Annotated in this window: 184 protein-coding genes and 5 tRNA genes (1 of these 189 cut by a window edge); 109 read left to right on the plus strand and 80 right to left on the minus strand. The window is 66.1% G+C overall.

All coding sequences use genetic code 11. From position 1 onward, the window contains the following. Nucleotides 1–229: 229 nt before the first annotated feature. The 3 genes from EO170_RS03440 to EO170_RS03450 all read left to right on the plus strand — a co-directional run bounded on the left by EO170_RS03440 (nt 230) and on the right by EO170_RS03450 (nt 2,876). Entirely contained in the window at nt 230–856 is a 627-nt protein-coding gene (locus EO170_RS03440) for a DUF47 family protein (protein WP_104532321.1), read from the plus strand. 9 nt (nt 857–865) lie between these two features. After that, complete coding sequence (locus EO170_RS03445; RefSeq protein ID WP_104582878.1) at nt 866–1,993, plus strand: inorganic phosphate transporter; 1,128 nt, start codon at nt 866–868, stop codon at nt 1,991–1,993. Between the two features lie 121 nt (nt 1,994–2,114). Beyond that, the gene (locus EO170_RS03450; protein WP_115676773.1) at nt 2,115–2,876 is read left to right on the plus strand and encodes a YdcF family protein; all 762 of its coding nucleotides are present in this window, start codon (nt 2,115–2,117) and stop codon (nt 2,874–2,876) included. A gap of 236 nt (nt 2,877–3,112) precedes the next feature. Here EO170_RS03450 and EO170_RS03455 read toward each other — a convergent pair whose 3' ends face one another. Next, the gene (locus tag EO170_RS03455) at nt 3,113–4,624 is read right to left on the minus strand and encodes a S10 family peptidase (RefSeq protein WP_126942493.1); all 1,512 of its coding nucleotides are present in this window, start codon (nt 4,622–4,624) and stop codon (nt 3,113–3,115) included. Between the two features lie 373 nt (nt 4,625–4,997). After that, a complete protein-coding gene (gene parE / locus EO170_RS03460; protein ID WP_104582880.1) occupies nt 4,998–6,887 on the minus strand; it encodes a DNA topoisomerase IV subunit B in 1,890 nt (629 codons plus the stop codon). 162 nt (nt 6,888–7,049) lie between these two features. Here parE and EO170_RS03465 point away from each other — a divergent pair, with 162 nt between their 5' ends. The 8 genes from EO170_RS03465 (at nt 7,050) to truD (ending at nt 14,877) form a co-directional block, all read left to right on the plus strand. Beyond that, the gene (locus EO170_RS03465) at nt 7,050–7,298 is read left to right on the plus strand and encodes a hypothetical protein (protein ID WP_164740888.1); all 249 of its coding nucleotides are present in this window, start codon (nt 7,050–7,052) and stop codon (nt 7,296–7,298) included. A 176-nt stretch (nt 7,299–7,474) separates the two neighbouring features. Next, nucleotides 7,475–9,139, plus strand: coding sequence for a CTP synthase (locus EO170_RS03470; protein ID WP_104582881.1), 1,665 nt, complete (start codon nt 7,475–7,477; stop codon nt 9,137–9,139). A 204-nt stretch (nt 9,140–9,343) separates the two neighbouring features. Beyond that, entirely contained in the window at nt 9,344–10,177 is an 834-nt protein-coding gene (kdsA, locus tag EO170_RS03475; protein WP_104582882.1) for a 3-deoxy-8-phosphooctulonate synthase, read from the plus strand. Between the two features lie 277 nt (nt 10,178–10,454). Further along, complete coding sequence (gene eno / locus EO170_RS03480; protein WP_104582883.1) at nt 10,455–11,747, plus strand: phosphopyruvate hydratase; 1,293 nt, start codon at nt 10,455–10,457, stop codon at nt 11,745–11,747. Nucleotides 11,748–11,750: 3 nt separating this feature from the next. Continuing rightward, nucleotides 11,751–12,107 (plus strand): cell division protein FtsB, encoded by a 357-nt coding sequence (ftsB, locus tag EO170_RS03485; RefSeq protein ID WP_016904016.1) that lies wholly within the window; start codon nt 11,751–11,753, stop codon nt 12,105–12,107. After that, entirely contained in the window at nt 12,104–12,877 is a 774-nt protein-coding gene (ispD, locus tag EO170_RS03490) for a 2-C-methyl-D-erythritol 4-phosphate cytidylyltransferase (protein WP_104582884.1), read from the plus strand. Before ftsB ends, ispD begins: the two co-directional genes overlap by 4 nt. 146 nt (nt 12,878–13,023) lie before the next feature. Continuing rightward, entirely contained in the window at nt 13,024–13,515 is a 492-nt protein-coding gene (gene ispF, locus EO170_RS03495) for a 2-C-methyl-D-erythritol 2,4-cyclodiphosphate synthase (RefSeq protein WP_104582885.1), read from the plus strand. A 252-nt stretch (nt 13,516–13,767) separates the two neighbouring features. Then, the gene (truD, locus tag EO170_RS03500; RefSeq protein ID WP_126942496.1) at nt 13,768–14,877 is read left to right on the plus strand and encodes a tRNA pseudouridine(13) synthase TruD; all 1,110 of its coding nucleotides are present in this window, start codon (nt 13,768–13,770) and stop codon (nt 14,875–14,877) included. Between the two features lie 135 nt (nt 14,878–15,012). Here truD and EO170_RS03505 read toward each other — a convergent pair whose 3' ends face one another. Then, entirely contained in the window at nt 15,013–15,552 is a 540-nt protein-coding gene (locus EO170_RS03505) for a Smr/MutS family protein (protein ID WP_164739314.1), read from the minus strand. 99 nt (nt 15,553–15,651) lie between these two features. Here EO170_RS03505 and surE point away from each other — a divergent pair, with 99 nt between their 5' ends. Genes surE through EO170_RS03525 form a run of 4 tightly spaced genes read left to right on the plus strand, consistent with a single transcriptional unit; the run spans nt 15,652 to nt 18,511 of the window. Then, nucleotides 15,652–16,431, plus strand: coding sequence for a 5'/3'-nucleotidase SurE (surE, locus tag EO170_RS03510; protein ID WP_104582888.1), 780 nt, complete (start codon nt 15,652–15,654; stop codon nt 16,429–16,431). Further along, complete coding sequence (locus EO170_RS03515; RefSeq protein ID WP_104582889.1) at nt 16,428–17,105, plus strand: protein-L-isoaspartate(D-aspartate) O-methyltransferase; 678 nt, start codon at nt 16,428–16,430, stop codon at nt 17,103–17,105. The genes surE and EO170_RS03515 overlap by 4 nt, the downstream gene beginning before the upstream one ends. Nucleotides 17,106–17,123: 18 nt before the next feature. Further along, the gene (locus EO170_RS03520) at nt 17,124–17,738 is read left to right on the plus strand and encodes a YqaA family protein (protein ID WP_104648524.1); all 615 of its coding nucleotides are present in this window, start codon (nt 17,124–17,126) and stop codon (nt 17,736–17,738) included. Next, a complete protein-coding gene (locus EO170_RS03525) occupies nt 17,735–18,511 on the plus strand; it encodes a peptidoglycan DD-metalloendopeptidase family protein (protein WP_164739313.1) in 777 nt (258 codons plus the stop codon). Before EO170_RS03520 ends, EO170_RS03525 begins: the two co-directional genes overlap by 4 nt. Before the next feature lie 167 nt (nt 18,512–18,678). Here the strand turns inward: EO170_RS03525 and EO170_RS03530 are convergent, their stop codons facing one another. Beyond that, on the minus strand, nt 18,679–19,059 hold the full coding sequence (locus EO170_RS03530) for an Mth938-like domain-containing protein (protein ID WP_126942502.1): 381 nt from the start codon (nt 19,057–19,059) through the stop codon (nt 18,679–18,681). Between the two features lie 14 nt (nt 19,060–19,073). Further along, complete coding sequence (yhbY, locus tag EO170_RS03535; protein WP_104582892.1) at nt 19,074–19,379, minus strand: ribosome assembly RNA-binding protein YhbY; 306 nt, start codon at nt 19,377–19,379, stop codon at nt 19,074–19,076. 65 nt (nt 19,380–19,444) lie between these two features. On the opposite strand from yhbY, the gene rlmE reads away from it, so the two are divergent. The 16 genes from rlmE to EO170_RS03615 all read left to right on the plus strand — a co-directional run bounded on the left by rlmE (nt 19,445) and on the right by EO170_RS03615 (nt 37,276). Further along, nucleotides 19,445–20,077: a 23S rRNA (uridine(2552)-2'-O)-methyltransferase RlmE gene (gene rlmE, locus EO170_RS03540; protein WP_126942791.1), complete on the plus strand. Its 633-nt coding sequence runs from the start codon at nt 19,445–19,447 to the stop codon at nt 20,075–20,077. Between the two features lie 60 nt (nt 20,078–20,137). Further along, complete coding sequence (gene ftsH, locus EO170_RS03545) at nt 20,138–22,078, plus strand: ATP-dependent zinc metalloprotease FtsH (protein WP_164739312.1); 1,941 nt, start codon at nt 20,138–20,140, stop codon at nt 22,076–22,078. A 123-nt stretch (nt 22,079–22,201) separates the two neighbouring features. Further along, on the plus strand, nt 22,202–23,104 hold the full coding sequence (folP, locus tag EO170_RS03550) for a dihydropteroate synthase (protein ID WP_126942505.1): 903 nt from the start codon (nt 22,202–22,204) through the stop codon (nt 23,102–23,104). Then, nucleotides 23,104–24,087, plus strand: coding sequence for a tRNA (adenosine(37)-N6)-dimethylallyltransferase MiaA (miaA, locus tag EO170_RS03555; protein WP_126942508.1), 984 nt, complete (start codon nt 23,104–23,106; stop codon nt 24,085–24,087). The genes folP and miaA overlap by 1 nt, the downstream gene beginning before the upstream one ends. A 77-nt stretch (nt 24,088–24,164) precedes the next feature. Beyond that, nucleotides 24,165–24,443: an RNA chaperone Hfq gene (gene hfq, locus EO170_RS03560; RefSeq protein ID WP_005915027.1), complete on the plus strand. Its 279-nt coding sequence runs from the start codon at nt 24,165–24,167 to the stop codon at nt 24,441–24,443. 11 nt (nt 24,444–24,454) lie between these two features. After that, nucleotides 24,455–25,774: a ribosome rescue GTPase HflX gene (gene hflX, locus EO170_RS03565; protein ID WP_126942511.1), complete on the plus strand. Its 1,320-nt coding sequence runs from the start codon at nt 24,455–24,457 to the stop codon at nt 25,772–25,774. Between the two features lie 351 nt (nt 25,775–26,125). Further along, nucleotides 26,126–26,620 carry a CinA family protein gene (locus tag EO170_RS03570; protein ID WP_164740302.1) on the plus strand — a complete coding sequence of 165 codons (495 nt, stop codon included), beginning with the start codon at nt 26,126–26,128 and terminating at the stop codon, nt 26,618–26,620. A 223-nt stretch (nt 26,621–26,843) separates the two neighbouring features. Further along, nucleotides 26,844–27,047 (plus strand): hypothetical protein, encoded by a 204-nt coding sequence (locus EO170_RS03575; protein ID WP_241239382.1) that lies wholly within the window; start codon nt 26,844–26,846, stop codon nt 27,045–27,047. A 370-nt stretch (nt 27,048–27,417) separates the two neighbouring features. Continuing rightward, nucleotides 27,418–29,094, plus strand: a complete 1,677-nt coding sequence (gene ubiB, locus EO170_RS03580) for a 2-polyprenylphenol 6-hydroxylase (protein WP_126942514.1) — start codon at nt 27,418–27,420, stop codon at nt 29,092–29,094. Between the two features lie 91 nt (nt 29,095–29,185). Further along, entirely contained in the window at nt 29,186–29,830 is a 645-nt protein-coding gene (gene lexA, locus EO170_RS03585; RefSeq protein WP_104596802.1) for a transcriptional repressor LexA, read from the plus strand. Nucleotides 29,831–30,002: 172 nt separating this feature from the next. Continuing rightward, on the plus strand, nt 30,003–31,037 hold the full coding sequence (gene recA, locus EO170_RS03590; protein ID WP_016904265.1) for a recombinase RecA: 1,035 nt from the start codon (nt 30,003–30,005) through the stop codon (nt 31,035–31,037). Between the two features lie 273 nt (nt 31,038–31,310). Next, nucleotides 31,311–31,799 (plus strand): recombination regulator RecX, encoded by a 489-nt coding sequence (gene recX / locus EO170_RS03595; protein ID WP_126942516.1) that lies wholly within the window; start codon nt 31,311–31,313, stop codon nt 31,797–31,799. Nucleotides 31,800–31,900: 101 nt separating this feature from the next. After that, complete coding sequence (alaS, locus tag EO170_RS03600; protein ID WP_126942519.1) at nt 31,901–34,549, plus strand: alanine--tRNA ligase; 2,649 nt, start codon at nt 31,901–31,903, stop codon at nt 34,547–34,549. Between the two features lie 138 nt (nt 34,550–34,687). Further along, nucleotides 34,688–34,900 carry a carbon storage regulator CsrA gene (csrA, locus tag EO170_RS03605; protein ID WP_003481884.1) on the plus strand — a complete coding sequence of 71 codons (213 nt, stop codon included), beginning with the start codon at nt 34,688–34,690 and terminating at the stop codon, nt 34,898–34,900. A gap of 83 nt (nt 34,901–34,983) precedes the next feature. Continuing rightward, nucleotides 34,984–35,076, plus strand: a tRNA-Ser gene (locus tag EO170_RS03610). A 235-nt stretch (nt 35,077–35,311) separates the two neighbouring features. After that, nucleotides 35,312–37,276, plus strand: a complete 1,965-nt coding sequence (locus tag EO170_RS03615; protein ID WP_241239387.1) for a PAS domain-containing methyl-accepting chemotaxis protein — start codon at nt 35,312–35,314, stop codon at nt 37,274–37,276. A 198-nt stretch (nt 37,277–37,474) separates the two neighbouring features. Here EO170_RS03615 and EO170_RS03620 read toward each other — a convergent pair whose 3' ends face one another. Then, nucleotides 37,475–38,176 carry a pirin family protein gene (locus EO170_RS03620; RefSeq protein WP_126942525.1) on the minus strand — a complete coding sequence of 234 codons (702 nt, stop codon included), beginning with the start codon at nt 38,174–38,176 and terminating at the stop codon, nt 37,475–37,477. Nucleotides 38,177–38,312: 136 nt separating this feature from the next. On the opposite strand from EO170_RS03620, the gene EO170_RS03625 reads away from it, so the two are divergent. Next, nucleotides 38,313–39,257: a LysR family transcriptional regulator gene (locus EO170_RS03625; RefSeq protein WP_126942528.1), complete on the plus strand. Its 945-nt coding sequence runs from the start codon at nt 38,313–38,315 to the stop codon at nt 39,255–39,257. A gap of 44 nt (nt 39,258–39,301) precedes the next feature. Next, nucleotides 39,302–40,294 carry a DedA family protein/thiosulfate sulfurtransferase GlpE gene (locus EO170_RS03630; RefSeq protein ID WP_126942531.1) on the plus strand — a complete coding sequence of 331 codons (993 nt, stop codon included), beginning with the start codon at nt 39,302–39,304 and terminating at the stop codon, nt 40,292–40,294. A 146-nt stretch (nt 40,295–40,440) separates the two neighbouring features. Here EO170_RS03630 and EO170_RS03635 read toward each other — a convergent pair. The 10 genes from EO170_RS03635 to EO170_RS03680 form a co-directional block, all read right to left on the minus strand. Continuing rightward, a tRNA-Arg gene (locus EO170_RS03635) sits at nt 40,441–40,517 on the minus strand. 107 nt (nt 40,518–40,624) lie between these two features. Further along, a tRNA-Arg gene (locus EO170_RS03640) sits at nt 40,625–40,701 on the minus strand. Nucleotides 40,702–40,741: 40 nt separating this feature from the next. Then, nucleotides 40,742–41,623, minus strand: coding sequence for an alpha/beta fold hydrolase (locus EO170_RS03645; protein ID WP_126942534.1), 882 nt, complete (start codon nt 41,621–41,623; stop codon nt 40,742–40,744). Beyond that, entirely contained in the window at nt 41,620–42,429 is an 810-nt protein-coding gene (gene thiD, locus EO170_RS03650) for a bifunctional hydroxymethylpyrimidine kinase/phosphomethylpyrimidine kinase (RefSeq protein ID WP_164740889.1), read from the minus strand. Before thiD ends, EO170_RS03645 begins: the two co-directional genes overlap by 4 nt. Nucleotides 42,430–42,466: 37 nt before the next feature. Beyond that, entirely contained in the window at nt 42,467–43,138 is a 672-nt protein-coding gene (locus EO170_RS03655; protein WP_104582907.1) for a YoaK family protein, read from the minus strand. 6 nt (nt 43,139–43,144) lie between these two features. Next, a complete protein-coding gene (locus tag EO170_RS03660) occupies nt 43,145–43,627 on the minus strand; it encodes a hypothetical protein (protein WP_104648538.1) in 483 nt (160 codons plus the stop codon). Beyond that, on the minus strand, nt 43,627–45,024 hold the full coding sequence (locus EO170_RS03665; RefSeq protein ID WP_104582909.1) for a PhoH family protein: 1,398 nt from the start codon (nt 45,022–45,024) through the stop codon (nt 43,627–43,629). The genes EO170_RS03660 and EO170_RS03665 overlap by 1 nt, the downstream gene beginning before the upstream one ends. 82 nt (nt 45,025–45,106) lie before the next feature. Further along, entirely contained in the window at nt 45,107–45,589 is a 483-nt protein-coding gene (locus EO170_RS03670; protein WP_126942540.1) for a peroxiredoxin, read from the minus strand. 37 nt (nt 45,590–45,626) lie between these two features. Then, nucleotides 45,627–45,977 (minus strand): ribonuclease E inhibitor RraB, encoded by a 351-nt coding sequence (locus EO170_RS03675; RefSeq protein WP_104582911.1) that lies wholly within the window; start codon nt 45,975–45,977, stop codon nt 45,627–45,629. 13 nt (nt 45,978–45,990) lie between these two features. Next, the gene (locus EO170_RS03680; RefSeq protein ID WP_002813792.1) at nt 45,991–46,617 is read right to left on the minus strand and encodes a glycine cleavage system protein R; all 627 of its coding nucleotides are present in this window, start codon (nt 46,615–46,617) and stop codon (nt 45,991–45,993) included. 92 nt (nt 46,618–46,709) lie between these two features. On the opposite strand from EO170_RS03680, the gene dapA reads away from it, so the two are divergent. After that, nucleotides 46,710–47,618, plus strand: a complete 909-nt coding sequence (dapA, locus tag EO170_RS03685) for a 4-hydroxy-tetrahydrodipicolinate synthase (RefSeq protein WP_126942543.1) — start codon at nt 46,710–46,712, stop codon at nt 47,616–47,618. A gap of 16 nt (nt 47,619–47,634) precedes the next feature. Continuing rightward, nucleotides 47,635–48,153, plus strand: a complete 519-nt coding sequence (locus tag EO170_RS03690; RefSeq protein WP_104582913.1) for a hypothetical protein — start codon at nt 47,635–47,637, stop codon at nt 48,151–48,153. Nucleotides 48,154–48,250: 97 nt separating this feature from the next. Here EO170_RS03690 and fdxA read toward each other — a convergent pair whose 3' ends face one another. From fdxA to EO170_RS03715, 5 genes are all read right to left on the minus strand, one after another. Beyond that, a complete protein-coding gene (gene fdxA / locus EO170_RS03695) occupies nt 48,251–48,574 on the minus strand; it encodes a ferredoxin FdxA (RefSeq protein ID WP_006453280.1) in 324 nt (107 codons plus the stop codon). A gap of 116 nt (nt 48,575–48,690) precedes the next feature. Further along, nucleotides 48,691–49,569 carry a 2-dehydro-3-deoxygalactonokinase gene (locus tag EO170_RS03700; RefSeq protein ID WP_115676783.1) on the minus strand — a complete coding sequence of 293 codons (879 nt, stop codon included), beginning with the start codon at nt 49,567–49,569 and terminating at the stop codon, nt 48,691–48,693. Beyond that, nucleotides 49,566–50,477, minus strand: a complete 912-nt coding sequence (locus EO170_RS03705; RefSeq protein WP_126942546.1) for an SMP-30/gluconolactonase/LRE family protein — start codon at nt 50,475–50,477, stop codon at nt 49,566–49,568. The genes EO170_RS03700 and EO170_RS03705 overlap by 4 nt, the downstream gene beginning before the upstream one ends. Continuing rightward, nucleotides 50,471–51,619 (minus strand): galactonate dehydratase, encoded by a 1,149-nt coding sequence (gene dgoD, locus EO170_RS03710; RefSeq protein ID WP_126942549.1) that lies wholly within the window; start codon nt 51,617–51,619, stop codon nt 50,471–50,473. Before dgoD ends, EO170_RS03705 begins: the two co-directional genes overlap by 7 nt. Continuing rightward, nucleotides 51,616–52,248, minus strand: a complete 633-nt coding sequence (locus EO170_RS03715) for a 2-dehydro-3-deoxy-6-phosphogalactonate aldolase (RefSeq protein ID WP_104582917.1) — start codon at nt 52,246–52,248, stop codon at nt 51,616–51,618. The genes dgoD and EO170_RS03715 overlap by 4 nt, the downstream gene beginning before the upstream one ends. A gap of 374 nt (nt 52,249–52,622) precedes the next feature. On the opposite strand from EO170_RS03715, the gene EO170_RS03725 reads away from it, so the two are divergent. The 12 genes from EO170_RS03725 to EO170_RS03780 all read left to right on the plus strand — a co-directional run bounded on the left by EO170_RS03725 (nt 52,623) and on the right by EO170_RS03780 (nt 77,809). Beyond that, nucleotides 52,623–53,594, plus strand: coding sequence for a LysR family transcriptional regulator (locus tag EO170_RS03725; RefSeq protein WP_104582918.1), 972 nt, complete (start codon nt 52,623–52,625; stop codon nt 53,592–53,594). 262 nt (nt 53,595–53,856) lie between these two features. Then, on the plus strand, nt 53,857–56,787 hold the full coding sequence (locus EO170_RS03730; protein ID WP_126942552.1) for a TonB-dependent receptor: 2,931 nt from the start codon (nt 53,857–53,859) through the stop codon (nt 56,785–56,787). A gap of 340 nt (nt 56,788–57,127) precedes the next feature. Then, nucleotides 57,128–59,851, plus strand: a complete 2,724-nt coding sequence (locus EO170_RS03735; protein ID WP_126942555.1) for a TonB-dependent receptor — start codon at nt 57,128–57,130, stop codon at nt 59,849–59,851. A 109-nt stretch (nt 59,852–59,960) separates the two neighbouring features. Continuing rightward, a complete protein-coding gene (locus EO170_RS03740) occupies nt 59,961–62,219 on the plus strand; it encodes a cellulase (protein WP_126942558.1) in 2,259 nt (752 codons plus the stop codon). A gap of 106 nt (nt 62,220–62,325) precedes the next feature. Further along, the gene (locus EO170_RS03745; RefSeq protein ID WP_126942561.1) at nt 62,326–64,242 is read left to right on the plus strand and encodes a sialate O-acetylesterase; all 1,917 of its coding nucleotides are present in this window, start codon (nt 62,326–62,328) and stop codon (nt 64,240–64,242) included. Between the two features lie 83 nt (nt 64,243–64,325). After that, nucleotides 64,326–65,996: a GH35 family beta-galactosidase GalD gene (gene galD / locus EO170_RS03750; protein WP_126942795.1), complete on the plus strand. Its 1,671-nt coding sequence runs from the start codon at nt 64,326–64,328 to the stop codon at nt 65,994–65,996. A 122-nt stretch (nt 65,997–66,118) separates the two neighbouring features. Then, complete coding sequence (locus EO170_RS03755) at nt 66,119–69,022, plus strand: TIM-barrel domain-containing protein (RefSeq protein WP_126942564.1); 2,904 nt, start codon at nt 66,119–66,121, stop codon at nt 69,020–69,022. A gap of 91 nt (nt 69,023–69,113) precedes the next feature. Beyond that, a complete protein-coding gene (locus EO170_RS03760) occupies nt 69,114–71,486 on the plus strand; it encodes a glycoside hydrolase family 95 protein (protein ID WP_164740891.1) in 2,373 nt (790 codons plus the stop codon). Further along, the gene (xylB, locus tag EO170_RS03765) at nt 71,483–72,976 is read left to right on the plus strand and encodes a xylulokinase (protein WP_126942570.1); all 1,494 of its coding nucleotides are present in this window, start codon (nt 71,483–71,485) and stop codon (nt 72,974–72,976) included. Before EO170_RS03760 ends, xylB begins: the two co-directional genes overlap by 4 nt. A 47-nt stretch (nt 72,977–73,023) precedes the next feature. Next, nucleotides 73,024–74,361, plus strand: coding sequence for a xylose isomerase (gene xylA, locus EO170_RS03770; RefSeq protein ID WP_126942573.1), 1,338 nt, complete (start codon nt 73,024–73,026; stop codon nt 74,359–74,361). Nucleotides 74,362–74,448: 87 nt separating this feature from the next. After that, the gene (locus EO170_RS03775) at nt 74,449–75,876 is read left to right on the plus strand and encodes a sugar porter family MFS transporter (protein ID WP_164740892.1); all 1,428 of its coding nucleotides are present in this window, start codon (nt 74,449–74,451) and stop codon (nt 75,874–75,876) included. 385 nt (nt 75,877–76,261) lie between these two features. Continuing rightward, on the plus strand, nt 76,262–77,809 hold the full coding sequence (locus EO170_RS03780) for an MASE1 domain-containing protein (RefSeq protein WP_126942579.1): 1,548 nt from the start codon (nt 76,262–76,264) through the stop codon (nt 77,807–77,809). On the opposite strand, the gene EO170_RS03785 is transcribed toward EO170_RS03780, so the two are convergent. Beyond that, on the minus strand, nt 77,754–78,248 hold the full coding sequence (locus EO170_RS03785; protein WP_104582929.1) for a hypothetical protein: 495 nt from the start codon (nt 78,246–78,248) through the stop codon (nt 77,754–77,756). The two genes, EO170_RS03780 and EO170_RS03785, sit on opposite strands and share 56 nt — an antisense overlap. A gap of 189 nt (nt 78,249–78,437) precedes the next feature. Then, nucleotides 78,438–78,662 carry a hypothetical protein gene (locus tag EO170_RS03790; protein WP_126942582.1) on the minus strand — a complete coding sequence of 75 codons (225 nt, stop codon included), beginning with the start codon at nt 78,660–78,662 and terminating at the stop codon, nt 78,438–78,440. 218 nt (nt 78,663–78,880) lie between these two features. Here EO170_RS03790 and EO170_RS03795 point away from each other — a divergent pair, with 218 nt between their 5' ends. After that, nucleotides 78,881–80,041: an N-acetylmuramoyl-L-alanine amidase gene (locus EO170_RS03795; RefSeq protein WP_126942585.1), complete on the plus strand. Its 1,161-nt coding sequence runs from the start codon at nt 78,881–78,883 to the stop codon at nt 80,039–80,041. Between the two features lie 35 nt (nt 80,042–80,076). Further along, nucleotides 80,077–81,000 (plus strand): GTP cyclohydrolase FolE2, encoded by a 924-nt coding sequence (gene folE2, locus EO170_RS03800; protein ID WP_126942588.1) that lies wholly within the window; start codon nt 80,077–80,079, stop codon nt 80,998–81,000. Nucleotides 81,001–81,435: 435 nt separating this feature from the next. Here folE2 and EO170_RS03805 read toward each other — a convergent pair. Then, nucleotides 81,436–81,510: transfer RNA gene (locus tag EO170_RS03805), tRNA-Glu, on the minus strand. A gap of 47 nt (nt 81,511–81,557) precedes the next feature. Here EO170_RS03805 and pcnB point away from each other — a divergent pair. The 8 genes from pcnB to EO170_RS03845 all read left to right on the plus strand — a co-directional run bounded on the left by pcnB (nt 81,558) and on the right by EO170_RS03845 (nt 88,299). Beyond that, nucleotides 81,558–82,925 (plus strand): polynucleotide adenylyltransferase PcnB, encoded by a 1,368-nt coding sequence (gene pcnB, locus EO170_RS03810; RefSeq protein WP_104582933.1) that lies wholly within the window; start codon nt 81,558–81,560, stop codon nt 82,923–82,925. A 3-nt stretch (nt 82,926–82,928) separates the two neighbouring features. Beyond that, nucleotides 82,929–83,414: a 2-amino-4-hydroxy-6-hydroxymethyldihydropteridine diphosphokinase gene (folK, locus tag EO170_RS03815; RefSeq protein WP_126942591.1), complete on the plus strand. Its 486-nt coding sequence runs from the start codon at nt 82,929–82,931 to the stop codon at nt 83,412–83,414. Between the two features lie 35 nt (nt 83,415–83,449). Beyond that, complete coding sequence (gene panB, locus EO170_RS03820; protein WP_115676799.1) at nt 83,450–84,265, plus strand: 3-methyl-2-oxobutanoate hydroxymethyltransferase; 816 nt, start codon at nt 83,450–83,452, stop codon at nt 84,263–84,265. Next, a complete protein-coding gene (gene panC, locus EO170_RS03825; protein ID WP_115676800.1) occupies nt 84,262–85,104 on the plus strand; it encodes a pantoate--beta-alanine ligase in 843 nt (280 codons plus the stop codon). Before panB ends, panC begins: the two co-directional genes overlap by 4 nt. 177 nt (nt 85,105–85,281) lie before the next feature. Then, a complete protein-coding gene (panD, locus tag EO170_RS03830) occupies nt 85,282–85,662 on the plus strand; it encodes an aspartate 1-decarboxylase (RefSeq protein ID WP_104582937.1) in 381 nt (126 codons plus the stop codon). Then, nucleotides 85,659–87,173: a glucose-6-phosphate isomerase gene (pgi, locus tag EO170_RS03835; RefSeq protein WP_126942594.1), complete on the plus strand. Its 1,515-nt coding sequence runs from the start codon at nt 85,659–85,661 to the stop codon at nt 87,171–87,173. The genes panD and pgi overlap by 4 nt, the downstream gene beginning before the upstream one ends. Before the next feature lie 154 nt (nt 87,174–87,327). Continuing rightward, on the plus strand, nt 87,328–87,672 hold the full coding sequence (locus tag EO170_RS03840; RefSeq protein ID WP_104648595.1) for a type II toxin-antitoxin system prevent-host-death family antitoxin: 345 nt from the start codon (nt 87,328–87,330) through the stop codon (nt 87,670–87,672). Nucleotides 87,673–87,675: 3 nt separating this feature from the next. Then, on the plus strand, nt 87,676–88,299 hold the full coding sequence (locus tag EO170_RS03845) for an AAA family ATPase (protein WP_126942597.1): 624 nt from the start codon (nt 87,676–87,678) through the stop codon (nt 88,297–88,299). A gap of 255 nt (nt 88,300–88,554) precedes the next feature. On the opposite strand, the gene EO170_RS03855 is transcribed toward EO170_RS03845, so the two are convergent. Then, nucleotides 88,555–90,510 carry an alkaline phosphatase PhoX gene (locus EO170_RS03855; protein ID WP_126942599.1) on the minus strand — a complete coding sequence of 652 codons (1,956 nt, stop codon included), beginning with the start codon at nt 90,508–90,510 and terminating at the stop codon, nt 88,555–88,557. A 435-nt stretch (nt 90,511–90,945) separates the two neighbouring features. Here EO170_RS03855 and EO170_RS03860 point away from each other — a divergent pair, with 435 nt between their 5' ends. Both EO170_RS03860 and EO170_RS03870 read left to right on the plus strand, forming a co-directional pair. Continuing rightward, entirely contained in the window at nt 90,946–93,558 is a 2,613-nt protein-coding gene (locus EO170_RS03860; RefSeq protein ID WP_126942602.1) for an exo 1,3/1,4-beta-D-glucan glucohydrolase, read from the plus strand. Between the two features lie 255 nt (nt 93,559–93,813). Continuing rightward, nucleotides 93,814–95,376 (plus strand): sodium/sugar symporter, encoded by a 1,563-nt coding sequence (locus EO170_RS03870; RefSeq protein WP_104582942.1) that lies wholly within the window; start codon nt 93,814–93,816, stop codon nt 95,374–95,376. Nucleotides 95,377–95,469: 93 nt separating this feature from the next. Here EO170_RS03870 and EO170_RS03875 read toward each other — a convergent pair whose 3' ends face one another. After that, complete coding sequence (locus EO170_RS03875) at nt 95,470–97,326, minus strand: EAL domain-containing protein (RefSeq protein WP_126942606.1); 1,857 nt, start codon at nt 97,324–97,326, stop codon at nt 95,470–95,472. 476 nt (nt 97,327–97,802) lie between these two features. Here EO170_RS03875 and EO170_RS03880 point away from each other — a divergent pair, with 476 nt between their 5' ends. After that, nucleotides 97,803–98,759 carry a glycoside hydrolase family 5 protein gene (locus tag EO170_RS03880; RefSeq protein WP_126942798.1) on the plus strand — a complete coding sequence of 319 codons (957 nt, stop codon included), beginning with the start codon at nt 97,803–97,805 and terminating at the stop codon, nt 98,757–98,759. 432 nt (nt 98,760–99,191) lie between these two features. On the opposite strand, the gene EO170_RS03890 is transcribed toward EO170_RS03880, so the two are convergent. Continuing rightward, nucleotides 99,192–99,770, minus strand: a complete 579-nt coding sequence (locus EO170_RS03890) for a response regulator transcription factor (protein WP_104585309.1) — start codon at nt 99,768–99,770, stop codon at nt 99,192–99,194. Further along, the gene (locus EO170_RS03895) at nt 99,767–100,993 is read right to left on the minus strand and encodes an ATP-binding protein (protein WP_164740893.1); all 1,227 of its coding nucleotides are present in this window, start codon (nt 100,991–100,993) and stop codon (nt 99,767–99,769) included. The genes EO170_RS03890 and EO170_RS03895 overlap by 4 nt, the downstream gene beginning before the upstream one ends. A 120-nt stretch (nt 100,994–101,113) precedes the next feature. Here EO170_RS03895 and ispG point away from each other — a divergent pair, with 120 nt between their 5' ends. After that, a complete protein-coding gene (ispG, locus tag EO170_RS03900; protein WP_104585313.1) occupies nt 101,114–102,379 on the plus strand; it encodes a flavodoxin-dependent (E)-4-hydroxy-3-methylbut-2-enyl-diphosphate synthase in 1,266 nt (421 codons plus the stop codon). Then, complete coding sequence (locus tag EO170_RS03905) at nt 102,360–103,058, plus strand: phosphatase PAP2 family protein (RefSeq protein WP_104585315.1); 699 nt, start codon at nt 102,360–102,362, stop codon at nt 103,056–103,058. Before ispG ends, EO170_RS03905 begins: the two co-directional genes overlap by 20 nt. 81 nt (nt 103,059–103,139) lie before the next feature. Here EO170_RS03905 and EO170_RS03910 read toward each other — a convergent pair whose 3' ends face one another. The 8 genes from EO170_RS03910 to EO170_RS03945 all read right to left on the minus strand — a co-directional run bounded on the left by EO170_RS03910 (nt 103,140) and on the right by EO170_RS03945 (nt 111,388). Beyond that, nucleotides 103,140–104,438, minus strand: a complete 1,299-nt coding sequence (locus EO170_RS03910) for an MFS transporter (RefSeq protein WP_126942615.1) — start codon at nt 104,436–104,438, stop codon at nt 103,140–103,142. A 165-nt stretch (nt 104,439–104,603) separates the two neighbouring features. After that, on the minus strand, nt 104,604–105,308 hold the full coding sequence (locus tag EO170_RS03915; RefSeq protein WP_126942618.1) for an aspartate/glutamate racemase family protein: 705 nt from the start codon (nt 105,306–105,308) through the stop codon (nt 104,604–104,606). 138 nt (nt 105,309–105,446) lie between these two features. Beyond that, nucleotides 105,447–106,358: a DMT family transporter gene (locus EO170_RS03920; RefSeq protein WP_104585321.1), complete on the minus strand. Its 912-nt coding sequence runs from the start codon at nt 106,356–106,358 to the stop codon at nt 105,447–105,449. Further along, nucleotides 106,352–107,404, minus strand: a complete 1,053-nt coding sequence (murB, locus tag EO170_RS03925; protein WP_115676810.1) for a UDP-N-acetylmuramate dehydrogenase — start codon at nt 107,402–107,404, stop codon at nt 106,352–106,354. Before murB ends, EO170_RS03920 begins: the two co-directional genes overlap by 7 nt. Next, nucleotides 107,401–108,456 carry a quinone-dependent dihydroorotate dehydrogenase gene (locus tag EO170_RS03930; protein WP_115676811.1) on the minus strand — a complete coding sequence of 352 codons (1,056 nt, stop codon included), beginning with the start codon at nt 108,454–108,456 and terminating at the stop codon, nt 107,401–107,403. The genes murB and EO170_RS03930 overlap by 4 nt, the downstream gene beginning before the upstream one ends. Nucleotides 108,457–108,461: 5 nt before the next feature. Further along, complete coding sequence (locus EO170_RS03935; protein ID WP_164739366.1) at nt 108,462–109,229, minus strand: class I SAM-dependent methyltransferase; 768 nt, start codon at nt 109,227–109,229, stop codon at nt 108,462–108,464. A gap of 2 nt (nt 109,230–109,231) precedes the next feature. After that, nucleotides 109,232–109,516 carry a DUF4190 domain-containing protein gene (locus EO170_RS03940; RefSeq protein ID WP_016903110.1) on the minus strand — a complete coding sequence of 95 codons (285 nt, stop codon included), beginning with the start codon at nt 109,514–109,516 and terminating at the stop codon, nt 109,232–109,234. A 339-nt stretch (nt 109,517–109,855) separates the two neighbouring features. After that, on the minus strand, nt 109,856–111,388 hold the full coding sequence (locus EO170_RS03945; protein WP_126942621.1) for an aldehyde dehydrogenase family protein: 1,533 nt from the start codon (nt 111,386–111,388) through the stop codon (nt 109,856–109,858). A gap of 133 nt (nt 111,389–111,521) precedes the next feature. Here EO170_RS03945 and EO170_RS03950 point away from each other — a divergent pair. The 3 genes from EO170_RS03950 (at nt 111,522) to EO170_RS03960 (ending at nt 113,028) form a co-directional block, all read left to right on the plus strand. Beyond that, a tRNA-Arg gene (locus EO170_RS03950) sits at nt 111,522–111,598 on the plus strand. A gap of 310 nt (nt 111,599–111,908) precedes the next feature. Beyond that, nucleotides 111,909–112,187, plus strand: a complete 279-nt coding sequence (locus EO170_RS21690; RefSeq protein WP_241239383.1) for a hypothetical protein — start codon at nt 111,909–111,911, stop codon at nt 112,185–112,187. 307 nt (nt 112,188–112,494) lie between these two features. After that, complete coding sequence (locus tag EO170_RS03960; protein ID WP_206513974.1) at nt 112,495–113,028, plus strand: GNAT family N-acetyltransferase; 534 nt, start codon at nt 112,495–112,497, stop codon at nt 113,026–113,028. A gap of 200 nt (nt 113,029–113,228) precedes the next feature. On the opposite strand, the gene pgaD is transcribed toward EO170_RS03960, so the two are convergent. The 4 genes from pgaD to EO170_RS03980 are packed head-to-tail and all read right to left on the minus strand — an operon-like array spanning nt 113,229 to nt 118,767. Further along, nucleotides 113,229–113,675: a poly-beta-1,6-N-acetyl-D-glucosamine biosynthesis protein PgaD gene (gene pgaD, locus EO170_RS03965; protein ID WP_104585335.1), complete on the minus strand. Its 447-nt coding sequence runs from the start codon at nt 113,673–113,675 to the stop codon at nt 113,229–113,231. Further along, entirely contained in the window at nt 113,672–114,925 is a 1,254-nt protein-coding gene (pgaC, locus tag EO170_RS03970; protein ID WP_104585337.1) for a poly-beta-1,6-N-acetyl-D-glucosamine synthase, read from the minus strand. The genes pgaD and pgaC overlap by 4 nt, the downstream gene beginning before the upstream one ends. A gap of 3 nt (nt 114,926–114,928) precedes the next feature. Continuing rightward, nucleotides 114,929–116,827, minus strand: coding sequence for a poly-beta-1,6-N-acetyl-D-glucosamine N-deacetylase PgaB (pgaB, locus tag EO170_RS03975; protein ID WP_115676841.1), 1,899 nt, complete (start codon nt 116,825–116,827; stop codon nt 114,929–114,931). Further along, complete coding sequence (locus EO170_RS03980) at nt 116,809–118,767, minus strand: tetratricopeptide repeat protein (RefSeq protein ID WP_126942804.1); 1,959 nt, start codon at nt 118,765–118,767, stop codon at nt 116,809–116,811. Before EO170_RS03980 ends, pgaB begins: the two co-directional genes overlap by 19 nt. A gap of 764 nt (nt 118,768–119,531) precedes the next feature. On the opposite strand from EO170_RS03980, the gene EO170_RS03985 reads away from it, so the two are divergent. The 3 genes from EO170_RS03985 (at nt 119,532) to EO170_RS04000 (ending at nt 124,040) form a co-directional block, all read left to right on the plus strand. Further along, a complete protein-coding gene (locus EO170_RS03985; RefSeq protein WP_180496960.1) occupies nt 119,532–120,032 on the plus strand; it encodes a TspO/MBR family protein in 501 nt (166 codons plus the stop codon). Between the two features lie 520 nt (nt 120,033–120,552). Then, entirely contained in the window at nt 120,553–123,060 is a 2,508-nt protein-coding gene (gene thrA, locus EO170_RS03995; protein ID WP_126942627.1) for a bifunctional aspartate kinase/homoserine dehydrogenase I, read from the plus strand. 29 nt (nt 123,061–123,089) lie between these two features. Continuing rightward, complete coding sequence (locus EO170_RS04000; protein WP_126942807.1) at nt 123,090–124,040, plus strand: homoserine kinase; 951 nt, start codon at nt 123,090–123,092, stop codon at nt 124,038–124,040. A 74-nt stretch (nt 124,041–124,114) separates the two neighbouring features. Here the strand turns inward: EO170_RS04000 and EO170_RS04005 are convergent, their stop codons facing one another. Continuing rightward, nucleotides 124,115–124,429, minus strand: coding sequence for an EthD family reductase (locus EO170_RS04005; RefSeq protein WP_104585347.1), 315 nt, complete (start codon nt 124,427–124,429; stop codon nt 124,115–124,117). Between the two features lie 143 nt (nt 124,430–124,572). On the opposite strand from EO170_RS04005, the gene thrC reads away from it, so the two are divergent. After that, the gene (gene thrC / locus EO170_RS04010) at nt 124,573–125,883 is read left to right on the plus strand and encodes a threonine synthase (protein WP_206513978.1); all 1,311 of its coding nucleotides are present in this window, start codon (nt 124,573–124,575) and stop codon (nt 125,881–125,883) included. 101 nt (nt 125,884–125,984) lie between these two features. Then, on the plus strand, nt 125,985–126,731 hold the full coding sequence (locus EO170_RS04015; protein ID WP_126942633.1) for a murein L,D-transpeptidase catalytic domain family protein: 747 nt from the start codon (nt 125,985–125,987) through the stop codon (nt 126,729–126,731). A 28-nt stretch (nt 126,732–126,759) separates the two neighbouring features. Here the strand turns inward: EO170_RS04015 and EO170_RS04020 are convergent, their stop codons facing one another. Further along, nucleotides 126,760–127,383 carry a helix-turn-helix domain-containing protein gene (locus EO170_RS04020; RefSeq protein ID WP_164740894.1) on the minus strand — a complete coding sequence of 208 codons (624 nt, stop codon included), beginning with the start codon at nt 127,381–127,383 and terminating at the stop codon, nt 126,760–126,762. 246 nt (nt 127,384–127,629) lie between these two features. Here EO170_RS04020 and hisS point away from each other — a divergent pair, with 246 nt between their 5' ends. The 11 genes from hisS to EO170_RS04075 all read left to right on the plus strand — a co-directional run bounded on the left by hisS (nt 127,630) and on the right by EO170_RS04075 (nt 138,485). Continuing rightward, nucleotides 127,630–129,063 carry a histidine--tRNA ligase gene (gene hisS, locus EO170_RS04025; RefSeq protein ID WP_126942639.1) on the plus strand — a complete coding sequence of 478 codons (1,434 nt, stop codon included), beginning with the start codon at nt 127,630–127,632 and terminating at the stop codon, nt 129,061–129,063. A 222-nt stretch (nt 129,064–129,285) separates the two neighbouring features. Further along, the gene (locus tag EO170_RS04030; RefSeq protein WP_126942642.1) at nt 129,286–129,612 is read left to right on the plus strand and encodes a YerC/YecD family TrpR-related protein; all 327 of its coding nucleotides are present in this window, start codon (nt 129,286–129,288) and stop codon (nt 129,610–129,612) included. Between the two features lie 9 nt (nt 129,613–129,621). Then, nucleotides 129,622–130,536, plus strand: a complete 915-nt coding sequence (gene hisG, locus EO170_RS04035; protein WP_126942645.1) for an ATP phosphoribosyltransferase — start codon at nt 129,622–129,624, stop codon at nt 130,534–130,536. Continuing rightward, nucleotides 130,533–131,828: a histidinol dehydrogenase gene (hisD, locus tag EO170_RS04040; RefSeq protein WP_126942648.1), complete on the plus strand. Its 1,296-nt coding sequence runs from the start codon at nt 130,533–130,535 to the stop codon at nt 131,826–131,828. Before hisG ends, hisD begins: the two co-directional genes overlap by 4 nt. Further along, complete coding sequence (gene hisC / locus EO170_RS04045; RefSeq protein ID WP_126942651.1) at nt 131,825–132,916, plus strand: histidinol-phosphate transaminase; 1,092 nt, start codon at nt 131,825–131,827, stop codon at nt 132,914–132,916. The genes hisD and hisC overlap by 4 nt, the downstream gene beginning before the upstream one ends. Next, nucleotides 132,913–134,040, plus strand: coding sequence for a bifunctional histidinol-phosphatase/imidazoleglycerol-phosphate dehydratase HisB (gene hisB, locus EO170_RS04050; protein ID WP_126942654.1), 1,128 nt, complete (start codon nt 132,913–132,915; stop codon nt 134,038–134,040). The genes hisC and hisB overlap by 4 nt, the downstream gene beginning before the upstream one ends. Continuing rightward, the gene (hisH, locus tag EO170_RS04055) at nt 134,037–134,639 is read left to right on the plus strand and encodes an imidazole glycerol phosphate synthase subunit HisH (RefSeq protein WP_104648626.1); all 603 of its coding nucleotides are present in this window, start codon (nt 134,037–134,039) and stop codon (nt 134,637–134,639) included. Before hisB ends, hisH begins: the two co-directional genes overlap by 4 nt. Then, nucleotides 134,636–135,370, plus strand: a complete 735-nt coding sequence (gene hisA, locus EO170_RS04060; protein WP_126942657.1) for a 1-(5-phosphoribosyl)-5-[(5-phosphoribosylamino)methylideneamino]imidazole-4-carboxamide isomerase — start codon at nt 134,636–134,638, stop codon at nt 135,368–135,370. The genes hisH and hisA overlap by 4 nt, the downstream gene beginning before the upstream one ends. Beyond that, a complete protein-coding gene (hisF, locus tag EO170_RS04065; protein WP_126942660.1) occupies nt 135,364–136,140 on the plus strand; it encodes an imidazole glycerol phosphate synthase subunit HisF in 777 nt (258 codons plus the stop codon). Before hisA ends, hisF begins: the two co-directional genes overlap by 7 nt. Next, nucleotides 136,130–136,750, plus strand: coding sequence for a bifunctional phosphoribosyl-AMP cyclohydrolase/phosphoribosyl-ATP diphosphatase HisIE (gene hisIE / locus EO170_RS04070; protein WP_126942663.1), 621 nt, complete (start codon nt 136,130–136,132; stop codon nt 136,748–136,750). The genes hisF and hisIE overlap by 11 nt, the downstream gene beginning before the upstream one ends. A gap of 148 nt (nt 136,751–136,898) precedes the next feature. Further along, nucleotides 136,899–138,485: a calcineurin-like phosphoesterase C-terminal domain-containing protein gene (locus tag EO170_RS04075; RefSeq protein WP_126942666.1), complete on the plus strand. Its 1,587-nt coding sequence runs from the start codon at nt 136,899–136,901 to the stop codon at nt 138,483–138,485. Nucleotides 138,486–138,753: 268 nt separating this feature from the next. Here EO170_RS04075 and EO170_RS04080 read toward each other — a convergent pair whose 3' ends face one another. The 6 genes from EO170_RS04080 to EO170_RS04110 all read right to left on the minus strand — a co-directional run bounded on the left by EO170_RS04080 (nt 138,754) and on the right by EO170_RS04110 (nt 145,880). After that, nucleotides 138,754–139,833 carry a C13 family peptidase gene (locus tag EO170_RS04080; protein ID WP_126942669.1) on the minus strand — a complete coding sequence of 360 codons (1,080 nt, stop codon included), beginning with the start codon at nt 139,831–139,833 and terminating at the stop codon, nt 138,754–138,756. 322 nt (nt 139,834–140,155) lie between these two features. Next, complete coding sequence (mtnC, locus tag EO170_RS04085) at nt 140,156–140,854, minus strand: acireductone synthase (protein ID WP_115676855.1); 699 nt, start codon at nt 140,852–140,854, stop codon at nt 140,156–140,158. Nucleotides 140,855–140,856: 2 nt separating this feature from the next. Next, nucleotides 140,857–141,423, minus strand: a complete 567-nt coding sequence (locus EO170_RS04090) for an acireductone dioxygenase (RefSeq protein WP_126942672.1) — start codon at nt 141,421–141,423, stop codon at nt 140,857–140,859. A gap of 40 nt (nt 141,424–141,463) precedes the next feature. Next, nucleotides 141,464–142,117: a methylthioribulose 1-phosphate dehydratase gene (locus EO170_RS04095; RefSeq protein WP_104535541.1), complete on the minus strand. Its 654-nt coding sequence runs from the start codon at nt 142,115–142,117 to the stop codon at nt 141,464–141,466. Nucleotides 142,118–142,897: 780 nt separating this feature from the next. Beyond that, entirely contained in the window at nt 142,898–144,328 is a 1,431-nt protein-coding gene (locus EO170_RS04105) for an amino acid permease (RefSeq protein ID WP_016904398.1), read from the minus strand. A gap of 79 nt (nt 144,329–144,407) precedes the next feature. Further along, nucleotides 144,408–145,880: an amino acid permease gene (locus EO170_RS04110; protein ID WP_164739368.1), complete on the minus strand. Its 1,473-nt coding sequence runs from the start codon at nt 145,878–145,880 to the stop codon at nt 144,408–144,410. Between the two features lie 141 nt (nt 145,881–146,021). Between EO170_RS04110 and EO170_RS04115 the strand changes: the two genes are divergently transcribed. Then, nucleotides 146,022–146,609: an NUDIX hydrolase gene (locus EO170_RS04115; protein ID WP_164740895.1), complete on the plus strand. Its 588-nt coding sequence runs from the start codon at nt 146,022–146,024 to the stop codon at nt 146,607–146,609. A 479-nt stretch (nt 146,610–147,088) separates the two neighbouring features. On the opposite strand, the gene serA is transcribed toward EO170_RS04115, so the two are convergent. Beyond that, nucleotides 147,089–148,330, minus strand: a complete 1,242-nt coding sequence (serA, locus tag EO170_RS04120; RefSeq protein WP_119128833.1) for a phosphoglycerate dehydrogenase — start codon at nt 148,328–148,330, stop codon at nt 147,089–147,091. Nucleotides 148,331–148,538: 208 nt separating this feature from the next. Between serA and EO170_RS04125 the strand changes: the two genes are divergently transcribed. The 3 genes from EO170_RS04125 to EO170_RS04135 are packed head-to-tail and all read left to right on the plus strand — an operon-like array spanning nt 148,539 to nt 152,147. Next, the gene (locus tag EO170_RS04125; protein WP_126942675.1) at nt 148,539–149,957 is read left to right on the plus strand and encodes an FAD-binding oxidoreductase; all 1,419 of its coding nucleotides are present in this window, start codon (nt 148,539–148,541) and stop codon (nt 149,955–149,957) included. Between the two features lie 34 nt (nt 149,958–149,991). After that, nucleotides 149,992–150,291, plus strand: a complete 300-nt coding sequence (locus EO170_RS04130; protein WP_126942678.1) for a DUF2388 domain-containing protein — start codon at nt 149,992–149,994, stop codon at nt 150,289–150,291. Then, nucleotides 150,288–152,147, plus strand: a complete 1,860-nt coding sequence (locus tag EO170_RS04135; protein WP_126942681.1) for a DUF4105 domain-containing protein — start codon at nt 150,288–150,290, stop codon at nt 152,145–152,147. The genes EO170_RS04130 and EO170_RS04135 overlap by 4 nt, the downstream gene beginning before the upstream one ends. Before the next feature lie 297 nt (nt 152,148–152,444). Here EO170_RS04135 and EO170_RS04140 read toward each other — a convergent pair whose 3' ends face one another. From EO170_RS04140 to EO170_RS04160, 5 genes are all read right to left on the minus strand, one after another. Further along, the gene (locus tag EO170_RS04140; protein WP_126942684.1) at nt 152,445–152,837 is read right to left on the minus strand and encodes a hypothetical protein; all 393 of its coding nucleotides are present in this window, start codon (nt 152,835–152,837) and stop codon (nt 152,445–152,447) included. Next, nucleotides 152,837–153,403 (minus strand): elongation factor P-like protein YeiP, encoded by a 567-nt coding sequence (yeiP, locus tag EO170_RS04145; protein ID WP_115676860.1) that lies wholly within the window; start codon nt 153,401–153,403, stop codon nt 152,837–152,839. The genes EO170_RS04140 and yeiP overlap by 1 nt, the downstream gene beginning before the upstream one ends. A 108-nt stretch (nt 153,404–153,511) precedes the next feature. Further along, a complete protein-coding gene (locus EO170_RS04150) occupies nt 153,512–154,282 on the minus strand; it encodes an SDR family NAD(P)-dependent oxidoreductase (RefSeq protein WP_104648639.1) in 771 nt (256 codons plus the stop codon). Between the two features lie 145 nt (nt 154,283–154,427). Beyond that, nucleotides 154,428–155,324 (minus strand): hydroxymethylglutaryl-CoA lyase, encoded by an 897-nt coding sequence (locus EO170_RS04155; RefSeq protein ID WP_016904356.1) that lies wholly within the window; start codon nt 155,322–155,324, stop codon nt 154,428–154,430. Further along, nucleotides 155,321–156,118, minus strand: a complete 798-nt coding sequence (locus tag EO170_RS04160; RefSeq protein ID WP_115676862.1) for an enoyl-CoA hydratase-related protein — start codon at nt 156,116–156,118, stop codon at nt 155,321–155,323. The genes EO170_RS04155 and EO170_RS04160 overlap by 4 nt, the downstream gene beginning before the upstream one ends. A 116-nt stretch (nt 156,119–156,234) precedes the next feature. Here EO170_RS04160 and EO170_RS04165 point away from each other — a divergent pair, with 116 nt between their 5' ends. The 13 genes from EO170_RS04165 to recJ all read left to right on the plus strand — a co-directional run bounded on the left by EO170_RS04165 (nt 156,235) and on the right by recJ (nt 170,876). Beyond that, complete coding sequence (locus EO170_RS04165) at nt 156,235–156,483, plus strand: FeoA family protein (RefSeq protein ID WP_104585288.1); 249 nt, start codon at nt 156,235–156,237, stop codon at nt 156,481–156,483. After that, the gene (locus tag EO170_RS04170; protein ID WP_104648642.1) at nt 156,480–158,339 is read left to right on the plus strand and encodes a ferrous iron transporter B; all 1,860 of its coding nucleotides are present in this window, start codon (nt 156,480–156,482) and stop codon (nt 158,337–158,339) included. The genes EO170_RS04165 and EO170_RS04170 overlap by 4 nt, the downstream gene beginning before the upstream one ends. A 1-nt stretch (nt 158,340) precedes the next feature. Beyond that, nucleotides 158,341–158,595 carry a DUF6587 family protein gene (locus EO170_RS04175; protein WP_016904924.1) on the plus strand — a complete coding sequence of 85 codons (255 nt, stop codon included), beginning with the start codon at nt 158,341–158,343 and terminating at the stop codon, nt 158,593–158,595. Between the two features lie 57 nt (nt 158,596–158,652). After that, on the plus strand, nt 158,653–159,153 hold the full coding sequence (locus EO170_RS04180; protein WP_119128885.1) for an autotransporter outer membrane beta-barrel domain-containing protein: 501 nt from the start codon (nt 158,653–158,655) through the stop codon (nt 159,151–159,153). A gap of 369 nt (nt 159,154–159,522) precedes the next feature. Then, the gene (locus tag EO170_RS04185; RefSeq protein WP_126942687.1) at nt 159,523–160,725 is read left to right on the plus strand and encodes a PLP-dependent aminotransferase family protein; all 1,203 of its coding nucleotides are present in this window, start codon (nt 159,523–159,525) and stop codon (nt 160,723–160,725) included. Continuing rightward, a complete protein-coding gene (locus tag EO170_RS04190; protein WP_126942690.1) occupies nt 160,722–161,444 on the plus strand; it encodes an MOSC domain-containing protein in 723 nt (240 codons plus the stop codon). The genes EO170_RS04185 and EO170_RS04190 overlap by 4 nt, the downstream gene beginning before the upstream one ends. A 472-nt stretch (nt 161,445–161,916) precedes the next feature. Beyond that, the gene (dapB, locus tag EO170_RS04200; RefSeq protein WP_104585275.1) at nt 161,917–162,633 is read left to right on the plus strand and encodes a 4-hydroxy-tetrahydrodipicolinate reductase; all 717 of its coding nucleotides are present in this window, start codon (nt 161,917–161,919) and stop codon (nt 162,631–162,633) included. A gap of 239 nt (nt 162,634–162,872) precedes the next feature. Then, complete coding sequence (carA, locus tag EO170_RS04205; protein ID WP_126942693.1) at nt 162,873–164,006, plus strand: glutamine-hydrolyzing carbamoyl-phosphate synthase small subunit; 1,134 nt, start codon at nt 162,873–162,875, stop codon at nt 164,004–164,006. A gap of 11 nt (nt 164,007–164,017) precedes the next feature. Further along, nucleotides 164,018–164,359 (plus strand): hypothetical protein, encoded by a 342-nt coding sequence (locus EO170_RS04210; protein WP_232087973.1) that lies wholly within the window; start codon nt 164,018–164,020, stop codon nt 164,357–164,359. Between the two features lie 114 nt (nt 164,360–164,473). Further along, a complete protein-coding gene (gene carB, locus EO170_RS04215; protein ID WP_104585271.1) occupies nt 164,474–167,716 on the plus strand; it encodes a carbamoyl-phosphate synthase large subunit in 3,243 nt (1,080 codons plus the stop codon). An 8-nt stretch (nt 167,717–167,724) separates the two neighbouring features. Continuing rightward, nucleotides 167,725–168,189: a transcription elongation factor GreA gene (gene greA / locus EO170_RS04220; protein WP_016903166.1), complete on the plus strand. Its 465-nt coding sequence runs from the start codon at nt 167,725–167,727 to the stop codon at nt 168,187–168,189. Between the two features lie 30 nt (nt 168,190–168,219). Next, complete coding sequence (locus EO170_RS04225) at nt 168,220–169,140, plus strand: phosphoglycerate mutase (RefSeq protein WP_126942696.1); 921 nt, start codon at nt 168,220–168,222, stop codon at nt 169,138–169,140. Beyond that, the gene (recJ, locus tag EO170_RS04230; RefSeq protein WP_126942699.1) at nt 169,137–170,876 is read left to right on the plus strand and encodes a single-stranded-DNA-specific exonuclease RecJ; all 1,740 of its coding nucleotides are present in this window, start codon (nt 169,137–169,139) and stop codon (nt 170,874–170,876) included. Before EO170_RS04225 ends, recJ begins: the two co-directional genes overlap by 4 nt. 815 nt (nt 170,877–171,691) lie before the next feature. Here the strand turns inward: recJ and EO170_RS04235 are convergent. Both EO170_RS04235 and EO170_RS04240 read right to left on the minus strand, forming a co-directional pair. After that, nucleotides 171,692–172,729 (minus strand): DUF1176 domain-containing protein, encoded by a 1,038-nt coding sequence (locus EO170_RS04235; RefSeq protein WP_126942702.1) that lies wholly within the window; start codon nt 172,727–172,729, stop codon nt 171,692–171,694. Between the two features lie 99 nt (nt 172,730–172,828). Further along, the gene (locus EO170_RS04240; protein ID WP_115677419.1) at nt 172,829–174,043 is read right to left on the minus strand and encodes an acyltransferase family protein; all 1,215 of its coding nucleotides are present in this window, start codon (nt 174,041–174,043) and stop codon (nt 172,829–172,831) included. Between the two features lie 152 nt (nt 174,044–174,195). Here EO170_RS04240 and EO170_RS04245 point away from each other — a divergent pair, with 152 nt between their 5' ends. From EO170_RS04245 to EO170_RS04265, 5 genes are all read left to right on the plus strand, one after another. After that, nucleotides 174,196–175,116: a LytTR family DNA-binding domain-containing protein gene (locus tag EO170_RS04245; RefSeq protein ID WP_126942705.1), complete on the plus strand. Its 921-nt coding sequence runs from the start codon at nt 174,196–174,198 to the stop codon at nt 175,114–175,116. 234 nt (nt 175,117–175,350) lie between these two features. Beyond that, nucleotides 175,351–176,476, plus strand: a protein-coding gene (prfB, locus tag EO170_RS04250; protein WP_104544732.1) for a peptide chain release factor 2 whose coding sequence is annotated in 2 segments (ribosomal slippage) — nt 175,351–175,425 and nt 175,427–176,476 — 1,125 coding nt in all. Because the reading frame shifts where the segments join, the coding sequence is not laid out codon by codon here. A gap of 185 nt (nt 176,477–176,661) precedes the next feature. Continuing rightward, on the plus strand, nt 176,662–178,179 hold the full coding sequence (lysS, locus tag EO170_RS04255; protein WP_126942708.1) for a lysine--tRNA ligase: 1,518 nt from the start codon (nt 176,662–176,664) through the stop codon (nt 178,177–178,179). Between the two features lie 140 nt (nt 178,180–178,319). Further along, nucleotides 178,320–179,456, plus strand: a complete 1,137-nt coding sequence (locus EO170_RS04260; protein WP_026064477.1) for a two-component system response regulator — start codon at nt 178,320–178,322, stop codon at nt 179,454–179,456. A gap of 4 nt (nt 179,457–179,460) precedes the next feature. Then, complete coding sequence (locus EO170_RS04265; protein ID WP_126942711.1) at nt 179,461–181,638, plus strand: ATP-binding protein; 2,178 nt, start codon at nt 179,461–179,463, stop codon at nt 181,636–181,638. Between the two features lie 53 nt (nt 181,639–181,691). Here the strand turns inward: EO170_RS04265 and EO170_RS04270 are convergent, their stop codons facing one another. Both EO170_RS04270 and EO170_RS04275 read right to left on the minus strand, forming a co-directional pair. Further along, nucleotides 181,692–182,561: a crotonase/enoyl-CoA hydratase family protein gene (locus tag EO170_RS04270; RefSeq protein WP_016903176.1), complete on the minus strand. Its 870-nt coding sequence runs from the start codon at nt 182,559–182,561 to the stop codon at nt 181,692–181,694. A gap of 474 nt (nt 182,562–183,035) precedes the next feature. Then, on the minus strand, nt 183,036–184,718 hold the full coding sequence (locus EO170_RS04275) for a long-chain fatty acid--CoA ligase (protein WP_026064479.1): 1,683 nt from the start codon (nt 184,716–184,718) through the stop codon (nt 183,036–183,038). 97 nt (nt 184,719–184,815) lie between these two features. Between EO170_RS04275 and EO170_RS04280 the strand changes: the two genes are divergently transcribed. After that, a complete protein-coding gene (locus tag EO170_RS04280) occupies nt 184,816–185,265 on the plus strand; it encodes a nuclear transport factor 2 family protein (protein ID WP_126942714.1) in 450 nt (149 codons plus the stop codon). Between the two features lie 207 nt (nt 185,266–185,472). On the opposite strand, the gene acnA is transcribed toward EO170_RS04280, so the two are convergent. After that, nucleotides 185,473–188,241, minus strand: coding sequence for an aconitate hydratase AcnA (acnA, locus tag EO170_RS04285; protein WP_115677415.1), 2,769 nt, complete (start codon nt 188,239–188,241; stop codon nt 185,473–185,475). 151 nt (nt 188,242–188,392) lie between these two features. Between acnA and EO170_RS04290 the strand changes: the two genes are divergently transcribed. From EO170_RS04290 to EO170_RS04305, 4 genes are all read left to right on the plus strand, one after another. Continuing rightward, complete coding sequence (locus EO170_RS04290; RefSeq protein ID WP_016903180.1) at nt 188,393–188,641, plus strand: AbrB/MazE/SpoVT family DNA-binding domain-containing protein; 249 nt, start codon at nt 188,393–188,395, stop codon at nt 188,639–188,641. Then, entirely contained in the window at nt 188,638–189,048 is a 411-nt protein-coding gene (locus EO170_RS04295; protein ID WP_016903181.1) for a type II toxin-antitoxin system VapC family toxin, read from the plus strand. The genes EO170_RS04290 and EO170_RS04295 overlap by 4 nt, the downstream gene beginning before the upstream one ends. 48 nt (nt 189,049–189,096) lie before the next feature. Then, the gene (gene acnB, locus EO170_RS04300; protein ID WP_104644554.1) at nt 189,097–191,688 is read left to right on the plus strand and encodes a bifunctional aconitate hydratase 2/2-methylisocitrate dehydratase; all 2,592 of its coding nucleotides are present in this window, start codon (nt 189,097–189,099) and stop codon (nt 191,686–191,688) included. Nucleotides 191,689–191,884: 196 nt separating this feature from the next. Beyond that, nucleotides 191,885–192,763: an alpha/beta fold hydrolase gene (locus tag EO170_RS04305; protein ID WP_241239385.1), complete on the plus strand. Its 879-nt coding sequence runs from the start codon at nt 191,885–191,887 to the stop codon at nt 192,761–192,763. Between the two features lie 343 nt (nt 192,764–193,106). Here the strand turns inward: EO170_RS04305 and EO170_RS04310 are convergent, their stop codons facing one another. The 13 genes from EO170_RS04310 to EO170_RS04385 form a co-directional block, all read right to left on the minus strand. After that, on the minus strand, nt 193,107–195,332 hold the full coding sequence (locus tag EO170_RS04310) for an EAL domain-containing protein (protein WP_164740896.1): 2,226 nt from the start codon (nt 195,330–195,332) through the stop codon (nt 193,107–193,109). Nucleotides 195,333–195,440: 108 nt separating this feature from the next. After that, on the minus strand, nt 195,441–196,517 hold the full coding sequence (locus EO170_RS04315) for a chemotaxis response regulator protein-glutamate methylesterase (RefSeq protein ID WP_047125438.1): 1,077 nt from the start codon (nt 196,515–196,517) through the stop codon (nt 195,441–195,443). Continuing rightward, on the minus strand, nt 196,514–197,110 hold the full coding sequence (gene cheD / locus EO170_RS04320; RefSeq protein ID WP_024937701.1) for a chemoreceptor glutamine deamidase CheD: 597 nt from the start codon (nt 197,108–197,110) through the stop codon (nt 196,514–196,516). Before cheD ends, EO170_RS04315 begins: the two co-directional genes overlap by 4 nt. Further along, nucleotides 197,107–197,976, minus strand: coding sequence for a CheR family methyltransferase (locus EO170_RS04325; RefSeq protein ID WP_104537492.1), 870 nt, complete (start codon nt 197,974–197,976; stop codon nt 197,107–197,109). The genes cheD and EO170_RS04325 overlap by 4 nt, the downstream gene beginning before the upstream one ends. A 206-nt stretch (nt 197,977–198,182) precedes the next feature. After that, the gene (locus EO170_RS04330) at nt 198,183–200,564 is read right to left on the minus strand and encodes a methyl-accepting chemotaxis protein (RefSeq protein WP_047125435.1); all 2,382 of its coding nucleotides are present in this window, start codon (nt 200,562–200,564) and stop codon (nt 198,183–198,185) included. An 85-nt stretch (nt 200,565–200,649) separates the two neighbouring features. Further along, a complete protein-coding gene (locus EO170_RS04335) occupies nt 200,650–201,033 on the minus strand; it encodes a hypothetical protein (protein ID WP_005993867.1) in 384 nt (127 codons plus the stop codon). 171 nt (nt 201,034–201,204) lie between these two features. Beyond that, nucleotides 201,205–201,690, minus strand: a complete 486-nt coding sequence (locus EO170_RS04340; RefSeq protein WP_016904902.1) for a chemotaxis protein CheW — start codon at nt 201,688–201,690, stop codon at nt 201,205–201,207. A 130-nt stretch (nt 201,691–201,820) separates the two neighbouring features. After that, on the minus strand, nt 201,821–202,603 hold the full coding sequence (locus tag EO170_RS04345; protein ID WP_164740897.1) for a flagellar brake protein: 783 nt from the start codon (nt 202,601–202,603) through the stop codon (nt 201,821–201,823). A gap of 1,293 nt (nt 202,604–203,896) precedes the next feature. After that, entirely contained in the window at nt 203,897–206,569 is a 2,673-nt protein-coding gene (locus EO170_RS04365) for a Cache 3/Cache 2 fusion domain-containing protein (RefSeq protein ID WP_126942720.1), read from the minus strand. 333 nt (nt 206,570–206,902) lie between these two features. Further along, entirely contained in the window at nt 206,903–209,167 is a 2,265-nt protein-coding gene (locus EO170_RS04370) for a methyl-accepting chemotaxis protein (RefSeq protein WP_126942723.1), read from the minus strand. A 507-nt stretch (nt 209,168–209,674) separates the two neighbouring features. Continuing rightward, nucleotides 209,675–211,933: a methyl-accepting chemotaxis protein gene (locus tag EO170_RS04375; protein ID WP_126942726.1), complete on the minus strand. Its 2,259-nt coding sequence runs from the start codon at nt 211,931–211,933 to the stop codon at nt 209,675–209,677. 696 nt (nt 211,934–212,629) lie between these two features. After that, nucleotides 212,630–215,104 (minus strand): methyl-accepting chemotaxis protein, encoded by a 2,475-nt coding sequence (locus EO170_RS04380; protein WP_126942729.1) that lies wholly within the window; start codon nt 215,102–215,104, stop codon nt 212,630–212,632. 107 nt (nt 215,105–215,211) lie between these two features. Continuing rightward, on the minus strand, nt 215,212–217,464 hold the full coding sequence (locus EO170_RS04385) for a methyl-accepting chemotaxis protein (RefSeq protein WP_126942732.1): 2,253 nt from the start codon (nt 217,462–217,464) through the stop codon (nt 215,212–215,214). On the opposite strand from EO170_RS04385, the gene EO170_RS04390 reads away from it, so the two are divergent. After that, nucleotides 217,463–217,648: a hypothetical protein gene (locus EO170_RS04390; RefSeq protein WP_126942735.1), complete on the plus strand. Its 186-nt coding sequence runs from the start codon at nt 217,463–217,465 to the stop codon at nt 217,646–217,648. The two genes, EO170_RS04385 and EO170_RS04390, sit on opposite strands and share 2 nt — an antisense overlap. A 211-nt stretch (nt 217,649–217,859) precedes the next feature. Here the strand turns inward: EO170_RS04390 and EO170_RS04395 are convergent, their stop codons facing one another. From EO170_RS04395 to EO170_RS04430, 8 genes are all read right to left on the minus strand, one after another. Beyond that, nucleotides 217,860–220,115 carry a methyl-accepting chemotaxis protein gene (locus EO170_RS04395; RefSeq protein WP_126942738.1) on the minus strand — a complete coding sequence of 752 codons (2,256 nt, stop codon included), beginning with the start codon at nt 220,113–220,115 and terminating at the stop codon, nt 217,860–217,862. Nucleotides 220,116–220,326: 211 nt separating this feature from the next. After that, nucleotides 220,327–223,119, minus strand: a complete 2,793-nt coding sequence (locus tag EO170_RS04400) for a methyl-accepting chemotaxis protein (protein ID WP_164740898.1) — start codon at nt 223,117–223,119, stop codon at nt 220,327–220,329. 51 nt (nt 223,120–223,170) lie between these two features. Beyond that, nucleotides 223,171–225,348 (minus strand): methyl-accepting chemotaxis protein, encoded by a 2,178-nt coding sequence (locus tag EO170_RS04405; protein WP_126942741.1) that lies wholly within the window; start codon nt 225,346–225,348, stop codon nt 223,171–223,173. Between the two features lie 357 nt (nt 225,349–225,705). Next, the gene (locus EO170_RS04410; protein ID WP_047125429.1) at nt 225,706–226,233 is read right to left on the minus strand and encodes a hypothetical protein; all 528 of its coding nucleotides are present in this window, start codon (nt 226,231–226,233) and stop codon (nt 225,706–225,708) included. 454 nt (nt 226,234–226,687) lie between these two features. Continuing rightward, complete coding sequence (locus EO170_RS04415; protein WP_016904976.1) at nt 226,688–228,691, minus strand: chemotaxis protein CheA; 2,004 nt, start codon at nt 228,689–228,691, stop codon at nt 226,688–226,690. Between the two features lie 32 nt (nt 228,692–228,723). Next, a complete protein-coding gene (locus tag EO170_RS04420) occupies nt 228,724–229,089 on the minus strand; it encodes a response regulator (RefSeq protein ID WP_002806565.1) in 366 nt (121 codons plus the stop codon). After that, entirely contained in the window at nt 229,086–229,394 is a 309-nt protein-coding gene (locus EO170_RS04425) for an STAS domain-containing protein (RefSeq protein ID WP_026064926.1), read from the minus strand. The genes EO170_RS04420 and EO170_RS04425 overlap by 4 nt, the downstream gene beginning before the upstream one ends. Before the next feature lie 103 nt (nt 229,395–229,497). Beyond that, nucleotides 229,498–230,686 carry the 3' portion of a chemotaxis protein CheW gene (locus tag EO170_RS04430; protein WP_126942744.1) on the minus strand. It continues 146 nt past the right edge of the window, so 1,189 of the gene's 1,335 nt are visible here — the last part of the coding sequence; the start codon falls outside the window, past its right edge; its stop codon occupies nt 229,498–229,500.

The following is a 230,686-nucleotide window of genomic DNA, read 5'->3' on the forward strand; positions in this document are numbered from 1 at the left end:
GTTGGCCGGCGCGCACAAGGGCGGGGCGGCAACGGGGGAATATAGGGTCGTCTTCCATAGGGTGCACCCGAGGGCGCGGGAGCATGTTAGCAAACCACAGGGTGGTTCGAGCCGGGAAATGCCGATGTGAAGGCCACTTGTGGCGCCGAGATACCCAGACAGGTCATGGAACGGTCATAATTCGCGCTTGGCGTCCGTCTCTCCCTCGACGGCAGGAAGTTCTCCACCCATGTTCTCGTTGCAGACCATCTTCGGTTCCGGCAAGCAGTTCTATGCGCTCCTGAACGAAGCGGCGCAGGCCGCCTACGACAGCACCAAGGCCTTGCACGCCATGATGCGCACGTCCGACCGCCAACCCGCGCTGGACGCCTTCAAGCTGGCCCGCCTGCGCGAACGCGCCGCCTCCGACAAGATCGGCCAGGCGCTGGTGGATAGCTTCATGACCCCGATCGAGCGCGAGGACATCGAGGCGCTGGGGTCGGCGCTGTACAAGATTCCCAAGCAGGTCGAGAAGTTCGCCGACCGGTACTCGCTGGCCACCAAGCACCTGGAGCACATCGACTTCGCCCCGCGCGCGGCGATGCTGGAACAGGCCGCTGCGGTGGTGGTGGAGATGGTGACCGACCTGCCGCACATGAACATCGATCGCATGACCGCGCTCAACGACAAGCTGCGCATGCTGGAAAACGAAGCCGACCGGCTGATGCTCGAGCTGTACCGCGACATCTATTCCGGCCGCCTGGACACGCTGCAGATGTTCCTGCTCAAGGAGTTCTTCGAGATCCTGGAAAAGGCCATCGACCGTTGCCGCGAGGCCGGGGTGGTGGTGTACCAGATCGTATTGAAGAACAGCTGAGGCCGCCGCGTGCTTACCCTAGTCCTGGTGGTGATCCTGGCGGCGTTGGTGTTCGAGTTCATCAACGGCTTCCACGACACCGCCAACTCCATCGCCACCGTGGTCGCCACCAAGGTGCTGTCGCCGGGTTGGGCGGTGATGCTGGCCGCCGGCATGAACCTGATCGGCGCGCTCACCGGCACCGCGGTGGCGCTGACGATCGCCTCCGGCCTGCTCAACACCGAGGTGGTCGAGGTCACCCCGCAGGTGATCCTGTGCGCGCTGCTGGGCGGCATCATCTGGAACCTGATCACCTGGTGGAAGGGCCTGCCGTCGTCGTCCTCGCACGCCTTGATCGGCGGGCTGTGCGGTGCCGGCCTGGCGGCCGCGCACAACAACTGGAACGCGTTGATCTGGTCGGAAAACATCGGCAACTGGGCCAAGAACAAGGGCCTGTTGTGGAAGGTGTTCGTGCCGATGATCACCTCGCCGATCGCCGGCTTCCTGCTCGGTATCGTGGTGATGCTGCTGCTGTGGGCGATCATCGCCGGCATGGCCAGGCTGGGCGGGCCGATCGGGCGGCTGGCGCGTCCGCGCTGGGTCAATGCCTTCTTCGGCAAGGCGCAGATCGCCTCGGCCGCCTACATGGGTTATGCCCACGGCCATAACGACGCGCAGAAGACCATGGGCATCATCGCCATGACCCTGATCGGCGCGCAGTCGGCCGGTGCACTGGACGAGCTGCCGGGCTGGCTGTCGTTCCTGCATCCGGGCACCGGGCTGGCCGCAGGCGCCGGCATTCCGATGTGGATCGTGCTGACCTGTGCGGTGGTGATGGCCGCCGGCACCGCCTCGGGCGGCTGGAAGATCATCAAGACGCTCGGCCACAAGATGGTCAAGCTGCATCCCATCCACGGCTTTGCTGCGGAAACCAGCTCGGCCACCGTGCTCACCGTGGCCGCGCACTTCGGCATGCCGGTGTCGACCACGCACAGCATTTCCACCGCGATCATGGGCGTGGGCTTTGCCAAGAATCCGCGTTCGCTGCGGCTGGGCGTGATCGAGCGCATCGTCTGGGCCTGGATTCTGACCATCCCGGCGGCGGGCGGCGTGGCGTATGTGATCCTGCGCTGCTTCGAGTGGTTCGGCTGGACCTGAGCGATGTCGCGCGATGGTCACCTCGGTCGGCGAGCATGCGCGCCGACTGCAGGGCGTCCGGTTGCAGGGCATCCGGTTCGACCCTGATATCCCAACGCGTCCTGCCTGAGGAAACGCGCCGATGATGCTTGCGCTGGTGTGCGTGCTGTTCCTGCTGTCCTGGTTGATCGGCCGCCGGCGCTGGCTGCGCAGTGCGCGTGCGCTGGCGGCGGCCACGCTGGCCCTGCTGCTGCTGGTGGGCTGCGGCCCGTTGGCGAGCTGGATGCTGCACGGCTTGCAGCAGACCGGCGTCAACGACTTCAACGACTGGCGCGCGCGCAACATGATCGTGCTGCTGGGCGCAGGAACGGTGCGGCCGGATGGCCCCGACGCCACCGCCGAGTCCAACATGTTCGCCTATGGCCGCATCGTCGAATCGGCGCGGCTGTACCGGCAGTGCCGTGCGCACGGCGGCGACTGCAAGATCGAGATCAGTGGCGGCGATGCACGCGGGCTGGGCCTGTCCGAGGCGGTGGTGTACCGAAAGGTGCTGATCGGGCTCGGGATCGATCAGGCTGACCTGATCATGGAGCCGTCCAGCATGAACACCTGGCAGAACGCGCAGTTCAGCCAGCCACTGCTGCGCACGTACCGCCCCGATCGCGTCGTGCTGGTGTCCTCGGCCACCCATCTGCGGCGCGCCGAACTGTATTTCCGCCATTTCGGCATCGATGCCACGCCGGTACGGTCGGATTGGCTGACCGCGTCCTGGGCGTGGTTGCCGCAGAGCTACAACTTCACCGTGGCCGATGTCGCCCTGCACGAGTATCTGGGCATTGCGCGTTATCGGGTCTACGAGTGGCTGGGGTGGAATGTGCGGGCTGTGGCGCCTGGGGCGTTGTGAATGGGGAATCGGGAGTAGGGGATCGGGATTCGTAACAGCTGGTGCGCGTTTTGGTTTGTTCGGCTGATTTGAATCTCGACGGCAGCGAGTGGTGTTGAACGTTGACGCGGGCAAGTCACATGTGTGGCGGCCCGAAACCACTATTGGCTTTGCCGGTGGCTTGGCGACGGGGTGGTACGCACGCGCCGTCGGTGTGCTGCATCGCCAGCCGCGTGTGCGGCCGGCGATGGCTGTGCTCAGCGGGTTTCGTACAGCGTCTTGACGTCGTTGCGGAACGCGGCCTGGCTGTCGGGGCGGTTGTAGAACATGTGACCGCCGGGATACTCGCGCACCTGCACGCGCGTGGGGTCGCCCATCGCCGGCATCTGGTCCACCGTCAGCACCGAGCCCATGAACGGGCAGGAGAGATCGTTCCAGCCATGTGCGATCAGTACACGCAGCTTGGGGTCGATCGCCACCGATTGACGCAGCTGCGTCACCGCGCCCTTGCGCAGTTCATCGCCCCATTCCCACGCCGTATTGACCTCGTAATTGATCGCCTGATAGCGGGCATCGACTTTCCAGCCGACGATCCGGGTGACGAAGTCCACCATCGCGGTGGTGGTCGGCGCGATGATGCTGTCCAGCAGCGGATCGTTGGCGCGCTGCTCCGGATCGTTGGGGAAGGGGTCGAACGCGGTCACGTTGGAGTCGTAGCGGCTGCCCAGCTCGCCCTTGTCGCGGAACACCTCGCGCAGGTATGCCTGGGTTTCCAGGCGTCCGCCGGAGCGGCGCACATAGGTCGCGTCCAGTCCGGTCATGCGGGCGACCTGTTGCAGCATCGCCTCGGTGGCCTGCGGGTCGGTGCGGCCCTTCATCAGCGCCACCGCGTAGTCGCCGCGGGTGTAGTCGATCACCTGGCGCATCGCCGTGTCGCTGAGCTGGCCCTGGCGCTCCAGATGCGCGGCGGCGATCGAGGGCAGCGTCATCATCCATGCCAGCGGCGAGACGTCGCTGTTGTCGTCCAGGGTCGGGTTGAGGTACGGCGACACCAGCACCACGCCGTTCATCGCCACGCCGAGGCGGGTCTGCAGGTACTGGGTGATGCGCGGGCCGCGGAAGCCACCATAGCTTTCGCCGACCAGATACTTGCGCGTCTGCAGGCGGCGATTCTTCAGCAGCCAGTCGTAGATCACGCGCGAGAGATATTCCACGTCGGCCTGCGGGTTGTAGAACTGCTTCTTGGCCTCGTCGTCGCCGATGAGCGCGCGGCTGAAGCCGGTGCCGACCGGGTCGATGAACACCAGGTCGGTGAAGTCCAGCCAGGTGCCCGGATTGTCGCGCAAGGTCGCCGGTGCGGACGCGCTGTCGCCTTCGGCGCCGAAGCCGACCACCTTCGGCCCGATCGCGCCCATGTTCAGATACACCGACGCCGCGCCTGGTCCGCCGTTCAATGCGAAGGTCACCGGGCGGTCCTTGCCGTCCACGGTGTAGGCGGTGAACACCACCTCGCCGGTGGTCCTGCCCTGCGCGTCGCGCACCGGCAGCGTGCCGACGGTTGCGGTGTAACTCAGCGAGCGCCCGGCCACGCGCGTGCTTTGCCGCACGCTGGCATCGGCCGGCAGTGGCGCGGGTTTGGCCGCAGCCGCATCGGATTTGGTATCGGATTTGGTATCGGGTTTTGCATCGGTCTTGTCGGGCGCATCGGCCAGCGCCGTCCCGCTGAGCAGGACGCAGGCCAGCAGGCTGGCGCGGAGAAAAAAGGACATGAGCATCGGACGTTCGGCAGGGGAGCGACGATGCTAGGGCCCCGGCGGCGCCCGATGGATGTGCACAAAGGCACATGTGTCGCGTCGGCCGACGCCGCATGCCTGGCATGGCGCCGTCTGTGCCGCGGCAGGCAGCCGTCTGACCCAAAGGGTGAGGTTTGGGCAGTCTGCTGAAATAGGCATCGACCTAAAAGAAAACCGATGACACTCCCTTCTCCCGTCGGGAGAAGGTGCCCCGCCGGGGCGGATGAGGGTGCATGGCGGAGCCTCAGGCGGTTACTTACCCGGTGGCTTCGCACCTACCCTCACCCCAACCCCTCTCCCGACGGGAGAGGGGCTTGACCTTTAGGGCCTTAACGCTTCCCAGAGGTTCTTAAACTTCCAGCGATGCCAGATCGCCCTTGGTCTCCAGCCACTGCTTGCGATCACCCGCGCGCTTCTTCGCCAGCAGCATGTCCATCAGCGAGCGGGTCTGTTCGCCATCGTCGATGGTCAGCTGCACCAGGCGACGCGTATCCGGATGGATGGTCGATTCGCGCAGCTGCTGCGGGTTCATCTCGCCCAGGCCTTTGAAGCGGGTGACGCTGACCTGGCCCTTGATCTTCTCGCGCGCGATCTTGTCCAGCAGTGTGGTCTTTTCCTCTTCGTCCAGCGCATAGAACACCTGCTTGCCCACGTCCACGCGGAACAGCGGCGGCATCGCCACGAACACATGGCCGGCGGCAACCAGCGCCGGGAAATGCTTGAGGAACAGCGCGGTCAGCAGGGTGGCGATATGCAGGCCGTCCGAGTCCGCATCGGCCAGGATCACCACCTTGCCGTAGCGCAGCCCGGTGATGTCGTCCTTGCCCGGATCGCAGCCGATCGCGATCGCCAGGTTATGCACTTCCTCGGAGGCCAGCACGCTGCCCGAAGCCACTTCCCAGGTGTTGAGGATCTTGCCGCGCAGCGGCAGGATCGCCTGGAAATCCTTGTCGCGCGCCTGCTTGGCCGAGCCGCCGGCCGAGTCGCCCTCGACCAGGAACAATTCGGTGCGCGACAGGTCCTGGCTGATGCAGTCGGCCAGCTTGCCGGGCAGGGCCGGGCCCTGGGTGACCTTCTTGCGGACGATCTGCTTTTCGGTCTTCAACCGCGCGCTGGCGCGGTCGATGGCAATCTGCGCGATCTTCTCGCCGATCTCCACGTTCTGGTTCAGGTACAGGCTGAAGGCATCGTGCGCGGCGCCTTCGATGAAGCCGGCGGCCTGGCGCGAGGACAGGCGCTCCTTGGTCTGCCCGGAAAACTGCGGGTCGGTCATCTTCAGGCTGAGCACGAAGGTGACCCGGTCCCACACGTCTTCCGGCGCCAGCTTGACCCCGCGCGGCAGCAGGTTGCGGAAGTCGCAGAACTCGCGCAACGCATCGGTCAGGCCCGAACGCAGGCCGTTGACGTGGGTGCCGTGCTGCGCGGTCGGGATCAGGTTGACGTAGCTTTCCTGCACCAGCTCGCCTTCCGGCACCCAGGCCGCGGCCCAGTCGACGATCTCGGTGTCCTTCTTCAGGCTGCCCGCGAACAGGTCGGCCGGCAGCAGCTCATGGGCGGCCATCTCGCCCTTGAGGTAGTCGCGCAGGCCGTTCTCGAAGTACCAGCTGTCCTGCTCGCCGGTGGCCTCGTCGTGCAGCTTGACGGTCAGGCCGGGGCACAGCACCGCCTTGGCGCGCAGCAGGTGGCGTAACGCGCGCACGTTGAACTTGGGCGTGTCGAAGTACTTGGGATCGGCCCAGAAGCGCAGCCGCGTGCCGGTGTTCTTCTTGCCGACGGTGCCCACCACTTCAAGCTTGGACGCGGCGTGGCCGTCACGGAACTCCATGCGGTGCTCGCTGCCTTCGCGCTTGATGAACAGTTCGACCTTGGTCGACAGCGCATTGACCACGCTCACGCCCACGCCATGCAGGCCGCCGGAGAAGGTGTAGTTGCGGTTGCTGAACTTGCCGCCGGCATGCAGCCGGGTCAGGATCAGCTCGACACCGGGAATCTTTTCTTCCGGATGCATGTCCACCGGCATGCCGCGGCCGTCGTCGGACACCTCGCAGCTGCCATCCTTGTACAGGGTCACTTCGACCTGCCTGGCATGACCGGCCAGCGCCTCGTCGACCGAGTTGTCGATCACTTCCTGCGCCAAGTGGTTCGGGCGCGCAGTGTCGGTATACATGCCAGGGCGGCGTTTGACCGGGTCCAGGCCCGACAGCACTTCAATATCGGCGGCGTTATAACGGGTGTTCATGCATCTCGTTGGCACGTGAAACGACGCGCAAGTGTGGGGGCTGGGCCGATTTTTTGCACGCGACCGACGTTCAGTGCAGGGCGGGGTGCGGCTGGATACCCTGGCGTTGGATTCGGAACCAAACGTCCCCACCTGAGGATGTCACCGAAACCGGAGGACACCATGAAGTTCAAGCACATCCTGATGCTCACCCTCGGTGCTGCCGCAGTGGCCGCGCTTCCTGCCCTGGCCCAGGCGGCCCCGCAGCAGACCGGGCAGGGCGCCGGCGCCAGCGCGCAGAAGGCCGACGACGCCAAGGCCAAGACCGAAGCCGAGCGCAAGGCCGAACGCCGTGCCGCCGCCGCGGCGCACAAGCCCAAGGCCGATGACGCCCCGCGCGAGGAAGAGGAAGAAGAAAAGCCGGCGCGCTGATGCCAGTGCGAGTCGGTGCCACGCCATACAGACGCCCCGGCCTTGGCCGGGGCGTCTGCATTTGGGCGCCAGGCGCAGCGCCGCTTTCGCCGCTGTGACGACATGATCGTCACGCAACCCTTGGGCATTCGCCCGTCACCCGCTAAACTATGGCTTTCCGGGAGGCTCCAAGCCCCATGACCCCCCTGATTTTTGTTACCGGCGGCGTAGTGTCCTCGCTAGGCAAGGGCATTGCCGCCGCTTCGCTTGCCTCCATTCTGGAAGCGCGTGGCCTGAAGGTCACGATGATGAAGCTGGACCCGTACATCAATGTGGACCCGGGCACGATGAGCCCGTTCCAGCATGGCGAGGTCTACGTCACCGACGACGGCGCCGAGACCGACCTGGACCTGGGTCACTACGAGCGCTACGTGCGCACGCGGCTGTCGCGCAAGAATTCGGTCACCACCGGCCGCATCTACGAGAACGTGATCCGCAAGGAGCGTCGTGGCGATTACCTGGGCGCCACCGTGCAGGTGATCCCGCATATCACCGACGAGATCCGCCGTTGCATCGACGAGGCCACCGCCGGCTTCGACGTGGCGCTGATCGAGATCGGCGGCACCGTCGGCGATATCGAGTCGCTGCCGTTCCTGGAGGCGATCCGCCAGGTGCGCACCGAGCGGGGCGCCGAAAAGGCCATGTTCATGCACCTCACGCTGGTGCCATACATCGCCGCCGCTGGCGAGCTGAAGACCAAGCCGACCCAGCACTCGGTCAAGGAACTGCGTTCGATCGGTATCCAGCCGGACGTGCTGCTGTGCCGTTCCGAGCAGGCGGTTCCGGATTCGGAGCGCCGCAAGATCGCGTTGTTCACCAACGTCTCCGAGCGCGCGGTGATCAGCTGCCCCGATATCGACGTGCTGTACGGCATGCCGCTGGAACTGCGTCGCCAGGGCCTGGACGAGTTGGTCATCGATCAGTTCAAGCTGCGCGACAAGGTGGCTGCGCCCGACCTGTCCGAATGGGCGGCGGTGGTGGATGCGGTCAAGCATCCGCTGGACGAGGTCACCATTGCCGTGGTCGGCAAGTACGTCGACCACCAGGACGCCTACAAGTCGGTGGCCGAAGCGCTGCGTCATGGCGGTCTGCGCCAGCGCACCAAGGTCAACCTGAAGTGGCTGGAAGCGCAGGACCTGGAAGGCAGCGACATGGCGGCGCTGCAGGATATCGACGGCATCCTGGTGCCGGGCGGCTTCGGCGACCGTGGCTTCGAAGGCAAGGTGCTGACCTCCAAATACGCGCGCGAGCACAAGGTGCCGTATTTCGGCATCTGCTACGGCATGCAGGCGGCGGTGGTGGACTATGCCCGCCACGTGGCCGACCTGGACGCAGCCAACAGTACCGAGAACGATCGCCAGTCGCCGCACCCGGTGATCGGCCTGATCACCGAATGGCGCACCGCCACCGGCGAAGTGGAAAAGCGCGACGAGAAATCCGACCTGGGCGGCACCATGCGCCTGGGTCTGCAGGAGCAGCGGCTCAAGCCGGGCACGCTGGCGCGCGAGGTGTACGGCAAGGACGTGGTCGCCGAACGCCATCGCCACCGCTACGAGTTCAACAACCGCTACCGCACCCAGCTGGAAGACGCCGGCCTGGTGATCTCCGGCAAGTCGATGGACGACACGCTGGTGGAGATGGTGGAGCTGCCGCGCGAAACGCACCCGTGGTTCCTGGCCTGCCAGGCGCATCCGGAATTCCTCTCTACCCCGCGCGACGGGCATCCGCTGTTCATCGGCTTCGTGCGCGCCGCGCGCGAGAAGAAGGCGGGTGGAAAACTGCTGAAGGAAGCGCGTGCGTGAGCCGCTTGTTCTCCCTGCGGGAGACGCGGGCGCGCCGTGCCGGATGAGTGGGCATCGCAACGCACCGGAAGATGGCAGCCATGACGAACGCGTCGCCATGCGCCGCCCTGGGCAAGCCATCGGGCTTCACCAGCGCGTTGCAATCGCCCCCTCACTCCAACCCCTCTCCCGACGGGAGAGGGGCTCAATCAATAAGGTGACCTGATGAAACTCTGTGACTTCGACGTCGGCCTGGATCAGCCGTTGTTCCTGATTGCCGGCCCCTGCGTGATCGAGTCGATGCAGCTGCAGCTCGACGTGGCCGGCAAGCTCAAGGAGATCACCGGCAAGCTGGGGATCAACTTCATCTTCAAGTCAAGCTTCGACAAGGCCAACCGCACTTCCGGCACCAGCTTCCGCGGCCCGGGCCTGGAAGAAGGCCTGAAGGTGCTGGAAGCGGTGAAACAGCAGATCGGCGTGCCGGTGCTGACCGATGTGCACGAATACACCCCGATGAACGAGGTCGCCGCCGTCGTCGACGTGCTGCAGACCCCGGCCTTCCTGGTGCGCCAGACCGACTTCATCAAGAACGTCTGCGCCGCCGGCAAGCCGGTCAATATCAAGAAGGGCCAGTTCCTGTCGCCATGGGACATGAAGCCGGTGGTGGACAAGGCCAAGTCGACCGGCAACGAACAGATCATGGTCTGCGAACGTGGTGCCTCGTTCGGCTACAACAATCTGGTCAGCGACATGCGTTCGCTGAGCGTGATGCGCGATACCGGCTGCCCGGTCGTGTTCGATGCCACCCATTCGGTGCAGCTGCCGGGCGGGCAGGGCAGCAGTTCCGGCGGCCAGCGCGAATTCGTGCCGGTGCTGGCGCGCGCCGCGGTGGCGGTGGGCATTTCCGGCCTGTTTGCCGAAACCCATCCGGACCCGTCCAAGGCCTTGTCGGACGGCCCCAACGCCTGGCCGCTGGACAAGATGGAAGCCCTGCTGGAGACGCTGCTGGCGCTGGACACCATCACCAAGCGCCACGGCTTTCTCGAACAAGGCGTCTGATCAGGCAATGCGGTGGCGCGCGCGGCCGCTGCTGCGTGGTCCGTTAGCGCCGCGGATGCGGATGTGGTGCCGGTGTTCGCACAGTGGTGCCGCGTGCTGCAGCTGACACCGCTGCACTGCGCAGTCCGTACTGCCGCCCACCTGCTGCTCCGGCGTCCTGACGTGTCGCCATCGCGGCGGCCGCTTGATCTCGCCATTTGGCAAGCCGCAGTCCTGCGGCGATAATCCGGCAGCTTGTTTCCGGTGTCCTTCCCCCTTACTGGTAACCGATCGACCTATGACCACTATCGCCAAGATCCTCGCCCGCGAAATCCTCGACTCCCGCGGCAATCCCACGCTGGAGGCCGAAGTCACGTTGGACGACGGCTCGTTCGGCCGCGCCGCCGTGCCCTCGGGCGCCTCGACCGGCACCAAGGAAGCGGTGGAACTGCGCGATGGCGACAAGACCCGCTACCTGGGCAAGGGCGTGCTGCACGCGGTGCAGAACGTCAATGGCACCATCGCCGAGACGCTGAAGGGCTTCGATGCCGCCGACCAGCAGGGCCTGGACCGCCGCCTGATCGATCTGGACGGCACCGAGAACAAGGGCCGCCTGGGCGCGAATGCGCTGCTGGGTGTTTCGCTGGCCGCCGCGCATGCCGTGGCCGCCTCGCGCAAGCAGCCGTTGTGGCAGTACCTGTCCACCATCACCGAATCGGACGTGGCGCTGCCGGTGCCGATGATGAACATCATCAACGGCGGCGCGCATGCCGACAACAACGTCGACTTCCAGGAGTTCATGGTGCTGCCGGTCGGTTGCAGCTCGTTCTCCGAAGCGCTGCGTGCCGGTACCGAGATCTTCCACGCGCTCAAGTCGGTGCTCAAGGGCCACGGCCTGAGCACGGCAGTCGGCGACGAAGGTGGCTTTGCGCCGGACTTCCGCAGCAATGTCGAAGCGCTGGACACCATTCTCGAGGCGATCGGCAAGGCCGGCTACACCGCGGGCGAAGACGTGCTGCTGGGCCTGGACGTGGCTTCCAGCGAGTTCTACGACAACGGCAAGTACAACCTGGTTGGCGAGAACAAGCGCCTGACCAGCGAGCAGTTCGTCGACTTCCTGGCCGACTGGGTCGCGCAGTATCCGATCATCAGCATCGAAGACGGCCTGGCCGAGGACGACTGGGCCGGCTGGAAGCTGCTCACCGACCGCGTTGGCAAGAAGGTGCAGCTGGTCGGCGACGACCTGTTCGTCACCAACCCGAAGATCTTCAAGCAGGGCATCGACTCGGGCACCGCCAATGCGATCCTGATCAAGGTCAACCAGATCGGCACGCTGACCGAGACGCTGGAGGCCATCGCGATGGCGCACGCGGCCAACTATGCCTCGATCGTCTCGCACCGTTCGGGCGAAACCGAAGACACCACCATCGCCGACATCGCCGTGGCCACCACCGCCACCCAGATCAAGACCGGCTCGCTGTGCCGCAGCGATCGCGTCGCCAAGTACAACCAGTTGCTGCGCATCGAGCAGGCGCTGGGCTCCGGCGCACGCTACGCCGGCCGCGACGCGTTCGTTTCGATCAAGCGATAAGCCGTGCGCAACTGGCGCTGGCTACTGCTGGTGCTGGCGGTGCTGCTGGCTTGGCTGCAGTACCGCTTCTGGTTCGGGCCTGGGAATTCCGGCGAAGTCATGATGCTGGAAGCCCAGGTTGCGCATCAGACACAGGACAACGAAGGTCTGCGCCAACGCAACCAGGCGTTGGCAGCAGAGGTGAAGGATTTGAAGGACGGCGAGGCGGCAATCGAGGAGCGCGCGCGCAGCGAGCTGGGCATGATCAAACCGGGCGAGACGTTCTATCGCGTGGTCGAGGATGCACCGCCGCTGCCGCCCGCGGTGGCCGCGCCGTCGGCCGCACCCGTCGAGCCCGACGCGCCGGCGGAACAGCCATGACCGGTTCGATCTGGGCGATCGTGCCGGCCGCCGGGCGCGGCACGCGCTTTGGCGGGCAGACCCCCAAACAATATCTGCCCGCCGCCGGGCAACCGCTGATGGCCTACACGCTGGCGGCGCTTGCCGCGCATCCGGTGGTGGCCGGCATCGTGGTGGCCATCGCGCCCGACGATGCGGATTGGCCGGGCTGGACGTCGGTGCAGGCCAAGCCGGTGCTGACCTGCGTCGGCGGCGGGACACGTGCCGCATCGGTGCTGGCCGGATTGCTGGCCTTGCCCGAGAGCGTGCGCGCCGATGACTTTGTGCTGGTGCACGACGCCGCGCGGCCCAATCTCGGCCTGGCCGACCTGGAGCGCCTGCTGGAAATCGGCCGCGGCGATCCGGTCGGCGCGATCCTGGCTGCACCGGTGCGCGACACCCTCAAGCGTGCCGGCGACGATGGCGGCATCGATGCCACCGAACCGCGCGAGCGGCTGTGGCGCGCGCTGACCCCGCAGCTGTTTCGTCGCCATCAATTGATCCGCGGCCTGACCGAAGCGTCGGCCGCCGGCGTGGACGTGACCGACGAGGCGATGGCGATGGAGCGGCTGGGATTGCGCCCGTTGCTGGTGGAAGGTGCCGAAGACAACTTCAAGGTGACCACGCCAACGGATCTGGCGCGCTTCGAATTCGAGCTCGCACGCCGCGGCGTGGCGGTGGATGCCGAATTGGTGGCCACACGCAACGATGCGGTGGTTGCCGATGCCAATCACGACGTCAACACGCGTTAGGGCGGCTGTCGAACGATTGCGAGGCCGGTTTGCGGAACCGGCTGTGTAGGCAACTCGTACACGGCGGTCTGTTTGTAGCGTGCATGCCGACCTAAACGACTGCTTGCTCCCTGTTGTTGGGCACTCTCACTCACCACGGATTTTCCATGTCTTTCAATTTTCGAATCGGTCAGGGCTACGACGTGCATGCGTTCGGCGCGGGCGACCACGTGATGCTGGGCGGCGTGCGCGTCGCGCACAGCCATGGCGTGCTTGCGCACAGCGATGGCGACGTGGTGCTGCATGCGCTGTGCGATGCAATGCTGGGTGCGCTGGCGCTGGGCGATATCGGGCAGCACTTTCCGCCATCCGATGCGCGCTGGAAGGATGCCGACAGCGCGCAGTTCCTGCAGCATTGCGATCACTTGCTGCGCGAACGTGGCTGGCGCGTCGGCAATGCCGATGTCACCGTGATCTGCGAGCGTCCCAAGATCGGCCCGCATGCGCTGGCGATGCGCGAACGCATTGCCGGCCTGCTGGCGATCGAGCTCGATGCGGTTAGCGTCAAGGCCACCACCAGCGAAAAACTCGGCTTCACCGGCCGCAGCGAGGGCATTGCGGCGCAGGCGGCCGTATTGCTTGGCAAGATCGCTGCATAACCACAGCCGGCAAGGCCGGTGCCCACCCCCGGCCGGGTGCGGACGGTGCCTGGCGATGGGGCAGCACAGCGCTCATCACGCATGCCCTGCATGCACCGTCCACACGCATCTAACCACTGCCGGCCAGGTTTCTAGCCGTTCCACATCGCGATTACCCGCGCCGGGCTCATCTTGGCGTTGCAACGCGACATCACCGCGCCGAGGCATTCGGCACACAGCGCACGACCTGTCGGCGCGAAGGTAAATCACAGCATGAGCGACACCTCTGTTCTGCCACGTGCGCATGGCGCTGCGGTCCTTGGCGCGGCAATGCGCAGCACGCCCGACGATTTTCAGGTCGATGAGCTGCCGGCCTTCGAGCCCTCCGGCGAGGGCGAGCACCTGTTGCTCACCATCCGCAAGCGTGGGCAGAACACCGCCTATATCGCGAAGAAACTCGCGCACTGGGCCGGGATCGCCGAGATGGGCGTCAGCTACGCCGGCCTGAAGGACCGCCATGCGGTGACCACGCAGCGCTTCAGCGTGCATCTGCCCAAGCGCATCGCGCCGGAGCTCGCCACGCTCGATGACGACGAGATGCAGGTCATCGACAGCACCTGGCACAACCGCAAGCTGCAACGCGGCGCACTGCTGGGCAATCGTTTCGTGTTGACGTTGCGCCAGGTGGAAGGCGAGCGCGCTGCGATCGATCAACGCCTGCAGGCGATCGCCGCGCGCGGTATCCCGAACTGGTTTGGCGAACAGCGTTTCGGCCGCGATGGCGGCAACGTGGCCTCCGCGCTGGCGATGTTCGGCTACCAGTCCAATGCCGACGGCACGTTGTCAGCGGCGCCGGCATCCAGGCGGCGGCTGCGCAACGATCAGCGCTCGATGCTGCTGTCGGCGGCGCGCTCGGCGTTGTTCAATCGAGTGCTCAGCGCACGCGTGGGGCAGGGCACCTGGGACACCGCACTGGAGGGCGAGGCGTGGATGCTGGACGGCTCGCGCAGCGTATTCGGCCCCGAGCCGTTCAGCGAGGAATTGGCAGAGCGCCTGGCGCGCTTCGATATCCATCCCAGCGGGCCGTTGTGGGGTGCCGGCGAGCTGCGTTCGACCGGCCAGGCCGCGGCGGTGGAGCAGGGCGCCTTGTCCGATCCGCAATCCGACGCGCTGCGCCACGGCCTGGAAGCAGCGGGCTTGAAGCAGGAGCGCCGCGCACTGCGCCTGCGTCCGCAACAGCTGGAGTTCCGCTGGCTGGATGCACACAGCCTGCAGCTCGAATTCGCACTGCCGCCCGGTTGCTACGCCACCGCGGTGCTGTGGGAGCTCGGCGAGGTCAGCGACGCCGGCCGTCTCAACACCGGCCCGCGTTCCGACGCCTAGGCCTGCCCGGTGGTCGTCAGCCGCCCGGCAAACACGCCACCCCGTAGGAGCGGACCCGGCCGCGACAGGCCTGCCCATTAACGCGTCCTTTGGGCAAGCGCATGCCTGCACCAGCGACCCGTCACCCAAGCGGCCCTAACGCCGCGCCAACAACACCAGTAACGCCCCCGTGCCACCCTGGGTGGCAGGCGCGGAATGAAACGCCAGCACGTCATTGCGTTGACGCAGCAGGCGATCCATCAGGTTCTTCAACACCGGCGCACCGTTGTCCGACTGCAGCCCCTTGCCGTGGATGATGCGCACGCAGCCATGGTCGTGCGCATGTGCCTCCAGCAGGAACTGCCGCAGCAGGGATTCGGCCTGCGTGGCGGTGGCGCCATGCAGATCCAGCTCGTCCTGGATCGAGAACTGCCCGCGCTTGAGCCGTTGAAACAATCGGGTGGGAAGATTCTCGCGTCGGTAACTGGCGGTATCCCCGGCTTCCAGTGGCGCGCTGTCGCGCAGCAGGCGTGCGAATTCGGTGTGCGCTTCGGCGTCGTCGCGCTCGGCCATGCGCGCGCGCGGCTTGGGGCGCGGCTTGGCATTGGCCGGTGGGGCGACCTCGCGAATCGGCTTGACCGCGCCGATCGCTGCGCGGAACAGCGCGCCGTCGTCTTCGTCTTCTGGATGCGACATGGTCACAGCGTAACGTGCCCAACCTCAGGTGCAAGCGAAGATCAAGCGCGAAGGGCGCGGACGCATCCGGTATCATGGCCCGGTTTTCCGAGGAGTCCCATGCGCGTACTGGTTAGCAACGACGACGGTGTCGACGCCCCCGGCATCCAGATTTTGGCCGAGGCGCTGCGCCATGCCGGTCATGAAGTGATGGTGGTCGCGCCCGACCGCGACCGCTCCGGCGCCAGCAATTCGCTGACGCTGGATGTGCCGATCCGCACCCGCCGCATCGACGCGCAGACCTGCGCGGTGGCCGGCACGCCGACCGACTGCGTGCATCTGGCGCTGACCGGCATGCTCGATTACGAGCCGGATATCGTGGTCTCCGGCATCAACAACTCGGCCAATCTCGGCGATGACGTGATCTATTCGGGCACCGTGTCCGCCGCGATGGAAGGCCGCTTCCTCGGCCTGCCGGCGGTGGCGGTGTCGCTGGTGACGCACAACCATGAGGCGCACAACTACCAGAGCGCCGCACGCGCGGCGGTGGAGATCGTGGCGCGGCTGAAGGCCGACCCGCTGCCCGCCAACACCATCCTCAACGTCAACGTGCCGGATCTGGCCTGGTCGGATGTGCTCGGTTTCGAGGTCACCCGGCTCGGCAACCGCCATCGTTCCGAACCCTGCGTGCCGCAGCGCGATCCGCGCGGCCGCACCGTGTACTGGATCGGCCCGGCCGGGCCGGAGCAGGACGCCGGCCCCGGCACCGACTTCCATGCCGTGCGCACCGGGCATATCTCGATCACCCCGATCCATGTCGACCTGACCCGCTATCAGGCGTTGGAGACGGTGGCTGGCTGGGTGGGCGGGTTGACCGCCGCGCTGGATACCCCGGCATGACGCCCAGGCTACGCCTGCAACCGGAATCGGTCGGGATCGGCATGACCTCGCAACGCGTGCGCGACCGGCTGGTCGAGCGCCTGCGCGAGGCCGGCATCCAGGACGAAGCCACGCTCAACGCGATGCGCACGGTGCCGCGCCATCTGTTCATCGATGAAGCGCTGGCCTCGCGCGCCTACGAAGACACCGCCCTGCCGATCGGCCACGGCCAGACCATCTCGCAGCCCTGGGTGGTCGCGCGGATGACCGAGGCGGTGCTGCAGGTCGGCCCGACCAGGGTGCTCGAAGTCGGCACCGGCTCCGGCTACCAGGGCGCGATCCTGGCCGCGCTGGGGCTGGAGGTGTACACGGTTGAGCGCATCGGCGACCTGCTGCGGCAGGCGCGCAAGCGCTTCCGGCATCTGGGCATGAATGTGCGCAGCAAGCACGACGACGGCCGCATCGGTTGGCCCGAACACGGCCCCTACGATGCCATCGTGGTCACCGCCGCCGCCCCGGCACTGGTCGATGCGCTGGTCGATCAGCTGGCGGTCGGCGGCCGGCTGGTGGCCCCGGTCGGTGGCGCCTCGTCGCAGTCGCTGGTGCAGCTCACGCGCGCTGCCGATGGCGCGATCGAGCAGCAGGTTCTGGCGCCGGTCACGTTCGTCCCGCTGTTGTCGGGCATGCTGGATTGAATCCATGAGAGTTCCTCGATGAAGATCTTCGGGCCGTTGTACGACGTGGCCATTCGTTGGTCGCGCAATCGCCGCGCTCCGGCGCTGCTGACCGGCCTCAGTTTCGTGGAGGGCTTCATCTTCCCGGTGCCGCCGGAGGTGATGCTGGCGCCGATGTCGCTGGCCGAACCCAGACGCGCGTTGTGGTTCGCCACCTTGAGCCTGCTCGGCTCGGTCTGCGGCGCGCTGGTCGGCTATCTGCTGGGCCATTTCGCCTTTGCCGCATTGTCGCCGCTGATCGAGTGGCTGGGCTGGAGCGCGAAGATCCAGGCGCAGATCGAAACCCTGCGCACGCTGGTCGCCGATTCGCCGTGGAAGGCCTTCTGGGCGCTGGTGCTGGTGGGCTTCACCCCGATTCCGCTCAAGATCTTTACCTGGGCCTCGGGCGTGGTCGGCGTGCCGATCCTGCCCTTCATCGCCAGCATGCTGGTGGGGCGGGGCAAGCGCGTGTACCTGGTAGCCGGCGCGATCCGGCTGGGTGGGGCGCGTGCGGAAGCCGCGTTGCATCGCTGGATCGAGCCGCTGGGCTGGGTGGCCATGGCCGTGCTGGCAGTGGGAGCAGGGTGGCTGGCGTGGAAGACAACCAACGGATGAGCAAGTTGCAGATGAATTCGGTATGTAAGACAGCAGTCCTGCTCGCAGTGGCCATCGGGCTGGCCGCCTGCAGCAGCGCCACGGTGGTGCGTTCGCCCGGAGCCGGCGGCGGTTCGGCGTCTGCACGTCCGTCCGCGGCGCCACGTCCGTCGGTGCCGCGCCCGGGCGCGACCGTCACCGTCCAGCGCGGCGACACGCTGTACGCCATCTCGCGCCGCACCAACATCACCGCGCCGGATCTGGCGGCCTGGAATGGCCTGTCCTCGCCGAACACCATCTATCCCGGTCAGACCCTCAAGCTCTATCCGCCCGGGGCCAGCAAGCCTGGCGGCAGCACCTCCACCGCCGGCACGGTGGTTCCGCCGCGCCCGAGTGCCCCGGTCGCAGCGCCGGTCAGCAGCGGATTTCCGTGGCGCTGGCCGGCCGATGGCGTGGTGGTCGGCACCTTCGTCACCGGCGAAACCACCAAACAGGGCGTGGACATCGCCGGGGCCAGCGGGCAGGCGGTGCGTGCCGCGGCCGATGGCGTGGTGGTGTACTCCGGCGCCGGCCTGGTCGGCTACGGCGAGCTGATCATCATCAAGCACAACGACCAGTGGCTGTCGGCCTACGGGCACAACCGCAAGCGCCTGCTCAACGAAGGCCAGAGCGTCAAGGCCGGCCAGCAGATCGCCGAGATGGGCCGCAGCGGCGCTGCCCGCGACATGCTGCACTTCGAGATCCGCTACAACGGCAAGCCGGTGGATCCGTTGTTGTATCTGCCTAGGAAGTGATTGGGGATTCGGGATTTGGGATTCGCGACGGCAACGGCGCTGAGCTGATGGTTCCGCGTGGAAGGTGCGTTCTACCGGCCTGAGCTCGCTTGAGGTGTCGCTACTGCTGCTGGCATGAGAGCGATATCTGCTCCAGCCCGCAGTTGCGAATCCCCAATCCCTAATCCCTAATCCCGGCCTTCCAGAATCATCGCCAGCGCCACCCGGCGGCCTTCGCTGGCCAGCACGTTGTAGGTGCGTGCGGCGGCCGCATTGGTCATCGCTTCCAGGCCGATGCCGCGGGTCAGGCAGGCTGCCAGCACATCCGTCTTCGGAAACTGCTGCCGCTCGCCGGTGCCGAGCAGGATCACCGCCGGGGCAAGTGCCAGCACCGCGTCCATATGCGCGACCTGGAGCTGCGCCAGGCCGGGCACCGGCCAGCCTTCCACCAGCTGGTCGGGCATCAGGATGAAGCTGCGCTGCAGAATCTGGTCGTTCACCTTGGCATGGCGGCCATCGGCCGCGCGCAGCGCATAGGTGTAGTCGGGGTGTTCCTGGCTTAAAGGCATGGCGAACTCGTCTGTCAGCCGCGCGGCAGCACGATCTGACGCTTTTCCTTGCTGGGGCGGTACAGGATGGCGACATGGCCGATCCGCTGCACCAGCGCGCTGCCGGTGTGCTGGGTCAGTTCGGCGATCATGGCGTCACGGGCCTCGCGATCCTCCGATGTCACCTTCACCTTGATCAATTCGTGGCGCTCGAGCACTTCCTCGAGTTCGGCCAGAAATGCCGGCGTGACCCCTTTGCCCCCGGTCTGCAGCAGTGCCTTGAGATCGTGGGCCTGGCCGCGCAGGAAACGGTTCTGGGCGGAGGTGAGAACAATGGACATGCAGGATCAAAGGGAAGCAAAGGGTGTTCAGGGTATCATGGCGACCCGTTCAGACCCCTTTGCCGATGCCTTCCCGTAGTAAAAGCAGCCAGCGCTGGCTCAAGGAACACTTCGCCGATCCGTTCGTCAAGAAGGCGCAGGCCGAAGGCATGCGCTCGCGCGCGGCCTACAAGCTGGAAGAACTGCTCCAGCGCGACCGTCTGCTCAAGCCGGGCATGGTGGTGGTCGACCTGGGCGCGGCGCCGGGCGGCTGGTCGCAGCAGGTACGCAAGTCCATGGGCGACAGCGGCCGGGTGGTGGCGCTGGATATCCTGGAGATGCCGCCGCTGGCCGGGGTGGAGTTCCTTCACGGCGACTTCAGGGAGCAAGCCGTCCTATCGGAATTCGAGGCGATGCTGGGCGATGTGCCGGTGGACCTTGTGCTGTCCGATATGGCCCCCAATAAGAGTGGCATGGACGCGGTCGACCAACCGCGGATGATGCACCTGGCGGAACTGGCAATGGAATTTGCCGATATCCACCTCAAACCGGGCGGGGCGTTCCTGATCAAGCTGTTCCAGGGCGTCGGGTCCGACGACTACATTCGTGAGCTTCGCCGCCGCTATGACAAGGTGACGATTCGCAAACCGGCGGCCTCGCGCAAGCGCTCCCCGGAAGTTTATGCGCTCGGTCAGGGCAAGCGTGCCCAGATCAAGTAAGCTGCCAATGACCACCGTGTTTCAAGAATTGAAGAGTAGAGGGCACCGGAGCCAATGAGGATGAACGACTTGACCAAGAATCTGCTGTTGTGGGTGGTCGTCGCGGTTGTGCTGATGGTCGTCTTCCAGAGCTTCTCGCCGCGGATGGCGGGCGGTGTCGGCCCCGACGCGATTACCTACACCCAGTTCCTGAAGGAAGTGGATGCCGGGCGCGTCAAATCGGTGGACTACACCGACGAGACCAATCTGGCGGTCAACGCGATCCGCTTCAAGCGCACCGACGGCAGCGAAGCCACCGTGTACGGGCCGCGCGACGACAAGCTGGTCGACGTGCTGTACAGCAAGAACATCGAAATGACCCGCCAGAAGCCCTCCACCGGGCCGGGTTTCTGGTCGTTGGTGCTCAATTTCCTGCCGGTCATCCTGATCATCGGCTTCTGGCTGTTCATCATGCGCCAGATGCAGGGCGGTGGTGGCGGTGCCAAGGGCGCGATGAGCTTCGGCAAGTCGCGCGCCAAGCTGCAGGGCGAGGACCAGGTCAAGATCACCTTTGCCGACGTTGCCGGTTGCGACGAGGCCAAGGAAGAAGTCAGCGAGCTGGTCGACTTCCTGCGCGACCCGACCAAGTTCACCAAGCTGGGCGGCAAGATTCCGCGCGGCGTGCTGATGGTCGGCCCGCCGGGTACCGGCAAGACGTTGCTCGCCAAGGCGATTGCTGGCGAGGCCAAGGTGCCGTTCTTCAGCATCTCCGGTTCCGACTTCGTCGAGATGTTCGTGGGCGTTGGCGCCAGCCGCGTGCGCGACATGTTCGAGCAGGCCAAGAAACATGCGCCCTGCATTATCTTCATCGACGAAATCGATGCCGTTGGCCGTCATCGCGGCGCTGGTCTGGGCGGTGGACACGACGAGCGCGAGCAGACCTTGAATCAGTTGCTGGTCGAGATGGACGGTTTCGAGGGCGGCGAGGGCGTGATCGTGATCGCTGCGACCAACCGCCCCGACGTGCTGGATCCGGCGCTGCTGCGTCCGGGCCGTTTCGATCGCCAGGTCGTGGTCGGCCTGCCGGACGTCAAGGGGCGCGAGCAGATCCTGCGTGTGCACATGCGCAAGCTGCCGTTGGCCGACGACGTGGTGCCGATGGTCATCGCACGCGGTACGCCGGGCTTCTCGGGTGCCGACCTGGCCAACCTGTGTAACGAGGCGGCGTTGTTTGCCGCGCGCGGCAGCGAGAAGGAAGTCCGCATGGACCACTTCGACCGTGCCCGCGACAAGATCCTGATGGGTGCCGAGCGCCGCTCGATGGCCATGAGCGAAGACGAAAAGACGCTCACCGCCTACCACGAGGCAGGTCACGCCATCGTCGGCCGTCTGGTGCCCGAGCATGACCCGGTCTACAAGGTCACGATCATTCCGCGCGGTCGCGCCCTGGGCGTGACGATGTATTTGCCGGAAGGTGATCGTTACTCGATGAACCGCGTGGCGATCGAGTCGCAGCTGTGCTCGCTGTACGGCGGCCGCGTGGCCGAGGAGCTGATCTTCGGCGGCGACAAGGTCACCACCGGTGCGTCCAACGACATCGAGCGGGCGACCAAGATGGCGCGCAACATGGTCACCAAGTGGGGCCTGTCCGACGAGCTGGGCCCGGTGGCCTACGGTGAGGAGGAAGACGAGGTGTTCCTGGGTCGTTCGGTGACCCAGCACAAGAACGTTTCCGACGAGACCGCGCGCATGATCGACGAAGTGGTGCGCTCGATCCTGGACAAGGCCTACAGCAAGACCAAGGCCATCCTCACCGAGAACCTGGACAAGCTGCACGCGATGTCGCAGCTGCTGTTGCAGTACGAGACCATCGACGTGCCGCAGATCGACGCCATCATGGAAGGCCGCGAGCCGCCGCCGCCGGCCGGCTGGGGCAAGTCCGACAAGGATGGCGGCAACAACAACGACAAGGGCAGCCCGCGTCCGTTGGCGCCGATTGCCGGGCCAGCCGAGCAGCTGTAACGCCCGCATCGGTCAGCTGCAGACGCATTCATCAAGGCCGGGAAGCGATTCCCGGCCTTGATGCGTTATACGGCCACATCGCCGACCAGGCCCTACCGCAACCCCTCCAAGGAGACACCCCCGATGTTCGACACCGCCCTCAAGCTGGATTGCGCCGGTCGCGAACTGCGACTGGACGCGCCGCAGGTGATGGGGATCGTCAACGTCACCCCGGATTCGTTTTCCGATGGCGGCCAGCACGCCAGTTGCGAAGCCGCCATCGCGCATGGCCTGCGCCTGGTCGAGCAGGGCGCTGCGCTGCTGGATATCGGCGGCGAATCCACCCGTCCGGGCGCAACCCCGGTATCGCTGGACGAAGAGCTGCAGCGCGTGATCCCGGTGATCCAGGCATTGGCGCAGCACACCGGCGTGCCGATCAGTGTGGATACCTTCAAGCCGGAAGTGATGCGCGCAGCGGTCGCGGCCGGCGCCGGCATGATCAACGACGTGCACGCGCTGCGTTCGCCTGGCGCATTGGATGCCGCGGCCGAACTGCGGGTGCCGGTGGTGTTGATGCATGCACGCAGCGCACCCCATGCGATGCAGGACGCGCCGCATTACGACGACGTGGTGGCCGAGGTGCATCGCTTCCTGGCCGAACGCATCTTCGCGGCGGAAATGGCCGGTATCGACAAGCGCCGGTTGATCCTCGACCCGGGGTTCGGCTTCGACAAGACCACCACGCACAATCTCACCGTGCTGGCGCAGTTGCAGCGCCTGCAGGAGTTCGGCCTGCCGATCCTGGCCGGGTTGTCGCGCAAGCGCAGCATCGGTGAACTGACCGGTCGCCAGGTCGCAGCAGAACGCGTATACGGCTCGGTCGCCGCGCACCTGATCGCCGCCCAGCATGGTGCGATGGTGCTGCGCGTGCACGATGTGGCCTCCACCGTGGATGCCCTGAAGGTGTGGAGCGCGATGGCGGCGATCCCGCTGCCACGCGTGAGCGCGCCTGCGGCACCGAGCATTCGCTGGCCGGACGAGGACTGATGCCGGCCGACCGACGCCCGCTGGCGATTGCATTGATGGGGCCGACTGCCAGCGGCAAGACCGCGCTGGCGCTGGAGGCAGCGCAGCGCTGGAACGGCGAGATCGTCAGTGTCGATTCGGCGCTGGTGTATCGCGGCCTGGACATCGGTGCGGCCAAGCCGGATGCCGCGATGCGCGCGGCGGTGCCACACCATCTGATCGACCTGCGCGATCCCTGGCAGATCTATTCGGCGGCGGAATTCGCCAGCGATGCGCGGCAGGCGATCGGGCAGATCGTGGCGCGCGGCAAGCTGCCGATTCTGGCCGGCGGCACCGGGCTCTACTTCCGCGCCGTGCTGGAAGGGCTGTCGCAGTTGCCCGAGGCCGATCCGGCGGTACGCTCGGCCATCGCAGCCGAAGCCGAACAGCTCGGTTGGGCCAGGTTGCATGCGCAGCTGGCGGACGTGGACCCGATCGCCGCTGCCCGTATCCATATCACCGATCCGCAGCGGATCCAGCGCGCCCTGGAGGTCTATCGCATCAGCGGCAAGCCGATCAGTTACTGGCAGGCGCTACCGCCGGGGCCACGTCTGCCGGTGCGGGTGCTGAAGGTCGTACTGGCACCGCGCGAGCGCGCAGTGCTGCATGCGCGCATCGAACGACGCCTGGACATGATGCTGGCACAGGATTTCCTGGCCGAAGTGGAACGTCTCCGAGCACTGCCGCAACTGCGCGCGGTCGCCGCGCCGCTGGATCTGCCAGCGGTGCGCGCGGTGGGGTATCGCCAGGCCTGGGAGTATCTGGATGGGGCCGGTAGCCTGGCTGAGTTCCGCGGCAGGGCGGTGCAGGCCACCCGCCAACTGGCCAAGCGGCAACTCACCTGGCTGCGTGGCGAGCTCGACGCACGCTGGTTCGACCCGGACACTGACCGGCATCGACTGGAACGCGCACTTGTCGGCTTCCTCGGTCAACGTCCCGATGTACCGCAGGCTTCAGGCGTGTAACATCCCGTTTCCGGGACCGGCTGGGGATGGCAGGTGTCGACCGGGACTATAAGAACAATAATGAAGAGGAGTTTTCGATGGCTAAGGGGCAATCTTTACAGGATCCATTCCTCAACGCGCTGCGGCGCGAGCGGGTGCCGGTCTCTGTGTATCTGGTCAACGGCATCAAGCTGCAGGGCACGATCGAGTCGTTCGACCAGTTCGTGGTCCTGCTGCGCAATACCGTGAGTCAGATGGTCTACAAGCACGCCATCTCCACGGTCGTGCCGGCGCGCAACGTGCGCGTGGGACCGGGTGGTGGATATGTGCAATCCAATGAAGGCAACCAGGCGGAAGATGACGACGTCGAGCAGTAATGGAGTAGTGCGTGTTTGATCGCTCACGCAAGGGTGAACACGCGTTGTTGATTCAGACCCACTCCGGTGGGCCTGCCGAAGAGGATGTGCTGGAGGAGTTCGCCGACCTTGCCAAGTCGGCGGGCGCCACGGTGGCGGCCACGCTCACCGCGCGCATCGACAAACCGAACCCGTCGACCTTGATCGGCAGCGGCAAGCTGGAAGAGATCAAGGCCGCCGCCGAGGCCACCGGCGCGGATCTGGTGTTGGTCAACCACACCTTGTCGCCCGGCCAGGAGCGCAATCTGGAGCGCTACCTGGAGCGGCGCGTGATCGACCGCACCGGCCTGATCCTGGACATCTTCGCGCAACGGGCACGCAGTCATGAAGGCAAGCTGCAGGTGGAGCTGGCGCAGTTGCGGCATATGGCGACCCGGCTGGTGCGCGGCTGGACCCACCTGGAGCGTCAGCGCGGCGGTTCAATCGGTCTGCGCGGCCCTGGCGAAACCCAGCTGGAAACCGACCGCCGCCTGCTGCAGAAGCGGGTGGAGCAGTTGCAGCAGCGGCTGGAGAAGGTCGAGGTGCAGCGCACCCAGATGCGGCGTGCGCGCATGCGCAGCGAACTGCCGCGGATTGCGTTGGTTGGCTACACCAATGCCGGCAAATCCACGTTGTTCAATGCCCTGACCGGTGCGGAGGCCTACATGGCCGACCAGTTGTTCGCCACGCTCGATCCCACCGTGCGTCGCATTGCGCTGCCGGGCGGCAGTGCGATCCTGGCCGATACGGTCGGCTTCGTGCGCGATCTGCCGCATCAACTGGTCGCTGCATTCCGTTCGACCTTGTCCGAGGCGCGCGACGCCGATCTGTTGTTGCATATCGTCGATGCGGCCGACCCGCTGCGCGAAGAACGCATCCAGCAGGTCGATGAGGTGTTGCATGCGGTGGGCGCGGGCGATTTGCCGCAGCTGCTGGTGTTCAACAAGATCGACAGGATCGAAGGCGCGCAGGTGCGTCACGATGCGCAGGACGGCATTCCCGACCAGGCGCGGCGTGAGCGCGTGTGGGTTTCTGCGCGGGATGGGCGCGGGCTGCCGGAACTGCAGCACGCCCTGGGGCAGCGACTGGATCTGCGCCATGTGACCGGGCAACTGCGGTTGCCACCGTCGGCAGGCCGCCTGCGCTCCAAGTTGCATCAACTGGAAGTGGTGCGCGGCGAGCAGTCCGACGAGGACGGCTGGTTGCTGGATGTGGACCTGCCGATGGTCGAGGCCGAGCGCCTGGCTGCCGGCGACGACGGTGCGCCACTGCGCGCGATGCTGCCGGATCGTCGCGAAGACTGGGAGTCGTGATCGGCGCTGCACGGTCGGCTTGGCCGGCCGTGCAGCGCGACGCTGGCAGGGCAGGCCAGTGGCGTCGGAGCGGCGGGGTCGGACGGTGTGGTGATCGCGCCACGCCGGTCGTGGCGCTTTGGCAGATGGCGGCCAACACAGGGCTGACGCAGTCGCCAGGGCAGGACGATGCAGGCCATCGCAGCCGACAGCTTGGCGATCCGCTCGCCATCGCAGCCGATGCCTGCTGCGATGGGCTGCATACTGCCACTGAACCTGGGCCACGTCGTCGCTGGTGCCGAATGGACGCCGGCGCAGACAGGGGCGGCAAATTGGGCTAAAACGTCGGCTGCCCCTTCATTCGCCGTGCCCATGTCCATGTCCGCCGATTCCGAACTGCAGCAGCTGGCCGAACACCTCGGGCAACAGCTGCTTGCCGCGCGCGAGCGCCTGGTCACTGCCGAGAGCTGTACCGGCGGCTGGATCGCCAAGGCGGTTACCGATGTGGCGGGGTCTTCGCACTGGTTCGATTGCGGCATGGCCGCTTACAGCTATGAGGCCAAGCAGGCCTTGCTGGGAGTGCGCCCCCACACGCTGGAAGTGCATGGTGCGGTCAGCCGCGAAACGGTGATCGAAATGGTCTCGGGCGCGCTGGTCAATTCCGGCGCGAGCATCGCGGTGGCGGTGACCGGCATCGCCGGGCCGGGGGGCGGCAGTGAGGACAAGCCGGTCGGCACGGTATGGATCGGCTGGAAGCGGCGCGGCGGCTATGCCACTGCGCAGTTGTTCCACTTCGCTGGCGATCGCGATGCAGTGCGTCGTCAGACCGTGGTTGCCGCGTTGCGGGGCTTGAGCGCGCTGCTCTAGGCCACGCCACAGCAGCCACGCGCACGTACCTGCTGCGCGGGGTGTGGCTCTGGCCGCGGCGGTTCTCGTCGACAGCGGGCGGTTGCGCATGTGATGCATGGTGGCAATGCAGCCTTGGCTGCGCCGGGTCCGCTGCGCGCTCCGATCTGCATCCACAGAAGGTGCAACCGGGCTATACGGTGCTCGATGCGTGGCTGGGCATCGGCGCCGACGACGAGCGCTGGTGCTGGTGCTGGTGATGGTGCTGGAAGCGTGGGCAGAAGATATCGGCAACGCAACCTATCGCCAGATCGTCATCGATGCGCCGCTACAGGGGGGGGCGTGGAATGCATTTCTGGGCACCCCTCGCACTTACGCGGGGCTGAGCTTGCGGTTGCGGCATCGGGCCCTGGTGCGGCCTTGCCACGGCATCAGGATGCCTGCGTGAGCGCAACCTCGGCTAAGCCCGCAGCTGTCCATGGCGCGACAGGCACGTGCAGATCGGCTACAAACAAGGTCTCGCCTTCAACCTGCGTGCCGATGCTTCCGCTTTCTGCTCATGTGCTGTCGTTGTCCGCGCCGCATCCATCTGCTGGCGGCGTCCTGGCATTGCTGGATGACCGGTGCGCAGCCCTCTGGCGCCCGATGCGTGAGGCAGCCGGTGATTGCGCCGTCCTGTGCGCGAGCGATCGCGCAGCGATGGGTGTTGCGCGTGGCGGTGCGTGGTCAACCTTGGTTTCGAACGACGAGAAGCGGCCGGCGATGCAGCGTGGTGCGATGCCGCCTGTTGCCGCAGCGCAATCGCAGGCGGTGTGCTGATGTGGGAGGCACTTGGCACCGTTCGTGATCTCGGGCGGCTGCAGGAAATCGCCGCGGTGCTGATCCGTTACGGATTCGGCGACGTGGTGCGGCGTATCGGCCTGGCCGACGTGCTCGAACGTGCCGGCAAGCTGCTGCACTGGCACAACGCCGAGGGGCGCCTGCGCCTGTCCGCGGCGATGCGGGTGCGGCGCGCGCTCGAGGAGCTCGGGCCGACCTTCGTCAAGCTGGGGCAGGTGCTGGCCACGCGCGTGGACCTGCTGCCGCCGGAGTGGATCGAAGACCTGAGCGAGCTGCAGAACGCAGTGCCCGCGCTGCCGTTCGAACAGATCCGCCCGCAACTGGTCGCGGCCCTGGGCGCGGAGCCGGAAAGCGTGTTCGCACGCCTGGACGAACAGCCTTTGGCTGCGGCATCGCTGGCGCAGACGCATCGCGCCTGGCTGGCCGATGGCACGCCGGTGGTGCTGAAGATCCGCCGCCCCGGCATTGGCGATGTCATCGATGCAGATCTGCGCCTGCTGGCACGCCTGGCGGAAATCGTGGAAACGCGCGCGCCCGATCTCAAGCGTTATCGCCCCGCCGAAGTGGTCCAGCAATTCACCGTCTCCTTGCGACGCGAGCTGGATTTCGCTGCCGAGTGTCGCAATGCCGAGCGCATCGCGGCCAACTTCGTCAACGACCCCGGGGTGGTGGTGCCGTCGGTCTACTGGCAGTGGACCTGCGAATCGCTCAACGTGCAGGAATTCATCGACGGCATTCCCGGGCGGGACATGCGCGCTGTGGATGCGGCCGGGCTGGACCGCAAGGCACTGGCGCGCACCGGCGCCGGGATCGTGCTGAAGATGGTGCTGCAGGATGGCTGCTTCCACGCCGACCCGCATCCGGGCAACATCTTTTACCTGCGTGACGGGCGCATCGCCGTCATCGATTTCGGCATGGTCGGACGTGTTTCCGAGCAACGTCGTTTCCAGGTCGCGCAACTGCTGCATGGCATGGTCAGCTACGACGCCGAAGCGGTCATCGACGTGTTGCTGGAATGGGCCGGAACCAGTCTGGAGATCGATGAATCGCGGCTGCAGCAGGACATCGGCGCCTTCGTCGACGAGTACCGCGGCGTGCCGCTGAAAGAGCTGCGCATCGGCGCGATGCTGGGCGATGTCACCTCGATCCTGCGCGATCACGGGCTGACCCTGCCATCGGATCTGGCGCTGATGATCAAGGCCTTTCTCACCCTCGAGGGCATGGGCCGCCAGCTCGATCCGGATTTCGACATGGCCACCGAGGCGCGCCCGTATCTCGAGCGCGTGGTGCTGCAGCGTTATGCGCCGAGCGCGATGTTGCGGCGCAGCCGTCGCACCGTGACCGGCGCGATCGATCTGATCGGCGACCTGCCACGCGATCTCAAACGGCTGCTGCAGGCCGCGCGGCGCGGCAAGTTGCAACTGCAGGTGGAAACGCGGGCATTGCGCGAATTCGGCGAACAGGTCGATCGCGCGGCCAACCGGCTCACCATGGGCATCGTGACGGCCGCGTTGGTGATCGGCTCGTCGATCGTCATGAACAGTGTCGGCGGCAGTGCCAGCCGCTGGCTGCTTGCGTTGGGGGTCGGCGGCTTCATCGGCGCAGCCATCTGCGGTGTCTGGATCCTGTTTTCCATCTGGCGGAGTCGGCGCTAGACGCGGCGCCTGTACTGCCCGATTGCCGGCCTGCGCGTGAGGCACCACGCGGCGCTTGCGCAGGCGTCAGTTAGTAGTAATACTACTAACCATGGACCTGACCGATACCCAGCAAGCAATCCTGGCCTTGATCGCCGAGCGCATCGATGCCGATGGCGTACCGCCCTCGCAGACCGAGATCGCGCGCGCGTTCGGCTTCAAGGGTGTGCGCGGCGCGCAATACCATCTGGAGGCATTGGAGCAGGCCGGTGCGATCCGGCGTGTCCCCGGGCAAGCCCGCGGCATTCGCCTGGCCGGGCAGGGCGCCCAGTCACGCACCCCGCCCGCGGCAAACGAGCCGATGCGCGACGATGTACTGCGCCTGCCGGTGCTGGGACGTGTGGCGGCAGGTCTGCCGATCGGTGCGGATATCGGCTCGGACGACTTCGTGGTGCTGGACCGGGTGTTCTTCTCGCCGTCGCCGGACTACCTGCTCAAGGTGCAGGGCGACTCGATGCGCGACGAGGGTATCTTCAACGGCGACCTGATCGGGGTGCACCGCACCCGCGATGCGCGCTCGGGGCAGATCGTGGTGGCGCGCATCGATGAGGAGATCACGGTCAAATTGTTGAAGATCGGCAAGGACCGCATCCGCTTGCTGCCGCGTAACCCGGACTACGCGCCGATCGAAGTATTGCCGGATCAGGATTTCGCAATCGAGGGCCTGTACTGCGGGCTGTTGAGGCCGAATCGTTGAGCAATGCGCCGATGGCTGCACTGGCGTTATCCCGAGCCGGTACCACAGGATTTCCCGCTGCCATCGCCATGGCCACCTTTCTAATCTGAGTGTGTCGCAGCCAGTCTCAGCCTGTGCGATACACCGCCGTTACATTAGCCCTACACCGAAATCACTGACAAGGATCACCCAGATGGATGAGAACAAGAAGCGCGCCCTTTCCGCCGCACTGAGCCAGATCGAAAAGCAATTCGGCAAGGGCTCGGTGATGCGCATGGGCGACCGTGTGATCGAGGCCGTCGAAGTCATTCCGACCGGCTCGCTGATGCTGGACATCGCACTGGGGATCGGCGGCCTGCCCAAGGGCCGTGTGGTCGAAATCTACGGTCCGGAATCGTCGGGCAAGACCACCCTGACCCTGCAGGCGATTGCCGAATGCCAGAAGAAGGGCGGCACCGCAGCCTTCATCGACGCCGAGCACGCGCTGGACCCGATCTATGCCGCCAAGCTGGGCGTCAACGTCGACGACCTGCTGCTGTCGCAGCCGGATACCGGCGAACAGGCGCTGGAAATCGCCGACATGCTGGTGCGTTCCGGTTCGGTGGACATCGTGGTGGTCGACTCGGTCGCCGCGCTGACCCCCAAGGCCGAAATCGAAGGCGAAATGGGCGACCAGCTGCCGGGTCTGCAGGCCCGCCTGATGAGCCAGGCGCTGCGCAAGCTGACCGGCAACATCAAGCGTTCCAACACGCTGGTGGTCTTCATAAACCAGTTGCGCCACAAGATCGGCGTGATGATGCCGGGCCAGAGCCCGGAAGTGACCACCGGCGGTAACGCGCTGAAGTTCTACGCTTCGGTCCGTCTGGATATCCGTCGTATCGGCGCGATCAAGAAGGGCGACGAGATCATCGGCAACCAGACCAAGATCAAGGTGGTCAAGAACAAGCTGGCGCCTCCGTTCAAGCAGGTCGTGACCGAAATCCTATACGGCGAAGGCATCAGCCGCGAAGGTGAGCTGATCGACATGGGCGTGGAAGCCAAGCTGGTCGAGAAAGCCGGCGCCTGGTACAGCTATGGCGAAGAACGCATCGGGCAGGGCAAGGACAACGCACGCGGCTATCTTCGCGACAACCCGCAGGTTGCGGTGCGGCTGGAAGCCGAGCTGCGCGAGAAGTTCCAGCCGGCCGAAGCGCCGCGCGAAGCCGGTGACGACGTCGAGAAGGAATGACAGCAGTCCGTCAGAGCGAGCTGAGCCGTGATCAGGTCGAGGTCGGCGGCTAGCGCGAACCAGGATGGCCGAGTGGGCCATCCCCGGTTCCGCCTGCCGGCCGCGCCCGGCTGATGGCAGAACGGCCGAACTGATGGCTGCGGCAAGTTTTCTATCGCGGGACGGCGGAGTCAGTGCCGTCGCTTCCCGCGGTAGATCTATCGAAGGCCAGGAGGGCAGGCGCCACGGATGGCGCATTGATGCTGTTTGAGTTTCGTACTCGGGACACCCACGATGGACGAGCAACCGCCCACGCCAAAGCGGGGACGCCGGTTCAAGGAACAGACGCCGGTTCAACGCGCACTGGGATTGCTGGTGCGGCGCGAGCATTCGCGCAAGGAATTGAACCGCAAGCTGCTGGCGCGCGGGATCGAGCCGGACGCCGCACAGGCGGCCGTAGAGCGCCTGGCGGATGAAGGATGGCAGGACGACACCCGTTTTGCGGCCTCGGTCGTGCGCAATCGCGCAGGCTCGGGCTACGGCCCGCTGCATATCCGTGCCGAGCTCGGAACCCATGGACTGGACAGCGACGCCATCAGTGCCGCAATGGCGACATTCGAGGGCGACTGGACCGAAAACGCGCGCGATCTGATCCGCCGTCGCTTTGGCGACCAGGGCCCCACCGATCTGCCGCAGCGGCGCAAGGCCGCCGATCTGCTGGCCCGGCGTGGTTTTGATGGCAACAGCATTCGCAGCGCCACGCGCTTCGACCTTGAGGACTGAGGGCGTCAGGCCTGCTACCCTTCGTGGTTTCAGGTTGTTCCGCTCATCTGCGCCCACATCTCATTGGGTGACCGGGACTGCCGCCCGCCCAATGCCAGCACATGAACGCACCCGCCAAATTCAGCACTTCCCAGATCCGCAGTGACTTCCTCGCGTTTTTCGAGGGGAAAGGCCACACCATCGTGCCATCCGCGCCATTGGTGCCGGGCAACGACCCGACCTTGCTGTTCACCAACTCCGGCATGGTCCAGTTCAAGGACGTCTTCCTCGGCGCGGAGAAGCGCAGCTACGTGCGCGCGGCCGACGTGCAGCGCTGCCTGCGTGCCGGCGGCAAGCACAACGATCTGGATTCGGTGGGCTACACCGCGCGGCATCACACCTTCTTCGAGATGCTGGGCAACTGGTCGTTCGGCGATTACTTCAAGAAGGACGCCATCAGCTGGGCCTGGGAGCTGCTGACCCAGGTCTGGAAGCTGCCGGCCGACCGGCTGCTGGTCACCGTCTACCATACCGACGAAGAAGCCTTCGCCTTGTGGCGCGACATGATCGGCATTCCCGAAAGTCGCATCGTGCGCATCGGCGACAACAAGGGCGCGCCGTATGCGTCGGACAACTTCTGGCAAATGGCCGATACCGGCCCGTGCGGCCCGTGCACCGAGATCTTCTTCGACCACGGCGACCACATCGCCGGTGGTCCGCCCGGTTCGCCGGACGAGGATGGCGATCGCTTCATCGAGATCTGGAACCTGGTCTTCATGCAGTTCGACCGCCAGGCCGACGGCACCCTGGTGCCGTTGCCGGCGCCGTGCGTGGACACCGGCATGGGCCTGGAGCGGCTGGCTGCGATCCTGCAGCACGTGCATACCAACTACGAGATCGATCTGTTCCAGGCCTTGATCGGCAAGGCCAGTGCGCTGACCGGGGTCGCCGATCTGGAGAACAAGTCGCTGCGGGTGATCGCCGATCACATCCGCGCCTGTTCGTTCCTGATCGTCGATGGTGTGCTGCCGTCCAACGAGGGCCGTGGTTATGTGCTGCGCCGGATCATCCGGCGTGCGCTGCGGCATGGCTGGATGCTGGGGGTGCGCCAGCCGTTCTTCAGCAAGATGGTGCCGACCCTGGTCGAGCTGATGGGCGAGGCCTATCCCGAACTGGTGGTCGCACGGGAGACCGTTACGCGGGCGCTGCTGGCCGAAGAGGAGCGCTTTGCCGAGACGCTGGACGCCGGCATGAAGATCTTCGACGAGGTCGCCGCGCGCTCGCAGGAAGTGATTCCCGGCGCCGATGCGTTCCGCCTCTTCGACACCTATGGATTTCCGGTCGATCTGACCTCCGACATCGCACGCGAGCGTGGCTTACGCGTGGACATGGAGGGCTTCGAGTTCGCCATGGAGCGTCAGCGCGAGACCGCGCGTGCCGCCGGCAAGTTCGGCGGTGGCGTCGCATTGCCGGCCGATCTGGTCGCCACCATGTCGCCGACGGTGTTTCTGGGCTATGAAGCCTATGACGCCGATGCGCTCAAGGTGGTGGCGTTGCTCAAGCAGGGCCGCCCGGTCGAGCGCGCGCAAGCCGGCGACGAGGTCATCGTGTTCACCGACCGCACGCCGTTCTACGCCGAATCCGGTGGCCAGGTCGGCGATAGCGGCCAGCTGAGCGGTGGCAATGTCTCCATCGAGATCGTCGACACCCAGAAATTTGCCGGCCAGTTCCATGGCCATGTGGGGCGCATCACCGAGGGTACGCTGGCAGTGGGCGATGTGCTGGCGGGCGGCATCGACGTGCAGCGTCGTGGCAAGACCATCCTCAACCACTCGGCCACGCATCTGCTGCATGCGGCCCTGCGCGAGGTGCTGGGCACGCATGTGCAGCAGAAGGGTTCGCTGGTGGCGCCGGACCGCTTGCGCTTCGACTTCTCGCACTTCCAGCCGATCACGCCCGAAGAGCTTGCTGTGATCGAACGCAAGGTCAACGCAGAGGTGCGCACCAACCACAGCGTCGAAGTGCACAACATGGCGATGCAGGAAGCGTTGGATTTCGGCGCGATGGCCTTGTTCGGTGAAAAGTACGGCGAGAACGTGCGCGTGCTGAAGATGGGTGGCTATTCCACCGAACTCTGCGGTGGCACGCACGTGACCCGTACCGGCGATATCGGCCTGTTCAAGATCACCTCCGAAGGCGGTGTGTCCTCGGGCGTGCGTCGCATCGAAGCGGTGACCGGGCAGGGCGCGTTGGATCATGTCGCCGATGAAGAACGACGTCTGTTCGAGGCGGCCAGCCTGCTCGGCGGCAACGCTACCGAGGTGGTCGACAAGGTGCGCGCGCTCACCGAGCGTCAGAAGCGGCTTGAGCGTGAGCTGGAGTCGCTCAAGGCCAAGCTGGCCTCCGGTGCCACTGCGGACCTGGGTTCCAATGCCGTCGACGTGGCAGGCGTCAAGGTGGTCGCCGTGCGTCTGGAGGGCTTCGATGCCAAGGCGCTGCGCGATGCGATGGATCGTCTCAAGCAGCAGCTTGGCGATTCGGTCATCGTGCTGGCAGGTGCCGCCGGCGGCAAGGTTGCGCTCGTGGCCGGTGTGAATGGCAGCCCAACTGGCAAGGTGAAGGCAGGGGAACTCCTCGGACATATCGCCAGTCAGATCGGGGGCAAGGGCGGCGGTCGTCCGGATCTCGCCCAGGGTGGTGGCGAGGATGGTCCCGCCCTTGCGACCGCGCTCGATGGCGTGGCCTCCTGGGTCAAGCAACACTTGGGCTGAACACTTGTGCTGGTATGCCTTGCTGGTTGGCAGGGTGTCCCGCTACCATTTCCGGTCTATTCCCTTTACCTAGGGCGGGCCTTATCAATCGGCCGCCGATGCTGGTGGGAAGCCCACCGGTTCCAGGAGATTTGCAAAATGTTGATCCTCACTCGCCGGGTAGGCGAAACCTTGATGATCGGCGACTCGGTCACTGTGACCGTACTCGGCGTCAAGGGTAATCAGGTGCGCATCGGCATCACAGCACCGAAAGATGTTGCTGTACACCGCGAAGAAATCTATCAGCGGATCCAGCGTGGGGATGAGCCGGTCGCTTCCGGTGCGCATCACGGCGACGATTCTTCGAATTGATCGTCATAAAGGGTTTACGTTAGCCCCTCTTACCCGGTATTCTTCGCGGCCTGCAACGGACACCGCGGCAGGACGCAAAAACTGGAGCGATGCCCGAGCGGCTGAAGGGGCTCCCCTGCTAAGGGAGTATAGGGTCAAAAGCTCTATCGAGGGTTCGAATCCCTCTCGCTCCGCCAGTGTTTTGAACGCCCGCAAATCCATGATTTGCGGGCGTTTTCATTTGTGTCGACGTGGTGATGACGATTGCAGGCAGGGCGCCAGCGCAACGCCGGCAGCCGCACCGGCGGCAGCGTCTGAATTGCCACAAACGTGCCGTAGGCAGCGATTCAAGTAACCCGGGCATGGGTCGCTAAGGCTGTGACACCTCTTTCGGATCTCAACCCGATGCGCCTACCGCCGCTACTTGGACGCCTGTTTTCTTCCCGGAGCCGTGGGCTGCAGCACAAGGCCGATGCCGTGGACCGGGTGATGGCGGTGATCGAGTTCGATCTGGATGGCCGCATCCTGCATGTGAACCAGAACTTCCTGTCACTGATGGGCTACCGGCTGGACGAAGTCGTCGGTCAGCATCACCGCATGTTCGTGACCCCTGGCGACCGCGACAGCGAAAGCTACCGGCAGTTCTGGCAGGCGCTGCGCCGCGGCGACTTCAACGCCGGGCGGTTCTGTCGCCTGGACAAGCATGGGCGCGAGGTATGGATCAACGCCTCCTACAACCCGTTGCTGGATCGTGCGGGCAAGGCCTATCGGGTGGTCAAGTACGCCACCGACATCACTGCGCAGGTGCGCCAGACCGCCGATTTCGAAGGCCGCATCGATGCGATCGACAAGGTCATGGCGGTCATCGAGTTTTCGCTGGACGGCACGGTGCTCGATGCCAACGAGAATTTCCTTGCGGCCATGGGCTACCGGCTCGATGAGATCCGCGGCAAGCATCACGGCATGTTCGTGGACGCGCAAACGCGTCAATCGGCGGCCTATCGCGCGTTCTGGGACAAGCTTGGGCGCGGCGCGTTCGACGCGGGCCGCTACAAGCGCATCGGCAAGGACGGTCGGGAGGTGTGGATCCAGGCGTCCTACAATCCCGTCCTCGACGAGCACGGGCGGCCGTACAAGGTGGTCAAGTACGCCACCGACGTGACCCGTCAGGTGATCGATTCGGCCGATGCCGATGGCCGCATCCAGGCCATCGACAAGGTCATGGGCGTGATCGAGTTCGATCTGCAAGGGCGTGTGCTGACCGCCAACGACAACTTCCTGGCCATTTTGGGGTACTCCGCCGAGGAGGCGATCGGCCAGCATCACCGCATCTTCGTCGACGCAAGCTACGGCGCCTCCGAAGACTACCGGCATTTCTGGACAAAGCTGGCGCGTGGCCAGTTCGATGCGGGCCGCTACCGTCGGCTGCACAAGGATGGCAGTTCGGTATGGATCCAGGCGTCCTACAACCCGATCCTGGACGTGTCCGGGCGGCCGTACAAGGTGGTCAAGTACGCCACCGATGTCACCGATCAGGTGCGCTCTGCCGAGCGCATGGGACAGTTGATGCAGCAGACATTGAGCATCGCGCAGAACGTGCAGCGCGAGGCACACCATATTTCGGTCAGCAATCAGGAGCTGGTGAGCCGCTCGTCCACGCAGTCGGCAGCGGTGGCGCAGACCTCGACCACCATCGACCAACTGGCAGAGACCGTCCGCACCAATTCCGACAGCGCCAATTCGGCCCAGCGCATGGCCGAAGCATCGGCCGATGTTGCGCGACGCGGCGCCACCGTCATCGCCGACATGGTCAAGACCACGGCCGGCATCCGCTCGGCGACCGATCGTATCGGCCAGATCATCGAGGTGATCGACGGCATTGCGTTCCAGACCAATATCCTCGCCTTGAATGCCGCCGTGGAAGCGGCACGTGCTGGCGAGCAGGGCCGTGGATTTGCCGTGGTGGCGACCGAGGTGCGTAGCCTGGCGCAGCGCTGCAGCGTCTCTGCGAAGGAGATCCGTGGCTTGATCGACAATGCGACCGACCAGGTGGGCGATGGTTCGCGCCTGGCCGAGCAGGCCGGTGTGGTGATGCAGGACATGGTCGGCTCGGTGCTGCGCGTCACCGCGACCGTGGAGCAGATTGCCGCTGCCAGCCAGGAGCAGGCGCGGGACATTTCCACCGCCAATACCGCGCTGCAATCGATCGGTGTGCAGGCGCGAGACCAGGCGCAGATGGTCGACGACCTGGCGCGTTCGGCGCGTGTGCTGGAAGCCGATGCCGATGCGCTGTTTGCCTTGGTCAATGGCGATGGCGACGGTGATCGCGACACCGGGGCGGCGGCGGTGCGCAGCGAGGCCCCGATCAAGCCGCTCGCCAAGCCGCAGGCCGCGTGATCCTCGCGCAGGGATGTGCTGATGCGCGGCGGCGTCGATGCATAGCGTCATGCATGGCAGCGGCATCGCCGGTGCCTTGCAGGCTGATCGCCTGAGCACAAAAAAGCCCGCCGGAAGCGGGCTTTGTGCTGTTGGCCAGTCTCCAGCGCGCAGCGTGCCGCATTGTCTGCGGCACGCTGCATGCCGGGCTGGCGCCGTTTACTGCGGCAGGTCGAACACCAGCACTTCCGCATCGCGTGCATCGGCCAGCACGATCTCCGGCTCGCCGGTGATCTGCAGCGCGTCGCCGGCCGACAGTGCCTGGCCATTGACGCTCAGGCTGCCGCGCGCCACCTGCACGTAGCCGATGCGGGCATCGGCCAGCGGCTGTTGCAGGCGCACCTGGCCATCGAGGATGGAGGCATACAGGCGTGCATCCTGGTGCAGGCGCAGCGAGCCGTGCTCGCCACCGGGCGAGGCGATCAGGCGCAGCTGGTTGCGCTTGCTGTCGGCATCGAAATGCTTCTCCTCGTAGCTAGGCTCGATGCCGTTGCGTTCGGGCATCACCCAGATCTGCAGGAAGTGCACCGGCTCGCTGGCCGAGTGGTTGAACTCGCTGTGGGTGACGCCGCTGCCGGCGCTCATGCGCTGCACGTCGCCGTAGTGCAGCACCGAGCCGGTGCCCATGCTGTCCTTGTGCTCCAGCGCGCCACCCAGCACGTAGGAGATGATCTCCATGTCGCGGTGGGCATGGGTGCCGAAGCCTTCGCCCGGGGTCACCTTGTCCTCGTTGATCACCCGCAGCGGGCCGATGCCCATGTGGCGCGGGTCGTGGTAACTGGCGAAGGAGAACGTATGGCGCGAGGACAGCCAGCCATGTTCGGCGCGGCCACGGGTTTCGCTCTTGCGGACAGTCAACATGCTGCTTCTCCTTGAAAGGTTCGAGTGTCGCCGGGAAGGGGAATCGGTGTCCCAGCGGCTTGATGCGTAGTCTGGGCCTGCGCATCGGTAACGAAAAGCGAGTAGATTTGGCAGCTACCATCGAAAAAATCGAACAATGACCATCAGCCTGGAAGCGCTGCAGATCCTGGACGCGATCGACCGCCGCGGTTCGTTCGCGGCGGCGGCCAAGGTGATGTTCAAGGTGCCGTCGACGATTTCCTACACGGTCTCCAAGCTGGAGGACGACCTGGGCGTGCAGTTGTTCGAGCGGGTTGGACCGAAGGCCACGCCCACGCAGGCGGGGCGTGAGCTGCTGCGCGAAGGGCGGCAGCTGCTGCGCGCCGCGCAGGAGCTGGAGGTGCGGGTGCGGCGGGTGGCGTCGGGCTGGGAGTCGGACTTTGCGATCGGGCTGGACGCGATCCTGCCGGTCGCCCTGCTGCAGGCGCAGATCCTGAACTTCTACACGGTGGCTGACAGCACGCGCCTGCGCGTGGTGAGCGAATCCTTGTCCGGCAGTTGGGAGGCGCTGCTGGATCGGCGCGTGGACCTGATCGTCGCGGCGGGCGAGGGCCCGAGCGGTGGTGGCTACGTCGCCGAGGCGATCGGGACGCTGGGCTTTGTGTTCGCGGTGGCCTCCACGCATCCGCTGGCCGGCGCCGGTACGCTGGGCGCGGCCGAACTGGCCGAACATCGTGCGATCGCAGTGGCCGATTCGGCACGGCGTCTGCTGCCACGCACGGTCGGCCTGCTGTCCGCGCGCGATGTGCTCACCGTGCCGGACATGCAGACCAAGCTGCAGCTGCAGCTGGCCGGCGCTGGCTACGGCTTTCTGCCCGAGCCATATGCGCGCGGCGCGCTGCAGGATGGCCTGCTGTGCGAGCTGCAGGTGGAAACCCGCAAACCCGACGAAACGTTCTACCTGGCCTGGCGTCCGGGCGAAGAGGGCGAGGCGCTGGGCTGGTGGCGGCGCGCATTGCGCAGCGATGGGCTGTTCGATGGCTGGTTGCAGTCGCTTGCCGAAACGTATCGTTCCGTCGCCGCCGTGCAGTCGCGCGCGTGAAGAAGGGCCGATAATGGGCCCTCGCCGTCGCGCAGGGGCGCCGCATGCAGGGCTTGATCGAACAGTACGGATTGGCGCTGGTCTTTGCCAACGTGCTGGCGTTGTCGCTGGGCCTGCCGGTGCCGGCGCTGCCGACCCTGGTGCTGGTCGGGGCCGGCTACGCGCTGCAGGGCGGGGAGGATGCCTGGCTGGCCGGACTGACGGCCTTGGCGGTGTCGGTGCTGGCAAGCCTGCTCGGCGACCTGGCCTGGTATCTGGCTGGCCGCCGTTTCGGCAATCGCACCTTGCAGTCGCTGTGCCGGCTGTCGCTGTCGCGCGATACCTGCATAAAAAAGACCGAGCGGTTCTTCTCGCGCTGGGGTGTGCGGGTGTTGGCGGTGGCCAAGTTCGTGCCCGGTCTGTCGATGGTCTCGGTGCCGATGGCCGGTGCGATGCGGGTGCGTCCGGCGGCGTTCCTGCGCTACGACGCCCTGGGTGCGTCGCTGTGGGCATTGGTCGGCCTGGGCCTGGGCGCGCTGTTCGCGCAGCAGGTGCAGGACGTGTTGGCGTTGCTGTCCGACCTGGGGTCCGGTGCGATCGTCGTCGTGGCCGTGTCGCTGGCCTGCTACGTCGGCTGGCGCTGGTGGCGCCGGCATGCCCTGCTGCGTTCGCTGGAGCATGCGCGGATCGCCGTGGAGGAGCTGGTGCCGCTGCTCGATGGCGACGAAGCGCTGCGGCCGACGGTGCTGGATATCCGGGCGCCGGGCCATCGCGATCTGCAGCCGTACGCGATTCCCGGCGCGGTGTTTGCCGACGAGCGTCAGCTGGCACAGATCCTTGCCAGCGTGCCGCGCGATCGCAGCGTGGTGATCTATTGCGCCTGTCCGGACGAGGTGTCGGCGGCGTGGTTGGCCGCTCGGATGCGCGAGCGCGGATATCGCGACGTGCGGCCGCTGTTGGGTGGGCTGGATGCCTGGCGCGATGCCGGGCATCCGGTGACCTCGCTGCTGCCGGTCGTGGTGGTGGCCGGGGCCGATGCGCTGGATGCGATGGCCTGATCGCCATGATGCGGTGACTTGCAGCGCGCATGCCGGCCTGTCGCGCGTTTTGCTTGGTGTTGGCTGCGTCGTAACGGCGCAGCCACGATTCGTCCTCGAACGGCAGGCAAAAAAAAGACCAGCAAGCTGGTCGTTTTCTTCAAGATTGGTGCGCCCGGAGAGATTCGAACTCCCGACCGCCTGGTTCGTAGCCAGGTACTCTATCCAACTGAGCTACGGGCGCATTATCTTGTTTTGACTTGCGTTTCGACTTGCAGATCCATCGCAGTGCGATAAGACCTTTTAACTAAAAAGACAGCGTTTGAAGGCTGTCTCTCGTTGTTCTGAAGATGGTGCGCCCGGAGAGATTCGAACTCCCGACCGCCTGGTTCGTAGCCAGGTACTCTATCCAACTGAGCTACGGGCGCGTCGTCAGGAGCGGAATTATGCGGATGCCTGGAGTGCTCGTCAATCCCTTTGTGAAAGTCGATCGTCGCTGCCCGGATCGCCAAGCTGCCGCCGCAGCGCAGCGGCAACGGCAGCAGGCGTCTTCATCCAGGCAAAATGATCGCTACGCGTGCCCAGTTGCGCATCGTCCAGGGCGATGCGCTCGGCAGGTGCCTGCGGCATTTTCTGCAGCAAGGCCTGCAAGGCGCCGGGCGGGCCGAAGCGGTCGCGTGCGAAGGTCACTGCGCTGATCGGCATGCGCAGTTGGCCCAGCGCCTGTTCGAGATTCCATGGCGTGCCGGCCGCACGATAACGATTGCTGCGACCGACCTGCGCCCAATCGGCGATCAGGCTGCGCGCCTCGGTTGCGCCGAAACCGAGCGTTCGTCCATGCAGCACGCCGTGGGTACGTGCCAGCCATGGCAACAGTCGGAAGATCAGCGGCAGGCCGTAGCGCATCGGCACCGGGAAATTGCGCCAGTACGGCGAGCCGCTGGCGACCAGCCACAGCTGCGCAATCCGTGCAGGCTGCAACGCGGCATGGCAGCAGGCCAGTTGGCCGCCGAGGCTGTGACCGCCGAGCACGCACGGCAGCTGCGGGTCATGCAGGTCGAGCAGCGCCCGGCTGGCGGGAATATCGTCGGCAAGCAGCGTGCGATAGCCCCAGTCGTGCTGGCGCGAGGGGCGCAGGGTGCTGCTGCCATTGCCGCGCCATTCGTGCAGGTACACCGCAATGCCGGTGCCGGCCAGTGCATGTGCGAACGGCTGGTAGTGTCGCGCGGCGACCCCGAGTGCCGGCAGCCACAGCAGGCTGGCGATCGGCCGCGCCGGGGCGTGGCGCAGCACCTGCCAGGCATGTCCATCCACGGCGGTGACGGTGAGCGTGCTGGCGTGCACGCTCATGGGCTGGGCGCGGCACCGAAATGGTCCAGGACCAGCACATCGCCGTGACCGGGGCTGTGGCCGAGGCGGATGGCGCGCGCGACGTAGTCGATGGCCGCTTCGCAGGCATTGAGCAGGGACAGGCCCTGGCACACCTGCGCGGCAATGGCCGCCGACAGGCTGCAGCCGGTGCCGTGCGCATCGACCTGCAGGCGCGGATGCATGAACACGTCCTGGGTGACGCCGTCATCGAAGCGGTCGATCACGCGCGTGCCCTCGTGCAGGTGACCGCCCTTGAGCAGCACCGCGTTGGCGCCGAGGTCGAGCAGGGCGGCGGTGGCATGCTCGGCGGCATCGGCATCGTCGATGCGGCGGCCGGTCAGCAGCTCGGCTTCGGGCGTATTCGGCGTGATCAGCGTGGCCAGCGGCAGCAGGCGCGTGCGCAGCGCCTCCAGCGCGGCGTCTTCGAGCAGGCGGGCGCCGCTGGTGGACACCATCACCGGGTCGAGCACCACGAAGGGCGGGCGATGGCTTTCAAGCAGATCGGCCACGCAATGGATGACCTCGGCATTGGCGAGCATGCCGAGCTTGACCGCCTGGATCTGGAAGTCGGCAAAGCAGGCATCGATCTGCGCCTGCAGAAACGCGACCGGCGGGACATGCACGGCAGTGACGGCGCGGGTGTTCTGCGCGGTCAATGCGGCGATCGCCGACAAGCCGTGCACGCGGTGCGCGGCAAAGGTCTTGAGGTCGGCCTGGATGCCGGCACCACCGCCGGAATCGGAGCCGGCGATGGTCAGGGCGGACAGCGTGCTGGACGTGGTCATGGGGGGATTCTGCACTGCCGCCTGGCGGAAGTGCGGATCATTGCGTACGCCAGCGACGCCATTGCAGGTAGGCAATGTAGCCGGCACCGGTCAATCCGGTGAGGCCGGCTGGCAGGTAGAGCGCGTCGTAGTGCCAGCGCTGGAACAGCCAGGTGCCGAGCACGCTGCCGGCGAGAAAGCCGCTGATGATCAACCCGCTCAGCGTGAGTCGGCGCACCTGTAGCGGGCGCCCGCGCAGCAGGTGCCCCAGGCCGATGCCCAGGTCGGTGAACATGCCGCTCAGGTGCGTGGTGCGGACTGCGGCGCCACTGAGGGTGGTGGCCATGGCGTTCTGCAGCCCGCAGGCACCTGCGGCGACCAGCGCGCCGCCGACGTGATGCAGCTTGAACAGCGGAATCGCGGCCAGCAACAGCAGCGCTTCGAGCAGCAGCGCCGCGCCGTAGCGCTGTCCGAGCCGCAGGACATCGTCCTGGATGATCAGGCCGCTGAGCATGGCGCCTGCGCAGAAGGCGATCAGGATGCCCCACAGGAAGCCGATCTCCGGTGCGCTGTCCTGCACCAGGGCCACGCCGAGCAGGCTGGTGGTGCCGGTGAGGTGGCTGACCACCTGGTGTTCGGAACCCAGGTAGCCGACCACGTTGACCATGCCGGCCACACCCGACAACGCGACCGCGCCGATCCAGACCCAGCGCGGCAGCAACAGGCCCATCGCCGGTCAGGGTGTGCCGTTGATGGCGATCTGCGAAAACGCGCCGGTTTGCGGGTCGTACAACGCGCCCCAGAACGCACTGCCGCCATCGCACACCCGGATCGCGTCCCTGGCCGGTTTCACTGGCGGATCGTTCGGCAGCCTGAAGGCATTGATGTAGATCAGCTGCTGGCCCTGGATCACCACGCCGACGTACTGGCGGTCGAAATCACGTGGCTCGGGGATGGTCGGGGTCAAGGCATCCTGCCTGGATTCGAGCTGCTCGATCTGCTGCTGGCTCGGTGTCCAGTAGCCGGTGATCTGGCCAGGATGACGCGCCGGGCTGTCGCGCGAGCAGGTGTCCAGCACCTGCTCGGCGACGCTCTGGCGGGTGATGACCCAGGATTGCCCGCTCTTGAGGTTGGTGGGCACGCTGGCCGGAGGCGGCGTGGTCGCGCAGCCGGCCAGTGCCAGGACGGTGAACGCCGCCGCGCCGCGCAGCAGGTGCATCACAGCACCTCCGAGGCGAAGTCGGCCAGGCGCGACCGCTCGCCACGACGCAGCGTGATATGCGCGCTGTGCGGCCAGGCCTTGAAGCGGTCCACCGCATAGGTCAGGCCCGAGGTGGTCTCGGTGAGGTAGGGCGTATCGATCTGTTCGACATTGCCCAGGCACACGATCTTGGTGCCGGGGCCGGCACGGGTGATCAGCGTCTTCATCTGCTTGGGCGTGAGGTTCTGCGCTTCGTCCAGAATCAGGTAGCGCGACAGGAAGGTGCGCCCGCGCATGAAGTTCATCGAGCGGATCTTGATGCGGCTGGCGAGCAGGTCGTTGGTGGCCGCGCGGCCCCACGAGCCGCCTTCCTGGTTGTGGGTGAGCACTTCCAGGTTGTCGGTCAGTGCGCCCATCCACGGGGTCATCTTTTCCTCTTCGGTGCCGGGCAGAAAGCCGATGTCTTCGCCGACGCTGACGGTGGCGCGGGTCATGATGATTTCGCGGTAACGCTGCTGATCCATCGTCTGCGCCAGGCCGGCGGCCAGGGCGAGCAAGGTCTTGCCGGTACCGGCGGTGCCGAGCAGGGTGACGAAATCGATCTCCGGGTCCATCAAGGCATTGAGCGCGAAGTTCTGCTCGCGGTTGCGCGCCACGATGCCCCACACCGCGTGCTGGCCGCTGCGGAAATCGTCGACCAGGCACAGCGTGGCCTTGCCGCCGCCGACCTTGGCCACGCGCAGTTCCACTTCGTCCTCGCCCGGCAGATACAGGTACTGGTTCGGATACCAGTCCTCGTCGTCGGCCAGCACGATCTCGTAATGGGTGCGGCCACGCTCGTTCCAGCTGCGCAGGTCCTGGTTGTGCTTTTCCCAGAAGTTTTCCGGCAGCTCGATGGCGCCGGTGAACAGCAGGCTGAAATCGTCCAGCGCGCGATCGTTCTGGTAGTCCTCGGCATTCAGGCCGCTGATGTAGGCCTTGATGCGCAGGTTGATGTCCTTGGACACCAGGATGACCGGTACATCCGGATTCTCCTCGCACAGCGCCAGCACCGATGCCAGGATCTTGTTGTCCGGAATCATCGCGCCGAAGGTGCGGCCCGGGTCGATCGGATGGATCTGGAAGTACAGCCGGCCGATCGCGGCCTGGCCCTTGAGCTGGATGCCCTGCGGATGGCTGAGCAGGATGCCGGCCTGGATCTGCTCGGCGTTGGTGTTCTCCAGCAATTCGTCCAAAAAGCGGCTGACCTGGCGCGCATTCCGGCTGACTTCGGACGTGCCCTTCTTGGCGTTGTCCAGTTCCTCGATCACCTGCATCGGCAGGAACACATCGTGTTCCTCGAATTTGAACAGCGCGGTGGGATCGTGCATCAGCACGTTGGTGTCCAGCACGTAGATGCGCTTGCCTCGGGTCATTGGGTCTTCCAAGTGATGGAACAGGGGCGAGCCATCACGCCTGCGGGGCAGGGTGATGGAGGACACGGGAAACCAGGGGGCGTCACTGTCTGGCGTGCGCCTTCAACGCGGCCAGCACGGCGTCGGCGTGGCCGGCCACCTTGACCTTGCGCCAGGCCTGCACCACCACCCCTTCGGGCGACAGCAGGAAGGTGCTGCGCTCGATACCGAGCACCTGCTTGCCGTACATGTTCTTTTCCTTGATCACCTCGAAGGCGCGGCACAGGGCCTGATCGCCATCGCTGACCAACGGGAAGGCAAAGCCCTGCTTGGCGCAGAAATTGTCGTGCGACTTCACCGAGTCGCGCGACACGCCCAGCACGACCGCGCCGGCCTGCGTGAACTGCGGCAGCAGCGCGTTGAAATCCAGGCCTTCGGTGGTGCAGCCGGGCGTGCTGTCCTTCGGGTAGAAGTACAGCACCAGCCATTTGCCGGCGTAGCCGCGCAAGGTGGTCTGAATGCCACCGGACAGCGACAGTGGCAGGTCCAGGCTTGCGGCGGGGAGGTCAAGTACAGCGTCGGTCATCGTTGCTCAGCCCAAAGTGGAGGGGCGTGCGGCGCGGTCATGCCGGGCCGACGTCCATCCCATCATAAGCAGCCACGTGGAAACGTTTGGCAAGCGCGTCGAACTGCGCATTGCGCTGATTCAGCGACTCGATGGTGTGCTGTTCCAGCTTGTCCACATGCAGGAAGTAGGACTCCTCGTCGTCGCCATCGTCTTCGTCGCGTTCGCCGAGGAAGATGTCGATGACGCGATAGCCGTCCTGGGTCAGTTGCGCGGCGAGCTGTTGCAGCGGTTGCTGCGCCGGGTCGGCGAAGAAATATTCCCAGCGCAACGGCCCGTCGAGATTCCAGTCGGTCTCGGAGCGGATGTGCTCGAACATCTGTTTCAGTGCGGAAAGGGCAATGGCCATCGGGACGTCTGCCTCAGAACTTCATCGGGTCCATGATCGCGTCGAGATTGAGGTGATCACAGAATTCCAGGAAATCATCGCGCAGTGCGGCGATGTGCATGTTGGCCGGCACGCCGATCGTCACCTGCGCAGAGAACATCTCCGCGCCGGTCTGCATGGCGCGGTAGCGCGTGCTCTGCAGGTTCTCGATGGTGATGCCCTGGCGGTCGAAGAAATCGGCCAGCTGGAACAGGATGCCCGGCTTGTCGGCGGCGATGACTTCGACGATGTAGGGCAGCAGGTTGGACTGGGTCTGCTTGGGGCCGGTGCGGTACCACACCAGCTTCAGGCCTTCCTCGCGCTCGAGGCGGGTCAGCATGGCCTCCAGCTTGGCGACCGAGTCCCAGGAGCCGGTGGCCAGGGCGGTGACCGAGACATCGCGCCCCACCGTGGCCAGGCGGGCGTCCACGAGATTGCAGCCGCTATCGGCGATGCGGCGGGTGACGGGCAACAGGGGGGACTCCGGATGCGTCGTGTAGGCGTTGATCAGGAGGTGGTTTTCGGTCGGCGAGGGCCGGGGAGTCGAGTCGGTCAAAGGGGCTTCCGGCATTGCATCAGGCTGAATGGCCGCCCGGGCAGGCGCCCTGGCGGTGACCAGCATACTTGCCCGTGGTTTCGCGCCGCAAGTAACATGCAGGCGGCCACAACCCGCGTGCGCGCGGGCCTTTCCTGTCACGTAAGAGCAGCAGAATCTTGTCCCTTTCCGGCATCATCACCGCGCTGGCGACCCCTTTCGGTCCGGACGGCGCACTCGACCTGGATGCCTGGCGGCGGTTGCTGGAACAGCAACTGCACGGCGGCGTGCAGGGAATCGTCGTCGCCGGTTCCACCGGCGAGGCCGCCGCATTGAGCGACGAGGAGTACGACACCTTGTTGCGTGCCGCCGTTGCGCAGGTGGCCGGCCGCGTGCCGGTGCTGGCCGGCACCGGCCTGTCGGGCACCGCCAAGACCATCGCGCAGACGCGCCGCGCCGCTGCGCTGGGTGCGCAGTACGCGCTGGTGGTGACGCCGCCGTACGTGCGTCCGACCCAGGCCGGCCTGCAGGCGCATTTCCTGGCGGTTGCCGACAACGGCGGCTTGCCGGTGGTGCTGTACAACGTGCCTGGCCGCACCGGATGCGACCTGTTGCCGGAGACGGTTGCCGCGCTGGTCGGGCATCCGAACATCGTCGGCATCAAGGAAGCGCGCAGCGAGCCGGAGCGTGTGGCCGCGCTGGTGGCGCTGCGCAGCGAGTCCTTCGTGGTGCTCAGCGGTGATGACGGCAGCGCCGCGCAGGCGATGCTGTCCGGTGCCGACGGGTTGGTTTCGGTGGCGTCCAACGCCTTGCCGTCGGCCTATCGGCGCCTGTGCGACCTGGCCCGCGACGGCCAGCGCGAGGCGGCCACCACGTGGGACGCACGCCTGAGCGAGTACCACAGTTTCTGCGGCATCGAATCCAATCCCATCCCGGTCAAGGCGCTGCTGCAGCGCGCCGGGATCGGGCACGGCCTGCGTTTGCCGTTACTGCCCCTTTCTGCGGCGCACCAGCCCGCCGCCGACCGCCTTGCCGCCGACGCTATTGCGTTGGAAGCGCTTTCCAGCCGCGAAATGCTCGCGGCCTGACCCAGGAGATCTATCGATGCGTCATTCCGTTTCCCCCGTCCGCGTGCTCTCGCTCGCGTTGCTGGCGACCGCCACCGTCGCCGCCACGAGCGGTTGCAGCTGGTTCCACAAGGGCGCACGCGGTGACTACGCGCTGGCCCCGGAAGCCCGTCCGCTGGAAGTGCCGCCGGATCTGAACCTGCCCGATACCTCCGGCGCGATGAAGGTGCCGACGCTGGCTTCGACCGCGCAGCAGAACACTTCGGCGCCGCCGTCCGCCAGCGCCAACAGCGGCTTCACCGTGCCGGGCGAGCGCGACGAGGTGTTCGCCAAGGTGGGTGCGGCACTGGCCGACATTCCCGGCCTGACCATCGCCAGCAAGGCGCAGATGCTCGGTTCCTACGACGTGAGCTACGAAGGGTCCAGCTTCCTGGTGCGCGTGGTGAAGGTCGACGCCGGCAGCTACGTGTCGGCAGTGGATCCGCGCGGCATGCCGGCCACCGCGGCAGCGCCGGTGGCGGTGATCACCGCGTTGAAGGGCAAGCTGGGCGGCTGAGGCCGCTGCAGCCATCGCAGACAGCAGAACGGGCGCTTCGGCGCCCGTTTTGCGTTTCTGATGCGGTGTCGTCGCTGCGCTGCGGCCAGACGCTGTGTCAGCGCTGCAGCAGCGGCAACTTGTTCGGCTTGCCGTCCCATTCGGCGGCATCGGGCAGCGGCTCCTGGCGCACGGTCAGCACCGGCCAGGCCTTGGCCAGCTCGGCGTTGAGCGCGACGAAGCCTTCCTGGCCTGCCGGGACGTCGTCTTCCGGGTAGATCGCGTTGGCCGGGCATTCCGGCTCGCACAGCGTGCAGTCGATGCACTCATCCGGGTCGATGACCAGGAAGTTCGGGCCGACATGGAAGCAATCCACCGGACAGACCTCGACACAGTCGGTGTATTTGCACTTGATGCAGTTTTCGGTGACAACAAAAGGCATGGCGGAATCCGGCGTTTAGCCTGTCAATTCTAAAGCAGTCCGGTGGCCGGTGTGGGGTTGGCGGGGATTTGTCCGCCCCGGCCGTGGCCGGCCGGTTGCGTGCTGGGTGTCTGCGCTCAGGCCAACCCGCGCTGCCTGGCCAGCGCGAACAATCCCGTGGCGGCCAGATCTTCCGGATGCCGCTGTGTCTGCACGCCCAGATGCGCCAGCGCCAGCGCATAGCGTTGTGCCAGGCCGGGGCTGCCGACCAGGTGCACGGTGGCGTGATCGCCGCGGTGCTCGCGCAGCTCGTGGCCGATCAGCAGGCCCGACAGATAGGACGGCAGTGCGGCGGCGGTGAGGCGGTCGAACAGGCCCAGGGTACGCGCGCCGAACAGGTGGTGGCTGAGCCCGCCGGGCTCGGCGCTGCGATCAACGCCTTGCGCGAATGCGTCGGTGTCCAGGTCCGCAGGATCGTCCTGCATCAGCTTGCCCAGAATGCTGTGCTGGCGCAGCACCGCATACAGCTCGCCGGTCATGACGGTGGCAAAACCGGTCAGCTGGCCGTGGTCGAGCTGTGCCCATTTGCTGTGGGTTCCGGGCAGGCAGGCGACGTGCGTGCCGTCGCCGAGCGCGGCGAGCAGGCCGACCAGCTGGGTTTCCTCGCCCCGCATGACATCGGGCACGCCATGCTGCTGGCCGGTGCTCACGCCGGGCACGAACCACAGCGTGCGTCCGGGCAGCAGGTCGTCGTAGCTGCGCATCGCCTGCGCCAGCGCGGCGGTATCGGCCGGGCAGGGCAGATAGGCCTGTTCGACCCAGCCATTGCGGCTGCCGATCATGCCCGACAGCAGCAGCGGGCCGTCCCAGCCCTCGATCAGCGTGCTCAGCACCTCGCCGAAGCGGCCCTGGCAGGCCAGGATGCCGTCGCTGCCGCGGCGCTGCTCCAGCACCTGGCCGTCGGCAGCGAGCAGATAGCCGCGCAGGCTGCTGGTGCCCCAGTCGATGGCGATCATGCGCTGGCCACCCGACTCTCGGGCAGGCCGTTGATCGCCACGTCGCAGACGTACAGGCCGCCGGCTTCCGGGGTGCGGGCCAGTTCCTCGGCGCTGTGGTCCAGGCGCGAGCTGATCACGTGCAGGCGGTCCAGCGCGGCGCCGCCGAAGGCGCTGCAGGTGGGGTGCTTGACCGGCAGTTGCACGATGCGCTCGATGCTGCCGTCGGGGCGGTAACGCACCACGCGCCAGGCGCGCCACTGCGCATTCCACAGATGGCCCTGGCTGTCGATGATGGAGCCGTCCGGCTCGGCATCGGCGCGGTCCAGCGTGGTGAACACGCGCACGTTGCTGGTCTGCGCGGTGTCGGCATCGTAATCGCAGCACAGGATCTGCGGGCGCAGCGAGTCGCAGTAGTACAGCGTGCGGCCGTCGGGGCTGAAGCAGATCGAGTTGGGGATCGACACGCCCGGCAGCGGCAACGCACGCAGGCCGTGGCGCAGCGAGAACTGGTACATCGCACCGCGTGCGGCCTTGTGGTCGTGCTCGTCCATGGTGCCGAGCACGAGGTTGCCGTTGCGGTCGGCGCGGCCATCGTTGCTGCGCGTATGCGGGTTGTCGGCTTCGATATCGGCCAGGTGCTGGAGCGGCAGGCTGTCGCCGTCGGCATTGTCCGGGTCGGCGATGCAGATCGACTTGGCCAGCGCGATCAGCACGCGGCCGTCGTCCATCAATCCCAGGCAGCCGGGGCGGTCCGGCAACGTCCAGTACCGGGTGTGGCCGCTGTGCGGATGATGCCGCCACAGGCGCTTTTCGCTGATGTCCACCCAGTACAGCGCTTCACGCTGCTCGCACCACAGCACGCCTTCGCCATGCGTGCAGCGGCTGTCGACCGCCAGCACGGCGGTGTGTTCGGGCGTGCTCACCATTCGGCGATGCTGCCATCGCTGTGACGCCAGACCGGGTTGCGCCAGTCCGGCGGATTTTCGTTTGCGCGCTTGAGCATGTCTTCGTCGATCTCCACACCGAGCCCGGGCTTGGGCAGGGCGGCGATACTGCCATCGACACACTGAAAATCGTCTTTATTGATGACGTAGTCGAGCAGGTCGGCACCTTCGTTGTAGTGGATGCCGATGCTCTGTTCCTGCAGCACCGCGTTGTGCGACACGAAGTCCACGTGCAGGCAGGCGGCCAGCGCGATCGGGCCGAGCGGGCAGTGCGGCGCGAAGCCGACATCGTAGGCCTCGGCCATCGCGGCGATCTTGACGCACTCGCTGATGCCGCCGGCATGCGACAGGTCCGGCTGCACCATGCCGATCCCGCCGGCGCACAGCACGTTCTTGAATTCGAAGCGCGAGAACATGCGCTCGCCGGCGGCCAGCGGAATCGAGGTGCTTGCGGCCAGGCGCGGGTAGTACTCGGCCTGCTCGGCCAGCACCGGTTCTTCGACGAACAGCGGCTTGAACGGTTCCAGCTCGCGCAGCAGCGCCTTGGCCATCGGCGCGCCGACGCGGCCGTGGAAGTCGATACCGAAGTCGATGGTGTTGCCGAAGGCCTCGCGGATCTCGGCCACCTTGACCACCGCCGCATCGACCGCGCGCGCGCTGTCGATCAGCTTCATTTCCTCGGTGCCGTTGAACTTGAAGGTGTCAAAGCCCAGCGCGCGGTAGTCGGTGATCTGCTGGATGATCGCACCGGGGCGGTCGCCGCCGACCCAGCGGTAGGTCTTCATGCGATCGCGCACCAGCCCGCCCAGCAACTCGTACACCGGCACGCCCAAGGCCTTGCCCTTGATGTCCCACAAGGCCTGGTCGATGCCGGCGATGGCGCTCATCAGGATGGCGCCGCCGCGGTAGAAACCGGCGCGGTACATGGTCTGCCACAGGTCATTGATGCGCGCCGGATCCTTGCCGATCACATAGCCGGCCAGTTCATGCACGGCAGCTTCCACCGAGCGCGCGCGGCCTTCGATGACCGGCTCTCCCCAGCCGGTGATGCCCTCGTCGGTCTCGACCTTGAGGAACAGCCAGCGCGGTGCGGCGTGGTAGGTGGTGAGGCGGGTGATCTTCATCCTTGCAGTTCCTGGTAGGCCTGCACGAAGGCGCGTGCATGCGTCTGGGTCGTTTCGAGCGATTGCGCGGGTTTGTACAGTTCGCCACCGATGCCGGCGCCGGCGGCGCCCTGGGCAAGGAAGCCGGCCAGGGTCTGCGGGCTGACGCCGCCGACCACGTAGACCGGAATGTGGGTGGGCAGCACCGAGCGCAGCGCGCGCACGTGCGCCGCGCCATAGGTCGCCGCCGGGAACAGCTTCAGGATCGTTGCGCCGGCATCGATGGCGTCGAACGCCTCGCTGGCGGTGGCGAAACCGGCCACAACGGTGAGCCCGCGCGACACCGCATGGCGGATCAGCGACGGGCGCGTGTTCGGGGTGACGATGAAGCGCGCACCAATCTCGGCCAGGGTGTCGACATCGTCGTTGCGCAGCACGGTGCCGGCGCCGATCCAGGCGCGCTCGCCGTAGGTCTGCTGCGCGAGCGCGATGCTCTCGGCCCAGCGCGGCGAATTGAGCGGGATCTCGATCGCGTCGAAACCGGCGTCGATCAGTGCACCGACATGGTCGAGCGTTTCTTCCGGCGTGATGCCACGCAGGATGGCGATCAGTGGCAGGGCGAACAGGCTGGCGGTGGTGTCTGAGGTCATCGTGTTACTCGCGATAGAGCGGAAAACGGCCGTCGGCGACCGAAGGGCCGCCAACGTCGGGGGAGGGTGCAGCGCTGCACGGCGCTGCGCGGAGGATGGCAGGCAGCAACGACGCGGTGGCTGCGGCACCTGCGTGCGCACTCCAACGGCCTGCAATTGGCCGGCAAGTTGCCGTCATCGTCGTCCACCTCCGCAATCATGGCGTGCGTGTTGCCATCTCGTGGAAGATGGGGTCACGTCTGTTCTGGCCGCGCCCGGGAGGTAGGGGCTCCTGCTGCGGCGTTCGATAGCCTCGCGCGCGGAGATATGTGCTGCAAATGAAATTTTCGGCATATTCTATTCCTCCTACGAATACACCTGCGTGGCGATACCCCATGGCAAATTCCAGCACTCCCTGGTTCAACGCTGCCCGCCTCAAGACGCGCCAGCTGCTGCTGCTGCTGCATCTGCACGAACAACGCTCGGTGCTGCGTGCGGCCGAGGCCGCCAGCATGACGCAACCGGCCGCCTCCAAGCTGCTGGCGGAAATGGAAGACATGCTGGGGGTGAAACTGTTCGAGCGACATGCCCGCGGGGTGGAGCCTACCTGGTACGGCCATGTGCTGATCCGGCGTGCGCGTGCGGCGATGTCGGAGATCGGCCGGGCGCAGGAGGAAATCGCCGCGTTGCGGGCCGGGCGCATGGGCCAGGCCTCGATCGGCACGGTGGTCAATCCAGGCACCAACCTGGTGCCGCAGGCGATCGCCGAGGTCAAGCGCGAGTTCCCCGACATCCTGGTGCGGGTGGAAATGGACTACAGCCGTCCGCTGGTGGCCAAGTTGCTGGACGGCCAGCTGGATATCGTGATCGGCCGCATCCTGGGGCCCGAGGGCGTGGGCGAGCTGGAATTCGAGCCGCTGGCCGACGAGCCGCATTCGGTGATCGCGCGGGCCGGCCATCCGCTGGCCAGCCGGGTCGGCCTGCAGCATGCGGACCTGGTACGCCATGGCTGGATCCTGCCGCCAGCCGACAGCGTGCTGCGCGCGCGGCTGGACTCGATGTTCATGGAGCACGGAGTGCAGACGCCGACCAATGCGATCGAGACCTCGTCGCTGCCGGTGACCTCCACGCTGCTGCGCGGCACCGACATGCTGACCGCCTTGCCGGTGGAATCGGTGGCGCCGCTGATCCAGGCCAAGCTGCTGACCGTGCTGCCGATCGAACTGGGTGTGCGCATGGAGTCGTTCGGCATCATCCGCCGGCGCGATTACATCCTGCCGCCGGGGGCCGAGCGCATCCTGCAGGCGCTGCGCACCACTGCACGGCGTTTGTATCCGGCCTTGCGCGGGCCGGAATCCACTGGATAAGCGGGCTCTTCCATTCGTATTCCAGAAGGGCATACCAGGCTGTGAATTTTTCATTGGCTGGCGCTAGACCACGCGCCTATATCTGTGAGCCAGATCGCACGCTGAAGCGCACGTGAAGTCGGGCAGGTGATCGGCGGCCAAGCCGCCATGCAGTGGGAGGTGGAGCCGGGCGGCAACGTCCGTGTCCTGCACGATCACGTGGCCCGTTGACGGTGCCGCGCTAACCAGTCTTCCGTCGTCTTGCGTCCTGGGAGGGATTCAGATGTACAAGTTTTCAAGCCATGCCTCGGCAGGGACGGGCGTGCACGCACGTCGTACCCCGCGTTTGCGTCATTCCGCCATGGCCGTCAGCATCGGGCTGTTGCTCGCCGCACCGGTGTACGCCCAACAGACGCAGTCGCCCCCGACTGCCCCCGCCGGCAATACTGCCGGCAACGCGGTGGATCTGGATGCGGTGGAAGTGCGCGGTGTGCGCGCCAGCCTGATCAAGTCGCAGGTGATCAAGCGCGATGCTAGCCAGATCGTGGATTCGGTTAGTGCCGAGGACATCGGCGCCTTGCCCGACCGCAGCGTCACCGAGACCCTGCAGCGCGTCAGCGGCGTGACCATCGATCACTTTGCCGCGCGCAGCGACCCGGACCATTTCTCCGCCGAAGGCAGTGGCGTGATGATCCGTGGCCTGACCCAGGTGCGCGGCGAACTCAATGGCCGCGACATCTTCAGCGCCGCCAGCGGCCGCGGGCTGAGCTTCGAAGACGTGCCGGCCGAGTTGATGGCCGGGGTGGACGTGTACAAGAACCCCTCGGCGGAAATCATCGAAGGCGGCCTGGGCGGCACGGTCAATCTGCGCACGCGCATGCCGTTCGACAACCCGGGCCGGATCGTCGGTGGCAATGTCGATTACAACTACGGCGACATGAGCAAGAAGTACAAGCCGTCGGCCTCGTTCCTGTTCAGCGACCGCTGGAACACCGGCATCGGCGAAATGGGCTTCATGATCGACGTCGCGCACTCGGAGCTGGCCACGCGCTCGGACGGCATCCAGGTGGAGCCGTACGTGCGGCGCACCGACGAGGCCGTGTTGGCCGGCAGCGGACGCAGCGAGGTGTTCGTGCCGGGCGGGGTGAACTGGCGTCAGCTGGATTTCGAGCGCAAGCGCGACGGCATCGCGGCGGCGTTCCAGTGGAAGCCCAGCGATGCCACCGAGATCTACGCGCAGTTCCTGCGCTCGCGCTACGAAATGAACTGGCAGGAGCGCGCCGCGTTCTTCAACGACAGCAACAACAGCATCACGCCGGCGCCAGGCACGACCTTCGACTACGACGATCGCGGCGGCTTCCTGCGCGGCTCGCCGGTGTCCAGCTCGTGGCGCGGAGTGCTCACCGGCGACGGCGTGCGCTTCAACACCGACAACCGCTATTCCGAACAGCGCACCACCACCACCGACATGTCGGTGGGTTTCAGCCACTTCTTCAACGACAACCTGCAGATCAAGGGCGATATGCAGCTGGTAGAGTCGGAGAACGAACAGCTGGATTTCACCGTGTTCAGTGCGACCTATCTGCCGGGCCTGTCGTATGACGTGTCGGGCAGGTATCCCAGCGTGCAGATCGCCAACCCGGCCTTCACCCAGGACCCGTCCAACTACTTCTGGGCGGCGGCGATGGACCACCTGGGCAAGAACCGCGGGCGTCAGCTGTCCACGCGCGTGGATCTGGAATACACCTTCGATGACAGCAGCTGGTTGCGCTTTGCGCGCTTTGGCATGCGCGCCACCGACCGCAACCAGATCAACAAGAATTCCGGCTACAACTGGGGCGTGATCTCCGACAACTGGGCCGCCATTCCGGGCACCAGCAACGGCCTGGCCAACATGTCCGAGTTCATGACCGACCAGTCGTCGTTGTTCACCTTCTCCGACTTTTTCCGTGGCGGCGTGAACGTGCCGACCACGCTGGTGGTGCCCAACAGCGGCCTGGTCAACAACTACGCCTCGGCCTCGCAGATGATCCAGCAGATCGTGGCGCTGCGCGGCTACGGCTGGGCGCCGGACACCTATCAGCCGCAGGACACCAACCGGCAGCACGAACGCACCCAGGCCGCCTACGCGGCGCTGTACTTCGGCAACGACGAGGCCTGGGGCGTGCCGGTGGACGGCAACATCGGCATCCGCGTGGTGCAGACCAAGACCCAGGCCGAAGGCTTCGGCCAGTTCCAGAACCTGGCCGGGCTCAATGTCTCGCCGGAACTGCAGGCGCGCTATACCGGGCAGTACTTCGAGAACAACTCGCAGGGCAGCTACACCAACGTACTGCCCAGCCTGAACCTGCGCCTGCGCTTCACCGACAGCCTGCAGTGGCGCTTTGCCGCCTCCAAGGCGATGGCGCGCCCGGACTACACCCAGTTGCAGCCGTATGTTTTGCTCAACGTGGAAACCAACGACGCCGGCCAGGCGACCGATTTTGTCGGCACCGCCGGCAACCCGAACCTCAAGCCGATGGTGGCCAACCAGTTCGACACTGCGCTGGAGTGGTACTTCGACACCAGCGACATGCTGTACGCCACGCTGTTCTACAAGAAGGTCAAGGACTACTTCTCCACCCAGACCCGCAGCGAGATCTACGACAACCGCCCCTGGCTGGTGACACGCCCGTACAACATGGACGAGGGCACCATCCGCGGCGCGGAGCTGGGCTATACCCAGTTCTTCGACCAGCTGCCGGGCTGGCTGAGCGGGTTCGGCGTCAATGCCAACTTCACCTTCGTCGACAGCCAGGGCGGCGCCAACACCGCCACCGACCCGTATACCAATACCACCGTCACCGGGGTCGAGCTGCCGCTGGAAGGCCTGTCGCGGCGCAGCTACAACCTGGCCGGCATCTACGAGAAGGGGCCGTTGTCGCTGCGCCTGGCCTACAACTGGCGCTCGCGCTACCTGCTGACCACCAGCGATGCGTCCACCCGTCTGCCCACCTGGGCTGACGACTACGGCCAGCTCGATGGCTCGTTTTTCTACCGCTTCAACGCGCACCTGCAACTGGGCGTGCAGGCCAACAACCTGACCAACACGGTGACCAAGGTGTTGATGGGGCCGACCTCCTACGAAGGCGGTGAAGTAGATCCGCGTCTGTATACGCGCTCTTCCTTCGTCAACGACCGGCGCTACTCGCTGGTGCTGCGCATGAACTGGTAAGCGAAGGCCGTCACGGAACTGCTGTGTCCGGGCTCGCGGAGTTGAGCCCGCTTTTGCCGATCCGGCCCGCCGGGTCGGCAATGCCAGACCCGGCGGGTTTGTCGGGGTTGCTATAGTTTTTACGAATAGCTTTCCAGGAATATTTCATTGGTGTGGCACGACGGCGCCGCCCTATGCTCCGGCCGCAGCCGCTAGGTAAGCCTTGTCAGGATTACCACGCATCGCAACCGCCCGGCCTTCCGGTCGTGGGCGGATGCGGGCCAGCACCAACGACGGGCAGGGCGTTCGCGCACCGACCCGCTAAAAAATTAGAAGTACATGCGTCCTGGGAGGGAGCACCATGTCAGTGCAACATCGCCACATTCCGGCAGGCCGGACTGTGGGTCAGCGTTCGATCCGTGATTTCCGCCGCTCCGCGATGGCCCTCAGTGTGGCCACGCTGTTGAGCGCGCAGGCCTACGCGCAGGATGCGACCACCACTGCCGCTCCGGTTCAGGACTCCACCACCCAGCAGCTCGACACCGTGCAGGTCACCGGCACGCGCAGCAGCGTCACCAAGGCGCAGCTGGTCAAGCAGAATGCCGAGCAGATCGTCGATTCGATCGTTGCCGAAGACATCGGCAAGCTGCCCGACAACAACGTCGCCGAGGCGCTGCAGCGCATCTCCGGTATCCAGATCACGCGCAACTACGGCGAAGGCAGCTCGATCGCCATCCGCGGCCTGACCCAGGTGCGTACCGAACTCAATGGCCGTGACATCTTCACCGCCAACGATGGCCGTGGCCTGAGCTTCGAGGACGTGTCGGCCGAACTGCTCGGCGGCGTCAACGTCTACAAGAATCCCTCGGCCGACATGATCGAAGGTGGCCTGGGCGGCACCGTGGATCTGCGCACGCGCCTGCCGTTCGACTACGACGGCCGCAAGATCGCCGGCAGCGTCCAGTACAACTATTACGACCTGGCCGACGACGGCAAGCCGGCGTTCTCGGGCCTGTTCAGCGATCGCTGGCAGACCGGCATCGGCGAGATCGGCCTGCTGGTGAACTACTCGCAGCAGAAGAGCCCGTTCCGCCAGGACACCATCTCGATCGAGCCGTGGTACACCCAGACCGATCTGCCGGGCTATGAAGGCCAGGGCGTGTCGGTGCCGCACGGCGCCGGTATCAACACCACCGTCGGCGAGCGTGAGCGCAAGACCGGTGCGTTCGCGATGCAATGGCGTCCCAACGATGCGGTGGAGGTCTACACGCAGGTGCTGCGTTCGGAATACGACTTCAGCTGGCACGACTATTCGTTCTTCGCCCTGACCGGCGCCAACCCGATGCAGGGCCTGCCCGGCATCGAAGTCAACGACCGCAACGAATTCGTCAACGGCGCGTTCCAGAACGTGCCGACCGAGTCCAACACCAGCCTGACCGAGCGGCATTCGGTGACCACCGATTACTCGCTGGGCGCCAAGTGGACGGTCAACGAGAAGCTGACCCTGAGCACCGACTTCCAGTATGTCGATGCCACCACCACCGGCACGCGCTACATCCTGTCCACCGGTCAGTCCACCAGCCCGCAGTTCAACGTCGACTTCCGCGGCGATCTGCCGCGCCTGTCGGTGACCGATGCCAGCGGCGCGGAAGGCTACCTGGCCGACGTCAACAACTACGACGGCTGGCGCTATCACCTGGACAACAAGGACGACAACAAGGGCACCGAGTTCGCCTGGCGCGCCGACATGGATCTGGCCTTCGACAGCGACTTCGTGCGCAGCTTCAAGGCCGGTGTGCGCTACACCGACCGCGATGCCGAGACCAAGGGCAATATCTATCGCTTCATGTGCATCAACAACTGCGCGGGTGCGCCGTTCTCGCAGTTCCCCAGCGTTGGTGTCGTGACCAATCCGATCACCGATTTCTTCCGCGGTGAAAGTCATGCCTTCGGCCCGACCCTGACCGCGTCCGATGCGGCGGTGGCGAACTATCGGCAGACCCTGGCCACCTTCGGTGCCAGCCCTCTGGAGTTTTCGCCCAACAACATCAACGCGCAGACCGAGAAGACCTACGCGGCCTACGGCGTGTTGCGCTTCGGCGTGGACAGCGATTCGATTCCGTTCGACGGCAACATCGGCGTGCGCGTGGTGCGGACCGAGGTCGGCTCCACCGGCGTGCGTACCGGCACCGACGGCGAGGGCGGCGGCCTGATTCCGGTGGACGCGCAGCAGACCTATACCGACGTGCTGCCGAGCTTGAACCTGCGCTGGATGCTGAGCGATCAGCTGCAGTGGCGTTTTGCCGCCTCGCGCGGTATCTCGCGTCCCACCTTCGATCGCCTCAACCCGAACCTGAGCCTGAGCACCGGCACCTCCAACGGCGCCTCGACCTTCACCGGCAGGGCGGGCAACCCCGATCTGGAACCGGTCAAGGCCGATCAGTTCGACACGGCGCTGGAGTGGTATTTCGGCCAGGGTTCGATGATGTACGGCACCCTGTTCTACAAGAAGGTCGAAGGCTTCATCGCCGACAGCGTGTTCAACGAGGTCTACGATGGTCGCGTGTGGCAGATCACCCGTCCGGTCAATGGCGATGCCGGCAAGATCCGCGGTGCGGAACTGGGCTACACGCAGTTCTTCGACTTCCTGCCGGGCTGGCTGAGCGGCTTCGGCCTGCAGACCAACTACACCTATGTCGACAGCGAGGCACCGAGCCCCACCGCCACCGACACCAACGGCCAGGCGCTGACCGTGCCGCTGGAAGGCCTGTCCAAGAACAGCTACAACGCGATCCTCAGCTACGAAACCTCGCGCTTCCAGGGCCGTGTGGCCTACAACTGGCGCAGCGACTGGCTGGTGACCACCGCAGGCAACGGCACCGGCAATCTGCCGGTCTACAACAAGGGCTTCGGCCAGCTGGATGCCTCGCTGCGTTTCAACATCAATGATGTGTGGTCGATTTCGCTCGATGGCGTGAACCTGCTCGATACCCGGCGCGAAAGCTACCTGGGGACCGAGTCGCGCTACCGCGACTTCGTGATCAACGATCGTCGGTATGGCCTGACCTTGCGGGCCAGCCTGTAGAACGCGCCGTAGGAAGTGCGTCGCCGGTTCGGCGAGCTGTGCAGGCAGCCCGTCGGACCGGTGTTTTTCCTATCGACGGCATGCCGTCGATCGCAAGGGAGCCGGAGGAATGATCGCTGTAATCGATCCGCCTACTGTGCGCCGCGTTACCGCAGCGATGCGGCCGGTCCGTGCGTGGCTGGCACTGCTGTTGCTGTTGCCGTTTTCGATCCTGCCGCTGCAGGCTGCCGATCCGGCGGTGCAGGGGCCTTACCAGTGGCGCAGCGTCGCCATTGGCGGTGGCGGATTCGTCACCGGTGTGCTGTTCCATCCCGCCGAGCGCGATCTTGCGTATGCACGTACCGATGTCGGTGGTGCGTACCGCTGGGATGGGCGCGCGCAGCAGTGGGTGGCGCTGACCGATTGGCTGGGCGCCGACGACTGGAATCTGATGGGGATCGACGCGTTTGCGGTCGATCCTGCCGACCCGCAGGCGCTGTATCTGGCTGCGGGCACCTACATGCACGAACGTGCCGGCAATGCCGCGCTGCTGCGCTCGTTCGATCGCGGCCGCAGTTTCGAGCGTGCCGCGCTGCCGTTCAAACTCGGCGGCAATCAACTGGGCCGTTCCAATGGTGAACGCCTGGCGGTGGACCCGCACGACGGCCGTGTGCTGTTGTTGGGCTCACGCGATGCAGGCCTGTGGCGCAGCGACGATCGCGGCGCGCACTGGGCGCGGGTGGACGCATTTCCTGCCGAGGCCCTGGCAGGTGCAACCGCGCGCAATCATGTCGGACGCGAACAGGCAGTGGGCATTGCCTTTGTCGTTTTCGATGCCGCCAGTGGCCGCGACGGTCGGCCGACCCCGCGCATCTATGTCGGCGTGTCCACCGCGCAGACCAGCCTGTATGTCTCCGACGACGCCGGGCGCAGCTGGTCGGCAGTGGCCGGGCAACCCAGGGGCCTGCGTCCCAGCCATATGGCCGGTGGCAGCGATGGGCAGTGGTACCTGAGCTACGGCGACCAGCCCGGCCCGGATCTGATGGCCGGTGGCGCGCTGTGGAAGTACACCCCGGCGCTGGCGCGTTGGAGCGAGATCAGCCCGATCGCGCAGCCGGCCAGCGGCGATGGCTTCGGCTGGGGCGCGGTGGCGGTGGATCCGCAACAGCCGCAGGTGCTGCTGGCTAGCACGTTCCGCCGCCGTAGCCCGCGCGATGAGCTGTTCCGCAGCGTCGATGGGGGGCGCAGCTGGACGCCGTTGCTGGATGGCGCGCAGTTCGATCACGGCGATGCGCCGTGGACCGCGCACGCCACGCCGCACTGGATGGGCGCGCTGGCGATCGATCCGTTCGACAGCAACCACGCCCTGTTCGTCACCGGCTACGGCATCTGGGCCTCGCGCAATCTGCAGCGGTTCTCTGCGCAGCAGCCGTTGCAGTGGTGGTTCCAGGATCGCGGGCTGGAAGAGACCGTGCCGCTGGATCTGCTCAGCCCGATGGCCGGCGCGCATCTGCTCAGCGCACTCGGCGATATCGACGGTTTTCGGCACGACGATCTGGAACGTGCGCAGCTGCAGTACGCCGGCCCGCGCCTGACCAATGGCGAAAGCATCGACACCGCCGGGCAGGCCGCGCAGTGGGTGGTGCGCAGCGGCACCGTGCGTGATCGCCGCAACAACGAGATCCGTGCGCTGTATTCGCGTGATGGCGGCGCGCAGTGGACGGCATTCGCCAGCGAGCCGCCGGCCGGGCAGGGCGCCGGCAACATCGCCATTGCCGCCGATGCCTCGCAGGTGGTGTGGGCGCCGGACGCCGGCGGCAACTGGCGCACAGCCGATTTCGGCAAGCACTGGCAGCGTGTACAGGGGCTGCCCGAGACCGCAGTGGCAGTGGCCGATCGCGTCGATGCGCAGCGTTGGTACGCAGTGGATACCGCCAGCGGGCGCCTGTTCGAGAGCCGCGATGGCGCAGCGAGCTTTCGCGACACCGGTGCCCAGGTCGGCAGCCCGGCGCGCGACGAGCGTGCGCGTCCGCAGCTGCGCCCGGATCCATGGCGGGCGGGGGTGGTGTATCTGGCCAGCCCCACGCTGGGCGTGATGCGCTGGCAGGGCGGGCGTTTGCAGACCTTGTCCAAACCGGACCAGGCGCGTTCGCTGGGCATCGGCAAGGCGTTGCACGCGGGCGCACCGCCGGCGCTGTATCTGGCCGGCCGCGTGGATGGGGTGGACGGCGTGTTCCGCTCCGACGACGAAGGCGCGCAGTGGTTGCGCATCAACGACGACGCGCACCGGTTCGGCAAGCCGTACAGCGTCACCGGCGATCCGCGCATCCCCGGGCGCGTGTACTTCGCCACCGGTGGGCGTGGCATCTTCTACGGCGATCCACGATGAGCGCTGCGTCGCTGCGCGCGTCATCGCGCTGTCTTACCGTGTACGGCGGCGTGCGTCGTCGTATCGCTGCGCGCCGATTGGTCGCGCCGTCCCTGGAGATCATTGCATGAGCGCTTCCCTTATCTGTCGTGGCTGCCTGTTGGGCCTGGTCCTGGCCAGCCCCACCGCATTGGCACAACCGAGCTTGCCGTTGTTGTTTGCCGATGGCGCGGTACTGCAGCGCGATCAGGCCATGCCGGTGTGGGGTTGGGCCACGCCCAATGCCGACATCATGGTCAGCTTCGACGGCAAGCGGGCCACCGCCAAGGCCGATGCCAAGGGCCAGTGGAAGGTCAGCCTGCCCGCGCACAAGGCCGGTGGCCCCTATGTGCTGAGCGTGCAGGGCGACGGCGGCCAATTGCAGGTGCGCGATGTGCTGGTCGGCGATGTGTGGCTGGCCAGCGGGCAATCCAACATGGAGTGGCCGTTGGCGCAGGCCAGCGATGGTCCGCAGGCGGTGGCCGCGGCCAACGACCCGCAGTTGCGGCACTTCAAGGTGCCCAAGTCGTGGTCGCTGCAGCCGGAAGCGCGCCTGACCGGCGGCGACTGGAAGGCTGCCACGCCGGACAACGCCGGCGAGTTCACCGCAGTGGGGTATTTCTTCGCCAGGGAGCTGCGCGCCAGCACCGGCGTGCCGATCGGCATCGTCAACAGCACCTGGGGCGGCAGCGCGATCGAGGCGTGGATGGACGCGGCCTCGCTGGGCTTGAATGGCGAGAAGAACCAGGGCGCGATCGAGGCGATCAAGCAGCGCGATGCCGCCGCGCAGGCCGCCACCGGCAAGCGCATCGCGCGCTGGCCCAAGGTCGATGGCGACATGCCGCAGTGGCGCCAAGCGTCGTTCGACGACAGCGACTGGGACAGCATCCCGACCAGCCAGCAATGGGAATCCAGCGGCTATGACGGCATGGACGGCATCGCCTGGTATCGCACCACGGTCACCCTGAGCGCTGCCGAGGCCAAGGCCGGTATCGAACTGGGCGTGGGCCAGATCGACGACTCGGACATCACCTACGTCAATGGCCAGCAGGTCGGCACGACCGAAAAACAGTGGAACCTGCCGCGCGTCTACCAGGTGCCTGCCTCCGCCTTGCATGCAGGCGTCAACCACATCGCGGTGCGGGTGGAAGATCTCAGTGGCGGCGGCGGCATGCATGGCCCGGACGCGCAGCGCTTCGTACAGACCGGCGCCGGTGCCAAGCGCGCGTTGGGCGGCTGGAAGTTCCGTCCCGCCGCCGTGCGCGTGTCGCTGGCCGACAACAAGAATCAGCTGCCCACGCTGCTGTACAACCAGATGATCCATCCGCTGCAGCCGTTCCCGGTCAAGGGCGTGATCTGGTACCAGGGCGAGACCAATGCCAGTGAGGCCGGCGCGGTGAAATACCGCGAGCAGTTCGCCGCGATGATCCAGCAATGGCGCGCCGAGCGCGGCGCGAAAACGCTGCCGTTCCTGTGGGTGCAGCTGGCCAACTTCAAGGCCGGTGGCGACAGGGGCGAGCTGAGCCCGTGGGCGCTGTTGCGCGAGTCGCAGTCCAAGACGCTGGCGCTGCCGGCAACCGGGCAGGCGGTGATCATCGATATCGGCAACCCCACCGATATCCATCCCACCAACAAGCGCGATGTCGGCCATCGACTTGCGATTGCTGCACGTCATGTGGCGTACGGCGAAACGCTGGTGTACAGCGCGCCGGTGTTCAAGCAGGCGCGCTTTGACCAGGGCCAGGCCGTGCTGCGCTTCGATCTGCAGGGCAGTGCCTTGCAGGTGCGAAATGGTGGCGACGTGCAGGGCTTCCGCGTCGCCGGTGCCGACAAACACTTCCATCCGGCCACCGCGCGCATCGACGGCGATCGGGTGATCGTGCGCAGCGACGCGGTGGCTGCACCGGTCGCGGTGCGTTACGGCTGGAGCGAAAACCCGGAAGACGCCAACCTGGTCAATCGCGAACACCTTCCTGTTTCCCCCTTCCGCACCGATACCTGGTGACACGGAGTCTTATGTCCATGCATTCCCCCGTTGCACGTGTGATTACTCCTTCCACTACACGCCGCTCCCTGCGTCCGCTGCTGCTGTCCGCGCTGACGCTGGCACTGGCTGCGTGCCAATCCGGCGAGCAGGACGACAAAGCCAAGCCGGCCGCAGTCGCACCGACTGCCGGCACCGCAGCGACCGCACCTGCCACGGCAGCGGCGCCGGCTGCGCAGACGCCGATGCCGCAGTTCGTCAGCAAGGACGGCAAGCACGCGTTGATGGTCGATGGGGCGCCGTTCCTGATCCTGGGCGCGCAGGTCAACAACTCCAGCAACTATCCCGGCGTGATGGACAAGGTGTGGCCGGCGATGCAGGTGCTGGGTACCAACACCGTGCAGGTGCCGATCGCCTGGGAGCAGGTCGAGCCGGAAGAAGGCAAGTTCGATTTCTCCTTCGTCGATACGCTGCTCACGCAAGCGCGCGAGCACAAGGTGCGGTTGGTGCTGCTGTGGTTTGCGACCTGGAAGAACAACGGCCCGGCGTACACGCCGCACTGGGTCAAGACCGACAACCAGCGCTTCCCGCGCGTGGTGACGCGCGAGGGCAAGGCGATCGGGTCGCTGTCGCCGCATGCGCAGGCCACCCTGGATGCCGACCGCAAGGCCTTCGTGGCCTTCATGCAGCATCTGAAGCAGGTCGATCCGCAGCACACCGTGATCATGATCCAGCCCGAGAACGAGCCGGGCACCTACGGCAGCGTGCGCGACTTCTCGCCGATGGCGCAGAAGCTGTTCGACGGCCCGGTGCCGGACGCACTGCTCAAGCGCCTGAACAAGCAGCCGGGCAGCTGGGCACAGGTGTTCGGTGCCGATGCGGACGAGATCTTCCATGCCTGGTCGATCGGTCGCTATATCGACCAGGTGGCCGAGGCCGGCAAGGCCGAATACCCGCTGCCGATGTACGTCAATGCCGCGCTGCGCGGCCCGTTCAATCCCGGCCAGCCCGGCCAGTACGCCAGCGGCGGCCCCACCGACAACGTGCTGGACGTGTGGAAGGCGGCCGGCCCGCATATCGACCTGCTCGCGCCGGATATCTACATGCCCGAGTACCGCACCTACACCACGGTGCTGGAACGCTACGCCCGCCCGGACAATGCGCTGTTCGTCGCTGAAACCGGCAACCGCCCCGAATACGCACGTTACCTGTTCCCCGCGCTGGGCCACGACGGCATCGGCTGGTCGGCGTTCGGCATGGATTACACGCGCTATTCCAACTACCCGTTGGGTGCCAAGCACGTCAACGAAGAAACCCTGGCGCCGTTCGCGCTGGGCTTTGACCTGGTCAAGCGCGGCATGCGGCCGTTCGCCAAGGCCGCCTCCGAAGGCAAGCTGCACGGCACCGCCGAAGAACCCGGCCAGGCGGTGCAGGAGCTGAAGCTCAACGACCGCTGGAGCGCCACCATTACTTACGGCGTGCCGCAGTTCTGGTTCAAGGGCGAGCCGCCGGGCAACCCGGAGCCGATCGGTGCTGCGCTGATCGCCGAGTTGGGTCCGGACGAATTCCTGGTCACCGGCTATCACGTGCGCGTGACCCTGCATCCGGCCAGCGAGGCGACCGCCAACATGCTCTACGACCGCGTCGAGGAAGGCGTCTACGAAGGCAGCGACTGGAAGTTCGAGCGCAACTGGAATGGCGACCAGACCGATTACGGTGTCAATTTCTCCAGCGCGCCGCAGCTGCTGAAGATCAAGCTGGCCACCTACAAATAAGCCTGCTCGGCCGCGTGCTGCACAGCCCCACCGCCGCGCAGCACGCGGTCCGCCAGGCTGAATCCAATGAACCATGCGCTGCCGCCCCCGCGGCACCGTTTCGTAATTCCAAGGGAGTGAACATGCAAACCATCAACCGTTCCGCCGGCCATGCGCCTGCCACCCGACGTACACCGCTTGCCCAGTGCCTGGCGTTGTCGCTGGCCTTGCTGGCCAATGCCGCGCACGCGCAGGAAGTGCGCAAGGCCGCCGACGGCGTCACCGTGGTGCCGAGCGCCAAGGGCGCCGCACCGGTACGTCTGCAGGTCGTCGACGCCGGCATCATCCGCGTCAGTGCCGACCCGGATGGCGACTTCGCGCGCAGCCCCAGCCTGATGCGCGTGCCAGTGCAGGGCGATGGCAGCTTCCAGCTGGCCGAGCAGGGCGACAGCGTGCAGCTGAAGACCGGCAAGGTCACCGCCACCGTCTCCACCGTCGATGGCCACGTCAGCTTTGCCGATGCCAATGGCAGGCCGGTGTTGTCGGAAGTGGCCGGCGGGCGCAGCTTTGCCCCGCTGAAGGTGGAAGGCAAGCAATACCTGACCGTGCGTCAGCGTTTCCAGTCGCCCGACGACGAAGCGCTGTACGGCTTCGGCCAGCACCAGCAGGGCTGGATGAACCAGAAGGGCCGCAACGTCGAGCTGCAGCAGAACAACATCGACATGGCGGTGCCGTACCTGGTGTCCAGCCGCAACTACGGCCTGCTGTGGGACAACAACTCGATCAGTCGCCTGGGCGACCCGCGTGGCCTGCAGCCGCTGCCCAAGACGCTGAAGTTGTACGACGCCAAGGGCAGGGCCGGTGCGCTGACCGCGCGTTATGCGATCGATGGCAAGCAGATCGTCGAACGTCGCGAGAGCGAGGTGAACTACCAGTACCTCAGCGACTTGACCAAGTATCCGAAGAAGGCGATCACCAAGGACAAGAACAGCCGCATGCAGGTCACCTGGGAGGGGCAGATCGAAGCACTCACCGGTGGCGAGCACACCTTCTCGCTGTATTCGAGCGAGTACGCCAAGCTGTACGTGGACGGCAAGCTGATCGTCGATCGCTGGCGCCAGAACTGGAACCCGTGGAATCACGAGTTCAAGCTGGCGCTGGAGCCGGGCACGCGCCACACCGTCAAGGTCGAGTGGGACCTGATCGACCCCAGCTACATCGCGCTGCTGCATCGCGACCCGCTGCCGGCCGCCGAAGCGAAGGACCTGTCGCTGTGGTCCGAAGCCGGCCAGATGATCGACTACTACTTCGTCTCGGCCGATTCGTACGACCAGGCCGTGGCCGGCTATCGCGAACTCACCGGCAAGTCGGTGATGCTGCCCAAGTGGGCGTATGGCTTCTGGCAGAGCCGCGAGCGTTACAAGAGCCAGGACGAGCTGGTCGGCGCGGTGGCCGAATACCGCAAGCGCAAGCTGTCGCTGGACAACATCGTGCTCGACTGGTCGTACTGGCCCGAGAATGCCTGGGGCTCGCACGATTTCGACCCGCAGCACTTCCCCGATCCGGACGGCATGGTCAAGGCCGTGCATGACATGCATGCGCAGATCATGATTTCGATCTGGCCCAAGTTCTATCCCACCACCGCCAACTACAAGGAACTGGACGCTGCCGGTTTCATGTACAAGCGCAATGTCGAAGTCGGTGAGCTGGACTGGATCGGCAAGGGCTACAAGAACTCGTTCTACGACCCGTACTCGGAAAAGGCCCAGGCCATCTTCTGGCGCCAGGTCAACGAAAAGCTCAACAGCAAGGGTTTCGATGCCTGGTGGATGGACGCCGACGAACCGGACGTGCATTCCAACCTGGACATCGGCGAGCGCAAGGCACGCACCACCCCCAATGCGCTGGGCTCGTCCACCGAGTACTTCAATTCCTACCCGCTGCCGCACACCCATGGCGTGTACGTGGGCGACCGCGCGGCCGACGACAAGCGCGTGTTCATCCTCTCGCGCAAGGGCTATGCCGGCACCCAGCGCAATGCAGTGGCGGTGTGGAGCGGCGACATCGTCTCGCGTTGGGACGACATGCGCGACCAGATCTCCGGGGGCGTCAACATGGCGCTGTCGGGCCTGCCCAACTGGACCTTCGACATCGGCGGTTTTGCGGTGGAGAAGCGCTACGAGAACCAGGACCCGGCGCATCTGCCGGAATGGCGTGAGCTCAACACGCGCTGGTTCCAGTTCGGTGCGTTCGTGCCGATCTTCCGCTCGCACGGCCAGTTCCCGTATCGCGAAATCTGGAACATCGCCCCGGAAGGCACGCCGTTCTACGAGAGCATGGCGTACTACAACCGCCTGCGTTACGCGTTGCTGCCGTACATCTACAGCCTGGCCGGCGATACCTATCAGCGCGATGGCGTGATCATGCGCGGCATGATGATGGACTTCCCGAACGATCCCAAGGTCCGCGACATCAACGACCAGTACCTGTTCGGCCCGGCGTTCCTGGTCGCACCGGTGACCCGCTTCGGCGCCACCTCGCGGCAGGTGTATCTGCCGGCCGGCAGCAGCTGGCTGGATTTCGCCACCGGCAAGCGCTACGAGGGCGGCCAGAGCATCGAGGCGGCCGCGCCGATCGAGCGCATGCCGTTGTTCGTGCGCGCAGGCTCCATCGTGCCGACCGGCCCGGTGCAGGAATACGTGGATCAGAAGCCGGATGCGCCGCTCACCGTGGTGGTCTACACCGGCGCCGATGGCCAGTTCTCGCTGTATGAGGACGACGGCAAGGGCTACGGCTACGAGAAGGGCGAGTTCAGCCGCATCCCGTTGGTCTGGAACCAGGCCAAGGGCGAGCTGAGCATCGGCAAGCGCGAGGGCAGCTGGACCGGCATGCAGGCCAAGCGCACCATCAACGTGCGCTTCGTCGATGGCCCGCGCGACGACGCCGGTGCGCTCGAGCCCAAGACCGATACCAGCATCCAGTACGACGGCAAGCCGGTCAGCGTGTTGCAGCGCAAGATTGCGTCCGGCAAAGCGCGTCGTCGATGATCGCAGGCTGTCTTCAGTCGATGAGCAAGCAGATGCCGGAACGCCGCAAGGCAGTCGCGGGCGGTTCCGGTGAGGCAGCACGGCGGTGGCCGTGCTGACCCGTCGCGAACTGTGTAAGGCAACCGGGGCCGCGATTGCGGTCCTGGGCGCTGCACCGGTTGCCGTGCAGGCTGCCGCATCGTCCAGACACGCCGCGTTGCCGGCCGCGGCGCCCGCCGATGCCTTGCAGCTGTGGTACCGCGAACCGGCCAACGAGTGGGTGCAGGCGCTGCCGGTCGGCAATGGCCGGCTGGGCGCGATGGTGTGGGGCGGCATTGCCCACGAGCGCCTGCAACTCAACGAGGACACGCTGTACGCAGGCGGCCCGTACGACGCCACCAGCCCCGACGCGCTGGCGGCCCTGCCACAGGTGCGCGCGCTGGTGTTTGCCGGGCGCTATGCCGAGGCCGAGACACTGGCCGACGCCAAGCTGCTCTCGCGTCCGCTCAAGCAGATGCCGTATCAACCGCTGGGCGATCTGCTGCTGGACTTCGATCGTGCCGACGGCATCAGCGAGTATCGCCGCCAGCTCGATCTGGATACTGGCGTGGCCACCACCACCTTCCGCTCCGGCGGCGCGGTGCACACGCGCGAGGTGTTCGTGTCGGCGCAGTCGCAATGCATCGTGGTGCGCCTGTCCTGCGATCGGCCACGCGCAATTTCCCTGCGCGTGGGCATCGACAGCCCGCAGACCGGCGAGGTCATGGTGGAGCAGGGCGGGTTGCTGTTCAGCGGTCGCAACGGCAGTTTCGCCGGCATCGAGGGCAAGCTGCGTTTTGCCTTGCGCGTGCTGCCGCAGGTCAGCGGCGGCACGCTCAGTGGCCTGCGCGACCGTCTGCGCATCGAAGCGGCCGATGAAGTGGTGCTGCTGCTCACCGCCGCCACCAGCTACCAACGCTACGACGCTGTCGATGGCGACCCGCTCGCCTTGACCGCCGCAAGCATGCAGAGGGCGGGCAAACTGGATTACGCCGCATTGCTGCGTGCGCATCTGGCCGATCACCAGCGGCTGTTCCGGCGCGTGGCGATCGACCTGGGCAGCAGCGACGCGGCCAAGCTGCCCACCGACGAACGCGTGCAGCGTTTTGCGCAGGGCAACGACCCGGCACTGGCTGCGCTGTATCACCAGTTCGGCCGTTACCTGCTGATCTGCAGCTCGCGGCCCGGCACCCAGCCGGCCAATCTGCAGGGCATCTGGAACGACCTGATGCAGCCGCCGTGGGAAAGCAAGTACACCATCAACATCAACACCGAGATGAACTACTGGCCCAGCGAGGCCAATGCGCTGCACGAGTGCGTCGAACCGCTGGAAGCCATGCTGTTCGATCTGGCCAAAACCGGCGCGCACACCGCACGCGCGATGTACGACGCACCGGGTTGGGTGGTGCACAACAACACCGATCTGTGGCGCCAGGCCGGGCCGATCGATGGCGCCAAGTGGAGCCTGTGGCCGATGGGCGGCGTCTGGCTGCTGCAACAGCTATGGGACCGCTGGGATTACGGCCGCGACCGTGCCTATCTGGGCAGGATCTATCCCCTGTTCAAGGGCGCGGCGGAGTTCTTCGTCGCCACGCTGGTCAAGGATCCGCAGACCGGCGCGATGGTGACCAACCCCTCGATGTCGCCGGAAAACCAGCATCCGTTCAACGCCGCTCTGTGTGCCGGCCCCACGATGGATGCGCAGCTGCTGCGCGATCTGTTCGCCCAATGCATCGCGATGAGCAAGCTGCTCAAGGTCGACGCTGCCTTTGCGCAACGCCTGGGTGAATTGCGCGAGCAATTGCCGCCCAACCGCATCGGCAAGGCAGGGCAATTGCAGGAGTGGCAGCAGGACTGGGACATGCAGGCGCCGGAGATCCATCACCGCCACGTCTCGCATCTGTACGCGCTGCATCCATCCAGCCAGATCAATCTGCGCGATACGCCCGAGCTAGCGGCTGCCGCAAGGCGCACGCTGGAAACCCGTGGCGACAACACCACCGGCTGGGGCATCGGCTGGCGGCTGAACCTGTGGGCGCGGCTGGCCGATGGCGAGCATGCCTACCGCATCCTGCAACTGCTGATCTCGCCCGAACGCACCTACCCGAATCTGTTCGACGCGCATCCGCCGTTCCAGATCGACGGCAACTTCGGCGGCACCGCCGGCATCACCGAAATGCTGCTGCAAAGCTGGGGCGGCAGCGTGTTCCTGCTGCCCGCCCTGCCCAAGGCCTGGCCGCGCGGCAGTGTGCGGGGCTTGCGCGTGCGCGGCGGCGCCAGCGTGGATCTGCACTGGGACGGCGGCCGCCTGCAGCAGGCCCGCGTGCACAGCGATCGTGGCGGGCGCTATCAACTGTCTTACGCAGGGCAGACCCTGGACCTGGAACTGGGCGCCGGTCGCACCCAGCAGGTGGGCCTCAACAACAACCGATTGGTGATGCAATGAGCTTGTACGTAGGACTGGATGTGGGCACGCAGAGCGTCAAGCTGGTCGCCTACGATCCGCAGGAGCGCGCCGTGGTCGCCACGATCGCCGCGCCGATGGAGCTGATCAGCCGTGACGATGGCACCCGTGAGCAGCAGGCGCAGTGGTGGATCGACGGCATCGTGCATTGCTTCGCCCAGCTCGATGGCGAGCAGCGTGCACGGGTGCGCGGTATTTCGGTCTCCGGCCAGCAGCACGGCTTCGTGCCGGTGGCCGCCGATGGCAGCGTCACCGCACCGGTGAAGCTGTGGTGTGACACCAGCACCGCGCTGGAATGCGACGAAATCATGGACGCGGTGGGTGGTGCGGCAGGCAGTGTGGCCGCCGCCGGCAACCCGATCATGGCCGGCTACACCGCCTCCAAATTGCCGTGGACGCGCAAGCATCGTCCCGAGGCGTACGCAGCGATGACCACGGTGATGCTGCCGCACGACTACGTGAACTTCTGGCTCACCGGCGAGCGCTTTGCCGAAGTCGGCGATGCCTCCGGCACCGGCTGGCTGGACGTGCGCACACGGCAGTGGTCCGAACGCATGCTCGGCGCGGTGGACGCACAGCGCGACCTGCGCGATGCATTGCCGCCGCTGGTGGAGACCGGCGCGGTCTATGCCTTGTCCAACGCAGCCGCCGACGCATTGAACCTGCCGGCCGGCGTGCGTGTCACCACCGGCGGCGGCGACAACATGATGGCCGCGATCGGCACCGGCAACGTGGTGCCCGGTCGCCTGACCATGAGCCTGGGCACCTCGGGCACCTTGTTCGCCTACGCCGATCACCCGGTGGTGGACGAGGACGCACGCTGGGCCGCGTTCTGTTCGTCCAGCGGCGGCTGGCTGCCGCTGATCTGCACCATGAACTGCACCGTCGCCACCGAGGCGGTGATGCGCATGTTCTCGATCACCCGCGAGCAGACCGAGGCCTTGATCGCCAGCACCACGCCGGGCGCCGATGGCCTGGTGCTGCTGCCGTTCTTCAACGGCGAGCGCACGCCCAATTTGCCGGACGCCCGCGGCTGCCTGTTCGGCATGGACCTGCACAACACCACCGCCGCGCATTTCTATCGCGCCGCGATGGAAGGGGCGACCTACAGCCTGCGCAACGGCTTCGATGCCTTTGTCGCGGCGGGTCTGCAGTTCGACACCATCCTGCTCACCGGCGGCGGAAGCAAGAGCGCGCAATGGCGGCAGATGGTGGCCGATATCTTCAACCTGCAGGTCGTGGTGCCGACCCAGCCCGAAGGCGCTGCCTTCGGTGCCGCATTGCAGGCCCTGTGGGCCTGCGATCGCGACGACGGCGGTGCGGACGCATTGTCGGATGTGGTGCTGGAGCATCTGCAGATCGACCAAGACCTGTCGGCGCGCCCGGATCCGCAGCGTGTGGCCCAGTACCAGCAGCACTACCAGAGCTTCCTCAAGCACCTGCAGGTGGTCAGCCCGCTCTACGCCGGCTGATCGACCCGCTTTCTACGACTCCCCCAGCAGCAAGGACATTCCACCCCATGAGCAACACCGTCTACATCGGCGCCAAAGAATATTTCCCCGGTATCGGCAAGATCGGCTTCGAAGGCCGCGACTCGGACAACCCGCTGGCCTTCAAGGTCTACGACGCCAACAAGCAGATCGGCGACAAGACCATGGCCGAGCACCTGCGCTTTGCCGTGGCCTACTGGCACAGCTTCTGCGGCAATGGCGCCGATCCGTTCGGCCCGGGCACGCGCGCATACCCGTGGGATATCGGCAACACCGCGTTGGACCGTGCCGAAGCCAAGGCCGATGCCGCGTTCGAATTCTTCACCAAGCTCGGCGTGCCGTATTACTGCTTCCACGACATCGACCTGTCGCCCGATGCCGACGACATCGGTGAGTACGAGCGCAACCTCAAACACATGGTCGGCATCGCCAAGCAGCGCCAGGCCGACACCGGCGTCAAGCTGCTGTGGGGCACCGCCAACCTGTTCTCGCACCCGCGCTACATGAACGGCGCATCGACCAACCCGGACTTCAACGTGGTGGCGCGTGCGGCGGTGCAGGTCAAGGCCGCGATCGATGCCACCGTCGAGCTGGGTGGCGAGAACTACGTGTTCTGGGGCGGCCGCGAGGGCTATGCCTGCCTGCACAACACGCAGATGAAGCGCGAGCAGGACAACATGGCGCGCTTTCTGACCCTGGCACGCGACTACGGCCGTGCGATCGGCTTCCAAGGCAACTTCCTGATCGAGCCCAAGCCGATGGAGCCGATGAAGCACCAGTACGACTTCGACAGCGCCACGGTGATCGGCTTCCTGCGCCAGCACGGCCTGGACCAGGACTTCAAGCTCAATATCGAAGCCAACCACGCCACGCTGTCGGGCCACAGCTTCGAGCACGACCTGCAGGTGGCAGCCGATGCAGGCCTGCTCGGCAGCATCGATGCCAACCGCGGCAACCCGCAGAACGGCTGGGATACCGACCAGTTCCCGACCGACCTGTACGACACCGTCGGCGCGATGCTGGTGGTGCTGCGCCAGGGCGGGCTGGCACCGGGCGGGCTGAATTTCGATGCCAAGGTGCGCCGCGAGTCGTCCGACCCGCAGGACCTGTTCCTGGCGCATATCGGCGGCATGGACGCGTTTGCACGCGGGCTGGAAGTGGCCAATGCGCTGCTGACGTCCTCGCCGCTGGAGCAGTGGCGCGCCGAGCGTTACGCCAGCTTCGACAGCGGTGCCGGCGCGGAGTTTGCCAACGGCAGCAGCACGCTGGTGGATCTGGCCCAGTACGCGGCCGGCAACGAACCCAAGCAACTCAGCGGCCGCCAGGAAGCCTACGAGAACCTGATCAATCAATATCTGACGCGTTGATGTCCCGTGGCCGGCGGCGCAGTGCGCGTCGCCGGCCGATGTCGGCCGCCCCCGTGGCCGCTCCTTTGCATGCTTCCAGGTGAACCCATGTCCAGTGTCTCCATAGACGGCGCCCCCGATGCCGGCGAGAACACCCGTTTCATCGTCCTGATCAGTTGCGTAGCCACGATCGGCGGTTTTTTGTTCGGTTTCGATAGCGGCGTGATCAACGGCACTGTCGATGGCCTGAAGCAGACCTTCAATTCCAGCGCCGCCGAGACCGGGTTCGAAGTCGCCTCGATGCTGCTGGGTTGCGCCATTGGCGCCTTCTTCGCCGGCCGTCTGGCCGACCGCTGGGGTCGCCGCGCGGTCCTGATCATTTCTGCGGCACTGTTCCTGCTCTCGGCCATTGGCGCCGGTGCCTCGCACAGTTCCGGCTTCTTCATCTTCGCCCGCGTGATGGGCGGCTTCGCGGTGGGCGCTGCCAGCGTCATCTCGCCGGCCTACATCGCCGAGGTGGCCTCCGCGCGCTATCGCGGCCGGCTGGCCACGATGCAGCAGATCGCCATTATCAGCGGGCTGTTCTGCGCGTTCCTGAGCAACTACCTGCTGGCCAACGCCGCCGGTGCCTCCACCGAGCCGCTATGGGCCGGGCAGGCCGCCTGGCGCTGGATGTTCTGGATGCAGGCGGTTCCCTCGCTGCTGTTCCTGTTGCTGCTGCTGGTCATCCCGGAGAGCCCGCGCTACCTGGTGGTCAAGGGCCGCCGCGAGCAGGCGCTGGTGGTCTTGAAGCGCCTGTACGGCAACGCCGCCGCGCAGACCAAGCTGGCCGAGATCTCGGCCTCGATGTCGGCCGACCAGCACAAACCCAAGTTCTCCGACCTCATCAACAAGGCCACCGGCAGGATCCGCCCGATCGTCTGGATCGGCGTGGGCCTGGCGGTGTTCCAGCAACTGGTCGGCATCAACGTGGTGTTCTATTACGGCGCCGTGCTGTGGCAGGCGGTGGGTTTCTCCGAACAGGACGCGCTGCTGATCAACGTGCTCTCCGGCGGCCTGAGCATCGGCGCCTGCCTGGTCACGGTGATGCTGGTCGACAAGATCGGCCGCAAGCCGCTGCTGTGGATCGGCTCGGCCGGCATGGCGGTCTCGCTGGCCCTGGTGACCTATGCCTTCGCCACCGCCTCGCTGGACCCCAATGGCAAGCTCGCCATGTCCGATGCCATGGGCATGCTCGCGCTGGTGGCCGCCAACGTCTACGTGGTGTTCTTCAATGCCTCGTGGGGCCCGGTGATGTGGGTGATGCTCGGCGAGATGTTCCCCAACCAGATCCGTGGCTCGGGCCTGGCCATTGCCGGCGCCGCGCAGTGGACCTCCAACTTCGCCATCACCGTCAGCTTCCCGATCCTGCTCGGCAGCATCGGTCTGGCCGGCGCCTACGGCATCTACACCGTCGCCGCGTTCATCTCGGTGTTCTTCGTGCTCAAGTACGTCTACGAGACCAAGGGCAAGGAGCTGGAGCAGATGGAGGGCTGATCTCTCCCGTTATGCTGATATCGGCATGGATGACGAACAAGGCCGCGCACTGCGCGGCCTTGTTCGTTGACGGTCTCGCCTGGCATCTTGCCGATGTCTCGCATGCCTGCATCGCCGCAAGCGTCTCAATCGAGCTAGCTGTCATCGTTGGGCTGGATGCGGTGCATGCGCCTCCTCGCGACTGCTCGCAGCTCTGGCCTCTGCTGTGTCAGGCGACCCGATTCCCGCGTGGCCCAACGCACCAGCAAAGTGCAATGCGGGTCTTCAACGGCGATAACCGCCTTGAAGGGCACCGGCTCTTTTTGCAAATTGTGCGCCACCGCTATACTCCACCAGGCAGTTTCCCTCCAGACTAGGGCGAATCGTGGAACCAAGGAGTGGTGGTATGGCAGTAGCTAAAGAGCTTGTCAGGGGCATGCTGATCAGCGTGTGCTACTGCTTGGTGTCTCTGATCCTCTGGCGCTTCTCCATTGACCAGTGGTATTTGCCAGTTGGCTTGCGGGTCGTCACTTTGCTGTTTCGACCGTATCGCGAATGGCCGTTCCTGTTAGCAGGAGACGCTGCGGCCATGTTGGTCTTGCGTATTCCGCTGGGCGAGCTGCAGGGGTTCAACCCGCTATGGGCTTACCTGAGTCCGTTCTTGCATGTTCCCTTGATTGCCAGCGGTGTTTTCCTGCTTCGTTACTATGTCCCTAATATTGTCAAGAAGCAGCACTGGCTTATTCCTGCCGCACTTGCGCTAGGGCTTTGGAATGCAGTCTGCAGTATGTTGTTAAATGAAACGCTTGGTGGTCCACCGATTTATCCTGTGATTGATCTGCTGCTGCTCTACTGTTCGGGTAGCTATCTTGGAATACTGATTTTGCTACTTCCCACGATGTTGTGGACCAGTTGGAATGACGGGCCAGTGCATTCCAGTCTGCCAAGAGATCTTGCTGTTGCGGTTGTTTTCATTCTAGGACTGTTCTTCAGCCTGGGTGTCTGGAGTAACCCATCGATTCGAAACATTTTGATGATCGCGATGCTTGTGCCAATGATCGTCATGACCTTCAGGCACGGATGGAAAGGTATCGCATTGGGGTCGCTACTTGCTAGCTTTGGGCTTGAGTTCTCTCTTCCCAGGGTCTATCAGGCGGGCTTCTTCGATCAGCATGTTTTCAATATTCAATTGCTCTATGGAGCCATGACAACTGCTCTCTTTATTTTTAACGCTCGCCTGCGTGAGTCTGCTCGCAATAATGTTTCGAATCGGGCAAAGGATGATGCCTTTCTATTCGCTCGCGCGAGCTATTCCAGTGCAGAACGTCTGTTGCGCAACCGCGTACTTGAATATTCTGATATCAATGTGCAGATCAACAGGATGCGCAAAGATGTCGTGGCTGATTTGAGGGCGAAAGGGCAGCACGCGATTGCAATGGAGATGACACGGGTTGGTGTGCTTGAGTCGCAGTTATTGCAGCAATATGTGGCCGCACTTTATCCTTTGGAAATCGAGACGCATGGGCTCTATCAAGCGTTGCGTTCGCCAGCACTTGAGCGTTTTTGTCAATCTCGGTTTCAACACGTGTTTCGCGGAGATTGCAAGAATCTGTCGTTGGCGCTACAGCTGAGCGCGTATCGCAGTGTGCTCAACTGTGTCGAGATCTTGCCGTCAGCAAGCAGGCATTTCATCCAGGCGCGTGCGTGGACAGGCAAAGGGGCTAGGGGGGTTGCGGTGCGTGTTATTGCGGATTCTTCGTCAGCTGAGCCGGCTGGACGCTACTCAGACGATGTCGAAGCCGAACTGGATGCACGATTGAAGGCGCATGGCGGCATGCTTCGCCGCCGCCATGCGTTGGTTGTGACATTCCTTGTTGCTGAGCCTGATTCCGTGGAGGTCAGGGGGAGACTATCCACTGGTCCCCAGCTGCTTCACGCCGGGTTAGTACCTTGAAGTTCCTTGTTTGATAGACGAGTCGCGCTTGATCGCGTTGGGTTACATCAAGTGTTGCCGGGTCATTTGAGCGCGTGCTTGCAGAAATCTTGTTTGCTGAAGGCAACACGACGCGCTCTACGTCCTTGCCCATTGGCAACGTCCAGAGGGCGTTGTCCACTCTCGCAACTACCGCGCGGACCACGCCGGTGACATCGTTGATTTGCAAGTAGGTGACTCCGTCGCGATGCAGTTCATATATGGCGAGCGATGGGTCAATGGCCAGGTTGGCGGCTTTGGGGTTGCTATCGCCAAGTCCTGTCATTGCATGCGCACCGATACCACCGCTAGAGGGGCAGCATTGAGCCATTGCCGCGCTCGAAGCGAAGAGTCCGACGATTAAACAAAAAGCCATAGGCCAGGTTTTTGCGTTCTTCATGATTTTGCCTTCCCCCTGCATGGGGCAACTCCGCCTGCGATTCAGGCGCTTATACGTTACGTGTTGAATGGCAGATTTTGTTGATTGTTTGTCGCAGAAAATCGCTGCGGCATACCGTCCGCCGATCAGCGAGGAACAGTCAACCGCATCCGCCGTTACCTGGACCTATCCGGTCAGGCGTGATGTGCAGCGCTGGAGCGCGCGTGCTATTTAGCGGCTCGGCTTGAGTTCGCCATCAGCACGCGCAAACCATCCAGTCACCCGCCGGTAATGACGTTCGCCCCAGCGGCGCAGGAATTGCTGGGTGTGGTGGTCGCCGAGGTCGTGCAGGCTCGCGAGACGTCGGGCGATGAAGGAGGCGGTCAGTGGCTGGCCGCAGTCGACCTCGATGCAGTGGCGCCAGGCGGTATAGCTGTCGGGGATGACGGGGGACATCGTGGCTCTTCGGCAAGAGTGAACGTGAGGGTGTAGGCGGGACACAACAGGCTTGCTTTTGCGCGGTAAATGTTACTTTATAACACTTCGTTCCGTCGTTCGTCTGGTCACATCGTGTCGCGCCCCTTACCAAAGAGCGTTGTTTGCCTGGCCACCATGCCGAACCTTCCATACTCGAATCGGCTCGGTGGCCGCGTCGATCCTCCGGAACCGGCCCGATGAGGCGGCGGCAGGTGTTGCGCACCGTCGGCGCAGCCTTGGTGCTGTCGCCGGGCCTTGCCCATGCGCAGTCGCTCCCGGCGCTGCGCAGCTGCAACCTGCAGCGCCAGGGTAGGGAACTGCAGCTTCGACTTGCATTGAGTACGCAGGTCGCCTACCGCAGCTTCAGCCTGTCCAATCCAGCGCGCTTGGTCATCGACTTGCCGGGCGTTTCGACACAGCCACCGCAGGTCGATCCATTGCCTGGCGGTCTCGCAGTCGTTGCCATCCGTAGCGGCCCGCATGGCGATGGGCTGCGCGTGGTGCTCGATCTGGTGCAGCCGCTGACAGCCACGGCGCGCTGGGAGGATGGTGCGCTGGTGCTCGATCTTGCTGCTGTGTCCGGTACTGCGTCGTTGTCCGCAGCCGATCCGACCGAGCCGGCCGTTGCGGCGGCTGCGCCCACGCGCTCCCGCCTGCATCCCTACGTGGTCGCCATCGACGCCGGTCATGGCGGCAAGGATCCCGGCGCGGTCAGTGCCGATGCGCGCTACGAAAAGCATGTGGCCATGGCGGTCGCGGGGCGGCTGCACCAGCGCCTGGCGGCCGACTCGCGTTACCGGCCGACCATGATCCGCAGCGACGATCGCTTCGTGGCGTTGCACGAGCGGGTGTTGATCGCCCATCGCCGCAATGCCGATCTGTTCGTGTCCATCCATGCCGATGCTGCGCCCAGCAGCCAGGCGCGCGGTGCTTCGGTGTTTGCGTTGTCGCAGAACGGCGCCAGCTCGGTATTGGCGCGCTGGATCGCCGACAGCGAAAACGCCGCCGACCAGATGGGCGACAGCGCGCGCCGTTTGCGGGTGCCCGGCAACCCGGTGTTGTCGCAAGTGCTGGCCGACCTTTCGCTGAGCGGCACCATCGCCAGCAGCGTGGCGTTCGGCAAGTTGATGCTCGGGCGGCTGCAGCAGGTGACGCGGCTGCATCAGGACGAGGTCGGGCAGGCCGGCTTTGCCGTGTTGAAGTCGCCGGATATTCCGTCGTTGCTGGTGGAAACCGGCTTCATGAGCAATCGCGACGATTGCCGGCGGCTGTGTGGCGATACGCATCAGGACGAACTGGCGCAAACGCTGCACGCCGGTATCGACGATTACTTCCAGATGTTCCCCGGTCGCGCCTGAGGCGCGATTCCCCCATCTCCTTCAACGAGCTTTCGATGTCCACCACGCTTCCCGATGTTGCCGTTACCGAACCGTCCACAGCGAGTGCGCCGCTGCGCTGGGTCGGCATGCAGGACATCGCCGTGCCGGTGCGCCTGGACGATGTCGAACCCGGCGGCAGCGTGGCGGCGCGTGCCGGCGTGCAGGTGGATCTGCCGCGCCCGGAACTCAAGGGCATCCATATGTCGCGCTTGTATCGCTTGCTGGATCGGCATCTGGAGCAGCCGGTGTCGCCGGCGATGGTGTCGCAGCTGCTGCAGGCGCTGATCGACAGTCATGCCGATTGCGGCAGCCGGGCGGCGCGGCTGACGCTGAGCTTTGAGCTGATGGTGCGGGTGCTGGCGCTGCGCAGCGAAGGACTGAGCGGCTGGCGCGCCTATCCGGTGCGCATCGATGCCCAGTCAAGTGCAGGCCGCACCCGGATCCAGTTGCAGGTCGAGGTGCTGTACGCCTCCACCTGTCCCTGTTCGGCGGCCTTGTCGCGCCAGTTGCTGAGCGGTGCGTTCTTGCAGCAACACGCAAGGCGCGATGCGTTGCCGGTCGAAGAGGTGGCGCAGTGGCTGCAACAGCACGGTTCGTACGCCACGCCGCACAGCCAGCGCAGCGTGGCGCAAATACGCGTGGAGCTGGGCGCGAGCTTGCCGCGTTTCGGTATCCGCGCGCTGGTCGGCCTGTGCGAGCAGGCGCTGGCGACGCCGGTACAGGCGGCGGTACGGCGTGTCGACGAGCAGGCGTTCGCCCGCTTGAATGGCGCCAACCTGATGTATGTCGAAGATGCCGCGCGGCGGTTGCGCAAGGTGCTGGCCGAGCACCATGCCGTTTTCCATGTGGCGGTGCGCCACCTGGAAAGTCTGCATGCCCACGACGCCGTCGCCGAAACCGACAGTGATGCCGGCATTTTTCATCCATTGGCCGAGTGAGGCGTTGCCATGCACTGCAAACATCCACGTCGATCTGCAATCGCTGCGCGCAAGTACGAGGGCGATCGCACGTGGCGCCGATGCGGACGCATTGTCGCGCAGGTCCATGTCCTGATCGGGCCGTACGTGATGTTTGTCGCGGGGTGATCGGCATCGGCCAGGCCGATGCGCCGCCCTCGCGTGGCAGCACATGCAGCCGCAGGCGTGGAGCGGGCGGCCGACTGCGCGGCTTGGTGCACGGGTGTTTGGCCCGCAACCGGCCTCAGCCAGTCGGCCCCCGGTGCATCGGATCGACGCAGTCGCCAAGGGCAACATGTTCGCCCGGGCGGGGAACGGGATCATCGCGCGCTGCCCGGCCAGCGGCAGTCACCGATGCCCGAAAACGCAAAAGCCCCGCAATGCGGGGCCTTGGCGTGTTCTGCAGCCAGACGACGGTGGTGCTCCCTAGGGGACTCGAACCCCTGTTTTAGCCTTGAGAGGGCCACGTCCTAACCATTAGACGAAGGGAGCGTTTGGTGCGTCTTGTGCAGCGCGCTAGTATAGTGCGCTCAAACCCGTTGGGCAATCCTGCAACACAAGACGGAAGCGCCATCATCGAATCCTCAGTTACATCTCCGTTCACGCTGCGCGTCATCCCACGCGATCAGCACACCATCTCGCGCAAGGACATCAGCCCCAACGCGTTGCGCGTGCTGTACCGCCTGCGCGAATCGGGCTTTGGTGCCTACCTGGTCGGCGGCGCGGTCCGCGACTTGCTGGTCGGCGGCCATCCCAAGGATTTCGACGTGGCCACCAGTGCCACGCCGGAAGAAGTCAAAGCGCTGTTCCGCAACTGTCGCCTGATCGGCCGCCGCTTTCGCCTGGCGCATGTGGTGTTCGGTCGCGAGATCATCGAAGTGGCCACGTTCCGCGCCAACATCGACGATGGCAGCGGCGACCGCGAACTGGATAACGGCCGCCTGGTGCGCGACAACGTCTACGGCACCATCGAAGACGATGCGATCCGTCGCGACTTCACCTGCAACGCCCTGTACTACGCGATCGAGGATTTCTCGGTACGCGATTACTGCGGCGGCTTCGAAGACGTGCAGGCGCGCCTGATGAAGCTGATCGGCGACCCGGAGCTGCGCTACCAGGAAGATCCGGTGCGCATGCTGCGCGCGGTGCGTCTGGCGGCCAAGTTGAACTTCGACATCGAAGCCGGCACCGCAGAACCCATCCCGCGCCTGGCCGGTCTGTTGTCCGAAGCGGCGCCAGCGCGCTTGTTCGAAGAGATTCTCAAGCTGTTCCTGTCCGGGCACGGCGTGGCCAGTTTCGAAGGCCTGGAGCGTTACGGCCTGCTTGGTGCGCTGTTCCCGGAAAGTGCGGCGGCTCTGAAATCCAACCGCAGTGGCGCACTGCGCGCCATGGTGCTGGAAGGCCTACGCAACACCGATGCGCGCGTGGCCAACGACGAACCGGTGTCGCCGGCGTTCCTGTTCGCCCTGCTGCTCTGGCCGGCGTTCTGCCGCACCTTGATGGGCCTGCAGGCGCAAGGCGTGCAGCCGGAGGACGCGCAGCGTCGCGCCGCCGACCGGGTCACCCTGCATCAGCTCGAACGCGTGGCGCTGCCGCGCCGTTTCTCGCTGCCGATGCAGGAAATCTGGCTGCTGCAGACGCGGTTCTCCTCGCGCCAGCGCAAGCGCGTGTTCCGCACCTTGTCGCATCCGCGTTTCCGCGCCGCGTTCGATTTCCTGGTGTTGCGCCAGTTCGCCTCGGCCGACCATGCCGCCGATGTCGAATTCTGGCGCGAGGCACAGAAGTCCTCCGGCCAGGAACTGGTCGATGCGATCGAAACCGCGCAGGCCGATCACGCCGGCGAGGAGGATGCACCGCGCAAGCGCCGCCGTCGCCGCCGTCGCACCGGCGCGCCCGCAGGCGAATAGGGCGTGCAGACCGCCTTTGTCGGCCTGGGCGCCAACCTGGGCCTGGCCGAGGCCAGCGTGCGCGCGGCCATCGCCGCGCTGGGCGAGCTGCCGCAGTCCACGCTGATTGCCGCCTCGCGCCTGTACCGCACGCCGGCCTGGGGCCGCGAAGACCAGCCCGATTTCATCAATGCCGTGGCGCAGCTGCGCACTGCGCTGTCGCCACTGCCGCTGCTGGAGGCCCTGCTCGGCATTGAGCAGGCCTTCGGTCGGCAGCGCGTGGACAGCGAGCGCTGGGGCCCGCGCACGCTGGACCTGGATCTGCTGCTGTACGCCGACCAGGTGATCGACCTGCCGCGTTTGCAGGTACCGCACCCGCATCTGCAGGCGCGCGCCTTTGCGCTGTTGCCGCTGTCCGAGCTTGCCCCGGACGCGATCATTCCGGGCCATGGAACAGTGCGACACGCCCTGCAGGCCATCGATGCCTGTGGGCTGGAGCCGATTGGGTAGATAATGGCCGGCTTATCACCCCACGTAATGACTTCATGAGCAGCCATACCGACAGCAAGCCCTGGACCGTGCCCGCCTTGGCGCAGGCCAAGCGCGAGGGTCGAAAACTGGTCATGTTGACCGCCTACGACGCCGGTTTCGCGCGGACCTTCGATGCCAACGGCGTCGACCTGATCCTGGTCGGCGATTCGCTGGGCATGGTGGTGCAGGGGCACGATTCCACCTTGCCGGTGACCACTGCGGACATGGTCTACCACACCGCCGCGGTGGCGCGGGTGCTGGAGCAGGCACTGCTGGTGGCCGATCTGTCGTTCCAGGCCGATGCCACGCCCGAACGCGCACTGGACGCTGCCACCCGGCTGCTGCAGGCCGGCGCGGAGATGGTCAAGATCGAGGGCGCCGGGCACAAGCTCGAGGTGATCCGCTATCTGGTCGAGCGCGAGATCCCGGTCTGCTCGCACCTGGGGCTGACCCCGCAATCGGTGCTGCGGTTTGGCGGTTACTCGGTGCAGGGGCGTGGCGAAGCCGGCGAGCAGTTGCGCCGCGATGCGCAGGCCGTGGTCGATGCCGGCGCCAGCCTGGTCGTGCTGGAATGCGTACCCACGCCGATCGCCGCACAGATCAGCGCCGAGCTGCAGGTGCCCACCATCGGCATCGGCGCCGGCCCCGGCTGCGATGGCCAGGTGCTGGTGATGCACGACATGCTGGGCCTGGACAGCGGACACCGCCGTCCCAAGTTCGTCAAGGATTTCCTCGCCGAAGGCGGCTCGGTGGCGGGCGCGGTGCGCGCTTACGCGCAGGCCGTGCGCGACGGCAGCTTCCCCGATGCAGCGCACGCGTACGCCGCATGATCCAGACCCTGACCGATCTTTCCACCCTGCGCGCGCTGGTCACCGGCTGGAAGCGTGAGGGCTTGCGGGTGGCGCTGGTGCCGACCATGGGCAACCTGCACGCCGGCCACTATTCGCTGGTGATGCTGGCGCGCCAGTACGCCGATCGGGTGGTGTCGAGCGTGTTCGTCAACCCGACCCAGTTCGGCCCCAACGAAGATTTCGCGCGTTACCCGCGCACGCCGGAGGCCGACCTGCGCGGCCTGGAAGACGCCGGCTGCGATGCACTGTGGTTGCCTGACGTGGACACCATGTATCCGCTCGGCACCGCGCTGGCCACGCCGATCCACGCGCCGGGCGTCAGCGACGTGCTCGAAGGGGTGTGCCGTCCCGGGCATTTCGATGGCGTGTGCACGGTGGTGGCGCGGCTGTTCAACCAGGTGCAGCCGGACGTGGCCGCCTTCGGCAAGAAGGACTATCAGCAGCTGGCGGTGATCCGCCAGATGGTGGCCGACCTGGCGTTTCCGATCGAGATCCTGGGCGGTAGCATCGTGCGCGAGGCCGATGGCCTGGCGATGAGCTCGCGCAACCAGTATCTGACGGCCGACGAGCGCCCGCGTTCGACGCAGATCCGCAAGGTGCTGCTGCAGATGCGCGACAGCTACGCCGCCGGCACCCCGCGTGCGCAGGTCGAACAGGCCGCCACCCAGGCGCTGGAACAGGCCGGTTTCCGCGTCGATTACGCGGTGGTGCGGCTGCCTGATCTGAGCGAGCCGGGCGATGGCCATGCCGGCGCGCGCGTGGCCTTGATCGCCGCCCGCCTGGGCGCCACGCGGCTGATCGACAACCTGGAATTCTGAGCGGTCCCCATGCCGCTGCAAGCGCCGGGTCGGGCCATGACCGGCGACGCCTGCGAACCGGCGCACGGGCACGTTTGTCCAGCGCCGGCCTGAAGCACTCACCACCGGTTGTAGGGCAGGTCGGTGGACACCGGCGCTTTCCGCTAAAATGCCGGCTTTCCTTTGCCGTTGCCCGTCATGCACCTGTCCCTGCTGAAAGCCAAGATCCACCGCGCCACCGTCACCCATTCCGAGCTCAATTACGAGGGCTCGATCGCTATCGACGGCCTGCTGCTGGAAGCCACCGGCATCCGTGAGTTCGAGCAGGTGCATATCTGGGACGTCACCAACGGTGCGCGTTTCAGCACCTATGCCATTCGTGCCGAGGAAGGCAGCGGCATCATCTCGCTCAACGGCGGCGCCGCGCGTCACGTGCAGGTGGGCGATCTGATCATCGTGGCCGCCTTCGCCAGCATGAGCGAAGCCGAAGCCGAGACCTTCAAACCCAATCTGGTATACGTGGACGGCAGCAACACGATCACCCACACCAACCACAGCATCCCCACGCAGGCCGCATGACACACACCAACGGATTCGACGCGCTTCACGCCCACGCCCAGCGCCTGCGCGGCGCTGCCATCCCCGCATTGCTTGCCGCCGAGCCACAACGGCCGACGCAGTACGCCAGGCAGGTCGGTCCGTTGTATTTCAATTTCGCGCGGCAGAAGTATGACCGCGCCGCGCTCGATGCCTTGTTCGCCATCGCGCGTGAGCGTGATCTGGCCGGCGCGTTCCAGCGCCTGTTCCGCGGCGAGCAGGTCAATGTCACCGAGCAGCGCGCTGCACTGCATACCGCGTTGCGCGGCGACCTGACCGATGCGCCGGTGGCCTCCGAAGCGTATGCAACCGCTGCGGAAGTGCGCCAGCGCATGGGCGCGCTGATCCAGCAACTGGAAGCTACCGACGTCACCGATATCGTCAGCGTCGGCATCGGCGGCTCGGACCTGGGGCCGCGGCTGGTGGCCGACGCCTTGCGCGCGCCGTCCGGTGCGCGGTTTCGCGTGCATTTCGTCTCCAACGTCGACGGCGCGGCAATGCAGCGCACGCTGGCCACGCTGGACCCGGCACACACTGCCGGCATCCTGATTTCCAAGACCTTTGGCACCCAGGAAACCTTGCTCAACGGCAGCATCCTGCACGCCTGGCTGGGTGGCAGCGAGCGGCTGTACGCGGTGAGTGCCAATCCCGAGCGCGCCGCCAAGGCCTTCGACATCGCGCCGAGCCGCGTACTGCCGATGTGGGACTGGGTCGGTGGCCGTTATTCGCTGTGGTCGGCGGTGGGTTTCCCGATCGCCCTGGCGATCGGCTTCGAACGTTTCGAACAATTGCTGGAAGGCGCGGCGCAGTTCGACGCGCATGCGCTCGACACGCCGCTGGAAGAAAACGTCGCCGTGCTGCATGGCCTGACAGCGGTGTGGAACCGCAACCTGCTCGGCAGCGCCACGCATGCGGTGATGACTTACGACCAGCGCCTGGCCCTGCTGCCGGCCTACCTGCAGCAGCTGGTGATGGAAAGCCTGGGCAAGCGGGTCAAGCTGGATGGTTCTGCCGTGGACAGCGACACCGTATCGGTGTGGTGGGGCGGTGCCGGTACCGATGTGCAGCACAGCTTCTTCCAGGCGTTGCACCAGGGCACCAGCGTGGTGCCGGCCGATTTCATCGGCACCGTGCACAACGACGATCCGTACGCGGAAAACCATGTCGCGCTGATGGCCAACGTGCTGGCGCAGACCGAGGCGCTGGCCAACGGCCAGGACAGCAGCGATCCGCACCGCAGTTATCCGGGCGGCCGCCCGAGCACGGTGATCCTGCTCGACGCGCTGATCCCGCAAGCGCTGGGCGCGCTGATCTCGATGTACGAGCACAGCGTCTACGTGCAGTCGGTGATGTGGGGCATCAATGCCTTCGACCAGTTTGGTGTGGAGCTGGGCAAGCAGCTGGCCAGCCAGTTGCTGCCTGCACTGAAGGGCGAGTCGGCCGACGTGGCGGACCCGGTGACGCGCGAACTGCTGGCCAAGCTGCGCGGCTGAGCCTGGCGCATCGGTGGCAAGACGACGGGGCCTGCGGGCCCCGTTTCGTTGTGCGGCGGACTAGCAGGCATGGGATTGGGTCAAAATAGCCAAATTTCCCAAAATGGGAAGTTGAGCGTAGGCTGTGAGTCACCACCACGTGCAGGACCGTCCCATGTCTCGCCTCCAGGATCTGCCCGAGCTCGAAACATCCCCTGCCGCCGACATCAAGGTGAAGGGCTGGCCCAGCCTGATGCGCAAGGTGCGCTCGCATGGCGCGGTGGTCATCACCAACCATAATCATCCCGAGGCGGTCGTGGTGGATGCGGAGGAGTACCACCGTCTGGTAAGGCAGGCGAGCGCAGCGGCGGCCGCCTCGACGCGGGCGCAATCGCTGCAGGCGTTGCAGGCCAGGTTCGACGCGCATCTGGCGGCAGTGACCGATGGCCCAGGCCTGGCCCAGGTGATCGGCAAGCCGGCACGCCGGGGCAGCAAGGTCACCCTGGGCCCGTCGCTCTAGATCGTGGGAAACATCCTGGTGCTGGCCGGCGTCAACGGCGCCGGCAAGAGTTCGCTGCTGGGCAGCGTGTTGCGGGAAGAAGGCGGCACCTGGTTCAACCCGGACGCGTTCACCCGGGAGCTGGTGGAGCAGGGGTGGCCACCGGAACAGGCCAATGCGCAAGCCTGGCAGGAGGGCGTGCGACGGTTGCGCCAGGCCATGGATGCTGGCAGCGACTATGCATTGGAAACCACCCTGGGCGCGACGACCATCCCGCGCCTGCTGCGGCAGGCCTGCGCGCAGCACACCGTGGCGATCTGGTTCTGCGGCCTGTCCAGCGTCGAGCTGCATATCGAACGGGTGGCCGCGCGCGTGGCCGCTGGCGGGCATGCCATCCCCGAGCACAAGATCCGCGAGCGCTACGATGCCTCGCGTGCCAACCTGATCGCGCTGCTGCCACATCTGGCGGTGCTGCATGTCTACGACAACAGCGTGCCCGCCGATGCGACCGGGCAGGTCGCCCCGCTGCTGGTGCTGGAACTGGACCGCAACGGCCTGCAGTACCCGACCACGCCGGACGAACTGGCGCAGGTGCCCGGCTGGGCCAAGCCCATCGTGATGGCGGCGCTGGAGTTGCGGCAGCCTTGAGCCGCGCGCTCATGCACTTGCGGTCTGATCCGCTTCTCGCGCCCAGGTGCGCTCCTACCGGCATTGCGACAGCAGCGAGACGCCACGCTGCACGCGTCGGCCTCACCCGTAGGAGCGCACCCGGGCGCGACAGGCATACCGGCAAAGTTCCTCGCGTCCAGCTGCGCTCCTACCGGCCTTGCGACAGCAACGAGAACGCCATGCTGTATGTGTCAGCTGCAGCGCCACGCAACGCTGCAACTGGAACGGCGGCGCCTAGGCTTGGCCGAGCTTTACTGCCACCGGGTCGCCGGTGAGGTAGCCCACCGCCGCGCCGAAGCGGTTCTTGTAGTTGGCACGCACCAGGGGATCCAGCGTGGCCTTGACGGTGTCGTGCAGCGGGCTTTCCCAATCACCGGGGTGCTGGAAATTGCTCATCACGTAGGTCCAGCCGTGGATCTGGTCGACCGCATGCAGGCCGGTGGATTCGGCGCCGGCGGGCACCGACAGCAGGCGCGTGAGGCTGCCGCTGTCCACGTTGTAGGCCCACAGGAAATTGTTGACGTGCAGGCTGCTGTCTTCGCCGATGAACAAGGTGCGCAGCGCTTCGGAGAACTTGAGGTTGTCCGGGTTGGCCAGGCGCTCCGGATCGGCCAGGTTGCCCAGCGCGTCGGGCTTGGCCAGGTCGTGGCCGGTGAGCGCGGCCGGTGCGGCCATGTCGATCGGCACCCAGTCGCTGTGGATCGGCGCGCCGTGGTGGTCGCGCTGGCCGCCGCGCAGATTCAAGGCGTACACCGCGCCCGCGTCCGGGCCCTCCACCTTCACGTCGCCCGAGCCGTCGCGCATGCTGGTGACGATGTAGGACATCGCCATGTAGGCGATCTTGTCGCGGGCATTGACGGTGGTGCCTTCGAGCTTGGTGAAGCCCAGGCTGCCGCCGGCCAGCGCGGCGTAGCGGTGGGTTTCCAGATACGTGGCCGCCTTCTCCATGCCGGGCTTGATGCGGATCCAGTTGAAGGTGCCGTTGAACGGGATCTTGGTGAACGCGGCATCGCCCGGGTCGCTCAGATGCACGTCGAGGATGTCGGCGGCGGTGAGGCGGTCGGCCATGGCCTGGATCTCGGCACTGGTGGCATGGCCGAGCTTGATCCAGCGCAACGTGGCCGCGCCCGGGCCCACGCCCGAGGTCTGCTGCCACTTGCCCACGTACAGGGTGCCGGCCGACAGGTCCGCCTTGCGGTCGGCGATGAACATGAACAGCCCGCCATTGGTGGCGTCGTCGCCCATCAGCACGGTGCGCTGGTCGGGCATCACCTGCACCAGCTCGTGCGAGATGCGGCCCAGGCAGTAATGCTTGCGCACGCTCCCGGTGCCGTCCGGGTGGACGGTGATTTCGGGCAGGTGGCCGTAGTGATACGGGTTGGCCTTTTCCGGGTCGCCGTACAGATGCGTGCTGTAACTGCGGAACTGGGTATTGCCGGCCAGCGCGGTGGCGTCGGGTTCGTATTCTTCGCTGGACAGGTGGGTATTCCACGGCGACAGGCTGGCCCCGCAGGTGGTCCACAGCCCGTGCACCGGGGCGGTGTCGATATTGTGGTACTTCACCAGCGACAGCTTGCCGGTGGCCGGGTCCTGATCCAGCGTCAGCACGGCGATCGGCGCGGGCAGGTGCCGGTTGGTGTCGTTGCCGGCCTGGTCGCGGGTGGTGTATTCGAACTGCACCACCGCGAAGACGTGATTGCCCTTGACCCCGGGCACCTTGGCATCGGGCAGGGTCAGCAGCGAGGAGCCGTCCGGGCAGTCGGAAAAGAACGGCCGTTCGGCACCGGGTTTGGAGCGGTCGATGATCGGGCGGTGCTGGATGTCGTAGTAGCCGCCGGCCAGCACGGTGCCGCCCTTGCCGTCGGGCACCTGGTCGCCGGTGAAGAAGAACGGCTGGTAGGCCAGCGCATACCGCTGGGTGCTGCCGTCGCTGCGCGCCACCGTCAGCGACGACCCCACCGTGGTGGTGGCCATCGCCGCGGGGTCGGCCAGGCTGGGCGCCGGCATGCCATGGAAGGTGGCCGACACCAGCTGGGTCGGGGTGTCCGACGGCCGCAGCGGGCGTGCGGCCAATGCCGCACCGCCGAGGTGTTGCAGGGCGGCGGCGCTGGCGCTGCCCAGCGGCAACAGCGGGACGGACGCCAGCAGGTGCATCAGGCGGCGGCGGGCGGGATCAGGGGAGGCGGACATCGAAACTCCAGGCAAAGACGACGATCAACGATGGCCGGTGGCGCATCGGCAAGCCGGTCACGCTAGGCCCGGGGTATGACAGTTGTTTGACGGCGAGCTCACCTGTTGGCGGGCATTCGAACAGGGCGCCGCAAGCGAACCCGGCAATGCCTGCACCGGCGAGGTGGGCTGCGCAGTGCGGAGCCGGCACGGTGGTGCATCGCAGCAAAGTGCGCCGCCACGCAAGCCCAGGCGCCACGCCGGATTTGGCGGTTTCCCGTGGTTTGACGGGTGCTGCCGGTATTCCAAGCCTATAGCTCGGGCCAATAAGTTGCCCGTCGTTTGGCATACGAGCGCGCGGTGTTGACAGGGTAGGGGAATCACGCAAGCGTACGCCGCCTAATGGCCTGCGGCGTCACGCATCGCCGTGGGGAGAACCACCTGGAGACCTGGATCTTGGACAAGCTGCTTCGTCGTACCGCCGCGCCTGTCGCGCGTCGTGCCCTCTCTCTGGCTACCGCCGCCGCGGTGCTGATGCTGGCCGCCTGCCAAGGCAAGGACACCGCCGCCGAGGCAAGCAAGACCGCACCGGCCGCCGCGCCCGCCGAGGCGTCCACCGCCATCCATCCCGACCAGTGGCCGTCGCCGAAGTGGCCGTTCGCCCAGGACCAGGCCCTGGAGCAGCGCATCACCGATGTGATGGCCAAGATGAGTGTCGAAGAGAAGGTCGCCCAGACCATCCAGGGCGACATCGCCAGCATGACCCCGGACGACGTGCGCAAGTACCGCATCGGGTCGGTGCTGGCCGGTGGCAACTCCGACCCGGGCGGCAAGTACGACGCCAAGCCGGCCGAGTGGCTGAAGCTGGCCGACGCCTTCTACGAAGCGTCGATGGACACCTCCAAGGGCGGCAATGCGATCCCGATCATCTTCGGCATCGATGCGGTGCACGGCCAGAGCAACATCGTCGGTGCCACGCTGTTCCCGCACAACATCGGCCTGGGCGCCACGCGCAACCCGGAGCTGATCAAGAAGATCGGTGAAGTCACCGCCGCCGAAACCCGCGTCACGGGCATGGAGTGGACCTTCGCGCCCACCGTGGCGGTGCCGCAGGACGACCGCTGGGGCCGCAGCTACGAAGGCTATTCCGAGTCGCCGGACGTGGTGGCCAGCTTCGCCGGCAAGATGGTCGAAGGCGTGCAGGGCACGCCGGGCACCCCGCAGTTCCTTGACGGCAGCCACGTGATTTCCTCGGTGAAGCATTTCGTCGGCGACGGCGGCACCACCGATGGCAAGGACCAGGGCGACACCAAGGTGTCCGAAGCCACCATGCGCGACATCCACGCGGCCGGTTACCCGCCGGCGATCGCGGCCGGTGCGCAGACGGTGATGGCCTCGTTCAACAGCTTCAACGGCGAAAAGATGCACGGCAACAAGGTCATGCTGACCGACGTGCTCAAGGGCCGCATGAACTTCGGCGGTTTCGTGGTCGGCGACTGGAATGGCCACGGCCAGGTCAAGGGCTGCACCAACGAGAACTGCCCGGCCTCGTTCATCGCCGGCGTCGACATGGCGATGGCCTCCGACAGCTGGAAGGGCATCTACGAGACCGAGCTGGCCGCGGTGAAGTCTGGCCAGATTTCGATGGAGCGCCTGGACGATGCGGTGCGCCGCATCCTGCGCGTCAAGCTGCGCCTGGGCCTGTTCGAAGCCGGCAAGCCGTCCAAGCGCCCGCTCGGCGGCAAGTACGAATTGCTGGGCGCGCCGGAACATCGCGCGATCGCCCGCCAGGCGGTACGCGAGTCGCTGGTGCTGCTGAAGAACCAGGCCGGCATCCTGCCGCTGGATCCGAAAAAGCGCGTGCTGGTGCTGGGCGATGGCGCCAACGACATGGGCAAGCAGTCCGGCGGCTGGACGCTGAACTGGCAGGGCACCGGTACCAAGCGCAGCGACTACCCCAACGGCAACACCATCTGGGAAGGCCTGGACAAGCAGATCAAGGCCGCCGGCGGCACCGCCGAGCTGGCAGTCGATGGTGCGTACAAGACCAAGCCCGACGTGGCGGTGGTGGTGTTCGGTGAGAACCCGTACGCCGAGTTCCAGGGCGACATCGCCACCCTGCTGTACAAGCCGGGCGACGAGAGCGAGCTGGCATTGATCAAGAAGCTCAAGGCCGAGGGCATCCCGGTGGTGGCGGTGTTCCTGAGCGGGCGCCCGTTGTGGATGAACCAGTACATCAATGCGGCCGATGCGTTCGTCGCCGCCTGGTTGCCGGGTTCCGAAGGCGAGGGCATTGCCGACGTGCTGCTGCGCAAGGCCGACGGCACGGTGCAGAACGACTTCAAGGGCAAGCTGAGCTTCTCCTGGCCCAGGACCGCGGTGCAGTTCGCCAACAACGTCGGCCAGAAGGATTACGACCCGCAGTTCAAGTTCGGCTTCGGCCTGACCTATGCCGACAAGGGCGACCTGGCCGCGCTGCCGGAGGAATCGGGCGTGTCCGGCGAGCAGTCGGTGGGCGGGGTGTACTTCGTGCGCGGCAAGCCGGCGCTGGGCATTGCGATGCAGCTGTCCAACGCCGGCCAGGCCAACATGCCGGCCACCACGCTGCCGGTGGGTCTGTCCGATGGCAGCCTGAAGATGACCGCCGTCGATCACAAGGCGCAGGAAGATGCGCGGCGCCTGGTGTGGTCCGGTGCCAAGGCCTCCAGCGTGTTGCTGGTGTCCGGCAAGCCGGTCGACGTCTCGCGCGAGAGCAACGGCGATGTGCAGCTGCAGCTGACCGTGCGCCGCGACAGCGCGGTGACCGGGCCGGTATGGCTGGGCGTGGGCTGTGGCGACAACTGCGGCGGCCGTGTCGATGCGCAGAAGACCCTGGCCGCGCTGCCGCAGGGCCAATGGAAGGTGCTGGGCGTGCCGCTGAAGTGCTTTGCGGTGGCCGGTGCGGACGTGACCAAGCTGACCCAGGTCGCCAGCATCGAAAGCGCTGCGGCGCTGGATCTGTCGGTGTCGAAGATCGCGCTGGGCGCGCTCAACGAAGCCGAAGTCACGCTCGACTGCCCGGTCAAGTAAGCAGCACACCCGCAGGCGCGCCTGCGGGTGTGTCCAGGTAATCAGGACACACGCGTCGCCGGTCCCGGCGACGTGCTACAGCGGCCACCCTCAGCGGTGGTGTCATCAGCCGCCGCGGGACGCGTGCGTCGATCGGCCGGGAAGGCCTGCAGCTGCGGTTCGCCGCGCTGCCGCCACGCACGCGGTGCGGGCGGCGGCAGTCTGCAGGCCTGTCCGCTCCACGACGCGCCGCCCAGAGCCAGACAGGAGAGTGCAGTGGGTTTGGCGACGTTGGATATCGTGATTGTGCTGGTTTATCTGACCGGCATCTTCGTGCTCGCGCAGTGGGTCTCGCGCGAGAAGGCCGGTCACACCAAGAGCGCCGAGGATTACTTCCTGGCGAGCAAGTCGTTGCCGTGGTGGGCGATCGGTGCCTCGCTGATTGCCGCGAACATTTCGGCCGAACAGATCATCGGCATGGCCGGTTCCGGCTATGCGATCGGCCTGGCGATCGCGTCCTACGAGTGGATGGCGGCGCTGACGCTGCTGATCGTCGGCAAGTTCTTCCTGCCGATCTTCCTGCGCAACGGCATCTACACCATGCCGCAGTTCCTGGAACAGCGCTACGGCAAGTGGATCCGCACGCTGATGGCGGTGTTCTGGCTGCTGCTGTACGTGTTCGTCAATCTCACCTCGATCCTGTGGCTGGGCTCGATCGCGGTCAGCCAGGTCACTGGCATGGACCAGACCCTGGCGCTGGCGTTGATCGGCGTGTTCGCGCTGGTCTACCAGCTGTATGGCGGGTTGAAGGCGGTGGCCTTGACCGACATCGTGCAGGTCACGCTGCTGGTGCTGGGCGGCCTGCTGGTGGCCGGGCTGACCCTGGCACGGATCGGCGACGGTGCCGGCGTGCTGGCCGGCTTCAAGCATCTGTGGAGTGCGCACCCGGAGCACTTCCACATGATCCTGAGCAAGGACAACCCGTTCTACAAGGACCTGCCCGGCCTGAGCGTGTTGCTGGGCGGCCTGTGGGTGATGAACATCAGCTACTGGGGGTTCAACCAGTACATCATCCAGCGCGCGCTGGCGGCCAAGAACATCGGCGAGGCGCAGAAGGGCATGGTGTTCGCCGCGTTCCTGAAGCTGCTGATGCCGTTGGTGATCGTGGTGCCGGGCATTGCCGCAGTGGTGCTGGCGCCGGACCTGGCCAAGCCCGACCAGGCCTATCCGACCATGATGCAGCTGTTGCCGACCGGCATCCTGGGCCTGGTGTTCGCGGCGCTGGTGGCGGCGATCGTGGCCTCGCTGGCTTCCAAGATCAACTCGGTGGCGACGATCTTCACCCTGGATTTCTACGCCAAGTTCCGGCCGCAGACCGAGCAGAAGCAGCTGGTGCGCGTGGGCCGCATCGTGGCCATCGTGGCGGTGATCATCGGCATCCTGACCGCGCGGCCGTTGCTGGGCAACTTCGACCAGGGTTTCCAGTTCATCCAGGAATTCACCGGCTTCTTCACCCCGGGTGTGGTGGTGATCTTCATGCTTGGCCTGTTCTGGAAGCGCGCCAACGAAGCCGGCGCGCTGACCGCGGCGATCGGCTCGGTGGTGCTGTCGTTCGCGCTCAAGTTCGCCTGGCCGGAACTGCCGTTCATGGACCGCATCGGCGTGGTGTTCGTGGCCGCGCTGGTGCTGGCGGTGCTGGTGTCGTTGATGACCGCCCCGACCCAGGCACGCGATCTGATCCGCACCGACGATGTGGCCTACGGCACCACGCTGGGCTTCAAGATCGGTGCGATCGGGGTGGTGGCGATCCTGGTCGCGCTGTACGCGGTGTTCTGGTAATCGATCGGACCGCACGCTGAGATCAGCCGTGCATATGCGGCGCGACACGCAGGTGTCGCGCCGCATTGCGTTTGGACGTTGTGCGGTTGGCGCTTACACCCGCGCCGCGGCCAGGCTCGCAGCGAGCAGGTTGACCGGTGCTTCGAACTGCTCGTGCCACGGCGTCTGCAGCCAGGTTTCCAGTGCGGCCGCCGGCATCGGTTTGGCGATCCAGTAGCCCTGGCCTTCGTCGCAGCCCCAGGCGCGCAACTGCGTGTAGGCCTCCGCCGATTCAATGCCTTCGGCGACCACGCGCTGGCCCAGGCTGTGGCCGAGCTGGATCATGGCCGGCACCAGGGTGCGGTCGGTGCGGTTGTCCGGCAACGAGCGGATGAAGGACTGATCGATTTTCAACGAGCTGGCCGGCAGCTGCTTGAGATAGCTGAAATTGCTGTAGCCGGTGCCGAAGTCGTCGATGGCGATGTGCACGCCCAGCGCCGCGATCGCCGCTAGTTGCTCGGCCAGATGCTCGGGGTGGCGGATCATCGCGCTTTCGGTGAATTCGATCTCCAGCCGGCGCGGATCCAGCTTGTGGCGCTCCAGGCCACGCCGCAGCAGGCCGACGAAACCGGGCCGGTCCAGGTCGGCGGCCGACACGTTCAAGGCCAGATTGAAGTCCAGGCCCTGTTGCTGCCAGCGCGCGGCCTGGGCGATGCCGTTGTCGATCACCCAGGCAGTGATGCGGTTGATCAACGCGGTCTTCTCGGCCATCGGCACGAAGTCGGCGGGCATCACCGGGCCGATCATCGGATGCTGCCAGCGCAGCAGCGCTTCCACCCCGACGCAGCGGTGATCGTGCAGGTCCACGCGCGGCTGGTAGTGCAGACGCAGCTGGCTGGAACTGTCCAGCGCGGCGGGCAGGGCCGCCAGCAGGCGGAAGGTATTGCGCTGGGCCACGTCGTGCTTGCGCTCGTACATGCTCCAGGGCGCACCGCGCTCGCGCGAGATGTCCACCGAAGTGGTCAGCGAACGGATGGTGTCGGCCGCGCCATAGCTGGTCTGCAGCGAGACCGCGCCGATCGAGGCGACCGGGGTATGCGGAATGCCCTGATGTTCCAGCGGCTCGGCAAAGGCCTTGGAGACCTTGGTGCACAGCGTGGACAACCGGTGTGTCTCGACCTGGGCCAGGAAGCCGAAGGTGGTCGGGTCCAGCCGATACAACGCGGTGCCGGCAGGCAGATAGGCCGCCAGGCGGCGCTGCGCGAGCGCCACATAGCCGTCGGCATAGTCCCAGCCCAGCGCCTTGACCATTTCGCGGAAATAATCGCTGCCGCAGATGTCGACCGCCACGGCGGTGGTGGCCGGGGCGCTGTCGCGTTGCGACAGCCAGGCATCCAGGTCTTCGGCAAAGCGCGACCGATTGGGCAGCCCGGTCGGGCCGTCGCGATAGGTGGTGCTGCGCAGGTTTTCCACCCGCAGCACCGCCAGGTTGCGCAGGCCTTCCAGTTGGGTGATCGCCTCGGCGTCCAGACCCGGGCGCGGGCTGGTTCCGATCACGCACAAGGTGCCGATGCGGTGGCCGTCGCGCAGCGTCAGCGGTGCGCCGGCGTAAAAGCGGATGAACGGCGGGCCCAGCACCAGCGGATTGTCGCAAAAGCGCGGATCCAGTTGTGCGTCGGGCACCACCATCACCTCGTGGGTGCGGATCGCATGCGCGCAGAACGCCTGGTCGCGCGGTGTTTCCTGCGGCTCCAGGCCGATGCGGGCCTTGAACCACTGGCGATGCTCGTCCACCAGCGATACCAGTGCGATTTCCGCGCCCAGGTTGCGGGCAGCCATCGCGGCGATGGTCTCGAACACCGGATCGGGCGGCGAGTCCAGCAGGCAAAGACCACGCAGGACGGCCAACCGGGTCGACTCATCGACCTCGGGCGGAGGAGGGGAACTGACGGGAGCGAGCGCGGAATGCATGCGCTCGTATCGGCCTGAAGCGTGATCCCTTGATCGACAGCACCGGGCTTTGTTCAGTTGACGCGGCTTTCCCGCACGGTGGCCGCGGTTGAATCGCCGCGGCGACGGCCGCGACGCGACGGCATCAGGCAACGGTTTGGGCGACGGCTGGGCGCCAGGCCGGCGATTGCGCCGGCTCCTGCGTCATGCCCGATGTAAGCGGCGGTCCGGCAGCGCCGTCGGCACCGATGCGCGTTGCTCAACATTATCGACGCCTGGCCGATCACTGGTGGTAAGCCCGCCTTGTCGTCCCACGAGCCGTAGCGATTCAGCGTACCTAATTTGGTGCTTGTTCGTTGTGTGACAGGCATTGCATCAACAGCTACCGCAAATTGACACAGTGTTCACGGGTGCTGTGAGTTAGGCCATCGCCCGTCATCCTCCCCGCTGCCTGGAAATCGATCGTGAAATCACCGTTGCCCCGTTTTGCCCGCCGCATGCTGCTGGTCGTTGCAGGCCTGGCATTGTCGTCTGCCGCGCACGCAGGGCTGTCGGTGTCCGGCACCCAGCTGCATGAGTCCAATGGCAATACCGTGGTATTGCGTGGCGTCAATCTGCCGCACGCCTGGTACGCAAGCCGAACCGATGCGGCCCTGGCTGCCATTGCCGCCACCGGCGCCAACAGCGTGCGTGTGGTGCTCAGTTCCGGTTATCGCTGGAACCGCACGCCGGAGGCCGAGGTGGCGCGCATCATCGCGCGCTGCAAAAGTCTGGGCTTGATCGCGGTGCTGGAAGTGCACGACACCACCGGCTATGGCGAAGACGGCGCCGCCGCCGGTCTGTCCCATGCCACTGCGTACTGGACCAGCATCCGCAAGGCACTGATCGGCAACGAAGACCACGTCATCATCAACATCGGCAACGAGCCGTTCGGCAACCAGTTGAGCGCCAGCGAATGGGTCAATGGCCATGCAACGGCGATCGCCGCGTTGCGCAAGACCGGGCTGACCCACGCATTGATGGTGGATGCCCCGAACTGGGGCCAGGACTGGAAGTTCTACATGCGCGACAACGCGGCCGCCTTGCTGGCGCGCGACAGCCGCCGCAACCTGATCTTCAGCGTGCACATGTACGAAGTGTTCGGCAGCGATGCAACGGTCAACAAGTATTTGCGCGCCTTCCGCGATAAAAAGCTGGCACTGGTGATCGGCGAGTTCGGAGGAGACCATCGCGGCGCGCAGGTGGACGAGGCGGCGATCATGCGTCGCGCCCGCGAGTACAACGTTGGCTACCTGGGCTGGTCGTGGTCGGGCAACGACAGCAGCACGCAATCGCTGGATATCGCAATCGGCTGGAACGCCACGCGCCTCAGCAGTTGGGGCCGCAACTTGATCCTGGGCGCCGATGGCATCACCGCGACCTCGCGCAGGGCGAGCGTATTCGGCCCGCGTTGAGATTGAAGCTCCACAGTCGGTAGAGCGGTCGATCCGGCGCTTGGTTGCAGGCCCTTGCCCGGCCACCATGGCGGGACACGCCGCAAGTACGTCCATGTAGGCTCTTACGCGGCATCCATGCCGCGTGAGGTCCCGCGACGGTGAGCGGGCAAGGACCTGTCGAGATGGTCGGTGCGCATGGGTAAGAGCAGTGCGGGATGGGCCCTGTTCGCTCATGACGTATCGGCTCCACGTCTGATGCACACCGCACTACAGACAGCTTTTCACAAGAGCGCCGACCAACTGTCTGGTGCGGTGTGCTTGCGGGTTGCCGGAACGTTGGCGGCATGGATGCCGCCAATGCGTCCCTGTGGTTGGACTCAAGGCGTGTCCCGCAAGCGGCGAGGGCGCTGCGCCCTCGACCGATTTGTCCTCACGGCAACTGGCCGCGTCTCAACGTCCGGGCTCGCGTAACGGCCCCGGGCTTGGCCGCTTGGTCAACTTGCGTTGCAGCGAGCGGCGGTGCATGCCGAGCAGGCGTGCGGCAGCCGAGACATTGCCGCCGGTTTCGTGCAGCGCTTGTTGGATGTGCTCCCATTGCAGGCGGCTCAGCGGCGTCATCATTTCCCGCGCGGTTTCTTCTTCGTCCGGCTCGGGCAGCTCGTCGTCCTCTTCGCCCAGCGCCCGCATGATGGTGGGGATATTGGCCGGCTTGGGCAGATAGTCGTCAGCACCGAGCTTGATGGCCTCCACGGCGGTGGCGATGCTCGCGTAGCCGGTAACCAGCAGGATGCGCATGTCGGCGCGGATCTCGCGCAACGGCTGGATCAGGCTCAGGCCGGAATCGTGACCGAGCTTGAGATCGATCAGGGCGAAATCGGGCAGGGCGCTGCGTGCGGTCGACAAGGCACTGGCCGCATCGGTGGCGGTCAGGGTGTCCACGCCGCGGCGGGCGAGGCTGCGTTGCAGCGTGCGCAGGTACAAGGTGTCGTCGTCGACCAGCAGGCCGGTGCGCAGGGGAGTGCTTGTCATGCGAGTGCCTCGTGTTCGGAGAGCGGCAGACGGAAACCGACGCGGGCGCCGCTGCCTTCGGCGGGCAGCATCCACAACTCGCCCTGCAGCCGCTCGACGGTGGCATGCGACAGCGCCAGCCCAACACCCATGCCGTCATGCTTGCCGCTGTTGAACAGGGTGCCGGGCAGCATGGCTTGCGAGGTATCGAAGCCCGGACCGTAGTCGCGTACTTCGCCGCTGAGATGATCCTGCTCCACGCGCAGCGTCAGGTCGATCTGCGGCCGGCCGGCCCGTTCGCCGGCATCGGCCGCATTGTTGAGCAACACCATCAGCAGATGGCTGACCCCGGGCTGCAGCAACAGGCGCATCGGCGCATCGTCGTTGCGGCGCAGCTCGATGGTCGGGCGCACCAGCCGCCATTGTTCCAGCACGTCCTTGACCGCGACTTCGCGACTGAGGTGGCCGTTGTCGGCCGGTGCGGCCAGCGCCAGCACGCGCTCGTGGCACTGCACCAGCAGCTCGCGCAAGGTGTCCAGATCCTCGCGCAATTCGCTCTGGTCGCACTGGTCGGCGATGTCGTCGACCAGCAGCGTCATCGTCGCCAGCGGCGTGTTCAACTCATGCGCGACCGAGGCCGCATGCGTGGCCAGCGCCACGATGCCCTCGTTGCGCGCGAAGCGCTCGCGCAGCGTGGAGATCTCGCGCTCGCGTTCGCGCATCGACAAGGCCAGCCGGGTGGCGAAGGCCAGCACCACCACCGTGGACAACAGGAAGTTGGCGGCCATGCCCCACATATGCAGGCTGAGCGGGTCGAAACTGCCGTAGGGCAGCGGCAGCCCGAACGCTGCACTGATCACATAACCGGCCACGCAGGCCGCCGCCACCGCCATCGCCCAGCCCAGCGGCAGGGCCAGCGCGGCCAGGGCGATCAGCACCAGGAACAGGGAGCCGAAGGGGTTGGCGATGCCGCCGCTCCAGCCCACCATCCAGGTCAGCACCGTGACATCGACCAGGATGTGGCCGAATTCGGTGGCCGGGCTGACCGCGCCGCGATGGGCCACCCGCAGCTGCGCATACAGGTTGAACACCGCCAGTGCGGCCACGCCGGCCCACAAGGGTTGCTGCGGCAGATCCAGGCCCATCAGCCCGGTGGCGACCAGGATGGTGGTGGCCTGGCCGGCAGTGGCCAGCCAGCGCAGGCTGCACAGGGTCCGCAGGAAGGAGGCGTCTGAGGAATTCATCACGGCAATGCTATGCGCTCGGGGGCGTGGCGGCCTGCGACAAACCGTCGCATCGGCCTGGAAGACGGCGCGCGCAGCGCTTCAGCTGTGAGCGGACCGATGACAGGCTAAAATACCGCGATGTACGACGCCGTGACTCGCCCAACCCCTCCCGCCGACGCCACCGCCTGGCCGCGCCGCATCACCCAGGCCGTCAAGATCGGCAGCGTGACCGTGGGCGGTGGCCACCCGGTGGTCGTCCAGTCGATGACCAATACCGACACCGCCGACATCGCCGGCAGCGTCAAGCAGGTGGCCGACCTGTGGCGCGCCGGCTCGGAAATGGTGCGCCTGACCGTCAACAACGCCGAGTCGGCCGCGGCCATTCCGCGCATCGTCGACAAGCTGCGCATGATGGGGATCGAGGTGCCGTTGATCGGCGACTTCCACTACAACGGGCATCAGTTGCTCGCCGCCGAGCCGGCCTGCGCCGAAGCGCTGGCCAAGTACCGCATCAATCCGGGCAATGTCGGCTTCGGCAAGAAGAAGGATCTGCAGTTCGCGCAGCTGATCGAGTTTGCGATCAAGTACGACAAGCCGGTGCGCATCGGCGCCAACTGGGGCTCGCTGGACCAGTCGCTGGCCGCGCAGCTGATGGACGAGAACTCGCAGCGCGACACGCCCTGGGATGCCGGCCGCGTGCTGCGCGAGGCGCTGATCCGCTCGGCGGTGGATTCGGCCGAGCGCGCGGTGGAACTGGGCCTGGCGCGCGAGCGCATCATCCTGTCGGCCAAGGTGTCCGGCGTACAGGAGCTGATCGCGGTGTATCGCGACATGGCGAGCCGCTGCGATTTTGCGCTGCATCTGGGCCTGACCGAAGCCGGTATCGGCAGCAAGGGCATCGTGGCCTCGGCCGCGGCGCTGAGCGTGCTGCTGCAGGAAGGCATCGGCGACACCATCAGGATCTCGCTGACGCCGGAGCCGGGCCAGTCGCGCACCCAGGAAGTGGTCGTCGCGCAGGAATTGCTGCAGACCACCGGCCAGCGTGCCTTCACGCCGATGGTCACCGCCTGCCCGGGTTGCGGCCGCACCACCTCCGAGTTCTTCCAGGAACTGGCCGGCGTGGTGCAGAACCATGTGCGCGCCAAGATGCCGGAGTGGAAGATCAGCAACCCCGGCGCGGAGAACATGACCCTGGCGGTGATGGGCTGCGTGGTCAACGGGCCGGGCGAATCGCGCCATGCCAACATCGGCATCTCGTTGCCGGGCACCGGCGAGGCGCCGTCGGCGCCGGTGTTCATCGATGGCGAGAAAAGCGTCACCCTGCGTGGCGAGAACATTGCCTACGAATTCATCGATCTGATCGATCAGTACGTCGAACGCACCTATGTCCGCCGCGCCGGCTGAATCGCCGGCCGGTTTCAGGGGATGGCTGCGCAGCAATGCGTGGCGGATGGCGTTGCTGTTTGCCGGCGTGCTGCTGCCGCTGGGCCTGTTCGTCGACCTGGCCGACGAAGTCCACGAACTGGAAAATTTTTACTTCGACGAGCCCTTGCTGTGGAGCATGCGCAGCATCGCCACGCCGGGGCTGGATGCGTTTTTCGGGGTGGTTTCCAAGCTTGGCTACCAGTACGGCGTGATCCCGGCCGATATCGCCATCGTGCTGGTGTTGCTGATGTTGCGACGCTGGCGCGAGGGGACCTTTGCCGCACTTGGCTTTGCTGGCTCGGCCTTGTTGAACATGGGCGCCAAGCAGGTCTTCCAGCGCGACCGCCCCAGCCTGTGGGAATCGATCGCCCCGGAAAGCACCTTCAGCTTTCCCAGCGGGCATGCGATGGGCTCGATGACGCTCGCCGCGGTGGTCGTCTCGCTGGCCTGGAACACCCGCTGGCGCTGGCCGGTGGCCATTGCTGCAAGTGGGTTCGCGGTGCTGGTGGGGGTGTCGCGGATCTACCTGGGGGTGCATTACCCCTCCGACATCCTGGGCGGCTGGTCGGCCGCGCTGGTGTGGGTGGTCGGGCTGTATCTGGTGATGTTTCGCGGCGCGCGGCGGCCGCATTGGCGTCGCCATCCCGCTTCGACCTGAGGGCACGACCGCTTTGCAGTCGAACGCGGTCGGCGCAGGCCGGGATGCCTGGCGTGGCGCCAATACCCCGCTGCCTTTGACTCAGCGAGGGCTTGCCAGCTCCCGGCGCCACAACTTCAGCCCGATTACGCTGCCGATCACGGCCAGCAGAATCATGTAATACGCCGGTCCCATCGGGTGCTGCTTGAGCAGCATCACCACCACCAACGGGGTCAGGCCACCAAACACCGCATAGCCCAGGTTGTAAGCGAATGACACGCCGGACAGGCGCACCACCGGCGGAAACGCCTCGACCATGACGCGCGGGACCGCGCCCAGGACGCCGAGCGCCGCGCCCATCAGGGCATATAGCGGAAACAGCAACTGCGGATCGCCGGCCAGCCGATAGAACAGCCAGGCGCTGGCGCCCAGGAATACGCTGCCGGCAAGCAGCACGCGTCCATTGCCGTAGCGATCGGACAAGGCGCCGGCCACGATCGAGCCGGCCGCCTGCAGCAGGACCGCAAGCAGGTTGGCCTGCAAGGCGACCGCTGCCGGATAGTGGTAGGCGCTCTGCAGCAGCGTCGGCGTCATCAACGACACCACCAGCACCCCGGCCGCCACCATCCAGGTCAGCCACAACGACAGCGCCACACTGCGTGGATGATCGCGCAGCACCACCTTGAGCGGCGTCTCGCGCGCCAGGGCACGCATCGCCATCAGCTCGGCGAACACCGGTGTTTCGTGCAGCCAACGCCGCAGATACACCGAAAGCAGGCCGAAGATGCCACCGGCCAGGAACGGCAGGCGCCAGGCGCCTTCGGCGATTTCCTGCGGTGTGAAGGCGCGATTGATCGCCCCGGCACTGAGCGAGCCGAGCAACACGCCGGCTGCCAGGCCGGCCGTCAAGGTCCCGCACGCCAGTCCCCTGCGCTGTGCAGGCACGTGTTCTGCGACGAAGACCCATGCACTGGGGACTTCGCCGCCGATGGCCGCGCCCTGCAGCAACCGCATCGTCAGCAGCAGTAAGGGGGCGGCCAGGCCGATCTGCGCGTAGGTCGGCAGCACGCCGATGGCCAGCGTCGGCAACGCCATCAGCCCGATGCTCAGCGCGAACATGCGCTTGCGACCGAGCAGATCGCCGAAGTGCGCCATCACCATCCCGCCCAGCGGGCGGATCAGGTACCCGGCTGCAAAGATGCCGAAGGTCTGCAACTGCCGCATCCACTCCGGAACGCCCGGCGGGAAGAACAGCTCCCCCAGCACCGTGGCGAAGAAAATGAAGATGATGAAGTCGTAGAATTCCAGCGCGCCGCCCAGTGCGGACAAGGCCAGCGTCTTGTAATCACCGCGTGTGAGCTGGCTTGCTGGTGCGGTGCCTGTTGCTGGACGGGTCTTCAAGGCATGACATCCTGTGGCAGGTGATCGCGCGCCTGCGCGTGCTGCAGCCGCGGAGTGAGAGGCACCCATGCCATCGCTGCGGCAATGCGCAGCTTGCACGTTTGCACACAACGGCGGGGCGGACGCACTTCGGGAAAGGCGCGCTGGCTGCGCCTTTGGTGGCGGTCAGTCGTGCACACTTTCGTGCGCGGCCGCTTCGGCATGCAGGGCGGTGGTGTCGAACAACGGCAACTGTGCATCGCTGCTTTCCACCAGCAGCGAAATCTCGGTACAGCCCAGGATGATCGCTTGCGCGCCATCCTGGCCGAGGTCGGCCATGACCTGACGAAAATAGCCGCGCGACGCCGGCCGGATGACGCCCTGGCAGAGTTCGTCGTAGATCACCCGATGCAGCTGCGCGCGTGCGTCGGCCGGCGGCACCAGCACCTGCAGGCCGCGCGTGGCCAGGCGCTCGCGATAGAACGGCTGCTCCATGGTGAAACGCGTGCCGAGCAGCCCGACCCGGGTGACGCCCGCCGCAATCAGCGCCTCGGCCGTGGCATCGGCGATATGCAGCAATGGCAGCGGCGTGGCGGAGGTGATCGCATCGGCAACGCAATGCATGGTGTTGGTGCACAGCACCAGGAAGTCGGCGCCACCGGCATGCAGCGCGCGCGCCGCTGCTGCCATCGCCTGGCCGGCGCCGTCCCAGTCGCCGGCGTGTTGCAGGCGCTCGATCTCATGGAAATTCACGCTGTACAGCAAGACCTTGGCCGAGTGCAGGCCGCCGCAGGCGTGGCGCACCCGCTGGTTGATGATGCGGTAGTAGGGCAGGGTGGATTCCCAGCTCATGCCGCCGATCAGGCCGATGGTTTTGCTTGGAACCGGCATGCCGACCTCACCTTGGAACAGTCAACGAATGTGCGTACGCATCGCCCTTCGATGCTCGGGGAGCGTGTATCGGCGCAGTGTACGTCGGCAGCGTCGCCACGCCATCGCGCGCCGGCCAGGCCGCCTGCGGACGGTCGATCACTCGCCCGGTTTTGCGCCTTCCAGCGGCGCATGCGTGGCGGCACGGCGTGCCAGCACGCTTTCACGATGCGCGATGTAGACGTTGGCACTGATGATGATGGCCGCACCGACCAGGGTATGGTGTTCGATCGCCTCGCCGAACAGCCACCAGCCCAGCAGCGCCACCAGCGGCAGCTGCATGAAGCTGATCGGCTGCAGTGCGGAGACTTCGCCCAGCTTGAGCGCGCGCGTCCAGAACAGCTGCCCGGCGGTACCGAAGATGCCGGTCGCCGCCAGCCAGAGCCAGTCGATACCGTGCGGCCAGGTCCACTGGAACAGTGCCGGAATCAGCGACATCGGCACCCAGAACACATAGGTGTAGAACACCACGGTGTCCGAGTCGTCGCTGCGCGAGAGCTGTTTGATCTGGATCGCCACCACGGCGCTGATCACCGCTGCCAGCAGCGCAATCAGCAGCCCGGGCGTAAAGGTGGACGAGCCCGGCCGCAGGATCACCAGCACGCCGATGAATCCGGCTGCCACCGCCAGCCAGCGCCGCAGGCGCACCTGTTCGCGCAGCCACACCACGGCAAGGACGGTGACGAACAACGGGGTGGAATACGACAGCGAGATCGCCTGCGACAACGGCAGGTGGCCGATCGCCCAGAATCCGCACAGCATCGAGGCCAGGCCGATCAGGGTGCGTGCCAGATATTGCGGTAACTGCCGCGTGCGCGGCAGCGCCTTGCCGGGGCGCAGGATCAGCGGCAACAGGGCCAGCAGCCCGAACGCATTGCGAAAGAACGCGATCTCGGTGGTGGCGATCGTGCTTGACGCCAGCCGGATGCAGATCGCCATCAGGCCAAAGGCGAAGGTACTGGTGAGCATCCACAGCGCGGCACGTCGCGACGCCTGCGCTGCGGTCACCAATGCGCTCCGATGATGCGTGGCTCCGGCTCCAGGATCACCGAATAACGCTCGCGCACCGACTCGGCGATGCGCCGCGCAACATCCAGCAGTTGCGCACCGCTGGCAGTGCCGTAGTTGACCAGCACCAGCGCGTGGTCCGGCGATACCCCGGCATCGCCCTCGCGCCGGCCTTTCCAGCCGCACTGCTCGATCAACCAGGCCGCCGACAACTTGCCCTGGCCGGGCTGTTCGCCGGGATACACCGGCATGTCGGCGAATGTGGCCTGCAACGCGGCGATCTGCTCGCTGGGCAGCAACGGATTCTTGAAGAAGCTGCCGGCATTGCCGAGCACATCCGGGTCCGGCAGCTTGCGCCGACGGATATTGATCACCGCCTGCGCCACATCGGCGGCACCGGCCAGTTCGGCGCCCATGCTGGCCAGTTCCTCGCGGATGCCGGCATAGTCCAGCCGCAACTCATGCAGCAGCGGCAGATTGAATTCCACCGCGACGATCAGGTAACGCTCCGGCTGCTGCTTGAATACGCTGTCGCGATAGGCAAAGGCGCACTCGGCCGCAGTCAGTCGCACGAATTGCTGGGCCTGCAGGTCGAAGGCATCCACCACATGGATGAAGTCGCCCACCTGCGCGCCGTATGCGCCGATGTTCTGGATCGGGCAGGCGCCGACCGTGCCGGGAATCAAGGCCAAGTTCTCCAGCCCCGACAACCCCTGCTGCAGCGAATACAACACCAGCGCATGCCAGTTGACGCCGGCACCGGCGCGCACGATGGCATGGTCGGCGTGGTGCGCGATGATGGCGATGTCGCGGTTTTCGAAACACAGCACGCAGCCCGGCGGGTCGCCGGCCAGCAGCACGTTGCTGCCGCTGCCCAACACCAGCAGTGGTTGCCCGGCGATCTCCGGTGCCGCCAGCGCCTGCGGCAGTGCATCGGGTGCGTGGATGCCCAGCAACCAGCGTGCCGTGGCTTCCACATGGAAGGTATTGAGCGCGCGCAGTGGCGCGTGCTCGCTCAAGCGCCAGCCGGCCTGCGCTGCAGCGCTCATAACGGCGACACCGCACCGCCGCTGGGCGCCTCGCGGCGGCGGCGGATCGCATTGACGCATTCGCCGATCAGCGGCGGCCCGCGATAGACCAGGCCGCTGTAGCACTGCACCAGGGTCGCGCCGGCCGCCATCTTGGCCACCGCGTCCGCACCGGAATTGATGCCGCCCACGCCGATCAACGGAATCGACTCGGGCAGGCGGGCGCGCAAGCGGCGCAGCACCAGCGTGGATTGTCCCAGCAGCGGTGCACCCGACAGGCCGCCAGCCTCGCCAGCCAGCGGATGATTGGCGATCAAGGTGCGCGTCACCGTGGTGTTGGTGGCGATCACGCCATCCACCGCCAGGTCGGCCAGCACGCGCGCGGCCGCATCGATGTCGCGGTCGTTGAGGTCCGGCGCCACCTTCACCAGCATCGGCACGCGCTTGCCGTGTTGCGCGGCCAGGGCTTCCTGGGTTTCGCGCAGGTCGGCGATCAGCCGACGCAGCGCCTGCTCTTCCTGCAGTTCGCGCAAGCCGGCGGTGTTGGGCGAGGAGATGTTGACGGTGATGTAATCGGCCAGCGGGTAGACGCGCTCCATGCAATAGCGGTAATCGCTGGTCGCCTCTTCGTTGGGCGTGTCCTTGTTCTTGCCGATGTTGATGCCGAGCAGGCCGCCGCGACGACGCGCGCGTTGCACGTTGGCCACCAGCACATCCACGCCCAGGTTGTTGAAGCCCATGCGGTTGATCACCGCCTGGTACTCCGGCAAGCGGAACATGCGCGGCTTGGGATTGCCCTCCTGCGGCCGCGGGGTCACCGTGCCGATCTCGACAAACCCAAAGCCAAGCGCAAGCAGCGCATCGATGTGCTCGCCGTTCTTGTCCAGGCCGGCACCGAGACCGACCGGGTTGGGAAACATCAGCCCGAAGGCCGGTGTCGGCAGCGGCTCCGGGCGCCTGGCCAGCAGCGATGTGGTGCCGGTGCGGTAGGCAACATCGATGGAGCGCAATGCCAGCGCATGGGCGCGCTCGGCGTCGAGGGAAAACAGCAAGGGGCGGGCAAACGAATACATGTGGGTCAGTTCAATCCCCCGGCGAACACCCGGGTCTGGTATTGGAAGTCGATCAGCCCGTCGCGCGCGTGCGCATCGAACAGCGTGCGCAGCGCGGCGAGCATCGGGACATGACGCGGGTCATGCGCCAGCGGCGCATATGACGAAGACAACAGCCGGCCACGCAAGGCATCGAAGTCCAGCCGTTGCACGTTGGGAAAGCGCGCCATCGCGCGGAAGCCGTCGCCGAACCACGCCTGCATGGTGGCATCGTCCTGATAGCGCTCGGCCACGGCCGAATAGTCGGTGCCGTAGTCCAGCAGCAGTTGTTCGTAGCCGCGCAGGAAGTCGGTGGTGTCCAGTTCGCGGCTGTTCCAGTAGATCACCGCCAGCCCGCCGGGCTGCAGGATGCGCGCCCATTCGGCGCGCACCGCCCGAACGTCGAACCAGTGGAAGGCCTGCGCCGCGGACACCAATCCGACACTGGCAGCGGCCAGCCCGGTGGCCTCGGCGGTGCCGTCGACCGCGCGGAAGGTGGGGAACTCCGCCAGCCACTGTTGCGCGGCTTCGCGCATGGCCGGGTTGGGTTCCACCGCCGTGACCGGATAGCCGGCCTCCAGGAACAGCCGGCTGGAGATGCCGGTGCCGGCACCGATATCGGCCACCGTGGTGGCCGGCGTCACGCCCAGCTCTTCGTGCAGCCAGCGCAGCAGTTGTGGCGGATAGCTTGGCCGGTAGCGCACATAGGCCGCGACGCGGTCGTTGAAGCGTTGGGCGGAGGAGGGCGCGGCCATGCTCAACTGTTGGCGGCCGCAAGCCAGGCCAGGCCGCCGAAGAACAGGATGAAGATCGCCACCCCTGCCACCCAGAGCGCAACCGCCAACCAGCCAAGAATCAGCCCGCCGATGGCCAGCCCGTCGCCGTCCAGCCCCTGCGGATTGCGGCGGATTTCGCCGCGCGCCAGATGGCCGGTGATGATGGCGCAGAGGCTGCCGAGGAACGGGATCAGCGTCCAGCCGAGAATGCCCGAGACCAGGCTGACGATGGCCATGGCGCTGGTCTGTCGAACGACGACGTTCATCATGAACTCCTGAAGTGGCGGCAGCCGACGGCTGGCGTGGCCCGATTATCCCAGAGCCGCCGCCGGAATGGCGTGCCATCTGCGGCCAAACGCGATCGCGTGGTCGGGTTTGACGCGAACTGGCGGGGCTGGATGTCTGCTCGCCCCGGCATCGGACTGAGCGGCGAGGGAAACCTTGGACGCCCAGATGATGCGCAGGTGCGACTCACGGCTGTGACCACGGCATCGGGGCCACGCCGCCGGGAGCGTGGATGCCGGGCGCGGACGCACCGGAGCAGCCATGGTCCGGCACGCATGCGACAGCGCCGGCGCGATGCCCGGCGCGCCTGCACACGTCGATCAGAGATCGAACTTGATGCCCTGCGCCAGCGGCAGCGAGTCGGAGTAGTTGATCGTATTGGTCTGGCGACGCATATAGACCTTCCACGCATCCGAGCCGGATTCGCGGCCACCGCCGGTCTCCTTCTCGCCACCGAACGCACCGCCGATCTCCGCACCGGAGGTGCCGATGTTGACGTTGGCGATGCCGCAGTCGCTGCCGGCCGCCGACAGGAACTTCTCGGCCGCCTTCAGGTTCTGGGTGAAGATCGACGACGACAGGCCCTGTGGCACGCCGTTCTGCAGCTCGATCGCCTCGTCCAGCGTGCTGTACTTCATCACGTACAGGATCGGCGCGAAGGTCTCGTGCTGCACCACCGCGTCGCTGTTCTGCAGCCCGGTGACGATCGCCGGCAGCACGAAGTTGCCAGGGCGATCGATCGCGGTGCCGCCCACTTCGACCGTGCCGCCGGCCGCCTTGGCCTTGGCGATCGAGGCCAGGAACTGCTCCACCGCACCCTGGCTGTTGAGCGGGCCCATCAGGTTGGCCGGGTCGGTGGGGTCGCCGATCTTGCTGTCGAGCTGCCTGTACGCCTTGACCAGCGTGGCCAGCACGTTGTCGTAGATGGATTCATGCACGATCAGGCGGCGCGTGGTGGTGCAGCGCTGCCCGGCGGTGCCCACCGCGCCAAACACGATGCCGGGGATGGCCAGCTTCAGGTCGGCGGTTTCGTCCAGGATGATGGCGTTGTTGCCGCCCAGTTCCAGCAGGCAACGGCCCAGGCGGCGCGCGACCTTTTCCGCAACCACGCGGCCGATCTGGGTCGACCCGGTGAAGCTGATCAGCGGCACGCGGCCGTCCTCGACCAGCTTCTCGGACAGGGAGGTGCCGGCATCGTTGATCAGGAAGAAGATGTCCGGGAAGCCGGCGTCCTTGAGCGCGGCATTGCAGATCTTCATCGTCGCGATCGCGGTCAGCGGGGTCTTGTTGGACGGCTTCCAGATGCAGATATCGCCGCAGATCGCCGCCAGGAACGCATTCCACGCCCACACCGCCACCGGGAAGTTGAACGCACTGATGATGCCGACCAGGCCCAGCGGCTGGTACTGCTCGTACATGCGGTGGCCGGGACGTTCCGAGTGCATGGTGTAGCCATAGAGCATGCGGCTCTGGCCGACCGCGAAGTCGGCGATGTCGATCATCTCCTGCACCTCGCCATCGCCCTCGGGCTTGCTCTTGCCCATTTCCAGCGCCACCAGCGAGCCCAGCGCATCCTTGTGCGCGCGCAGCGCCTCGCCACACCGGCGGACGGCTTCCCCACGGCGCGGCGCCGGCGTGGTCCGCCAGACCTTGAAGGCGGCCTGCGCACGCTGGACGATCAGCTCGTAATCCTCCGGCGTGGTCGCCTGCACATCGGCGATCACCGCATTGGTGGTCGGATTGAGCGGCTGCAGCACCCCGGCGCCGGTCGCCTGCGACCAGGTCGCCTCGCCAAGATAAGTACCGGAATTGGACGCGGCGAGGTCGAGCGCCTTGAGCAGGTCAGCGGACATGGGATCTCCAAAGGTCGGGACGGTCGCGCGGCAGCCAGGGCCACCGCGACACGGGTAGCCGCCGATTTTAGCAGGCTCCGCCAACCACCCACCGGCTTGGCAATCGCAACGATCGTGCGACAATGCCCACCTTGGCCCCGTAGCTCAGCTGGATAGAGCGTCCCCCTCCTAAGGGGAAGGTCGCCCGTTCGAATCGGGCCGGGGTCACCAGGAATCAATCACTTAGCATCTCGAGCGGTTTGGTTTCGGCAGGCACATGTGTGCCGGCTCATCCTCGAAGATGTTTCCACCTGATCGGAATGGTCTGGCAAATGGGCAGCGGCGGTCATGGGCTGGTCCAGCCGGCACGCATGAGCGGTCATGACGCGTAAGCGGATCTCAAAGACGTACCGCCACGGCTGCGACGCAGCGGGAGGAGTGAGATGACGGAGCTGCTGCCATGCAAACGAGGCCGCCGTTGATTACGCCAGATATCTAAAAACCATCTGGATCAGATGGATTGAATATAAAGCAGTACATCATGGAGAAAACCATCAGACTCGCCGGCCCGGCCGATATCGATGCAATTTTTGATATTCGCACCCGGGTTCACGAAAATCGTTTCTCCCGCGATCAACTGGTGGAAATGGGCATTACCCCCGCAACCATACAAAAGGCAATTCTAGAAGCCCATGCGCTTGGGTCGCCGAGGTCAATGGTGCCCCCGTCGGTTTTTCTATGGTTGATGTCGAGGAAGGATGTGTGTTCGCCGCTTTCGTTCTACCCGACTTCGAGGGGAACGGATTGGGGCGCAGATTGATGGATAAAGCGGAGGCTTGCTTATTTCAGCGCCATCGGACGATTTGGCTGGAAACGGCTGAGGCTAGCCGTGCGAGTGGCTTTTATCGAAGCCTGGGCTGGCAGCCTGTGAAGAACTTGCCGGGAGGTGATGTCTGCTTTGAAAAGTGCCAGAGATAACAACCGGAAATGTACTGACAAGGGACTCGGGCTTAGGCGGGTGTCCGCTTAATCACGCGAGGTGTACTGAGCACGTGCTTACCGTGGTATCGCCGTGGGAGCACCTCATCAGTACGCTAGGGACGTTGCTTGGATAAGGATCGCAATGCATGACGTTGGAACACCTGCGAGTGGACTGGAGCCAGATCGAACTGGTGTCGCCGCGCCTACGACTTCGGCCGTTTACGCCAGCTGATGCAGACGAGGTGTTTGCATGCATCACTCCTTCCTTGACGCGCTACATGTCGTTTGATCCTCCGCAATCACGGATGGATTTCAAGGGTGTCTGGCAAGGTTGGTTGAAGGAAAATGAAAAGGGGGAGGATTTCAACTTTGTGATACGGATCGGCGCTACGCGAGCATTTGCTGGACTGTGCGGTCTTCATCGCACAGGTACGCCTGAGCCGGAAGTCGGCATCTGGATCCGGGAAAGCGAACATGGCCATGGGTACGGGCGTGAAGCGGTTAGAACAGTCGTTGGCTGGGGGGCGGAAGCGTTTGGCTCTGCCGGATTCATCTATCCCGTCGCGGATGTGAATAGGCCAAGCCGTCGCATCGCCGAGTCCCTTGGTGGCGTCGAGGTTGGGCGAAGTTCGGGAGTCAAATACGATTCCGTGGTGTACAGGATCCCGGCCCGAAGCTGATCTGCGCCCGCTGTTTTGATGGCGTGGATGTGGAGAGTTGCCATGGTTGTTCTCACCGTATAAATCGTCACGGTGCCCAGGCTCCTGTCCGCAATGTGCATCCGCCGGTGCGCACGTTGCACGGTTTCTTTGATACGGGCCGAGCCTGGAGCGAACATCATGGTTTTGCGCCAGGATGTTGCACGAACTGCAAGAACCACTCACCCGCGCCGTACCACCCGCACCCCCACCGGCCGCGCAAACTTATCCATCGCCACCGATGAGATGCGGCTGTGGCGCAGCAGGCTGCCGAGCTGTTCGGGGACGCCCAGGCGTTGATCGACTTCCGGTTCGAGCACGGTGGGGCGGCGCTTGCGCCGGTCGGCCTTGGCGAAGCGGATGCGGTTGTACTCGGCCCAGCCGACGGTGGTGATGGCGCTCATCAGTGCGATCACCGGCAGGGCGCCCAGCGCGAACGGGTCCAGGGCGTTGTGCTTGAGATACAGTTCCGTGTAGGCGCTGCGCAGGCCGAAGAACCAGGCGATCAGCGTCGCCAGTGGTGCCCACAGATAGAAATAGACCATCCAGGCGCCGGCGGTGGCGGCGCCGTAGGCGAGGCGGCGCGAGCGGCCGAGGCGTTGTGGCAGGTTGATGATGGGCGGTGTCATTGGATTCCTCGGTCGGGGCTTTTCCAGCGGGCGCGTTTGCTGCGACGTGCGAGCAGGGCGCGGGGGAAGGCGATGACGGCAGTGAGCATGCCGATCATCCAGAAGGCGACCGGATACCAGATCACCCAGAAGAACTGACGCGCCAGGCCTTTTTCGTAGCGGCGTTCGATCACCAGGCTGGTGGCGAACTGCATCAGGCACACCACCGCCAGCACCAGCCCATGCCAGCGCGGCAGGATGGTGTCGACGTACAGCGCAGGCGGCAGCGGGATGACCTTGCCGAGCAGCCACAGCACGATGATGAAGAGCATCGTGTAGGCCCAGGCCAGGCTGAGCGCGTATTCCAGCAACACGCCCCACATGCGTCGGCTGCGCCAGGACAGCACGCGGCGGCCGTGGCTCAACAGCACTTCCACGCCGCCGCGTGCCCAGCGCAGGCGCTGCATCCACAGGCCACGGAAGGTCTCCGGCATCAGGATCCAGCACAGCGCGTTGGGCTCGTAGCGGATATCCCAGTCGTCCAGCTGCAGACGCCAGGAGATGTCGATGTCTTCGGTGACCATGTTGTCGGACCAGAAGCCGACGTGGTGCAGCGCCGAGCGGCGAAACGCGCAGATCACGCCCGACACCGTGAACAGGCGCCCGTAGACGCGCTGCGCACGTTTGATCAGGCCCACGATGGCGGAAAATTCGCCCACCTGCATGCGGCCCATCAGCGTGGTGCGGTTGCGCACGCGCGGATTGCCGGTGACGCCGCCGACGCGCGGGCCGGAGATCAGGTGGCCCACCATCCAGCGCGTGGCATTCGGGTCCAGGATGGCGTCGGCATCCACGCACACCAGGTAGTCCGAGCGCGATGCAAGCGTGCCGACCCGCAGCGCGTTGGCCTTGCCGTGGTTCTGTTCCAGGTGCACCACGCGCAGGCGCGGATGCTGGTGGGTGAGATCGTCGAGCGCCTCGGCCGTGTTGTCGCTGCTGCCATCGTTGATGGCGATGATCTCGAAATCCGGATAGTTCTGCGCGCTCATCGCGGCGATGGTTTCGCCGACATGCTTGGCCTCGTTGTAGCAGGGCACCAGCAGCGATACGAACGGCTCGCTGGCCAACGGTGGCGGCGACGAGGGGCCGGGCGTGCCGCGTTCGCGTCGCAGGTAGTAGTACGTGCCTCCGATCATCCAGAAGAACGCCATGATGATGGGATAGAAAAACGCGAAGTTGAACAGGGCGCCCAACAGGAGGCTGGTCGTCATCGGTTACCGCTCGATATATGGGAATTGCCGAGCCGACATGGCCTCGCGCGCTTCGGGAAGAGACGGGTGGCCGCCGATGAAGTCGTCGGGGTAGTACGCCAGATGGCGCACGCCCGCAGCCAGGAGCAATTTGCTGTGTGCGAGCAGCACACCGTCAGGCAATGGCTTGCCGGTGCGCCAGTCCACGGTCTGCAGTTCGAAAATGGTGTTCTCCAAACCATGCGGCTGCTGGCCGACACGCTGTGCCAGCTGCTGCAGCCACTGCTGCGGATCGTTGGCCTGTTCCATGTACGGCATCGCCATCAGCGCGGTGTAGTCGTAGGCCGAAGCAAAGGCGTCCAGGCGCTGCGCAAACCAGGCTTCGCTGTGCGGCTCCAGCACTGGCTGCGCGAACAGGTTGCGCACCGTCACCAGCTTGGGCCGCCAGCGTTCGGCGGCTGCCTTCAGCTCCTGGGTGAAACCGATCAGCTGCTGCGTGCGCCTGGTCGGGTCGCCACCGCCGTAGGCAGGCACTTCGTCGTCGCGCAGATAGGCATCGTCATGGAACAGCAGGCCTTCGAAGTAGGTGTTGGCGGCCAGGTCTTCGTAGATGTCGGCGACCAGCTGATGCGTGCGCGGATTGCCCGGATCCAGGCGCGGCACATCCTTGGCATCCTTGCCGCGAATCTGCAGCGCGGCCTGCTGCTGTGCATCGGGCAGATGGAAGCCCAGCACCGGCAGCCAGGCGAACACACGCACGCCGGCACGGGTACGCAGTTGCCAGGCCACACGCCCGAACAGGTCCGCACGCATCGGCAGATGACGGTTGGGGAAATACAACGCATCGGCGGCGCCATCGCCGTCCGGGTCGGCGAAGGCCTGCAGGAACACATGGCTGGGGCCGATGTCCTTGACCCGCTGGACCAGGATGTCGAGGTTGCGTGCCAGCTGCGCCGGGTCCGGGTCGTAGACGTAATCCAGATCGATCTGGATCGCGCGCAGGCCATCGCGCGACAGATCGCGTCGCAGTTCGCCGGCCAGGTCGCGCACATCGGGATTGTTGAACAGCAACAGGCGGCCGAGGCTGGCCAGCGATTGCCCGTCCACGCGGTCGCGGCCCTGCTGGCCGATATCGGCTTCGTGCGAGCGGCCTTCCAGGTCGAAGCTCAGCGTCATGCCCAGTTGCGCGGCTATGGCGTTGCTGGCGCGGTTGTAGGCGGCATACGGCCACACCATGGCGCGCGGCGGTGTGCCCAGGTGCGCCACGATCGCGTCGCGGCTATGGCGCAGATCGGTCTGGATGCGCTGGCGATACTCCGCTTCGCTCTCGTAGCCCTTGCCTGCATCCCAGCGCCGGGTGACCGCCGCCGGGGTCTGATTGCCGAACGGGTTGCCCGCGATGCCCTTGTGCAGATCGTCGCTATGCGAGCCGATTTCGACCAGGCCGCTGTCCTGCATCTCGCGCAGCTGCGCCCAGGTGACGAAATCCTCGTGGGTGAAATCGCGATGGCCGTAGGGCACCACCTGGCCGGCGGGCAATTCGACCCAGCTGGTGACGGGTGCGACCAGCGCGGGATAGCCGTAGGCCTGCAATAACGGGAACACACGCGTGTAGACGCTGCGCAAGCCGTCGTCGAAGGTCAGCAACACCGGCCTGGAGGGCAGGGCACGCTTGCCGGCACGTGCATCCAGCACCTGCTGCACGCTCACCGGGTGATAGGCATGCGAGCGCAGCCAGTCCAGATGCGCGGCGAAGTTGTTGGTGGACACCGCATAACGATCGGGATCGCCCTTGGCGGCGACATCGTCGCGAACATCGTGGTAGCTGAGCACCAGCAGGCCCGCCTGCGCCGACGACGCGAACGTCATCAGCAACAAGGCGACCAGCAGCAGCGGCAGGCGGATCAAGGCGTACCTCCCCATCGGAAATCCAGGTCGAATCCAAGTTGTTGTTCGCGCTGGCCGTCGTAGACCGGGCGCGACCAGCTCACGCCGTAGCTGAGCGCACTGCCGTCGCCCAGTGACCACAGGTGCCGGTAGGCCGCGCCGGGCACCCACTGGCTACCGAAGCCGGACTGATAGGTCGGCCCGACCGTGACCTCCAGCCGCTGCCGGAACGCGTAGTCGTAGCGACGCCAGCCGATCTGATCGATGCGTACGCCGGCCGCCACCGCAGAGCTGCGGCGCGGATTGAAGTAATTGACGGCGCGCTCGTCTTCGGCGCGTCCGGCCGAAGCGGCGAACAGGCCATCCAGCAGCACATGCGGGCTGGCCCACAGGCGTTGGCTGCCCGAAAGATCGAGTTGATCGCGCCGATTGCCGTCGCTGTAACGCAATTGGCGTGCCTGCAGTTCCCAACGGCTTTCGTCGTTGGGTGTCCAGCGCAGGGCCGCGCCGATGCTGTCGCCGGTGATGCCGAAGCGGCGGGCCTGCAATGAGGCTTCCGGATCGCGCGTGCGCCACGCAACGCTGCCGTACCAGGCATCGGAAAACCGCCAGCCGGCATCCAGTGCCCAGGCGGTGCCATCGCGATCGAAGTCGTCGAGCGCCCGTCCGCCGTACGCACTGACATCCAGGCGGTCGTAGTGATAGTGCGTTCCCAGCCAGAAGCTGCGATAGCGCACACGCGTGTCCTGGAAGTCGGCCCAGTCGTCGCGTGCACGCAAACCCACACGCCAGCCTTCGCCGAGAAATGGCGATTCGGCTTCCAGCAACGTACTACCGAAGTCGTTGCCCAGCGGCGAGGTGCTGTTGGTCAACGTGTCGTTGTCGCTGCGTCCGCGTGCATGGCTCAGATGCACCTGCCAGCCGCGTTGACGTTCCAGCGAAGCGCCAAGCCGTTGCAGGCCGGCGTCATCCGGATATTCCCTGCGCAGCGGGGCAAATGTCGCATCGGCCAGGTCCAGGCGATCCAGATCGCGCTGCGCCTCGACCACGCCACTGCGCGCCTGTTTTTGATGCGGATCCAGCGTCAATGCCACCGCGTTACGCTGCAGCGCTTTGCTGGGGTGCCCGCGACGGAATTCGATCGAGGCAAGCGCCGCCTGCAGTTCCGCGTTGTCGGGGCCGATGGCCACGCGCTCGCGCAGCAGGCCTTCTGCGCCGCGATTGTCATTGGCGGCCGAGCGCGCGGTGGCCAGGGCGATATCTGCGCTGAAGCGATCCCAGTTTTCGTAGCCGCTGTTCGCACCGTTGCGGCGCGGCCAGGGCGCCTGCGTGGCCGCGAGCGTTTCGAACAGTGGCATCGCCAGATCGAAGCGTTCCTGCTCCAGCAATGCGTAGCCCAGCAACAGCTGGGTATTGAAGTCGTCCGGGGTGTGCTGCAAGGCTTGCCGCAGCACGGCCTCGGCCTCGGCCGGGCGGCGCAGGCCCATCAGCGAATCGCCGACCGTCGGCAGCACATACGCGGGAACGTCGATGCCTTCTGCTTTCAAGGCCTGGTAGCTGGCCACCACGTCGCGATGTCGCTGACGCTGGTTGAGTGCGGCCAGGCCATCGACACGCAGCCGCGTGGCTTCCCACCTCGACGTCGGCGGTGATTCGCGTTCGATGCGGGCGATGTTGACCAGGGCCTGGTCGGTCTCCGCGTAGCGGTGCACGGCATCGATGGGCTCGGCGCTGGCCCACCCGATCATGCGGGCGACGCGGTCGTTTTCGATGCGCTCGCGCTCCTGCTGCGAGAACCAGTCCGGATGCCGCCATACGGCCTCTGCCGCAAGCTGCGCACTGCCGAGGTCGCTCAGCGTGATCGCGCGCATGGTGTAGGCGCCACGATCCCTTGGGTTCGCACGCAACACGCGCTCGTAAATGGCCAAGGCATCCGCATACCGCTGCTGGCTGCGTAACTGCTCGGCCTGCCGCATGGGAGTGGGGGCGATGGAGGCGTCAGTCACCGCGTTCGGCCGCACTTCACCACTGTGCGCCTGGGGCACACATGCGGCAATCAAAGCAAGGCTGAACAGAGGGGTGAATGCGCCTGAGCGGTCAGGACAACCGCGACGCACGTGGTTGCAAAAGCTGGGGGAGGAGGCAGTGCATTAGCGATCCGGGCGTATGACGACCGGCGATACTGCGTATGCCTATGTAAAGTCTACGTCGTCAAGAAATTGACGCGACCTTCATCGGATCAGCTTGCTTAAATTGTGACGCACAGCGCACTTGGCTGGTGGGTCGACGACTGGCGCCACTGTCCACCGTCGACTGATGGAGCCGTAGACAAGCGGGAGACGCTCATCAAAACAGACCGGACAATGATCGACACCATGATGTGCAGCCCAGCTCATCCAGCAGGAATAACCAGTCATGGCGTCTGATATCCCCTGGTTGCAGTGCCCGCGCAGATTTCGTGATAGATAATAACCTTGCTTTTATTGAATGCTGCTCCGTCGATTGACTTTATCCTGAGTTAATCGGTTTCGCGAGTTGGCGGGCTTGAATCGAGGTCAATGGAACTGCTTGGAAATTCAGGCGGCCGCCAAATCAGGTGGATCACTGGGAATGCGGCGGGCTGAATCTCCCGTCGATGTATCATTTACGTGCTCTGATTTATTGGGCATTGGCTAGCGCTGCGGAAGTGAAGGGGTTGGCACGACGGCAAGTTTTTTTTGCGAAAGCAGGCGTAGTGAGATTGGACAGGAAAATGACGGGTAAATCCCGATTGCTGGGACTGCTGGGCTGGTTGGTGCTGTGCTATTTGGTGGCGGCACTAGGGGCGGCGGCGTCAATCAAGGCGGCGAGCTTCTACGCCGGCTTGCTGCGGCCGGATTGGGCACCGCCGGGATGGGTGTTCGGGCCGGTGTGGACTGTGTTGTACGGGATGATGGCGGTGTCGGTGTGGCTGGTCTGGCGGCGCGGTGGGTGGAGCAGTGCCCGTGGGGCGCTGAGCCTGTTCGTGTTGCAGTTGGGGTTGAACGGATTGTGGAGCTGGCTGTTCTTTGCCTGGCACATGGGGGCGTGGGCATTTGTCGACATCGTGGCGCTTTGGTTGACGTTGGTGCTGACGATTGCGGCTTTCGCCAGGCGACAACGCGCTGCCGCGTGGCTGTTGGTGCCATATCTGCTGTGGGTGAGTTTTGCGGCGGCGTTGAACCATGCGGTGTGGCAACTCAATCCGCAGGTGCTTGGCTAGGGCCTGCATGGGTCAAAAGCGTCTGATGCACCTCTGCGTCAGGCGCGAGAGGTGGCGTGGCCGCCACGCTGGACTAGCCGGATCCGTGTTGTCCGGCACCAGGTCTCCGCGACAGGATGTTGCGCAAGCGCCGCTCGGCGCGGCGCACAAAAAGTTTCCATAGCAATCAATCGCTTGTGGCTGCATCGCTTAAATGTTTGTCCTGCAAGGCTTTCTGCGTGGGTCTTGCGTTGCGCAAGGCTGGCTTGATGCGCAGTGCTTGACAGCCTTCACCCCGGTGATGTCTTTTGCACACATGCCTAATGCTTTCGCCACCACTTCGCTTACCTGTCAGCCGCAGCTGCGGCCGGGTGCGGGCGTGGCCGGCATTAGCACCACCATTACCACCGTCACCATTCGCCCGGTGCGGCCCGTCGTCTTCGCGTAACTTCCGAAAACCACGGCCCCGCACCCGGATCAGGATGCGGGGGCTTTCCTCCCTCATCTGATGCGGACGGGGCCTCCCCAACGAGGTCTGTCGATGTCATCGCTTGCTGTTTCACTCGAACCCGCTGCTGTTCTCGCGTCCTCTGCGCGCACCGTCGTGCACAAATTCGGCGGCACCTCGGTGGCCGATGCCGAGCGCTACCGGCATGTGGCGCAGTTGTTGCTGGCACGCGAGGAGTCGGTGCAGGTCACCGTGGTGTCGGCGATGAAAGGTGTGACCGATGCGTTGATCGAATTGGCCGAACTGGCGGCGCAAGATCGCCCCGAGTGGCGCGAGCGCTGGCATGAAACGCGTGCACGCCATCGTGGCGCGGCGGTGGCCCTGCTGGGCGAGCATTCCGGGCCGACGGTGGAATGGCTGGACGAGCGCTTCGAGCATCTGGCGCAAATCCTCGGTGCGCTGGCGGTGATCGGCGAGTTGCCGCGCGAAGTGCTCGACCGCGTGCAAGGCCTGGGCGAGGTGTATTCGGCGCAGTTGCTCGGCGACCATTTCCGTGCGCTTGGCGAGGATTGCGCGGTGCTGGATGCGCGCGATGTACTGGTGGTCAACCGCGGCGAATTGGGCGTGGATGTGGATTGGGAGGTCAGCGCGCAGCGGCTTGCGACCTGGCGCCAGGCGCATCCGCAGACGCGCGTGGTGGTCACCGGGTTTGTGGCGCGCGACCGCGCCGACCGCATCACCACGTTGGGGCGAAACGGCAGCGATTATTCCGGGGCGATCTTCGCGGCCTTGTTCGATGCCGATGAGCTGCATATCTGGACCGATGTGGATGGCGTGCTGTCGGCCGACCCTCGCGTGGTGCCCGAAGCGGTACAGCTGGAAACGTTGAGCTACGACGAAGCCTGCGAACTGGCCTATTTCGGCGCCAAGGTGGTGCATCCGCAGACCATGTCGCCGGCGATCGAGCGCGGCCTGCCGATCATCATCCGCAATACCTTCCAGCCCGAACATCCGGGTACGCGCATCACCGCCAGCAGCGCAGTCAGCGGGCCGATCAAGGGGCTGACGCTGAGCCCGGATCTGGCCGTGCTCAACCTGGAAGGCACCGGCCTGATCGGCGTGCCGGGCACCGCCGAGCGCGTGTTTGCGGCGCTGCGCACGGCGCAGGTGTCGGTGGTGATGATCTCGCAGGGTTCTTCAGAGCATTCTATCTGTTGCGTGGTCAAGCAGCATGAATCCGAGCGCGCGCGCAATGCCTTGCTGCAGGCCTTTGCGCATGAACTCACGGTCGGCCAGGTGCAGCGCGTGCAACTGACCACCGGCATCAGCGTGCTGGCGGCGGTGGGCGATGGCATGGCCGGGCAGCCCGGTGTGGCGGCGCGGCTGTTCGAATCGCTGGGGCGTGCGCAGGTCAATATCCTGGCGATTGCGCAGGGCTCCTCGGAGCGCAACATCTCGGTGGCCATCGACGCGGCACACGCGACCAAGGCCTTGCGTGCGGCGCATGCCGGCTTCTGGCTGTCGCCGCAGACGTTCTCGGTGGGCGTGATTGGCCCGGGTAACGTGGGAGCGGCGTTGCTGGACCAGTTGCGCATCGCGCAACCGCAGTTGCTGGGCAAGGCCAACCTGGACCTGCGCCTGCGCGCGGTGGTCTCGCGCGGCCGCATGTTGCTCGACGAGCGCGGCCTGGTCGGCAACTGGCGCGATGCCTTCGCCTCCGCCGCCACCGCGACCGATCTGGAGCGTTTCACCACGCATCTGTTGTCCGCGCACCTGCCGCATACGGTGATCATCGATTGCAGCGGTAGCGCGGACGTGGCCGATCGCTATGCGGACTGGCTGGCTGCCGGCATCCACGTGGTGACGCCGAACAAGCAGGCCGGCTCCGGTCCGTTGCAGCGGTATCAGGCGATCCGTGCGGCGGCCGATGCCAGCGGCGCGCGCTTCCGTTACGAAGCGACCGTGGGCGCCGGCCTGCCGGTGATCACCACGCTGCGCGACCTGGTCGATACCGGCGATACGGTGACCTCGATCGAAGGCATCTTCTCCGGCACGCTGGCCTGGCTGTTCAACAAATACGATGGCAGCGTGCCGTTCGCCGAACTGGTGACGCAGGCACGCGGCATGGGCTATACCGAACCGGACCCGCGCGACGATCTGTCCGGTGTGGACGTCGCGCGCAAGCTGGTGATCCTGGCGCGCGAAGCCGGGCGCGAGATCAGCCTGGAGGATGTGCAGGTCGAGAGCCTGGTGCCTGAAGCACTGCGTCAGGCCAGCGTGGACGATTTCATGGCGCGCCTGCATGAGGTGGATGCGACCTTCGCACAGCGCCTGGCCGATGCACGTGCACGCGGCAATGTGCTGCGCTATGTCGCGCAGCTGCCGCCGGATCGCGCGCCCAGCGTGGGCCTGGTCGAGCTGCAGGCCGATCACGCCTTCGCCAACCTGCGTCTGACCGACAACGTGGTGCAGTTCACCACGCGTCGCTACTGCGAGAATCCGTTGGTGGTGCAGGGGCCCGGTGCGGGCCCGGAAGTCACCGCGGCCGGCGTGTTTGCCGATCTGCTGCGGGTGGCGGCGGGCGAAGGGGCACGCTTGTGAACCAGGCGGTTGCAGACCAGGCCACGCAGATGCAACAGGTGGCGATTGCTGCGCGCGAGCTGGGCCAGGCACGCGCCTTCGCACCGGCCTCGGTGGCGAATGTGGCGGTGGGATTCGATCTGCTCGGCTATCCCATCGATGGCGTCGGCGACACCGTCACCGTGCGGCGCATCGAGGCGCCGCTGGTGCGCATCGCCGCCATCCGCGGCACCACCGTGGCCTTGCCGCTGGATGCCGCGCGCAACACCGCGGGTGCGGCCTTGATGTCGTTGCGCGCGGCGCTGGCGCTGCCGTTCGGTTTCGAGATCGAAATCGACAAAGGCATCGCGCTGAGTTCGGGCATGGGCGGTTCGGCAGCGTCCTGCGTGGCGGCGTTGGTTGCCGCCAACGCGCTGCTGGATGCGCCGCTGCGCAACGAGCAGCTGTATCAGCACGCCCTCGATGGCGAGGCGGTGGCCAGCGGCAGCCGCCATGGCGACAACCTGGGCCCGCTGTTTCTAGGCGGCCTGGTGTTGTGCACGCTGGAGCGTCTGGTGCCGATCAACGTGCCGGCGGCGTGGCACAGCCTGCTGGTGCATCCGGACGCGGTGCTGGAAACGCGGCGCGCGCGCGAAGCCCTGGCCGGCGACTATCAGCTGCGCGAGTTCGTCGCCCAAAGCACCAACCTGGCCCTGGTGCTGGCCGGTTGCCATGCCGGTGATGCCGATTTGGTGCGTGCGGGCCTGCGCGACGTGCTGATCGAACCGCGCCGCGCGCCGTTGATCGCCGGCTTCGCCGCTGCCAAGCAGGCCGCGCTGGATCATGATGCCCTCGGTGCCAGCATCTCCGGCGCCGGCCCCAGCGTGTTCGCCTGGTTCGCATCGCGCGCGGCCGCCAACGCTGCCGCCGCAGCGGTGAAGGCCGCCTTCGCAGGCGTTGGCCTGGACAGCCAGCACTGGGTATCCCCGATCGCCAGCCCGGCCGCGCGGTTGCTCGCATGAGCCATCGCGCGCCTGTCGTTGTCGATCGATCGCCCGCGCACGGCAGGCACGCCGTGCAGCGCGCAAGGCACGCGTCAACCGACCACGACCTCGCTGATCTGCATCACCGGCGCAAGATCGGTGTAGTTGGGAATGTCGCCCAGGATTTCCTGTGCATGTGGCCCGAAGCCGGCGTTGAAGGCCTCCACCGAGTCGCAGAAAATGTGGCACATGCCGATGTAAGCCGGGGGGCTGCCCGGCTCGCCGCCGCTGATGCCCTTGTCCACCGTGTAGCGCAGGCAGGCCGCGCCCATCCGCGCGCTCACCAGCGGCATATGCGCGTCGCGGTAGTAGGCATGGTCGAAGCGGGCGCCTTCGCGGTACGGGTACATCACGCTGACCTTGATCATCTGCCGGCTCCACTGGAAGGTGCGCGCAGCATAGCGCCGCGCCGCCCTTGCCGGGCGCCCCTGCGGCGCAGCGCGGCCATGCCGCGGTGTCCGGTCTTTTCATTCACGGGCCACGCCCCGTCTTCGCCTTGTCTGGAGTCGTCATCATGAACTTCCTCTCCACCCGTGGCGGCGCACCCGCCGCAAGCCTGAGCCAGGCGATTGCCGCCGGCCTGGCACCCGATGGCGGCCTGTACGTGCCGCAGGCCCTGCCACCGGCACGCACGCTGGCGGCAGGTGCCACGCTGGCCGACACTGCCGCCACGTTGCTGCAGCCATTCTTCGACGGCGATGCATTGGCGCCAGAGCTGCCGGCCATCTGTGCCGAAGCGTTCGACTTCCCGGCGCCGCTGGTGGCCCTGGGCACGCCCGGCGACTACGCGCTGGAGCTGTTCCATGGCCCGACCGCCGCGTTCAAGGATTTCGGCGCGCGCTTTCTTGCGGCCTGCCTGACCCGCCTGCGGCGTGCCGAAGGCCGGCCGCTCACCATCCTGGTCGCCACTTCCGGCGACACGGGCGCTGCGGTGGCGGCGGCCTTCCATCGCCAGCCGGGCCTGCGCGTGGTGGTGCTGTATCCGGATGGGCGCGTGTCGCCGCGCCAGGCGCATCAGCTGGGCTGCTTCGGCGACAACATCCAGGCCTTGCGCGTGGCCGGCACGTTCGACGATTGCCAGGCGATGGTCAAGCAGGCCTTGAACGATGCCGCGCTGCAGGCGCAGCTGCCGCTGAGTTCGGCCAACAGCATCAGCCTGGGCCGCTTGCTGCCGCAGATGAGCTACTACGCGCACGCCGCCCTGCAGCACCATGCCGGCGCGGGGGCGGCGCTGAATCTGGTGGTGCCCACCGGCAACCTGGGCAACGGGCTGGCGGCGATCCTGGCGCGCGCGCTCGGTGTGCCGCTGGGCCGTATCGCGCTGGCGTCCAATGCCAATCATGTGTTGCCGGATTATTTTGCCGGCGACGATTACGCGCCGCAGCCCAGCGTGGCGACGCTGGCCAATGCGATGGACGTGGGCGCGCCAAGCAACTTCGAACGGCTGCGCTGGCTCTACGACGGCGACGATGCCGCGTTGCGCGAGGCCTTCCGTGCGCTTTCGGTGGACGATGCGACAATCCGCCAGACCGTGCAGCAGCGCTTTGCCCGCTATGGCGAAGTGCATTGCCCGCATACCGCCACCGCTGTGCATGTGCTGGAGCAGCTGCGGGCGGAAGGGGCCGAAGGCGGCACCGGCGACTGGGCGGTGGCGGCCACCGCGCATCCGGCCAAGTTCGAAGGCGTGGTCGAGCCCCTGATCGGGCGCGAGGTGGGCGTGCCGCCGGCGCTGGCCGCGCTGCTGCAGCGTCCCGCGCATGCCGAAACGCTGGCGCCGGACTATGCCGCGTTCCGGCAGCGCCTGCTTGCGGATGCGGCCTGACCGAACGTGTTCAGGGTATTGGGGTTGGAAAGTGCCGCCCATGGGGCTATTTCTAGCGGGTGCGGCCCCAGCGTGGCGCCGCGTCCGATGTGGGTTGGTGCATGTCTTATCGAGTGATCGCCGTTGCCGCCGCGTTGTGCGGGTGGGCAGCGGCTGGAGCGGCCAGCGCGGCCGATGTCATGTCTGCCTCGCCGTTGCCGGCGCTGGGCGCACCGCGTATCGGTCTGGTCGATGCATTGGCGCGGCAGGCGCCATCGCTGGATCGCCAGGTGCTGGCGCTGGCGGCCGAAGCTTTGCAATGCGCGCGGCAGCGCCAGCAGGTGGGCACCGAGCGCGTGCTCAGCGTCATCGACTACAGCCGGCCGTCGACCGAGCGCAGGCTATGGGTGTTCGATCTGGAGCGGCAGCGGCTGCTGTTCCAGGAATGGGTGGCGCACGGGCGCAATACCGGCAACAACCTGGCGGCCAAGTTCTCCAATGACGACGGCAGTTTCCAGTCCAGCCTGGGCGCATTCACCGCGCAGGAGTCGTATACCGGCCACAACGGCTATTCGTTGCGGCTCAAGGGCCTTGAGCCCGGGTTCAACGATCATGCGCGCGACCGCGCGATCGTGATCCATGGTGCGCCCTATGTCAGCGAGGCGGTGATCCGCACGCAGGGCCGGCTCGGCCGCAGCCTGGGCTGCCCGGCGGTGCGTCCGGCGGTGGCCAAGCAATTGATTGATACCTTGCGTGAAGGCGCCTTCGTGTTCGCCTACTACCCGGACCGGGCCTGGCTGCGGCAATCGCGGCTGCTGGGCGGCGGATGTGGTGCGTCGGTGGCAAGTGCGAATGCGGGCGGGCGCTGAGGCGTTCCGGCTTGCCAGCTATTAAGTCTCAGACGGTATCGCCGGCAAGGCTGCGCAGCGCCGCGTAATCCAGGATCTGCACCAGATGCAGCTGCGGCAGCGCGATCAACTGCTGTTGCCTGAGTTTGGTGAAGGTGCGGCTGACCGTTTCCACGGTCAGCCCGAGATGGTCGGCGATATCGCTACGGCTCATCGGCAGCGCGACGGTGTCGCCGCTGGCGCCGGGCTGGGTGGAGCGGGCCGCCAGGCGCAGCAGGAAGTGCGCCAGCCGTTCGCTGGGTTGCAGGCGCGCCAGCAGCAGGCCGGTGTCCTGTGCGGCGGCCAGTTCCATGCTGGCGCGCTGCAGCAGCTTGCGTTCCAGCTGCGGATAGCGCTCGCGCAACTGGCGCATCTGTGCCATCGGGGTGCGGCAGACCCGGCTGTCGATGATGGCTTCGATGTCGTGGCGGTGCTGCGGCGTTTCGGTCAGGCCGACATAGTCGCCCGGCAGCACGAAGCCGGTGACCTGGCGGCGGCCGTCGGCCAGCGTGCGCACCATGCGCAGCGCGCCGGAAGTCAGCGTATAGACGTGCTGGCGGGTGTCGCCGGCGCGCACCAGGGTGCTGCCGGGCGCATAGGACTGGGCGCTGGTGGCCTGGTCGAGCGCGTCCATTTCCTGCGGCGACAGCGCCGCGCAGATGGCCCGGCCGCGGACTGCACACAGCGCGCAGTCGGAACCGCGCGCATCGCTGCGCCCGGACGCGCTGGGCGCCGGGCAGGTCGTGCTGGGGTCTGAAAGCTGCCGGTACATGAGTCACGCACTGCTGGAACGCAGGTGAATGATACGCCATGCGGTCAGCGCGGCCGCCCAGCCGGTAGAATTGCGCGTTCGCCACATTGCCCTGCAGGAGTTTCGCTCGTGATCAAGCCCCGTACGCCGCCCGGCATCATGGAATTGCTGCCGCGCGAGCAGATCGCGTTCCAGCGCATGCTGGACGTCATCCGCCGCAACTACGAGCGGTTCGGGTTCCTGCCGGTCGAAACTCCGGTATTCGAGCTGTCCGATGTGTTGCTGACCAAGTCCGGTGGCGAGACCGAGCGCCAGGTGTACTTCGTGCAGTCCACCGGCGCGCTGGCCAATGCCGCTGCCGCGGCAGACGAAGGCGGCGAGGGTGGCTTGCCCGAGCTGGCGCTGCGCTTCGACCTGACCGTGCCGCTGGCGCGCTACGTGGCCGAGCACGAGCACGACCTGAGCTTCCCGTTCCGCCGCTACCAGATGCAGCGCGTCTATCGCGGCGAGCGTGCCCAGCGCGGGCGTTTCCGCGAGTTCTACCAGTGCGACATCGACGTGATCGGCAAGGATGCGTTGAGCATCCGCTACGACGCCGAGGTGCTGGCGGTGATCCACGCGGTGTTCGCCGAGCTGGGCATCGGCGCGTTCAAGGTGCAGTTGAACAACCGCAAGCTGTTGCGCGGTTTCTTCGAAAGCCTGGGCGTGGCCGAGGGTGAGCTGCAACTGGCGGTGTTGCGCGAGGTCGACAAGATCGACAAGCGCGGCGCCGACTACGTGCGCGACACGCTGGTGGGCGAAGGCTTCGGCATCGCCGCCGAGCAGGTCGACAGGATCCTGGCCTTCGTGGCGGTGCGCTCGAACGGGCATGCCGATGCGCTGGCGCAGCTGCAGGCGCTGGAGGCCTCGGTCGCTGCGAGCGCGACCCTGGGCGAGGGCATCGCCGAGCTGCGCGAAGTGCTGGAGCTGGTCAAGGCACTGGGCGTGCCGGAGAGCGCGTATTGCCTGAACTTCTCGATCGCGCGCGGGCTGGACTACTACACCGGCACCGTCTACGAGACCACGCTGACCGACCATCCGCAGATCGGCTCGATCTGCTCGGGCGGCCGCTATGAAAGCCTGGCCAGCCACTACACCAAGTCCAGGTTGCCTGGCGTGGGCATCTCGATCGGCCTGACCCGCCTGTTCTGGCAGCTGCGCGAGGCCGGCTTGATCCAGGGCATCGCCGAGAGCAGCGTGCACGCGATGGTGGCGCTGATGGACGAGTCGCGGCTGGAAGACGCGCTGGATATCGCGCGCCGGCTGCGCATCGGCGGCATCAATACCGAAGTGCAGATGGAGCCGAAGAAGATCGGCAAGCAGTTCCAGTACGCCGCGCGCGCAGGCATCCGCTTCGTGGTGTTGGCCGGCGACGACGAGCTGGCGCGCGGGGTGGTGGCGGTCAAGGACCTGGTGCGCGAGCAGCAGTTCGAGGTGGCCCGCGACGAGCTGGCCAGCACCTTGCTTGTGGAACTGGAGCAGGCCAGGGCGATGCTGATCGCTGGAGGCGTCGACGGCAATTGACGTCGCCGGAAGCGGTAAGAAGGCGCCGCCTGGTCGGTAACGGCAGCAGCGGCGCCGGGTGCATCCCGATGCACGGACAGGCCCATCGACGCCTCGGTGTCGGTGGGTTTGTCGTTTCTGACTCGCCGCACCGTCCGGGATGTCCCTGAACGCTTTGCCCGCGGCGCTTGTTCTATGGCCTGCGTTTGCGTTAATGTGCTAACACGCTATTACATTAACGCAATGAAACAACGACCTGCCCCCCGCGAAAGTGCCGATGCCACCGCCTCCCTCAAGGTGCTGGCCGATGCGCTGGCGTGCCTGAAGGAACCCGGCGCGGTCGAGGCCTTTCTGCGCGATCTGTGCACGCCCGCCGAGCTGGAGGCCATGTCGGATCGCTGGCGGGTGGTGCCCTTGTTGATCAAGGGCGTGCCGTATCGCGAGATCCACGAGCTGACCCAGGTCAGCGTGACCACCATCGGGCGCGTTGCGCGCACCCTGGAACATGGCGCCGGCGGCTATGCCGAGGCCCTGCGCGAGCAATCGTCGCGCCCTGTCGAATCCCACTGAGAGAACAAGATGAGTGCTTCCACGGCAGCACCGGCACGTGACCGGTTGCGTATCGCCATCCAGAAGAGCGGCCGCCTGGCCGAACCGGCGCGCAGCCTGCTGGCGGCCTGCGGGCTGAGCTGGCGGCAGAGCCGCGACAAGCTGTTCTGCTACGGCGAATCGCTGCCGGTGGACCTGCTGCTGGTGCGCGACGACGACATCCCCGGCCTGATCGCCGATGGCGTCTGCGACCTGGGCATCGTCGGCCAGAACGAACTCGAAGAGCAGGCATCCGAGCGCCGCCGCAACGGCCTGCCGGCCGCGTATCACGCGGTGCTCGGGGTCGGTTTCGGCCAGTGCCGGCTGATGCTGGCGGTGCCGGAAGAGTGGGACTGGCAGGGCGTGGCGCAACTGGCCGGCAAGCGGATCGCCACCAGCTACCCGGCGATCCTGGCCGACTGGCTGGAGCGCCAGGGCATCGATGCGGCAGTGGTGGAATTGTCCGGCTCGGTGGAAATCGCCCCGCGCCTGGGCACCGCCGATCTCATCTGCGATCTCGTCTCCAGCGGCGCCACCCTGGCCGCCAACCAGCTCAAGCCGGTGGAACTGGTGATGGAAAGCGAAGCGGTGCTGGCCGGTGCGGTGCGCGAGCCGGCCGACGCGCGCGCAGCATTGCTGGCGATGCTGCTGCGGCGCATGGACGGCGTGCTCAAGCTGCGCGATAGCAAGCTGCTGATGTTCCGCGCCGAGCAGGACGCCGTGGATGCGCTGCGCCGCCTGCTGCCCGATGCCGAGCCGCTGGTGCAGCTGCCCGACGACGGCAACGGCGCACTGCGGCTGCAGACCATGTGCCATGGCGCGGTGACCTGGCAGCGGCTGGAAGAACTCGAACGCGCAGGTGCGCAAGGTCTGATGGTGTTGACGGTGGAGCGCTCGCTGGCATGAATATTCTCGATTGGTCGCAACTGGACACCGCTGCGCGGACCCAGGCATTGACCCGCCCGGTGCAGACCGTGGCCACGCAGACGCGCGAGGCGGTCGCCGCATTGATTGCCGATGTACGCACGCGTGGCGATGTCGCGCTGCGCGAGATCACCGCGCGTTTCGATGGCGTGGCACTGGACAGCTTTGCGGTGAGCGAGGCCGAATTTGCCGCCGCCGAAGCGGCGGTGCCGCCGGAACTGCGCCAGGCCATGCAGGACGCGGTGGCGCGCATCGACACCTTCCACCGCGCGGGCATGAGCGAAGGCTATGCAGTGGAGACCGCGCCGGGCGTGGTCTGCGAAAAGATCGTGCGGCCGATCGGCCGGGTCGGCCTGTACGTGCCGGCCGGCAGTGCGCCGTTGCCATCGACTGCGTTGATGCTCGGCGTGCCGGCGCGCCTGGCCGGATGCCGCGAGGTGGTGCTGTGCACGCCGCCGCGCAAGGACGGCAGCGTGGATCCGGCGGTGCTGGTCGCCGCGCAGCTGACCGGCGTGCGCCGTGTGTTCAAGCTCGGCGGTGCGCAGGCGATTGCGGCAATGGCGTATGGCACCGACTCGGTTCCGGGTTGCGACAAGTTGTTCGGCCCGGGCAACAGCTTCGTCACCGAGGCCAAGCAGCAGGTGGCGCAGTCCGGCGCGGCGGCGATCGACATGCCGGCCGGCCCGTCCGAAGTGCTGGTGATCGCCGATGCCGGCGCGCAGCCGGCCTTCGTTGCCGCCGATCTGCTCTCGCAGGCAGAACACGGCCCGGATTCGCAGGTGCTGCTGTTGTCCGACAGCGATGCGCTGATCGCGGCGGTGCAGGTGGAACTTGATGCCCAGCTGGCGCAACTCTCCCGCGCCGGGATCGCGCGCCAGGCGCTGGCGCAATCGCGCCTGATCAAGGTGCAGGCGCTGGAGGAAGCGTTTGCGATCAGCAATCGCTATGCACCGGAGCACCTGATCCTCGCGCTGCGCGAGCCGCGTGCGTGGCTGGGCCAGGTCGAAGCGGCCGGCTCGGTGTTTCTCGGCGATTACACGCCCGAAGCGCTGGGCGATTACTGCAGCGGCACCAACCACGTGCTGCCGACCAGCGGTGCGGCGCGCGCCTATAGCGGCGTAAGCGTGGCCAGCTTCCAGAACATGGTCAGCGTGCAGGCCGCCAGCAAGGCCGGCATCGACGGCATCGGCGCATGCGCGCTGATCCTGGCGCGCGCCGAGGGCCTGGATGCGCACGCCAATGCAGTGGCATTGCGCATGGGAGTGCCGGCATGAGTACGCCATCGATTCTGGAACTGGTGCGCGAAGACCTGCGTGCCTTCGCCGGCTATTCGTCGGCACGCACCAGCGCGTTGCAGGGCGATGTGTGGCTCAACGCCAACGAGTCGGCCTGGGGCAATCCTGCCGATCCCAACGGCAGCACGCGGCGCTACCCGGACCCGCAACCCAAGGGTCTGCGCGCTGCATTGGGGGGGCTGTATGGCTGTACGCCCGAGCAGCTGTTGATCGGCCGTGGCAGCGACGAGGCAATCGATCTGCTGGTGCGCGGCCTGTGCGTGCCCGGGCGCGATGCGGTGGTGGTGACCCCGCCGGTGTTCGGCATGTACGCGGTGTGCGCGCGCCTGCAGAACGCACCCCTGGTCGAGGTGCCGCTGGTGGATGGACCTGACGGTTTCCACGCGGATATCCCGGCGATCGTCGAAGCAGCGCTGAGCTCGCAGGCCAAGCTGGTGTTCCTGTGCTCGCCGTCCAACCCGGCCGGCTCGGCAATTGCCCTGGACGACATCGAAACCGCCTTGCAGGCCCTGCGGGGCAAGGCGCTGGTGGTGGTTGACGAAGCCTATGGCGAGTTCTCCGACATACCCTCGGCAGTGAGCCTGCTTGCGCGCTACGACAATCTGGCGGTGTTGCGCACGTTGTCCAAGGCGCATGCGCTGGCAGCGGCACGCATCGGCAGCCTGATCGCCAACGCCGAGTTGATCGCCTTGTTGCGGCGCTGCCAGGCGCCATACCCGGTGCCGACGCCGTGCGCGGCAATGGCCGAACAGGCCTTGTCCGCGCCGGCGCTGGAGGTCACGCGCCGGCGCATCGCCGAGGTGCGCAACGAGCGCACACGCGTGCACACCGCACTCGAGCAGCTGGCCGGCGTGCGTCAGGTGTACCCCTCGCAGGGCAACTTTCTGCTGGTGCGTTTCGACGATGCCGAAGCGGCATTCCAGGCGCTGCTGGAGGCCGGCGTGGTGGTGCGCGATCAACGCGCGGTACCGCAGCTGTCCGACGCGCTGCGCATCACCCTGGGCACGCCCGAACAGAACGCGCGCGTGCTGAGCGCGCTGCAACGCACGCAGGAGGCCGCCGCATGACCCCGATTCTCTTCGTCGACCGCGACGGCACGCTGATCACCGAGCCGGCCGATTACCAGATCGACGCCTACGAAAAACTGCGCCTGGTCGACAACGTGATCCCGGCGATGCTGAAGTTGCGCGACGCCGGCTATCAATTCGTCATCGTCAGCAACCAGGACGGGCTGGGCAGCGAGAGCTATCCGCGCGCGTCCTTCGATGGCCCGAACAACCTGATGCTGCAGATCTTCGCCAGCCAGGGCATCGTGTTCCGCGAAGTGTTGATCGACTGCAGCTGGCCGGCCGACAACGCGCCCACGCGCAAACCCGGTGTCGGCCTGATGGTGCCTTACCTGCAGGACCGCACGATCGACTGGGCACGCTCGGCGATGGTGGGCGACCGCATCACCGACATCCAGTTCGCGCAGAACCTCAATATCCGCGGTTTCCAGCTGCGCACCGACGAATTCGGCGGCGAGTGGGACTGGCCAGGCATTGCACACGAGCTGGCCGATGCGCCACGGCGTGCGGTGGTCCAGCGCAATACCAAGGAAACCCGGATCCGCGTCGAACTGGATCTGGATCGCGTGGCCGAACCGAAGACCGCCACCGGCCTGCCGTTCTTCGACCATATGCTGGAGCAGATCGGCAAGCACGGCGGCTTTGCGCTAGATATCCGCGCCGAGGGCGATCTGCATATCGACGAGCACCACACCATCGAAGACACCGGTCTGGCATTGGGCCAGGCCTTGCGCGAAGCGCTGGGCGACAAGCGCGGCATCGGCCGTTACGGCTTCGACCCCGAAGACAGCCCGTGGCGTGTTGCCGGCGATACCACCCAGCATGGCTTCACGCTGCCGATGGACGAGACCATCGCCAGCGCCGCGCTGGACTTCAGCGGCCGGCCGTACTTCGTGTTCGAAGGCCAGTTCAAGCGTGAGCGCGTGGGCGACATGCCGACCGAACTGGTCCCGCATTTCTTCCGCTCGATCTGCGATGCCTCCGGATTGAACCTGCACCTGAGCGTGCGTGGCGAGAACGACCACCACAAGGTCGAGGCCTGCTTCAAGGCCCTGGCGCGTGCGCTGCGCCAGGCGATCCGTCGCGAAGGCACTGCGTTGCCCACCACCAAGGGTGCGCTATGACCGATGTCGCGTTGATCGATGCCGGCGGCGCCAACCTGGGCTCGGTGCGCTACGCATTGGAACGGCTGGGCGTGGAAGCGCGCCTGGTACGCGATGCAGCAGGGTTGCAGGGCGCGCAGCGGGTGATCCTGCCTGGCGTCGGCGCCGCACCCGAGGCGATGTCGCGCCTGCGCGCACAGGGCCTGGTCGAGCCGTTGCGGCAGTTGCAGGTGCCGCTGATCGGCATCTGCCTGGGGATGCAGTTGCTGTTCGAACATTCCGAAGAAGGCGATGTCGATTGCCTGGGCGTGCTGCCGGGCATCGTGCGGCACATGACGCCTGCGCTCGGTATACGCGTGCCGCATATGGGCTGGAATCAGCTGGTGCCGATGCGCGACTCCGCGTTGCTGGCCGGCTTGCCGGAACGCGCCAGTGCCTATTTCGTGCATGGGTATGCCGCGCCGGTGACGGCTGACACCGTGGCCGCCTGCGACCATGGCGGTCTGTTCACCGCAGTGGTGCAGCACGGCCTGCGCTGCGGCGCGCAGTTCCATCCCGAGCGTTCGGCCGAGACCGGTGCACGCATCCTGCGCAATTTTCTTGAGATGAGCTTCCCATGAGTTTCACCGTTTACCCGGCGCTGGATATCCGCAACGGCCGCGTGGTGCGCCTGCTGCAAGGCGACTACGCGCGCGAGACGCAGTACGGCGACGATGTGCTGCCACGCGCGCAGGCATTTGCCGATGCCGGCGCGCAGTGGATGCATCTGGTCGATCTGGATGCGGCAAAGGCCGGCGGTTATACGCTGGCGAGCACGCTCGGCGAGATCGCCCGTGCCACCGGCTTGCAGGTGCAGACCGGCGGTGGCGTGCGCTCACGCGAGGATGTGGCGCGCATCCTCGATGCCGGCGCCGCGCGCGTGGTGATCGGCTCGTTGGCGGTGCGCCAGGCTGATACCGTCATCGGCTGGCTGCAGGAATTCGGCGCCGACCGGCTGACCATCGCGCTGGACACGCGCCAGGACGCTGACGGCGTATGGCAGTTGCCGGTGCACGGCTGGACCGAAGCGGCCGAGGCCACGCTGGATCAGCTGGCCGTGCGCTATGCGCAGGCCGGCCTGCAACATCTGCTTTGCACCGACATTGCGCGCGATGGCATGTTGTCCGGCCCGAACATGGACCTGTACGCGCACTTGCGCACGCTGGCGCCGCAGTTGCAGGTGCAGGTGTCCGGTGGCGCGCGCAACCTGGACGATGTCGTTGCCGCCAAGGCTGCCGGCTGCGCCGGCATCGTGCTCGGCAAGGCCTTGCTGGAAGGGCATCTGGCGTTGAAGGAGGCACTGGCATGCTGAGCCGCCGCATCATTCCCTGCCTGGACGTGCGCGACGGACGCGTGGTCAAGGGCGTCAAGTTCCGCGACCACATCGACATGGGCGACATCGTCGAACTGGCGCTGCGCTACCGCGACCAGGGCGCAGACGAACTGGTGTTCTACGACATCGGTGCCAGCCCGGAAGGGCGCTCGGTCGATTACACCTGGGTCGAGCGGGTGGCGCGGCTGATCGATATCCCGTTCTGCGTGGCCGGCGGCATTGGCGATGTGGACACCGCGCGCGCGGTGCTGCATGCCGGTGCCGACAAGATTTCGATCAACTCGCCGGCGCTCGGCAGGCCGCAGCTGATCTCCGAGCTCGCAGACGCCTTCGGCGTGCAATGCGTGGTGGTCGGCATTGACTCGATCCGCGAGGACGATGGGCAGTGGCGCGTGCGCCGCTACACCGGCGATCCGAGCAAGACCCAGGCCCTGCCGATGCGTACGCTGGACTGGGTGGCCGAAGCGCAGCGCCTGGGCGCCGGCGAGATCGTGCTCAACTGCATGGATAACGACGGCGTGCGGCGCGGCTACGACATCGCGCAGCTGCGCCAGGTGCGTGCGCTGTGCCACGTGCCGTTGATTGCCTCCGGCGGTGCCGGCGACATGCAGCATTTTGCCGACGTGTTCGACCAGGCCGATGTCGATGGCGCACTGGCAGCAAGCGTGTTTCACAGTGGCGCGATTCCGATCCCGGAACTCAAGCAATTCCTGCGCGCGCAACAGATCGAGGTACGTGATGAGCAGTAACGAGAAGGCAGCGGGCGACGCGCTCGCCGCGCTGGACTGGAGCAAGGGCGATGGCTTGTTGCCGGTGGTCGTACAGGACGCCGACAACCTGCGCGTGCTGATGCTGGGCTACATGAACGCCGAAGCGCTGGCGGTCACGCAGCAGCGCGGCGAAGTCACCTTCTTCAGCCGCAGCAAGCAGCGCCTGTGGACCAAGGGCGAGAGCTCGGGCAACGTGTTGAAGGTGGTGTCGATCCAGACCGATTGCGATGCCGACACGCTGCTGGTGCAGGCGCGCCCGCATGGGCCGACCTGCCATCTTGGCCGCACCAGCTGTTTCCCCACCGCGCCCGGCCAGTTCCTCGGCAGCCTGGATGCCTTGATCGCCACGCGCGAGCAGGAGCGCCCGCACGGCAGCTACACCACCAGGCTGTTCGAGCAGGGCATCCGCCGCATCGCGCAGAAGGTGGGCGAGGAGGGCGTGGAAACCGCGCTGGCCGGCGTGGTGCAGGGCGATGCCGAGTTGCTCGGCGAGTCGGCCGACCTGCTGTATCACCTGATCGTGCTGTTGCGCGCGCGCGGCCTGGGCCTGGCCGATGCGGTGGCGCTGCTGGAGTCGCGCCACCAATAGCATCACCCCGTAGGAGCGCATCCGGGCGCGATGGAGCGTTACCGATAACGCCCGTCGCGCCCGGGTGCGCTCCTACGATGAGGGGGGGCGTGATGTGCGCCCGGCCTTGGCAGGTACAATTTCCGCTGGTCTTTCTGCGGGAAAACGCATGCAGCTTCGCTTCGCTCTGTTGGCCCTGGGTTTGCTCGCGGGGGGCGCGTACGCACGCGATGCCGTGGTCGATGGCATCGTCTACGAAGAGCGCGACGGGCGTGCCGGGCGCAGCGCCGACGAGCCGGGCATCAGCGACGTGACCGTCTCTAACGGCGAGCAGCTGGTGCGCACCGACGTGCAAGGCCGCTACCGCCTGCCGGTACGCGACGGGCAGACGGTGTTCGTGATCAAGCCGGGCGACCGCAGCTTTGTGCCAAGCGCGGACGGACTGCCGGGTTTCTGGCGTCACTACGCACCCACGGGATCGGCCAAGCGCAAGTACCCAGGCATCGCCGCCACCGGGCGCAACACCCGGCACTGGGATTTCGCGCTGACCCCGCGCGCCAGCGCCGGCAAGGATGGGTTCCAGATGCTGGTGTTCGCCGACAGCCAGACCGCCAGCCTGACCGACGTGGGGTATTACCAGCGCGATATCGTCGCGCCGATCGTCGGCAAGACCCCGGCCCGGCTGGGCACCACGCTGGGCGATATCGTCAGCGACGATCTGAGCCTGTACCCGGCCCTGAACAAGGCCACCACCCAGCTGGGCGTGCCGTGGTTCCATGTGCCGGGCAATCACGATCTCAACTTCGACGCGGGCGACGATGCGCAGTCGCTGGACAGCTGGCGTGCCGTCTACGGCCCGGACACCTACGCGGTGGAAGAGGCCAACGCCAGCTTCGTGTTCCTGGACGATGTGATCTATACGCCAGGCGGCAAACCGGCCTATGTCGGCGGCCTGCGCGAGGACCAGTTCGCGTTCCTGCAGGCCTATCTGGCGCAGCTGCCGCGCGAGCGGCTGCTGGTGCTGGGCATGCATATTCCGTTGTTCGACGCAGCGCCGGGGCAGGAGACCTTCCGGCATGCCGATCGCCGCCGCCTGTTCGCCCTGTTGAAGGATTTCCCGCATGTGCTGGTGCTCAGCGCACACAGCCATACCCAGCGACAGGTCGATCACGGCGCCGACGAAGGTTGGCAGGGCGCCCGCCCGCTGCACGAATACAATGTCGGCGCTGCCTGCGGTGCGTTCTGGTCCGGTGCCAAGGATGCCGCCGGCATTCCCGACGCGACGATGAGCGACGGCACGCCGAACGGTTACGCGGTGCTGCAGGTGGCGCCCGGCGGCGACTACACGCTGGCCTATCACGTCGCGCGTTCGGTCGATGATGCGCAACTGCTGCTGCACGCGCCCAAGGTGCTGCGCCAGGGCGCGTATGCGGCCTGGGGGATCTACGCCAATGTGTTCATGGGCCGGGACGACACCCTCGTCGAGATGCGCATCGACAATGGCGCATGGCAGCCGATGAAGCGGGTGGAGCGTGCCGATCCGCGCCTGCTGGCAGAGAACGTGCGCGACGATGCGGCCGAGCAGTTGCGCGGCTACGACCGCTCGCCCGAGGCCACGCAGTCCACGCACCTGTGGCGTGGCGCATTGCCGACCACGCTGGAGCTGGGCGAACACACCGTGGACGTGCGCGCGTCGCTGCCGACCGGGCAGTACAGCGCACGCACGGTATATCGCCTGCAGCGCGCCGATCCTTGAGGGGCTGTGCGGGGTGCGAGTGTGTGTGGAGAGCCCTTCGCGCATGAATGCGCTCCTACGGGAGCGTTGTGGATGGATGCGCGGCTGAATCCTGGGGGGCAGAAACACAAACGCCTCCACGAGGGAGGCGTTCTGGGATCCGGGCTGGCAGGCGATGGCGCGCTGGCGGGGATCGATGCTGGCTGGCGTGCGCTGGCTGGCCTGGCGAGTGTAGCGAGGCCGCGCAAGCGCTGACGAAATGAGAATTAGTCTCAGTGCGTGACAGTGATCAGGGTGTCGGTGCCGGTGTCGGCGGCACGGGCAGCGGGTTGCGCGGGCGGGTGGGAGCGGCCGGCGCTTTGGCGTTCGTCGGGCTGTGCAGTGGCTGCGTATCGGAATCGCTTTCTGGAACGCGGTCTTGCCCGTCATCCGGCACAGCATCCAGCGGCGGATACGGATAGGCCACCGCCGGGCCTGCATGCAGGCCTGCACGCCAGCGTGCCAGCACCGGCGCGATGCGCCTGCCGAGCGACTGCTGCGGCAACGACGGCAATTCGCCGTCCTGTTTCTCGCGCGCAGTGATCGCCGTTTTGGCGCTGGCGAACGCCGCCAACGGGTCGTCGCTGCGGTTCATCGCATCGATCAACCAGGCCTGGCCGAAGTAGGTCGCATTGGAGGTGTTGCCGCAGCCGAACGAAGGCCGGTCTGCGCGCGCAGCAGTGAGGACCAGCGTGTCCGGTGAACGCAGCGCCGGAATGAAGCCGCCCGAGTAGCAGGCCGACAGCACGATGATGCGGTTGCCGATCCCGGCATCGTCCAGCGCCTGGCGCAGATCCTGCGGGCTGATGAAATCCTCTTCGTTCTGGTCCACCTGCACGTACAGCGTGTGGTCTTCGGTACCATGGGTGGTGACGAACAGCAGCAGCGCGTCTTCCTTGCGATCCATGCGCTTGCCGACCGCCGCAAGCGTGTCGTACAGGTTGTCGTAGGTCGCCAGCGGCGCGTACGGCTGCTCGCCCAGATTGTCCGGGTTGTTGACCAACGTGACCACGCGGCCGCGCGCATCGAAGCGCCGTTCGAACAGCTGCTTGAGGTAGAGCGTTTCGTTGCGGAACACATCGTCGCTGGCGTCGCCGGCGAAGCCGACCACATACAGGTCGGTCACGCCGGGGCGCTGCGGCTGCAGCGCGTTCAAGGCCTGCGCGAGCGCAGCGTGGTCGACCGGATCGACCTCGTCTTCGCTTGCCGCCTGGTTCGGCAATGCGGCACCGGCATCGGGATGGCAGCCGGCCATCAAGGCCACGATGACGATCAACAATGAGAGTCGCCGCAGCAAGGCGCTCGGTCCGAAGGTGGAATGCAGCGACATGGAAAAACGCCGAAGTCTGGGAGAGACGGGTGGAGCGCCTGGGCGCCGTGATTGCAACGCAGGCGGTGACGCTGCACAACGTCCATCGCTGTGCTTCGGGCACATCTTGCAGAATACGTCCCGTGCAGCAGGCCTTCCATGCCGGGCCTCGCCAATCCGCATTGGCGGGGCCGGCTGACCCGAGCCGGCAAAAGGCGGCGCGAGCGTGCCGTCAGGCAGGCGCAGATGGTGCACTTGAACCGTCACCTATCCGCAGCGCGCGAAGCACCAGACAGCGGCTGCGCTGACCCATTGGTGAGCGCAGCCGGCTTGTCGAGCGTGCTTACAGCGCCAGCTCGGTAAAACTCTCCACGCGCTGGTGGCTGCCGATTTCGTCGGCTGCGCGTGGCGTGGGGTAATCCTCCAGACGGTCCAGCAGCGCAGTGCGCATGCCGGCACGCTTGGCGGCGTCCAGCTCTTCGATCACATCCGACAGGAACAGGATCTCGCCCGGCGGCACGCCGATGCGTTCGGCGATGCGGCGGTAGCTGGCGCTCTCGCGCTTGGGGCCGACCTCGGTATCGAACCAGTCGCTGATCAGCCCGCTCAGGTCGCCGGCATCGCTGTGCGCGAAGAACAGCTTCTGCGCCGGCACCGAGCCGGACGAATACACGTACAGCGGAATGCCGGCCGCATGCCAGGCCTGCAGCTGGATTGCCGCATCGGCATAGATATGCGCGGTGAAGTCGGCGGTCTTGTAGCCATCGCCCCAGATCATGCCCTGCAACGCCTTGAGTGCGGTGTGCTTGCGATCCTCGTCGATCCAGGTCTGCAGGGTGCTGACCAGGACCTCGTCCGGCACATCCTCGCCGATCTCGTCGGCCACCTGGTTGAGCCAGTGCCGCACCTGTGGGTGGCCGCCGTGCTCGCGCACGTAGGCCGGCATGGCGCGGCGCGCATACGGAAACAACACGTCCTTGACGAACGAGATGCTGCTGGTCGTACCTTCGATATCGGTGAGGATCGCTTGCGGTCGTGTCATCGTCAGCTGGCCTTGTGAGGTTTCTCGGGGGCGTAGCGGGGGAATTGTTGGGCGATTTCGGTGCCGGTGAAATGGCCGACCCAGCCATCGGGCTCGGTGAAGAAGCGGATCGCCACGAAGTGGGGCTCCGGCCCCATGTCGAACCAGTGCAGGGTGCTGTCGGGCACGGCGATCAGGTCATCCTTCACGCATTCGATCTCGTAGACCTTGTCGTCCACGTGCAGCGTGAACAGGCCCGAGCCGGCCACGAAGAAACGCACCTCGTCTTCCTTGTGGAAGTGCTCGTCGAGGAATTTGGCGCGCATCTCCTCGCGCTTGGGGTTGTCCGGCGCGATGCTGACCACGTCCACGGTCTTGAAGCCGCGCTCGGCACTGATGCGGTCGATGTCGACGCGGTAGGCAGCCATGACCTGCTCGGGCGTGGCGCCGGGCTCGACCGGCTGGCTGGCATGCCAGCGCTCGAAGGTCACGCCGATCTTGGTCAGCTCGGCGGCGATGGCATCGCCGTCGCGGCTGTCGAATTCCGGAATGCTGGGATTGGTGTCGGCGAAGATACGCAGTCGGCTCATGGCGATCTGGCTCACAAGGGAAGGGGGAGGTGGCGAGGACTCAGCGCGGGCCGCGCAGCTTCAGCAGCTCGAGTTCGCAATGCAGCAGGAATTCGAAGGCCTCCAGGTGACGGCGTGCCTCGGCCATGTTGCGGCCCCAGGCATACAGACCGTGTCCTTCGATGAGATACCCCCACAGGCTCTGTTTGTCCAGCAAGGCCTCCACCTGCGCGGCCAGCACCTGCATGTCCTGCGTATTGGCGAACACCGGCACGTCCACTGCCGTTTCATGGGTGGTGTTGCCCTCGAAGGCTTTCAATAGCTCATAGCCTTCCAGCCGGATCACGCCGGCGCCGGCATACAGCCGCGAGGCGATGGTCTGCACCGGCGAATGGGTATGCAGCACGCAGCCGATCTCCGGGAAGCGGCGATACAGCTGGGTATGCAGCAGCGTCTCCGCGGACGGGCGCAACGGCCGGCCGACGGCCAGGCCATCAAAGTCCACCACCATGATGTCTTCCTCGACCAGGCGGCCCTTGTCGCGGCCGGACACGGTGATCGCGGCGTGCTGTTCGTCCAGGCGATGGGAGAAATTGCTGCTGGTGGCCGGCGTCCAGCCGGCCTGGGCCAGCTCGCGGATGTTGCCGATCAGCAGTTGCGCCAGCTCGTGCAGACGCGCGGCGCTATAGGGCAGGGGGGCAGTGGTCGCATTCATGGTCCTATTCTACTGCCCCGCCGGATTACGGTCAGGTGCAGCGCAGCAGGGTTTGTTGCTGCCACGCCCGGGTCGCGAATGGCTGACAGGAGACAAAGAGCGCGCGTCAGGCGGTGAACGCAATGGTTTTTGTTAGCCGCCTCTTGTCGGAGGCAGTCAGGGGCCAGGTGAAATGCTTAGTCGGTCGAGGGCGCGGTGCCCTCACCGCTTGCGGGACACGCCGTGAACCCGTCCCTGGGGGCTCGGTGGCGGCATCCATGCCGCCACACGGTCCCGCAACCGGTAAGGACACCGCACCAGACAGTTGGTCGGCTGCTTTCTTGAAAGCGTGGTGCTCGGCTTGCGGTGGGCAGACGCGACGTTTGCGGATTGCGCGTCAAAAACCCTTGTCTGCTGCTCGGTCTGCGGTGAGACGAGCGGTGGGAAGCCGGTCGAGACACAGTGGCTCGACCATCGCACCTCATCTTCTGCTTTCAACGATGCACACCGACCATCTCGACAGGTCCTTGCCCGCCCACCGTCGCGGGCTCTTACGCGGCATGGATGCCGCGTAAGAGCCTACAAGGACGTACTTGCGGCGTGTCCTGCGAGGGTGGGCGGGCAAGGGCCCTGCAGCCAAGTTGCAGATCAGATCAGGACCCTGCAACCAAGCCGCAGACCAGCAGATCAGGGTCCTGCAACCAGGTCACAGATCAGCCACCCAGCAGCCGAAGACTGTCACCCGCTCTGCCATACACCGGCGGGCGGTCGTTGTGTCAGTGGCTGCTAGCGCGCGCGTGCTCAGCGACCGTCGCGCAGACGGCTGTGGCGGTAGCCGTAGCCGAAATAGACCACCAGCCCGACCAGCGTCCACACCCCCATCAACATCCAGTTGTGCAGGGTCATCGCCGACAGCAGCGCCAGGCAACTCAACACGCCGGCGCTGCAGATCAGCCAGGCCACCGGCATGCGGAACGGGCGCGGCAGTTCCGGGTGGGTACGGCGCAGGATCAGCACACCGGCGCATACCGCCGCGAAGGCGATCAGCGTCCCCATCGAGGTCAGCTCGCCCAGCACATCCAGAGGAAACACCGCCGCCAGCAGGGCGATGCCTACGCCGGTGATCACGGTGTTGACGTGCGGGGTGCGGTACTTGGGATGGATGCGGGTGAAGATCGACGGCAGCAGGCCGTCGCGCGCGATGATCATGAAGATGCGCGGCTGGCCGATGATCATCACCAGCACCACCGACGACAGCCCGATCAGTGCACCCACTTCCACCACCACGCGCAGCCAGGCCAGTTGCGGATGTGCCGCTACCGCGGTCACCACCGGCTCGTCGGTGCCGAGCAGGGTGTAGGGCACCAGGCCGGTCATCACCGCCGCCATGGCGATGTAGAGCACGGTGCAGATGACCAGCGACAGGATCATGCCGATCGGCAGATCGCGTTGCGGGCGGTGCGATTCCTGCGCCGCCACCGACACTGCCTCGAAGCCGATGTAGGCGAAGAACACCATTGCCGCGCCGCGCAGCACGCCTTCCATGCCGTACTTGCCCGGGCCTTCGTTGGCCGGGATGAACGGGTGCCAGTTGGCGGTATCGACGTATTTCCAGCCCACTGCGATCACCAGCAGGATCAAGCCGGTCTTGAGGATCACCATCGCCATGTTCATTGCCGACGACTTGCGGATGCCCACGTAGCACAGCCAGGTCAGCAGCAGCACGATACCGGCCGCAGGCAGGTTGGCGATCGCGCCGGTGCGCTGCAGCTTGCCGTCCAGCGGCGCGCTGACCAGGGCGGCCGGCAGGTGGATGTTGAAATGTTCCAGCAGGCTGAGGAAGTAGCCGGTCCAGCTGACCGCCACCGCCGAGGCGGAGACGCCGTATTCCAGCACCAGCATCCAGCCGATGAACCAGGCCGCCAGTTCGCCGAAGGTGGCGTAGGTATAGGTGTAGGCACTACCGGACACCGGCACCATCGCGGCAAATTCGGCGTAGGCCATCGCGCAGAACGCGCAGCACACCGCGGCCAGCACGAACGACAGCATGATCGCCGGGCCGGCATGGTCGGCCGCGGCCTGGCCGGTGATGACGAAGATGCCGCCGCCGATCACCGCGCCAATGCCCAGGGCAGTCAGCCCCCAGGGCCCGAGTGCACGTTGCAGGCCCAGCCCGTCGGCCGCCTCATGGCTGGCGTGCGGGTGTTTGGTGGCCCAGAGTTGCTTGAACATGCAGCGGTTCCTGTTGAATCCCTGCACATGGAGGTGCGGGCGTGTGCGAGATGTGCGGGCTCTTGCGAGGGACTTGCAGTCAAACCCTGCGGGCCAGCCGGCTATGGCGAATGCCATACCCGAAATAGATGACCAGGCCGATCACGGTCCAGCCCACGAACACCTTCCAGTGTTCCTGGAAGGCCTGGAAGAACAGGAACAGGCAGGCCAGCGCGCCGAGCGGGCAGATCAGCATCGCCAGCGGCACCCGGAACGGCCGTGGCAGATCCGGCTTGGTGAAACGCAGCACCATGACCCCGGCGCACACGGTGGCGAAGGCGAGCAGGGTGCCCATCGACACCAGTTCGCCCAGCACGCTGAGCGGGATCAGCCCGGCCAGCAGCGCCGCGACCACGCCGACGAAGATCGTTCCGACGTAGGGCGTGTGGAACTTCGGGTGCACCTTGCCGAACAGTCTGGGCATCAACCCGTCCTTGGCCATGGTGTAGAAGATGCGCGGCTGCGCCATCAGCATCACCAGCACCACCGAGGACAGGCCGGCGATTGCACCGATCTCCACTGCGGTCTTGAGCCAGGTCAGCTGCGGGTGCGCTTCCAGCGCCGTGGCCACCGGCTTGGCGGTGCCGAGCTGGGTGTAGGGCAGCAGGCCGGTCAGCACCGCGCAGACGATGATGTAGATGACGGTGCAGACCGCCAGCGATACCAGAATGCCGATCGGCATGTTCTTCTGCGGATCCTTGGTCTCGCCGGCGGAGGTGGAGACCGCGTCGAAGCCGATGTAGGAGAAGAACACGATGGACGCCGCACGGAACACGCCGTCCCAGCCGAACTGGCCCGGCCCGGTGTTTTCCGGAATGAAAGGGTGCCAGTTGGCCGGATCGATGTAGGCGATGCCGAAGCCGACGAACAGGCAGATCACCACCACCTTGATCGCCACCACGATGGCATTGGCAAACGCCGACTGGGTGACGCCCACGTAGCACAGCATGCTCACCGCAGCCACGATCAGCACGGCCGGCAGGTTGATGAGGTTGCCGGAGCTGACAAAGTTGTGGCCGTCCCAGGCCAGTGGTGCACCGGCCAGCTCCGCCGGGAACGGTAATCCGAGCGTGCCGGTCAGGAAACTGATCAGGTAGGCCGACCAGCCGACCGCCACGCTGGAGCCGGCAAACAGGTATTCCAGCACCAGGCACCAGCCGATGAACCAGGCGATGCCTTCGCCAAGGGTGGCGTATGAATACGAGTAGGCGCTGCCGGAGACCGGCATCATCGCCGCGAACTCTGCGTAGCACAGGCCGGCGAACGCACAGGCGATGCCGGCGAACACGAAGGACAGCATCACCGCCGGGCCGGCATGGTTGGCAGCGGCCTGGCCGGTCAGCACGAAGATGCCGGCGCCGATCACCGCGCCGATGCCGAGCATGATCAGGTGCTTGGCGGTGAGGGTGCGTTGCAGGGTGGCTTCGCCTTGCAGGCTGCCTTCGACCGGTTCGCCCCCGTCCACATGTCCAGCGGGCTCGATCGGTTTGACCCTCAACAGAGACTTCAGCATTCGGTACATCCCTAAGTGGCAAGGCTAAGGCGCTGGCGCCCGGGCGAAGGTGTGCGCCGCGTCCCCAACGGACAGGCAAGCGGCCTACCTTGCCAAAGCTACACGCTCACGACAAGCACGTACGCAGCATGAATGGCGATAATGGCCACCTTGCCCGCGACGGGCGACCGAGAACGACAGATGGTGGATGCAAGCCTGCAACAGCGATTGGCCGACTACCGCGCACGCTGGCCCGACGAAGCCGGGCTGGCCGAGCAGTTCGCACAACTGCTGGACGATGCCACCAACCCGTTCCTGCGCGAGCGTGTCGAAGGTCATTTCACCGGTTCGGCCTGGGTGGTCAGCGCCGATGGCACGCGCACGTTGCTGACCCACCACCGCAAGCTGCAGCGCTGGCTGCAGCTGGGCGGGCACGCCGACGGCGACCGCGACCTGGCGCAGGTGGCCCTGCGCGAGGCGCAGGAGGAATCCGGATTGAGCGGCTTGCGCCTGGTGGATGCAGACATCTTCGACCTGGACCGCCACTGGATTCCCGCACGCGGCGAGGTGGCCGGGCACTGGCACTACGACGCGCGCTATGTGGTGGTGGCTGGAGCGGACGAGGCGTTCGAGGTCAGCGAGGAGTCACTGGCCCTGGCGTGGCGGCCGATCGCCGAGCTGCTTGCCGATCCGCAGCTGGATCCGTCGATGCGGCGCATGGCCGAGAAGTGGGTGGCGCGAGGCGTGTAAGGGGATTGAGGGCGTGTGCCCTCATCCGCCCTGCGGGCACCTTCTCCCGCAAGCGGGAGAAGGGAGCGCGCTGGAGAAAGAAGTACGCGGGGGAAGGGCGCCAGCGGGAGAAAAAGGGGGCGCGGAAGAAAGGAGCACGCGCGAGAGGGGCGCGAGCGGGAGAAGGGAGCTGGCGGGAGAAGAGGGCGCGCGTAAGAGGGGAGCGCGCGCGAGGGACGCGAGCGGTAGAAGGTAGCTTGCGGGAGAAGAAGGCGCGCGGAAGAGGGGAGCGCGCGCGAGGGACGCGAGCGGGACAAGGGAGCACGCGAGAGAAGGGAGGGAGCACCCGGGAGGGGAGAGCACCCGGGAGAAGGGAGCTCCCGGGAGCAGGGAGCTCCCGGGAGCAGGGTGACCTGCACTTGCTTCTCCCGCTTGCGGGAGAAGGTGGCGCAAAGCGCCGGATGAGGGCCGCGGATGAGGGCCGCGCGTGCATCAACAGATCAATACAAGATCCGCGTCCGCAAGGTCCCCTCGATCAACGCCAGGCCTTCCTTCAGCGCGGTGGCCTGCGCCTCGCTGGCGCTGACGTCGATCACCACGTAGCCCACCTTGGCATCGGTGCGCAGGAACTGGCCGTCGATGTTGACGTTGTGGCGCGAGAACAGTTCGTTGATCTTGGACAGCACGCCCGGCACGTTGCGGTGGATGTGCAACAGGCGCAGGCTGTCGGGATGCTCGGGCAGGGTGACCTCGGGGAAGTTCACTGCCGACAGGGTGCTGCCGTTGTCGCTGTAGCGCACCAGCTTGGCGGCCACTTCGACACCGATATTGTCCTGCGCTTCCAGCGTGCTGCCGCCCACGTGCGGGGTCAGGATCACGTTGTCGTGTGCGGTCAACGGGGATTCGAACGCGTCGCCGTTGCCCTTGGGCTCGATCGGGAACACGTCCACCGCCGCGCCGCCGATCTGGCCGGAGCTCAGCGCCGCGTCCAGAGCGTCGATGTCGATCACGGTGCCACGCGAGGCGTTGATCAGGTGCGCGCCGTGTTTCATGCGCGCGATTTCCGCCGCGCCGATCATGTCCTTGGTCGACGGCGTCTCCGGCACATGCAGGGTCACCACGTCCGCGCGTGCCAGCAGGTCGTCCAGGTCGATCGCCGCACGCGCGTTGCCCAGCGACAGCTTGGTTTCGATGTCGTGGAAGATCACCTGCATGCCCAGCGACTCGGCCAGCACGCCGACCTGGGTGCCGATATGCCCGTAACCGACGATGCCCAGCACCTTGCCGCGCGTTTCGTGGCTGCCGGCGGCCGACTTGGACCACCCACCGCGATGGCATTGGGCATTCTTCTGCGGGATGCCGCGCAACAGCAGGATCGCTTCGGCGATGACCAGCTCGGCCACGCTGCGGGTATTGGAGTAGGGCGCGTTGAACACCGGGATGCCGGCCAGTTCGGCCGCATCCAGGTCGACCTGGTTGGTGCCGATGCAAAAGCAGCCCACCGCGATCAACCGCTTGGCATGTGCCAGCACCTGCGCGCTCAACTGCGTGCGCGAGCGGATGCCGACGATATGCGCCTCGGCGATGCGGGCGATCAACTCATCTTCCGGCAACGATTTGGCGTGCAGCTCGATCTGCGAATAACCGGCGGCGCGGAACACATCCACGGCGGTCTGGCTGATGCCTTCCAGCAACAGGACGCGGATGTCCTGCTTGGGAAACGAGGTTCTCTTCGGCGACATGGGGGAGCGCATTGCAGCAATCGGGCCGGCAACTATGCCAGATGGGCTACGCGATGGGGCGGTCGCAACGCAGTGTTTGCGCAGGCAAAGTCCTTGCGGTGCAACGGTTTCAGCTGAATCCAACACCGCCTCGGCCGCATGCCGTGCAGCTGGACGAGGCTGGCGCGCACTGGCACGCTGTGCGGTTCCTACCGCAGCGCCGTGTGCCATGACCGATCCCCGCATCCTTTCGTTGCAACAGGCCGTGCCCGCGTTGCGTTTGAAGACCGAGCCGGCCGACCTGGAACACTACGGCCGCGACTGGACGCGGCGCTGGACGCCCAACCCGCTTGCGATCGCCTTGCCCGGCTCGGTGGACGAGGTGCAGGCGGTGCTGCGCTGGGCAAATGCGCATGCGGTGGCGGTAGTGCCTTCGGGCGGGCGCACCGGCCTCTCCGGCGGCGCGGTGGCCGCCAACGGTGAGCTGGTGCTGAGCCTGGAGCGCCTGAACAAGCCGCTGGAGTTCAACGCGGTGGATCGCACGCTCACCGTCCAGGCCGGCATGCCGCTGGAGGCGGTGCACAACACCGCGCGCGAGCATGGGCTGGTGTATCCGGTGGACTTTGCCGCACGCGGTTCCTGCTCGATCGGCGGCAACATCGCCACCAATGCCGGCGGCATCCGCGTGATCCGCTACGGCAACACCCGCGAATGGGTGGCCGGCCTGAAGGTGGTCACCGGTGCCGGCGAACTGCTCGAACTCAACAATGCGCTGGTGAAGAATTCCAGCGGCTACGATTTCCGCCATCTGCTGATCGGCTCCGAAGGCACGCTCGGTGTGGTGGTCGAAGCGACGCTGCGATTGACCGACCCGCCGCCGCCCAGCAACGTGATGCTGCTGGCGCTGCCCTCGTTCGAGGTGCTGATGCAGGTGTTCGCCGCCTTCCGCGCGAAGCTGCGGCTGGAGGCGTTCGAATTCTTTACCGACCGCGCACTGGAGCACGTGCTGGCGCACGGCGCGCAGGCACCGTTTGCGCAGGTGCATCCGTACTACGTGGTCACCGAATTCGCCGCCGGCGACGCGGCGCAGGAAGCCGCGGCGATGGCGGCATTCGAGACCTGCATGGAGCAGGGCTGGGTCAGCGACGGGGTGATCAGCCAGAGCGATGCGCAGGCCGCGCAACTGTGGCGACTGCGCGAAGGCATCACCGAGGCGCTGGCGCGCTACACGCCCTACAAGAACGACGTGTCGGTGCGCATCTCGGTGATGCCGGCATTCCTGGCCGAAACCCAGGCGCTGCTGCACGATGCGTATCCGCATTTCGATGTGGTGTGGTTCGGCCATATCGGCGATGGCAACCTGCATATCAACGTGCTCAAGCCCGATGGCACCAGCCAGGCCGATTTCGTCGCGGCCTGCGACCAGGTGACCAAGTTGCTGGCGCAGGCCTTGCAGCGTTTTGGCGGCAGCATCTCTGCCGAACACGGCATCGGCCTGGTCAAGAAGGCCTACCTGTGGAGCACGCGCTCGGCCGAGGAGATCGCCTTGATGCGCGGGATCAAGCATGTGCTCGACCCTCATCTTTTGCTGAATCCCGGCAAGCTGTTCGAGATCGACGACGCGCCTGCCGCTGCACGTGCCGGTTAGTCTTTCACCACCTTCACATGGAATCGATACGCCAATGATGCGCTCCCTCGTGTTTTGCGCCCTGACGCTGCTGCCGCTGGCAGCCGTTGCCTCCAGCTTGGCCGGGACCTCGGCCGGCGCATCGTCGGCCGGTTCGTCCAATTCCTCCGGCAGCAGTTCCGGCGACGACAAGGTGGTGGCCGACGCACGCGAAGATGCGGCCGGCTTTGTCGCCAGCAATGGCGCGATCCGCGGCGTGCGTCTGGAAGCGGCGCTGATGCAGCTGCGCAGCCGTAGCGATGCAGCGCGGCTGTCCAGCGACCTGGAACTGGCGCAGTCCATCCTGGGCCAGTGAGTTCTCCACGCCGGTGCTGGTGGCTGTGGCTGGCTGCAGCGATCGCACCGGCGGTGCAGGCCGAACCACGCGTCGATGTCGATCCGCAGGGCCTGTCGGCGGCGCAGATCGAGGCTTCGCGTGCCTTGGTGCAGCAGGTTGCGCAGCGCCTGCCGCCGGCCTGGATGCAGCGTATCGACGCACCGATCCAGCTGCAGTGGCATACGGATTTGCCGGCACACGTGCATGGCCGCGCGATCGGCCGGCGCATCCTGCTCGATCGTGCGCTGCTGGATGCGTGGAGCACGCAGGCTGCCGCTGCGCAGGCCGACCCCGGTGCACCGGCCACGCGCGCGGCGATGGCGGCGGTGGTGCACGAACTGGCGCACGTGCTGGACCGTGGTGCGCACGGTGGCCTGTCGCGTGCCCCGCGCCTGCGCGACCTGGCTGGCTGGCAGGTGCGTCCCTGGCGGATCGGGCGTGGCGCAAACCGGTTCAGCGATCGCAGCCCCGACGATTACGAACGCCGCAGCCCGGCCGAATTCGTCGCGGTGAATCTCGAACACTACGTGCTCGATGCCGATTACCACTGCCGGCGTCCGGCGCTGGCGGCCTGGTTTGCCGAGCAGGTTGGCGCCATGCCCGATGCAACGCGCTGCGAGGCGGCGCTGCCGTATCTGCAGGCCGACAACGATGCCGGCGCAATGTCATTGCTGGCACTGGATCCATCGCGGGTGTATTCGGTGGATTACCTGCTGGCCGAGGGCAATGCGCAGCCGATGAGCCGCTGGGGCCACAGCATGCTGCGTCTGGTGATCTGCGCCCCTGGCCGTGCGCCCGGCCCCGATTGCCGTCTGGATCTGCAGTATCACCGCGTGCTGTCGTTCCGCGCCTTCGTCGGCGATGTGCAGATTTCCAGCTGGCGCGGGCTGACCGGCGCGTATCCTTCGCGGCTGTTCGTATTGCCCTTGAATCAGGTGGTCGACGAATACACCAAGGTGGAGCTGCGTGCCCTGTCGTCGGTGCCGCTGAAGCTCACGCCCGAGGAGATCGCCGCGCTGCTCGCACGCGCCGCGCAGGTGCACTGGAGTTACGACGGGCGCTACTACTTCATTGGCAACAATTGCGCGGTGGAGACTTTCAAGCTCCTGCACGACGGCGTGCCGCGGCTGGCCGCGGCCGGGCTGTCGTCGATCACCCCGCGCGGCGTGCGCCAGCGGCTGCACCGTGCCGGCATCGCCGACCTGCAGGTGCTGGACGACCGTGCGCAGGCGACTCGCCAAGGCTATTACTTCGAGTCGGCGGCGGCGCATTACCAGGCCATGTTCGAGGTGATCCGGCGCGGCCTGCCGCTGCCGCAGACCAGCGTGGAGCAATGGCTGGACGCGCGGCCGGACGCACGTGCGCAATGGTTCGAGCGCGGCGGTCTGCGCGAGACGGCTGCAGCGTTGTTGCTGGAACAGGCCGCGTTGCGCCGCCAGGAGTTGCTGGCACGCGATGCGCTCAAGCGCCTGCTGACACCCGGCGCAGCCGGGCGTGACCCGGTGCAGGGTCAACTGCAATCACTATTTGCGCGGCAGGCCCAGCTCAGTCACCCGGCCACGCTGTTGGGCAGCGCCGGCTACGGACTGCCGCAAGCAGACGAGCAGCTGGACCTGAGCGCGCGCGTGGCGCAGGAAACCGGCGTACTGGTCGACGGCTGGAAACAGCTGCAGGCACTGGGGCGGCAGCAACTGCCGGCCGAGGTCCGCACTGGATTGGAGCAGGGCGAGGCAAATGTGCAACGTCTGCGCGCCCGCCTGCGCGGGCTAGCGCGGGGTGATGCGGCTGCCGACAAACTGCGGTCAGGGATGCGGATACCTCTGCAGGCGCAATAGCGGTTCGGACTACGCGGGGGAGGGCGGTACCGGCCCCTCTCCCTGCGGGGCGAGAAGGCCGGGCGTGCGCGTCACCGGCGCGCGGAGCGGGGATTGGGGTCAAGGGACGGGGCGAAGCTCTCGTAGAGGTCCAACTGCATGAGGCTTCGCCCGTCCCCTCATCCGGCGCTTTGCGCCACCTTCTCCCGATGGGGGAAGGGATGCGCTGTTGTCTGCAGCTGCAAGTCCCAGTTTCCAGTGCTCCGGCCAGGGACGACGCATGCGCCAGCTGGCACCTGTCACACCAGCCAGCGCTCCTCAGCCAGTCGGTTGCAGATCCGCCTGCACCGAATACCTGCGCAGCCAGTCGCTGACCTGCGCGTTGTTGCGGTACTGCTGCATCAGCCTTGCAAGCCGTGCCGGTGCCGGCGTGCAGAACTGCGCGATCGCCACGTCGATTTCGTGGCGACGATCGGCGTCGTACGGCTCCTCGCCCGCGAAGTGCTCGCAGGTGTCGTAGTCCTCCACCAGCGTGCGCACATCCTCCGGCATGCCGCACAGGCCGGGCGGATGTTGCAGCCACTCCGCGTCCACCTTGGCGTCGGTGCAGGCCACCGGCGCGGGCGTGGCTGCGGACGTCGGCGCCGTAGCCGGTTGCCCCGTGCAGGCGGCCAACAGCCCCAGCGCAAGGACCACGACCGGCGTGCGCATCAGTCGGCGCGGCCCGCGAATTCGCCGGTGGTGGTGTTGACCAGCACGCGCTCACCGTTGGTGATGTACTCGGGCACCATGATTTCCAGGCCGGTGTTGAGCTTGGCCGGCTTGGGCCGCTTGGTGGCGGTGCCGCCCTTGAGTTCGGGCGGGGTTTCGATCACTTCCAGCGTCACCGTCTGCGGCAGTTGCACGGCCACCGGCTGGTCGTCGATCACCTGCACGTAGATGCCGGTCAGCCCGTCGGTGATGTAGCCGGCGTCGGTGCCGATCACCTCCGCATCCAGCGTGTACGGCGTGAAGTCTTCGTCGTCCATGAACACGAACGCCTCGCCATCCTTGTACGAGAACGTGGACAGGCGACGCAGCAGTTCCACTTCCGGCAGGTTGTCGTCGGCGTCGAAGCTGGCGTCGGTTTTCACACCGCCCGGCACGCTGTACATGATGAAGCGGAAGCGCACATTGCCGCCGCGGCCCTGCGGCGAGCTGCGCTCGATGTCGCGGATCTGGTAAATGCCGCCGTTGTATTCGACGACGTTGCCTTTCTTGATGTCGTTGGCTTTCATGGATATAAGTCGGAGATTTGGGATTGGGGATTTGGGATTGGCAAGTGCGGCTGGGTTGCAGGCGGCGGTTGCCGTTGCGAATCCCCAATCCCGACTCACCAATCCCGGCTACTTGGGTGCCAGGCGCACGCCGCCGTCCAGGCGAATCACCTCGCCATTGAGATAGCGATTGCGCAGGATGAAGGCGACGGTGTCGGCATATTCGTCGGGTTGGCCCAGGCGCGAGGGGAACGGGATCGCCGCGGCCAGCGATTGCTGCACCGCCTCGGGCATGCCGTCCACCATCGGGGTCCAGAACACGCCCGGAGCGATCGTCATCACGCGGATGCCGAAGCGCGCCAGTTCGCGTGCCATCGGTAAGGTCATGCCGACCACGCCGCCCTTGCTGGCGGCATAGGCGGCCTGGCCGATCTGGCCTTCGTAGGCGGCCACCGAGGCGGTGTTGATGATCACGCCGCGCTCGCCGTCGTCGCCGGCATGGTTGTGTTGCATCACGTCGGCCGCGGCCTTGGCCACGTTGAAGCTGCCGACCAGGTTGACCAGCACGGTGGTGCGGAAGGTCGCCAGCGGCATCGGCGCTTCCTTGCCGAGCACCCGGCCCGAGCCCAGGATGCCGGCGCAATTCACCACCAGGTTGAGCCCGCCCAGCGCCTGCGCGGCCTGCGCCACGTTGGCGGCAACCTGCGCCTCGTCGGTGACATCGGTGGCGACATACAGTGCGTTGCCCGCACCGAGCAGCGCCAGCGCCGCGTCGGCCTTGTCGGCGTTGACGTCGAACAGCGCGACCTTGCCGCCATCGGCCACGATGCGCTGCGCCACGGCCAGGCCCAGGCCGGAAACGCCGCCGGTGACGATGGCAAGAACAGAAGAAGGCTGCATGCGGTGGTTCCTCGGAGATACTGGAGGCCGGTGATGCCGGCCGGCGAACGGGTGACGACGCAGCCGGCGATTCTAGCCGAAGCGTTAGCGCGACTGATCCTGGAATGGAGCGGGCGCGGCGACGGTGGCATGCCGGACTGGCGCCTCAGTCGGCGGCCGCCAGGGCCTTGCCGACCTTGCTGCCGGTCTGGCGGCCGAGCAACTGCGCCAGCCAGCGGCCGGTGTCGGCGAGGGCAGGCAGGTCGATGCCGGTCGGCATGCCCAGCCCGTGCAGCAGGTACACCACGTCTTCGCTGGCGACATTGCCGCTGGCGCCCTTGGCGTAGGGGCAGCCGCCGGCCCCGGACACCGCCGCATCGACCACGCGCACGCCTTGCTCCAGGCAGGCGGCGATATTGGCCAGCGCCTGGCCATAGGTGTCGTGGAAGTGCACTGCCAATGCCGGCATCGGCACCGCCTGCGCCACGGCGGCCAGCATCTGGCGTGCCTTGCCCGGTGTGCCCACGCCGATGGTGTCGCCCAGCGAAATCTCGTAGCAGCCCAGCGTGTACAGCCGTTGCGCGACATCGACCACGTCGGCCACCGGCACCTCGCCCTGGTACGGGCAGCCCAGTACGGTGGAGACGTAACCGCGCACGCGCACGCCGTCGAGGGCGGCCTGTTCCAGGATCGGGCGAAAGCGTTCGATCGATTCGTCGATGCCGGCGTTGGTATTGGTGCGATTGAAGGCTTCCGACGCCGCGGTGAACACCGCCACTTCCCGTGCACCGGCGGCGCGCGCGCGCGCATAGCCCTGCAGGTTGGGCACCAGCACCGGATAGGCGATGCCCGGCGCCTGGGTGATGCCGGCGAACACCTCGGCCGCGTCGGCCAGTTGCGGCACCCAGCGCGGGCTGACGAAGCTGGTCGCCTCGATGCTGCGCAGTCCGGTCGCGGAGAGTCGGTCGATCAGCGCGATCTTGTCGGCGGTGGCGATCGGTGTGGCTTCGTTCTGCAGGCCATCGCGCGGGCCGACTTCGACAATGCGCACGAAGTCGCTCATGCCGCACCCTCCGGCAACCAGGCCGGGCTGCGCTTGTCGAGGAAGGCACCCAGGCCTTCCTGGCCTTCCGGGGAAACGCGCAGGCGTGCGATCCACGCGGCGTTGGCGGCGTCGATGGCGTCGCGGTCGGTCGGCGGCAGCGCCGCGCGCACCAAGGCCTTGGCGCTGGCGGCCGCCAGTGGCGCGGCCGCCAGCAACAGGCGGACCTGGCGCTCCACCGCGATATCCAGTTGGTCGGCGGTGACCAGTTGATGCAGCAGGCCCAGCAACTGCGCGGTGGCCGCGTCGAAGATCTCGGCAGTGGCGAACCAGCGCCGCGCCTGGCGCGCGCCGATCGCCGCGATCACGTACGGCGAAATGACCGCCGGCAGCAGGCCGAGCTTGCTCTCGGTCAGCCCGAAGCGCGCCTCGGTGCAACCGATGGCGATATCGCAGCACGCCACCAGGCCCACGCCCCCGCCGAACGCCGCGCCGTTGACGCGCGCGATGGTCGGCTTGGGCAGTTCGTCCAGCGTGCGCATCAGGCGCGCCAGGGCGAGCGCATCGGCCGCGTTGTCGGCCTCGCTGGCGCCGGCCATGCCGCGCATCCAGTTCAGGTCGGCGCCCGCAGAGAACGCGGCGCCGGCACCGGTGATCACCACCACCCGGATCTGCGCTGCCCGGCCGGCCTGCTGCAAGGCGTCGGTGAGCGCGCTGATCAAGGTCGCATCGAAGGCGTTATGCACCGCCGGGCGGTGCAGACGTAACGTACGGACCGCTCCCTGGTCCTCCACGATCAAGCCGGTGTCCTGCATTGCGTCAACGTCCATGAATGGGATGCGAACCATGATAGTGGCACGGGTCGGCCGAGCCATGACGCGGTGCGTCGATGCTAGAATTGAGAACCATTCCTAACAATCAGGCCGTCTTTGTGACGTTGTCCGACATGCCTCTGCATCGCGCCGCCATCGTGGAATCCGTGGAGGAGCGTCTGCCCAACGACACGATCGCCAGGCGGCTGCGCGAACTGGGCTTTGTCGCTGGCGAGGAAGTCACGGTACTGGCGACCGGTCCGGTCGGGCGCGAACCCTTGCTGGTGCAGGTCGGTTACACGCGGTTCGCCCTGCGGCGCAGCGAGGCCGCCCGCGTGCAGGTGCGCGTCGATGGAGCGCAGGCATGAGCACCGCAACCGTCCCCATGCGTCTGGCGCTGGTCGGCAACCCCAACAGTGGCAAGACCGCACTGTTCAACCAGCTGACCGGCAGCCGGCAGAAGGTCGCCAATTACACCGGCGTCACCGTCGAACGCAAGGAAGGGCATTTCCGTGCGCCGTCCGGGCGCGACTTCGCGGTGCTGGATCTGCCGGGCGCCTACAGCCTGCAGCCGGCCAGCCTGGATGAAGCGATCACCCGCGACCTGTGCCGCGGCTTCTATCCCGGTGAGCCTGCGCCTGACGTGCTGGTGTGCGTGATGGATGCGACCAACCTGCGCCTGCATCTGCGCTTTGCGCTGGAGCTGCGCGAGCTGGGCCGGCCGATGATCGTGGCGCTGAACATGGTCGACGCCGCGCAGCGGCGCGGCATCGTCATCGACCTGCCGGCGCTGGAACAGGCGCTCGGGGTGCCGGTGGTGGAAACGGTGGCGGTGCGCCGCGGCGGTGCCAAGGCCCTGGTCGAGCGGCTCGATACGCAGGCGGCCAGCCTGGCCGCGCCGTCGGCCACGCCACCGGCCGACGGCAACTACCACGCCCAGGTGCGGCAGATCCTGGGTGCGGCAGTGACCATGCCCACGCGCACCTCGCGGGTGGACGATGCGCTGGACCGCTGGCTGCTGCATCCGGTCTGGGGCCTGGTCACGCTGGCGGTGGTGATGTTCCTGATCTTCCAGGCGGTGTACGCCTGGGCCAACCCAGTGATGGACCTGATCGATGCCGGTACCGCGATGCTGGGCGAGTGGGTGGGCACCACGCTGCCGGAGGGTCCGCTCAACAGCCTGCTCAAGGACGGCATCATCACCGGCCTGGGCGGGGTGATCAAGTTCCTGCCGCAGATCCTGATCCTGTTCGCCTTCATCCTGGCGCTGGAGGAGTCCGGCTACCTGCCGCGCGCGGCCTTCCTGCTCGATCGCATGATGTCGGCGGCCGGTTTGTCCGGGCGCTCGTTCATTCCGCTGCTGTCGAGCTTTGCCTGCGCGGTGCCCGGCATCATGTCCACCCGCAGCATCCAGGACCCACGCGACCGGCTCGCCACCATCATGGTCGCGCCCCTGATGACGTGTTCGGCGCGGTTGCCGGTGTATGCGCTGCTGATCGGCGCCTTCATTCCGCAAAAAACCGTGTGGGGCATCTTCAACCAGCAAGGCCTGATCCTGTTCGCGCTGTATGCCGCGGCCATCGTCAGCGCACTGCTGGTGTCGTGGACGATGAAGAAGTGGCGCCGCGACAAGAGCGAGCATCCGTTGATGCTGGAGCTGCCGTCCTACCGCCTGCCGCATCTGCCGGACCTGGCGCTGGGGCTGTGGGAGCGTGCGATGATCTTCCTCAAGCGCGTCGGCGGCATCATTCTGGCCCTGACCATCCTGCTGTGGTTCCTGCTGTCGTTTCCCGCCGCGCCAGCCGACGCCACCTTGCCGGCGATCGATTACAGCTTCGCCGGGCGCATCGGCCATGCGATGGCGATCTTCTTCGCGCCGCTGGGCTTCAACTGGCAGATCTGCATCGCGCTGATTCCCGGCCTGGCCGCGCGCGAAGTGGCGGTTGCCTCGCTGGCGACGGTGTACGCGCTGTCGGCTGCCGACGACGATGCCGCCGCGCAGGCCCTGTCGCCGCTGATCAGCGATGGCTGGTCGCTGGCCACCGCGCTGTCGCTGCTGGTCTGGTACATCTATGCACCGATGTGCATTTCCACGCTGGCCACGATCAAGCGCGAAACCAACTCGTGGAAGCAGATGACCATCAGCGCGGTGTACCTGTTCGCGCTGGCCTACCTGGCCTCGCTGGTGACCTACCAGCTGGCCGTGCTGCTGGGAGCCGGCTGAGGTGGATCTGTCGCTCACCTTGCAATATGTGGTCATCGCCCTGGCGGTGTTGCTCAGCCTGTGGGTGGTGATGAAGAAGCAATTCCCCGGCACGCTGCGGCGCCTGCGTGGCGCAGTGGCGATCGGCCTGTTGCGCGATGGGCGGCCTGCATGGATGCGGGCGCTGGGCCGCCGCGTCGCACCGCCGGCCGCGCAGAACGCCGCGGCCTGTGGTGGCTGCGACAGCTGCGGGCCGACGCCGCCCCGTCGTCACTGACGCACTGCATCCCTTACACTTGCGCGGCCGCAGGACGCGGTGGTGCAGGGGACGCAGATGCGGTTGTTGGTGTTGTTGGCGGTCCTGGCGGCGGTCGCCGGTGTTTACAACTATGGCGGCAATGCGCTGGACGAAGCGCAGGTGCGCGATTTCTACGCCGCGCACGACAAGGCGATGCGTGGTCAGGACGGCGAAGCGCTGTGTGCGATGACCGCGCCGGCGTTCGAAATGGTGGTGCTGTACCGCATGGATTCGCATCAGCAGCGGCAGACCACCACACGCGAGCAGTACTGCAAATCCAATGGCGAGTGGGCGCAGGTGCTGCGTCAGATGCGTCATGTGGCCAACCCGGAAGAGGTGATCGACTACAAGCAGTCGATCACCAGGATCGAGATCGCCGCCGATGAAGCCTCGGCCTTGGTCGAGACACGTGCCACGCTCGGCTTGCCGGGGGTGCGCATGACCTTCCGCTCGCGCGACAAGCTGATCCGAAAGCGCTGGAAGACCTTGATCGAACGCAGCGAAGGCACGGCCTGGGTCGGCCCGGCGTACGAGTAGGCGCCGCCGGCACTATCGCTGCCGCATTGCCAAGGCGGTGCCATCGATGCGCGGACGCGATGCCGGTCATCGACACGCGCCGATCTGGCTCGCTGCCCAGCCGACCTGCGCACGCAGCCTGCGTCGGCGGAAACAGGTGACATTCCGTGCAAGGCCATGCACGTGTGGCGATCGCCTTGCTGGCAGGCGCCAGCGCGAGGACATCGACCGCACTGCACGGCAATGTCGGTAGCGCCAGCGCAACGCAGGAAAGCAGGTCGCCACGCGTGGCGATGGTCGGTGTGGCACTAACCCCGTCATTGGCCGAGGTGCGTATCCGACGCTGCAGTGCACAGCGCGCCGTCCATACGCCTTCGCTATGCTTGGGCCATGACGACCTCCTTCCAGATCTCCCGGCGTGCGCAGGCGCTGACCAGTTCGGCGATTCGCGAAATCCTCAAGGTGACCGAGCGGCCGGAGGTGATTTCCTTCGCCGGCGGGCTGCCCTCGCCGGCCACCTTTCCGGTGGAGCGCATGCGCGCGGCCAGCGATCAGGTGCTGCGCGATGCGCCGCAGGCCGCACTGCAATACGGCCCCACCGAAGGCTATGCGCCGCTGCGCGACTGGGTGGCCGCACGCCTGAGCCGCGACGGCGCCAGCATCCGGCCCAGCCAGGTGCTGATCACCACCGGCTCGCAGCAGGGGCTGGACCTGCTCGGCAAGGTCTTCATCGATGAGGGCAGCAAGGTGCTGGTGGAAACGCCAAGCTACCTGGGTGCGTTGCAGGCGTTTTCGCTGTTCCAGCCTAGCTTCGTCGGCATGCCCTCGGACGAGGACGGGGTGGTGATGGACGCGTTGGACCCTGCATTGCTGGCCGATGCGCGCTTTCTGTACTGCCTGCCGAATTTCCAGAACCCCACCGGTCGCCGGTTGCCGCTGGCGCGGCGCCAGGCCCTGGTGGAGCGCGCAGCGGCAGCGGGCGTGCCGATCGTCGAAGACGATCCGTATGGCGAGCTGTATTACAGCGGCCGGCCGCTGCCGAGCCTGTTGTCGCTCAATCCGGAGGGCGTGATCTACATGGGCTCGTTCTCCAAGGTGCTCGCGCCCGGCTTGCGGCTGGGCTATGTGGTTGCGCCCGAGGCGGTGCTGGGCAAGCTGATCCAGGCCAAACAGGCGGCCGATCTGCATACGCCGTCGTTCACCCAGCGCGTGGTCCACCAGACGCTGCAGGACGATTTCCTGGACACGCATATCCCGCAGATCCGCGCGCTGTATGCGCGTCAATGCAGCCTGATGCTGGAGGCCCTGGATCGGCATTTCCCGCCCCAGGTGCAATGGAATCGCCCCGAAGGCGGCATGTTCCTGTGGGTGAGCCTGCCGCCCGGGCTGGACGGCACCGCGCTGCTGGCGCGTGCGATCGCGCGCAATGTCGCGTTCGTGCCGGGCGCGCCGTTCTACGCCACCTTGCCGCAGGTCAATACCTTGCGGCTGTCGTTCGTCACCGTGCCCGGCGACAGGATCGATGCCGGCATCCAGGTCCTGGGTGAGGTGTTGCGCGAGGCGCTGGCCGAGTTGCCCGGGCAGGGCGCGTGAGCACGCAGACCAGTGGCGTGCAGGCGCCGGCGCTCGCGGTCAGCATCGACCGCGTGGCGATCGGGGTCGCACGCGATTTCACCCGGCCCGGTAGCCGCAGCGCCATCGACAAGCGTGCGGTGAGCGGGCCTGTGCGCGTCGGTCCGGACGGGCTGCACGGTGACGAGCAGGGCGACCTGCGTGTGCATGGCGGGCCGGACAAGGCGATCCATCACTATCCGCGCGATCACTACGCTGCCTGGCAGGCCGACCTCGGCGCGCATGCGTTGCTGGAGACGGCCGGCGCGTTCGGCGAGAACCTGAGCAGCGTCGGCCTTACCGAGGCCGAGGTCTGTCTGGGCGATCGCTTTGCATTGGGTACGGCGGTGGTGGAAGTGTCGCAACTGCGTCAGCCGTGCTGGAAGCTGTCCGACCGCTTCGGCCTGCGCGACATGGCGCGCCGCGTGCAGGACACCGGCCGCACCGGCTGGTATTACCGCGTGCTGCACCCCGGCGACGTGGCAGCCGGCGACATGCTGACGCTGCAGCAGCGGCCGCACCCGCAGTGGCCGCTGTCGCGCCTGCAACAGGTGTTGTACGCGCGCGATGTCGATGCCGCCGCCATCACCGCAGTGTTGCAGCTACCGCTGGTGCCGTCATGGCGGGCGCTATTCGAACGCCGCCTGCAACGCCGCGAAATAGAGAGCTGGAGCAAGCGCCTGCATGGCGCAAGCGACTGAGAGCCGCCAACACCATCGCACGCAATCAAAGCCCGCAGCCGCGCTAGCTGCAGGGCTGAGATTTGGGATTCGGGAGTCGGGATTGGGGAATCGCGGTCACGAAGTCGGCAAACGCCACCTTCCAGGCGCCGCCATGATGGCCGTGTGCCATGCGTCTTCATCGTCCTTACCAACGTACAGCGGCGCAGCCCTCACCGACCCATGGCCGCTCGCGCCGTTGTGTGCCAACCACCACGCGCACCCCACGGACGCCACCAAGCCAAAGCGCCACAGCACATAAAACGCGCACACCCGCACCCGCTCTCACGAGTCCCTGATCCCGATTCCCGGCTCCCCAATCCCGATTCCCGATTCCCGGCTTTAACGACTCCCCAATCCCGACCCCCCAATCCCAGCTTTTACGATTCCCGATTCCCGATTCCCGATTCCCAGCTATCTTGTACAACCCCATCGCCCAGCTAGGCCTGCCGCCATGACAACGTCTCCTGTGAAAGTTCTGATCCACGGCGCCTCCGGGCGGATGGGCAAGGCCTTGCTGCGTCTGGCGGCCGAAGACGAGGCCTTGCACGTCGTCGGTGCGGTGGTGGGGCGTGCGCCCTCGCAGCGCGTGGTAGACGGCGTGCCGTATTTCGCCGCCAGCGAGCTCGGCGGTGCGCCGAGCTTCGACGTGGCGATCGACTTCAGCCTGCCGCAGGGCTTCGCGCCGATCCTGGCGTTGTGCGCGCAGCGCGGCAAACCGCTGGTGTCCGGCACCACCGGTCTGGATGAGGCGCAGCGCGCCGCCTTGCTGGAGGCCGCGCAGCAGATTCCACTGGTGTGGGCGTCCAACTTCAGCCTGGGCGTTGCGGTGCTGACCGAACTGGTGGAGCGTGCCGCCGGCAGCCTGCCGGGCTGGGATTGCGACATCGTCGAAGCCCACCACGTGCACAAGCAGGATGCACCCTCCGGGACCGCGCTGACGCTGGGGGAGGCGGCCACCGGCAGTGGCGCGCAGCCGCGCTTTGCCAGCCTGCGCGCCGGCGACATCGTCGGCGAGCACACGGTGCAGTTCACCGGGCTGGGCGAGCGGGTGGAACTGGTGCACCGCGCGACCAACCGCGACATCTTCGCGCGTGGTGCCCTGCATGCGGCCAAGCGGCTGCTCGGCAAGCCGCCCGGCAGCTATCGCGTGCGCGATCTGGTGCTGTAAGCGCTGCATCGCCGCGCATGAATGGCGAATGATCGCAGTGGCGCATTCATCCCGCCATTGCGATGCCGGCACGGCAGCCGGCGTTCTTCAGGCTGGCATGCCGGGGCACTTGCCTTTACAATTCTCGCTTGCCCGAACCAGCGTCGGACCGGTCCCCAGCACCGCGTCCGCGCTTTGCTGCAACCGGAATTTGGCCGGAAGCGCATCGGAGTCCCAGGCAGCCAGAGCGAGACCCCCACGTGACCCAACCCGCAATCCTTGTCCTCGAAGACGGCACCGTGTTCGAGGGCGAATCCGTAGGCGCCAACGGGCTTTCCGTCGGCGAAGTGGTGTTCAACACCGCCATGACCGGTTACCAGGAAGTCCTGACCGATCCCTCCTACGCCCGCCAGATGGTCACGCTGACCTATCCGCACATCGGCAATACCGGCTTTACCGATCAGGATGACGAGGCCAGCAAGATCTGGGCCGCCGGCCTGATCGTGCGCGATGTGCCGCGTCGCCCCAGCAGCTGGCGCAGCGAAGTCGCACTGCCTGAGTGGCTGCAGGCCCGCGGTGTGGTGGCCATTTCCGGCATCGATACCCGCAAGCTGACCCGCCTGCTGCGGCAGAAGGGCGCCCAGAACGGCGCGCTGATGGCCGGCGAGATCGATGTCGACAAGGCGCTGGAAGCCGCGCGCAGCTTCCCCGGCCTGAAGGGCATGGACCTGGCCAAGGTGGTTTCCACCGAGACCAGCTACGGCTGGCAGGAAGGCTCGCTGGATCTGAACTCCGACACGTTCGTGCGCACCGAGCTGAGGCACAAGGTCGTGGCCTATGACTACGGCGTCAAGCTCAACATCCTGCGCATGCTGGCCGACCGTGGTTGCGACGTCACCGTGGTGCCGGCGCGCACGCCGGTGGCCGAGGTGCTGGCGATGCAGCCCGATGGCGTGTTCCTGTCCAATGGCCCGGGCGACCCGGAGCCCTGCGATTACGCGATCGCCGCGATCAAGGAACTGGTCGCGCAGAAGGTGCCGACCTTCGGCATCTGTCTTGGGCATCAGCTGCTGGCGCTGGCCGCCGGCGCCAGCACGGTCAAGATGACCACCGGCCATCACGGCGCCAACCATCCGGTGCAGGATCTGGACGGCGGGCGGGTGATGATCACCTCGCAGAACCATGGCTTTGCGGTGGATGAAAGCACGCTGCCGGCCAATGTGCGGGTGACCCATCGTTCGCTGTTCGATGGCACCAACCAGGGCATCGCGCTGACCGACGCGCCGGCGTTCTCGTTCCAGGGCCACCCGGAGGCCTCGCCGGGGCCGCGCGATGTGGGGCCGTTGTTCGACCGGTTTGTGGAGTTGATGGCCAAGGATGCCAAGCGCGCATGAGCGCCCGGTTGATGGGTGTGCTGATCCTGCTGGTGGGCGCCGCCGTGGCCTATTGGGGCGTCTGGATGCCGCTGCAGCAGGCGCAGGCGGGCGTGGCGTCGATCACGCTGCCCGGAGGCATCAAACTGGCCTTGCTGGTGCCGATGTGTGTCGTCTTCGGCATCGGCTATGTGGTTGGAGGAGGATCCTTTCACCAGCGCATGCAGAACACCGACCCGGACAAGGTGCGTCGCTGGGGCAAGACCTCCGGGACCGGCTGGCTGTTGCTCCTGGTCAGCTTCGCCGCCGCGTTCGCGCTGCATCAGTGGATGCAGAACACCCTGCGCGCCCTGGGCTATGGATACGCCGGATGACCCCGGCTTTCGGCTCCGTGCAGTCGATGCAACATCATGCCGCGTCGCGATGCGATCGCCGCGGCCACTCTTCCGCACCTGCGGCTCGCCGCATGTTCCTAATCGAGTAAAGAAATGCCAAAGCGCACCGACCTAAAAACCATCCTGATCATCGGCGCCGGCCCGATCGTCATCGGCCAGGCCTGCGAGTTCGATTACTCCGGCGCGCAGGCGTGCAAGGCGCTGCGCGACGAGGGGTATCGCGTGGTGCTGGTCAACAGCAATCCGGCCACGATCATGACCGACCCGGACATGGCCGATGCGGTGTACATCGAGCCGATCAACTGGCAGACGGTCGAGAAGATCATCGCCAAGGAAAAGCCTGATGCCCTGCTGCCGACCATGGGCGGGCAAACCGCGCTGAACTGCGCGCTGGATCTGGCCGACCACGGCGTGCTGGAGAAGTACAACGTCGAGCTGATCGGCGCCAAGCGCGAAGCCATCCGCATGGCCGAAGACCGCGAGCTGTTCCGCGTGGCGATGGGCGAGATCGGCCTGGATTGCCCCCGGGCCGAAGTGGCGCACACGCTGGAAGAGGCGCTGGATATCCAGACCCGCGTCGGCTACCCGACCATCATCCGCCCCAGCTTCACCCTGGGTGGCAGCGGCGGCGGCATCGCCTACAACCGCGAAGAGCTGATCGAGATCGTCGGCCGTGGCCTGGAACTGTCGCCGACCACCGAAGTGCTGGTGGAAGAGTCGGTGCTGGGCTGGAAGGAGTTCGAGATGGAAGTGGTCCGCGACACCGCGGACAACTGCATCATCGTCTGCGCGATCGAGAACCTCGACCCGATGGGCGTGCATACCGGCGACTCGATCACCGTGGCACCGGCGCAGACGCTCACCGACAAGGAATACCAGCGCCTGCGCGATGCCTCGATCGCGGTGCTGCGCAAGATCGGTGTGGATACCGGCGGTTCCAACGTGCAGTTCGGCATCAGCCCGACCACCGGCCGCGTGGTGGTGATCGAGATGAATCCGCGCGTGTCGCGTTCCTCGGCGCTGGCGTCCAAGGCCACCGGCTTTCCGATCGCCAAGGTCGCCGCCAAGCTGGCGGTAGGCTATACGCTGGACGAATTGAAGAACGAGATCACCGGTGGCCTGACCCCGGCCTCGTTCGAGCCGTCGATCGACTACGTCGTCACCAAGATCCCGCGCTTTGCCTTCGAGAAATTCCCGCAGGCCGATGCGCGCCTGACCACCCAGATGAAGTCGGTGGGCGAGGTGATGGCGATGGGCCGCACCTTCCAGGAATCGCTGCAGAAGGCGCTGCGTGGGCTGGAAACCGGCAAGATCGGGCTGGATCCGACCGGGCTGGACCTGAGCAGCGAAGACGATATCGCCGCGCTCAAGCGCGAGCTCAAGGCGCCGGGTCCGGAGCGCCTGTTCTATGTCGCCGATGCCTTCCGCGCCGGCATGAGCGTGGCCGATGTCTACGCGCTGTCGTTCATCGACCCCTGGTTCCTGGATCAGATCGAAGAACTGATCAGCCACGAGCAGCAACTGGCCGACGACGGCATGCAGGCACTGGATGCGGCGCGTCTGCGCACGCTCAAGCGCGCCGGTTTCTCCGATGCGCGCCTGGCCGAGCTGACCGGCACCAACGAAGAATCGGTGCGCACGCTGCGTCGCGCGCTCAAGGTCCGCCCGGTCTACAAGCGCGTGGATTCGTGCGCTGCCGAATTCGCCACCAGCACCGCGTACCTGTATTCGACCTACGAGGACGAGTGCGAGGCGCTGCCGACCGATCGCGACAAGATCATGATCCTTGGCGGTGGCCCCAACCGCATCGGCCAGGGCATCGAGTTCGACTACTGCTGCGTGCATGCGGCGCTGGCGCTGCGCGATGACGGCTTTGAAACCATCATGGTCAACTGCAACCCGGAGACCGTGTCCACCGACTATGACACCTCCGACCGTCTGTACTTCGAGCCGCTGACGCTGGAAGACGTGCTGGAAATCGTCGAGCTGGAAAAACCCAAGGGTGTGATCGTGCAGTACGGCGGCCAGACCCCGCTGAAGCTGGCGCGCGCGCTGGAAGCCAACGGCGTGCCGGTGATCGGCACCTCGCCCGATTCGATCGACCTGGCCGAAGACCGCGAGCGCTTCCAGCAACTGGTCGACAAGCTGGGCCTGAAGCAGCCGCCGAACCGCATTGCCCGCAATGCCGAGGAAGCCCTGGTGCTGGCGCGCGAGATCGGCTACCCGCTGGTGGTGCGCCCGAGCTACGTGCTCGGCGGCCGCGCGATGGAAATCGTCTACGGCGAATCCGATCTGGCGCGCTATGTACGCGACGCGGTCAAGGTCTCCAACGATTCGCCGGTGCTGCTGGACCGCTTCCTCGACAACGCGGTGGAAGTGGACGTGGACATCATCGCCGACAAGGACGGCAACGTGCTGATCGGCGGCTTGATGGAACACATCGAGGAAGCCGGCGTGCATTCGGGCGATTCGTCCTGCTCGCTGCCGCCGTATTCGCTCTCGCCCAAGACCCAGGCCGAGCTGCGTCGCCAGGTGGTGATGCTGGCCGAAGGCCTGAACGTGGTGGGCCTGATGAACACCCAGTTCGCGGTGCAGGTAAACGAGGCCGGCGACGACGTGGTGTTCCTGCTGGAAGTGAACCCGCGTGCCTCGCGCACCGTGCCGTTCGTGTCCAAGGCGATCGGCATGCCGCTGGCCAAGATCGCCGCGCGCTGCATGGCCGGCAAGACGCTGGCCGAGCAGGGCGCCACCAAGGAAATCGTGCCGGGCTATTACTCGGTGAAGGAGGCGATCTTCCCGTTCGCCAAGTTCCAGGGCGTGGACCCGATCCTCGGGCCGGAGATGCGCTCCACCGGCGAGGTGATGGGTGTGGGCCGCAGCTTCAGCGCCGCGTTTGCGCGCGCGCAGGAGGCCGGCGGCATCAAGGCACCGCCGGTGGGCAAGGCGTTCGTGTCGGTGCGCGACCCGGACAAGCAGCGCGTGCTGCCGGTGGCGCAGGCCCTGGTGGAGCGCGGCTATACGCTGGTCGCCACGCGCGGTACCGGCGCCTGGCTGCAGCAGAACGGGCTGAACTGCGAGATCGTCAACAAGGTCGCCGAAGGGCGCCCGCATATCGTCGATTCGATCAAGAATGGCGAGATCGTGTATATCGTCAACACCACCGAAGGCCGCGCCGCCATCTCCGATTCGTTCTCGATCCGGCGTGAAGCGTTGCAGCATCGCGTGACCTATTCGACCACCGTTGCCGGCGCCAAGGCGCTGGTGCATTCGCTGGAATTCCGCGGCACCGGCCCTGTCTGGTCGCTGCAGGAACTGCACAAGGAACTGGAAGCATGAGAGCACCCATGACGGCAAAGGGCGCGCAGCGCCTGCGCGAAGAGCTGGACCAGCTGAAGTCGGTCAAGCGTCCGGCGGTGATCAACGCGATCGCCGAAGCGCGTGCGCACGGCGATCTGAAGGAAAACGCCGAATACCACGCCGCACGCGAGCAGCAGAGCTTCATCGAAGGCCGCATCAAGCAGCTGGAAGGCGAGCTCTCGCATGCCGAGATCATCGACATCACCAAGCTGTCGGCCGGCAACAAGATCGTGTTCGGCGCCACGGTGACGCTGGCCGACACCGAGACCGACGAAGAGAAGCGCTACCAGATCGTTGGCGATCTGGAGGCGGACATCAAGCTGGGCATGATCGCGATCTCCTCGCCGTTGGCACGCGCGTTGATCGGCAAGCTGGAAGGCGATTCGGTCACCATCGATGCCCCGGCCGGCCAGCGCGAGTACGAAGTGGTCAGCGTTGCCTATCTGGACTGACGGGCCGGGATCGAGCGACCCCACCGACCGATGACCACTGCAACGCTGCTGCTGCCGGAAAGACGCCGCCTGCCCGGTGCGTTGGGCGACACGCCGGTGGCGCGTGCGCTGGCGCGCGCCGACCAGCAAAGCGTCGAGCCCGGCGAGGTGGCGCAGCTGCAGCGCCACTTCACGCTGACGCCTGCGCAGTGGCCGGTGGCCGCATTGACCCGCCAGCTCGATGCCGGCGATGCGGCCGGTGCGACCTGGGTGCGTGCCGATCCGGCCTACGTGGTACCGGACATGCAGGGCGCCCGCTTGATGGGCTACGGCGAGGCGCTCGGCCCCACCGCCGAGGACCTGGCGGTGTTGTTGCCGATCCTCAAACCGATGTTCGGCGATGCCGGCTTCCTGCTGGATGCGCCCACGCCTGCGCGCTGGTATCTGCGGCTGTCGCCGGATGCCAGGCTGCCCGACTTCGCGCCGCCGGATCTGGCGATCGGCGATGACCTGTTCGAGCATCTGCCGGCCGGCGAGGTCGGCCGGCGCTGGCGTGCCTTGCTGACCGAAGCGCAGGTGCTGCTGCATCAGCATCCCTGGAACGAGGGCCGCGTGGCCAGCGGCAAACCGGCGATCAATTCGCTGTGGTTCTGGGGCGGCGGCGTGCTGCCGCAGGCGGTGAGCTCGCCGCACCGTCAGGTGCGCAGCCGCGAATCGCTGCTGCGTGCGCTGGCGCTGGCGGCGGGCGCCGATGCGCAGGGCGAACAACGCGTGGACGCATTGGTGGACCTGCGGCACCTGCGCTCGCTGCAGCAGTTCAGCGACGACGCGGTGGCGCCGTTGCTGGCGGCAATGGCGCGTGGCGAACTGGATCGGCTGGTGCTGGATTTCCAGGATGGCGACACCGTGTCGCTGACGCATGCGCAACGCTGGCGTTTCTGGCGCAAGCCGCGGGCACAGCTGGCGCAATGACCTCCACCCCGCGGATCGTCCGGCGCCCACCCGGGCAGGCCGGCAGTTGGCCCGATGCCATGTTGCCGCTGCTGCGCCGCATCTATGCCGCGCGCGGCGTGACCGATACGCAGGGCGCGCAGCCGCGTCTGGGGCAGTTGCTGTCACCGCAGTTGTTGCACAACAGCGATGTCGCGGCCGAGCTGCTGGCCGATGCGATCGCACAGCAGCGTCGCATCCTGGTGGTGGGCGATTTCGACTGCGATGGCGCCACCGCCTGTGCGGTCGGCGTGCGTGGCTTGCGCATGCTCGGCGCGCTGGATGTCCACCACGCAGTGCCCAATCGCATGGTGCATGGCTATGGTCTGTCGCCTGCGCTGGTGGACGAGCTGGCTGCATTGCAGCCGGATCTGCTGGTCACCGTCGATCACGGCATCGCCTGCCACGCCGGCGTGGCCGCGGCCAAGGCGCGTGGCTGGACGGTGCTGGTCACCGACCATCACCTGCCTGGTGAGGTGTTGCCGCCGGCCGATGCGATCGTCGATCCGAACCTGGCCAACGACCGCTTCCCGAGCAAATCCCTGGCCGGGGTCGGGGTGATCTTCTACGTGCTGATGGCCTTGCGCGGCGTGCTGCGCGCGCAAGGCGCCTTTGCCGAACGCGCCGAGCCGGATCTGTCGGTATTGCTGGACCTGGTGGCGGTCGGCACGGTCGCCGATCTGGTGCCACTGGACACCAACAACCGTGCGCTGGTGTCGGCCGGCCTGCGCCGCCTGCGCGAGGGCAAGGGGTGCATCGGCCTGCGCGCCCTGATCGATGCCAGCGGCCGCGACGTGGCGCGCCTGAGCGCCAGCGATATCGGCTTTGCATTGGGGCCACGTCTCAACGCCGCCGGCCGGCTGGAAGACATGGCCCTGGGCATCGAACTGCTGCTCAGCGAAGACTGGAGCCGGGCGCGCGAGATCGCCGGCACCCTGGAGGAGATCAACGCCGAGCGTCGCGCGGTGCAGCAGTTGATGACCGACGATGCCGAGCAGGCGGTCACCAAGGTGGTGCTGGATGCCGATGGCGAATTGCCGATCGCCGCGTGCCTGTTCGACGCCGACTGGCATCCCGGCGTGATCGGCCTGGTCGCCTCCAAGCTCAAGGACCGGCTGCATCGCCCGGTGATTGCATTGGCGCCGGCCGAGCCGGGCAGCAGCCAGCTGCGTGGCTCGGCGCGTTCGATTCCCGGCCTGCATATCCGCGATGTGCTGGCTGCCGTGGACGCGCGCCACCCGGGCCTGATCCAGAAGTTCGGCGGGCATGCGATGGCGGCCGGATTGAGCCTGGAGCAGGCCGCGCTGGCGACCTTCGAGCAGGCATTCCGGCGCCAGGTGCAGACGATGGTGGACGCCTCGTTGCTGCATGCCGAATTGCACAGCGACGGCGAACTGGCCGCGCACGAGCTCGATCACCTGCATGCCGAGGCACTGCGCGTGGCCGGGCCGTGGGGGCAGGGCTTTCCCGAGCCGCTGTTCGATGGCCGATTCGAAGTGCTGCAATGGCGCCTGCTCAAGGAGCGCCATCTCAAGCTCACGCTGCGCTGTGCCGGCCGCGCCGAACCGCTCAACGCCATCCACTTCAATGGCTGGCGCGGCAGCGAGCCGGCACGCATGGTGCGGCTGGCGTACCGCCTGGTCAGCGACGATTATCGCGGCGGCACCGCGGTGCAGTTGATCGTCGAACATTGCGAGCCGGCGACAGTCACTGGCTGAGCTGCGGGCTCAGCGTTCTCTCTACCTTTTGTAGGCTGCACCTGACGTCATCTGGATGGTCCAGACCGCGTTGGTCGAGGGCGCGTGGTGTCCTCGCCGCTCGCGGGATGCGCCGTGAATCCGTCCGTGGAGGGAGCTGAGCGTCGGGTTCTCAGGCGCGCGGCTGCCAGTCGCTGGCTTCGGTAAGGGGCGGCAGTGCGGCGGGGGATCGGCTCCTCGGTTCGGTCAGACATCCTGTCTGACTCGCCGCCGCGGGACATCCTGAGTGCCGCTCTCCGCCAATCCCCGGCCACGCTGCCGCCTCGGCATGTCGTTTCCGCGACCTGGTCAAGGCAGGCCGCTTCACCATCTTGTTTTCAAGCTTCGCGATGACGACGCTGCAGGTGTTTTCTTGAAGGCCCTGTGTTGTTCGGCGTGTGCCGGGAAGCCGATCGGACGCGCCGTGATCCAAGCCACACGCGTCGTGCTCCGCCTGCAACACGTACACCGACTATCTGGAGAGGTCCTTGCCCGCCCACCGTCGCGGGACCTTGAGCGGCATGGATGCCGCGCCGGAGCCTACATGGAAGAGCCTGCAGGGACGTACTTGCGGCGTGTCCTGCGATGGTGGGCGGGGCAAGGGCCCTGCAGCCAGGCAGCAGCTCAGCCGCTCTGCACGTGCTCTGCACTGAGCTTCGCACCACAGGCGGCATTTATGCGGGAGTACATGCTCTAAGAGCCGCATGCCTGACGGCTGGTTTGCAGTTCGAAGCGTCCTGCAAGACCGTGCAAGCGCACACTGACGCTCGCACTCGCTCGCACTATCCTCGCCTCGATCAGGGCGCCTTCTTGACCTCGGTCACCAAGGTCGGCAATTCCCACGCGCCGCCAGCGGCGACCAATCTGCACAGGCCGGAGGTGGATTCGGAGGTCGGCACAAAACGGCGGCCGTCCCAGGTCCAGCTGGCCTCGCTGTAGCAATCGCCCAGGCCGCGGCCCTTCTGCGATTCAAGGATGGCGGAACCGTCGATATCGCTGGCGTGCGTGGTCACCAAGGTCGGCGCGAACGGCGCGTGTGCATTGATCACCCAGAAACCGGTGCCGACGTTGTAGGCGCCCATCCAGCAGTCGGTCGACACCAGCAGTTTGTCGCTGCTGAGCCGGGTGATCGACAGCGGCTCGGCCGTATCGTCGGCCTGCAGTCCCTTGCATTCCTCATCGGCCGGCAAGCTGGCACGCAGTGCTTGATAGAGCGCAGGCAGCGTGCCCAGGCGGGCATCGGCCGCTTGCGGGGCTGCGAGTTTGACCGCGCGCACCTGCGGTGCCGGCACGGCCGGCAGCACCGTGGCCTCGTCGCGATCGCCCTTGCGCACCAGTGCGCCGCGCGTGCCTAGCCGGCCCTGGAACTCGTCCATCTTCAGCAACACCGCCGCCGCCCCGCGATCGGACAGCTGCCAGCGGCGGCCATCGTTGCCCACTGCCACGATCTTGCTGCTGCGGGTCAGTGCGGCCAGCAGTGCGGTCACCTGCGCGCTGGTCAGCGGCGCGGTGCCGCTGTCGCGATTCAATGCCAGCTTGCCCAGGTCGCGCTGGTCGATGCGCAAGCTGAGCGAGGCCGGCATCTTGACCTCGTCGTACTGGCCCAGCATCAACTCGGCGGTGACCGCTTGTCCGGCACCGGCCTTGCGCGTCAGCAGCACCGACACCGGCGTGCTGCCGTCGTCATCCGGCTGATAGCCGGCAGCGCGGCAGGTGCGGGTGTTGTCGCAGGCGATGGTCCAGTCCTGGTGGTCGAAGGCAATGCCGACCGGCGCATCGGCAAGGGCGGCGACAGGCGCGAGCAACAAGGTGGCGGCAAGCAGGGTAGGGCGCATGGTGTCTTCGAAAGAGCGTGTCCGGCGCGCATCTTGCGTTGCTGCCGACGGGCCGTCCAGTGCGTGGCAGGCGAAACAGCGCCACCCTGCGCCTGGTGTTCATGGGGTCATCGGCATGACGTCGGCCTTCCTCGCCGAACGCGGCGTGCGTGCGCGCAATCCGAACAAGGGACGCAACCAGCGCACCCGGCGGATCGCAAACTCGTGCAACGCCAGGCAGCCGATCACGGTGGCGGCGATCACCAGCGTCGGCTCCAGCCAGGCATTCAGATGCAGGGGCATCAGCCAGTACAGCGTCACGATGATCAGGCTCTGGTGCAGGATGTACCACGGGAACACCGCCTCCGTGCAATACGGCAGCCAGCGGAACGGGCGGTTCAATCGGTGCCTGGCCCAGCCAAGAATCGCCAGCAGCGCCAGCCAGGTGTAGGCGGCACGTGCGCTGTGCTCGATCACCTCCCACGGCAGCGCGGTAAGTGGTGCACCCGGTTGCGCAGTCTGCCCATGGATGCTGGCATAGCGAATGGCCAGTTCGGTGCCGATTGCCGTAAGCGCGGTGCCTAGCGTGAGCCAGCGCAGCTGCACGGCCCACTGCCAGAAGCGCTCGCTGCGCGCCAGCAGGTATCCCAGGACGAACAACGGGAACGACTCGGCGTGCACGAACCAGTCGCCAAACAGCGCGTGGGTGGGCGGGTGGCGTGGCATCACCCACAGCACGCAGAACGCTTCCCACAGGATCGGCAACAGCAGCAGGGCCGGCACCGCCAGCGCAGTGGGCAGGCCCGGTAACGCGGTCAGCCGCAGCGGGCGTGTCAGCGATACCAGCGCCATCAATGCGACGGTATAGGGCAGCAGATAGGCCAGATACCACAGGTGGTTCCAGGTGATGCCATGCTGCCAGCCATCGAAACTGCCGGCCGGCCACGGCCGCACCTGCCAGTAGCGCAACAGGAAGTTGCCCAAGCCCGGGCTGACCTTGCCGTTGCTCACGCCCTGGCAATAGGCCTGCACCGCCACCACCACGAACATGCCGAACAACAACGGTGGCAGCAATCGCCCGCAGCGCCGCAAGGCAAAGCGCCAGGGCGTGGCCTGCGGCCGCGACAGCCCGATGGCGATGCCGGAGATCATGAACAGCAAGGGCATCCGCCAGCGGTTGAGCACGATCATCGGCCATTGCAGCCACTGCGCGGTGTGCACGCTCTTGAGGTGGAACTCCCAGTCGGCCACGTAGGCCATGCCCACGTGGTAGAGGATCAGCAGTGCGAAGGCGAAGACGCGCAAGGCGTCGATATCGTGGCGGCGCTCGGTCATGGTCGTGTCGGTAGGAGACATGCCCGCATCCTCGGCAACGCCGGCCCCAGGCAGCTGCGCCAAGGGTGGCAATGCCGTCCTGGAGTGACCAGTTGCGGTCCTGCAGGGACGAACCGGGGGCGGCAAGCTGGCGGTTTGCATAGAATGCGCGGATGAATTCACCTGTGTCCGGGGCGATCGAACGCGAGACCGACAGCGCCGCCAATGCGGGCAGGCGCTGGGTGGCGTTGATCTGGCTGCTGGTTTTCTATGGCAGCGCGCTGGGCAACACCGCCAGCACATGGCTGGCGGCACGGCGCGACGGCCAGCCGCTGCTGCTGTGGCAGGTGCTGACCTGGGAGTTGAGCAGTGCGACCGTCTCACTGCTGCTCTTGCCGCCGCTGATCTGGCTCTGCACGCGTTGGCCATTGCATGCCGATGTCTGGCGGCGGCGCGTTCCTGTCTATATTGCGGCTGCACTTGCCTGGTGGCTGCTGCACGTGAGCGGCATGGTGCTGCTGCGCAAGCTGGTCTATCTGGCGGTCGGTGCGCACTACGATTTCGGCGCCTTGCGGTTGCAGTGGATGTACGAGCTGTCCAAGGATCTGCGCACCTTTGCCCTGCTGGTGGCGCTACGCCACACGCTGGCCTGGTATGGCCGGCGTCGGCAGGGCGAGGCGCATCTGCTGACCGCGCCGGACGAAGGCCCGCCGGTCGAGCCACTGGACCGTCCGGAACGCTTTCTGGTGCGCAAGCTGGGGCGCGACTTCCTGGTCGCCACCGCCGACATCGAGTGGATCCAGGCGTCGGGCAACTACGTCAACCTGCATGTACGCGGCCACGATTACCCGCTGCGCAGCACGATGGCCGCGATCGAGGCCAGGCTCGACCCGGCCGTGTTCGTGCGTATCCATCGCAGCTATCTGGTGAAGCTGGCACGCGTGCAGGCGATCGAGCCGCTGGAATCCGGCGACGCGCGTGTACACCTGGCCGACGCCGCCGTGCTGCCGTGCAGTCGCCGTTACCTGGCTGCATTACGGGCGTTGGCGGGGCAGGCGCCCACACCGCAGCGTGTCGAGGCCGCGCCGGGCTGACCGTTCCAGGCGGTCAGCCCGGCGACCGGAGCGAGCGCCAGCCTCGCAGTGGCAGATGAGCCCAGACGCTCGTCATCTGGACCGCCTGCTGGCTGCCTTGCTCCGGTCTGAGCTTGCAGTGGTCGCCATGACGTCCATGGCCGGCACGAACCTGCGGCCCGTCACGATCGCCACCGCGTTCCGCCGCCGCCGCCCGCTTGCTAAACTACCGGGCTTGTTTGCCGGAAATCCGTCATGATCGAAACCAATCCGATCCGCCAGCGCATCACCGATCTCAACGATCGCGTGCTCTCGCTCAGGGGGTATCTTTGACTACGACGTCAAGAAAGAGCGTCTAGAAGAAGTCAGCCGGGAGCTCGAGAGCCCCGACGTGTGGAACGACGCCGAGCGCGCCCAGGCCCTGGGGCGCGAGCGCTCGATGCTGGAAAAGACCGTGATCGGCATCGCCGACGTGCTGGCCGGCCTGGGCGATGCCGCCGATCTGTTGGAACTGGCCGAGAGCGAGCAGGACGAAGACACCGCGGTGGCGGTGATCGCCGATCTGGACAAGTACCAGACCCATGTCGAAAAGCTGGAATTCCAGCGCATGTTCTCCGGGCAGATGGACGGGGCCAATGCCTTCGTCGACATCCAGGCCGGCGCCGGCGGCACCGAGGCGCAGGACTGGGCCGAAATCCTGCTGCGCATGTACCTGCGCTGGGCCGAGTCGCGCGGCTGGAAGACCGAGCTGATGGAAGTGTCCGGCGGCGAAGTAGCCGGCATCAAGTCGGCCACGATCCGCATCGAGGGCGAGTACGCCTATGGCTGGCTGAAGACCGAGATCGGCGTGCACCGGCTGGTGCGCAAGTCGCCGTTCGATTCTGACAACCGCCGGCATACCAGCTTCACCTCGGTGTTCGTGTCGCCGGAAGTGGACGACAACATCGAGATCGACATCAATCCGGCCGATCTGCGTACCGACGTGTACCGCTCCTCCGGTGCCGGTGGTCAGCACGTCAACAAGACCGAATCGGCAGTGCGTATCACGCACATCCCGACCAACACCGTGGTCGCCTGCCAGACCGGCCGCAGCCAGCACCAGAACCGCGACAACGCGATGAAGATGCTGGCCGCCAAGCTGTACGAGCTGGAAGTGCAGAAGCGCAACGTCGAACGCGACGCGCTGGAAGCCACCAAGTCCGACATCGGCTGGGGCAGCCAGATCCGCAACTACGTGCTCGACCAGAGCCGCATCAAGGATCTGCGTACCGGCATCGAACGCAGCGATACGCAGAAAGTGCTGGACGGCGATCTGGACGAATTCGTCGAGGCCAGCCTCAAGGCCGGCCTGGCGGCAGGCTCCAAACGCCTGGATGCCTGATCGCGCGGCGAGGCCGCCGCGCCCGCTGCGACATCGGCGGCGCGGTTGCAGTGCGGCACATCGCCACGCAGTCCCGTTGCGCCGCGCAGTTGTCACCGAGACACCGTAAAACGCAGGAGCCGGCCCGCCCGGTTCCGCATTCTCCACCGGGCATGCGCCCGACCTATCGCAGACCGATTCCCGCCATGACCGAGCAGACCCCCGCGCCGCAGATCCCCGCCGACGAGAACAGCCTCATCGCCGAGCGTCGCGCGAAACTGGGCGCGTTGCGCGGCCAGGGCATCGCCTATCCCAACGATTTCGTGCGCGAACACTTCGCCGGCGACCTGCAGGCCGAATTCGCCGACGCCGACACCTGGACTTCCGAAGCGCTGGAAGCAACCGGGCGCACGGTCCGGATGGCCGGCCGCCTGATGGCCAAGCGGGTGATGGGCAAGGCCAGCTTTGCGCAGATCCAGGACGAGTCCGGGCGCGTGCAGCTGTTCCTGCAGGGCAATGTGCTCGGCGATGCCTACACCGCGTTCAAGGGTTGGGATGTCGGCGACATCGTGGCGGTGGAGGGCGGGCTGACCCGCACCAAGACCGGCGAGCTGTCGGTCAAGGCCAGCGCGCTGCGCCTGCTGACCAAGTCGCTGCGTCCGTTGCCGGACAAGTGGCATGGCCTGTCGGACGTGGAGCAGCGCTATCGCCAGCGCTACGTCGACCTGATCGTCACCCCGGAGGCGCGCGAGGTCTTCATCAAGCGCTCCAGGATCATCCGCGCGATCCGCGCCTGGCTGGACGCGCGCCGCTTCCTGGAAGTGGAAACGCCGATGATGCATTACATCCCCGGTGGCGCTGCCGCCAAGCCGTTCACCACCCACCACAACGCGCTGGACCTGGACCTGTACCTGCGCGTGGCGCCGGAGCTGTACCTCAAGCGGCTGGTGGTCGGTGGCCTGGAGCGCGTCTACGAGATCAACCGCAACTTCCGCAACGAGGGCGTGTCGACCCGGCACAACCCCGAGTTCACCATGCTCGAGCTCTACGAGGCCTATGCCACGTACCACCAGATCATGGACCTGACCGAACAGGTGATCCGCGACACCGCGCAGTCGGTGCTGGGCACCACCCAGGTGAACTGGGACGGCGCCGCCATCGATCTGGCGCCGGCTTTCCGGCGCTGGCGCATGGATGAGGCCGTTCGTCACCACAATCCTCAGATCAGCGCGGCCGATTGCACTGATCGCGACGCGCTGCTGGCGCACTGCGAGCGGCTGAAGATCAAGGTCAAGCCGTCCTACGGCTGGGGCAAGCTGTTGCTGGAAATCTTCGAGGCCACCGTGGAACACACGCTGGTGCAGCCGACCTTCATCACCGACCACCCGGTCGAGGTGTCGCCGCTGGCGCGCTCCAGCGACACCGAGCCGGGGTATACCGACCGCTTCGAGCTGTTCATCAACGGCAAGGAGCTGGCCAACGGCTTCTCCGAGCTCAATGACCCGGAAGACCAGGCCGCGCGGTTCCAGGCGCAGGTGCAGGCCAAGGACGGTGGCGACGACGAAGCGATGCATTACGACGCCGACTACATCCGTGCGTTGGAGTACGGCATGGCGCCGACCGGCGGCCTGGGTATCGGCATCGACCGCCTGGTGATGCTGCTGACCGGCAGCACCTCGATCCGCGATGTGCTGCTGTTCCCATATATGCGTCCGGAAGCCTGATCTTTTTTGTGCCGTCGGCGTGCCGACGGCACAGATACTGCATATGCTAGAGCGGAGCCCCGAATGGCGTATCGTCGGGGGAGTCGGCCCGGCGGCCGGCGTCATCGCTTTTCCGTTCTCAGGAAAGAGGAGCAACGGCTATGCAGGATGTTTTGGGTAATCTTGCCGGCGTGTCGTCGGCGGATACATCGGGAAGCTGGTCGGAAAAGGCGGATCTGGGATTGAACATCGTCATTGTCGATGACCAGATGTCTGCGCGGACGATGCTGCGCCACGTCATCGAGGACATCGCACCGGAATTGAAGGTCTACGATTTCGGTGATCCGCTCGACGCGTTGGCGTGGTGCGAGGCCGGACGGGTGGATCTGTTGCTGCTCGACTATCGCATGCCGGGCATGGATGGCCTGGAGTTCGCCCGGCGTCTGCGCCGGCTGCCCAGCCATCGCGATATCCCGATCATCCTGATCACCATCGTCGGCGACGAGCCGATCCGCCAGGCCGCGCTGGAGGCGGGCGTGATCGACTTCCTGGTCAAGCCGATCCGTCCGCGCGAACTGCGCGCACGCTGCGCCAATTTGCTGCAGTTGCGTCAGCAGAGCGAAAGCGTCAAGCAACGCGCGCTGTCGCTGGAGCAGCGTCTGCTGGCCAGCATGAACGAGGTCGAAGAGCGCGAACGCGAGACGTTGTCGCGGCTGGCGCGCGCCATCGAGTACCGCGACTCGGGCACCAGCGCCTTCCTGGAGCGCATGTCGCACGTGGCCGGCCTGATCGCCGAGCAGCTCGGGTTGTCCGAGGAAGAAGTGCGCATCATCGAGATGGCCGCGCCGCTGCACGACATGGGCAAGATCGCCATTCCCGACGCGGTGTTGCTCAAGCCGGGCAAGCTCACCGACGACGAGATGAGCATCATGAAGCGGCATCCGCGCATCGGCTACGAGCTGCTCAGCGGCAGCCAGAACCGTTTCATCCAGGTCGGCGCCTTGATCGCGTTGCGTCACCACGAGCGTTACGACGGCACCGGTTACCCGGATGGGCTGGTTGGCGAAGCGATCCCGCTGGAAGCGCGCATCGTGGCGGTGGCCGACGTCTTCGACGCGCTGCTGTCGCCGCGCCCGTACAAGGAGGCATGGACCATGGACGCCGCGCTGGCCTATCTGTATGCACAACGCGGTCGCCTGTTCGACCCGCGCTGCGTGGATGCGCTGCTGCGCGGTCGCGCGCAGCTGGACCAGATATGCGGCGAATTCTCGACCGCATCGGCACGACCCGGGGTGTGAGGCAATGAATCCGTTCGGAAGGATCCGGCAGCGGTTGATGCATCGACCCGACAGCGAACATGGTCAGGCGATCGTCCGCATCGTGCTGATCAGCCTGATCCTGGCGTATGTCCTGCTGCCGGGTGTCCGGCACAGCCTGCCGCCGCACCAGCACACCGGCGTTCTGGTCATTGTGCTGACGGGCCTGAGTCTCGGACTTGCGTTGTTCGGGTGGCTGCTCTGGCGGCCCGGGCGCTCGGATGCGCGTCGCATCCTGGGCATGTTGGCCGATTACGGCTTGATGGCGGCCGGCATGATCCAGATGGGCGAGCCGCTAGCCTGGGTCTATGTCGTGGTGATGTGGGTCACCGTCGGCAACGGCCTGCGCTACGGCAACCGCTATCTGTACCTTGCGGTGGGAATGGCGGTGGTGAGCTTTTCCACGACGCTGTGGATGACCGACTACTGGCAACGCAACCAGCGGCTCGGTATCGGGCTTGCCGTTGGTCTGGCCGCCGTTCCGTTGTATTTCTCCAGTCTTCTGCGGCAGTTGACCCGCGCCACCGCCGAGGCGCGCCGTGCCAGTGAGGCCAAGAGCCGCTTCCTGGCCAACATGAGTCACGAGTTTCGGACACCGCTCAATGGCCTGTCCGGCATGACCGAGGTATTGGCAACGACGCGTCTGGATAGCGAGCAGCGCGAATGCCTGAAGACCATTCAGGCATCGACACGCAGCCTGCTGGCGCTGGTAGAGGAGGTGCTGGACATCTCGGCCATCGAAGCCGGCAAGCTGCGGATCAACACGTCCGACTTTGCATTGCAGGACATCCTGCAGGCAATCGGTCTGATCCTGGAGCCACAGGCCAGGGCCAAGGGGCTGCATTACCAGACAGCCGTGGCTGCAGACGTGCCTTCGCGTGTGCACGGGGACGCGGGACATCTGCGGCAAATCCTGCTCAACCTGGTCGGCAACGCGGTCAAGTTCACCGACCACGGCAGTGTCCAGTTGAAGGTGGCGGCCACCGAGGCCAGCGGCCGTGGCGGTTTGCTGCTCCGTTTTGAGGTGCTCGATACCGGCATCGGTGTGCCGGTCGATATGCGTCCGCGTTTGTTCGAGGCGTTCGAACAGGCAGATACCGGACTGGCGCGCCGGTTCGAAGGCAGCGGCCTGGGAACCACGATCGCCAGGGGGCTGGTCCAGTCGATGGGGGGCGCGATCGGGTTCGAGGAAAATCCCGCGGGCGGCAGCTTGTTCTGGTTTGAACTGCCGTTTGGCCTGGCGGCCGCCAAGCCCGTAGCAACGCCATCGCCTGTGCTGCATGAGGCGGAGTCCACGATACCGGGCAACGTGATTGCGTTTGCCGATCCGTTTCTACGTCACCGTGCCCGCGTGCGCAGCATGCATATCCTGGTGGCGGACGATCATCTGGCAAATCGCCTGGTTCTGCAGCGGTTGCTGCAGAAAGCAGGCCATCGTGTGACCTGCGTTGACGGCGGCGAGGCCGTACTGGACGCATTGGCCGAGGCAGACTTCGACGCGGCCATCGTCGACTTGCACATGCCCGGTGTCAGCGGTCTGGACATGTTGAAGCAGCTCAGGGTGATGCAGGCGGGCGGTATGCCGGGCACCCCGGTCGTGGTGTTGAGCGCCGATGTCACGCCCGAGTCGATTCGCAGCTGCGAGCAGGCGGGCGCCTATGCCTTCCTGGCCAAGCCGGTGGCGGCGATCAAGTTGCTGGATACGCTGGCCGACATCGCCGTCAACCAGAAACTGCGTCAGGCCGATCCTGCCACCGCTACCCGCAGCCCGGCGCCGAGTGGCGCCGTCCTCGACCCTGCCGTGCTCGACGAGCTGGCGGAACTGGGGATGGGGAATGAGTTCGAACGCGAGTTCATTCAACAATGTCTCAGCGATGCTGCGGCTTGCGTTGTCCAGCTCGGCAAGGCGGCGGCGGACCAGGACTGGGCACGTCTGCGCGAGCATGCTCATGCGGTCAAGGGCGTTTCCAGCAATCTCGGGCTGGTGGCGCTGGCCGAACAGGGAGGTGAGTTGATGCGCCTGCCCGAAGCGCAGCTGCGCGCAGAATGGAGCCAGAGGCTGGAGCAGCTGAAGACGGGGTTGACACTCGGGCGCGAGGCGCTTGCTCAACGCGCACAGAACAAGTCCGACGGCGGAGTCAGCGGGAATGGCGACCGCGGCTAAGTGAAGCCCGGCGATAGGCCGGGCCTGATTCCCCCAGTACTGGATCCACCAAATCAGGCGGCACTTGCGCCAGCGCGGCGATTCTGTGCCTTGACCAAACGGTCCATCGTGCGCAGTGATTTCTCGCTCAGTGCCAGGGCAGTGTCGACCCAGACCTCGGTAATGCGCAGCAATTCGTCGTAAGGCACCGCCTGCGCGAGGTTGCGTGCGGCGTTCATTGCCAGATAGGCATGGGAGATGCGCTTTTGCTGGCGAATCAGCGTTTCGGTGGCAACGACTCCCTGGCCCTTCGGTACGAGTACGTCCACGATTCCCATCGCATGCATTTCCTCGCTGCTGTAGATGCGTCCGTCGAGAATGATTTTTTCTGCCAGTTGGGGCGACACGCGACGGCACAGGAACGAATACGCGCCCATGCCCGGAAACAGACCGAACAAGACCTCGGGCAGTCCCATCCCGATGCCTTCTTCGGCCACGATGGTGTGGCAGGCCAGGGCCATCTCCAATCCACCTCCCAATGCATCGCCTTGCAGCAGCGCAATGCTGCGCACGTCCCCGCCAAAGCCGACATGCAGGTGATGGACGCCTTCCACGCAGCGGGTGGCATAGCGCATCAACTGCTCGCGGTTTTGGTCGCGGATCAGGCGTGCAAACAGGTCCAGATCGCCGCCGAGATTGAAGGCGGTGGAGTCGGATGCAAGCACGAAGTGGCGTAGTTCACCACTGCGACGCTCGTGCGGGGCGCGGGTGATGGATCCCATGACATCCCATATGTCGTCCAGCAATTCGGGACTGCAGCAGGGACGGATGCCAAAACGCGCATTGGCATGCATGAACAACCAGTGGGTGCCATCAGCGGCCGACGCATCGACCCGAATGGTGGAGTGGGGGCGGCCGATCGAAATCTTTTCAACGGTATTCATGGGCGTGATCCTGGAAAAGCCCGCGATGGGAGAGTGGACGCCGGCGGGCGCGCGCGATCCACTCCGAATCGATGCTACACCGGCACTATCTCCATGAACGCTGAGGGCTTCCTTTCTACCCGGTGAGCCCTGTGTGCTGAATCTTTCAGCGAATGTCTGCAAATAAATGCAGTTTATTGTGGATTACCCAGTGCTGAAATTATCTGTCTGGTCATTGGCCTATGGTTTCCTGCAGGACTCCCCTGGCCGGTGTCATCAACCGCAAAGTGCGTGCCTGCATTTGCGGGTGTCAAAAATGCGGATATAACCAAGTGCAAACTGGCCATCGTTCCGGCATGTCCGCGGCCGCATACCACTCGTCTGAGACGCGTGAACCGTCCGAAGCGTGCAAAAGCAGACGCCCGCAAGGCCTGGAGGCAGTGCGGGCGTGGGATGGCAGCCGGGTGGCCGTCGATCTGCGGTGGCGCCGGAGAATTATCCCTTTGGCGCATCCCGCAGTTCGCGGCGCAGGATCTTGCCGACATTGGTTTTCGGCAGTTCCTTGCGGAACTCGATCACGCGCGGCTGCTTGTAGCCGGTCAGGTTGGCGCGGCAGTGCGCCTTGACCGCATCGGCGGTCAGCGCAGGGTCCTTCTTCACGATGACGGCCTTGACGATCTCGCCGGACTTCTCGTCCGGTACGCCGACAGCGGCCACTTCCAGCACCCCGGGCATTTCGGCGATCACGTCCTCGATCTCGTTCGGGTAGACGTTGAAGCCGGACACCAGAATCATGTCCTTCTTGCGGTCGACGATGTAGACGAAACCCTGCTCGTCCATCCGTGCGATATCGCCGGTGTGCAGCCAGCCGTCGGCATCCATGACCTTGGCGGTTTCTTCCGGCTTCTTCCAGTAGCCCTTCATCACCTGCGGGCCCTTGATGCACAGCTCGCCGATCTCGCCCAGCGGCAGCATCGCGCCGGCGTCGTCCTTGATGCAGGCATCGGTGGACGGAATCGGCAGGCCGATCGAGCCGTTGTAGTCCTTCAGGTCCATCGGGTTGATGCAGGCGGCAGGCGAGGTTTCGGTCAGGCCGTAGGCCTCGACCAGGGTCAGGCCGGTGACCTTTTTCCAGCGTTCGGCGACCGACCGTTGCACCGCCATGCCGCCGCCAAGGGTCATCTTCAACGTGGAGAAATCCACCTGGTCGAAGCCGGGCGTATTGAGCAGGCCGTTGAACAGCGTGTTGACGCCGGTGAACGCGGTGAAGCGGGTTTTCTTCAGTTCCTTGACGAAGCCGGGCATGTCGCGCGGATTGCTGATCAGGTGATTGCAGCCGCCGATCTTCATGAAGACCAGGCCGTTGGCCGTCAATGCAAAGATGTGGTAAAGCGGCAGCGCGGTGATCACCACCTCGGCGCCTTCTTCCAGCTTGCCGGTGCCGGCAAGCCACTGGTGGGCCTGCTGCATGTTGGCCACCAGATTGCGGTGGGTGAGCATCGCGCCCTTGGCCACGCCGGTGGTGCCGCCGGTGTACTGCAGGAAGGCGATGTCATCGGGCTCGATCTGCAGCGTCGGCACGCTGTGCTTGCGGCCCAGCGCCAGTGCGTCGCGAAACCGGATCGCGCCCTTGATGCGGTAATCGGGCACCAGCTTCTTGACGTACTTGACGACGAAGTTGACCAGCGCCGCTTTCGGGAAGCCGAGCATGTCGCCCAGGCCGGTGGTGATCACCTGCTTGACCGGGGTGTCGGCGATGACCTGCTGCACGGTGGTGCCGAAGTTGTCGATCACCACCAGCACGCTGGCGCCGGCGTCGATCAGCTGATGCTTCAGCTCGCGCGGGGTGTAGAGCGGATTGACGTTGACCACGGTCAGGCCGGCACGCAGGATGCCGAAGGTGGCCACCGGATACTGCAGGCAGTTGGGCATCATCAGGGCGACGCGGTCGCCTTTCTTCAACTGCAATTCGCCAAGCAGATAGGCGGCGAACTGCTCGACCAGCTGATCGGCTTGCCGATAGGTGAGGGTCTTGCCGAAGCTGTGATATGCGGGGCGGTCGGCAAACCGCTTGACCGAGGTGGCGAACACCTCGGCCACGGTACGGAACTGCTCCAGATCGATCTCGGCTGCGACGCCGGCCGGATAACTTTGCAACCAAGGACGTGCCTGATTCATCTGCCCCCCTCCAGGGTATTCGGTACGTGACGCGGTGTGTTCCACGGCGCTACAACAGCTGGCAGCATACCGTCATGGATGGAAAAGGCGAAGCGTGATGCAGGGCAGCATTCAAGCGCGGTGGCGGGTCGGGTTGGTTGCGATTTGTATCGTGGGCCTGGTCGGTTGCACGCGTGCCGCACCGGAACAACGGCTGCGCGCAACGCTGGAGACGATGCACCTGGCGATCGAAGCGCGCGACATCGGCGAGGCGATGGCGCCGGTGGCCGAGGATTTTGTCGGCGACCAAGGACTGGACGCAGCCGGCCTGCGGCGATTGATGCAGCTGCAGATGCTGGGCAATCGCCGCATCGGCGTGACCCTGGGGCCGGTGGATGTGCAACTGCACGATGACACCGCACGCGTGCGTTTCACCGCGCTGCTGACCGGCGGCAGCGGGCGCTGGCTGCCCGAGCAGGCACAGACCTACCAGGTGACCACCGGCTGGCGCTTGCAGGACGGCGACTGGCAGCTGTATCACGCGCAGTGGGAGCCGACCGGGCACTGATGCCGCGATTCTGGAGCGCGCATCGCCGGTGGGCGCGGTGGGTATCGGATGGCAAGGTATTTCCCCGCTGCGCTGCGTTGGCGTGCAGCGCCTGTCCGCCTCCGATGATTGCTCACCTGTCCGGCAATACGAGGTTCCAGTTGCCCAAAACACCACTCCCGCCGGGCGGCGGGAGTGGGGTCATGCTTACAGGGCAGCGCGCTGCGCTCAGGCCGCCTTGCGGGCAGCCAGTTGACGCAGCACGTACTGCAGCAGACCACCGTGCTTGAAGTACTCCACTTCCTTGGGCGTCAGCAGCAGCACCTTGACCTGGAACTGCTTGACGCTGCCGTCGGACTTCTTCGCATCCACCGTGGCACGACGGCTGGCGCCGTCCTGCAGGCCGGTGATGTCCAGCACTTCCGAACCATCCAGGCCCAGGGTCTGGGCGTTTTCGTTCTCCAGGAACTGCAGCGGCAGCACCCCCATGCCGACCAGGTTGGAGCGATGGATGCGCTCGAAGCTCTCGGCGATCACTGCCTTGACGCCGAGCAGGTTGGTGCCCTTGGCCGCCCAGTCGCGCGAGGAACCGGTGCCGTATTCCTTGCCGGCCAGTACCACCAGGGGCACGCCGTCGGCCTTGTACTTCACTGCCGCATCGTAGATCGCCAGTTTTTCCGGCGCCGCGCCGTCCTTGCCGTAGTACAGGGTGTTGCCGCCTTCTTCGCCGCCGAACATCAGGTTCTTGATGCGGATGTTGGCGAAGGTACCGCGCACCATCACGTCGTCGTTGCCGCGGCGGCTGCCGTAGCTGTTGAAGTCGGCCGGCTGCACGCCGCGCTCCTGCAGGAAGCGACCCGCCGGCGAATCCTTCTTGATGTTGCCGGCCGGCGAGATGTGGTCGGTGGTGATCGAGTCGCCGAACAGGCCCATGATGCGTGCGCCATGCACATCCTCGACATGGCCGACCTGCATGGTCATGCCGTCGAAGTAGGGCGGGTTCTTGATGTAGGTCGAGGCCGCGTCCCATTCGTACAGCGCGCCATCAGGAGAGGCGATGGTGTTCCAGCGGCTGTCGCCCTTGAACACGTCGGCATAGTTCTGCTTGAACATCTCCGGGCCGACGGTGGCGGCGATGGTGTCGCCGATTTCCTTGTTGCTCGGCCAGATGTCGCGCAGATACACCGGCTGCCCGTCGCTACCGGTGCCCAGCGGGTCGGTGGTGAGGTTGATGTCGGTGGTACCGGCGATCGCATACGCCACCACCAGCGGCGGCGAGGCGAGGTAGTTCATCTTCACTTCGGGGTGCACGCGGCCTTCGAAGTTGCGGTTGCCCGACAACACCGAAGACACCACCAGGTCGTCCTTGGCGATCGCCGCAGATACATCATCCGGCAACGGGCCGGAGTTGCCGATACAGGTGGTGCAGCCGTAGCCGACCACGTAGAACCCGAGCTTTTCCAGATCGGCGAGCACGCCGGCCTTGCTTAGGTAATCGGTGACCACGCGCGAGCCCGGCCCGAGCGAGGTCTTCACCCACGGCTGCGCCTTCAGCCCCTTGGCCGCCGCGTTACGCGCGAGCAGGCCGGCACCCAGCATCACTGCCGGGTTGGAGGTGTTGGTGCAGGATGTGATCGCGGCGATCACCACCGAGCCGTCGCGCAGCTGCCAGCCGGCGCCGCTGTCGGTGGAACTCTCGGCTTGCGCAGCCTTGGCGCCGACCGCAGTGCCGCCACCACCCTCGTTCTTCAGGCGGTCTTCCTGCTTGACGTCGGTCAGGCGCTTGCTGCGCGCGTCCACGAACGGCTTGAGGCTCTCGCGGAAGTTGGACTGCATGTCTTCCAGCAGCACGCGGTCCTGCGGGCGCTTGGGGCCGGCCAGCGACGGCTTGACCTCGCCCATGTCCAGCTCCAGCGTGGCGCTGTACTGGGCCGGTGGGGTGTTGGCGTCGTGCCACAGGCCCTGCGCCTTGGCATAGGCTTCGACCAGGGCGATCTGCTCCTCGCTGCGGCCGGACAGGCGCAGGTAGGTCAGCGATTCTTCGTCGACCGGGAAGATGCCGCAGGTGGCGCCGTATTCCGGTGCCATGTTGCCGATAGTGGCGCGATCGGCCAGCGGCAGGTGCTGCAGGCCTTCGCCGTAGAACTCGACGAACTTGCCGACCACGCCGGCCTTGCGCAGCATCTGGGTGACGGTGAGCACCAGGTCGGTTGCGGTGGCGCCTTCGGGCAGCTTGCCGCTGAGCTTGAAGCCGACCACCTGCGGAATCAGCATGGACGAGGGCTGGCCCAGCATCGCGGCCTCGGCCTCGATACCGCCCACGCCCCAACCCAGCACGCCGATGCCATTGATCATGGTGGTGTGGCTGTCGGTGCCGAACACGGTGTCCGGGTAGGCGATCCGTGTCCCGTCCTTGTCCGCGCTCATCACCACGCGTGCCAGGTTTTCCAGGTTCACCTGGTGGACGATGCCGGTATTGGGCGGCACCACCTTGAAGTTCTCGAATGCCTTCTGGCCCCAGCGCAGGAAGCCGTAGCGCTCCTGGTTGCGCTGGAATTCGATCTTGCCGTTGAGGTCGAGCGCGTCAGCCGAGCCGAACACATCCACCTGCACCGAGTGGTCGATGACCAGCTCGGAGGGAATCTGCGGGTTGATCTGGTCGGCCTTGCCGCCGAGCTTGACCACGGCATCGCGCATCGCGGCCAGGTCGACCACGCACGGCACGCCGGTGAAGTCCTGCAGCACCACGCGGGCCGGCATGAAGGCGATTTCGATATCGGGCTCTGCCTTGGGGTCCCACTTGGCGACCGCTTCGATGTGGTCCTTGCCGACGGTGACGCCGCCGTCCTCGTGCCGGAGCAGGTTCTCCAGCAGGATCTTCATCGAATAGGGCAGGTGGCCGATCTCGAAGCGCTCGCCCAGCTTGGGCAGGCTGTAGTACTCGTAGCGCTGGCCGTGGACCTCGAACGAGGTGCGGGTGGAAAAGGAATCGCTCATGCATCACTCCTATGGCAGCAGGCTTTAGGTCTGTTTGGGACAGTGTGACCAATTCAGTGTGTACGTTCGGTTGCAGCACAGGGTATGTGGCCTTGAGTACGACAAGTCAAGTATGTAAAATCACTGCATACTTTCTGCCGGGGCCACCTCCATGGAAGCCACAGTTGCCGAGCGCGGGCAGATCACGCTGCCCAAGGCCGTGCGCGATGCCCTGGGCCTGACCAAGGGCACCACGCTCAAGATCGAGCTCGACGGCGGGCGCATCATCCTGCGCAAGGACGTCAGCGAGGCGCTGCGCAAGGTGCGCGGCAAGTTCAAGCTGGTCGACGGGCTGACCAGTACCGACGAGGCGATGCGCGCCATCCGTGGCCGCGCCCCCGGGGATCCGTTCGACCCATGATTGCCCTGGATTCCTCGGTGCTGCTCGACATCCTGGTCGGCGACGCGGTCTACGGCGAGGTGTCGGAGATCTGCATCGGCGATGCGCTGGCGCGCGACGAGGTGGTGGTCTGCGATGCGGTGGTGGCCGAGGTGCTGGCCATGCTCGATACCCAGGTCGACCTGATGGAAACCCTGGCCTCGATCGGCGTGCGTTACGAAGCCACCCAGGAAGCGGCGGCGGTGCGCGCCGGCCATATGAACAAGCGCTTCCGCGCGCGCGGCGGCAAGCGCGAGCGGGTGGTGGCCGATTTCCTGATCGGCGCCCACGCGATGCTCCAGTGCGACGGGTTGATCACCCGCGACGAGGGCTTTTTCCGCGACTACTTCAAGGGTTTGAAGATCGTTGTCCCCAAACCCGCACGCTGATCCACGTTTCGCGTTTACACATTCACTGTTGTCTTTCGGAGAATCCGCATGTTGGAAGCCTATCGCCACCACGTTGCAGAGCGCGCCGCGCTCGGTATCCCGCCGCTGCCACTGACCGCGCAGCAGACCGCCGAGGTCATCGAGCTGCTGAAGGCTCCGCCGGCGGGCGAAGAACAATTCCTGGTCGAGCTGCTCAGCCAGCGCGTCCCGGCCGGTGTCGATGACGCCGCCAAGGTCAAGGCCTCGTACCTGGCCGCGGTGGCGTTCGGCACCGAAAAGACCGCGCTGATCAGCCCCACGCGTGCGACCGAGCTGCTCGGCACCATGCTGGGCGGCTACAACATCCAGCCGCTGATCGATCTGCTCGACAACCCCGAGCTGGGCGCCACCGCCGCCGAAGCGCTCAAGCACACCTTGCTGGTGTTCGACGCCTTCCACGACGTGCAGGAAAAGGCCGAAGCCGGTAACGCGCACGCCAAGGCCGTGCTGCAGAGCTGGGCCGAGGCCGAGTGGTTCACCAGCAAGCCGGAAGTACCGCAAAGCATGACCGTCACCGTGTTCAAGGTACCCGGCGAGACCAACACCGACGACCTGTCGCCGGCCCCGGATGCGACCACGCGCCCGGACATCCCGCTGCACGCGCTGGCGATGCTGAAGAACGCCCGCGACGGCGCGGCCTTCGTGCCGGAAGAAGACGGCAAGCGTGGCCCGATCCAGGCCATCGCCGACCTCAAGGCCAAGGGCCATCTGGTCGCCTACGTGGGTGATGTGGTCGGTACCGGTTCCTCGCGCAAGTCGGCGACCAACTCGGTGCTGTGGTGGACCGGCGAGGACATTCCGTTCATTCCGAACAAGCGCTTCGGCGGCGTGTGCCTGGGCAGCAAGATCGCCCCGATCTTCTACAACACGATGGAAGACGCCGGTGCATTGCCGATCGAGCTGGACGTGTCGCAGATGGAGCACGGCGATGTGGTCGAGCTGCGTCCGTACGACGGCAAGGCACTGAAGAACGGACAGGTGATCGCCGAGTTCGCGATGAAGTCCGACGTGCTGTTTGACGAAGTGCGCGCCGGTGGCCGCATTCCGCTGATCGTCGGCCGCGGCCTCACCGCCAAGGCACGCGAATTCCTGGGCCTGCCGGCCTCGGACCTGTTCCGCCTGCCGATGGACCCGCCGGACACCGGCAAGGGCTTCTCGCTGGCGCAGAAGATGGTCGGCCGCGCCTGCGGTCTGCCGGAAGGCCAGGGCATGCGCCCGGGCACCTATTGCGAGCCGAAGATGACCTCGGTGGGCTCGCAGGACACCACCGGCCCGATGACCCGCGACGAGCTCAAGGACCTGGCCTGCCTGGGCTTCTCGGCCGACCTGGTGATGCAGTCGTTCTGCCACACCGCCGCCTACCCGAAGCCGGTGGACGTCAAGACCCATCACACCTTGCCGGAGTTCATCTCCACCCGTGGCGGCGTCTCGCTGCGTCCGGGCGATGGCGTGATCCATAGCTGGCTCAATCGCATGCTGCTGCCCGACACGGTCGGTACCGGTGGCGACTCGCATACGCGTTTCCCGATCGGCATCTCGTTCCCGGCCGGCTCCGGCCTGGTGGCGTTCGCCGCTGCCACCGGCGTGATGCCGCTGGACATGCCCGAGAGCGTGCTGGTGCGCTTCAAGGGTGAAATGCAGCCAGGCGTGACCCTGCGCGACCTGGTCAACGCGATCCCGCTGTACGCAATCAAGGACGGCCTGCTGACCGTGGCCAAGCAGGGCAAGAAGAACATCTTCTCCGGCCGCATCCTGGAAATCGAAGGGCTGCCGAACCTGAAGGTGGAGCAGGCGTTCGAGCTGTCCGACGCCTCGGCCGAGCGCTCGGCGGCCGGTTGCACCGTGCACCTGGACAAGGCGCCGATCATCGAATACCTGACCAGCAACATCACGCTGCTGCGCTGGATGATTGCCGAAGGCTATGCCGATGCGCGCACGCTGGGCCGCCGCATCAAGAAGATGGAAGAGTGGCTGGCCGACCCGCAGCTGCTGCAGCCCGATGCCGACGCCGAATACGCGGCCGTCATCGAGATCGACCTGGCCGACATCCATGAGCCGATCGTGGCGTGCCCGAACGACCCGGACGACGTCAAGACACTGTCCGACGTGGCCGGCGCGGCGATCGACGAGGTGTTCATCGGTTCGTGCATGACCAACATCGGTCACTTCCGTGCCGCCGCCAAGTTGCTGGAAGGCAAGCGCGACATCCCGACCCGCCTGTGGGTTGCGCCGCCGACCAAGATGGATGCCTCCGAGCTGACCAAGGAAGGCCATTACGGCACCTTCGGCGCGGCCGGTGCGCGTATGGAAATGCCGGGCTGCTCGCTGTGCATGGGCAACCAGGCACAGGCACGCGAGGGCGCCACGGTGTTCTCCACCTCCACGCGTAACTTCCCGAATCGTCTGGGCCGCAACACCAACGTGTACCTGGGTTCGGCGGAACTGGCCGCGATCTGCTCGCGTCTGGGTCGCATCCCGACCAAGGACGAGTACATGGCCGATGTGGGCGTGATCAAGACCAGTGGCGACCAGATCTACCGCTACATGAACTTCGATCAGATTCAGGAATATCAGGACGTGGCCGACACCGTCGCTGCCTGATCCAGCTGATTGCTCAGCTGTTCGAAACGCCCGGCAATGCCGGGCGTTTTTCGTTATTCGGGCGATGGCTTCGTCTTGGCCACGCAATGCCGGAAGTTAAAGGCAATCGCAGTTAACTCACCTGCCGCATTGCAACAAAAATCTGAAGTCGGGAGGCCTAGAGTGGCGCCGCTTCCACTCGCTGTGATGATCTCCAATGCCTACTTGCACGATCGCTGGTCAAACGCTGCACTACGCACACTACGGTCACGGGTTTCCGGTTCTGCTCGGCCACAGTTATCTCTGGGATGCGGCCATGTGGGAGCCGCAGATCCAGGCGCTGTCGCAGCACTATCGGGTCATCGTCCCCGAGTTGTGGGGACACGGACAGTCGGCAGCATTGCCGGCAGGCACGCAGACGGTTGGCGATCTTGCCAGGCAGATGCTGCAATTGCTGGACGCGTTGGAGCTGCCGCAGTGCGCGGTGGTCGGCTTGTCGGTCGGTGGCATGTGGGCCGCCGAGCTGGCGCTGCTGGCACCGGAGCGCGTGCGCAGCCTGGTGTTGATGGATACCTTCCTGGGCGCCGAGCCGCAGGCCACGCAAACGCGTTATTTCGGGTTGCTCGATGCAATGGAAGCCGCGGGGCAGGTGACGCCTGCGTTGATCGAGGCGATCGTGCCGATCTTTTTCCGTCCCGGCATCGATCTGAATTCCGCGCTGCCGGCTGCGTTTGCACAGCGCCTGGCGGCGCTGTCGGCCGAGCAGGTGCGCGCCTCCATCGTGCCGTTGGGCCGGCTGATCTTCGGGCGCGCCGATCGCCTGGAGGCGATGTCTGCGCTGAATCCGGCCAGCACGTTCCTGCTCGGCGGCGCGGACGATATTCCGCGTCCGCCCGAAGAATTGTGGCTGATGGCCGAGGTGATCGGTTGCGACTACGAGCTGATTCCCGATGCCGGGCATATCGCATCGCTGGAGAATCCGGCGTTCGTCACCGCGCAGTTGCTGGGGTGGTTGAAGCGCACGGTGGCATCGGATTCGACGCGGATGGAAAGGCGCGCGCTTGAAGGCAGCACTCAGGCACAGGCACCGCTCTGACTGGTGTGCTGCTGATCTGGTGAATCAGAACGACACCATGCGTTGCTTGCAACCATGCGCAACGACCATCTCGATTGGCGCTGCTTGCAACCATGAGCGCCGATCACCTCACTTGGTCCTTGCCCGCTCACCGTCGCGGGACCTCGCGCGGCATGGATGCCGCGCCAGAGCCTACAGGGACGTCCTTGCGGCGTGTCCCGCGATGGTGGGCGGGCAAGGGCCCTGCACCGAAGCACCAGATCAGACGCTTTGCCTTCTAGCAGGGTGCCTCGACCTGCTGATGCGAACGTAAAACGCTATGAGAACAGCCTGACAAACCACGACGTAGTGTCGTGAGCCGCTTCTAAGGCTGCGCGCCCAACCAGGCTTCCAGTGCCGCCGCCGGCAATGGCCGCGAAAACAGATAGCCCTGCAGCACTTCGCAGCCGAGGTCGGCGAGGAACAGGCGCTGCGCCTCGTTTTCCACGCCTTCGGCAACCACGTGCTTGCGCAGATGCTCGCCGATGCGCAGCACCGAGGTGGTGAGGGCGCGGGCGTCCTCGCTGTGTTCGATGTCGCGCACGAAGCTCATGTCCAGCTTGAGTTCGTCGATCGGCAGGCGGTGCAGGTGGCTCAGGCTGGAGTAGCCGGTGCCGAAGTCGTCCAGCGACAGCGAGATGCCGGCTTCGCGGATGGCATGCAGGTTCTCCAGCACGCCAGGCTGCCCGGACAGCATCACGCTCTCGGTCATTTCCAGCGTGAGGTCGGAGGGCTGCGCGCCCGTCTCGGCGATCAGGCGCAACAGGTCGCTGAGCATGCGCGGGCTTTCGAAGCTGCTCGCCGACAGATTCACCGACACCCGCGTCACCGGCACACCACGCGTGCGCCAATCGGCGATCTGCCGGCAGGCGCTGCGCAATACCCAATCGTTGAGCTGCGGCATCATGCCTTGCTCTTCGGCCACGGGCAGGAAACGCGCCGGCGAAATGGCGCCCAGTTGCGGATGGTTCCAGCGCAACAATGCTTCCACGCCGTACAGCGCGTGCGGCGCGGCGCTGTGCAATTGCGGTTGATAGTGCAGCTGCAGCTGATCGCGGCCGATGGCCTGGCGCAGCTCCGCTTCCAGCGCGACGCGCTCCTGCGCCATGCGGTTCATGTCGGAACTGAAGAAGCGGAAGCGTCCGCCGCCCTCCTGCTTGGCGCGGTTCATGGCCAGATCGGCATGCCGCAGCAGGATGTTGATGTCGCGCCCGTCCTCGGGAAACATCGCCACTCCGATGCTGGCGGACGGATGCACGGTCATGTGCCCGACCGGCAGTGGCCTGGCAATGGTGCCCAGCACCCGTTCTGCGGCGGCACTGGCCTGCTCGGCACTGCATTGCGGCAGCGCAAGTGCGAATTCGTCGCCTGCCAGGCGCGCCAGCATGGCGGTGGCGGGCAGCTGTTCGCCGATGCGCAGGGCGATGTCGCGCAATAGGCCGTCGCCGGCGGCATGGCCCTGGCTGTCGTTGATCAATTTGAAGCGGTCGATGTTGATGAACATCAACGTGGCCGGTTCGCCGGCATATTCGGCCTGCGTCAAGGCCTGCTCGGCGCGTGCGCTGAACATGATGCGGTTGGGCAGGCCGGTCAGCGCATCGTAGAACGCGAGTTGGTGCACGCGTTGGCGGGTCTGCTCGCGCTCCAGTGCCAGCGTGCACAGCTGCTGGCACAGATCGGTAAGGCGTACGTGCCAGGCATCGGCCCGCTGGGCCTTGCGGTAGTACAGCGCGAAGGTCCCGAGCACGCGTGCGCTGTTGGAGCGGATCGGCGTGCTCCAGCAGGCGCGCAGGCCCATCGGCAACAATACTTCGCGAAATTGCGCGAACAGCGGGTCGGTGGCGATGTCTTCCACCATCACCGCACGGCCGCGCCAGGCGGCCGTGCCGCAGGCGCCTGCGCCCGGCGCGATCTTCAAGCCGTTGACCGCATCGGCATACTCCGGCGGCAGGCTGGGGGCCGCCAGCGAATGCAGGCAGCCTTGATTGTCCGCGCTCATGACCGTGGCCAGCACGTCCGGCGCGATGCGCTCGACCTCGGTGCAGATCAGCGTCATCACCTCGATCAGCGGCCGCTCCTGCACCAGCGCCTCGAGCACGCGGTGCTGCAGCACTTCATGCATCTTGGTGTCGGTGATGTCGGTCAGCACCGCCACGTAATGCGAGGGAAGATGCCTGGCGTCGTAGATCGGATTGAAGTTGAGCGAGATCCACAGCGGCGTGCCGTCCTTGCGATACACCAGCAGGTCGGCCTGGGTCTGCTGCAGGGCGTCGGCGCGGTCGCGGATGCGTGCCACCTCGTCCTGGTCGCTTTGCGCGCGGGTGAGCACGTCCGAGGGGCGCTTGCCGACCAGTTCGGCCTCGGTATAGCCGAACATGCGCTGGAAGCCGTCATTGGCATAGAGCAGGCGCGATTGCAGATCGCAGATCAGGATCGCACTGCTGCTGCCGTCCAGCGCTTCGGCCAGCAGGCGCGAGCGCGTGGCGTCGGGATGTTCGTCGGGCCTGGTCATGCCGGCGGTGATCGGGCCGGCCTTTATCGTCCCGGGCATGAGCGGGTGATCTGCTCGCGCATCCGCCGTTACCGGCGACGCGGCGTCCGCGACGCCGGGAGCCGCCGCCTGTTCGGTCGGTTGCGGGGGGCGGGACTTCATGCCGGATCAGCGCGCCTGCGCCGACAGCGCGATCAGGCGCTCGGCCACGCGGTCCAGCGGTACCACTTCCTGCGCGGCGCCGAGTTTATAGGCGGCACCGGGCATGCCCCAGACCACGCTGCTGGCTTCGTCCTGCACCAGCGTGGGCGCGCCGGCCTGCAGCATTTCCAGCAGGCCGCGTGCGCCGTCGTCGCCCATGCCGGTGAGGATGGCGCCGACCGCATTCGGGCCGGCGTTGGCAGCGACGGAGCGGAACAGCACGTCCACCGCCGGCTTGTGGCGATTGACCGGCGGGCCGTCGTCGATGCGGCAGCGCCAGCGCGCACCGTCGCGGATGATGCGCAGATGCTGGCCGCCGGGCGGCAGGTAGGCATGGCCGGGCAGGATCGCCTCGCCGTCGCTGGCCTCGCGTACCGACATCGCCGAATGGCGATTGAGGCGCTCGGCGAAGGCGGTGCTGAAGCTGGCCGGCAGATGCTGGGTCATCACCACCGCCGGTGCATCGGCGGGCATGTGCTCGAGCACCACGCGCAGGGCTTCGGTGCCGCCTGCCGAAGCGCCAATGGCGATCAGGCGGTCGGTGGTGCGAAAGCGCAGCGCGCTGCCCGGCACCGGTGCCGACTGCATGTCCAGGGTGACCTTGGGCGCGCTGGGACGATTGAGCGCGCTGACCTTGGCCTTGGAGGCCATCTTGACCTTGCTGACGATCTCCTCGGCATAGCCTTCCAGCCCGCGTGCGACGTCGATCTTGGGCTTGGAGACGAAATCCACCGCGCCCAGCGACAATGCCTGCAAGGTGGTGTCGGCGCCACGCTCGGTCAGCGATGAGATCATCACCACCGGGGTGGGGCGCAGGCGCATGAGGTTTTCCAGGAACACCAGGCCGTCCATGCGCGGCATTTCCACATCCAGCGTGATCACGTCCGGATTGAGGCGTTTGATCTTTTCGCGCGCCAGGATCGGGTCGGCGGCCGAGCCGATCACCTCGATGCCGGCATCGCGCGAGAGGATTTCGGTCAGCATCTGGCGTACGACCGCCGAGTCGTCGACGATCAATACACGCACAGGGGTTTCCAGCGTCATTCGAACAACTCCACTCCACCGGTGACCGGTGCTTTGGACAGACGGGCGCGCACGGCCGATTCGGCGGCGGCGACTTCGGCTTCGTGTGCATGCGGCAAGCGCTGCACGACCACGCGTCCGGTCGTCGGGAAGAACCACACCTTGCGCGGATGGATGCCGCACAGATCTTCGGCAATGATGGGAATGTGCTCGGCCTGCAGGTACTGGCGCACGAACTCGGCATTGCGGGTGCCGACCGGATTGCTGGTGAAGCCCTTGAGCACGTTGGCGCCACCGAACACCTTGGCTTCGATGCGTTTGCGATGCGCGCCGCGCTTGAGCATGTCGTTGATCAGCAACTCCATCGCATAACTGCCGTAGCGCGCGGGTGCGCCGTCACCGACCTGGCCTTCCGGCAACAGGAAGTGATTCATGCCGCCGATCTTCAGGACCGGGTCGCGCAGGCAGGCGGCAACGCACGATCCCAAGGTGGTCGTCAACGCGGTGTCGTCGTCCACCACCAGGTATTGGGTGGGCAGCAGTTTGGCGGTGATGGTCTGGAACCGCGAGTCGCGGTAGCGCATGACATCGTCGACCTGCACGGCGGTGCTCATGTGGCGGCTCCGGCGCGCGGCGCACGCCGATACAGCGTGCGCCCGCACGGCTGGATCAGGTCGGCTGCGTGCAGGTAATTCTCCGAGTGCCCGGTGTAGAGCAGACCGTCATCGCCCATGTGGCTGACCAGACGCGACAGGATGCCGCGCTGGGTCGGCTTGTCGAAATAGATCATCACGTTACGGCAGAACAGCGCCGCGTACGGGCCGCCGACGTCGTAACGCGGTGCCAGCAGATTCAACTGGCGGTATTCGATGAGTTGGCGCAACGCCGGGATGACCCGGCACTTGCCCTCGTTGGGGCCGCTGCCGCGCTGGAAATACTTGCGCTTGATCGATGCGTCCAGCGAGGCGACGCGGTCGATGGCGTAGACGCCGCGCGAGGCGGTTTCCAGCACCTGGGTGTCGACGTCGGTGGCCACGATGCTGACCGGCGGGGTCAAGGTGCCGAAGGCTTCGCAGGCGGTGATGGCGATGGAGTAGGGCTCCTCACCGGTGGAGGCCGCGCACGACCAGATCTTCAAGGGCGCCTGCGAGGCACGCTTTTGCAGTTCTTCGCGCAGTTTGTCGAAGTGGTGCGGCTCGCGGAAAAACGAGGTCAGATTGGTGGTCAGCGCGTTGGTGAACGCCTGCCATTCCTCTTCGTCGGTGCCTGCTTCCAGCTGGTCCAGATAGTCGCGGAAGGAGCGCAGACCGAGCACGCGAAGACGACGCGACAGCCGGCCATACACCATGTCGCGCTTGGCCGGAGCCAGGGCGATGCCGACACGCTGATAGATCAGGTCGCAGACGCGCTTGAAATCGCGGTCGCCAAAATCAAATTCGCGTGTGTCTGAAGCGGGAGTCGAGGTGGTCGTCATATCCATAAGCGTCGTGAGCTATGACTGGATATCGGCCACGTGGTCATGCAACTGAAGCACTAATCGGTGTCTTGCGGGGGCAGGGTCGCATCTGGCGCCTGCAACCGCGTTGGCGGGGTAGCCGGCGAGGCCAATGCGCGGCGCTGCGCACTGCGCTGGCTGCAGATGCGCAAAGCCCCGGCAGTGCCGGGGCTTTGCGGGACAGCCTTGGATCAGAACTCTTGCCAGTTGCCGTCGGCCAGGGCGGCCTGCGGCTTGGCCGGCCGCGACGGCGTGGCCGCCGCACGCGCGGCCGGCTTGGTTGCGGGCGTCACCGCAACCGGGCGCGAGGCGACCGGGCGGGCGCGTGCAGCCGGCGCGGCCGGCGCAGCCGGCTCGTCCAGCTTGAACACCGACACCGCTTCGGCCAGGTGGCCGGCCTGCTCTTCCATCGAGCGTGCGGCCGCAGTGGCTTCTTCCACCAGGGCAGCGTTCTGCTGGGTGGTCTCGTCCATCTGGGTGATGGTCTGGTTGACCTGCTCGATGCCGGCCGATTGTTCCTGCGAGGCGGCGGAGATCTCGCCCATGATGTCGGTGACACGCTGCACGCTGGCCACGATCTCGGCCATGGTGGCACCGGCCTTGCGCACCAGTGCCGAGCCCTCGGCCACCTTGTGCACGGAGTCGTCGATCAGGCCCTTGATCTCCTTGGCCGCGCCGGCCGAACGCTGTGCCAGCGTACGCACTTCCGAGGCGACCACGGCAAAGCCGCGGCCCTGTTCGCCGGCACGGGCGGCTTCCACCGCCGCGTTCAAGGCCAGGATGTTGGTCTGGAAGGCGATGCCGTCGATGACCGAGATGATGTCGGCGATCTTCTTGGACGAGGCCTCGATGCCGGACATGGTGGTGACCACCTGCGAGACCACGTCGCCGCCCTGCGAGGCCACGCCGGTGGCGCCGATGGCGAGCTGGTTGGCTTGGCGGGCGCTTTCGGCGTTCTGCCTGACCGTAGAGGTGAGCTCCTCCATCGATGCGGCGGTTTCTTCCAGGTTGGCCGCCTGCTGCTCGGTGCGATGCGACAGGTCGCTGTTGCCGGAGGCAATCTCGCCGGCAGCCGAGTTGATCGCGGTGGACGAGACCTTGATGCGCCCGACGATGTCGGAAAGCTGCTCGGCGGTGGCATTGGCATCGTCACGCATCTGCGCGAACACGCCGCTGAATTCGCCGCGCATGCGCACGGTCAGGTCGCCGCGCGACAGCGCCGACAGCAATGCGGAGATCTGCTCCAGGCTGGCGGCGTTGGCATCCAGCAGGCCGTTGAGCTGCTGGGCCAGCTGCAGGAAGAAGCCCTGCTTGCCATCGGTTTCCACCCGGCCGCTCATGTCGCCGCTGGCGGCGGCACGCACGATGCGGGCGACTTCTTCTTCGACCTGGACCTCGATGGTGCGATCGCGCCATTCACAGACATCGCCGGTGCTCTCGCCCTGCTCGTTCTTGATGACGGTGACGGTCTGCATCATCACAAACTCGCCGTAACGCTCTTCGAAGCTGGTGATGCCGTCGCGTTCCAGCGCTGCGATGGCCTTGTGCACGGTCGCTTCGGGCAGGCCGAGATAGCTGATGTGCTGACCGATGATCTTGCTGGCCTCAAACTCGGGCGAGGACAGACGGATGCTGCCTTCGTAATGCGTGACCAGCTTCTGGAACGCCTCGTTGGCGTAGATCATGATCCGATCGGTGTCGGTGATGAAGGTGCTGGTGGAGGATTTGTCCAGTGCGGTACGGATACGCAGGTTTTCGTCGGCGATCTTCTTGTCGCGTTCGATGCGTTCCTTCAGGTCGCGCTGCATCCGGTGCATGGAGCGCATCAGTTCGCCCACTTCGTCCTGGCCCTGCACATTGATCTGGCCATCGAGCTTGCCGCTGGCGATTTCGGTGGCAGTGGACACCGCGCCGCGCATGCTCTTGACGATGGACCGTGCGAACAGGAATGCCAGGCCCAGGCCGCCGGCGATGCCGATCAGCAGCACCAGCACGGTCAACGAGACCGAGGTGGCATGGACCTTTTCGGCCTTGCTCTTGGCAGCCTGCGCCAACTTGTTGTCTTCGGCGATCAATGCGGCCAACGATGCCTGTGCCTTGGCATGCAGTGCGCTGGTTTCGCCAACGAAGGTATCGACGGCGTCGTCAGGCAGGTTCAGTTCCAGCATTTCGTCGACGCTTTCGTAGGAGGCCGAGGCCTTCTTCCAATCCGCAACGAAGGTGGCAAACAGCTGCTTTTGCTGCGGGCTCTCGATCAGGCGGGGATAGCCCTTGATCGTGGCCTCGATTTCGCCATTGAGCCGCTTGGCGCGGACCTTGGCTTCCTGCTTGACCGAGTCGCTGGCGCGCACCAGATTTTGATAGGACGCATTTCGATATTCGCCGAGCATGCCGCGCAGATCGCCTGCTTCGCGCACGCTGGACATGGTATTGCCGGCCAGGTCGCGGGTGACATTATTGAGCGAGGCCAGGCCCGCGTAGGCGATGATTCCCTGCACCAGCATGATCAGCAGCACGATGCCGAACGCCAGCATCAGCTTGGGCATCAATTTGAGATTGTTGATCCATTGCATTGACACGATTCCCCGGTAGAAGTCAGTGCGCATAACCGCAAACAGCAGATCGCCACGCGCGAGGGCGTGGCGATCTGCTAGGCGATTACTTGATGGTGGCCAACTTCAGGCTGGCCGGCGAGCTGACTTCGATTTCGGCACGCGAGCTGTCGCGCTGGATCTTGCCGAGCACACACACGTCCTTGCCTTCCAGGGATTCCGGGGCAAAACTGAACTTGCCGCGGTTGGCGCCGTCGATGCGGGCCGAGAAGGTGTGACGCGGGAACATGCCGCCCATGTACAGGAAGGTGGGTTCACCTTCCGAGCTCTGGGCGTACTTGGCCTTTTCGACCTTGCCGCACACCATGCCGTCCTTGCCGACGAAACGGGTCGCCATTTCCGGCGGAATCATTTCCTGCGACTGAGCCGACAGCGTGGGAGCAACGATCACGAGAGCAGCGACGGGGAGGAGCGAGAGCAGGAACTTCATTGGGATTCTCCAGAATCAAAAGTCGAACGGTGACCCGTTTATGTACGCGGGCTTCTATTCAGCTATCGGCTAGCCGCCGTTCAACTTGAATCCGAAAAACGTGATTTCTATCTCACTTCAACTTCGTTGTGCGTCTCGTGTCGGGAAGCTCCCGACACCAGATGGTCTGAATCAGGCCGCTTCTTCGGCCAGCTGCTGCTGACCGAGCTCGGTGCTGTCCAGCAGGGTCTCGATATCAAGCAGGATCAGCATGCGATCGTCCTGGGTGCCGATGCCCGAGATGAAGCGGGTATCGACCGAGGCGCCGAATTCGGGGGTGGGGCGGATCTGATCGTCGTTGAGCGGGATCACGTCCGAGACGCTGTCCACCACGATGCCGACGACGCGGTCTTCGACATTGAGCACGATCATTACGGTGAAGGCGTCGTAGCGCGCTTCTTTCAGGCGCAGCTTCAGGCGCAGGTCGATCACCGGCACGATGGTGCCGCGCAGGTTGATCACACCCTTGATGTAGTCCGGTGCGTCGGGCAGACGGGTGACCGAGTCGTAGCCGCGGATTTCCTGCACTTTCAGGATGTCCACGCCGTAGTGTTCTTCGCCAAGGGCGAAGCTGAGGAATTCACCACCGGTGCCGGTGGTCGTGCTTTTGTCGTTCATGGAAACTCCGGGCGTTGCGGCTGAGTGTCGGATTGCAGCTATAAAAAAGCATGCGGATGAGGATTGCCCTAGCAACATCGGCGCAGTGCAGGGCAACTTTAGCCGTGCGCCGAGGCTGGTGCGGGTGGGTTCAGAACACGCCGCTCTTGCGCGCATTGCGCTGGCGGTCGACCCGGAAGATGTAGCGCTGGATGGTCTCGTCGGCGCCGCGTGGCAGGTCGCTGAACTGCATGCCGACACGGAAGCCTTCGCTGCCGTTGGGCAGGGTCTGCTTGTACTGGCTGCATACCGTCAGCGGCAGGGTGATCGGCGCGGTGTCGGGCAGTTGCAGCGTGCAGTTGCGATAGGTGCGCTGCGGTTCGAGCAGGGGCATGCCGTCGGTGAGCGAGACCGCCAGGCCGCCACTGCTGATGTCGATCACGCGCAACTGCAGGTTGAGATTGCCGCCCTGTGCCTCGTCCTGGCGAATGATGCAGATGGGCGAGTCGGTGATCGGCGTTTCCAGCCGGTACGACTCGCGGCGCTGCATGTGGTACATCGCCTCGGGCAGGTCGGCGCGGAAGGCGACATGGATGTCGCGTTCCAGCCGGTTGGGCGTTTCCAGCCGGAAGCGGATGTTGACCCGTTCCAGTTGTGCGTAGCACAGCAGGTACTTGGCCTCCTGGATGGCGCGGTTGGAGGCCTCGTTGTGGCTGCCGTCCAGAATCACGCAGTCCTCGTCTTCGTCCACTTCGAGCACGGCGGTGGGCACGGCCATGTCGCGCCCGGCCACATGCATGGTCACGATGGCACGCTGGTCGAGCAACTGGCGCAGCAGGCCACGGATCTGCCGTTTGTTGCGCAGCAGATAGCGCTCGTCACCTTCGGCAAGGTGATCGTCGTGGTCCAGCTCTGAGGTATCGCCTTGGGACATGGGCACAGGCACAGTAGATGCGGGAAGACGCCGGAACGGTTGTCCTGGCGTCGCCTTGATATCGGCGACAAAGCGAAATCTTTAAGGGCTGCTGACAAAAAACCACTGCGTGACGTCTTGGTTGCTTTCGGCGCTATGTTCCTGGCGCTGATGGTGCGGATGGATCCAGTTGTGGAGCGGGCGGGATCTGCGGGTTTGCTGCGGGGCCCTCGCCCGCCCACCATCGCAGGACACGCTGCAAGTACGTCCTTGTAGGCTCCGGCGCGGCATCCATGCCGCTCAAGGTCCCGCGACGGTGAGCGGGCAAGGACCTATCGAGATGGTCGATGTGCACGGTAAGAGCGGTGCTGGAGGCGTCGTTCGCTCATAACGTATCGGCTCCATGTCTGATGGGCACCGCGCGCTCGACGCTGCGGGTTTGCTGCAGGGTCCTTGCCCGCCCACCATCGCAGGACACGCCGCAAGTACGTCCATGTAGGCTCCGTCGCGGCATCCATGCCGCTCAGGGTCCCGCGACGGTGAGTGGGCAAGGACCAGTCGAGAGGGTCGGTGTGCACGGTAAGAGCGGTGCTGGATGCGTCGTTCGCTCATAACGTATCGGCTCCATGTCTGATGGGCACCGCGCGCTCGACGCTGCGGGTTTGCTGCAGGGTCCTTGCCCGCCCACCATCGCAGGACACGCCGCAAGTACATCCATGTAGGCTCCGTCGCGGCATCCATGCCGCTCAGGGTCTCGCGACGGTGGGCGGACAAGGACCAGTCGAGAGGGTCGGTGTGCATGGTAAGAGCAGTCCTGGATGCCTCGTCCGAGCGTGAAGCATCGAGTTCACGTCAATGCAAGTCGCCCGACAAACTGCTTTTCAGATGAGTGCTGACCGACTCTCTGGTGCGGTGTCCTCACCGGTTGCGGGACCGTGTGGCGGCATGGATGCCGCCACCGAGCCCCCAGGGACGGGTTCACGGCGTGTCCCGCAAGCGGTGAGGGCACCGCGCCCTCGACGCTGCGAGTTGGCTGCAGGGCCCTTGCCCGCCCACCATCGCAGGACACGCCGCAAGTACGTCCATGTAGGCTCCGGCGCGGCATCCATGCCGCTCAGGGTCCCGCGACGGTGAGCGGGCAAGGACCAGTCGAGATGGTCGGTGTGCATGGGAAGAGCAGTGCTGGACGTGCTTTTTTTGATCATTGAAGCATCGGCTCCAGGTCTGATGCACACCGCATGACAGACAGCTTTTAGATGAGCGCCGGCCAACTGTCTTGTGCAGTGTCCTTGCCGGTTGCGGGACCGTGTGGCATCAGGTATAGGCGTGCCGTGCGTTGGCCAGCAAGGTGTTCAGTTGGTCCTGCTGTTCCAGGCGGAACACCGCCACTGCATCCACCAGCTGCGCGGCCTGGTCTTCCATCGCGCGGGCAGCTGCAGTGGCTTCTTCCACCAGCGCGGCGTTCTGCTGGGTGGTTTCGTCCATCTGGGTGATGGTCTGGTTGACCTGGGTGATGCCGGCGGCCTGCTCGCGCGAGGCGCTGGTGATCTCGCCCATGATGTCGGTGACGCGCTGCACCGAGCTGACCACCTGCTGCATGGTGCTGCCGGCCTCGGAGGCCAGCGCGGCGCCGTTGCCGATGCGGGCCACCGAGTCGTCGATCAGGTGCTTGATCTGCTTGGCTGCACCGGCCGAACGCTGCGCCAGCATCCGCACTTCCGAGGCGACCACGGCGAAGCCGCGCCCCTGTTCGCCGGCGCGCGCCGCTTCCACCGCCGCGTTCAAGGCCAGGATATTGGTCTGGAAGGCGATGCCGTCGATGACGGAGATGATCTCGGCGATCTTCTTGGACGAGGTGTCGATGTCGGCCATGGTGGTGACCACGCGGCCCACCACATCGCCGCCCTTGGCTGCCACGCCGGCGGCATCCAGCACCAGCCGATTGGCCTGGTCGGCGTTGTCGGCGTTCTGCCTGACGGTGGCGGTGAGCTCTTCCATCGAGGCGGCGGTTTCTTCCAGTGCCGCGGCCTGCTGTTCGGTGCGACGCGACAGGTCGCCATTGCCGGTGGCGATTTCGGTGGCGGCCGCGTTGATCGCCAGCGATGAGTCCTTGATCCGGCGCACGATGCCGGCCAGCTGGTCGGCAGTGGCATTGGCGTCGTCGCGGATGGTGGCGAACACGCCTTGCAGGTCGCCATCCATGCGCGCGGTCAGATCGCCCTGCGACAGCGCAGAGAGCAGCGCGGACACCCGCGACAATCCGTCTGCATTGTTGTCCAGCAGCACGTTGAGTTGCTGGGCGAGCAGCAGCAGGAAGCCCTGCTTGCCTTCCAGGCCGACACGCCCGCTCAGGTCGCCGGCAGCGGCGGCCTGCACGATGCGTGCGACTTCCTGTTCCACCTGGACTTCCTGGGTGCGGTCGGCCCACTCGACCACAAAGCCCATGCGCTCGCCGGCCGCGCCCAGCACCGGGTTGACCACCAGTCGCATGGTGCGGCCACCGACATGGATCTGTGCGGTGTGCGTGCCGGTGAGCTGATCGAGCATGCGTGCCTGATGCTCGGGCCTGCGATGGAACTGGTCGATGCTGGCATCGATCAGCGCATCGGCATCGAAGTTGGGCAGGTCGCGGCGCAGCTCGTCCTGCACGCTCTTGAGCATGCGCTGCAGCGGGCGGTTGACATAGATGATGCGGCGATCCGCATCGGCGATCATCACGTTGGTGCTGACATCGTCCAGCGCGGTGCGCACGCGCAACGCTTCGCTGGCGATCAGGTGGTCGCGCTGCAGGCGCGCGCGCAGGTCGTCGCGCATGGTGCGCGCGTTGCGCAGCAGGCGGCCGAGTTCGTCGTGGCGGTCGATCTCGATCGGGTTGTCCAGGCGGCCGGCAGCGACATCGCCGAGCACGCGTTCCACCGCCAGCAGCGGGCGGGTGACCATCTTGCGCGCGGCGATGAACACCACTGCGATGCACAGGCCCAGCACCACCAGCGAGAGCAGCAGCATGCTGCCCATCAGCTCGTCCAGCGGGCCGTCGATGGCGCTGCGCGGCTGGGTGCCGATCACCGCCCACTGCCACGGCGCATAGCGCTGGGCGGTGACTTCGAAGGCCTGGCTGTTGCCCCTGGCATCGCGCAACTGCAGGTTGGCGCTGGGCTGCCTGCCGTCCAGTACCGACTGCAACAGTGCCTGCTGCCCGGCCGGCACCAGGGCCGCCAAGGTGGCCGGCGTGCCCGGCGGGGCGGCGATGACCTGGCCCTGATGCTCGCCCGGCGCCATATCGACGATGACGAAATAGCCGTCCTGGCCCAGCCGGGTGGTACCGACCTGCGCCTTGAGCGCGGCCAGGCCCTGGGTGTAGTTGCGACCGACGAACAGCGCGCCGATCACGTCGCCGGCGGCATTGCGCAGCGGCTGGTAGTGGGTCATGTATTGTTCGCCGAACAGCTGCGCCTGGCCGGTGAAGGGCTTGCCTTCGGACAATGCGGCGTAGGCCTTGCCCTTGCGGTCGAGCAGGGTGCCGATCACGCGTTCGTTCTGCTTGTTGCGTAGCGAGGTGGTGATGCGCACGAAGTCCTCGCCGGTGCGCGCGAAGATGGTCGCAACGCCGCCGGTGGCCTGGGCAAAGCGATCCACCGCATCGAAATTGAGATTCTGTACCTGTGTGCCGGAGCGCAGCGTAGGCGTGTTCTGCTCGCCGATGGTCACGGTGCTGGCGGTATCCAGCTCGCGTGCGCCGCGCGGCAGCATGTCGTCGAACACGCTGCCCAGGCGCTGGGTGCCCTCGGTCAGGGTGACGTCGTACATCGCGACCGACTGCTGCATCAGCCGGGTACTGGAGTGCAGCTCGGCCTTGACCTGGGATGCGATGTCCGCGGCGGACTGGCGGTAGATGGTCAGGGCCAGCAGGCCGAGGGAAAGCGCGATCACCAATGTCAGCAGCGCGGACAGCCGGGTGCCGACAGACAGCCGGTGGAAGGAGTGCATAAGGAATCGACCTTGCCCGGGGGAGGGCGTTACGGATGCGTGAAATCGATAGCGGCCGTTTATGCGATTAATTGATGATTTGCGTCGAAAACAGCACAATTGTCCAGTTCGCTTGCCCTCTAGAGCGAACGTGGCGGAGTGGCACTTGTTATTTTTGGGTGAAGAATAGCGCCCCGCGCAGTGCCCGCCCGCTGCCGTCCGACGGGTCCCCAGGGACAAAAAAAGGGCCGCTTCCCTCGCTAGGAAGCGGCCCTCAAGATTCGTGGATCACGAATCAAACTGCGCTCGAATGCTGTTTCTGGAGACTGCGGGTGTGACGCGTTGCGGTGGGGCTTAGAACTCCTGCCAGTCGCTGGAACCGGCGGTGGCTGCCGCCGTCGCCGTGCCGGTGGTGCTGCGGCGCGGGGCTGCGTTACCGACCGCACGTGCGGCCGGGCGTGTGGCAAAGCGTGCGTTGACCGGCGCGGCAACCATCGACGAGGGCCGGGGGGCTGCCGGGCCCTGCTCGACGATCTTGAACACGGCAACCGCCTCGGTGAGCTGCTGGGCCTGCTCTTCCATGGCGCGGGCGGCGGCGGTGGCTTCTTCCACCAGCGCGGCGTTCTGCTGGGTGGCTTCGTCCATGTGGGTGACGGTCTGGTTGACCTGCTCGATGCCGGCCGACTGTTCCTGCGAGGCGGCGGAGATCTCGCCCATGATGTTGGTGACGCGCTGCACGCTGGCCACGATCTCGGCCATGGTCTTGCCGGCCTGGTCCACCAGTTGCGAGCCGTCGGCCACACGCTGCACCGAGTCGTCGATCAGGCTCTTGATCTCCTTGGCTGCTGCGGACGAGCGCTGTGCCAGGGTGCGCACCTCGGAGGCGACCACGGCAAAACCACGGCCCTGGTCGCCGGCACGGGCCGCTTCCACCGCCGCGTTCAATGCCAGGATGTTGGTCTGGAACGAGATGCCGTCGATGACGCTGATGATGTCGGCAATGCGCTTGGACGAGGCTTCGATGCCGCTCATGGTGTCGACCACCTTGCTGACCACCGCGCCGCCCTGCGAGGCCACGCTGGCGGCGCCGATGGCAAGCTGGTTGGCCTGGCGTGCGCTTTCGGCGTTCTGGCGTACGGTGGAGGTGAGCTCTTCCATCGAGGCGGCGGTTTCCTCCAGGTTGGCGGCCTGCTGCTCGGTGCGCTGGGACAGGTCCTGGTTGCCGGCGGCGATCTCGCTGGCGGCGGCGTTGATGGACGTGGCCGAGTGCTGGATGTGCCCGACGATGCCGGACAACTGGGTCGCGGTGGCGTTGGCGTCGTCGCGCATCTGTGCGAACACGCCCTTGAACTCGCCGTCCATGCGCGCGGTCAGGTCACCCGCCGCAATCGCCCGCAGGATGCCCGACAGCGACTGCAGGCTGCCATCGGCGGTGGCCATCAACTGGTTGAGGCTCTCGACCATGACGCGGAAATCGAACTGGAACTGCGCCGCATCGCCGCGTGCGCCGAAGTCGCCGTCGGCGGCGGACTGGGCCAGCTGCTTGATCTGCTGATTCATCGAGGACAGGTTGGTCTTCACCTGCGCCATGGTGTCGGTCAGCCTGGCCTTTTCGCCCGGCAGCGCGTCCATGTCTTCGCTGAGGTCGCCGATCGCGTAGCGGCCCATGATCTGTGCCAGACGCAGCGTGACCTGGACGTGGCTGTCGACCAGCGCGTTGGTATCGCCGGCCATGCGGCCGTAGTCGCCCGGGAACGCGTCGGCATCCATGCGGAAGCTGATCTGGCCGCTGTCGTGGCGCTTGGCCATGTCCAGCTGCGCGGTGATCAGGTTGCGCACCTGCGACTGCATCTTGTCCATCGCCTGCAGCAGGCGGCCGGTCTCGTCGCTGGCCTCGCTGTGCACGGCGTTATCGAGCTTGCCGTCGGCGATCGCCTCGGCAGCACGGGTGGCGCGGTTCAACGGGCCGGTGAGGCTGCGGGTGATCGTCCAGGCCAGCAGGGCGCTCAGCAGCACCACCGCAAGGCCGCCGCCGATCAGCATGCTGCGGCCACGCGCCATCGAGGCATTGGCCTGGTCGTAGGCCAGCTGGCTGCTCTTGCGCTGCGCGTCCGAGTAGGTGCGGATCGCATCCTGCCAGCGCTGGGTGGCCGGCGCTGCGCGTTCGAGCAGGATCGGCATGGCCTGGTCGACCTTGCCGGCGGTGCCCAGTTCGCGCACCTGCTGGTTATGCGCCAGTGCCTGCTCGCGGGTCGAATCCAGCGCGTTGCGCAGTTCCTGGTCGTGCGCGTCGGCGGGAAATGCGTAGAGCTTGTCGCGCAGCTCCTTGTAGCGGATGCGCTGGGCGTCGATCACTTCGCCGAACTGGCGATTCTGCTCGGCAGTGGTCGGCAGCACGATGTTGCGCAGATTCAACGAGATGGTGGCATTGGCGTCCAGCATGTCGGTGGCGTACTGGATCATCGCCATGTTGCGGTTGACGATGGTGTCCAGGCGTTCGCGCGCCTGGCTGAGCGTGTACAGACCGGCGGCCACCAGCGCGCAGGAGAGAAGGATCAAGACGCCGAAGGCCAGGGAAAGGCGCTTGCCGACGTTGAAGCGGTGCAGGAAGGAGTTCATGGAGTGACCTGAGCGAATGTGCCGTTGGATGGAGTGGCATGCAGCGCAGTGCTGGAGCAGTGCGTTGCACGTCATCCCTTGTGTGATGCGTCGGTCAGATAACGGCGTTAGCGCTGCTGCATTGAGGCAGGCTGGACCGGCTGGTAAAGCCGGGTCTCAGGCACGTGACTGCCATGTGTATGCGGGGTAGGGAATCGGTGGGGGTGTGTCGGGAATATCCCTAGAAAACCCCGCTTGAAAGCGGTTTTGGGGGTGTGCCGGCGCAGGCCGGCCCGGACGATGTGAAGTGCGATTTCACGCTGCCCACGGTGCATAGCGGCGTGCGGACAGCTGCCTGGTCGTGCACAACGCAAAACGGCACCGCGTGTGCGGTGCCGTGATAAAGATGCTGCTGATGCGGATTACATGGCCGCGTGCCTGGGCGTGGCGTGTTCCTCGCGCACAGACACGCGCGTTGCAGAACCGGCATGCACTCCCTGCGAACGTGCCGGCAGCGGTCAGTGCCGCTTAGAACTCCTGCCAGTCGCCCACGTCAGTTGCCGTCGCGGATGCACCTGCGGCGCTGCGCCGCAAGGGCGCGGCAGTGCTGGTGCGGGCGATCGGACGCGGTGTGCTGCGGGCATTGGCAGGCGCATTGGCAATGGCCGACAACTGGCGCGCCACCGGTGCGTGGTCGGCAACCTTGAACACGGCGACCGCTTCGGTGAGCTGCTGGGCCTGTTCCTCCATCGCACGTGCGGCGGCGGTGGCTTCTTCCACCAGCGCGGCGTTCTGCTGGGTGGTTTCGTCCATCTGGGTGACGGTCTGGTTGACCTGCTCGATGCCGGAGTACTGCTCCTGCGACGCGGAGGAAATCTCGCCCATGATGTTGGTGACGCGCTGCACGCTGGCGACGATCTCGGCCATGGTGGTGCCGGCCTGATCGACCAGGGTGGCGCCCTGGGTGACCTTGTCGACCGAGTCGTCGATCAGGTGCTTGATCTCCTTCGCCGCACTGGCCGAACGCTGCGCCAGGGTGCGTACCTCGGAGGCGACCACCGCGAAGCCACGGCCTTGCTCGCCGGCGCGCGCCGCTTCCACCGCTGCGTTCAGTGCCAGGATATTGGTCTGGAAGGCGATGCCGTCGATGACGCTGATGATCTCGGCGATCTTCTTCGACGAGCCCTGGATGTCGGACATCGTAGTGACCACCTTGGCCACCACGTCGCCGCCTTGCGACGCCACGGCCGCCGCACCGATGGCGAGCTGGTTGGCCTGGCTGGCGTGCTCGGCATTCTGTTTGACAGTGGAGGTGAGCTCTTCCATCGAGGCAGCGGTTTCCTCCAGATTGGCGGCCTGCTGCTCGGTGCGCTGGGACAGGTCCTGGTTGCCGGAGGCGATTTCGCCCGATGCCAGGCCGATGGCGTCGGCAGCGCTCTGGATGCGGCCCACGATGCCGGCCAGCTGTGTGGCGGTGGCGTTGGCGTCGTCGCGCATCTGCGCAAACACACCCTGGTACTGGCCGCTCATGCGGGCGGTGAGGTCGCCGGCGGCGATCGATTGCAGCACGCCGGAGAGCGACTGCAGATTCCCGTCGGCGGTCGCCATCAGGTGGTTGAGGCTTTCCACCATCACGCGGAAATCGTACTGGAAGCGCTCGGCATCGCCGCGGGCGCTGAAGTCGCCGTTGGCCGCCGACACCGCCAGGTGCTTGATCTCGGTATTCATTGCGCTCAGGTTGACCTTGACCTGCGCCATGGTGTCGCTGAGCACGGCCTTTTCGCCGGGCAGCTTTTCCATGTCCTCGGACAGGTCGCCGACTGCGTAGCGGCCCATGATCTGTGCCAGGCGCATCTTCACCGCGATGTGCGAGCCGACCAGGGCATTGGTGTCCTTGGCCATGCGGCCGAAGTCGCCGGAGAAGGCACCGGCATCCATGCGGAAGCTGATCTGGCCCTCGTCGTGGCGCTTGGCCATGTCCAGCTGGGCGGTAATGAGGTTGCGTACCTGGCCCTGCATGCGATCCATGGCCTGCAACAGGCGGCCGGTTTCGTCGTTGGACTGCGTGCGCACATCGTTGTCGAGATTGCCGTTGGCGATGGCTTCGGCGGCGCGGGTGGCCTGGGTCAGCGGGCGCACCAGGCTGCGGGTGATCAGGAAGCCGAGCAGGGCGCTGAACACCACCACCGCCAGGCCGCCGCCGATCAACATCGCACGGCCACGTGCCATTTCCTCCGTGGTGGCGACATAGGCTTCGCGGGTGCGCTGGCGCTGCAGATCCGAATATTCCGTCAACGCATCCTGCCATTGCTGCGTGTTCGGCGCGGCTTTTTCCAACAGCAGCGTGAGTGCTTCATCGGTCTTGCCGGTCAGCCCCAGTTGCACGACATCTTCCCTGGTCTTGCGGGCCTGCTCGCTGGCAAGATCGATTTTTTCGCGGATCTGGGTGGCCTGGGGCGAGGCCGAAAACGCATACAGCTTGCGGCGCGTGTCTTCGTAGTTCTTCAGCTGGTCCTTGATGATGGCGTAGAAGCGCAGATTGTCTTCTTGCGAGGTCGGCAACACGATATTGCGCAGCTGCACGGCGATGACCGAGGTGGCGTTGGTCATGTCCTGTGCGTACTGCATGATCGTGATATTGCGGTTGACCACCGTGTCCATGCGGTCGCGGGCCTGCGCCAGCGTGTAGAGGCCGGCGGCAACCAGTGCGCACGACAACAGGATCAGCGTGCCGAAGGCGAAGCTCAGGCGCTTGCCGACGTTGTACCGTTGAAGAAGAGCGATCATTTGGGGTCTCAAGGCAGTGGGGCAAGAAAGCACAAACGCGTCGGCGCGGACGCGTGGGTGGTACGCAGGTACCGCAAGGCAGGCATCCAGCCGATCCATCGCGCGGGCAACAGCGGGAGACCCCGGCGATGACAAGGCTGGTAAGCGTGCCGTGGAAGGTAACGGCCAGTGGTTGGGCGACTGAACTGGTCAGCCGTGCTGCGTATGGGCGGCCGTCACCGAAGTGACGCGCATGTGCAGGCACGGGCCGGAAACGTCGATGTGCGCGTCACCAACGCATCTGCATCGACCTGCGGATTCACATCTGGCTCACTCGTTCGAGCGTGATGCGACGGTGCGGTTGCAAGGACAGACGGGCGGACGGCACCGGCCGTTTGAGCGATGCAGCTGCCTGGTGATCATGCCGCCGTATGCGCAGGCGGGCTATTGGCTGCGGCAGGCATCTAACCTGCGCTAGGCAGTTGAGCGAGTCCGCAACGGTGAGGCGGCGCCACTGCCTCGGTTGCGAACCGGTTGCAGTGCGCGATCGCAGGCGCAGGCGGGGTGGCTCAGCCAGTCTCGGTCAAGACACCGCGGCCGGCGACCACGTAGCAGACACCGCGGCCAGTGACCGCGCAGCACGAGTGCACGGTGTGACTGGCCCCGTGCGCGCGGCGTCGCCCACCGCGCGCGTACACAACTCCGCACACAGGGGCGTCAGGCGGCACGCACGCGTCGGGCCGGCATCACGGCGGCGTGCAGCTGGAACACCGACACCGCATCGCGCAACTGCTGCGCCTGCTGTTCCATCGAACGTGCGGCGGCGCTGGCTTCTTCCACCAGCGCGGCGTTCTGCTGGGTGGCCTGGTCCATCTGCGCGACGGTCTGGCCAACCTGTTCGATGCCCTGCGACTGCTGCTGCGAGGCGTCGCTGATCTCGTGCATGATCTCGGTGACGCTGTGCACCGAGTCGACGATGTCCTGCATGGTGCGACCGGCCTGGCTGACCAGCACATTGCCTTGCTCGACCCGGCTCACCGAATCGTCGATCAGCTGCTTTATCTGCTTGGCCGCGCCGGCCGAGCGCTGCGCCAGCGTGCGCACCTCCGAGGCGACCACCGCAAAGCCGCGTCCCTGTTCGCCGGCGCGGGCCGCTTCCACTGCCGCGTTCAAGGCCAGGATATTGGTCTGGAACGCGATGCCGTCGATGACCGAGATGATGTCGGCGATCTTCCGGGACGCGGCCTGGATGCCGGCCATGGTGCCGACCACGTCGCCCACCACCGTGCCACCTTGCGAGGCCACCGCGGCTGCGCCGACCACCAGCTCGCTGGCGCGCCGCGCGTGCGCGGCGTTGCTGCGCACGGTGGAGGTGAGCTCTTCCATCGCGGCGGCGGTTTCCTCCAGGTTGGCGGCCTGCTGCTCGGTACGCTGGGACAGGTCCTGGTTGCCGGCGGCGATCTCGCTGGCCGCAGCGTTGATGGCGTCGGTGGAGCGCTGGATGCGTCCGACGATATCGGCCAGCTGCGCCACGGTGGCATTGGCATCGTCACGCATCTGCGCGAACACGCCGTGGAAGTCGCCCTGCATGCGGGTGGTGAGGTCGCCTGCCGCGATGGCCTGCAGCACGTCGGACAACGCCCCCAGATTGCCGTCTGCGGTGGCCATCAGCTGGTTGAGGCTGTCGACCATGGCCAGGAAGTCGTGCTGGAAGCGCTGCGTATCGCCACGCACGCTGAAATCGCCGTTGGCGGCGGCCTGCGCCAGCAGCTTGATCTCGTTGTTCATTGCCGACAGGTTGGCCTTGACTGCATCCATGGTGTCGCTGAACACGGCTTTCTCGCCGGGCAGGCGGTCCATGTCCTGGCTCAGGTCGCCGATTGCATAGCGCGACATGATCTGGGCGAGTTTCATCTTCACTGCGATATGCGAGCCAATCAGGGCGTTGGTGTCGTGCACCATGCTGGCGTAGGCGCCCGGAAAGGCATCGGCGTCCATGCGGTAACTGATCTGGCCGGCATCGTGGCGTTGCGCCATCTCGCTCTGCGCGGCCAGCACGCGCTGCAGCTGCTCCTGCATCCGGCGCATGTTGTCGAGCAGCTGGCCAGTTTCATCGCGGCTGGGCGCGGCGATAGGCTCGCCAAGCTGGCCTTGGGCGATATTGGCCGCCACCGCAGCGGCGCGGCGCACATTGCGGGTCAGCCTGGACAGGGTGGACCAGCCCAGCGCCGCGATCAGCACCGCCAGCAGCGACAGTCCGGCGATGGCCTGCCACATCGCGTTGCGGGCATCGGCCAGGTGACGTTCGGACTGGCGCTGCAAGGCCTGCAGCGAGACGCTGCTGAGCGCTTGCATGGCCTGGCCGAGCGCGTCCAGCGCAGCGTTCCACTGGAGATCGGCGCTGGCGTCGTTGCCGTCCAGCGCGGTGCCGAGTGCGGCCAGCGCCGCGTTCGCACGCGCGGTTTCGGCCTTGGCGGCATCGGCCAGCGCGGGGTCGGGCTGTTCCAGCAGGCCGATCGCCTTGTCCAGCTCGTGGCGGAAACGCCGGTGGCTGCGCGCCAGCTGGTTGAGCTGTTCTCCCAGCATGGCGCGGCTGCCGGTCGCCTGCGACGGGTCGCTGGCCGCATCCAGCCGGGTCAGCGACTCGGTGGCATCGGGGCTGTAGATCAGCGTGGCCACCACCAGGTGGTAGCTCTCGATATACGGGGTGTAGACCAGCTGGCTGTCGTCGCGCAGGGCATCGAGTGCGGCAAACGCCTGTTCGCTGACGGCGGCGTAGCCGTTTGCAGCGGCAGCGGCGACGTGGCGTTGCTGCAGGCCCAGCAGGGCCTTCTGGCTGCGTTCGAAGCCCGGCATGGTTGCCGTGGTTGCCAGCAGGCGCTGCAGATCGCGCTCGGCGCGCTCGGCCGCGGCGCGGGCGGTGCCGCCGCTGTCCACGTGGGCCGCGTGCAGATCGGTGATCAGCCCCAGCATCTGTTCGAGCGGCGCGTAGCTGCGCAACTCGTTGCTGCTGATGGCCACACTTTCATTGAGCTTGCCGCTGTACAGCAGCACCGGAATGACCAAGCCGGCCAGCGCCAGCATCCCGATCACACCAAGCTTCCTGGCGATCGCCAGATCATCCCAGCGGCTGCTCCAGCGATGCGCAGAACGTGGGGCGGTCGGTGGCGACGGCACGGGCGAGGTGATCATGGATGCGTCTCATAGGCGTACGCAGCCTATCGGCCGATCACCGTTGTGCCTTGAGCCGGCCGGTGTCGCGCCGGCCGGCTCCATTCAGACTGTTGTGCCCGCTTGGCTCAGAACTCCTGCCAGCTGGTGTCGTTGCTGGGCGCGGTGACGACCATGCGCGGCCTGGCCGCGGCGGTGCGTCCGGCCGCTGCCACCTTGGCCTTCAGCGCGGGAGTCACCACCGGGCGCGGCGGCACGGTGCGCACCGGAGCCTTGGCATAGGCATGGGCATCGGTCTTGAACACCGCAACGGCGTCGGTGAGCTGGGTGGCCTGGTCTTCCAGCGCCCGTGCGGCGGCAGTGGCTTCCTCCACCAGCGCGGCGTTCTGCTGGGTGGTCTCGTCCATCTGGGTGACGGTCTGGTTGACCTGCTCGATGCCCGAGGATTGCTCCTGCGAGGCGGCGGAGATCTCGCCCATGATGTCGGTGACCCGCTGCACGCTGGAGACGATCTCGCCCATGGTCTTGCCGGCGCTGTGCACCAGCACCGACCCCTCGGAGACACGCTGCACCGAGTCGTCGATCAGCCCCTTGATCTCCCTGGCGGCCGCCGACGAGCGTTGCGCCAGCGTCCGCACTTCCGAGGCGACCACGGCAAACCCGCGCCCCTGTTCGCCGGCACGCGCCGCTTCCACCGCCGCGTTCAAGGCCAGGATGTTGGTCTGGAACGAGATGCCGTCGATGACCGAGATGATGTCGGCGATCTTCTTGGAGGAGGCTTCGATCCCGCTCATGGTCTCGACCACCCTGCTGACGATCTCGCCGCCCTGCGAGGCCACACCGGCCGCGCCGATGGCGAGCTGGTTGGCCTGACGTGCGCTCTCGGCGTTCTGCTTGACGGTGGAGGTGAGCTCTTCCATCGAGGCAGCGGTTTCCTCCAGGTTGGCGGCCTGCTGTTCGGTGCGCTGCGACAGATCCTGGTTGCCGGCCGCGATCTCGCTGGCGGCGCCCTTGATCGACACCGCCGAGGCCTTGATGCCGCTGACGATCTCGGCCAGCTGCGTGGCCGTGGCGTTGGCATCGTCGCGCATCTGCGCGAACACGCCGCGGAAGTCGCCGCTCATGCGCGCGGTGAGGTCGCCGGCGGCGATGGACTGCAGCAGGCTGGACAGCGACTGCAGATTGCCGTCGGCGGTGGACATCAGGTTGTTGAGGCTTTCCACCATCAGGCGGAAGTCGTACTGGAAGCGCTCGGCATCGCCGCGGGCACTGAAGTCGCCGTTGGCCGCCGACACTGCCAGGTGCTTGATCTCGGTATTCATTGCGCCGAGATTGACCTTGACCTGCGCCATGGTCTCGCTGAGCACGGCCTTTTCGCCGGGCAGTTTCTCCATGTCCTCGGACAGGTCGCCGATCGCGTAGCGGCCCATGATCTGCGCCAGACGCAGCTTCACCGCGATGTGCGAGCCCACCAACGTATTGGTGTCATGCGCCATGCGGCCGTACTCGCCGGGGAAGGCGTCGGCATCGATGCGGAAGCTGATCTGGCCATCGTCGTGGCGCCGGGCCATGTCGGTCTGGGCGGCGAGCAGGTTGCGCAACTGCAGCTGCATCTTGCTCATCGCCTTGAGCAGGCGGCCGCTTTCGTCGTTGAACTGGGTGTCGACGTCGTTGTCCAGCTTGCCGCCGGCAATCGATTCGGCCGCGCGGGTGGCCCGGCTCAGCGGCTGGGTCAGGCTGCGGGTGATCAGCAGGCCCAGCACGCCGCTCAGCAGCACCACCAGCAGGGAGCCGGCGATCAGTAGCTTGCGCGAGTCGTCCATCGATTGCAGCGCAACGGCGGAGGCCTCGGCCGACAGCGTGTTCTGCAGCGCGATGTTCTCGGCGATCTTGTCCTGCCACTGCTGCATCGCCGGTGCGGCCTTGGTCAGCAGCAAGGGCAGGGCCTCATCGCTATGGCCGGTCTGGACCAGGTCCATGACCTGGTCGTTGAGTACCTTGACCACGGCGCGGCGGCGATCGATTTCTGCGCGGATCTCCCGGCCCTGGTCAGACGGTGGAATCGCATACAGTGCTTCGCGTGCCTTGGAATAGTCGGCGCGCGCAGCCTGGATGGTCTCGATAAACTTGAGATTATCTTCGCTGCTGGTTGGCAAAACCACATTGCGGATCTGCATCGCAATAATGTAGTTGGCATTCATCATGTCGTTGGACAGGCGAATCTTCACCATGTTCTGGTGCACCAGATCGTCGACCAGGGTGCGTGCCGAGCTCAGCCCGCGATAGCCGATAATGGCAATGAGGGCGGAGAGAACGATCAGCACGGCAAATGCCGCCGCCAGTCGGGGGCCGACGTTATAGCGTTGAAGAAATGCAGTCATGATCAATTCCCGGCAGGCGGTGCGCAATGGATGGGAGCGATCAGGTGACGCCGAACAGTGTCTGCGTCACATGTCGCTATGCGCAGTAACGGCGCACGACAGCATCGCTGAATACCTCGATATCAAAAAAATATATAACGCGGTCAGGCTTGTGAAAAATAATAAATCGCGAGAATGGAATTGATCGGTTTGTGTAATCGTTATCGGCGGGGGATGACGGCGGACTCGACAATAATCGTATTGCTACATAAATAAAAAGTTATTCGAATGCTGCTTTATTTGTTATCGGGTTGATGCGCCTTTTAAAAAGCGTGGCGCGGCATAAAAAAAGCCGCGCTCTGGAGAGCGCGGCTTGCGTTTGACGGCGGCCAGTGCAGCGGCCGCTGCGGCGTGGCCTAAAACTCGGCCCAGTCCGATTCGTTGGACGGAGCCAACGCCACGGCAGCACGTGCCGCCGGCCTGGCGACCTGCGGCCTAGGCGCCGGTGCGCTGGCCGCGGCAGGCCGCTTGGCAGCGAGTTGGCGCACCACCGGCGTGGCGCGGGTCACTGCTTCGAGTTCGGCTGACAGGCGGAACAAGGCGACCGCCTCGGTGAGCTGTTGCGCCTGTTCTTCCATCGACCGTGCGGCGGCGGTGGCTTCTTCCACCAGTGCGGCGTTCTGCTGGGTCGCCTCGTCCATCTGGGTGACGGTCTGGTTGACCTGCTCGATGCCGGCCGACTGTTCCTGCGAGGCGGCGGAGATCTCGCTCATGATGTCGGTGACGCGCTGCACCGAGGAGACGATCTCGCTCATGGTGCTGCCGGCCTGGTTCACCAGCGCCGAGCCTTCGGCCACCTTGCTGACCGAATCGTCGATCAGGCTCTTGATTTCCTTGGCGGCGCCGGCAGAACGCTGTGCCAACGTGCGCACCTCGGAGGCGACCACGGCAAAGCCACGGCCCTGTTCGCCGGCACGCGCCGCTTCCACCGCCGCGTTCAAGGCCAGGATATTGGTCTGGAAGGCGATGCCGTCGATGACCGAGATGATCTCGGCGATCTTCCTGGACGAGGTCTGGATGCCGGACATGGTGTCCACCACCTGGCTGACCACGGCGCCGCCGTGCGAGGCCACGTCGGCCGCACCAATGGCGAGCTGGTTGGCCTGGCGCGCATGCTCGGCGTTCTGCTTCACCGTGGAGGTGAGCTCTTCCATCGAGGCGGCGGTTTCTTCCAGGTTGGCGGCCTGCTGCTCGGTGCGCTGCGACAAGTCGTTGTTGCCGGCGGCGATTTCGCCGGCAGCGGTGTTGATGGCCAGCGTGGAGTGCTTGATGCGGCCGACGATATCGGTCAGGCGCTGGGTGGTGGCATTGGCATCGTCACGCAGGCGCGCGAACACGCCGTGGAACTGCCCGTCCATGCGTGCGGTCAGGTCGCCTTCGGCCACCGCGCCGAGCAGCTGCGACAGCTTGCCCAGATTGCGGTCGCTGACCTCCATCATCGAGTTCAGATCCGCCACCATCACCGCGAAGTCGTACTTGAAGCGCGCCGCATCGCCACGTGCGCTGAAGTCGCCGGCGGCTGCGGCCTGCGCCAGCTGCTTGATCTCGGTATTGATCGACAACAGGCTGGCCTTGGCCGCATCCATCGCTTCATGCAGGATCGCGCGGCTGGCCGGCAGGCGGCGTGCGTCCTGGGTCAGGTCGCCCTGTGCGTACTGGTTGAGGATGCGCACCGCGTCGGTGATGGCATCCAGATGCTCGAAGATCATCGTGTTGATGCCGCCGGCCAGCGTGCCGTACACACCGGGGAAATCCTCCGGCATGCGGTGGGTGATGTCTTCGGCCGCATGCAGGTGTGACATGCGCGCGGTCTCGTCGCTGAAGCGGCGCAGCATCTGCGTCATGCCGCTGGTGGCCTCGAGCATCTGGCCGATCTCGTCGTTGCTGGTCTTGTGGACCTGCACGCTCAGGTCGCCGCGCGAGACCGCCTTGATGGCGCCCAGCGCCTTGGACAGCGGATTGGTGATGCTGCGAGCGATCAGCCAGCCAAAGGTTACCGACAGTGCCGCCATCAGCAGCGTGCCGAGCAGCAACACCGCGCTGGTCAGCTTGAACGAGGCGCTGCTGGCGGCAACCATGTTGGCCAGCGCGGTCGACTGCTCGGCATACATTTTGTCGATCGTCTCGAACAATTCCTTGCGAATGTCACCGGATTGCTTGTTTGCAAGCACTGCCGCCGCATAGTCGGGCTGCTTGTAGAGCGTACGCAGCGTCTTGTTGGCTTGAAAGTAGCTCGCGCTTTGTTCGGCAAGCTTGGTGTACGCGGCCTTGAGCGGCGACGCAGCGTCGATCTTCGCTGCCAGCGCCTTTTGTGTCTGCGCGTACTTGCCCTGGATATCATCCATGCGGGTGAGAAAGTAGGCATAGCGTTCCGGATCCTCGAGATTGACGAACTGACCGGATTCGTAGATACGGAATTCGCCACCGAAGGCACGCAGCTCCGAGAGTTTGCTCAGGATCGGGACGACATCCTCATTGATCAGCACTGCCTGCTGCTGCATCTGCCGCATGCGTGAATAGCCCAGGCCGCCCAGCAAGGCGGTGAGCACGGCGCTCAGGCAGAAGGCAACCATCAGTTTGCGGCGGATTGGCCAATCGTTGAACTTGTTCATCAGTGACTCCGGGACATTGCGCAGGGATGCTCTCCAGCACGCTAACGGCTGCCCGGCCTGATTCTTTATTTTTGAAGGATGAACGGTAGGGCCGCCAGCCGGTGTGTGCGGCGATCAGCCGCCGGCAACGCGGCCGTGGCGGGCAGGGTGCGCACGCCGGTGGCGCTGACGGTGCACGGGAGCCGCCCCGGTCAGGGCAGCGCCGCTGCACTCAGAAATCCTGCCACTGGCTGTCGTTGCCGGCGGCACGGCCGGGCGACTTGCGGGTAGGGGGACGCGGCGGCATGGCAGCGCGCTTGTTGCCGGTCGGCGGCCGTGTGGAGGGCGCAACCGGGCTGACGCCGGGTGTGGCGGCAGCGGCAATCGCCGCCGGCCCACCGACGTGGCTGAGCTTGAACACCGCCACCGCATCGGTCAGCTGGCCGGCCTGTTCTTCCATCGCGCGTGCGGCGGCGGTAGCTTCTTCCACCAGGGCCGCGTTCTGTTGGGTGGCTTCGTCCATCTGGGTGACGGTGAGGTTGACCTGCTCGATGCCGCTGGACTGCTCCTGCGAGGCGGCGGAGATCTCGCCCATGATGTCGGTCACGCGCTGCACGCTGGCCACGATCTCGGCCATGGTGGTGCCGGCCTGCTGCACCAGCGACGCGCCCTGCGCGACCTTGCCCACCGAGTCGTCGATCAACTGCTTGATCTCTTTCGCCGCGCCGGCCGAGCGCTGCGCCAACGTGCGCACTTCGGTGGCGACCACGGCGAAACCACGGCCCTGTTCGCCGGCACGCGCCGCTTCCACCGCCGCGTTCAAGGCCAGGATATTGGTCTGGAAGGCGATGCCGTCGATGACCGAGATGATCTCGGCAATCTTCTTCGACGAGACTTCGATGCCGGACATGGTGGTGACCACCTGCGCCACCACCGCGCCGCCATGCGAGGCGACATCGGCCGCGCCGATCGCCAGCTGGTTGGCCTGGCGCGCGTGCTCGGCGTTCTGCTTGACGGTGGAGGTGAGCTCCTCCATCGAGGCGGCGGTTTCCTCCAGGTTGGCGGCCTGTTGTTCGGTGCGCTGTGACAGGTCGCTGTTGCCGGCGGCAATCTCGCTGGCGGCCGCGTTGATCTGCGTGGCCGAGGTCTGGATGCCCGCCACGATGCCGGTCAGTTGCGCCACGGTGGCGTTGGCATCGTCGCGCATGCGGGCGAACACGCCCTGGAACTGTCCGTCCATGCGCACGGTGAGGTCGCCCTCGGCCAGCGCGCTGAGCAGGCGGGAAATACGTTCCAGGCCTTGCGAGGTGGTTTCCAGCAGGCCGTTGAGCTGACGGCCGAATTCCAGATAGAAGCCGTGCTTGTCGTCCAATGCCAGGCGTTGGCCGAAGTCGCCCATCAGCGCCGATTGCACCAGCGCGGCGACCTCTGCCTGCGTGCTGACCTCGGCGCTGACATTGCGCCACAGCAGCATGCTGCCGCTGCGATGACCATCGGCGGCGTACAGCGGGGTCATGCTCAGATCCAGCGTCACCGGCCCGAAGGCGTAGCGCTCCAACGTGGTGGACTGCAGTTGTTGCAGGCGTTGCAAGCGTGCCTTGCCGTCGGCATCGGTGCCGAACACATAGTCCAGCGGATTGCCGACCACCGCATCGGCGCTGAAGCCCTGCTGGCCCTTGGCATGAAACGCCGCTTCGCTGCGCTTCAACGAGTTGTGCAGCGCCTGGGTGATGAACACCGCCGTGTGCTGCTCGTCGGCCAGCAGCACTTCCATCTCCGAATGTTCCAGCGCGGTGCGGATGCGCAGGTTTTCGTTGGCGATCTGCGCATCGCGTTCGATGCGCTGGCGCAGGTCGGTCTGCATGCGCTGCATGGCGCCCATCAGGCGGCCCACCTCGTCCTGGCGCTGCGCGGCGATCTGGTTGTCCAGCTTGCCGGAGGCAATGGCACCTGCCACCTTTGCAGCGGCATCCAGCGGGCCCACCACCTGACGGCGCAACAGTGCGAACAGCGCAACGCTGAGCACCAGCGCCGAGCCCAGGCCGACCGCCAGGATGGTCCACAACAGGCGATGTGCCTGCTGCATGATCGCCGCATACGGCACCACCACGCCCAGCGCAAAACGCTCCTGCGCGTGGCCGATCTGCAACGGCACATAGGCGCTGACCGTGCCGGCGGCGTCCGGCGTGAAGTCCAGATAGTCCTTGCCGGCCCTGGTGGCCTCCAGCATCGCGCGGTAGTCGGCACCGTCGGCCGGCTTGCCGATCCGCGCAGCGTCGCGCGAGGCCAGAATCACCCCGGCCGGCGAGATCAGCTCGACATAGCCGTCGTCCATCGGACGCAACGCGCTCAGGCGTTTCTGCAACGCGGCCAGGGCGAAATCCACCGACACCACGCCCACGTACTTGCCCTGATCCATGATGGGCGTGGACAAGGTGGTCATCAGCACCGGCTTGCCGCCGATCTGGTAATCGTAGGGGCCGGCCACGATCTGCCGGCCCAGCTCGCGCGGTTTGAGGTTCCAGTCGCCGTCGCCGGGCTTTTCGTAGCCGACCAACGGCTCGCGGATCAGCGACTGCCCGTTGTAGGCCCAGTAGGTCATGAAGCGACCGCTGCTGTCGTGACCCTGGGCATCGACATAGTCGCCGTCCTTGCCGTCGAAGGCCTGCGGTTCCCACAAGGTGCCCATGCCCACCCATTCGGGATGGTTCTGCAACGCGTCGTGCACGATCGCCGCCGCCGCCTCGCGGCTCACCCCGCCATGCGCACGCTGCGCCAGCAGGGCGCTGGCGAGCGACTGGCCAGTGGTGAATGCCTGCCCCAGCTCGCTGCCGATCTGCTCGGCCTGATAGCGCGCCGCGCCCTGCATCGTGGTCTGTGCCGAAGCGATCAACGCGCGACTGCTTTGCCAGTAGCTGATCGCCGCGGTCAGGCCGAAGCATAGCAATGCAGCGACCGCGGCGCCGAGCATCAGGCGGTACGCCAGACTGCCGCCGGAGCGGGATTGCGTGGGGGGCGAGGGCATGGGCGTGGCTTCGAAGTGAGGAGGTGGTACGGGAGAGCGATCTGGTGGCGATCAGCTGGCGACGCGCAGGGCCTCCGCGCGCGCGGCACCACGGCCGGGGCCGCGCTGCACGGGCGAGACCGCGGTCACCCGGAAGCTGGACACCGCCTCGTCGAGCTGCTGCGCCTGCTGCTGCATGGCGGCGGCGGCGGCGGTGGCTTCTTCCACCAGCGCGGCGTTCTGCTGGGTGCTCTCGTCCATCTGGGTGACGGTGAGGTTGACCTGCTCGATGCCGGCCGATTGCTCCTGCGAGGCGGCAGAGATCTCGCTCATGATGTCGGTCACGCGCTGCACCGAGGACACGATCTCGGCCATGGTCTTGCCGGCCTGATCCACCAGCGCCGAGCCCTGCGCCACCTTGCCGACCGAATCGTCGATCAGGTGCTTGATCTCCTTGGCCGCGCCGGCCGAGCGCTGCGCCAGCGTGCGCACCTCGGAGGCAACCACGGCAAAGCCGCGGCCCTGTTCGCCGGCACGGGCGGCTTCCACCGCTGCGTTCAAGGCCAGGATGTTGGTCTGGAAGGCGATGCCATCGATGACCGAGATGATCTCGGCGATCTTCTTCGACGAGGTCTGGATGCCGGACATGGTGTCCACCACCTGGCTGACCACCTGGCCGCCTTGCGAGGCCACCGATGCGGCGCCGATTGCCAGCTGGTTGGCCTGGCGCGCGCTTTCGGCGTTCTGCCTGACCGTGGAGGTGAGCTCTTCCATCGAGGCGGCGGTTTCTTCCAGGTTGGCTGCCTGTTGTTCGGTGCGCTGCGACAGGTCGTTGTTGCCGGCGGCGATCTCGCTGGCCGACCCGGTGATGGCACCGGCGGCCTGCTGGATGCGCCCGACGATGCCGGCCAGCTGCGTGGCGGTGGTGTTGGCATCATCGCGCATGCGCGCGAACACGCCGTGGAACTCACCGTCCAGGCGCGCGGTGAGGTCGCCCTCGGCCAGCGCGGCCAATAGCTCGGACAGCTTGCCCAGGTTGCGGTCGCTGACGTCCATCATCGCGTTGAGGTCGTTGATCATGCGCGCCGAGTCGTGCCTGAAACGCGTGGCATCGCCGCGCTGGCTGAAGTCGCCGTTGGCCGCAGCCTGGGCCAGCCGCTTGATCTCGGTGTTGATCGCCAGCAGGCTGGCCTTGGCCGCATCCATCGCTTCGTGCAGCACCGCCCGGGTACCGGGCAGGCGCGCGGCGTCGCGCGACAGGTCGCCTTGCGCGTACTCGTTGAGGATGCCGATCGCATCGATGATGGCGTCCAGGTGTTCGAAGATCATCGTGTTGATGCCGCCGGCCAGCTCGCCGTAGACGCCGGGGAAATCGGTGGGCATGCGGTGGCTGACGTCTTCGCCGGCGTGCATGTGCATCATCACCTTGGTCTGCGCGGAGAAGCGCTCCAGCGTATGCACCATGTCGTCGGTGGCCTTGAGCATCTGGCCGATTTCATCGCTGCCATGCTGGGCGGTGCGCACGCTCAGATCGCCACGCGCCACGCCCTTGATGGCGGCAAGCGCGCGCGACACCGGCTCCAGCACCGAATTGCCGATCAGCCAGCCCACCAGCAGGTTGAGCAGCACCAGCACGCCGCCGGCCAGGGTGACGATGCCGGTGAAGACCAGCGCCTGCGCCTGGGTGTCGTCCAGATACACGCCGGTGCCGATCACCCAGCCCCACGGCTTGTACAGCGAGGCGTAGGAGGTCTTCTGCACCGGGTCTTTTTCGCCGGGCTTGGCCCAGGCGTAATCGACGTAGCCGCCGCCGGCCTGCGCCGCGCTGACGAAGGCCGGGAAGATGCGCTTGCCGTCGGGGCTCAGCACATCGTTGAGCGGCTTGCCGATGAGGTCCGGGCGGGTGGGGTGCATCAGCATCACCGGCGTCTGGTCGGTGACGTAGATGTAATCCACGCCGCCACGTGCGCGCATGGTGGACAAGGTATGCAGCGCGGCCTTCTTGGCGCTGTCCACATCCATCTCGCCTTTCTCGGCGCGCTCGGCATAGCCATTGACCACCGCGATGGCCATTTCGATCTGGCTCTTGAGCCCGTCGCGGCGCGTATCGGTGAGATCCACGTATTGCAAGCGTGCGGCGATCACCGCCAGCACGATGATGCCCAGCGCCACCAGCGCGGTCTGCGCCAGAAACTTGCGCTTCAGCGGTACGTTGGCCAGCGTGTTTGCAATCGTGGTCTTGAAGGTCATGGCAGGTATCCAGCAAAGGAATGTGACCGAGGTAAGTCGAATAGCGACCTGATCCCCAAAATGTTGAGCAGTGCGCGACAGCCGGCGTGAGGGCGTTTTTCAGTGCGTTTTTGCAGGTGCGCCAGCCGCACCTTGGGGGCGTCATACGGTTGCCATGGCGATGCGGCGGCGCGTATCGGGCCGGGCAGGGCACGCGGCCCGTGGACCCGCTGGCCAAGGCAGTGCGCACGAGGGCGACGGGACCTGCAGCGCAGGCCGGCGCTTCGGCGCACGTCGCGCAGCGCGGGGCTGGCTGGCTGGCTGGCTGGAGAGCCTACGACGCCGCTGCGACTATCGCGGTCGCGAGGCGTGCAATGCTCAGTGGCGTTGCGTTGTGCCCACGCTGGCCATCGATTGCTGCAGGGTGTGCAGTTGCGTCCACAGCCGTGCGTCGCCTGCATGGTCCAGCGACAAGGCCTGCGCAGCCTGCAGGTCGCCGGCATGCAGGGCGCGGTTGGCCTGGCGCTGCTGCGCCAGATACTGGCCCAGTTGCTGCTGCACCAGCGCAAACTGGCGCGCCTGCTCGCCCTGTGGCGCGCTGGCCTGGACGTAGCCCGCATGCCGTGCGATGCGTTGACGCAGGTTGCCCAGGCGCTCGTCGTAGGCCTCGATGCGGGCGGGGTCATGCGCTGCGGCAAGCTGCGCCCGCTGCTCGTCGCGCAACTGCACCAGGTCGATGGCGAGGGACTGCAGCGCGTTCACCGGCACGTTGTCCAGCAGGACCGACACCGGCGCGGCCGGTGCTGCAAAAGACGGCGGCAGCGAGATGCTGGCAGCCAGCAGCGCGGCGGCGCACACCGAGCCCAGCAGGTGGCGGACAGCGCGTGGTGAGTTGACGGTGGGCATGCGGACTTCCTTCGACGTGGCGCGGGCCAGGCAGCCCTCATTGCTCCCTGTATCGGCCGCCGCGGCGCGCGCTTGATCACCTTTCGACGGACGGCACGTTTGCGGGGGAAACGTAGGGGTATTGCGAACGGGCGTGCGTCTGTCGGTCGCTGCCAGATGGCAGAACGCCCCGGCAGGATCGGGGCGTGTTGAGCGTCTTCGTGGTTGGCCCTGCGCGCGTGGGTAGGCGCTGCGCCGGACATGTTCCGACACGCCGGGGCAGCGGCTGCAGGCCATGCGGCACGCGTCGCGGGGCAGGTGCGCAATTGCAGGACTGCGCCGGGCACTGCGGTGCCTGGCAGAAATGAAAAGCCCCGGCATCGCTGCCAGGGCTTTGTCGTGACCGCACATAATCTGCGGCCTTTTCTCCCGTGGGAGAAGGAGCCACACCGCGCTTGGTGCGTGGCCTGGCGTGTTACGCGGCCTGCGGCACACGCAGGGAGCGCACCAGCCCGCCGATGTCCACGATCAGCGAGACCCGGCCATCGCCCAGGATGGTGGCGCCTGAGACACCCGGGATACGGCGGTAGTTGTTCTCGATGTTCTTGACCACGACCTGTTGCTGGCCGAGCAGCTCATCCACTTCCAGCGCGATCTTCTGGCCGTCGCCTTCGACCACCACCACCAGCGGTTCCTGCGAAGACTGCTGCCCGCCGAAGCCGTAGTAGTCGGTAAGCGACAGGATCGGCAAGTACTCGCCGCGCACCCGCAGCACCCGACCGTCGCCGGCCATCGAGCGGATGTCTTCCGGCGCCGGTTGCAGTGCCTCGAGCACGTAGGCCAGCGGCAGGATCAGGGTTTCGCCGGCGACCGAGACGGTCATGCCGTCCAGGATGGCCAGGGTCAGCGGCAGGCGGATCAGCACGCGGGTACCGCTGCCGGCGTTGCTTTCCAGCTGCACTTCGCCACCCAGGCCCTGGATGTTGCGGCGGACCACGTCCATGCCCACGCCACGACCGGACAGGTCGGTCACCGCATCGGCGGTGGAGAAACCCGGTGCGAAGATCAGGTCCCACACCTGCGCGTCGGTCGGGTTGTCCGGCACGGCGATGCCGCGTTCGGCGGCTTTTTCCAGGATCTTGGCGCGATTGAGGCCGCGGCCGTCGTCGCTGACTTCGATCACGATATGGCCGCCCTGGTGCGAGGCCGCCAGGGTGATCGTGCCGGTTTCGTCCTTGCCGGAGGCGCGACGCGCATCGGGCATTTCCAGGCCGTGGTCGATCGAGTTGCGCACCAGGTGCACCAACGGATCGGCAATCTTTTCGATCAGGCCCTTGTCCAGTTCCGTGCCTTCGCCGATGGTGCGCAGGCGGACCTGCTTGCCGAGGCGGCTGGAGAGGTCGCGGACCAGGCGCGGGAAGCGACGGAACACCGCGTCCACCGGCAGCATGCGCACGCCGATGACCGCTTCCTGCAGGTCGCGGGTATTGCGTTCGAGCAGATCCAGGCCGGCGAACAGCTGTTCGGCATGCGCCGGATCCAGGCCGGTGGAGACCTGCTTGAGCATGGCCTGGGTGATGACCAGCTCGCCGACCAGATTGATCAGGGCATCGACCTTGTCGACGCTGACGCGGATCGAGGTTTCCGCTTCGGCTGCGGCGGCCTTGGCCGGCGTGGCAGCGGCGGCGGCAGGTTCGGCAGCGGCGGCAGGTGCCGCAGCGACGGCGACAGGCGCAGCGGCGGCTTCGACGGCCAGGCTCGGCGGCGGGCCGGGCACCGCCATCGGGCGGATGTCCAGCTCGCAATCGTCCACCACCCAGGCGAAGGTGTCTTCGATCTTGCTGCGCGGAATCTTGCCGATCAGGCCCAGATCCCAGGCCAGGTAGGCTTCCAGCGGGTCGATGTTCTCAAAGCCCGGCATGCGCTCCAGGCGCGCGGCAATCTGCAGCGGGCCCAGGTGCTCGAGCTCGCGGATGATGCGCAGCGGGTCGTTGCCGCTCATGAACAGTGACGGCGCCGGGGTGAAGCCGATATGCCAGGCCTCGGGTTCTTCTTCCTTCGGCTTGGCCACCGCCGCGGCGGTCGGCGCTTCGCCGGCCAGCACCGCGTTCAAACGGGTATGCACGGCCTTGACCGCGGCCGGGTCGGCCGGGGTGCCGTGTTCGGCTTCGCGCAGCAGCGCGCGCAGCACGTCGACCGAGCCGAGCATGGCATCGACCGCATTGGGCTCGAGCTGGCGCTTGTTGGAGCGCAACTCGTCCAGCAGCGTCTCCAGCACGTGGGTCAGGCCGGCGACCGCTTCGAAACCGAAGGTGGCGGCGCCGCCCTTGATCGAGTGCGCGGCGCGGAACACCGAGTTGATGATTTCCGGGTCGCGGTTGCCCTCTTCAAGGGACAACAGCCCGGCCTCCATCGCGTCCAGCCCTTCGCGGCTTTCCTCGAAAAAGGTGGCGTGGAAACGTTGCAGGTCCATGCTCATGGGCGTGACATCCGATGGTGAGGCAAGTGGAATTAACCCAGAACTTTCTGGACGGTGGCGATCAGCTGTTCCGGGTTGAACGGCTTGACCAGCCAACCGGTGGCACCGGCGGCCTTGCCTTCGGACTTCTTGTCGGCCGCCGACTCGGTGGTGAGCATCAGCATCGGGGTGAACTTGTAGTCCGGCAGCTGGCGCAGCTCACGGATCAGCGAGATGCCGTCCATGTTGGGCATGTTCACGTCGGTCACCACCGCGTTGAAGCGTTGGCCCTTCGCGCGGCCCAGCGCCACGGCGCCGTCCTCGGCTTCTTCGACGGCAAAGCCGGCAGAGGTGAGGGCGAAAGAGACCATCTGGCGCATTGACGCCGAATCGTCCACCACCAAGATACGTGCGCTCATGCGGCGTTCTCCACAGATTTCAGGTTGTCATTGGATGCGGAAAGTCCGAGCGCGTCGGTGACGCCGAGCAGACGGGCCGCATCTCTAAAAGTGTCGTTGCAGCCATCGAATTCGGTATGCAACCCCGCCTGGCGGCGGGTCTGCACAAAGGCACAGAGCAACTGCACGCTGGCGGTATGGATACGCCGGACGTCGCCGGCATTGAGCACCACCTCGCCGTCCTGGGCCAGGAACGCGGCAAGCTTCTGCTTGAGGTCGGCGCTGGTCTCGATGCCGAGATCCTCACCCAATGTCACTGTGCTCATTGTTGCTCCGAACGGATGGTTCTATGCGTACTAACGGCGGGCGGCGGGAAAGCTTTAACGGTGAATCGTTGCGCGTGCAGGTGCGCGTCAGCTGCGTGCCGGATCAATGCAGCAAATGGCTGGCATCGAGCAGGATCATCGGCTGATGGCCCAGCCGCGCGACGCCGCGGAACAGGTTGTTGGAAATGCGGCACAGGCGTGCGTTGTCCGGTGGTTCGATCTGCTGATCGGTCAGGCTGGTGACGTCTTCCACCGCCGACACGCGCAGGCCCATGGTCTCGCCGTTTTCCTCCAGCACCACCACGCGCGTCTGCAGATCCATGTTGATCGGCGCCGAGCCCAGATGCATGCCCAGGTCGATCACCGGCACCACCTGGCCACGCAGGTTCATGATGCCGAGCATCGCGCTGGCGGTGCCGCGCAGTGGCAGCAGCGGCACCGGCAGCACCACCTCCTGCACCTTGAGCAATTCCAGCGCATAGGTCTGTTCGCCGCAGCGCAGGCGCAGCCAGCGCGTGCTGCGTTCGGCCGCGCGCCGCTCGGCCTGGATGTGCTCGGCCTGGCCGGGGGCCAGCAGTGCCTGCAGGCCTTGCGGATAGATCGGCGACGGCGGCGCGCGGTGCGGTGCCTGCATCGGTGCCGGCGCAGGCCGCGCAGGTGCCGGCGCGGCGGGTGCGGCATCGGCAAAGGCCGGGTCGGCATCCATCTCCGACAGCAGATCGGCGGCCAGCAGGTCGGCGCCGGAGGCAGCGCTGGCGAAGGCCGGGTCTGCGTCCATCTCGGCCATCAGGTCGGCGGTGCTCATGAACGGGCTGGGCGCCGCCGTGGCGAACGCCGGGTCGGCATCCATTTCGGCGAGGAAATCGGCAGCGATATCTGCAGCGCTGGGCGCGGCGACCACCGGCGGGCCGAACGCCGGGTCGGCATCCATTTCGGCGAGGAAATCGGCAGCGATGTCTGCAGCGCTGGGCGCGGCAACCACCGGCGGGCCGAACGCCGGGTCGGCGTCCATTTCGGCGAGGAAATCGGCGGCGATGTCTGCGGCGCTGGGCGCGGCGACCACCGGCGGGCCGAAGGCCGGGTCGGCATCCATTTCGGCGAGGAAATCGGCGGCGATGTCCGCGGCGCTGGGCGCGGCGACCACCGGCGGGCCGAAGGCCGGGTCGGCATCCATTTCGGCAAGGAAATCGGCGGCGATCGCATCGGCGCTGAGCACCGCGGCGATCGCGTTGGACGTGGCCGCTTCGGAAACAACGGCGGCTTCGGGGGCCGCGGCAGCCTGCACCGGCGCT

Source organism: Xanthomonas sp. BRIP62409, from assembly GCF_003992965.1.
GTDB classification, from domain to species: Bacteria; Pseudomonadota; Gammaproteobacteria; order Xanthomonadales; family Xanthomonadaceae; genus Xanthomonas; species Xanthomonas euroxanthea.

Excerpts from the sequence above, each read along its gene's own strand:
- EO170_RS03930 (WP_115676811.1), bottom strand. The coding sequence starts at position 108,456 with ATGTATTCGTTTGCCCGCCCCTTGCTGTTTTCCCTCGACGCCGAGCGC.
- EO170_RS04385 (WP_126942732.1), bottom strand. The coding sequence starts at position 217,464 with ATGACTGCATTTCTTCAACGCTATAACGTCGGCCCCCGACTGGCGGCG.
- EO170_RS04400 (WP_164740898.1), bottom strand. The coding sequence starts at position 223,119 with ATGCCCTCGCCCCCCACGCAATCCCGCTCCGGCGGCAGTCTGGCGTAC.
- miaA (WP_126942508.1), top strand. The coding sequence starts at position 23,104 with ATGCCGGCCGACCGACGCCCGCTGGCGATTGCATTGATGGGGCCGACT.
- pgaB (WP_115676841.1), bottom strand. The coding sequence starts at position 116,827 with ATGGGGAGGTACGCCTTGATCCGCCTGCCGCTGCTGCTGGTCGCCTTG.
- EO170_RS03740 (WP_126942558.1), top strand. The coding sequence starts at position 59,961 with ATGATCGCTGTAATCGATCCGCCTACTGTGCGCCGCGTTACCGCAGCG.
- dapB (WP_104585275.1), top strand. The coding sequence starts at position 161,917 with ATGACAACGTCTCCTGTGAAAGTTCTGATCCACGGCGCCTCCGGGCGG.
- acnB (WP_104644554.1), top strand. The coding sequence starts at position 189,097 with ATGTTGGAAGCCTATCGCCACCACGTTGCAGAGCGCGCCGCGCTCGGT.
- EO170_RS04150 (WP_104648639.1), bottom strand. The coding sequence starts at position 154,282 with ATGCAGCCTTCTTCTGTTCTTGCCATCGTCACCGGCGGCGTTTCCGGC.
- EO170_RS04330 (WP_047125435.1), bottom strand. The coding sequence starts at position 200,564 with ATGCAATGGATCAACAATCTCAAATTGATGCCCAAGCTGATGCTGGCG.
- hisG (WP_126942645.1), top strand. The coding sequence starts at position 129,622 with ATGAGTGCTTCCACGGCAGCACCGGCACGTGACCGGTTGCGTATCGCC.
- EO170_RS04345 (WP_164740897.1), bottom strand. The coding sequence starts at position 202,603 with ATGTCCCAAGGCGATACCTCAGAGCTGGACCACGACGATCACCTTGCC.
- EO170_RS03840 (WP_104648595.1), top strand. The coding sequence starts at position 87,328 with ATGTCTCGCCTCCAGGATCTGCCCGAGCTCGAAACATCCCCTGCCGCC.
- EO170_RS03660 (WP_104648538.1), bottom strand. The coding sequence starts at position 43,627 with ATGCACCTGCTGCGCGGCGCGGCGGCGTTCACCGTCCTGGCACTGGCC.
- EO170_RS03855 (WP_126942599.1), bottom strand. The coding sequence starts at position 90,510 with ATGTCCGCCTCCCCTGATCCCGCCCGCCGCCGCCTGATGCACCTGCTG.
- panC (WP_115676800.1), top strand. The coding sequence starts at position 84,262 with ATGATCCAGACCCTGACCGATCTTTCCACCCTGCGCGCGCTGGTCACC.
- EO170_RS04090 (WP_126942672.1), bottom strand. The coding sequence starts at position 141,423 with ATGAGCCGACTGCGTATCTTCGCCGACACCAATCCCAGCATTCCGGAA.
- parE (WP_104582880.1), bottom strand. The coding sequence starts at position 6,887 with ATGAACACCCGTTATAACGCCGCCGATATTGAAGTGCTGTCGGGCCTG.
- hisF (WP_126942660.1), top strand. The coding sequence starts at position 135,364 with ATGCTGAGCCGCCGCATCATTCCCTGCCTGGACGTGCGCGACGGACGC.
- EO170_RS03775 (WP_164740892.1), top strand. The coding sequence starts at position 74,449 with ATGTCCAGTGTCTCCATAGACGGCGCCCCCGATGCCGGCGAGAACACC.
- thiD (WP_164740889.1), bottom strand. The coding sequence starts at position 42,429 with ATGACCACGTCCAGCACGCTGTCCGCCCTGACCATCGCCGGCTCCGAT.
- hisA (WP_126942657.1), top strand. The coding sequence starts at position 134,636 with ATGAGTTTCACCGTTTACCCGGCGCTGGATATCCGCAACGGCCGCGTG.
- EO170_RS03940 (WP_016903110.1), bottom strand. The coding sequence starts at position 109,516 with ATGAACGTCGTCGTTCGACAGACCAGCGCCATGGCCATCGTCAGCCTG.
- EO170_RS03960 (WP_206513974.1), top strand. The coding sequence starts at position 112,495 with ATGACGTTGGAACACCTGCGAGTGGACTGGAGCCAGATCGAACTGGTG.
- EO170_RS04095 (WP_104535541.1), bottom strand. The coding sequence starts at position 142,117 with ATGAATGCGACCACTGCCCCCCTGCCCTATAGCGCCGCGCGTCTGCAC.
- ftsH (WP_164739312.1), top strand. The coding sequence starts at position 20,138 with ATGAACGACTTGACCAAGAATCTGCTGTTGTGGGTGGTCGTCGCGGTT.
- EO170_RS04160 (WP_115676862.1), bottom strand. The coding sequence starts at position 156,118 with ATGCAGGACACCGGCTTGATCGTGGAGGACCAGGGAGCGGTCCGTACG.
- dgoD (WP_126942549.1), bottom strand. The coding sequence starts at position 51,619 with ATGAAGATCACCCGCCTCACCACCTACCACGCCGCACCGCGCTGGCTG.
- ispG (WP_104585313.1), top strand. The coding sequence starts at position 101,114 with ATGTACGACGCCGTGACTCGCCCAACCCCTCCCGCCGACGCCACCGCC.
- EO170_RS04305 (WP_241239385.1), top strand. The coding sequence starts at position 191,885 with ATGCCTACTTGCACGATCGCTGGTCAAACGCTGCACTACGCACACTAC.
- acnA (WP_115677415.1), bottom strand. The coding sequence starts at position 188,241 with ATGAGCGATTCCTTTTCCACCCGCACCTCGTTCGAGGTCCACGGCCAG.
- EO170_RS03725 (WP_104582918.1), top strand. The coding sequence starts at position 52,623 with ATGGCAAATTCCAGCACTCCCTGGTTCAACGCTGCCCGCCTCAAGACG.
- EO170_RS04375 (WP_126942726.1), bottom strand. The coding sequence starts at position 211,933 with ATGATCGCTCTTCTTCAACGGTACAACGTCGGCAAGCGCCTGAGCTTC.
- EO170_RS04240 (WP_115677419.1), bottom strand. The coding sequence starts at position 174,043 with ATGACCGAGCGCCGCCACGATATCGACGCCTTGCGCGTCTTCGCCTTC.
- panD (WP_104582937.1), top strand. The coding sequence starts at position 85,282 with ATGCACCTGTCCCTGCTGAAAGCCAAGATCCACCGCGCCACCGTCACC.
- EO170_RS03745 (WP_126942561.1), top strand. The coding sequence starts at position 62,326 with ATGAGCGCTTCCCTTATCTGTCGTGGCTGCCTGTTGGGCCTGGTCCTG.
- EO170_RS03790 (WP_126942582.1), bottom strand. The coding sequence starts at position 78,662 with ATGTCCCCCGTCATCCCCGACAGCTATACCGCCTGGCGCCACTGCATC.
- EO170_RS04210 (WP_232087973.1), top strand. The coding sequence starts at position 164,018 with ATGGGTGTGCTGATCCTGCTGGTGGGCGCCGCCGTGGCCTATTGGGGC.
- xylA (WP_126942573.1), top strand. The coding sequence starts at position 73,024 with ATGAGCAACACCGTCTACATCGGCGCCAAAGAATATTTCCCCGGTATC.
- ubiB (WP_126942514.1), top strand. The coding sequence starts at position 27,418 with ATGTGGGAGGCACTTGGCACCGTTCGTGATCTCGGGCGGCTGCAGGAA.
- EO170_RS03655 (WP_104582907.1), bottom strand. The coding sequence starts at position 43,138 with ATGGGCCTGTTGCTGCCGCGCTGGGTCTGGATCGGCGCGGTCGCGTTG.
- EO170_RS03795 (WP_126942585.1), top strand. The coding sequence starts at position 78,881 with ATGAGGCGGCGGCAGGTGTTGCGCACCGTCGGCGCAGCCTTGGTGCTG.
- EO170_RS03625 (WP_126942528.1), top strand. The coding sequence starts at position 38,313 with ATGACCATCAGCCTGGAAGCGCTGCAGATCCTGGACGCGATCGACCGC.
- EO170_RS04315 (WP_047125438.1), bottom strand. The coding sequence starts at position 196,517 with ATGACGCTGGAAACCCCTGTGCGTGTATTGATCGTCGACGACTCGGCG.
- EO170_RS03515 (WP_104582889.1), top strand. The coding sequence starts at position 16,428 with ATGACGCCCAGGCTACGCCTGCAACCGGAATCGGTCGGGATCGGCATG.
- EO170_RS04365 (WP_126942720.1), bottom strand. The coding sequence starts at position 206,569 with ATGCACTCCTTCCACCGGCTGTCTGTCGGCACCCGGCTGTCCGCGCTG.
- hisH (WP_104648626.1), top strand. The coding sequence starts at position 134,037 with ATGACCGATGTCGCGTTGATCGATGCCGGCGGCGCCAACCTGGGCTCG.
- pgaD (WP_104585335.1), bottom strand. The coding sequence starts at position 113,675 with ATGACACCGCCCATCATCAACCTGCCACAACGCCTCGGCCGCTCGCGC.
- cheD (WP_024937701.1), bottom strand. The coding sequence starts at position 197,110 with ATGAGCACCGCCGTGCAGGTCGACGATGTCATGCGCTACCGCGACTCG.
- EO170_RS04420 (WP_002806565.1), bottom strand. The coding sequence starts at position 229,089 with ATGAGCGCACGTATCTTGGTGGTGGACGATTCGGCGTCAATGCGCCAG.
- EO170_RS21690 (WP_241239383.1), top strand. The coding sequence starts at position 111,909 with ATGGAGAAAACCATCAGACTCGCCGGCCCGGCCGATATCGATGCAATT.
- thrA (WP_126942627.1), top strand. The coding sequence starts at position 120,553 with ATGTCATCGCTTGCTGTTTCACTCGAACCCGCTGCTGTTCTCGCGTCC.
- EO170_RS03875 (WP_126942606.1), bottom strand. The coding sequence starts at position 97,326 with ATGCATTCCGCGCTCGCTCCCGTCAGTTCCCCTCCTCCGCCCGAGGTC.
- EO170_RS03780 (WP_126942579.1), top strand. The coding sequence starts at position 76,262 with ATGGCAGTAGCTAAAGAGCTTGTCAGGGGCATGCTGATCAGCGTGTGC.
- hfq (WP_005915027.1), top strand. The coding sequence starts at position 24,165 with ATGGCTAAGGGGCAATCTTTACAGGATCCATTCCTCAACGCGCTGCGG.
- recJ (WP_126942699.1), top strand. The coding sequence starts at position 169,137 with ATGACCTCCACCCCGCGGATCGTCCGGCGCCCACCCGGGCAGGCCGGC.
- recX (WP_126942516.1), top strand. The coding sequence starts at position 31,311 with ATGGACGAGCAACCGCCCACGCCAAAGCGGGGACGCCGGTTCAAGGAA.
- EO170_RS03905 (WP_104585315.1), top strand. The coding sequence starts at position 102,360 with ATGTCCGCCGCGCCGGCTGAATCGCCGGCCGGTTTCAGGGGATGGCTG.
- EO170_RS04370 (WP_126942723.1), bottom strand. The coding sequence starts at position 209,167 with ATGAACTCCTTCCTGCACCGCTTCAACGTCGGCAAGCGCCTTTCCCTG.
- EO170_RS04265 (WP_126942711.1), top strand. The coding sequence starts at position 179,461 with ATGAATCCGTTCGGAAGGATCCGGCAGCGGTTGATGCATCGACCCGAC.
- EO170_RS04155 (WP_016904356.1), bottom strand. The coding sequence starts at position 155,324 with ATGAGCGACTTCGTGCGCATTGTCGAAGTCGGCCCGCGCGATGGCCTG.
- folP (WP_126942505.1), top strand. The coding sequence starts at position 22,202 with ATGTTCGACACCGCCCTCAAGCTGGATTGCGCCGGTCGCGAACTGCGA.
- folE2 (WP_126942588.1), top strand. The coding sequence starts at position 80,077 with ATGTCCACCACGCTTCCCGATGTTGCCGTTACCGAACCGTCCACAGCG.
- EO170_RS03465 (WP_164740888.1), top strand. The coding sequence starts at position 7,050 with ATGAAGTTCAAGCACATCCTGATGCTCACCCTCGGTGCTGCCGCAGTG.
- pgaC (WP_104585337.1), bottom strand. The coding sequence starts at position 114,925 with ATGACGACCAGCCTCCTGTTGGGCGCCCTGTTCAACTTCGCGTTTTTC.
- EO170_RS03785 (WP_104582929.1), bottom strand. The coding sequence starts at position 78,248 with ATGCAGGGGGAAGGCAAAATCATGAAGAACGCAAAAACCTGGCCTATG.
- EO170_RS04260 (WP_026064477.1), top strand. The coding sequence starts at position 178,320 with ATGCAGGATGTTTTGGGTAATCTTGCCGGCGTGTCGTCGGCGGATACA.
- rlmE (WP_126942791.1), top strand. The coding sequence starts at position 19,445 with ATGCCTTCCCGTAGTAAAAGCAGCCAGCGCTGGCTCAAGGAACACTTC.
- EO170_RS03645 (WP_126942534.1), bottom strand. The coding sequence starts at position 41,623 with ATGAGCGTGCACGCCAGCACGCTCACCGTCACCGCCGTGGATGGACAT.
- EO170_RS03705 (WP_126942546.1), bottom strand. The coding sequence starts at position 50,477 with ATGGTGAGCACGCCCGAACACACCGCCGTGCTGGCGGTCGACAGCCGC.
- EO170_RS03525 (WP_164739313.1), top strand. The coding sequence starts at position 17,735 with ATGAGCAAGTTGCAGATGAATTCGGTATGTAAGACAGCAGTCCTGCTC.
- EO170_RS04020 (WP_164740894.1), bottom strand. The coding sequence starts at position 127,383 with ATGGACGCGCTCGACCAGGCCACCAGCGCCCAGTCCTATGCGCCCGGC.
- EO170_RS04395 (WP_126942738.1), bottom strand. The coding sequence starts at position 220,115 with ATGAACAAGTTCAACGATTGGCCAATCCGCCGCAAACTGATGGTTGCC.
- EO170_RS03630 (WP_126942531.1), top strand. The coding sequence starts at position 39,302 with ATGCAGGGCTTGATCGAACAGTACGGATTGGCGCTGGTCTTTGCCAAC.
- truD (WP_126942496.1), top strand. The coding sequence starts at position 13,768 with ATGAGCGACACCTCTGTTCTGCCACGTGCGCATGGCGCTGCGGTCCTT.
- EO170_RS04425 (WP_026064926.1), bottom strand. The coding sequence starts at position 229,394 with ATGAGCACAGTGACATTGGGTGAGGATCTCGGCATCGAGACCAGCGCC.
- greA (WP_016903166.1), top strand. The coding sequence starts at position 167,725 with ATGACGGCAAAGGGCGCGCAGCGCCTGCGCGAAGAGCTGGACCAGCTG.
- EO170_RS03505 (WP_164739314.1), bottom strand. The coding sequence starts at position 15,552 with ATGTCGCATCCAGAAGACGAAGACGACGGCGCGCTGTTCCGCGCAGCG.
- EO170_RS04080 (WP_126942669.1), bottom strand. The coding sequence starts at position 139,833 with ATGTCGCTGCATTCCACCTTCGGACCGAGCGCCTTGCTGCGGCGACTC.
- yeiP (WP_115676860.1), bottom strand. The coding sequence starts at position 153,403 with ATGAAAGCCAACGACATCAAGAAAGGCAACGTCGTCGAATACAACGGC.
- EO170_RS04380 (WP_126942729.1), bottom strand. The coding sequence starts at position 215,104 with ATGATCACCTCGCCCGTGCCGTCGCCACCGACCGCCCCACGTTCTGCG.
- hisIE (WP_126942663.1), top strand. The coding sequence starts at position 136,130 with ATGAGCAGTAACGAGAAGGCAGCGGGCGACGCGCTCGCCGCGCTGGAC.
- lysS (WP_126942708.1), top strand. The coding sequence starts at position 176,662 with ATGACCGAGCAGACCCCCGCGCCGCAGATCCCCGCCGACGAGAACAGC.
- EO170_RS03715 (WP_104582917.1), bottom strand. The coding sequence starts at position 52,248 with ATGACCTCAGACACCACCGCCAGCCTGTTCGCCCTGCCACTGATCGCC.
- murB (WP_115676810.1), bottom strand. The coding sequence starts at position 107,404 with ATGAGCGCTGCAGCGCAGGCCGGCTGGCGCTTGAGCGAGCACGCGCCA.
- EO170_RS04000 (WP_126942807.1), top strand. The coding sequence starts at position 123,090 with ATGCAACAGGTGGCGATTGCTGCGCGCGAGCTGGGCCAGGCACGCGCC.
- EO170_RS04005 (WP_104585347.1), bottom strand. The coding sequence starts at position 124,429 with ATGATCAAGGTCAGCGTGATGTACCCGTACCGCGAAGGCGCCCGCTTC.
- EO170_RS03670 (WP_126942540.1), bottom strand. The coding sequence starts at position 45,589 with ATGACCGACGCTGTACTTGACCTCCCCGCCGCAAGCCTGGACCTGCCA.
- EO170_RS04235 (WP_126942702.1), bottom strand. The coding sequence starts at position 172,729 with ATGCGCCCTACCCTGCTTGCCGCCACCTTGTTGCTCGCGCCTGTCGCC.
- recA (WP_016904265.1), top strand. The coding sequence starts at position 30,003 with ATGGATGAGAACAAGAAGCGCGCCCTTTCCGCCGCACTGAGCCAGATC.
- EO170_RS04030 (WP_126942642.1), top strand. The coding sequence starts at position 129,286 with ATGAAACAACGACCTGCCCCCCGCGAAAGTGCCGATGCCACCGCCTCC.
- EO170_RS04410 (WP_047125429.1), bottom strand. The coding sequence starts at position 226,233 with ATGCCCACCGTCAACTCACCACGCGCTGTCCGCCACCTGCTGGGCTCG.
- EO170_RS03880 (WP_126942798.1), top strand. The coding sequence starts at position 97,803 with ATGCTGCTGGTCGTTGCAGGCCTGGCATTGTCGTCTGCCGCGCACGCA.
- ispF (WP_104582885.1), top strand. The coding sequence starts at position 13,024 with ATGTCTTTCAATTTTCGAATCGGTCAGGGCTACGACGTGCATGCGTTC.
- EO170_RS04245 (WP_126942705.1), top strand. The coding sequence starts at position 174,196 with ATGAATTCACCTGTGTCCGGGGCGATCGAACGCGAGACCGACAGCGCC.
- ispD (WP_104582884.1), top strand. The coding sequence starts at position 12,104 with ATGACCGGTTCGATCTGGGCGATCGTGCCGGCCGCCGGGCGCGGCACG.
- panB (WP_115676799.1), top strand. The coding sequence starts at position 83,450 with ATGAGCAGCCATACCGACAGCAAGCCCTGGACCGTGCCCGCCTTGGCG.
- EO170_RS04125 (WP_126942675.1), top strand. The coding sequence starts at position 148,539 with ATGACCGATCCCCGCATCCTTTCGTTGCAACAGGCCGTGCCCGCGTTG.
- EO170_RS03620 (WP_126942525.1), bottom strand. The coding sequence starts at position 38,176 with ATGTTGACTGTCCGCAAGAGCGAAACCCGTGGCCGCGCCGAACATGGC.
- EO170_RS03470 (WP_104582881.1), top strand. The coding sequence starts at position 7,475 with ATGACCCCCCTGATTTTTGTTACCGGCGGCGTAGTGTCCTCGCTAGGC.
- surE (WP_104582888.1), top strand. The coding sequence starts at position 15,652 with ATGCGCGTACTGGTTAGCAACGACGACGGTGTCGACGCCCCCGGCATC.
- EO170_RS03675 (WP_104582911.1), bottom strand. The coding sequence starts at position 45,977 with ATGGCCATTGCCCTTTCCGCACTGAAACAGATGTTCGAGCACATCCGC.
- fdxA (WP_006453280.1), bottom strand. The coding sequence starts at position 48,574 with ATGCCTTTTGTTGTCACCGAAAACTGCATCAAGTGCAAATACACCGAC.
- EO170_RS03680 (WP_002813792.1), bottom strand. The coding sequence starts at position 46,617 with ATGCTGGTCACCGCCAGGGCGCCTGCCCGGGCGGCCATTCAGCCTGAT.
- EO170_RS04310 (WP_164740896.1), bottom strand. The coding sequence starts at position 195,332 with ATGCCCGGGACGATAAAGGCCGGCCCGATCACCGCCGGCATGACCAGG.
- hisB (WP_126942654.1), top strand. The coding sequence starts at position 132,913 with ATGACCCCGATTCTCTTCGTCGACCGCGACGGCACGCTGATCACCGAG.
- EO170_RS04015 (WP_126942633.1), top strand. The coding sequence starts at position 125,985 with ATGTCTTATCGAGTGATCGCCGTTGCCGCCGCGTTGTGCGGGTGGGCA.
- EO170_RS04225 (WP_126942696.1), top strand. The coding sequence starts at position 168,220 with ATGACCACTGCAACGCTGCTGCTGCCGGAAAGACGCCGCCTGCCCGGT.
- yhbY (WP_104582892.1), bottom strand. The coding sequence starts at position 19,379 with ATGTCCATTGTTCTCACCTCCGCCCAGAACCGTTTCCTGCGCGGCCAG.
- xylB (WP_126942570.1), top strand. The coding sequence starts at position 71,483 with ATGAGCTTGTACGTAGGACTGGATGTGGGCACGCAGAGCGTCAAGCTG.
- pgi (WP_126942594.1), top strand. The coding sequence starts at position 85,659 with ATGACACACACCAACGGATTCGACGCGCTTCACGCCCACGCCCAGCGC.
- EO170_RS04110 (WP_164739368.1), bottom strand. The coding sequence starts at position 145,880 with ATGCTGAAGTCTCTGTTGAGGGTCAAACCGATCGAGCCCGCTGGACAT.
- EO170_RS03890 (WP_104585309.1), bottom strand. The coding sequence starts at position 99,770 with ATGACAAGCACTCCCCTGCGCACCGGCCTGCTGGTCGACGACGACACC.
- EO170_RS03895 (WP_164740893.1), bottom strand. The coding sequence starts at position 100,993 with ATGAATTCCTCAGACGCCTCCTTCCTGCGGACCCTGTGCAGCCTGCGC.
- EO170_RS03665 (WP_104582909.1), bottom strand. The coding sequence starts at position 45,024 with ATGACCCGAGGCAAGCGCATCTACGTGCTGGACACCAACGTGCTGATG.
- carB (WP_104585271.1), top strand. The coding sequence starts at position 164,474 with ATGCCAAAGCGCACCGACCTAAAAACCATCCTGATCATCGGCGCCGGC.
- csrA (WP_003481884.1), top strand. The coding sequence starts at position 34,688 with ATGTTGATCCTCACTCGCCGGGTAGGCGAAACCTTGATGATCGGCGAC.
- EO170_RS04105 (WP_016904398.1), bottom strand. The coding sequence starts at position 144,328 with ATGTTCAAGCAACTCTGGGCCACCAAACACCCGCACGCCAGCCATGAG.
- EO170_RS04275 (WP_026064479.1), bottom strand. The coding sequence starts at position 184,718 with ATGAATCAGGCACGTCCTTGGTTGCAAAGTTATCCGGCCGGCGTCGCA.
- EO170_RS03755 (WP_126942564.1), top strand. The coding sequence starts at position 66,119 with ATGCAAACCATCAACCGTTCCGCCGGCCATGCGCCTGCCACCCGACGT.
- EO170_RS03690 (WP_104582913.1), top strand. The coding sequence starts at position 47,635 with ATGCGTCATTCCGTTTCCCCCGTCCGCGTGCTCTCGCTCGCGTTGCTG.
- EO170_RS04170 (WP_104648642.1), top strand. The coding sequence starts at position 156,480 with ATGAGCACCGCAACCGTCCCCATGCGTCTGGCGCTGGTCGGCAACCCC.
- EO170_RS03570 (WP_164740302.1), top strand. The coding sequence starts at position 26,126 with ATGTCCATGTCCGCCGATTCCGAACTGCAGCAGCTGGCCGAACACCTC.
- EO170_RS04405 (WP_126942741.1), bottom strand. The coding sequence starts at position 225,348 with ATGACCTTCAAGACCACGATTGCAAACACGCTGGCCAACGTACCGCTG.
- EO170_RS04335 (WP_005993867.1), bottom strand. The coding sequence starts at position 201,033 with ATGAAGTTCCTGCTCTCGCTCCTCCCCGTCGCTGCTCTCGTGATCGTT.
- mtnC (WP_115676855.1), bottom strand. The coding sequence starts at position 140,854 with ATGACACGACCGCAAGCGATCCTCACCGATATCGAAGGTACGACCAGC.
- EO170_RS04185 (WP_126942687.1), top strand. The coding sequence starts at position 159,523 with ATGACGACCTCCTTCCAGATCTCCCGGCGTGCGCAGGCGCTGACCAGT.
- EO170_RS04325 (WP_104537492.1), bottom strand. The coding sequence starts at position 197,976 with ATGGATATGACGACCACCTCGACTCCCGCTTCAGACACACGCGAATTT.
- EO170_RS03455 (WP_126942493.1), bottom strand. The coding sequence starts at position 4,624 with ATGTCCTTTTTTCTCCGCGCCAGCCTGCTGGCCTGCGTCCTGCTCAGC.
- EO170_RS03530 (WP_126942502.1), bottom strand. The coding sequence starts at position 19,059 with ATGCCTTTAAGCCAGGAACACCCCGACTACACCTATGCGCTGCGCGCG.
- EO170_RS03520 (WP_104648524.1), top strand. The coding sequence starts at position 17,124 with ATGAAGATCTTCGGGCCGTTGTACGACGTGGCCATTCGTTGGTCGCGC.
- EO170_RS04075 (WP_126942666.1), top strand. The coding sequence starts at position 136,899 with ATGCAGCTTCGCTTCGCTCTGTTGGCCCTGGGTTTGCTCGCGGGGGGC.
- EO170_RS03735 (WP_126942555.1), top strand. The coding sequence starts at position 57,128 with ATGTCAGTGCAACATCGCCACATTCCGGCAGGCCGGACTGTGGGTCAG.
- EO170_RS03980 (WP_126942804.1), bottom strand. The coding sequence starts at position 118,767 with ATGCGGCAGGCCGAGCAGTTACGCAGCCAGCAGCGGTATGCGGATGCC.
- EO170_RS04140 (WP_126942684.1), bottom strand. The coding sequence starts at position 152,837 with ATGCGCACGCCGGTCGTGGTCCTTGCGCTGGGGCTGTTGGCCGCCTGC.
- EO170_RS03440 (WP_104532321.1), top strand. The coding sequence starts at position 230 with ATGTTCTCGTTGCAGACCATCTTCGGTTCCGGCAAGCAGTTCTATGCG.
- hisD (WP_126942648.1), top strand. The coding sequence starts at position 130,533 with ATGAATATTCTCGATTGGTCGCAACTGGACACCGCTGCGCGGACCCAG.
- EO170_RS03700 (WP_115676783.1), bottom strand. The coding sequence starts at position 49,569 with ATGATCGCCATCGACTGGGGCACCAGCAGCCTGCGCGGCTATCTGCTC.
- EO170_RS03450 (WP_115676773.1), top strand. The coding sequence starts at position 2,115 with ATGATGCTTGCGCTGGTGTGCGTGCTGTTCCTGCTGTCCTGGTTGATC.
- EO170_RS04115 (WP_164740895.1), top strand. The coding sequence starts at position 146,022 with ATGGCCACCTTGCCCGCGACGGGCGACCGAGAACGACAGATGGTGGAT.
- EO170_RS04130 (WP_126942678.1), top strand. The coding sequence starts at position 149,992 with ATGATGCGCTCCCTCGTGTTTTGCGCCCTGACGCTGCTGCCGCTGGCA.
- EO170_RS03730 (WP_126942552.1), top strand. The coding sequence starts at position 53,857 with ATGTACAAGTTTTCAAGCCATGCCTCGGCAGGGACGGGCGTGCACGCA.
- EO170_RS04270 (WP_016903176.1), bottom strand. The coding sequence starts at position 182,561 with ATGAATACCGTTGAAAAGATTTCGATCGGCCGCCCCCACTCCACCATT.
- hisC (WP_126942651.1), top strand. The coding sequence starts at position 131,825 with ATGAGTACGCCATCGATTCTGGAACTGGTGCGCGAAGACCTGCGTGCC.
- EO170_RS04415 (WP_016904976.1), bottom strand. The coding sequence starts at position 228,691 with ATGAGCATGGACCTGCAACGTTTCCACGCCACCTTTTTCGAGGAAAGC.
- EO170_RS04290 (WP_016903180.1), top strand. The coding sequence starts at position 188,393 with ATGGAAGCCACAGTTGCCGAGCGCGGGCAGATCACGCTGCCCAAGGCC.
- serA (WP_119128833.1), bottom strand. The coding sequence starts at position 148,330 with ATGTCGCCGAAGAGAACCTCGTTTCCCAAGCAGGACATCCGCGTCCTG.
- EO170_RS04180 (WP_119128885.1), top strand. The coding sequence starts at position 158,653 with ATGCGGTTGTTGGTGTTGTTGGCGGTCCTGGCGGCGGTCGCCGGTGTT.
- EO170_RS03915 (WP_126942618.1), bottom strand. The coding sequence starts at position 105,308 with ATGCCGGTTCCAAGCAAAACCATCGGCCTGATCGGCGGCATGAGCTGG.
- eno (WP_104582883.1), top strand. The coding sequence starts at position 10,455 with ATGACCACTATCGCCAAGATCCTCGCCCGCGAAATCCTCGACTCCCGC.
- alaS (WP_126942519.1), top strand. The coding sequence starts at position 31,901 with ATGAACGCACCCGCCAAATTCAGCACTTCCCAGATCCGCAGTGACTTC.
- EO170_RS04280 (WP_126942714.1), top strand. The coding sequence starts at position 184,816 with ATGCAGGGCAGCATTCAAGCGCGGTGGCGGGTCGGGTTGGTTGCGATT.
- kdsA (WP_104582882.1), top strand. The coding sequence starts at position 9,344 with ATGAAACTCTGTGACTTCGACGTCGGCCTGGATCAGCCGTTGTTCCTG.
- lexA (WP_104596802.1), top strand. The coding sequence starts at position 29,186 with ATGGACCTGACCGATACCCAGCAAGCAATCCTGGCCTTGATCGCCGAG.
- EO170_RS04340 (WP_016904902.1), bottom strand. The coding sequence starts at position 201,690 with ATGAACGACAAAAGCACGACCACCGGCACCGGTGGTGAATTCCTCAGC.
- EO170_RS04295 (WP_016903181.1), top strand. The coding sequence starts at position 188,638 with ATGATTGCCCTGGATTCCTCGGTGCTGCTCGACATCCTGGTCGGCGAC.
- EO170_RS03935 (WP_164739366.1), bottom strand. The coding sequence starts at position 109,229 with ATGGCCGCGCCCTCCTCCGCCCAACGCTTCAACGACCGCGTCGCGGCC.
- EO170_RS04390 (WP_126942735.1), top strand. The coding sequence starts at position 217,463 with ATGATCAATTCCCGGCAGGCGGTGCGCAATGGATGGGAGCGATCAGGT.
- EO170_RS03945 (WP_126942621.1), bottom strand. The coding sequence starts at position 111,388 with ATGTCCGCTGACCTGCTCAAGGCGCTCGACCTCGCCGCGTCCAATTCC.